Genomic DNA, 230686 nt, shown 5'->3' on the forward strand with positions numbered 1-230686 from the left:
AAGCCAAAATGTGAATCAACAGGCACAACCTGACAATACCATTGAACTGTCATGGTGGCAGGTGTTGCTCATCGGCGGAGGGATTATTTTGTTCCTCATGGTTGATGCCATTTTCTTTGGCGGGGAACTTACCCGGATGCTGCTTACCATGTTTATCTTCCGCGGCGGTGGCGGCGGAGGAGGTCGTGGGGGCTTCGGCGGCGGCAGCGGTCGCGGCGGTGGTTTTGGCGGCGGATCCGGCGGTGGCGGTGGTGCCGGCCGAGGCTGGTAAGAATTATAAAGTAGTTTTGTGAAAAGGAAAGTATCAAATAGAATACGAATAGAAAAGACGCCATATGCTTCCTTGCGATTGTTTGTGTAAGGAATATATGGCGTCCGTTAATTAGAAGGTTAGATTATGAAGCAGATAGAATCAGAAGAATATAAAGAAATACAGAAAAAACGACTGATGAAATTAATCGAGATGGAAGAGGGCTTATTTGAAATCAATGGCTGGCTTTCTGTGGGCGATGTTAAGGAAAATTATAGAAAACGTAAGTTTGAATCATAGTGTTATTTTGCCCACTAGAGCTTAATACTCTAATGGGCAAAAATAATGGGCGAAAAAATGGGAGTGCTTCCTGTGAATAAGAAAAAAAGAGAAATATTTCAAATCACTGAACAGAATCACAAATGCTTATGATTACTGTATTTATCAGCAATTTGAAATATTCCTCTAAATTTTAAAAATAATGGAGCCGACAATAGGACTTGAACCTACGACCTACTCATTACGAATGAGATAGTAAACCCTTATAAACATTGGCTTGATGCGGTGTCTAAAATAAAAAGTGTGGTAAAAATGTGGTAATTTTAATAAATTTTGAAAAGGCTACCTACAGAAATTTACCCTTATTACTCAATATGAAATCATTAAAGTATGAAGGGAATTATTAATTATGAAAACTACTGCAAACAGCACAAATAAAAAACTTGTCTTTATTCCATTATCCGACCTTGTGAAATATGAAAAGGCAATGCAGATTGATACAGATAAAGACACTTGTGACATTGCAGCCTTGCTACCGTGGGGCATTGCATTAAATGATACAGAGATACAGCAACTTGAAAGCGTATTAGAAATGACTTTAGATACCATAGAAGAAAGAGCCATAGCACCGCTTCAAAAGGCTTTTAGAGATAGACCAATAGTATACCAAAGAGAACTCTTTCAGTACAATATAGACGAAACAACTATACAGGCGTTCTATGAATCTAAAGAACGTACAATAAGATAGACCCCTTTAATGGACACAAAGAAACATTCATGTTACCCCTTTGAATAAAACTCTTTGTGTCCATTTTTTTTAATTCAATTGTGCACAATTTATTTTTTAGTATGCTCACAGTGCGTTTTTACGATTTTTATTTTTCTTTAGGTATAAAACCATAGGGGAATTATTAAGCACCTTAAAAAGTGGCTCCACGTTGCCAGTTTAGACCTTAAATTGAAAGTCTGAACATTAGACACAAATAAAGAGCCTTTTTACGATACTTATTTGTCTTTAGGTATAAAACCCATAGGGGAACACTTTAGACACTCTAAAAGTCAATTAAACGTGCCCTATAGCATCTTAAACTTGATATATGGAATAAAGACCGCATCATGGAAATACTTTGTGTCTGAACCCTTAGACACCCTTTGTTTATTGTCAGAAAGTCTATATCCATGCAAGACCAATAGATACCCTTACAGGCGTACTTTATGTATTCTTTAATGAGAGTGCATAAGGTACGCCTTTTTTTATTTGTGTCTTTGATGAGGGAAACACTCATAAACCCTTATAGACACTGAAAGAATAGACAATATTTTTACATAAAGAAAAACAAAAAGCAAAATAAAGTTTTTGATAACGCTAATTGGAACACTTAATACCGCTTTTAATTGGCACACTAATTGGAGATAAGGGAAAACAAAAGAAAAACTAAAGGTATATATACATGAGAGCTAAAGGTTAACTATAAGTTAACTAATAGATACTATAGGTATACTTAAGTATTCCTTATTTACCAACTGGTGAGATGTCCTTTAGCATACTAAAGTACCCTCATGTTCTCCAACCATGAGTATTCCTTTAGACTGACAAAGGGAATACTACTGAATACTATAGGTGTCATAAGGTACAGACCAAAAGAGAAAAAGAACTAAAGAATACCTAATACTATAGGTGTCATAAGGTACAGACCAAAAGAGAAAGAACATAAATAGTCTTTGTCTTTTCTAACTGGTGGAGTATCCTTTAGCATACTAAAGGATTTATACTGCAATTCAAAGAATAGACCAAAGGATAAAATTGGTAAAAAATTTGTGAACAGATATATATCATACTAAAATTTCTCATTCACCCCATAGGGGTACCAAAGTACACTATACATTACTACAGACACAATACAGAATCGTTTTATATAACGGTATGACACTATAAGAAAGCCTTAGACAAGACTAATTATTGTCTTAACGTGTACCGTTGGCAAGCCTAAAGCCGTTCTATGATACACAATCAGAGAGCCAAAGGAACGCCTTTAGTCTTGTTAAGGGGTACCTACAGTCCCCCTTGAAACCCCCTTGTAAACACATGATAACTCATAGACTACCTATACGAGTTTATAAGGGTAGTCTATGAGTTATCATGTGTCACCAACAATTAAACATAAGACACCAACTGCAACTAATAGCAGACACATAGAACAGTAGGGAAACCATTTGAAACCCTAAAGAAATAATACTAATTTGTGTCTACTTGCAACTCCTTGCAGAAGGTGTCTTTTTTTTGTCTTTACGCCCCTACAAAGGGGTATTTTTTTGTCTTGAAAAAGGGGTAACAATTATGTATTACAAAGTGAAAGACATTGCGACAATGTGCAATAAGACACCGACAACAATCAATAATAAACTTCATGATGCGGTAAATAGGGGTATTCTTAAAAGTCATGTGTTAGACCAAACGCCGACTATACTAAATGTGCAAGACCTTCAAATATTCCTTTACAAATACTATCCATATGTGTATGATACAGTCAAGAGTAAATTTGATGTAGGTAGTCAAGAAGGGAGCTACCCACAAATGACTACACTATCAAATGGTTATTCTTATAAGCCTAAAGGCAAAACTTATTTTCACATTCGAGATTTAGTATTGTTTATTGATGCAGAAGGGAACGAGGTAAAGTATAAGAACAAGATACATTTTAAGACAAAAGCACAAGCGGATAGAGAAAGACTAAAGGTTATCAAAGAGCGGAACAATGGTAAGTACTTGAAACTAGGAGCGGAAACAACTAGACACGGAAAAGGAAAGCCCAAAGAAACACCTTTATTCCTTTGTGATAGCATGAAAGAATATATTTTGTCTAAAGACATTGAAGAAAAGACAAGAAAAGATTATTTGAGTATCTACAATACAAAGATAGTACCATTCTTCAAAAATACGCTAATTAAGGACTTAACGAAAGAGTTAGTACAGGACTTTGCAGACAGTCTAAAAGCGAACATTACAAAGTCAAGAGTGCTATTGAATATGTACTTAGATTATCTTAGGAAAAAAGGCTTTGTGTCTTTCAATGCAAGTCAAGATATAGACTATCCAAAAGACAAAGGTAGAGGTACTCAAAAGAAAGATGCTTTGACAATGGAAGAACTGCAACTCTTTTATGATTACTACAAAGGACACCGCTTAGAACACGCAATACACCTATTCTTCCATACAGGAATGCGACCACAAGAAATGCAAGCCCTTACATGGAACGATATAGAGTACAAAGAGGATAACTCAATAGAAGTTTATATCACTAAAGCGTGGGGCGAAACTGAAATAGGTAAAGGCACCAAAGAAACAAAGAACCAAAATAGCAATAGACTTATTTATGTTCCACCAAATGAACAACTTGTAAAACTCTTAAAGCAAGCAAAAGAAAACTCTCATGGTTGTAAATATGTATTGTATAATGCAAAATATATGGCACCTATTGAAGAATGTAACTTTTCAAAACGGTATATGAGTGATGTAGCCAAAAAGCTAGGTATTAGAAAGCACATCACGGCTCACTCAATTAGACATACTTACATTTCTTTGTGTCTAAATCAAGGCATTCCTTTGCACACATTGCAAAAGCAAACAGGGCATACAGATGCTACAATGATATTAAAAACATACGGACATAATATTCAACGTATGGAAAAGGCTTTTCAGAATGTGTCTTTCGGCTACTAAAAGAGCAATACGAAAAGACAAAAAAGACATTTGTCAAAGAAATTGCATTTTACCACATTTTGAAATCGCTTGAAAGCCTTGTAAAACCTATGTTTATCCTAAATTGTACTATGTTTTTTACCACACTTTTTGCAGATGTGGTAATTTTACAACAGACAATTTATAACTTTTTGTCTTAGAAAACATGTTTTACCACATTTTTTATACCTTACAAACCCTTACAAAATCTACATTAATAGACAATGTACAAATGTTTTTAACCACACTTGCAAAAAAAGAGAGGTTATAAGAATCAAAAACTCTTAGAACCTCTTATGAATACTGGAGCCGACAATAGGGCTTGAACCTACGACCTACTCATTACGAATGAGCCGCTCTACCAACTGAGCTATGCCGGCATGACTACTTAGTTATTTTAGCGGATTTTTGACAAAACGTCAAGAATGTTGAAGTAAAAGGTTGAAAAATTAAGCTCTATGAATTTTGAAGTCAACTAAAATATCACATTGCCATTGCATATTGTCACCTCAAAACTACGTGATACGGCTTCAAATATTCCCAAAATTAACGACTGCAACGAATATGTTAATTAGCATTTTCGTTGCAGTCATTTTTATTAATCAATATTAAATTCGACGTTCAATTCTATGTTTAATTTACATTAACGTGTATGCTTGATAGCTTACGGCTCTTTTACATCCACGATGACAAACTCGGATTTGGTGCCGGTTTTAAACTGGATGGCCCAGTCGGAAATGCCGGAGGTTACGACAAAGTTGGTGTTGTCACGTTGTTCCAAGCCATAAATACGGTCGTTTTGCCCGATACTAAACCAATTGATTAATTGCTTGAGTGGAATCATCTGACCGCCGTGGGTGTGGCCGGACAATACGAGGTCGGCACCGGCTTTGGCTTCAGCCGCGTAATCGCGCGGTTGATGGTCGAGCACGATGATATATTTGCTGTGATCGAGCGGAGCCATTAAATCGGCGATAGCTGCACGGGAGCGACCAAAATCGAATTCTTCGGACGCATCCTGACGGCCTACGATATAGAAACGGTCATCTAACAAGATGCTTTCATCTTGAAGTACGATGACACCGTTTTTTTCAAGCTCGGCTACTAAATCGTTGCCCGTGAAATCACGTGAATCCGGTCTGTAAAGGGCTTTATCGTGGTTGCCGAATACATAATCGCCGTACTGCGTGTTAACATCTTGGAGCGCTTGCGTGGCCTTAATCATTTCCGCCTTAGTGGTGCGCTCGTCTACAAAGTCACCGGCAATGACGAGCAAATCCGGTTTTGCTTTTTCAATCGTTTTTAAATGTTTGGCAAAACCGTCGGCGTCGAAGGTGGATCCTAAGTGAGAGTCCCCGATGAGAGCGATGCGCAGATTGCCCACTTTTTTATCGGTCATAACGGTGTAATCGGTTTGGGCTACATGGTGAGCCTGATACCAACCGAGTCCGAGGTATAAAACAGTAATCAGAATACCTGCGGCCGCACTCATCGAACGGGAGACGGTGACGATATCAAATTTCATGGCCAAGATGCGCAGAATTTCGGCAAGTCCCCAGAAGACTGTCAGGTGAAGTAGCACAATTATGGCATTAGTAACGGTATATGACATCCAGATTAAGGCTGTAGGCGCGATAATAATGAGGGCGCTGATGAGCCAGGTCATTAGTTTGCTGCCGTTAGCCAGCATTTCGATAAACGGCAAGCGGCCTACGCTATATATAAGAAATAATAAACTGGCGCCACCCAACAGGAACAGGCTGCCAAATAGTATTAACCACATCATTATAAGAACTCCTCTCTTTTCCAATGCGTTGTATCGGTCGAATTATATGGCCGTAAGCTTGTAAAATGGTACTATTACTCAACGCTCATAGCCTTACTGCAATTTTGAATATATCGTTTGGTAAGTTTTAGCAAGGTTTCCCGTTCGCTTTCACTTAGTTGACTCATAGCCGTTACTTCGCAATTATGAATCTTGTCCATGATTTCTTGGGCCTTCGTCATACCTTCAGCAGTTAAGTTGACAGTTTTATTGCGACGATCCGTCGGCAACTCTTCAAGCGTTACCCAACCGTCTTTTAAAAAAGCAGTCACAACGGCATTTACCGTTTGCTTTGGCAAAAGACAGCTATCGGCAATTTCTTTTTGCGTGAAATTTGGGTTTTCATAAATTGTTGTCAAAATATCGAGTGCCGTATTTGATAAGCCCATGGATTTCGCATAGGCCTCATAAGCCACATACCACTCGTTTAACAGATTGCAGTACATTGCAATTTGATCGTTTATAGTTGGTTTCATTAAACACTCCATCGACTAAAAGTATATTTATATAAAACAGATATATCTTCTATTTGAGCTTCTAATTGTAAAATTATGGTTAGTCTGAAAATCTAACAGTCCATTTATGGACTAATATATGATACATCGAATTTATTAGAAGTGTCAATATTTTTTGTATGAAAAAAAGCCCACCGAAGTGGGCTTACCGGTTCTACCGGATATAGTATTTAGTTATGTATATAGCGTTTTAAAACAGATTATAATAACTGTTTAGCCGATTCGGCTTTTACAACTAATACGCGTTTTAAGAATGGAAAGTCCGCATACATTTCATCGTAAATAGGACCTTCACCGATGAAGCTTGCCGTACCCTCTACACGGAAGCCGGTGCCTTGGTAGCCGTTGAAGCCTTCTACTTCACGAGCGCCCATGGTTACAATAACGCGGTCGTTCTTTTTAATGTCCGCTTCGGTAGAAGTCATGCCGGCTGCAGGAATTAAGATTGTATCGTCTTTAATCTTTAAATAGGAATTCCACGTGTTGGTTACATGAGCTTCATTATCACTCCAAGTCGTAATGGAAACAACACCTTCGTGTTTTAATACTTCAAAAAATTTGTCCGGAAACATTGTGAATCCTCCTTTTTTCTTTCGTTTATTCAAAATTTCAATGATTAATAAAATGTACTATTGAACATAAATACGTTATAATCATTATAGCATAATATCGATATAAATTGATATATGAAATGATTATATATATCAAAAATCGGTAAAATGATACATGAAGTTGATATAAGATAGCTTCAGTTTGAAGCTATGTGGGAGGTTTTATGAAGGCAATTATAGTGGGCGCGACCGGGGCTACGGGGCGCGATTTATTGGAGTTGGTATTGGCCAATCCGATGTTTGATTCCGTTGAGATTTTTGTACGGCGTAATCCGGAAATTATCCACGAAAAGTTGATTACCCATATTATAGATTTTGATAATCCGGAATTATGGGCAAAGTCTGTAACCGGCGATGTGTTATTTGCGTGTCTCGGCACGACTCGTAAGGATGCGGGCAGTCAGGAACAGCAGTGGTTGGTGGACTTTTATTATCAGATGGAGTTTGCTAAAGCCGCTAAAAAGAATGAAGTGCCACATTATGTGTTGCTATCTACGGTAATGGCGTCACCGAATTCGCACTTTTTCTATACTCGTATGAAAGGCGAGTTGGAAGAGGCTGTGAAGGGACTTCATTTTGCAAAAACAACGATTCTCAGACCACCGGCTTTGGAGCGTAAACACACGGATCGATGGACCGAGACTGTCAGTGTGGGCTTACTGAACTTTTTTAATGATAAAGGCCTTTTTGAAGATAAAAAGCCGATGCCTACGGATGTGCTGGCTAAAGCTATGATTATGTCGACGAAGATTCAAGACCGGGCCCTTGAAATTTGGGAACCGCCGATTATTTGGAATTCCGGTCTTGCTTACGATACTGTGGAATAAAGGCACAAGGTGAGACGGCATACGTTTTAATAGGGAGACTTGTGTTGTAAAATAGTTGAAGTCCTTTTCAAGTTGATATTTGTAGATATAAGGCGTACAATAGAGGTAAACGTAGTAGCTTGAATGACGTTTGTTTTAGTATTACATTTTTTTCAGGTGGAAAAGAGGTAATGTTTATGAACGAACAGTTAGCTTTCTTTAAAAAGCCGGACCCGATTACGGATATTAAGGATGTCAAGCAGTATGATATCGTCGTAGTGGGCGCCGGCTCGCCGGGCGTGCCTTGTGCGTTGAAGGCGGCTGAATTGGGCGCTAAAGTTGCCATTGTACAGAAGTTAAAATCCGCTATGGCGGGCGGTAACTTCGGAGCCGGGGTCTTATTGGATAAGAGCGATCCCTATGATGTAGCTCGTTTGGTGACGCTCTTAGAGGCGTCAGCCGATCACCGGGCGAAACGGGGCCTCATTGAAATGTGGGCCAACCATTCCGGGGAAGCAGTAAGCTGGGTGATTGAACAGGCAAAACTCGCCGGTGCTCAAGTAAAAGACATGGGCACACCGGTACATACGGCACTTTTGAAAAAACATGGCTTCAAGATTGAGTTTACTACTTGTGTGTTTGGACCGAAACCGTATAACACGGGGCAGGGCATGAAGGCTCTTTGTAAACTGGCCGAAGAACGGGGCATCGATATTTACTACGGTACGCCGGGTGAACAGCTCGTACAGGATGAAACCGGTCGTGTTATCGGCGTTATCGCTAAATCGCCGGACGGCTATATTCAATTGAACGGCTCGAAGGGCGTTGTCCTTGCCACCGGTGACTATGCAAATAATGCTGAAATGATGCATTATTACATGCCGGATATGGATAATTTGAAACGCAAACGCTTCGGTTATGACGGTGACGGTCACAAGATGATTGCCTGGGTAGGCGGTCGCATGGAAAATGTGGGACATACTAAGATGGCCCATGATATGGATGCGGGCCCGGCGTCGATGATGGATTCGCCGTATATGCGTGTTAAAATGAACGGTAAGCGCTTCTGCGACGAAGCATTGGGCATGGATCTTATGAACTGCTACTTGACGAGCAAGGAAGACGAAGGTCATTATTGCCAGATTTTTGACAGTGATTATATTGAACAGGCCAAACGACTGGGGCTTGGCTACGAAGATTTCGAGTCCATTAAAAAATGGATGCCGGAAGAAGATGTGGAACACACCGGCGTTGTACCGGGGCTCATTGCTACCTTTAAGGCTGATACCTTAGAAGAATTGGCTGCAAAATTAAAGATAAAAGACGTGCCGACATTCTTGGCATCCGTTAAACGTTATAATGAAATGGCGGCGGACGGACGCGACGTGGAATTCGGCGTGGCGAAAGAAAATCTCTGCCCGGTGCTCAAACCACCGTTTTACGGTATTCATCGTCATATTCGCTTTACCGTTTCTTGCTCCGGCATGGTAGTTAACGAACGGCTGCAAGTCGTTGACGATGACGATAAACCGATTGAAGGTCTTTACGCGGCAGGCAATTTAGCCGGTCATTTCTATGGCAGTACGGATTATCCGTTGGATGTATTCGGTCTTAACTTGGGCCACAACTACACCCAAGGTTATGTGATTGCTAAAGAAATCATGGGTGAGTTGTAAGTTGCTGAAGAATATAAGCCAAGTGGCTGTTGTTTGATTCCTAAGGAGGAATGACGTATGAAAGACAAATATGTTTGCACAGTTTGTGGTTATGTGTATGATGAAGCAGCTGAAGGCGTAGCATTTGCCGATTTGCCTGATGATTGGGAATGCCCTACTTGCGGCGTGCCAAAATCTCAGTTTGAAAAGATGTAAGAGGTTTTAAGTAGTAAATGTCTTCATGCGAGGCGTTTAGCAGTGGAAACCTTGTGTGGAGTGGATTGAAGGTGCTCTTTTGATTAGAGTGAATTGAAGTGCGGTAAAAATAAATGTTTACCGGAGAATAGCCCTTGCTCGGTTGAGCAGGGGCTATTCTGCGTTTGTAGGAAATAATTTGTATGAATTTGATTTAAAAGCTGCTACAATAATCTCAACAGGTATAATAGTTTTCAACTTTAATTGGATATTCTTTCAGTAGTTAATGTGCTGAAGTTACTGATGTGTCAATGTCTTATTAAACTTGATCTATTGGTCAACTTAGAGGGAGTTTTTTTAGGAGCTAAATCATGTTTGAAGAGCAAATTGAACGGATTCGTAAGGGGATTGAAACAGCTTTTATTAGTAAGCATGAAGTGTCGGATATTATGTACCAACCTCAATTGGTACTTAATAATCCGACAGAGAAGTCGAAGGTAATAGCTACATTGCAACGTGAGTTATATCGTTGTGACAGCTTTAAGTTTAGCGTGGCTTTTATTACTGATAGTGGTATTGAAGGCTTGCTTGGTACTTTAAAAGATCTAGAACAAAAAGGTATTAAGGGACAAATTTTAACATCAGATTATTTATGTTTTACTGAGCCAAAGGCGTTGGCAAAGATTGCACAGCTATCTAATATTGACTTGAAAATTTATCGCACTCAAAGTGATGGTGCTGAAGGATTTCATACTAAGGGATATATTTTCTCGGATGAAGAAGTGTACCATATTATTATTGGCAGTGCTAATTTAACACAGTATGCTTTATCCGTTAACAAAGAGTGGAATACGAAGGTTGTTACTACAACTGAAGGTGCATACGCACAAACGATAGTTGGTGAATTTGATGAGATGTGGAATAGTCCGGCCAGTCAATGGTATAAGGACTGTATTGATGACTATACCAAGATATATGAGGCTAAGAAAAAGCAATTACAATTTCAGAAACAACAGACTGCTATACAAAATGCTTTAATAGCACAGGGAGCAACGTTAAAACCAAATACAATGCAGGTAGCATTTATGGATTCATTGTATAATTTATTCAAGGCGGACAAGAAAAAAGCATTGTTGATTTCGGCTACCGGTACGGGTAAAACCTACGCCTCGGCATTTGGTATACAACGATTACGACCTAAACGGATTCTATTTATTGTCCATCGCGAACAAATCTTAAAGCAAGCCATGGATACGTATAAGAAGGTCTTTGGTAATAATCGTAATATGGGGATTTTATCGGGCAACTCAAATAATGCAACTGTAAAGAATTGTGACTTTATTTTTGCGACGATTCAAACTATATCAAAGGATACAACATTAAACAGTTTTTCAAAAAAGGCCTTTGATGTGGTAATCTTTGATGAAGCACATAGAACTGGTGGGGCGACGTATCAGAAGGTTATGAACTATTTTAAGCCTAACTTTTTGTATTTAGGGATGACTGCTACGCCCGAACGGTCGGATAACTTTAATGTTTATGAGTTATTTGATTATAATATTGCTTATGAAATACGTTTGCAACATGTATTAGAAGATAGACTTTTATGCCCGTTCCATTATTTGGGCATTGCTGATTTAAAAATTGATGATGAAAGTGTAAAGATTCAAGACTTTAGTCGACTCGTAAGCAACGATCGTGTAGAATACGTAATGGACTATGCTAAATATTATGGCCATAGTGGCGACAGAATTAAAGGCCTCATATTTTGCTCAACTGTAAAAGAGGCTGAGAAATTATCAGAGGCATTTAATAAAAAAGGTTGGCGTACATTGGCTTTGTCTGGGGCTAATACGCAGCAAGAACGAGAAGATGCTATTAAACGTCTTTGCGATGACACTGTGCCTGAATCTGAACGACTAGATTATATTTTGACGGTTGATATTTTTAACGAAGGTGTTGATATTCCTGATATTAATCAAGTTATAATGCTTCGTCCAACGGAGTCGCCGATTATATTTGTGCAACAATTAGGTCGTGGTTTGCGTAAGGCGAACAATAAAGAATATGTGGTAGTGCTAGATTTTATCGGCAACTACAATAATAACTTTATGATTCCGGTAGCGTTGTCTGGCGACCGTACTTATAATAAAGACAATATGCGCCGTTATGTAAGCGAGGGAACGAGTGAGATTCCGGGTTGCTCTACTATTCACTTTGATGCAGTTACGAAGGACCGAATTTATAAGGCTATTGATAAGGCTAAACTTAATGCAGTCAAATTTTTAAAAGATGAATATATTAAATTAAAAAATAAATTGGGAAAAATTCCGGCGCTTGAAGATTTTGATAAATTTGGTGCTATAGATGTGTTCATGATCATTAATTATTCTGGGTCATATCATGAATTTTTAAAAAAATATGAGCCTGAGTATACAGTTGCTTTTAATGCTGATGAAGAGGCGTTTATAAAAATTTTATCTCAGAAATATATGCCGGGTAAGCGTATTCATGAGTTATTGCTCTTGGAAACAATTGTTAATAGTGATGCTATTAAATGGAGCGATTTTGTAAATAAACTTGAGACAATGTATAATTTAGAGAATTCCAAGTCTTTGCATGATAGTGTATTCAATGTGTTATCCGGCGACTTTTATACTGGTTTTGCGGTTAAGCTTTATAAAGACCATCCGTTTATTATTGAAAATAATGGCGTAATAGAGAAATCGCCGATATTTGCAAAGGCAATGGATAAAGAGGAATTTGCCAATGTTATTGAAAAACATATCGAGTATGGTATTCATAATTACAAAAAAAAGTATGGAAAACTATTCAAAAAAAGACCGTTCCAGTTATATGCTAAATATACCTATGAAGATGTGTGCCGCTTACTAGAATGGCCAGAGAAGATTGTTGAAAAAAATATGGGTGGATATGTATACAATGTACTTACTAATACGATGCCGGTGTTTATAAATTATGTAAAAGAAAATATATCTCATAGCCTTGCGTATGAGGACCGCTTTGTACATCGAAGCCATTTAATAGGTCTTTCTAGAGTAAATCGGACTGAATCATCGCAAGAGGTTATCCGTTTAGCAAATAAAAATGAAGATAATATTATAATTGCTCTATTTGTGCGTAAAAATAAGGATGATAACAAGTCTAAAAAATCTAAGAAGTCTAAGAAGTCTAAACAGTCTAAAGAGTTTTATTACTTGGGAACAATGCAATCAAATGGAGAAACTAAGGCGATTAAGAGACCAACTAATAATACGGTAAAGGCTGAAAAAGGAAAAGCTAAGGTCCAAAGTAATAAGCTTGTGAATGCGGTTGAAATTCATTATATTTTGGACCAACCAGTGCGTGAAGATATTTATGACTATATTACAACTGTGGATATAGACGTAGAATAGGAGATAAAATGAAGCAAATTGAAGTAGTCGCAGCAATTATCCGACATGATGATACGTTTTTGGCGACTCAACGTGGATACGGTGAATTTAAAGATGGTTGGGAATTTCCCGGTGGTAAAATAGAGCCCGGTGAAGAGCCTAAGGAAGCGTTGAAACGTGAGATTAAAGAGGAATTAGCTGTCGATATTGAAATTCAAAACTTTCTGTGTACGGTGAAATATCAGTACGATACATTCCATCTTACGATGCATTGCTATATTTGTGAGCTAGTGGACTCTAAAATTACTTTGTTGGAACATGAGGCGGCTAAGTGGTTAACAATTGATGCGTTAGATAGTGTTGATTGGCTACCGGCAGATATTGAGGTCGTTGAAAAACTAAAAGTTTGGGCTAAATAATTAGTTGTGCTGTAATAAGAGGTGAGGATTTATTCCTTGCCTCTTTTTGCTTTAGTTTTATCTAGAGTCGTTTTACTTTAATAGTAGTTGACTCGCACCAATAGTGGATTCTTGACTATTGGTGTATTTTAATTTACTTATCGTAGTTAAACTTATATAATAAAGATCAAAACGCAATAGACGTTGCAGTATTTTAGTAGATTTAATTTGTGATACATAAGGAGGCAATTGGAACGATGAAACCTTTTTTAAAATGGGCTGGCGGCAAAAATCAGTTGCTCCCTTACATAGAGGCGTATTATCCATTTGAAGATAAAAATATAAATAAATATGCGGAACCTTTTATTGGCGGCGGTGCTGTTTTATTTGATATATTGAGTAAATATGATTTAGATGATGTTTATATCAGTGATGTAAATAAAAGTTTAATAAATACATATAAAAGCATTCAGCAGAATGTTGGTGATGTTATAGCACAATTAGAAGCTTATCAAGAAAAGTTTTGGCCTATGGAACAAGAGGGCAGAAAAGTGCTTTTTTATAAAAATAGGGATAGATATAATGAGCTGCTAAGTTTAAAATTTCTGGAAAATATTAATACAGCTCCTTTGACGGATAAACATATTGAGTTGGCTTCGCTCTTTATTTTCCTGAATCGTACCTGCTTTAATGGCTTATATCGGGTTAATCGCAATGGTTTTTATAACGTACCTATGGGGGCGTATAAGCGACCATTAATTTGTGATGCAGAAAACCTTGTCGAGGTTGCTAAAGCTTTAGCTAAAGTGCACATTGTTTGTGATACTTATAAAGCTGTAGATGATTTTGCAGATAAGCAGACTTTTGTCTATATTGATCCGCCGTATCGCCCTCTCTCGGAAACAGCTAATTTTACGTCATACAGCGAATATGAATTTAATGATGATTCACAACGAGAGTTAGCGGAATTCGCACATCATTTAGATGGTAAGGGAGTTCGTGTGTTATTAAGTAATTCTGATCCCAAAAATACGAATCCGGACGATGAGTTTTTTGACGAAATCTATAGTGGATTTAAAATCGAAAGAATTTTTGCTAACCGAGCTATAAATAGCAAGGGCTCAAAACGTGGTAAGATTACCGAATTGTTGATTAGTAATTAATAATTTTGAAAGCAAAATTAAATTTAGGGGCATTCATTAATAGCTATTTGCTGTTAATTTATTTTTAGGTATTTATTGTATTAGGAATAGTGTATAGGGAGGATAGTATCATGAAACGTGATTTTATTAATTGGCTAGCAGAATTTAAGGACAGTATTGCTAATTATCAGTACTACATAAATTTTGAAAAAATATATGGTAATATTGATAAAATTAGGATTGAACTAAATATTTTAAACTCTCTAATTGGCTCAAAAAATATCGAGTCTGAGTTTGAAGGTCTAGTAGCTAAATACCCGGAAGTTCTCAAATGCATCCCACTTCTATTGGCTGTTAGAGCAAACGAAATCTATGCAATAGATGATGATGGGGAGTTTTTATTCAATTTTAAAAAGATGAACTACTCAGCTGATGCGTATAAAATGTTCATGAGAAAAACAGGCTTGTTTGATTTAATGGCTAATCATATTATCAGTAATCTCATTGATTATGCAACCGGCGTAGAAACCGGCTTAGACTCAAACGGACGTAAAAATCGTGGTGGTCATTTGATGGAGGATTTAGTAGAATCATATATTAAAAAAGCTGGTTTTGAGCGTAATGTAAGCTACTTCAAGGAAATGTATATTCGTGATATCACTCGAAATTGGGGAATTGATTTATCTGCGATTTCTGATAGAGGGCGCAGTGAAAAACGATTTGATTTTGTTATAAAGACCGAGGCTATGGTATATGGTATTGAAACTAATTTCTATGCCGGTGGTGGTAGTAAGTTGAATGAAACAGCTCGTAGCTATAAGACATTGGCGATGGAGTCGAATACGATTGATGGATTTTCTTTTGTTTGGTTTACTGATGGTAAAGGCTGGAACAGTGCCAGACATAATTTAGAAGAAACTTTTGACATAATGGACCATATTTATAATATAAAAGATTTGGAAAATGATATTATTTCAAAAGTTATAAAATGAGGAAGTGTATTTGTAAGTTATGGCTGTAAAGAAAATTAAAAAATGGGAACCTGAAGATTTTGAATTGGAGATGACAACTCATTGGTCTTTTCCAAAAAGGGGGGATTGGGCTACCCATGATGCGAAGTGGCGTGGCAATTGGTCACCATATATTCCGAGAAATATTTTGTTGAGATACTCTCAACCCGGTGATTTAGTATTGGATCAATTTGCCGGTGGGGGCACAACTTTAGTTGAAGCTAAGTTATTAAATCGTAATATTATTGGGGTTGATTGTAATGATGTAGCGTTAGCACGTTGTGAAGAAAAAATAGATTTTGAACATGATGGCGCTGATGGTACAGTTGTGGTGCGTAAAGGCGATGCCAGAAATCTTGATTTTGTTGCGGATGAAAGTATTGATTTGATTTGTACGCATCCTCCATACGCTAATATTATTAAGTATAGTGATGGTATTCCGGAAGATTTATCACAACTTAAAATTAAAGACTTTTTAGAAGCAATGAAACCGGTTGTCAATGAATGTTACCGCGTTTTAAAGAAAGATAAGTTTTGTGCAATCCTCATGGGAGATACGCGACAAAAAGGCTGTATGCAGCCTATGTCGTTTGACGTTATGAAAATATTCCAAGACGCCGGCTTTACTTTAAAAGAATTAATCATTAAAGAGCAACATAATTGTAGGGCGACGGGGTATTGGAAAACAAATAGTGTAAAATATAATTTCTTATTGATTGCCCATGAATATTTGTTCGTATTTAGAAAATAATAGGTAGACCTTAGAGCCCCCTCGAAATTGTCGAGAGGGCTCTCTTTTGTTATACTTATATTGGTTTAAATTGATATACATAATCAATAAATATATTTAAAGATTCAATCTAAAGGAGTATTTCATGTCTGCCACGACTTCACTATATATGCGACTTAAAAGCTTTGCCGACGGGGCGATAGATCTACTATCAGCCCTGTTTTTACCGATTATTGCCTTACTGGTATCGACTGGTATTTTAAAAGGTATCTTCATTCTTCTCACTGTAAATCACTTGGTACCGGAAGGTTCGAGTACGTATGTAATCTTGAACGCTATGAGCGATGCGTTCTTCTACTTTATACCGGTTTTTCTTGCTTACACGGCGGCGAAGCGGTTTAATACAGATCCCTTTACGGCCATGTTACTGGCGTGTGTGTTGGTGTATCCGGATGTGACACAGCTCATGAAAGCACCCGGAGCGGGCGGTATGGAGTCGGTAGAAGCATTGGTGCAAAGCTTGGCGGCGACTATGGGACAATCCGGCGATGGTAGTGCCGTGGCAACGATGTTCGGTCATGTAGGTGGTGCCGGTGGTTGGCAAGGTCCTGATTTATTTGGCTGGCCCATGGGGCAGGTTATGTATCCCTCGTCGGTGATTCCAATTTTATTGGCCGTATATTGTTTGCAATATGTAGAAAAGTTGGGTAAAAAGATTTTCCCTGAAGCGGTGCGCGGGTTATTTACGCCACCCCTTTGTATTATCGTGATGACACCGTTTACCTTAGTTATTTTAGGACCTATCGGTACCTGGCTTGGTGCTTTATTGGGCGGCGGTTATGAATTAGTTTACGGCCTCAGTCCGTTGATAGCCGGCCTTATTGTGGGCACGGTGCAACCGTTTATCGGCATGTTGGGGCTCCAATGGGGCTTTTTCCCGATTGCTATTAACAATGTGGCCGTATACGGTTTTGATACCTTAATGCCTTTATTCGGTACGGCCATGTTCGCTCAGGCGGGCGCTGCCCTGGCGGTAGCGGTGCGTAGTAAAAATAAGGTATTTAAGACGGAAGCCTTTTCCGCGGGGCTTATTGCTTTGCTCGGGGTTACGGAACCGGCTGTATTCGGGGTTACTTTGCGTTTGAAACGACCTATGGTTTGTGCCTGTGTGGCCGGTGGTTTAGGCGGTGCCTTGGCAGGCTTTTTCAAAGTAAGTGCCCCTTCCTTTGCCATTCCGGCGGTTACTACGTTACCGGTATTCATGGGACCATCTTTTATGTGGTATTTGACAGCTTTAGGGATTGCCTTTGGGCTGAGTTTTGTGCTGACTTTGATAGTTGGATTTAAAGATATTAAGTATTCAGAGGTAACGATGATAGAGGAATAAATGAAAGTTAATTTTAATATTCAATTAGTGTAGTAAGTATCTGGTTTTATCATTACTTTTACCCACACTTTTTGTCCACCCTGAAGTAAGCATTTGAATTTAACGATATTTGCTCTAATAAAAAAGACTTATCTCGAAGCTGTAAGCAACTTAGTGATTAAGCATTATTGCAAACAGCGGAGATAAGTCTTTTTTCTTTATTTAAGTTTTTGGGCTCAGGGCTTAAAGCGAAATCTTTTCAGATTTTTCACAATAATCCTCGTATTAATACCAAATGTAACGAATCAATACGATGATGGCCAACGGATACATAATCCAGTGAACTTCTTTGGTACGGCCGGCAACGATTTTAAGAAGTGGGTACATGATAAGACCGGCGGATACGCCGTTAGCGATGCTGTAAGTGAACGGCATCAAAGCGATTACCATGAAAGCCGGGAAGGCTTCGGTCCAATCGGAGAAATCGATGTCGCGAATCGGTTCCATCATCAAGGCACCCACTAAGATTAAGATTGGAGCTGTTGCACAGTTTGGCACGAGGGTGATTAACGGTGCAAAGAGTAATGCCAAGAGGAACAAGATACCGCAAGTAACGGCGGTTAAACCGGTACGACCACCGGCGCCGACACCGGCCGCACTTTCTACGAAAGCGGTAATGGTGCTGGCCCCTAAAAGGGCACCGAAGCTTACGCCGACGGCATCGACGGTCATGGCTTTGCCAAGTCCCGGGAATTTACCTTCTTTAGGATTAGCGATGCCTGCTTTAGTGGCTGTTCCGATTAAGGTACCCATGGAGTCGAATAATTCAACGAAGGTGAAAGAGAAGATAATGTTACGAGACCCATGCTCATGGCGCTGCCGATATCTAATTGGAAGAAAGCGGCTTTGCTGAAATCAGGCACTGCGATAATGGAGAAGTTGTCAGGTAATTGGGCATTACCGGTTGCATACGCCAAGATGCTGGTAACAACGGCGCCGATAATGAAGGAGCCTTGTACGTTGCGGGCCATCAAGAGGGCTGTAAAAACGAGACCGAAGAGGGCTAAAGCTACTTGCGGATCCATGAGGTTACCTAAGGTAAGGATGGTTTCCGAAGAACCCGGTGTGGAATGGCCTTTGGTGGCAATCACTTGGGCCAAGCTGTCCGGGGACAAGGATAAGGTAATGGCCATGAGACCGGATAATTTCAAACCGATAATGGTGATGAAAAGACCGATACCGACGGTAATGGCAATTTTCATAGACGCCGGAATGCCTTCAACAATGTGTTGACGCACCGTAGTGAGGGTCAAAATGAGGAAAACAATACCGGAAATAAATACGGCCCCCAATGCGGTTTGCCAAGCGACGCCCATACCGAGTACGACGGTAAAGGTATAAAAGGCGAGCAGGCCTACGCCCGGTGCCAAGCAAATCGGATAGTTAACGAGGAGCCCCATGGCAATCGTTACGATACCGCCGCCTAATGCAGTGGCGATGAGGACCGCGTCTTTATCCATGCCGGCGATGCTGAGTAGATTCGGCGCCAAGAAAAGAATATACGCCATGGTGATAAAGGTGGTTAAACCGGCGATAATTTCACCTTTCACCGTTGTATTACGCTCGCTGAGCGCAAACAGTTTTTCTAACATATGTGACCTCCTATATGTTTTAGAATTATAAATTCACCCCTATTGTATCATGGTAAATCAGAAAAGTAGAGAGGTAAATAGAGAAAATTCACAAAGTAAATAGACGTAATTAGCAAGATAAATAGCGATAATTAGCAAGGTAATTCAAAAAAGTAGGAAGTAAATCAAAGAAATGTGGCGAGGAATTTTAATTCCCCTCTTTGATAGGGGATAAATCTTGTGATATAATGAATTTAGTAATTCCTACTGTGAAAGAGGTATATGAACTATGAAAATTTCAACTAAGGGTCGTTATGCTTTACGCGTATTAGTTGACCTTGCAGAACATGGTACTAAGAAGAACGTGTCTATCCGCGAAATTGCGGAACGTCAGCGTATTTCCGATAAATATTTAGAAGGCATTGTAGCACGCTTGAGCGCGGCCGGTTATGTAAAGAGTGTACGTGGTAAATACGGCGGTTATCGCTTGTCGATGGAGCCGAAAGATTACACGGTTTATGATATTTTGCGCGCTGCGGAAGATTCTATTGCTCTCGTAGCTTGCTTGGAAGATGAAGTAAACCAATGTCCACGCAGCAAGACTTGTATGACCTTGCCTTTATGGGAACATATGCAGGCTCAATTCAAAGAATATATGGAAAAGTTAACGTTGCAGGATGTGTTGGACAAAAAGTTTGATGTATCTGATGATTCAGAAGATGATGAAGAGGCTCACTCGGCCGAAGGCAAAACTGCCGATGAGACAGCCACTGACGACACTTCCGCTGACGTAACCGGTAAGAGTACACCGGCCTAATTGAAGACAATGGTAACGGACGGTACTGTAGTAAAAAGTAAATAGCGATACGGTATATCAAAAGAACGTTTGAAGTTATAAAACACCTTTGAGTGGTACAATCTGCATTTACTTTTTATGGTAAAAGTGCGGGCTGATGCTAAAAGGTGTTTTTCTTTTTGACACAGCCGGATGTATGGGGGCGAAGCACTAGACGTTTGGAAGATGAGCAGGTTACTCTCTTCAGCCGAGGCACTCACCTTGACAGGGGTTGTCGCATTGTATAGAATTATATTGTGAACTAATTAATTGAGATAAGGAGAAAAACCTTGATAGATACAAATATAGAGGAACTGGCTCTAAAGAATCAGTTGTGTTTTCCCTTGTACGCCTGTGCGAAGGAGATTGTAAGAGCTTATCAGCCGTTATTGGAACCTTTAAATTTAACATATACGCAATATATTGTGATGATGGTTTTGTGGGAACACAGCCATTTGAATGTAAAGTCCCTGGGCGAGTATTTATATCTCGATTCGGGAACGCTTACGCCATTACTGCGTAAAATGGAAACTAAAGGCTTTTTAACACGGACGCGCTCCAAAGAAGATGAACGAACCGTCATTATTTCCATTACGGATGAAGGCCGCGAATTGCAACAGCGGGTAGCCCATGTGCCGAAGGCGATGGCGCAGGTGGTAAATCTGACGGATGAAGAATTCACTACCATGTATAAACTGTTGTACAAATTGATTGCGCAGCTAACCGGACGGGAACAAAAAGTATAATTGTAGCTATTTAGTGTGAGCTCCTTGAGTATGATCAAGGAGCTTTGCTTTGTTTGAATTAAAATTATAAGTATATGACAACAAATGTTGCCTTAAAATTGTGAAATGAATGGCCGAAGGGCAAGTTTTGAAGAAAGAAGGAATCATATGGCAGATGCGAGAGGCGGAATGCGCAACGTATGGCTGTTAACCGGCTGTATGACGGGTTTATCCATATGTTACACGATGTTGATACCGTTTTTGCCGGTATATTTATTAGAATTAGGTGTAGGTCACGATAGCGTCGCTATTTGGTCCGGCGTTGTCTTTTCCATTACGTTTTTTGTAGCCGGCGTCATGGCTCCGATTTGGGGGCGTATGGCGGATACGAAGGGCAAAAAACTCATGGCCATTCGTGCCGGTATTTTGATCGGTATTTCTTATATTTTAACGGGTTTCGTACAAGATGCGTGGCAATTGTTTGCGACACGTGCTTTGATGGGCTTTGCCAACGGCTTTATGCCGGCGGCGATGACCATGGTATCCCTCAGTGTGCCGAAAGAAAAAACCGGTACGGCGCTGGGGATTTTTCAGACCGGTTTAATTGTAGGTAACGTTATCGGGCCGCTTCTCGGCGGTTTGATTGAAGCGGTTGTGGGCATGAGGCCGGTATTTTTCATTGCCGGTGGCGTTTTATTCGTGGCCAGTGCGGTGGTATTCTTCTTTGTAAAAGAACCGCATATGGGCGATGCGCAGCCGGTTGAAACGACTTCGTTCCGAGAAGATTGGAATTTTGTTAAAGGTCGCAAAGTATTGACGGATTTACTATGGTTGTATTTCATTATGCAGGCCGCTATCTTAATGCTGCAGCCTATTTTGGCGCTCTATGTAGGGCAGTTGCAAGGCACGATGGAAGGGGCCGCTCTCTTGGCCGGTACAATCTTGAGTGTCGGCGGTTTGGCCGGTGCGGTAACAACCAATATTTGGGCCGCTTTCGGGCAGCGCAAGGGCTATTTTAAAGCCGTATTTTATGCCCTTTGCGGTACCGGTATATTCTTGTTTTTACAAAGTATGCCGTTTGGCATTACCTGGTTCGGCAGCTTGCAGATTTTGGTAGGCTGTTTCATCGTAGGGGTCAACCCGTTGTTGAGTGCGGCCTTAGCTCATTATACAGAACCGGCATTTCGCGGTCGCGTATTCGGTATGGCCACGACGGCCAACCAGTTCGGTTGCATGGTGGGGCCGCTCTTTGCGAGTGGTGTAACCACCTTCTTTGGGATTCAGTATGTATTCTTGGTAACCGGCGTGCTCTTGATGTTCGTAGCATATCAAGTGTATCAACGCCGTGTTAAAGCGGCTGATGCCTTCTAATATATATTTAGACTTTTAATATTTTCGATTTAATGGTATAGTGTTATCAATATGGTGTAATATGATGTTAAATCAGAGCATTATATGAGATGAAATGAGAGATAAAAGAGAGTTAAAAGAGAAAGTGAGGTCAATTTATGGCTATTCAAAGTGTTTATGCAGATAAACGAACAATCTATGTGGCAGGTGGCTGCTTCTGGGGTGTAGAAGCGTATTTTAAACGTGTAGCCGGCATTTTGGGGACTGCCGTAGGTTATGCGAACGGTAAAACGGAAAACCCGACGTATGAAGAGGTATGTCATAATGATACGGGCCATGCGGAAACGGTGCGCCTCGAGTATGATCGCCACATTATTTCCTTGGAAGAAATTCTACTGCATTTGCTCAGAATTATCGATCCTTATTCTGTGAATAAGCAAGGCGGCGATGTAGGCACTCAGTACCGAACCGGCGTTTATTATACCGATGAAGCGGATAAAGCCCGTGTTGAACGCCTTTTTAAGGCCGTTGATCCGTACGGTAAATTTGCCGTAGAAGTATTGCCGTTGGAACAATTCTTTGATGCGGAACTCTATCATCAGGACTATTTAGATAAAAATCCGAACGGCTATTGCCATGTGGCTTTATATAAAGCGAACGAACCATTGGTGGATTTACCGGCTTATGTGAAAGAAGATAAGGACGCCTTAAGAGCTCGTATCGGTGATGATGCGTACGCCATTACCCAGGAAAGTGCAACGGAACACCCGTTTACCGGTGAATATGACGACTTTTTTGAAAAAGGCATTTATGTGGATATTGTAACGGGGGAACCGCTTTTTATATCCGCGGCTAAATTTAACTCCGGTTGCGGTTGGCCGGCATTCTCGCGACCTATTACGGCAAATTCGGTTGTATATAAAGAGGATCTTTCGATTCCGGGCCGTCCTCGTGTAGAGGTGCGCAGTGCCCATGGCGATTCCCATTTAGGCCATGTTTTCACAGATGGCAAAGAAGATTTGGGTGGTCTTCGTTATTGTATCAACAGTAAGTCCTTGCGTTTTATTAAGGCTGAAGATATGGTCAAAGAAGGCTATGGCGCTTGGTTGCCGTTATTGGATGAAGAAGTATAAAATGTAATACGAAATAAGGTTTTGGGTCGTAATCCGCGGCTTATAGGACAAAAAGTGTGTGTGGCTTTTTTAAATTAATCCCAATAAATTGGAAATTCCGTGGACATATGGAACTCATTCCAAACAATGGCATCGCCCCATTGGGGTAAGATATTATCAGGACGGTTATTCCGCATTATCCTACGGTAAGTAGCAGCGATTGTTTTATCTGTAGGCATACATTTTAATATTTCAGCAACAGGAAGCGGTCTAGGTGAGTGCTCGTAACACCACCAATAGACCGCTTTTAATCGTCTTTCTAAGGATAATCCTCTGTGGTCTCGTAACATCCCCCTAAGTTGCGCATTAACGCCTCCTTCCAGTCGATTGTTCGTTGTAGGTACGGTAATATCTACAAACGTCAGGTAGGTAAATAGAGTCTCATCTCTAATTAATCGTAAAAGTCCTGCCTCAGCTTTTAAGAGGCGTTCATGAGTAGCCCTTTTATTCCCATTTTCGTCAACTGTCATTTCACGTAAGAAGTCATCAAACTCTTCTCTCCAAGCTAATAATCCATCAATCCAAGTATAGGCATCATCTATCGATTGAATCTTAAATAAACGCTTTGCTAGTTCATATAAGGCCTTGCCGGCTACTGTTTTTGGTGCAGAAGTTGTATACCTTCTTACTTGTGCAAAAACATGAAATAAGCAGCGTTGATGGTTACTTGTCGGCCACCTCTTTGCTAAGGCCTTAGCAAATCCAGATCCGCCGTCTGAGATAACAACACGCGGAGGAGCAATACGGTCCATTAATGCCTGCCAAGCTCTAGAGTTCTCATATCTACAAACATACCAGCCTAACACATGGTCCTTACTACAACAAATAAGTACACAGAGCTTACGCGTTAGGTATATGCCGTCAAAGTAAAGCACATCATATACTTCCTCAATCTTTGGTGGAAGGCACCATATGGACCAAAATTTAGCGGTTTTACGTCTAAATGTACGTCCTCCTCCAGGCATATCCTGCTGCAACTGTTTACTAAATAACCACTTCAAAAACAACTTTAGATCATGACTATCGGTGTTAATTTTGTTAGTGAAAGCGACTTTACAGTGCTTACAAAACCATCGCTGAGAACCGGATTTCAATATACCGTGTTTTATACATTTTCGACCACAATCAGGGCAAACTACTTGTTTAATATTAATCATCCTCCTATTTATGTTTTTATTTAGGAAGATATAATACCATTTTAGTCAGTAGTTATGTGGGTTCACGCATGTTTTTACACACACTTTTTGTCCACCCTTTATCTTTGTCAAAAAAAGATAAAAGTGCTATAAACCCAGTATCTATCTAGGTTTACAGCACTTTTTACACACACTTTTTGTCCTATAACTCTAATCCGCGACCTAAAGTTAAAGCCGGTACAGTCAGTATAGTTTGCTGTGCCGGCTTTTTATATGTTTGGTAAAAGTGAAAATTTTCAAAAAAACACTTGTAATATTTTATATTACATCTTATAATAGAGTCGTACGATGAAAGTGAATGTAATTCCCATTCAGCTGGAAATTTCTGATGGCATAGATGTTTGGGAATAGTACTTCAGATATGATTAGTTTTCCGTTAGCCCCTTAGGAACGCATTGACGGAACGTATCCGATTGCGAATTAGGGTCTGTAAGAAAGGGAGTTTTACTATGAGTGAAACAATTAATATGTCTAAAATGCCGGTGCTGTTCATTGGCCACGGTTCACCTATGAATTTAATTGAAGATAATCCTTGGACAAAGGAATGGGAAGCATTGGCTACGCTTATACCGCGTCCAAAAGCTATTTTAATGATTTCGGCACATTGGTATACGGCCGGCAGTTTTGTACAAGTGGATGAAAAACCGGCTATGATCTATGACATGTATGGTTTCCCTGATCCGATTTATCAATTGCAGTATCCTGCAGAAACCTCCAAAGCTTTGATTGAGCGTATAGAGGAACGTTTGGGTGCGCAGGTGGCCGCCAAAGAAGACCGCGGTTACGACCATGGGGCCTATGCACCGCTTTTGAAAATGTATCCTGATGCAAAGATTCCGGTAGTGCAGTTATCGGTTAACTATAAAGCGGATGCTCGTGAATGGTTTGCTATGGGGCAGGCGTTATCCGTTTTGCGCGATGAAGGTATCTTGATTTTAGGCAGTGGTGACATTGTTCATAATTTGCGTTTAATCAATCCGAATATGGGCAATAAAGGCTTCCCCGAAGCGGAAGCGTTCGAGGAAGCCTTACTTGCTAAGATAAATCCTGAAAAGGAAAATGATTTAGTTGGCGCTTTAAAATGGGAAGCCCTTGAAGGGGCTCGCGTAGCCGCTGAATCACCGGATCACTTGGCACCGTTCTACTACTGCCTTGGTGCCGTAGTAGGTGAAGGCGATGTAAAAGAGCTTACTTTGCCACCGGTTGATATTCATACCCATGATTATGTATGGGGCAGCTTAAGCATGACCAGCTTGGCTTGGGGGCTGAAGTAATTAATGCGCCGCAGCACGCTGATTTAAGGATTGCAATGCATTGACGATAGGCACTTCCGCTGCGGATAAGATGACAATCATAATGAAGTCGGCCGGAATGTCGAAGGCAAAGGCTACCCAGAAGATATCGCTCAATGGCACACTCTGGTTCAAATACCAGGCCAGAATGGCGATTTTGTAGGATAAGCCAAAGATATAGGTGATGACAATGCCGATAGCATTCAGTGTAAAGTAGCCCTTGAGCGTGTGAATTTTATAACGGTGTTTCAATTCAGCCAACACACCGGCTGTAATGATGAAGCCAATGAGGTAGCCGAAGCTTGGGCGTACAACGTAACCGAGACCACCGCCGCCGGCGAAGATAGGAATGCCGATAAGGCCCATGAGTACATAGGTGGCAACGGAGCCCCAAGCGTAGCGGGGCGGCAAAATGACCGCGGCTAAGAGCACGAAGGTAAACTGCAACGTATAATAATCAAAATAAGGCAATGGAATTTGGATACGTGCACCCACTGTTAAGAGCGCAATCATTAAAGCGGCGCGAAATAATAAACGTGTTTTCATTTGAAAAACCTCCTCTACTATACCTGTTCTAAGTATACTAGGGGAGGTTTGTTTTATCAACCCACACTTTTAGTGGGGTTTACAATGTAAAGCGTCAATACATAATAGTTGACGAAAAGTATTTACCAAATTTAATCTATTGCTGAGTCTAAACCGTTTTACATGATGGTGGCCATGATGGCTTTTTGCATGTGCAAACGATTTTCCGCTTCGTCAAAAATAACATTAGCCTGCGCTTCAAATACTTCGTCGGTAATCTCTTCTTCCCGGTGAGCCGGCAAGCAGTGCATTACAATCGGATCGGTGTTAGCCACGCTGAGCAATTGACTGTTAACTTGGAAGCCTTTGAAAATCTGTAGCCGTTCTTCGTATTCCGATTCCTGGCCCATGCTGGCAAAGACGTCGGTGTAGAAAATATCGGCGTTTTTAGCCGCTGCCATTGGATCGTTTAAGATTTCAACAGAGCCGCCCGACTGTTTGGCATCCGCTTCGGCTTTGGCAATAATGTCCGGATTCGGTTCATACCCTTTAGGTCCGGCAAAGGCAAAGTTAAGGCCTAATTTGGCACAGGCGAACATGAGGGAGTGGGCCATATTGTTGCCGTCACCGATAAAAGTGAGTTTTTTACCTTTTAAATCTTTCCCTTTGTATTCGATGGCCGTCATCATATCCGCCATGGCTTGGCATGGATGGAGTAAGTCGGTAAGGGCATTGATGACCGGCACACTGGCATATTCGGCCAGTTCGAGTACCGTATCATGAGCAAAGGTACGAATCATGATGCCATCCACATAGCGAGAGAGAACGCGGGCTGTATCTTTGATGGGCTCGCCACGGCCGATTTGTAAATCGCGACCGGATAAGAAAAGTCCCTGACCGCCCAGTTGGTAAATGCCGGTTTCAAAGGAAACACGGGTACGGGTAGAGGCTTTTTCAAAAATCATGCCCAAGGTTTTGCCTTGTAAATAGGGATGAGGAATGCCTGCTTTTTGTTTTTGTTTTAAATCGGCAGCCAAGTCGAGCAGCTGCCAAACTTCTTCCGTGGAGAGGTCGTGGATGGAAATAAAATCGTCACCTTTTTTCATAATAGGCTCCTTTCATATAGTGCGAACGGCTTATGTGATGCTGTGTTTGGGCTGAAAATCAGGGTCTACACTTAGATAAGCCGCATAGTTTCAGTTTTATTTAATCTATATACTTTGGTAATACTTCGTTCAATATTGCAATTAAGGTATCAACGTTGTCTTTAGTAATAATGAGTGGCGGTACAAAGCGCAAGACATTGCCGGCGGTGCAATTGATGATGAGACCTTTGGCAAGACAATCGTTAACAATATCGCGGCCCGGTTTAGTGAGCTCCATGCCAACTAGGAGACCTTTGCCGCGCACTTCGGTAATGAGCGTCGGAAAAGATTGTTGCAAGGTTTTTAGTTGTGTGATTAAGTAATCGCCGACAGTAGCTGCATTATCCATTAAGTTTCCGGCCTTAATGGCGGTGAGTACAGCATTGGCGGCGGCACAAGCTAAGGGATTACCGCCGAAGGTAGAGCCGTGATCACCGGCATGGAAGGTATTAGCTAATTTTTTGGTACTTAAAAACGCGCCGATAGGCACCCCGCCGGCCAGGCCTTTTGCGAGTGTTACGATGTCCGGCTGGATACCGAAGTGTTCGTAGCCGAAGAATTTACCCGTTCTGCCCATACCGGCTTGAATTTCATCGATAATGAGCAAGGCGTCATGTTGTTCACAAAGGGCTTTTACTTCTTTTAGATAGTTCGCATCGGGAACATGGACGCCCCCTTCGCCTTGAATGGCTTCCAGCATGACTGCACAGGTTTTGTCGTTAATTTTTGCCTTAATAGCGTCGATGTTACCGAAGGGAACGTAGTCAAAACCGCCCGGCAACGGGCCGAAGCCTTGATGATATTTTTCTTGGCCGGTGGCGGTCAAGGTAGCCAAAGTACGACCGTGAAAACTGTGTAAGGCGGTGATGATTTGTACTTTGTCCGGGTCTTTGGCGGTGGCGTATTTACGGGCTAATTTAATAGCTCCTTCGTTAGCTTCCGCCCCGGAGTTGGCAAAGAAAACTTTATCCATACCGCTTAAAGCTTTGAGTTTTGCCGCTGCTTCGGCTTGCACTTCCGTGTAGTATAAATTGGAGCAGTGAATCATTTTAGCGGCTTGCGTAGCGATAGCATCAACTAATGGTGGATAGTTATGACCGACTACGTTAACGGCGATGCCGGCGAGATAATCTAAATAGGCTTTACCGTTAGTATCGTATAAATAAGGGCCGTCGCCGTGGTCGAGGACGATGTCGTACCGGGCAAAGACGGGAAAATAGTCTTGTTTATCGTGGTTTATAATATCCGTTGTATTCATGGGGAACCTCCTTAGTCATGGATTAATTGCGGCACACTCGGGAGCACTGCCAAAGGTGGGGTGCTACCAAAGGTGGGGCGAGCCGAATGTGGGGCGGCCGGTTAATTTAAATGATTTCCGTGCCGATCCCTTTGTTGGTAAATAGTTCGAGCAATAAGGCATGCGGTTCGCGACCGTCGATGATGGTAACACGTTTAGTGCCGCATTCAAGGGCGTGTAACACGGCTTCCACTTTAGGAATCATGCCGCCTTGGATGGTGCCGTCTTCAATCATGGCAACAGCGTCAGATTTAAAGATGCTGGATAAGAAGCTCTTCGGGTCATCCAGGGAGGTATAAATCCCTTTCGTATTGGTGAGCATGAGTAGTTTTTTCGCTTGTAAGGCACCGGCTACTTCAGCCGCCACATAATCGGCGTTAATGTTATAGGTCGTCTCGCCTTTACCGGCCCCAATCGGGGAGATAACCGGTACATAGCCTTTATCTAAGAGGTCGTTAATAATCTCGGTGTTTACTTTCGTTACTTCCCCGACAAAACCGATATCTACGTGATTGATTTGGCCACCCGCTTCGTGAACTTCGGCTAATTTTTTATGGGCCATCAGCAAGTTAGCATCTTTCCCGGAAAGGCCGATAGCGGGGATGCCCAAAGTGTTGAGACGGCTTACGATTTCGGCGTTGATTTTACCGCCCAATACCATTTCGGCAATGGTTACCGTTTCTGCGTCGGTGACGCGCAGACCGTTTACAAATTGGCTGGTTTTGCCCACTTTTTCTAAAAATTCGGTTATATCCGGGCCGCCGCCGTGGACGATGACCGGTTTAATACCGATGCACTTCATAAGGGCGATGTCTTGCATCACTTTGTTCTTTAATTCTTCGCTAATCATGGCATTGCCACCGTATTTGATGACCATGGTTTTGCCGGCGAATTTTTGGATGTATGGCAGTGCTTCAATGAGTATGGATGCTTTACCGGCGGCACTGATGGTGGTGTGCGCAGCTACTTCGTCAGGCGTGTTGACGGTGGCCATATTGAAGGCGTTTAATTCGTTAATCATAGGAGGCTCCTTTCTATCCGTATCAGGTATGATATTCGCCGTTGATTTTCACGTAGTCGTAGGTGAGGTCGCAGGTCCAAACAGTGGCGTTCGCATCACCTTCGTTGAGTTCAACGGTGACCGTAATATCGTGTTCGTTCATGATTTGTTTAAGCGTTGCTTCGTTATACACAGCGCCCATGCCGTTTTTAAAAATGGTAACACCGCCGATTTTTAATACTGTAGTGGCCGGATTCATTGGTACGCCGGCATAACCGGCAGCACAGATAAGACGTCCCCAATTTGGATCTTCACCGAAGAAGGCGGTTTTTACGAGTGGTGAATTGGCAATGGACATGCCAACTGTTTTGGCGCTCTCGAAGTCGGTAGCTCCTTTAATATCAATGGTGATAAATTTGCTGGCTCCTTCGCCGTCAGCGGCGATTTGCTTAGCTAAGGATATGGTGATAGCCATGAGGGCTTCTTGGAAAAGTGCGAAATCTTCATTTTCTTCGGTAATCGGTTTGTTGCCTGCAGCCCCATTGGCGAGGATGATGGCCATATCATTGGTGCTCATGTCGCCGTCGACGGAAATCATATTGAAGGATTTATCGACACAGGCGTGTAAGGCTTTTTGCAAAAGCGTCGGAGTAATGGCGATATCGGTGGTGATGTAGCAAAGCATGGTTGCCATGTTAGGCCGAATCATGCCGGAACCTTTAGCGATGGCCCCCATATGAATGGTTTGACCGTCGACGATGAAATGGGTTGAGGCCGTTTTGGAATAAGTGTCGGTTGTTAAAATGGCTTTGCCGGCCAGTTCGCTGCCATCCTCGGATAAGGAATCTACGAGGTTTGGAATGGCTTTTACGATGTCGTGGATAGGTAATTGTTGACCGATGATACCGGTAGAGCCCACGATGATGTCCGTAGGATCACAAGCTAAGGCTTGGGCCGTGTGATACGCCATGGTATGCGCATCTTTTAAGCCTTGCGGACCGGTGCAGGCATTGGCGCAGCCGGAGTTTGAAATGATGGCGTGCGCCGTGCCGGTGGCCACTGTTTCTTTTGACACATAGACCGGAGCGGCGGCCACTTTATTCTGTGTGAAGGTGCCGGCTACAGCCGCTTTTTGTTTAGTATAGATTAGGGCTAAATCATGTTTGCCGCTCTTTTTCAGACCTGCTTGAATGCCAATGGCTTCAAAACCTTTGGCGTAGGTAACGCCGTGAGATTGTGTATCTAATGTGATTGTTTGTTTCATGGTAGAACCTCCTAATTTATGGGTACATGGGAACTAGTTTGAGTCCCGTTGTTTCTTCATAGCCGCAAGCGATGTTAAAGTTCTGAACGGCTTGACCGGCCGCGCCTTTTACAAGATTATCGATGGCGCTGAGGACGATGACGCGTCCGGTTCGTTCGTCAATATGCCAGGCAATGTCAATGAAGTTGGAACCGCGTACATATTTAGTGTTTGGATAGGCATTGAGGCCGAGTAATCGGACGAAGGGCTCCGTGGCGTAGGTTGTTTCAAAAGCTTGGCTTACTGCGTCCGGTGTGACGCCTTCGTTTAAGTTGGCATAAGCTGTAGCTAAGATACCGCGGCTCATTGGCACTAAGTGAGGCGTAAAATTAAGCATAATCGGAGAACCGTTAAGCTTACCGAGGGCTGCTTCAATTTCCGGTGTGTGGCGGTGGGTAGCTACGCCGTAGGCTTTAAAGGCATCGTAGAACTCGGGATAATGGGTATCGAGTTTAGCACTTCGACCCGCGCCGGAGGTACCGGATTTAGCATCAATGATGATGGAATTAGTTTGAATCAGATGATTTTTTACTAAAGGAGCCAACGCCAGAATGGAAGCCGTTGTGTAGCAGCCGGCATTGCCGATGATTTTGGCGGATTTGATGGCTTCTCGGTTTAGTTCGGCTAAGCCATAGACGCTGGGGGCATCAGGATGAGTGTGGGGTACATGGTACCACGCTTCATATACCTTGGTGTCGCTGAAGCGGTAGTCGGCGCCGAGATCGATGATTTTAACCGGTGTTTTCGCAAGGGCTTTGCCGACGGTCATGGCGTGTCCGTGAGGCAGTGCAATGAAAATAAAATCGCTGTCTTTAGCAATGGTTTCCAAATTATCCATACTTTCCAAAGTCAAATCGGTAATGCCTCGCATATGAGGATATACATCGGCCAAGGCTTGGCCGGTATGACTTTCCGAAGTAATATGGGTTAATGTGGCATTCGGATGCTGTAATATTAATTTTACGAGCTCGGCCCCGGCGTAACCGGTAGCACCGAGGATGCTGACTTTGGTCATATGAATCGCTCCTTTGTAGAATAGTTTTGCACTTGATGTAGGTATAATAATACGGTTTATGGTATTTGTTATGTATATTTACTTCTGAAAATTACGCAAAAATTAAAGAAATTTATTAATGGAAGATGAAGTAAATATACAGTTTGTTTGAATAAAAATTCTATGATTGGCATTATAGACCTGAATGCATAAAAATGCAACAATTAATTATAAAAATTCTTGTAAAAATAGATAGAAGATTGACATGTTAAGTATGATGATATGTAATAATTCAGTGATTGCACAGAAAAACACCACCAGTTTACACTGATGGTGTTAAGAATTAATATGCAGTTTGATGTTAATTTATTACAATTCCTAAGATATTTGTCTGAGCGTTATGGCTCAAAGAATGAGGTAATAATTTTAAACCGGGAACATGTAGTACGCAAATAGGATGGCCAGCGGCATGGTGACGGCTGACAAGAGTGTTGTAGACATAACAATCTGCGTGGCCAGTTCCGGGTTATTGTTCATTTCAAAGGCTATGAGTGCTGTATTTACCGCTGATGGTACACTATAGGTAATAATAACCGCTTGTGCTGAAATCGGATTTACCGGTTCGTACAACACGATGTAGAGGAGCATAACAAAGGCCGCTAAGATTGGTCCGCCGATAAGTCGCAAAGATGTAGTAACCAAAACGTCTTTTTTTAAGAAGTTGTAAGGCGTACGACTCATTTGCACACCTAAGGTGATCATGGCCATGCCGACGAAGGCGTTGGCAAAAATATGGAGTGGCGACCATAATACCAAAGTTGTTAAATCGTAAGGGATGAGGCGCGCTAAGAGGGCAGCCGGAGCCGCGTAGAGTACGGGCATGTGGAATACTAATTTAAGTGCATCGTGGCGTGTGAGTAAACCGGTGCCGGCCTGATAAAAGCCTAAGGTATTACAGAAAATTGTTTGAATAATAAAGGTGGCGATTACGCCCACAATGGCTGCATCTAAATAAGGCGTTTGACCGTTTACGATATATGGTTCATTGGAGAATACGAAGGTGGCAATGGCGATACCGATGTTGCCGCCATTGTTAAACATAGTGGCGTTACGCACAATTTGGGTCTTTTTCCGGTCATAGCCAAGAAGTTTGGATACGCCTAAGGCCATGTAACTGTTGGAAAATAGGATGACAAAGGCACAGACGGATATACCGACACTTTCGAGGGTAAGATTAGCTGTATATAATGAGCGAAAAACGTAAGCCGGCAGTAAGATAAAGAAATTTAACTTACTTAATGAGCGTAAATCCAGATTGAATTTTTTATCTAATATAAAACCTACCGCTACTAAGGCTAAAATAGGTACAACACTTGTCCAAAAAATGTGAAAAAATAACCCCACGGTGATGCCCTCCTTTGGTGTAATCTATCTATACTATACCCAATTGAGTATAAAAAAACAACCTTTAAAAGGTCGCGGTTTTACTGGTAAATTGGTGAGTGAGTTTGATTTTTGTTAGCTATATAATAATGTGATTAACTTCTTATGTTAAATACCGCTAAAAAATAGGGAATTAAAACCTTTGATTTTATTTATATTTATGTCATAATAAGACTATAATAGGTTTACAAATAATCACTTATGTGATTATCCGGCGAATATATACTCTGTAATTTGAAGTGTAAACGCAGTATTAAGAGCCACATGATGGAGGCGAAGGAGGTAATGTACATGAAAGGGTACAAAAAGTTATTGTTGATTGCTATGAGTGCGATGGCATTGGTTGTAGCCGGTTGCGGTGGAACTGATACCGATAAAAAAGATGCGCAAGCTACTAAGTCTCAAACAATTACCGTATCGGCAGCGGCCAGTTTACAGGCTGCCGCTAATGAATTGAAAGATAATTTTGTGAAATCCCGTCATTTAGATCCTACTCAGATTACACTTAATTTCGGTGGTTCCGGAACCTTGCGCCAACAGATTGAAAGTGGTGCGCCGGCCAGCATTTTTATTTCTGCCGATGAAAAAAATATGGCACAGTTAAAAGAAAAGAATTTAGTGACGAAGGTAAAACCGTTGGTAGAAAACTCTTTGGTATTAATCGTACCTAAAGATAAGTCAAAAATTTCTATCGAACAATTACCTACCGTTAACCGTATAGCTATCGGCACCGTTGAAACTGTACCGGCCGGTAAATATGCTCAACAGACATTGACCAAATTAAACCTTTGGAATCAGGTAGAAAGCAAAATCGTTTACGGCAAAGACGTTAAAGCGGTTGGCGCTTATGTAGCCGAAGGGTCCGCTGATGCCGGGTTTGTATATAAAACCGATGCTATGGACTTGCAAAATCGCGTAGAGGTGGCAGCGGTTGCTCCCAGTGACAGTCATGATGCGATTCGTTATCCAATCGCCATCGTAACGAAATATGACAATGAATTGGCTCAGCAATTTTATGATTATTTAACCAGCAATGAAGCGCAGCAGATTTTACAAAAATATGGCTTCACCAGCGTAGCTAACAGCGCAAAATAAAATGACGAACGGTCATCGACAGAGTATATAAGGACGCATAGGCGGTTCAGGTGATGAACCGCCTATTGTAGATTATAGGGTTCGTTTGAAAGGTTGTGGCGTATGACTCCATTATGGCTGTCATTGGAAGTAGCTTGCATAGCACTATTTAATATAATGGTAGTAGGCTTGTTGCTTTGTTATATATTAAAACGGTATTCGTTTCCCGGTAAGGCATTGATTGATTCCATCGTTACCTTGCCGCTTGTATTGCCACCGGTAGTGGTTGGCTTTATGTTACTTGTTATATTTACACCGGGCAATAGTTTTGGCGCATGGCTCGATGCTAACGGCTGGCAAGTCGTTTTTGCCAAAGCGGGAGCGGTTCTTGCTTCTTCGATTATCGGGTTCCCTTTGTTTTATCAGACGGTGCGTTCTGCTTTGGGGTCCATTGATCCTGCTGTTGAAGATGTAGCCCGCACCTTAGGGGCCTCGGAACTTCGTATATTTTTTACCATATCTATACCGCTCGCGTGGAAAGGTATTTTGACGGGGAGTATCTTGGCTTTTAGTCGTGCTCTGGGCGAATTTGGTGCGACCATTCTGATTGCCGGCAATATTCCGGGGGTTACCCGAACCATGCCGCTGGCGATTTACTCATTGGTAGAATTCGGCGATTATGAAGGGGCGTTTAGCTTGGTCCTTTATATATGCGCTCTCACGTTGGGTTTATTGTGGACGGTTCACTTTATTACTAAAGGTTCTTTGTTCCAGCACCATGAAGAAAGGTAGGCGTCGTATGATAGAATTTGATATTAAAATACAGCGCCCGACTATTCTGGTGCAAGGTAAAGGCATATTGAGCGAAGGCATTACCGCGCTCACCGGGGCTTCCGGGAACGGGAAGTCTACGTTGCTAAAAAGCTTGGCCGGATTAATTAAACCCAAAGCGGGATTCATTAGTCATGATGGAGCGTATTGGTTTCATAAGGAGAAAAATATTTTTGTAAAACCGCAACGCCGTGAAGTGGGCTATATGCCGCAGGGAAATATCGTGTTTCCCCATATGAATGTGGTTCATAATATTACCTATAGCAAACGGGGCGATAAAGAACTGCTTAATCGTATTTTGGAGCGTCTGCATCTGGAACAATATACGCATACGAAGGCAGGTAATCTATCCGGCGGTGAACAGCAACGGGTAGCTCTGGGGCGGGCTTTATATGCTAAACCGTGTATTTTGCTCTTAGACGAGCCCTTATCAGCCTTAGATTGGACATTGCGTGAACAGGTACAGGATGATATTGTGAAAATCATCAAGGAATGGCGTATCCCTTGTTTGTGGGTTACTCATAATGAAGCGGAAGCAAAAGCAGTCGGCGATAGTCGTTGGCAATTTAAAGACGGCTTATTGCATTCATAACTATATATGATGTTAAGAGCGGCGCCGTATGACGCCGCTCTTTTGTATATTTGATTGTATCGGTCTTCTTTCGTGGGGTACCGGTTGTTTGCCGTAAAAAAGGGGCTGTAACGAAATTGAGTTTTTTAACTCACATTTCAGTTACAGCTCCCTTTTCAATTAAAACAAGGATATTTCCAAAATCAACAATTCTGAAAATATCCTTGTTTTTTTGTTTTTTAGCGCACTTAAATAAGCCTTTAGCTTTTGGCTTTTAATTACGCAGCAGAATTAGTTTCGAACAACCGTTGACCTAATCGCTTCTTCTGTATTCGGTTATGCAGCTTCAGTAAATTGTATCCAAAAGCTAATAGTAATAAATCTTTTTCTACGTTAACTTTGCCTCGGTGCCTGAACCTGGTGTATTCAAAATCTTCTTTTGTTATGCCAAAAGCACCTTCCACCTGAATAGAACGGTTTACTCGAAGTTGTAAGCCATAGTCACTATCAAATACAGCCTTGTTTTTGGCTAATAATTCGCGGTAATCAGTAGCAATATATATCGTCTTATTCCCCTTAGGAAGTTTTCCGAACTTAAGTTTTTGGCATTCCTTACGTAAGCCACAATAATTGCAGTTTTCACACCGGTATACTCGGTTTTGCTTAATGAAACCGGTCTTACTTTTGTTTCTGCGTATGTATTGGAATCGTAATGTACGGCCTTTGGCACAAGTAAATGTATCGGTCGCCTCATCATATACCATGTTATCCGCTCGACCAATATCTTTCTTATACTTTTTCGTTTTACTCAATTCATATGTACTTGGTTTAATACAAGTTTTGTAATCATGAGCCCATAACCATGCCAGATTTTCGTTGCTGTCATAACCGGCATCAGCTACCACATATTGAAAGTGTTGTTTGTATTGTCCTTCTAATTGTTGCATAAATGGAATTAAGGTGTTCGTATCTGTAGGATTTGGAAATACGCCAACGCCCATAATATATTCACTATGAACAGCTAGTTGAACATTGTAGGCCGGTTTTAATTGGCCGTTTAACATATGATCTTCTTTTAGTCGCATAAACGTAGCATCATGATCAGTTTTAGAGTAACTGTTGCGAGAGCCTAGAATAGCTAACTTTTCATCATATTCATTTCGCTTGTCACGCAAGGCTAAACAGGATTCAAAAGCTCTTTGCAATGGATGTTTTCGTTTACCGGTACCGTGTACAAACTCAATTTGCTTTTCGCGTATGGATTGCTCCAGCAAAACCAATAGTTCATCTTCAGTCATATCTGAGACGTCTATGTCCAAAAGATTTTGTATTTCATATTGAAGAACTAACAATTTATCCGGTAACTTAGCATAGTGCTTAAGAATTGCCTTTTTCCACACAAAGGTGTATTTATTTGCATAGGCTTCCCATTTAGTTCCGTCGATGAATACTTCAGAAAAATCTAAGCTGTCAAATTCACTTAATGCTTGAATAAATTGAGATAACAAATCTCTAAGTACATCAACAGTTAAGCGTTGAAAGAATCGATGAAATACCATATGAGACGGAGTCGGATAGCCCTGTAAGAGCCACATGTAATGGATATTTTTAGTGCATTGCTCAGCAATTTTGCGAACAGATACAATGCCTTCGGTCATAGCTAACACATAGACTTTAAACAAAAGATGGGGAGGTACTAAAGATTTTCTTCCTTTTGAAGAATATAAATGCTGCAACCTTGTATAGTCCAGTTCCTCCAATACAGCATCCAGTAATCTCACCGGTTCTTTTGGTCCGATCTGAAAGCCATAATCCAATGATAAAACTACTTGGCGAAAGCCAGAAAGTTTAGTATAATTGCCTTGTTGGATATGGTTTCTGTTCATAAATTAATTATACCAACAAAGAAGGCCCTTCGGGGCCTTTTTTCTTATACAAATATAGCAAGAATGCGGCTTGAAGACACTTTCGTATCTTCAAACCGCATTCTTGTTTTTAGGGGTGTATTTCGTTACAGCCCCTTTTGGGTGAAACCACTTGGTTTCTATAGTATGTTACGCCACTTGGCGCTAACAACATGTGAACTTTTCATACATAGTGAGAGGAAATACTTATTTCCCGTATACTGCAACTAAATCATTAGTTAGCATACATAATTTTTTAGGAGTTCTATCTTCTACATCGGTTCATCACTTGATGATCATAAGAGACAACACTTGTTGTATGCAATAAATGACACTCGTCGAAGGTTAAATAACACTTGTTTAATATAGGTTATCAGTTGCTCACTTGAGTATATACTAAAAATTGTTACTTACTTTAAATTATAAAAGAGTTTCGCTGTGTTGGGAGAAGAAAGCCTGTGGATGAGCACATACCGGGCAAATCTGAGGAGCTTCAGTACCAACATGGATGTAACCGCAGTTAGCACAAATCCAAGCAACCGGTTCTTCGCGTTTGAATACTTTGCCGCCATTTACATAGCTTAAAAGATCAAGATAACGTTCTTCATGACGAGCTTCGATTTTACCAACTTGTTCGAAAAGGTATGCAATTTTAGCAAAGCCTTCTTCTTTTGCTACTTTAGCAAATTCAGGGTACATTTCAGTGTGTTCGTAGTTTTCGCCGGCTGCAGCGTCTTTCAAGTTTACTGCAGTATCAGCGTTAACGTCGCCACCGTGTAATAATTTGAACCAAACTTTAGCATGAGCGCTTTCGTTTACTGCTGTTTCTTCGAAGAAGTCAGCAATTTTGTTCAAACCCGCTTTGCGAGCTGCAGAAGCGTAGTATGTATATTTACGGTTAGCTTGAGATTCACCGGCAAAAGCGGCCTGTAAGTTTTGTTCAGTTTTTGTACCTTTTAATTCTGACATATTAATCTCTCCTTTTTGTTGTGACAACTTTGACACAATTCATAATGTACTTACGAAATAAAGTAAAGAATTAAAATAGCTTAGAAATAAACTTTTATTTCACAACAATTCAAACTAATAAATAATCATTGTTGATTACATTATAGCCTATGAAATTGAGAAAATCAAGCCCAAAAGTTTGAAAAATTTAAAAAAGATTTATTTGATAAAGCTTATCAATACGCGTGATTGCTGACTTTTTGGAGCGTTAACGCTTTGAAAACAGCATTATAACCATAAAAACGCAATTGAGAATGAATGTCAGTGATTCAAGTTTATAAAATGAGAATACCTACATTTTAGTAGGAATTAAAAATTTAACCGCCGTGGGGAGGCGGCCGGAGGATCCTTGAAATTGTAAATATAACAGACTCGTTTCGTTTGAAAGTATTTTTTAGCAAAATAATACGTTGTTTTGCATATAATGTATTCGGCAGGGAACTCTAAATGGTATATAATAAATATATTAGGATAGAATTAGTAAGCGTCCGTACTGTTATCAGACTTAATTTGAATTGATTGATTGTGAATCGAAGAAGGGAGACATGCAATGGCATTTGTACGATATTATGTAGGCGATGTGGTAAAAATGAAAAAGTCCCATCCTTGTGGAAGTGCGGAGTGGGAAGTTAAGCGTATTGGTACAGATTTTACGATTGTTTGTCGCGGTTGCGGTCATCAAGTGATGTTATCGCGCTCTAAATTTGAAAAAGCGGTTAAAAAGATTGTGATTCGTTCAGCTGAAGCGGAGGCGGCCGAGGCAGCTAAAAAAGAAGCGGCTTCTCAGGCAAAAGTGGCGGCACAAGCAGATGTGAGTGTAAGCTCCCCGGCTAATACGGCAGGAGGCGATACGGTTGATTAAGTTAACACCGTATGCCGCCAAGGGCGGGTGCGCTTGTAAAATAGGACCCCATATATTAGACGCTGTACTCAAATCGGTTCAATTTCCTACGAATGACCATGTTTTGACGGCTATGGGGGGCGCCGAAGATGCGGGCGTATATGTGCTAAACGAAGAGGTTGGTTTAGTGCAGACCGTCGATTTTTTCACGCCCGTCGTAGACGATCCGTATACGTTTGGGCGCATTGCAGCGGCCAATAGCTTGAGTGATGTTTATGCTATGGGTGGACGCCCTTTGACGGCTTTGAACATTGTAGGCTTTCCGGTGCCTCTTGTGGAAGCGGGCGCCTTAACGGATGTGTTAAAGGGAGCCATGGCAACGCTTGAAGAAGCCGGTGTAGTTGTATTGGGCGGGCACAGTATAGAAAATGAAACGCCCATCTTTGGACTCGCCGTGACCGGTCAGGTACAGCCAAATAAGGTTTGGCGGAATCGCGGCGCCCGAGTGGGCGATGCGCTGGTTCTAACTAAGGCGCTAGGTACGGGGATTATGAGTACGGCCTTAAAGGGAGACCTCTTTCCCGAGGGAACTCAGGCGGCTATGGCGAGCATGAGTATGCTCAACAAACTGGCCTGTGAAGTAGCTAAAAACTTTACGGTTCATGCCTGTACGGATATTACAGGCTTTAGCTTGATGGGGCATGGCTCTGAAATGGCAAGTGGCAGCGATGTATCGTTGGAAATTGATACGACAGCGTTGCCGCTGTTTCCTCATGTAGTCGAAGCGGCCGAGATGGGTCTGGTGCCGGCGGCTACCTACGGCAATCGTAAAGCGATTACGGCTGTGTCCGGTTTAGTTGAATTGGAATCTGTGTGGAGTGATATTTGTTTTGATCCGCAAACGTCAGGTGGCTTGTTATTGGCTGTGCCCCTGTCAGAGGCGGAAGAGTTGGTTAAATCCTTGCACCAAGCCGGTGTTCACGCGGCTAAGCAGATTGGCAAGGTGGTAGCGAGAGGAGATTTTGACGTTTATGTCCGATGAAGTGAAGGCGGTCTATGGAGCTGATTTACGCTCTATGACGGAAGTACCGAACGATGTGAAAAAAGAGTGGCTGGTACAGGGCAGTGTAGTCGTTGATATGCGCGGTTCTTTATGCCCAATGCCGGTGATTGCGACGAAGAAAGCTATGGAAGAGCACCCCGGAGCAGTTATTACAACTCTTGTAGATAATGAGGTCAGTCGTGATAATGTGACCAAGTTTGGTAAGTCCAGACAGTGTGAAGTAACCGTAGCGACTGGTGGGAACACACATTATCTAACTATGGTGCCGGCCGGTACACAAGTCGCCACAGTGTCCCCTGAAGCTTCAGCAACCAAGGCTTCGGTCACAGAGGTCGCTTCGGAGGCTCCAAAGAGTCCGGCAGCATCTGTTTCATCGCCAAACTTTGGTGGCAAAGTTCTTTTAATTACCAAAGATTATCTGGGCGAAGGCAATGAAGAATTAGGCCGCACTTTGATGAAAACATTTATGTTTTGCCTAGCGGAATCGGATGTAAAACCGTCTAAAATCTATTTTATTAACAGCGGTGTAAAAATGGTGACGGAAGAATCACCACATCTTGAAAACTTGAAGAACTTGGTTGAAGCCGGCGTCGACATTGCTGCTTGCGGTATTTGCCTTGATTTTTACGGACTGAAGGAAAAAGTAGTTGTCGGCTCCATTACTAATCTTTATGCCATTACGGAAGCGATGCTCACAGAGCCCATGGTAACCTTGTAGTGTGGCATTGCCCCGATACGAGAAAGGCCGATTATGGAAAACTTAATAGTATTTACAAATTATTATTTTGCCTATAAGGCGGAAAAAATGTTGCAAGCGGAAGGGATTAAATTGCAACTCATTCCGACCCCGCCGGCATTGCATAATATGTGCGGTCTTTGTATTCTGTGTGCTCATTCGGACTTGGAGCGAATTTTAGAACTGTTACAAGCGGCACATATCACTCACTCGGGTTTGTATACATATGACCGAGCTTCTAAAAAATGCACTAAAGTGCAAATTACACAAGAATGATGGTTTGTACGGGTAAAAAATAACCGCCTGTTTGATACATCTCGTTAAAGAATGCATCGGACAGGCGGTTTTTAGTTGATTTTATTGGCGGCGATTAAAGCGCAGTCCGTAGAAGCAGACCGACATTATTCATCAATAGAAAACTTCGTAGATGCAGAGGAATGATGGCTGCTTGATTTGTTAGATTTAGAGCTGCGGGACGATGAGGATTCATCGGAAGTATTGTCGTCCTTGCTGCCGGATTCACTCGATGGCGCCGCTTCCGCAACTTCATCATCTGTTGCCGGTGTTTGCTGTAAATTTAAATTGGAATAATACGCCTTATCCGCTTCGCGGTTAGTGATTAAGCCCTGCTGTGTCATCAAAGTAAGAACCGTGCGTTGCCGCTCTTTAGCGCCTTTATAATTCGTCACCGGATTATAATAGGATGGTGCTTGCGGCATGCCGGCCAGTAATGCTGCTTGGCCTAAAGTGAGTTTAGCCGGGGTGGTGTCAAAATAGCCTTTGGCAGCTTGCTCGATGCCGTAATAGTTATTGCCGTAATAAATAGTATTAAGATACATCGTTAAGATTTCGTCTTTGGTGTAATACAATTCCATGAGGTATGCCAAAATCACTTCTTCCACTTTACGTGACATGATACGCTTGGAGGATAAAAAGAGGTTTTTTACCAGTTGTTGCGTGATTGTACTGCCACCTTCAACGGTGCGACCGGCCGTTACATTCGTGTAAAAGGCGCGACCGATGCCGAAAAGATCAATGGCACCGTGTTCATAGTATCGTTTATCTTCCGTGGCTACCAACGCATCCTTTAAGTTCTGGCTGATTTCGTCTCCTTTCACGCGTTGATTGTCAGGCACTCGTTGATCAAGAGCCGTTTCAACGGCCTCTTTGAAGTGGAATAAACGATTGATACGAGCGGTACGGCTCATTTGGTCTTCGGTGGACTCTAAGGTCTGTTCTTTCACCGTGTAAGGGCTGCGTTGCTGGCCGGTTTCGTTTGGCGTATAGCCGGCAAACCAGTATAAACCGAGCCCCAATACGATGATAGTGATTAATAATTTAAATAATAGTTTCATGGCTCTATCATACCATAAGTGACAAAAATAGCTAGTGATTTTTACACTTATTCATAGTAAAATATAATAAATAAAATAAATAGTAAATTGCAATATGAAATTGAACACTTTTAAAAACCCAGTAACTTATTAACTTCTTCAATGAAGGCTTCTTGTGGTGTCCGGTAGTTCAGAATTTTGCGTGGCAGTGCATTACACCAATCGGTAGCACGTCGAAGTGTTGCTTCTGAAACATCACGAATGGCAGTTCCTTTGGGAATAATACGGCGTAATAAACCGTTGTGCCGTTCATTAGAACCACGCTCCCAAGCTGCATATGGATGAGCAAAAAAGACTTGTAAATACTCTGTTTCTAACTCAGCAATAGATGAAAATTCAAGGCCATTATCGGCCGTAATTGTCTTGCAGAGTTGCTGTAGTGAGTCATGAGTACTGAAGCTTAGTAACCAGCTCTCTAGCGTATTTTTAATATCAGCTGCTTTAGCTGACGGAGAACGCAATGTTACATAAGCACGTGTTTTACGTTCCAATAGGGAAATAATCACTTCATCATGCTTATCTTTAATGCCACGTACAGTATCAAGTTCCCAATGACCAAACTCTTCACGAGTCAGAATAGACTCATCGCGTAGATCAATAGATTTACCAAGGTTTTTCTTGTGTTTACGCGTATTAGATTTACGCGTAGAACGACGTAATACTAACGGTAAATCCATAGGCTTAATACGGAGAAGACCTTCATGTAGATAGTTATATAAAGTTTTGGTAGACACCATTTCATTACGTACAAACAAGCACTTACGCAAGGCGTAGCCTACAGCAGCATCAAGTGACCATTTATGGACTAATACCTGCTCTTCTACCCACGTAAGAAACGGGGAAATAATACCGGCTTTACGAGTGTTGAAGGAGCCCTGACGGGTTTTCTCATAGTTAAGTTGTCCATAATCTGCCAAGTACATTAAAACTCGTTTACCGGCTTTAATTTGTTCTACAGAACCGCGCTGTATCTCACTTTGAATCGTTGTACGAGAACGGCCTAATACATTAGCAATCGCTGTTTTTGATACACCTGCTTGTAATTGTTTTTCAATAAAAAAGCGTTCTTCATAAGATAAGTGTTTGTTTGTACGTAATGATGTGTTATGATTAATAGAGTCCATAGTGATATCGATACCTCGTGTAAAAGATTTTAGATTAGACACCTTAATCATAACACAAATCGGTATTCACTATGGATTTTTTATATGTTCAATTTCAGTTTACAATTAACCAAATAAAATAAATACTATTATAGTTTTATAAGGAGGTTTCGATGAAGGGACGTATTGTTAGTGTTTCCTATTGGCCGGCGCCTCTTCGATATTATGAAGCGGTAGCGACTGATCGCAGTGCTTATAATGAAGTGATTGGCGCTATGGAGCAAGCGGCAGCAGCCATAAAGGCCAGCAAGCCGCAAACGATTTTAATATTGAGTCGCTATCAGTTGACTTTAAATGATGCTATCGGCTACAGTCCGCAAGCCCGTTTGCGCGGTGCTATTCCTTTGGCCAATGGTACTACCTTTACGGTTGGTATGGAGACGGATAGTACATTTAACGCGGCTTTGCGTAAATCAAGCGAACGCATGGGCATTCCGTTGACCAGTATTTTGGACAGTTTGCCGATTATTTCGACGGATGACTATTTTTTGCATCATACGGCTACAATTCCGCTCCATTTCCTGGCCGAACAGGGGTTGGGGAATAAGCAGATTGTGCGCCTTACCATGGGCCGCTTAAGTTATGAGGAATTATACACGTTCGGTAAAGTCGTTCAATTGGCGGCCGAAGCGTCGGGGCGACAGGTAGCTGTTATCGGCAGTGCCAATTTGTTGCCGAACCATTGGGTAAACGGTCGTGATAAAAACCTCGATACCAATATTAATGTTATGTATGCGTTGGGTGACCAACAACCGCGTGTTTTGCAGACTTTGGGCTACCCACCGGGCGAGGAATATTCTTTGCGTACCGCCGCATTTGTACTGGGTGCCGTTAGCGGTCTTAAAGCAACGGTAGGGACGCATCATTTCTCATCGGTGGCCGGTGAAACCTATGGCTTAATACAATATGATGTAAAAAAATAAAAAAGTTCTGTATTTTTTTACAAAAATACTTGCATTAATATTCACAACTATGTATAATGTTACACATGAAAGACAAGAACGTAAGTAACTGATTATTCAAAGAGGTGTTTATAATGAGTGATATTAAAAAAGTAGTATTAGCCTATTCCGGCGGTCTTGATACATCCGTAATTATTCCGTGGTTAAAAGAAAACTACGGCTGTGAAGTAATCGCTGTATGCTGTAACTTGGGACAACCTGAAGATTATGATGCGGTTGAAAAGAAAGCCATCAAATCCGGTGCTTCCAAAGCGTATATTCTTGATGTTCAAGAAGAATTCGTAGCCGATTACATTTGGCCGACCGTTAAAGCCGGCGCCGTATACGAAGGTAAATATTTATTAGGTACTTCCTTCGCTCGTCCGTTGATTGCCAAGAAATTAGTAGAAGTAGCTAAAGCCGAAGGGGCCGACGCTATTGCGCACGGTGCAACCGGTAAAGGTAATGACCAAGTTCGTTTTGAATTGACTATTAAAGCATTGGCGCCTAATACTAAAATTATTGCCCCATGGCGTGAATGGGAGCTCAAATCCCGTGAAGACTGCATGGAATTCGCTGCTAAACACGATATTCCGGTAGTTGCCACTAAATCTCATCCATATAGCATGGATCAGAACGTATGGCATTTGTCCCATGAAGGGGGCGATCTTGAAGATCCGGCTAATGCACCTAAAGATGATGTGCATTTAGTTTGCAAATCTCCGGAAGAAGCACCTGACACACCAACCATGGTATCCATCGATTTCAAGGAAGGCGTACCGGTAGCTGTTAATGGTAAAACAGGCACTCCGCTTGAATTGTTGCAGACTTTGAACGAATTGGGTGCCGCTAACGGTGTGGGTATCGTTGATATTGTAGAAAACCGTTTGGTAGGTATGAAATCTCGTGGCGTGTATGAAAATCCGGGTGGCGCTATCATCATGTATGCGCATCGTGAATTGGAATACCTTTGCCTCGACAGAGCGACTTACCACTATAAAGAATTGGTAGCTAATAAATATGCAGAGCTCGTATATGACGGTATGTGGTTTGCACCATTGATGGCGGCGTTACAGGCGTTCGTAGATGAAACGCAGAAAACCGTAACCGGTACTATTAACTTAAAATTATACAAAGGTAACATCATCAGCGCCGGTGCAACATCACCTTATTCCTTATACAATCAGGAATTTGTAACCTTCGAAGAAGATGATGTATATAATCAGGCAGACGCAGAAGGATTTATTAATCTCTTCGGCTTGCCACTTAAAATTAATGCTTTAATGAAAGAAAAGGCAGGTAAATAAATGGCTAAACTTTGGGGTGGCCGTTTTACAAAGGGTACTGACAAAGCGGTAGAGGACTTCACGTCCTCTATCGCTTTTGATGCCCGGATGTATGCGGAAGATATTACCGGCAGTAAAGCACATGCGACAATGCTGGCGAAACAGGGAATTATCTCTCAGGCCGATTGCGATGCAATCGTGGCCGGTTTAAACGATATTTTGAAACAGATTGAAGCGGGCACGTTTGACTTCTCCGTGGCTCTTGAAGATATTCATATGAATATTGAAAAGCGCTTAACTGATGCCATCGGTGAAGCGGGCGGTCGCCTTCATACGGGCCGTAGCCGTAACGACCAAGTAGCTGTTGATTTGCATATGTATGTGCGTAAGACCGTAGTTCACATGGGTGAATTGTTGGTCAATTTGCAAAAAGCGCTCCTTGAAGTGGCTGAAAAGCACCAAGACGTAATTATGCCGGGCTATACGCACTTACAGCGGGCGCAGCCGGTACTTTTTGCCCATCATATGATGGCCTATTTCTCCATGTTTGGTCGTGATTTTGATCACTTACCGCTCATTTATAAGCATGCTGATGTAATGCCTTTGGGCGCCGGTGCGTTGGCGGGTACAACGTATCCAATCGACCAAAGCTACACACAGGAACTCTTGGCGTTTAGCAAGATTTACGAAAACAGTATGGATGCGGTGAGTGACCGCGATTATGTGCTGGAATTTTTACATTTTGCCGCTACGACTATGATGCATTTGAGTCGTCTCAGCGAAGAGATGATTATGTGGTCCAGCACGGAATTCGGTTTTATTGAGCTCGATGATGCGCATTGCACCGGTTCCAGCATTATGCCGCAGAAAAAGAATCCTGATGTATGTGAACTTGTACGCGGTAAAACGGGCCGTATTTACGGCCATTTATTGGGCCTTTTGACAACCATGAAAGGCTTGCCGCTTACCTATAATAAGGATATGCAGGAAGATAAGGAAGGTATTTTTGATGCTATCGATACCTTGCAATTTGCCTTGTCGATTATGGCGGATATGCTTCGTCAGATGACCGTTAACGGTGAACGCACCTATTCCGTCTTAGCTAACGATTTCTCTAATGCTACGGATATGGCCGATTACTTGGCCAAAAAAGGTGTACCGTTCCGCGAAGCCCATGCTATCGTCGGTGAAGCGGTGCAGCATTGCATTCAGAATCATTGTGTTTTATTGGATTTGACCGTGGAAGATTTCAAAAAAATCTCCCCTGTATTCGAAGCCGATATTCTTGATGCAATTACCATTGAAGCCTGTGTGGCCGGTCGTAAAAATTACAGCGGCACAGCGCCTGAATGTGTAGCCCGTCAACGTAAAAACGGGGCGGCTCAAGTGGCCGAAGAAGAAGCACAATTGGCTAAATGGGCAGCACAGCTTGATTCTATAAGAATCTAAGGGGCTGCCAATGAGGCGATAAGCGCTTTAGCGGCTAATTTCCACTAAGTGTTTAAAGCGGCTTTTTTTACAGGTCCGTCAAATCATGTTATACTATATAGTGCATACCAAAAAGATAATTAGACTTTTGGTATGCATTTTATTTTATATCGGTTCAGGTGAATGGCGTGACACCGGAAGTGTCGGCAGTCGGCCGTGATACCGAAAATTTGTCGATAGACCGTGTGTTTAAGACAACCGGGATAGACTTTGCAACTATGAGAATTGAGGGAGGGATGGGTATGCATACACCGTCATTAACAAGAGAAAATGCCTTGGCATTATTGAAAACATATAATAAAGAACCGTTTCATATTCAACATGCCTTAACCGTGGAAGCGGTGATGCGTTGGTACGCCAATGAGCTTGGTTTTGGTGAAGAAGCGGATTATTGGGCTCAAGTAGGCCTTTTGCATGACGTGGACTTTGAAATGTATCCGGAAGAGCATTGTGTTAAAGCACAGGAGCTTTTAAAAGAAGCGGGCGTAGCTGACGATGAAATTTATTCTATCTGTTGTCACGGTTATGGTATCTGCATCGATTTGGAACCAAAAGAATTGATGGAAAACGTGCTCTATGCGGCCGATGAATTGACCGGTTTGATCGGTGCTGCTGCTGCTTTGATGCGCCCTTCCAAATCAACGAAGGATATGGAACTTAAGAGTCTGAAGAAGAAATTCAAAGATAAGAAATTCGCTGCCGGTTGCTCTCGTGATGTCATCAAAAACGGTGCTGAACGGCTCGGCTGGGAACTGGATGAGCTTTTAAGTAAAACCCTGGCCGCCATGCAGGCGTCGGAAGATGAGATTGCAAGGGAATATGAATTGCAGGTAGGAAATTAACAGACTGTTAATTTGTGCCTGGACTACCCGCCGTCCTTTAACGCTTCGTTGTTAATGTCGTTAACGGTTTGTGTAATTTTTAGGCGGTAAAAGTGCGCGTTAAAGTGTTCACTGTCATTCGACAAGGGCCTGGATTTGAAATTCAATGACGGATATATTTTGTGTGTCTGTGCACAGTAGACACACCCTGTTTTAGTTCGAAAAAAATCATAATTAATTCGGAATAGGCCCTTAAAATACCTAATCGGCATAGGAAAAAATAGACTAAAATTGAAACTTTTTATGGTTCAAATGAATTCTCCTCGTTTATATTATAGAGTTTATATATTTTTATTCAATTCGTGTAATATTTTTTGTCCGCCAATGGGGTAAATTTTGCGTAAAATTTTTAAAAAGTTAGGTATAATGCCCACTTTGAGAATTGCACCATGAAAAACACGGGCCGCCATTGATGGCGACTAGCTTTCGTGGACCTTTTTTATTGAAAAAAAGACTTTCATTAATTGTCAATAGATGTTAGAATAAGTCGTCAAATAAAATAAAGAGAAATACGTTTCATACGATACCACATCCACGCACAACCGCAAGGACTGGTATCGATAGCGGTCACTGATTATTAAGTTGTAGATGTTGAGCTACATTAGAAAGGGGATTGATACATGAAAACCACCGCTAAAAAAATGTCTGTATTCCAGCTTACGACCCTCGTTGCAGCAAATATGATGGGTGCTGGGATTATTATGTTGCCTACTAAACTTGCAGAAGTAGGAACTATTTCCGTTTTGTCTTGGCTGATTACAGCCGTAGGGTCCTTAGTATTGGCCCACATTTTCGCACAGTGCGGCATGTTCACAACGAAAACCGGTGGACTTGGCGGCTATGCAGAGTATTCTTTCGGCAGAACCGGACATTTTATGGCAAACTATGCTTATGCCATTTCACTTGTAATTGCAAACGTAGCGATTGCGATTTCCGCAGTAGGCTACGCAGCTGTTTTATTTAATTTAACCTTGACGCCGGTACAGATGAGTTTAGCCACTATCGTGCTTCTTTGGTTAGCTGCCGTTCTTAACTTCGGCGGTAATGCCAAAACCGGTCGTATAAGTAATATCACTGTTTGGGGGGCTATCATCCCTGTATTGTTCATCAGCGTATTCGGCTGGTTCTGGTTTGACCCAAATATGTACACAGCTGTATGGAATCCGAACCAACTGCCTTTCTTTGATGCAGTTAGCGAATCCATCGCATTAACTCTTTGGGGTTTCTTGGGCTTTGAGTCCGCAGCAGCTAACATGGATGCTGTAGAAAATCCAAAGAAAAACGTACCAATTGCAACATTCTTTGGCACATTAGCAGTAGCGGTGATTTATGTATTGTCTACTAATATTATGGCAGGGATTGTACCAAATGTTGATTTATTGAACTCAACGGCACCATTCGGTATGGTGTTCGCGCAGATGTTCAATGAAACTGTTGGCCAGATTGTTATGGCTGCTATGGTAATCTCTTGCTGCGGTGCTATCCTTTGCTGGCAGTTCACTTTATCTCGTGTGTTCAAAAGCTCTGCCGATGCAGGCTTGTTCCCTAAAGTATTCAGCCGTGTAAACAAAGCTGACGCACCTGTACGTGGTTTGTTGATTCTCTTGACGATTCAGTCTCTCTTGGCCTTCATGACCATGAACGAATCCTTGAGCCGTCAGTTTGAAAACCTCGTTAACTTGGCAGTAGTTACGAATGTATTCCCTTACATTCTCTGCTGTATTGCTGTTAATAAATTATTAAAAGTTGAAGGTGCTTCCAAATTCACTCGTCGCAGCATTTTCGGTTTGAGCATCGTAGCGATTGCTTACTCCGTATACGCAATTTATGCGTCCGGTGAAGGCCCTATGATCGGCGGTACGATTGCTATTATTATCGGCTACATTGTTTACCAATTGGCCTTCAATATTGTGCCTCGTGCTCTTCGTTCCAAACGTAGTGTGGCTTAATCAGCCCAGACGTAGCGTGGCTTAATCAACCGAAATGTAGCGTAATCAACTGACCTATACGGACTGCAAACACTTCCGAGTGCTTGCAGTCCTTTTTGTTTTGCTTTATAGTAAGAATAGAGGTTTGAAGACTAAAAATTTAGCACTAAAGATTCAGGCATATTCTGCTATAAATTTGTAAAAATAGATATTTTTTAGTTAAAAAGCTTTTGACTTGAAGTGAAATATAGAGGTAAGAGGATATATGACTTTATTACAGTTAAAATACATTGTAACCGTGGCCAAGCAAGGGTCCATTAATAAGGCGGCGAAAGAATTATTCATCGCTCAGCCGAGCTTGACGGCGGCTATTAAGGAATTGGAGCAGGAATTGGGGATTACCATTTTCTCCCGCACCAATAAGGGCGTCATCGTTTCAACGGAAGGGGAAGAGTTCCTCGGCTATGCCCGTCAGGTAATTGAGCAGACAAATCTGATTGAAGAAAAATATTTCGGACAAACGCCGGTTAAGCATCAATTTTGCGTATCTACGCAGCATTATTCGTTTGCTGTGGAAGCCTTCGTAGATGTTTTAAAAGCCTATGGTGGCGATGAATATGATTTCCGTATTCGTGAAACACAGACCTATGAAATTATTGAAGACGTAGCGCGACTTCGCAGTGAAATCGGTATTTTGTACCTTAATGAGTTCAATGAAACGGTTTTACGCAAAGAGTTTAAACGACATGATTTAACCTTCCATCCATTGTTTACGGCAAGGCCTCATGTATTTATAAGCTCTTTTAGCCCTTTGGCATCTAAAGAGAAGGTTACCTTGGAGGATTTGGCACCGTTTCCACGACTTTCCTACGAACAGGGGGAGCATAATTCCTTCTATTTTTCAGAAGAAATTTTGAGCACCTGTGACAGTGCCAAAGATATTGTGGTGTGTGATAGAGCGACATTGTTTAATCTCTTAATCGGGCTTGACGGTTATACGATTTGTTCCGGTATTATCAGTGAGAAACTGAACGGCCCTAATATTTTGGCTACTCCGCTTGATGTGGATGAAAAAATTGAAATCGGCTATATTTTGCATAATAAGGTAGCGGCCGGTAAATATTGTCGCAATTATATTGAAGCACTTAAAAAGAATACGCAAAGTGTTTGATCAGGACACAAACCGTAACGGTTAGATATAGGTTTAAACTATAGCTAACCGTTTTCTGTATATATTAGCCACAGAAGACAAAAGAACGTATAATGATTTCAGTCAAGGGAAGTTCAACAGTCATTGAACTGTTAAAGAGAGAGAGTTACGAGGGGACTTTGAGTGAGCAGAGAGCGTAACTACAAGAGAGATACGGGCGGGGTGAGAGCCGCCGGTAAATAAAAAGTTGCTTGGTGGGGTGAGAGCCACGGGCAACGGGGACTTTTAATTAAATAGTATCCGTGTTTTAACATGGATCGGGGGAATTATACAGAAGACGGTTATATCGGTAAATTTTACCGACATAACCGTCTTCTGTTTTTGGGCTCTTTGTCAAATTTTGGGGCGCTAAAGAGTCTATGCACTTTGAGGAAGGACATGCGACGTAACTGTTGCGTGTCCTTTTCTTGCATTGATGAATAAAATCCGGTTACGGAAGTAGTGGAAGTTCCGTATCCCAAAAGAGCAACGTTTTAAAACTTTAATTTTGTTATTGCAACCCTCGGTAAAGCCATTTGAATATGGTAAGGTTAAGGCATTAATAATTTCGTCGCTCCAAGAGGAGAACGTTTTTAAGAGGGATTGAAATTCAGGTAGTTCAGAGTCAAAAACTAATGAAAGCCATTCATTTATGGACCTTAGAATATCGGGCCTCCGTTTAAATTTCAACACTGTATGGAAGGCATATTTTAGCATATAGGCACGGTGTAATCTCGATGAATAGTGAAACATATCCATAAGTTTTGCATATTCATTGTCAGTTAAATCCTTAAAATGTTTAGTCAATATTCGCTTATTCGTTTTGAAGGTTCGGCTTGCATTAGTTAAGGTATTTTGCTCAGCTTTACGCACTCGCTCAAGGGCAAAGGTCACCAGCCGGATTAAGTGGAATCTGTCAGCAACAATATGAGCTTTAGGGAAGCATTGCTTCATGACGGAGCGGAATTGGAGGGACATGTCCATTGTGATGTATTTTACGTTGTTTCGTACGTGTCTTGGGAATTGCAAAAAGTACTGTATTAACTTGACCGTATCTCGTTTAGGCAGAATATCCAGTATTTTATGGTCATTAGGATCGGTAAGGATGACCTGGTATTTTTGGCCGGCTGCATTGCCTTTAAATTCGTCAATAGATAATACCGCAGGTAATGTCTTGGGTCGGCTATAGTTAATTTCCTTAAAAATGCGAATAACTTGAGTTACGCTAATATGACAATATCTAGCAACTGCTGTTAGAGATTTTACCTCTGACAATTCAGTAATGACCACTTCTCGTAGTCGGGGCGTAGTCCTAAGATAGCGTGTAGAGAATTCTGTTTTTTCATTAAACGTGCGTCCGCAAGTGCAGCTATACCGGCGTTGACGATAGATAAGGCGAATCGGCTTTTCATTGGTTGTAGTGTGGCGGATTGTGCGATGTGTGTAGCCTTTTATACGAGTTGTTTCCTTATGGCAATTAGGACAAACATGAGGTTTTACCGGTACCATCACATGTAATACATATTCTTCTGAAGTTTCTCTCATATTTTGGATATGTGAATCTTTTATTCCGAGCATTTTTCCTATATAATTAAGACTAGACATATTGAATAAACATCCTTTCGTTAATTGTTAGCACCTTTATTGTATCGGATTTTATTCAATATGTCTTTTTTGTGCAAAAAAAGTAGGCGCCAAGAGGACACGCAACTAGCGTTTCTCTTTAGCGCCCCAAAATAAATTATAGAACCTGTTTTTGTTTATTCTTTTTCGTTCATCTGGGATTCGCCCCAATCATATATGGATTGGAGGGCGGGCATCAATAGCTTGCCCCGTTCCGCAATTGAATACTCAACGGTTGGTGGAATGGTATTGTACTGTTTTCTTGATATCAGCCTATCTTGTTCCAATTCGCGCAAACATTTGGTTAGCATTGTGGCGGTAATGCCGACAACTTTTCGCTCCAGTTCCTTATAGCGAAGTGTTTGGTTTTCGGCGTCGCATATATACCAAAGAATGGGAAGTTTCCATTTTTGGCCGATTATCTCCATGGCATACAGGATGGGACAATCGGTGTCGTAAATGTTTTTATCTTTAGGTAGTGGTTTTTGTGTCATAGAGCCTCCATAGTATACTTTTTATATTGACGAAGAAAAAACATCCTTCTTGTTTTTATGTTGTAAATAATTATAATGTAGATATAGAGAAAAATCAATGTGATTTAATATAATTCATAATACTAAGGAGTGTGAAATTAATGAAAAGTCTTTTTAATACAATTGAATTAAAAAATTTGAAAGCAAAAAATCGTTTGGTTCGTTCCGCTACTTGGGAAGGTTTAGCTAATCGCGACGGCAGTGTGACGGAAAAAGCGTATGAGATTTATGATGAGTTGGCCAAAGGTGGTGTTGGTATCATTATTACCGGGTTTACCAGCGTGGCCGCCAATGATTACTATTTTGACGGGATGATGCGGTTATCCGATGATGCCTTGATTCCGCAATATAAGACACTTACCGACGTAATCCATGCCCAAGATGTGCCGGTGATTACCCAGTTAGCCCTTGGTGCCTATTATCGTGAAACGAACGGTCGCTTTGAGCAGGTTGAACCGGATAATATGACGATAGAAGAGATTCATATGGTGCGCGACCAATTTATTGAAGCCGGTGTCCGTGCGGCTAAAGCGGGCTTTGACGGTGTGCAAATTCATGTGGCCCATTTCTTCTTTTTGAGTCGTTTTGTATCGCCTGCTGTCAATCACAGAACGGATGAATATGGTGGCAGTATTGCCAATCGTACCCGCTTGGTGGTGGAAATCATTAACGGTATTCGTGAAAAAGCGCCACAATTGCATATTACGGCAAAAATTAACAGCAGTGACTTTACCTATGGCGGTTTGGATGAAGCTGAAAGCTTGGTTATGTGCCGCTTACTGGCCGACGCCGGTATCGATTCTATCGAGGTAAGTGGTAATGGTACGTCCGTGGCCGGTATTCGACCACATAAAAACGAAGCCTATTTCTTGAAATTTGCCGATACATTGGCCAAATCCGTGGATACGCCGATTATTTTGGTCGGTGGTTTACGAAGCCTCGATACAATGGAAGAGATACTAAATAAAACTAAAATAGAAATGATTTCTTTGTCTCGCCCCCTTTTGCGAGAACCGGATTTACCCAATAAAATGAAAAGCGGTGAAGCTCTAGAGGCGAAGTGTATTTCCTGTAATGCTTGTTACGCCTCATCCTTCCATCAGTGTATTTTTAGAAAGAGTGATAATGTATGAAGTTTCGTTTGGATGTGCCGACGAAGCGCGGTGTGGTTCTAAACGGCGTTCTTTTCCGTCAAGAAGAGAAGCGGACGTCAGATACTGTGATGATTGCCATCACAGGTATTCACGGTAATTTTTATTCCAATCCGTTTTATTATAATATCGGGGATACCCTTAATAGTGGAAACATTGATTTTATCTATGCCCAGACAAATGATGCATTCGGTGAAATTCCTACCGTCAATGTGAAGACGGGCAAAGAGGAACTTATCGGCTCGTGGAATGAGCGTTTTGCCTATCCGGATGAAGATATTGATGCTTATCTGACCTTTGCGGAGAACGCCGGTTATAAGCATATCATTTTGGCCGGCCACTCCTTGGGAGCCAATAAGGTTATCTATTATCTGTCGCGCCATCATGATGAGCGCGTAGAACGGTTCTTTTTACTGTCGCCCGCTAACCTGACGTATATGATGTCGGGTGTTACAGACTATGAAAAACGATTGATTAAAGACCAAGTTGAGCGTGGTGATGGAGATAAACGATTGCCGTTTCCGTTTATGGGCTGGGTAGAATGTATCGCTCATACGGCGTGGGATTGGCAATTTTCAGGATTACTCAATAATGTGCATACCTCGCCGAAGGGTGTTTTTTCACAAGCCGCGAAGCTTACTCATACGGGGGCGTTACTTGTGGGCACCTATGATAATTTTACGGATGGCGATCCGTCGGAGTTTTTACGCAATTTGAATAATCATATGCCAACGGCTGCAGAAAATAAGTTGATTTTTATTGAAAAAACCGGTCATACCTATCAGATGAAACATCAGGAAGTTGCCGACCGTATTCTGGAACAGCTACAAGAATGGAGGGAGCAGTAATGCCGTTTGTAATGGCGAAAGTTAATACACCTGTCAGTCGTGAACAGGAGACAGTTATTAAATCGCGCATGGGCAAAGCTATTGAGCGTGTGCCGGGGTTGAATGAAAATTACTTATTGTTTGGTCTCGAAGCCAATCAGTCACTTTATCTTCGCGGTGACGGACAGCAGAAAATTGCCTATATAGAAGCCAGCCTTTTCGGTAATGAAGCTCATGTCGGCTTTAGTGACTTCGGCGCCGAGATGACGGCTGCCTTTCAGGACGTTCTCGATATTCCGACAGAAAATATTTATATAAAATTTTATGATATTAAGGCGTGGTCGGTGGGTGGTCAGTTTATCGACCGTAACCGATACTGATGAATACTATGAAAAAGATTATCCTTATAACTTTTACGGATCCGATGATGGGTCTTTCCTATGAGCAAGAGCCGGTTTATGAAAAATTGGCTAACCATTTCGGCGAAGAGCTTGTTTTTAAGTATGTAATGAGTGGGCTGGTGCGCGATGTGGCCGATTTTATGTTGCCGCAAGAATTGGCGTTGCCGGCTGAAGACGGGATTCGCGTATATAATAAGCGGTTGGCACAGATTTATAAAAGCGAGGAAAGCATTGGTGGGCTACCCATTAATATGGAGGGGTTTCACCTCTTTGATGCGGACCACCGGTCATCCTATCCGCTGTGCATTGCCTACAAGGCCGCTCAGCTTTGTGACCCCGTGAAGGCTGATGAGTTTTTGCTTCGCTTGCGACGGGCGACGATTGTCGAGACCCGACAGACTACGCGAATCGATGAGTTAGTAGCGGTAGCTAAGGCGTCCGATTTAGATACAGATGAATTTCTTCGCTATTTTGAAAACGGCAGTGCCGCCAAGGCCTTTGAAGAAGATCTCCGCTTGCGACACGCTTTGAATATTCACAGTTTGCCAACCTGTCTTATTGAATATGGTGAAAAGGCGGCACTTGTGAATGGGCTTGCCAATTATGAAGAATTTGTAAATATCATAGAACGCATGAAAGCGTGATTGAATATAAAATGCTAAATGCCGCATCGGGTTCGATGCGGCATTTTTGATGCATAAAATTAAATTTTTATCTGTCTATTGGTCTTCTTCCGGCAATTCTTTAATTACACGAGCCGGTACACCGCCGGCTACGGTATTAGACGGCACGTCTTTGGTTACTACGGCTCCGGCGGCGATGACAGCTTTATCGCCGATAGTTACACCGGGAAGAATTGTTACATTACCACCAATCCATACATCATTACCGATGGTTACCGGTGTGGCCACAGCCATGTGATTGCGTCGTTCGCTGGCTTTTAGTGGGTGATTGACCGTGATAATAAGTGCGTTCGGCCCAATCATAACATTATCGCCAATGGTAACAGGCGCAATATCCAGAATAACACCGTTGAAATTAATCAGAAAATTGTCACCGACAAAAATGTTTTTGCCGTTATCACAGACAAAGCGAGGCAATATTACCGGATTTTTGCCGACTTTACCAAATAAATTGCGGATTACGGTCTCACGAGCTTCATAGTCTGCGGCACTGATGGAGTTTAACTCTTCACAACCTTTTACGGCATTTAGTTTAAGAGCGTCTACTTCGGGATCCATAAAATTATAAGGCAAACCGGCGTTTAATTTTTCAAGTTCAGTCATATGTCCTCCTTTTGTTGTGCGTTAGCATTGAAAATTAACGATAGGATTTTTCAAAAATAGTTAAATAATCTTCGGCCGAGAGTGGTAACGGATTGGCTGTACCCACAGTATAATCGGCTTACGTCATACTGACGACGGTAAAACGTAAGATATATAGTGGCAAATCTTAAGATTGATGATATACTAAAAAGAAGATTACGAAGAACTAGAAAGGTATTATGCATCTGTTATGGCAAAAAAGCGCAAGGATAAAGATAAATTGAAGAAAGCTAAGAAGAAGCTTTCCAAGAAGACGGATAATAAAAAGAAGAAAAAATCTAAGAAGAAACAAAATAAAAAACAAAATAAAAAACTTCAGGATAAGAAGGTAAAAAAGAATAAGCAGAAGTCAGTATCCGTGAAAGGGAATATAGCTACTAAAGAGGAAACATCTGAAACAGAAATGTCTAAATTAGACACGCTGAAAGTCGGGTCAGCAAAGAAAACTGTGTTGGCAACGGCTATGGCAAAAGATGATGCGGCAGTGGTAGTCAAACAAGAAACTCCTGAATCAATAAAGGGAGAATCCACTACTACGAATGAAGATACTACCTCAGCGGAACAGCAAGAGCTCAATGAGGCGTTTACTCAATTGGGCAATGCTTTTATTACCGAACACTGGCCAAAGCTTAGATCATCCGGGGACACGCATCCGGAGCGAGCCTATCAATGGCCGGGCAAAGAAGACGAAACCATCATGATTTGCGTTTTTAAAGGTCAGCATATTGAAGAGGCCTTTCATCGTCATGACTTCTTTTTCTTAAACTTTGCCTATCAAGGTGATTATGGGGCACTTAGTTATACGAAGGATAACTATATTAAAGTTAAGGAAAATGAATGCTATATCGGGCAGCCCTATACGGGTTATGCGCTTCAAGGGGACAGTAAGGAAGAGATTATAATTATCGGCGTCTTGATTCAAAAAGAAACGTTCTTTAAGACGTTCTTTCCGATTTTGGCGGCTGATCAGAAGGTATTTAATTTCTTCTTGGAGCCGCAGAATAATGAATTTTCTGAAAACTTTATTCATCTGCACTTTCAAAAGCCTCACTATGTGCGTCGTTTGTTGGAATTAATGGTGCTTGAATTTGCCACAGTACAAGAGGACACACAGGCTATTTTGCAGTCCCTCGTGGCGGCCCTACTATTAGGTGTGGCTCGTGAACAGAAAGCGCAACAACAGGTGACAGATGGCGTTAATTCGAGCAGTCTCATCGATCAGATTATGCAATATATCAGCACCCATGTAGCTTCTGTTTCGTTGAAACAAATGGCCGCTGATTTGGCGTATCATCCGAATTATATTTCCAATTTGATTCGCCAGGAAACGGGCCAGTCCTTCAGTGAAATTGTGACGGCCCATCGCATGGATAGAGCAGCGTCACTGCTTCGAGGTACTGATTTGTCGGTTGAAATGATTGCCGGTATGCTGGGATACAGTAATACCAGTAATTTTTATAAGGCATTTAAAAGACACTTTAATACCTCGCCTCGAGCGTATATTAATAGCTAATATTTAGGTGAGAAGGATAATTTTAAAATGCGTAGAAATATAGTAATATGGATTAATCATTTGGATTAATTTGTATTGCTATATTTTTTTAGGGGGAATGTAGTAAAGGGGGCTTATATGGGAAAGAATAGGTTTTTTGATTTAGAGGGGCATATACCGGTATACAATGTAAGAGGGTTATTTATTTGTAAGCTATATAAAGAAATGATTCAAATGTATGCTGAAAGGGCCTATGAATTAACACAACAAGAAGATGTATGTAAAGACTTAAGAAGCAATAATATTCCTCTGGAAATTAATCTTAAAACAATAGGAGAATTGGTCGGTGAGTTAGGGGAATGGTTAGAACGGCAAATGCTGACAATTGTTGATATGAAAGCTTTGGAGGAGGCATTTTTAAGGATTATATTCACGGCTAATTTAATTGACATGCAACTTACTAATATTGAGGAAATGAGTGACGAACTACAGTGGGATTCGGATCGTTTAGCAGATTTTGAGGAAAGAATTGAGCTATTGGCAACTGCTGTTGACCTTTATTTAGATAATTTAAATCGTGCTATAGTACGGAGTAATAAGGCATATAGAAAGCGTATGTATGGCATTGAAGACTAAGATAAATAAAAGAGGATAATATAAAAGAAGCTTTTTGCAATCCATTAAGTTAGACTTTTTGGAAGGTGCAAAAAAGCTTCTTTTGTTTGGCTTATAGGACAAAAAGTGTGTGTGGCTTTTTTAAATTAATCCCAATAAATTGGAAATTCCGTGGACATATGGAACTCATTCCAGACAATGGCATCGCCCCATTGGGGTAAGATATTATCAGGACGGTTATTCCGCATTATCCTACGGTAAGTAGCAGCGATTGTTTTATCTGTAGGCATACATTTTAATATTTCAGCAACAGGAAGCGGTCTAGGTGAGTGCTCGTAACACCACCAATAGACCGCTTTTAATCGTCTTTCTAAGGATAATCCTCTGTGGTCTCGTAACATCCCCCTAAGTTGCGCATTAACGCCTCCTTCCAGTCGATTGTTCGTTGTAGGTACGGTAATATCTACAAACGTCAGGTAGGTAAATAGAGTCTCATCTCTAATTAATCGTAAAAGTCCTGCCTCAGCTTTTAAGAGGCGTTCATGAGTAGCCCTTTTATTCCCATTTTCGTCAACTGTCATTTCACGTAAGAAGTCATCAAACTCTTCTCTCCAAGCTAATAATCCATCAATCCAAGTATAGGCATCATCTATCGATTGAATCTTAAATAAACGCTTTGCTAGTTCATATAAGGCCTTGCCGGCTACTGTTTTTGGTGCAGAAGTTGTATACCTTCTTACTTGTGCAAAAACATGAAATAAGCAGCGTTGATGGTTACTTGTCGGCCACCTCTTTGCTAAGGCCTTAGCAAATCCAGATCCGCCGTCTGAGATAACAACACGCGGAGGAGCAATACGGTCCATTAATGCCTGCCAAGCTCTAGAGTTCTCATATCTACAAACATACCAGCCTAACACATGGTCCTTACTACAACAAATAAGTACACAGAGCTTACGCGTTAGGTATATGCCGTCAAAGTAAAGCACATCATATACTTCCTCAATCTTTGGTGGAAGGCACCATATGGACCAAAATTTAGCGGTTTTACGTCTAAATGTACGTCCTCCTCCAGGCATATCCTGCTGCAACTGTTTACTAAATAACCACTTCAAAAACAACTTTAGATCATGACTATCGGTGTTAATTTTGTTAGTGAAAGCGACTTTACAGTGCTTACAAAACCATCGCTGAGAACCGGATTTCAATATACCGTGTTTTATACATTTTCGACCACAATCAGGGCAAACTACTTGTTTAATATTAATCATCCTCCTATTTATGTTTTTATTTAGGAAGATATAATACCATTTTAGTCAGTAGTTATGTGGGTTCACGCATGTTTTTACACACACTTTTTGTCCACCCTTTATCTTTGTCAAAAAAAGATAAAAGTGCTATAAACCCAGTATCTATATAGGTTTACAGCACTTTTTACACACACTTTTTGTCCTATAACTCAAAAAAAGCAATATATGTCCACATATCCCATTCACCGGGCACATCAAACGGCTTAGCCCAAGGAGTTATGATAATGCCCGAAAACAACATGGCAAAACCGACAATCGGACCCGTGCCGTAACGGCGCAACAACGAAACCGGCTGAACGCTGTAGATAGCTACCGCCACGGCTGAAAGCAAACCCCAAAAGAGGACTTTTTCATCAATACCGGCCAATGACAACTTACCCTGTAACGCAATCATAGCCGTCCCTATGGTGGCCAACACGATGCTTATGGTTTCGCCCCAAGTAGGCAATTTCAAATACCGAATGGCCATATAGAGCACAATAATAATCGGCGCTAAGTACTGTAACACGGTGGCAATGCCCGCACCGGCATAATAAATCGAGCGGAAGTAGGCGTATTGGCATAAGGCCATGCCGAGCAAACCGAACACCAGAACACCAATCACATCTTTTGGCGTTTTAAACACTTCAAAAATCTTACCGTGCCCTTGCCAATATGCGGCCATAACGGTGACAACACCGGAGATTAATAAGCGTACGACCAATAACCATTCCGGCGTGATGCCGCGTTGTTGCTGCAAAAATTGTGATGAGGCGCCCGATAATCCCCATAAAATACCGCCCATGAGCGTCAGGCCGATACCGACTAAAAACTTTCTATCCATATTTTCATCCTTCGAATCAAAGTACTAAAAACGACCGGCCATAAGCCGGTCGTCCTTCATTTACTGCTATTGTAACAAATCGCCAATTGCTTATCAAGCCAATAAGTTAGTGATTACAATCACAAACAGCATATCAAGCCAATAACTTCATAGCTACTTTGACCACAATCTTTAATACTTTGGCAGGCTCATCATTAACGGCGCAGCATGGTCGATGAATGTCTTCCGGGTAGAAAATAACATATGTCCCCGGCGTGGCTAATACAAAGCCTTCATCGGTCACTTCCGAAGCATAAAAATACAAATCTCTGTCCGGATGTGCTTCTGTTACCTTTTCAATGCCATAATCCGGTAAGAAGCCCATCTTTTCTTGCCCATCGATGACGAACTGAACATCTAAATAGTCCTTATGTGATTCAGGTCGCGTATCTGCTATTTTTTTAGTCGTCACTTCTTGCAGCATGGCAAAAATATTGTCACCGTCAATGTCATGACGCCCCAATGGCAGCTGCTTAAAATCCGTAGACTTCAACCAATCGAGTACGCGTACCAACACGGGCGAATACCCGAGACCGTTATAATTTACATTTACATTACCAAATATCACAATATGTCCCTTCTTATCTGTTTAAACGCCTTCTTATTACCAATTAGCTGTAAATTAATGTCTATAAATGGAAGCTCAGCTACTGCTAAGCTTCCATTTATGTATTGAACATTTAATTATAAATCAAGCATTTGTTTATAAATCAAACATTTATTTATAAATCACATAGTATTTTATTCTTCATCAGCGGTACCGTCAAATTTAGCAATGATTGCTTCCGCTGTTTTATGAGGCACTTCCTCATAGGAATTGAATTCCATGTTGAAAACGCCTTGCCCTTGCGTCATGGAGCGCAATACAGTTACATAGTCGAGCATTTCAGCAAACGGTACCTGTGCTTTAACAACTGTAATGCCTTCACGTTCACCCTGTTCCATGCCGAGCACACGACCGCGACGACTGTTCAAATCGCCCATAATATCGCCCATGAAAGCATCCGGTGCAAACACATTTACATTGTAAACAGGTTCCAAGAGTACCGGTTTAGCCTGTGGCACGCCTTTCTTCAATGCTTGCGCAGCGGCTACCTTAAATGCTAATTCCGAGGAGTCAACAGCATGGTAAGAACCGTCTAATAAGGTTACCTTCACACCAATCATAGGATAGCCGGCCAATAAACCTTTTTCCAATGTTTCACGAGCGCCTTTTTCTACAGCCGGAATATACTGCTTAGGTACCGCACCGCCGAAGATTTTATCTACAAATTCAAAATCACTTTCCGTGGATGGCTCAATAGCAATTTTAACATGACCGTACTGACCATGACCGCCGCTTTGTTTCTTATGCTTGCCTTCTACTTCTACATGACCGCGAACCGTTTCACGATATGGAATATACGGTTTTTCCAATTTAGCTTTTACGCCGTATTTACGTTCCATCTTGGTGAGGATATGATCCAAATGAACTTCACCCATGCAACGAACTTGCATCTGACGCCCTTCTACGTCTTTAACAACTACACAAGTCGGATCTTCTTCCGAAATGCGCTGTAATGCACTGGCTAATTTTTCTTCTTCCCCTTTCTTTTCAGGAACCATAGCTACCGTATGGAGCGGTTGTGGGAAGCGAATCTGACGATATTTAACTTTGAAGGCAGGCGTTGCAAAGGTATCACCGGTCTTAGTTACAGCCAATTTAGGAATAACAACGATATCGCCGGCGCGAGCTTCCGTAACCGGAACCTGTTGCTTACCGATGAGGGTATACATTTTACCCCATTTTTCTTCTACGCCTTGGTTCATATTGAGGAGTTTATCCCCTTCTTTTAATTCACCGGAGAATACACGAACAAAGCTCTGTTTGCCGGCAAACGGATCTAAAACGGTCTTAAATACAAAACCGGTAAATGGTTTATCCACATGAACAACGCGTTCTTCGCCTGTCTCAACATCTTCAGCGGTCATAACGCGTTTAGACGCATCCGGCATGTAGCGAATCATACGATCGAGTACTTGGTCCATGCCGATATTATTAGTGGCACTGCCGCACATAACGGCACATACGCGGCCGGTCAACATACCTTCGCGAAGTCCTTGACGAATTTCTTCCAAAGTAAGTTCTTGACCGTCTAAATATTTTTCCAATAAGGTATCGTCACCTTCAGCAGCGGATTCTACCGTTAATTCACGGATTTCTTCTACTTTGGCAGACAATTCTTCCGGTACCGGCACTTCCGTAACCTTGCCGTTTTCATACACATAAGCCGTACGTTTTGCTACGTCAACAACACCTTTAAAATCAGGACCTTCGCCAATTGGAATCTGCAGTGGCATGATGGCTTTGCCGAATAAATCGTGCATTTTTTCAAGAGTGCCGAAGAAGTCGGCCCCTTCCATATCCATTTTGTTAATAAAAGCCATGCGCGGCATCTGCAATTCTACCCCGTAATCCCAAGCGCGAATGGTGTCCACTTCCACACCGGACGTGGCGGAGAGTACCATAAGCATGCCGTCGGAAGCACGCAATGCGGCGCGCACTTCACCATGGAATTCGGAATAACCCGGCGTATCAATGAAATTAATTTTATAATTCTTCCATTCACATGGTGCCATACCAAGCTGAATAGTAACATTACGTTTAATTTCTTCAGGTTCAAAATCCATAATATGTTTGTTGTCTTGCCCTTTACCGACGGATTGAACAGCGCCGCAAGCCAAAAGCAAAGATTCTACCAATGCTGTTTTGCCCGCACCGTCGTGAGATACAACAGCCACATTACGAATTAAATCACTAGCATATTCTTTCATATGAACCGCCTCCTTTAAAGCGCAGAAACGCAATTTACTGTATGTATTCGATGCGACCATATGAAATTCCTTTATATTTATTATACATTTTTCGAAATTATAGTAATTTTTTTAAAATTGTCCCGTAAAATTGTACAAACAGCTTGCCAAAAACGACTATATAACGTAACATTAGAGAATATATATAAGAGGTTCGGCAGCGTAACACGGTAGTTGAGTATTTTTGAAGAGCCGAACATAAAGGGGGATTTTTTATGAGTGAAAAATCAAATCAAGGTCATGACCATAGTATGAAACGTGGTCTCAAAAACCGTCACATGCAGATGATTGCCTTAGGCGCATCGGTAGGTACCGGCCTGTTTTACGGCTCGGCACCGACGATCAAATTGGTAGGACCGGGTATTATTGCATCCTATGCATTGGCAGGCCTTTTTATTTTCTTCGTTATGCGCATGCTCGGTGAAATGGCCGTACGCGAACCGGTATCGGGTTCATTCAGTCATTTTGCCAACAAATATTGGAATGGCTTTATGGGTTACTTGGCCGGCTGGAATTATTGGACCTTATTTATGCTCGCCGGCATGGCGGAACTGGCGGCCATCGCCGTGTACCTCGCCTATTGGTTCCCGGACATTCCGCATTGGCTGACTACGCTCATATGCCTTGTCATCATCACGGCCATTAACTTAATCAACGTTAAGGCCTACGGCGAAGTTGAGTTCTGGGCATCCTTCATCAAAATCGGCGCCATCGTCAGCATGATTCTATTCGGTTTTTACCTTATTTTTACCACCATGGGATCCTTCCCGCATAACTTCCATAACTTATGGGATAACGGCGGTTTCTTCCCGAATGGTTCGTGGGGCTTCCTTTGCTCCTTGGCCGTTGTTATGTTCTCCTTCGGCGGCGTTGACCTCATCGGTATTACAGCGGGCGAAGCGGAAAATCCTGAAAATAGCTTACCAACCGCAATTAATGAATTATTATTGCGTATCTTAATCTTCTACATTGGCACCATGGTTGTGCTTATGTCTTTGGCACCTTGGGATAAAGTTGGTCTTGAAGCCAGCCCATTCGTTCAAATCTTTGAAGAAATCGGTATTCCCGCGGCTTCCAACATTTTGAACCTCGTAGTACTTGTAGCGGCTTTATCTGTATTCAACAGTATTTTATACAGTAACTCCCGTATGCTGTACGGTTTGGCGCAGGCAGGTAATGCACCTAAGATTTTCAGTTACTTAACGGTTCACGGTGTGCCGTTGGCCAGCACCTTATTCTCATCCGGGTTAGCGTTAATCATCGTGTTGACGACCTACCTCTATCCGCAAGCCGGCGAAGTGTTCATGCATCTCTTGGCACTCGTAGTAGCCGGTCTTGTAATCAGCTGGTTTGTCATCATTGCTACGCACATGAAATTCCGCAGTACCTTCATTCGCGAAGGCCGTCTTGATGAATTGAAATTCAAATCACCGCTCTATCCGGTGATTAACTACCTCTGTATTTTATTCTTGTTGGTAGTTGTAGGCGTTATGTATCAAATGGACAGCTTCCGACCATCGGTAATCGCCATTCCATTCTGGATTTTGTTCTTGTATGTAACATATAAGTTAAAAGGTTCTAAAAAATAGGCTTATAGGACAAACATAATTCAAAAATAAAATTAGAGTTATAGGACAAAAAGTGTGTGTAAAAAGTGCTGTAAACCTAGATAGATACTGGGTTTATAGCACTTTTATCTTTTTTTGACAAAGATAAAGGGTGGACAAAAAGTGTGTGTAAAAACATGCGTGAACCCACATAACTACTGACTAAAATGGTATTATATCTTCCTAAATAAAAACATAAATAGGAGGATGATTAATATTAAACAAGTAGTTTGCCCTGATTGTGGTCGAAAATGTATAAAACACGGTATATTGAAATCCGGTTCTCAGCGATGGTTTTGTAAGCACTGTAAAGTCGCTTTCACTAACAATATTAACACCGATAGTCATAATCTAAAGCTGTTTTTGAAATGGTTATTTAGTAAACAGATGCAGCAGGATATGCCTGGAGGCGGGCGTACATTTAGACGTAAAACCGCTAAATTTTGGTCCATATGGTGCCTTCCACCAAAGATTGAGGAAGTATATGATGTGCTTTACTTTGACGGCATATACCTAACGCGTAAGCTCTGTGTACTTATTTGTTGTAGTAAGGACCATGTGTTAGGCTGGTATGTATGTAGATATGAGAACTCTAGAGCTTGGCAAGCATTAATGGACCGTATTGCTCCTCCGCGTGTTGTTATCTCAGATGGCGGATCCGGATTTGCTAAGGCCTTGGCAAAGAGGTGGCCGACAAGTAACCATCAACGTTGTTTATTTCACGTTTTTGCGCAAGTAAGAAGGTATACAACTTCTGCACCAAAAACAATAGCCGGCAAGGCTTTATATGAACTGGCAAAGCGTTTATTTAAGATTCAATCGATAGATGATGCCTATACTTGGATTGATGGATTATTAGCTTGGAGAGAAGAGTTTGATGACTTCTTACGTGAAATGACAGTTGACGAAAATGGGAATAAAAGGGCTACTCATGAACGCCTCTTAAAAGCTGAGGCAGGACTTTTACGATTAATTAGAGATGAGACTCTATTTACCTACCTGACGTTTGTAGATATTACCGTACCTACAACGAACAATCGACTGGAAGGAGGCGTTAATGCGCAACTTAGGGGGATGTTACGAGACCACAGAGGATTATCCTTAGAAAGACGATTAAAAGCGGTCTATTGGTGGTGTTACGAGCACTCACCTAGACCGCTTCCTGTTGCTGAAATATTAAAATGTATGCCTACAGATAAAACAATCGCTGCTACTTACCGTAGGATAATGCGGAATAACCGTCCTGATAATATCTTACCCCAATGGGGCGATGCCATTGTCTGGAATGAGTTCCATATGTCCACGGAATTTCCAATTTATTGGGATTAATTTAAAAAAGCCACACACACTTTTTGTCCTATAAGCCCTTTTTTTAATGTGGTTGTGCTGGGTACGATTATTTCCTTCAATGCCTATTTGGAAGGGGTACGCCGCATTGGTGCCGTAAAAGGTTCCGTATTATCTTCGGTAGAGCCGATTTCGGCAGCCCTACTAGGCTGGGCTTTATTGGGCAGTGAATTTTTAACCACCGATATTATCGGTTTTGTTCTTATACTATCGACAATATTTATTTTGGCTCGAGAGAAAAGTAAATAGTATTGAGTGGATAGTTCCCGATAAATTCGTTTTATCCTGATGATGACACATCGAAATACTTAGATAATATATATTGACATATCTCAAAATTAAGATATAATAAAATTATGAGTAATAAAGAATTACAAGATATTTTTAAAGCACTATCTAATGAAAGCCGCCTAAAAATTTTACAATGGTTAAAAGAACCGTCGAAGCACTTCCCGCCCCAGGGATTTCATATGCCTGAGGAAGACGCGTTTAAAGGAGGAGTCTGTGTAGGGAGTATTCAAGAAAAATTAGGCATTTCGCAATCGGCCGTGTCCCATTATTTAGACCTTATGCAACGGGCCGGATTATTAGAGTCCGCTCGCTTTGGCAAATGGACATATTATCGCCGTAATGAAAAAGTGATAGACAGCTTTAAGGCAGAAATTAATAGTACGCTTTAGATAAAAAGCAGTGTTTGCTGCTTTTTATTTTTTTTGAAATATCTATGCATCTGTATATGATGATTTGTTAGGTAAAGAAAAAAATAAACTCATCCGGCAACGGGACAAGTTTATTTTGCAGTATTCAAAAGATGTGATGACCATATTTAACAGTACTTGGCCTATTATTATAATCTTAATTTAAAGTACACCCAAATGGCGTTGGCTAAGAATAGCAGACCGCTAGCCCAGAAGAGGGCGGTAAAGCCGAATTGCCCCATGAAGAGCGCACCGCCCACAGAGCCGAGGAAATAACCCAAGAACTGAGTCGTCTGGGTATAGGAAAAGACTTGGCCGGAAACGGTTTTAGGGGCATGAGTGGAAATATACGTGTTGAGTGACGGTAATAAGCCGGCGAGCCCAAGCCCGGTTAAAAAGCGTAAGATACCAAGTTCCAAGGCCGAAGTGACATAGGCCTGCGGAATGGTAACGAGGGCTACATAAATTAACGAACCAATGAGGATAGGCCGCGGACCGATGCGATCTATCCATTTGCCTATATAGGAACTGCTCAACATTTGCGCAAAACCGGTTGAGGCAAAGACGAGTCCTGCCAATAAGGCGAGTTGTGGTGTATCAGGCGGTACAATTTCGCTCAAGTACACCGTAATAATCGGCTGCAAGCTCATCAGAGAGAGTGTATAAATAAAAGTAGAGGCCGCTACAATTAACAGCTCATGGAAGTTCGGTAATTGTTGACGCAACTCTTTAAAATTGTGGGCCACCTTGTTTGGATCCGGTGTAAAGGACTCGTGAACAAAGAAAAACACCAGTAAAAAGGCGGCGCCTAAGAAGCAGGCAATGATGAAAAAAGAGAAACGGACGCCAAACATATCGGCTAAGTAACCGCCGATTAAAGGACCGATGAGTGAACCGGCCAAATTGGACGAGGCCAGCACCGACAAGGCCCAACCTGTTTTTTCTTCCGGTGTTTCCGACGCCACGAGAATGATGGAAGCGGAGAAAAAGCCGGACACGAGACCGTGTATAAATCGGACTAACACAAGCTGCAATGGCGATTGTACGAAGCACATGAGCAGATTACAGAGCATCATCCCAAAACTGGCTCGCAGTAAGGAAATTTTGCGACCTTTACGGTCGGCTAAGCGGCCCCAATAGGGAGAAACTAATGCGACGACTAAATATGTGATGCCCATCGCCAAGCCTGACCAATAGGCTGTCTCGTTTGTTGTGGTGACGCCCAGTTCGTTCATATAAATCGGTAATAGCGGCGCCAATTGGCTGAGCCCCAAGGCCGATAAGAACGCGCCGAAGAAACAAATGTATACAGTGCGTTGCCAAGCAAGCATATAAATCCTCCTTTTGAATTTGTTAGTAGATGTTTTAATTATACACTTTTTTTACAAAAAGTGCATATGAAATGACTTGACAAAATGGAGGTACTTCTCTATACTCTAGCTAAGGCAAAATACCATAGCAACTTGCTATGGATATTTTAGTTATAAGAAAATGTTTTATACATATGATAGAATGCGATGACAAAGACGGTTATTTCGGGTAATTCTCAGCGAGCTGACAGATGGTGCGAGGTCAGTGAATGAAGAAATAACGAATCACTTGGGAGCATATGAAGTTTTAACTTTATCGGTGAGCACCGTTATATGCGTGAGTGGCTCTTTATGAGTCAGTAGGGTGGTACCACGGACTATCGCGTTCGTCCCTTCGGGGATGAGCGCTTTTTTTATTAGTTGAGAGGAGAGTATTTATGGATTACGGTAAAACTTTGCATTTGCCTGCAACGGAATTTCCTATGCGCGGCAACTTGCCAAAATGCGAACCTGAGTATTTAAAATTTTGGGAAGACAATAAAATCTACGAAAAACGTTTGGAATTAAGAAAAGGCAATAAGAGCTTTGTCTTGCATGACGGACCTCCGTATGCAAACGGCAAACTTCATATCGGTCATGCCCTTAACAAAACGTTAAAAGATATCATCATGAAATATAAAACCATGCAAGGTTTTTACACTCCATATATTCCGGGCTGGGATACGCATGGTTTGCCAATCGAACATGCCATCATCAAAAACACCGGCCTTAACCGCCATGAAATGAGTCCACTTGATCTTCGCGCTAAATGTAAAGAATACGCTTTGCAGTGCGTGGAAGAACAGAAAAAAGACTTCATCCGTTTCGGCGTACTCGGCCGTTTTGAAGATCCGTATTTGACATTAAAACCTGCGTTTGAAGTTAAACAGCTTGGTATCTTCGGTGAAATGGCTAAACGCGGATACATCTACAAAGGTCTTAAAACTGTTTACTGGTGTACTCACTGCGAAACAGCCTTGGCTGAAGCGGAAATCGAATACCATGAAAAGAAATCCTTCTCTATCTATGTAAAATATGCGTATGTAGATGAAGTAAAACGTACGTTGCCTGAAGGCGTGGATCCGGCTAAAGCCTATGCTGTAATCTGGACAACTACACCTTGGACATTACCTGCATCTCAGGCCATCTCCGTAAACCCTGAACTTGAATATGCATGGGTACAGGTTGGCGATGAATACTACTTGATGGCCGTAGAACTCGTTGACTCCGCTATGAAAGATGCTCAGGTTGAAGACTACAAAGTGGTTAAAACCTTCCCGGGTTCCGACTTGGAATTGGCTACTTTCAGGCATCCGTTCATTGACCGCGAAGTTAGAGTATTATTGGGTGACCATGTAACACTTGAAGCCGGTACCGGCTGCGTTCATACCGCTCCTGCACACGGTGAAGAAGACTTTGGGATTTTCCAAAAATACAATAAAGAAGGCAAAATCAACACGGAAATCCTTTCTTTCGTTAATGCTACCGGTAACTATGTGGCCGCTGTAGATAACGATCGTTACGGCGATACGGAAGAACCGTTGGCCGGCAAAGAAATTCACGAAGCCGAAGTGCCTATCTTGAAAATCGTAGCGCATAACGGTGCTTTATTGCATAAAGGTACGTTGCGTCACCAATACGCACACTGCTGGCGTTGTAAAAATCCGGTAATCTACCGTGCCACCGAACAGTGGTTCTCTTCCGTTGACGGTTACCGTAAAGCAGCCCTTGACGTTATCGACAATCAGGTACAGTGGATTCCTAAATGGGGCCATGACCGCATCTATAACATGATTGCGGACCGTGGGGACTGGGTAATTTCCCGTCAACGTGTATGGGGCGTACCAATCCCTGTATTCTACTGCGATTCTTGCGGTGATTATGTAGTAAATGATGATACTATCAAATCTGTTCAAGCTTGGGTTGCCAAAGAAGGATCCGATGCTTGGTGGAATCATACAGCTAAAGAATTATTACCTGAAGGTTTCACTTGCCCTCATTGCGGTCATGGTGAATTCCACAAAGAAACGGATATCATGGACGTTTGGTTCGACAGCGGTTCTTCTTGGGCCGGCGTTTTGGAAAACGAAGGTCTCGATGTACCATGCGCTATGTACCTTGAAGGTTCCGACCAGCATCGCGGTTGGTTCAACTCTTCCTTGCTTACCAGCGTAGCTACAACCGGTCAAGCACCTTACAACTCCGTATTGACTCACGGGTTCGTAGTTGACGGTGAAGGCCGTAAAATGTCTAAATCCGTAGGTAATACGGTAGCACCTTCCGACATCATCGATGTGTACGGTGCCGACGTAATGCGTCTTTGGGTATCCTCCGCGGATTACCAGGGCGACGTTCGTTTGTCCAAAGACATCGTTAAACAGTTGTCTGAAGTATATCGTAAGATCCGTAACACATTCCGCTTCTTATTGGGGAACTTGGACGACTTCAATCCGAATACAGATAAAGTGGCTTATGAAAACTTGTCTGAAATCGACAAATGGGCTCTTCTTCGCTTGGAAGAAGTTCGCCGCAAAGTTACGGAAGCCTATGAAAACTACGAATTCCATATCTTGTATCATACAATCCACAACTTCTGCACCGTTGATTTGAGTTCCTTCTACTTGGATGTAATGAAAGATACCATGTATGCTGAAAAAGCGACGGCACAGGCTCGTCGCAGTGCTCAGACTGCTATGTATGAAATCGTAGCAACCTTGGTACGTATGGTAGCACCGGTTCTTTCCTTCACCGCTGAAGAAGTATGGCAGTACATGCCGAAAGAAGACGGTATGCGTGAAAGCGTAATGCTTGAAGATTGGCCTACCGGCAAAGAAGTTCATTATGATGCAGCGTTGGCTGAAAAATGGAGTAAGCTCTTGGCTCTTCGTTCCGAACTTACAAAAGCTTTGGAAACGGCTCGTCAGAATAAAGAAATCGGTCACTCCTTGGATGCATCCATCACAGTATATGCTGACGGCGATGTATTCAAACGCTTGAACGAAGTCAAAGACCAGTTGGCCGCTTTACTCATCGTAAGTGAAGCTCATTTGGTTGAAGGTCGCGATTCGGCTCCGGCTGAAGCGGTGGCTACCGAAGAAGGTCACTTGAGCGTGGTTGTAAAACCAAGTGAATTTGAAAAATGCGAACGTTGCTGGATTCATCGTGAAACAGTAGGGCAGAATGCAGAACATCCTACATTGTGCCATCGTTGCGTAGATGTATTAACTAAATAATTTCTGAGCACATCGCTGTTCAGTTTGAAAGAGAGAAGACCCCTTCTTTGCTCCCGGCCTACAGCTTCGCTGATAGGAAAGGTCGCGGCAGAAGGGGTCTTCTTCTCTTTCTATCCAGAGTACGGTGCGCTGCTGCTCGGAAATTATTTAGTCAGGGGGAGGAGGAATGGTTGCTTCGGAAGACATAGTCTCCTTTTCTGCTCAGAGTACGATAGCACCGTAGGCTCGGAAGTTATTTAGGAGCGGGGAGCGAAAGAGGTGGAAGCGCTCCCTGCCTGCAGCTATGCTGCAGGAGCGGTCGCAAGGAAAGAGAGTGTATTCTTTTCTTCGCAGAGTATGTGGCGCTGTTGCGAGGAAGTTATTTAGGCGTAGTCCGCTTTACTTCGCTCGCTACGGATGTGTTTTTTAGAAGTTGAATTTTCTTGAAGTATATAAAATAAATATATATCTGTGAGAAATTTTTATAGTATAATTGAAATGATTATAAGTGATGATATAGCGTGTGGGGAATAGGGGGCGTGGAATGAGATATTTACGTGTTTTCTTAGCTGTAGTTTTATTGCTGGGGATTTTTGCAATCAATAATAGTTTATATGCTGCTGATTGGTATTATGTTGGCAAGAGTGCCAATGAGGATACTTTTTTCATCGATAATGAAAGTCTTGAAAAAACGAGTTTACAGGCTAAGTTATGGGTTCGCAAAGGTAGTCCTGATGGTACGACTATTTATTATTTGATGGGGATGGATCGAGATTCGCGGACGGTAAAGGTTATTTCGCGTATCATGTACGGGCAAAATGGTGAGGTTCTTGAAGCAGGAGCAATTAATAGTGAGTGGCTTGCTATTGTGCCGGATTCACCGATGGAATGGGTTTATTCGCTATTGTGGTAAATGTTAAGGTGTAAACCGCATGTTGGTTATTATAGTTTTGTGGTAGTTGGGGGAGATTAATAACATGAAATTTATGCGCATTGTTTTTATGGTATTTGCTTTACTAGGTTTATTCGGTATCAATAACACTTCACTAGCTGTTAATTGGGATTATATTGGCAAGAATGTTAAAGGAACGATGCTTTTTGTTGACACGGATAGTGCTGAAATAAATGCTGAACACGCCAGAGTATGGGTTAAGATGGAATATCCGGATGGGGCATCAGATATTTTTCTTGTTGCCATGGCTCGCCGGGCAAAGATTATAAAATACTTCTCCTATGCTGTTTATGATAAAAATGGCGTGATTACCAGTGCCGGCGATTTCTATGACGGGTGGAAACATATCGTGCCGGAGTCGGGCATGGAGGCGGTGTATAAAGCAATTTGGCCGTTTAACTAAATAGCGTCTGAGCCGTTATGGGCTCTGGGGAAAAGAAGCATATATCTTCCTCGCTCTCTGCCTACAGCTTCGCTGATAGGAAAGGTCGCTTCGGAAGATATATGCTTCTTTTTGGTGCCCAGGGTACGATAGCGCTGTTGCTCAGAGGTTATTTAGTGGCACGGGCTAGATGGCTTTATAGGGGAGAAGGGGGAGATTGGAGGTTATTTAGGAGAGAACCGCATTGCTTCGCTCGCTACGGGAGATGTGAGGTTGTATTAGAGTAATGAGCGGAGGTGGCGTGACTCAGAGGATAATTTAGGGGCTGCCCGCATTGCTTCGCTCGCTACGGGGGATGTGAGTTTGTATTAGAGTAATGAGCGGAGGTGGCGTGACTCAGAGGTTATTTAGGAGTGCTCCGCATTGCTTCGCTCGCTACGGGGGAATAAATGAATTTTATTTAAGAATTATTTAGTCCGCTGTAATATTAAGATATGCTATAATTAGCATTAAAGGTATTAAATTATAAGGTAGTCAGTGGCAGGGGTTATTTGTTTGCTGAGTGGATATAAACGAAATTAGAGGAGGTTTTGAATGGCAGCGGATATTACAACTTTTGATAAGAAATTTTTAAAAAAGCCGATTAAGTTAATTGTTTCAGATGTTGACGGCACGTTGGTGGATACGGATAAGCACATCAGTGACGTGACGGTACAGGCAATGAAGGAGGCCATGGCAGAAGGTATTGCGGTGGCGGTAGCCAGTGGCCGTGCATTCGGTGAGATGGGCGAGGTTCTTCAGCGTTTGCCAGAAATTGAAGAGTATATTTGTAGTAACGGTGCCGTGGTAGTTGAGCAGAAGCATGGCCAATCTAAGGTGATTTTCCGTCAGTCGTTCAGTAATGAAGAAGGTTTGTGGCTCATGGATCAACTGTTGCCGTTTGATGTATATATTGAAGCGTATGGCGGTAAAGATATTTTTGGCACAGCCGATGAAATGGAGGAGTTTGCCGCTAATTTGTCACCGCATTTGATTCCGCTTATGAAGGCAAGCCGTACGATGGTGCCAAATTTGCGCGATTATATTGTAGAAACTGGTATGGATTTGGAAAAAATCCAATTGTTCTACGGTACGGAAGAAAAGAAGCAGGCGATTTTAAAACATTTTGAAGGTGATGACCGTTTTACGATTATTCAATCTAGTGAAGGCAATTTGGAATTCGTACAACCTGGGATCAGTAAAGGCCGTGCTGTAGCAGCGTTGGCTAATGAATTGGGAATCACAGCTGATGAAGTTATGACTATCGGCGACAGCAACAATGATTTAACGATGCTTGCGTATGCAGGCGTATCTTTCGCCATGGCCAATGGTGAGGCTACGACGAAGGCAACGGCTAAATACTTGGCACCAACCAATGATGAAGACGGTGTGGCGCAAGTTGTACGTGCTGTAGTAACAGCTTCCAAAGAGTTGGTGAAATAATGAACGGCAAGGAAGCTGATTCGTCTGGGATTGGAATTTACAAGGGCGATGTTTCAAGCGAAATTAAGCCATGTAAGGATAAGGCGCAGGATAAGGTCGGGGCTATGGCCGGATTACGTTGGCGCTTTGTAGTGAATGGCGAGCGATGCGTCAAGTGTGGTGCCTGTGCCATGGATTGTCCTGTGCAGATTATTGTGGAGCAACCACAACAGTTTTTTATCGGTAATGGTTGTATCGGTTGCGGTGATTGTTATGAAATCTGTCCGGTAGGTGCTATTGAGCGCGTAAAATCAAATGAATAATAAATATGTAAATCGAATAAATAATAAACGTGCAAATCGGACGAATGATGAGTGTAACATGTAGACTTGCACAGTAGCAAAAATAGAAAAATCGGGTTCATTTTATATAACATGATGAATATAAGCGATTAGTGAGTATGATAATATCGGAAACGGTATTTGAATGCGTGACTAATCGCTTTTTATATTTGAGTCCCATTCTTATAATTGATAAATAGCTCTTAAAAATTCGAAATTTCATACTGATAACTGTTGTCGGAATAGATTTTATTTAAAATAATAAGCAGGTATTCAAGATATGTCATCTTAATTTTTTGTATTACGTTGACAAACTTAATGATAATGAGATGAAGTTGAATTTTAATTCCTGTTTGTTTAGAGGGGGATTTTGAAAAATAAGATTATATATAGTGTTTTAAAGGAAGTTTTCATGAGTTAGTATTGACAGTTACTATCATTTTATATAAAATAATGTATGCAATAGAAGATTTTTTTCTCAATTCTATAATTTTTAATACATAATAAACGAATGCTAAGTAGCATAGGACAATGTAATATTTGTAGCCAAAAATTTGGCCTCTTTCGACAAGGTTAGCACTGCGCGACGATTTCAGTTGGCTTGAGTAAGCCGATATGTAATAGTACCTCATATTTTCAGGTAAGTGTTATTGGAATCAGGGACGTATACTGTTGACCTGTTTTTATGTCATAACGAAATGAGGGTAGTTGATGAACGATGTCGAATTAATGACACGCCAAGAACGCCTGCAAGAGTTACAGACCGCTACGAAGCATCGAACTGAAACATTGGGCAGTTGGGCCGTACCGGTTCTGACTGCCTTTTTATTATGCGCAATTATAGCCGCAGTAGCCTTGGGCAGTGTAACAATCTCGGCAGAGCAAGTATTGGCGGTATTAAGTGCAAAATTAACGGGGAGCGTGGTGCCTGAGTCGGTGCCACCCGCTATGACGGATATTATATGGGATATTCGCATACCTCGTGTCATATTGGCCGCATTAGTCGGTGCCGGTCTTGCTTTATCCGGCGCTATAATGCAGGCGTCGGTGCAAAATCCGCTGGCGGAACCTTTTATTCTGGGAATTGCGTCCGGAGCCTCAGTGGGGGCGGTTGTGGCGATTCTGTTAGGTCATTTGTTAGGAGTCGCTAATGTAGGCGTGCCGCTGTGGGCTTTTGGCGGTGCCATCGTGGCAACCTTGGCAGTACTTGCCTTAGCCGGTATGGGACGACGTATTTCTACGGTTAAGCTCGTCTTGGCCGGTGCAGTTGTGAGTGCCTTATGTACGGCCCTATCTAATTTTATTATCTACATGGCCGGTGATGCGGAAGGCATGCAAAGTGCCGCGTTTTGGACGATGGGCTCCTTAGCGGATGCGAAATGGTCTATGCTTGGTTGGCCGGCACTTGTGGTCGGTTGCATGACGGTGTACTTTTTATCCCAAGTGCGTGCCTTGGACGCCTTACTACTGGGCGAAGAAATGGCGGTTACGCTGGGGATTAATGCGACGCGTAAACGGTACATCTACATGGCCTGTATGGCGCTTTTAACGGGCGTGCTCGTTTCACAGTGCGGTATTATCGGGTTTGTAGGACTCGTTATTCCTCACATGTCGCGCGCCTTTGTAGGTGTCGGTCATAAGCGCTTACTGCCTGTAGTTGTGCTGGGCGGCGCCATTTTCCTTGTGTTGGCCGATTTATTGTCGCGTGTGCTGTTGCCGGCCGGCGATTTGCCAATCGGTATTTTGACAGCCTTAATGGGGGCGCCGCTCTTTATGAAACTTCTCTTTGGTTCGAGTCGGAATTTTGGTGGTTAGGAGGCCGGTATGAAAGAAATTATAGTAAAAAATCTTAACTACCGCGCCGGTAACAATCAAATTCTAAATGATTTATCACTCACCATTCCGGCCGATAAATTTGTAGGCCTTATGGGGCCGAACGGTTGCGGTAAATCGACCCTTTTGAAACATCTGTATCGAGTCCTTCCCATTCAGCAGGGTGAAATTACTTTTGACGGTACGCCGTTGGCGGCGATTCCGCTTCGTGAAGCGGCTCAGCAAATCGGTGTAATGGGACAGTTTCATGCAGTGAACTTTGATTTTACGGTGTGGCAAATTGTAATGATGGGTCGTACGCCGTATAAAAAAGGGTTTGACGATGACACGGAAGAAGACGCACAGCTTGCTATGGAGGCCCTCCGAAAGGTTGGCATGTGGGACCGAGCTAAACGTAGTTTTGCTTCGTTATCCGGTGGGGAGCAGCAACGTGTCATGTTGGCGCGTGTACTTTGCCAACAGCCGTCGTACTTGATCTTAGATGAGCCGACGAACCATCTGGATATAACGTATCAGTTGGAACTGTTGGAAGTAATTAAAGGTCTTGGTGTCGGCGTCATTGCAGCGCTCCATGATTTGAATTTGGCTTCGCTCTTTTGTGATGAGATTTTTATCATGAAAAAAGGTCAAATGGTAAAACATGGTACTCCTTCAAAGCTCATCAATGAAGATTTGATTCGTGATGTATATGCTGTGAAGAGTGTGGTATCGGCTCATGACGACGGTACGCCGATTGTGACGTATCGCAGGCAGGGCCTCAGTGGAAACTCGGGTGAGTCGCCATGATGTCATGGTGGGAACGATGGAGTCGGCGCTTAATCGGCTTGGTTGCGCTTTGTGCCTTAGTATTAGTTGTGTGGTTTGCGTATACTAACGGCCGTTGGCAACCTGTCGGTGAGGTAAGTGCCAATCAAGGCGGTATTGTTATTCAAAACTTTGACAGTGACGGAAATCCAATGAGTTTTGAATATGAAGAACCGCCGAGTCGTGTGATTGTGACCTATCCGGGGGCGACGGAATTACTTATTGATTTGGGCCTCGAGAATCGAATTGTCGGGACGGTAGAACCTTATGGTGAAGAGCCGGAGCGATATCGCGAGATCTATAGTCGATTGCCCTTGGTAACGAATAGTTATGTGCCCAGCCGTGAACAGGTTATGGCGTTGCAGCCGGACTTGCTGATGGGCTGGTCGCATCATTTTACACCGGCCGCATTGGGTGATGTGCGGCAGTGGTATGAACGAAATATCGGTGTATATATTGTGCCGGCTACGATTCGTAAGAATCAGCCGACTGTGGAGAGTACAGTATATCCCTTTATTGATGATACGGGACGGCTTTTTCAGGTCCCGGAGCGGGCAAGTGCCTATAAAGAACAATTACAAAAGCGAGTGCAAAAGGTGACTGAACAAGTAAATCAACGGAACTATAAGCCGAATGTCATTATTTTACAAGCCCATGGGCATAGTACTTACAGCTTATACGGACCGGTTTATCTTGTAGATGACATTGTCAAAAAAGCAGGTGGTCATAATCTGACCGACCGGCAGATTTCAGTTGTGGGGCCGGAACGTGTGTTGGCGTTCGACCCGGATGTAATTGTGTTTGTGACCGTAAGTCAAGGTAATCGTACGCCAAGTGCTGAGGAGGCGATTGCCGAATTGTTAAAAGATCCGAATTTGCGTAATATGCGTGCTATTCGGGAGCGGCGTATTATAGCCGTGCCGTTTGCGGATGTTAACAATGGTAACGGTCGTGTGGTAGATGCCCTGGAGAGAATCGCTCAGGGATTTGAGGAGGAAAAATAATGAAATTGAATCATCGCCATGGTGTAAGTAAAGCTGTTTTGACAGCTTTGGTAATTACCGCTACGAGCGGCAGTGTGTGGGCCGCCGACTACGATGAAAGCAATTTGCAGGATTTAGGGAAAGTTGTGCTCGTAACGGCTAGTCGTTTGTCGGAAGAAAAAGTGGACATTCCGGCGGATACGACAGTTATTACGGCCCAGGAAATTGAAAAGGGTAATTTTAATAGTGTATCGGACGCGTTGAAAGCGAACAATGTGCCGGTAGTGCAGAAAGGTTTTGCATCCTATCCGGAACTCAACGGTGACACCCGTGTGCTCGTTATGGTGAACGGACGAAGAATGAACTGGGATCATTTGATTGTATCCGGGGACAATAATGCTATCGATATTGACCAGTTCCCGGTTGAAAATATTGAGCGTATCGAAGTGGTTAAAGGTCCTAACTCTGCACTTTACGGTGAACGTGCCGTAGCCGGGGTTATTAACATTATTACTAAAGAAGGCACCATGGGTCAGAAGACTACCGTTAAAGGTGAAGTCGGCAGCTGGGGTTACTGGAAAACCGGTATTACGGCGCAAGGCGGTGATGAAAGTAATGCGTACTTCGTATCCTACAGCAAAACGCGTCAAAAAAATTATCACTACAAAGACAGCAACGGTAACTCTCATGAATTCCCGGACAGCTCTATTAACCGCGATAATGTAACGGCTCGTTTTGACCATTACTTCGACGACGACCGCATGACAGTGGACTTCTCCTATAGTCATCGTAAGGACGGCTTCGGTATCTACCTTAGCGATCCGTTAAACGGTGTGGCTTACGGTTCCGGCATGAAGAGTAATACAACCGACATGAGCTATGGCGTGACCTATAACTTCGGTTCCGATTCCGGTACCTTCGTACGTGCTTACCGCAATACTGAAAAAGCGGATGCACCGTTTGCCGGTACCCCGTATGAACATGATTTGGCATTGTTTGGCTTGGAAGGTCAAAAAACTTGGAAGCTTGGTGATCATACTTTAATCAGTGGTGCAAACTTCACAAAAGAAGATATTGATGAAACGAATGATGGCGTTTCCTTTAGTAAAGGTGCTAAAACAAAAGCTGCTTATGTGGAAGATAAATGGGAACTCGGCAATGGCTGGACTGCGAACCTTGGTACTCGTTATGAACATCACAATACCTTCGGCGGTGACTGGGCATCTCATATCGGTTTAAATAAAAAACTCGATGAAAATACCCATGCTTATATCTCTTGGGGCCAGGCCGTTAATAACCCGACTCTCAAGATGTTATACGCTAACTCACCGTACTGGATTGGTAACCCTGATTTGAAACAGGAAAAATCTCATACCGTAACATTAGGGATTGACAGTCAAGTATCCGATCGCTTACTCGTATCGGCCAGCATCTATGAAAGCAAATTGAAAGATGCTCTTGATTGGGTATGGGATACAAGTATTTCCAAAACTGTGTACTACAACGTAAATAAAGAAAAACGCCAAGGCCTTAACTTGAGTGCTACTTATAAATTGGACGATGCTTGGAAACTTCGTGCCTCTTATAACTTCTTGCGTCAGCGTGTTGATACGGGCAGCGGCATGACGAATGATGATAAGAACCGTCATCCAAATTCCTATGGCTTGGAAGTAAGCTATGAAAAGAACCGTTGGTATGTATCCAATAACTTCCGTTATGTAACCGGTCGTTCAACCGCTTATTACACAGATTCCTCTTACTTTAACTGGGATTTGAACGTAAGTTACAAGTTGAGCGATTCTACGAAGATTTATGCTCAGGGCTTGAACTTGACGAATGAATCTTATGAAGTAGAACCTTACAATTACCCGGTTGGTGCGTATGCTATGCCGGAACGTCATTATGTAGTCGGTGTGGAACATAGCTTCTAAGCTTATCCGTATTTTTGAAAAAGAAAACTAAGGTTGCAATTAGTGTGTAAGTTGTAGCCTGAAGTTTGGCATAAATGGTTACGTCACATTGAGTGTGGAATGTGACGAGCCATTTAAACGCTAATTAGTTGTTTGTATCGATGTGTGATTAGGCATGTGTGTTTAGGAGGAAATGTAATGAAATTGAATCATCGCAATGGTGTAAGTAAAGCTGTTTTGACAGCTTTGGTAATTACCGCTACGAGCGGCAGTGTGTGGGCCGCCGACTACGATGAAAGCAATTTGCAGGATTTAGGGAAAGTTGTGCTCGTGACAGCCAGTCGTTTGTCGGAAGAAAAAGTGGACATTCCGGCAGATACTACGGTTATTACGGCTAAAGAAATAGAAGAAGGCAATTATAATAATGTATCAGATGCGTTAAAAGCCAATAATATTCCGGTGATTCAGAAAGGCTTTGCCGCTTATCCGGAGCTTAACGGCGATACACGCGTACTCGTTATGGTGAACGCCGTAAGATGAACTGGGACCATTTAGTTGTATCCGGCGCGTCCAATGCGATTGATATTGACCAGATTCCGATGGATAACATCGATCGTATCGAAGTGGTAAAAGGTCCTAACTCGGCACTCTATGGCGAACGTGCTGTGGCCGGGGTTATCAACATTATTACGAAAACGCCGACAATGGGTCAGAAAACAACTGTGCGCGGTGAACTCGGCAGCTGGGGTCATCGTAAAGGCACTGTGATTACGCAAGGCGGCGACGAAACGAACGGTTACTTCGTGTCCTACACGAAAGAACGTCGTGACAATGTACATTACAAGGATTATCAAGGCAACAGTCACGAATTCCCGGATACCTACATTAACCGCGATAAATGGACGGCCCGTTATGACCGTTACATCGGTGACGATCAGTTGAGCGTAGATTTTAGCCGTGTTGAAAAGAAAGACGGCTATGGTATTCGTCTTAAAAATCCGCTTACCGGTACGGTAACCGGTGCCGGTAATGTGAAAGATACAACGGACATGAGTTACGGCGTGACCTATAATTTCGGCACTGATTCCGGTACTTTTGTGAGAGCGTATCGTAATACCGAAACCAGTGATTCCGGCTTCGGCTCCGGTAGTTCGTCCAGCTCTTACAGCCATGACCTTTCTATGGACGGTATTGAAGGACAGAAAACTTGGAAAATCGGCGATCACACTTTAATCAGTGGTGTTACGTACAATCAGGAACATATTAAAGAAGAAAACAACGCAGTTGCCTTTGATAAATCCATGATTAGTAAGGCTGTATACGTTGAAGATAAATGGGAGCTCGGTCAGGGCTGGACGGCCAACTTCGGTACTCGTTATGAGCATCAGGATACGTTTGGCGGTGATTGGGCGTCCCATATCGGCCTCAATAAAAAGTTAAACGATACGACCCATGCGTATATTTCCTGGGGCCAGGCCGTTAATAATCCGACCCTTAAAATGCTCTATGCCAACACGGAGTTCTGGATTGGAAATCCCGATTTGGAGCAGGAAAAATCACAGACCGTAACGCTTGGTATCGATAGTGACGTGAGCGACCGCTTAAGCGTATCGGCCAGCGTGTTTGCCAGCCGTTTGAAAAACGCCTTGTCGTGGGTAAACGGTTATTATGATTCAAACGATAATTACGTACAAGGTTATTATGAAAATGTTAACCGTGAAAAACGCCGTGGTCTGAACCTGAGCGCTACTTATAAAATAGATGATGCTTGGTCCGCTCGTGCCGGTTATAACTATGTGAAAATTCAGCAGGATACCGGCAGCGGCTATGTAAGCTCAACCGATAACCGCAATCCGAACCGTTACAGCTTGGAACTCATGTATGAAAAAAATCGTTGGTCCGTTAACAACATGTTCCAATACGTAACCGGACGCTCTACGGCGAAATATTCCGATTCGTCCTACTTCGTATGGGATGTGAATGTAAACTATAAATTGAACGAGAATACGAAGGTTTACGCCCAAGCATTCAACTTAACCAATGAATCCTATGAAGTGGAGCCATCCACAACTATCGGCTCCTACGCTATGCCGGAACGTCACTATGTAGTCGGCGTGGAACATAGCTTCTAAGCTGATTTTTCAGAAGATTAAAACGTTGTCGGCGTTCAAACTTTAATAATTGATTATTAGTCAAATAGTAGTATATGCAATTTTTAAAACGTTAAATGACCGACTTTAAGGCGGTGATTAATAGATTATTTTATTTAAACAAAGGAGTATCTCATGGAACTATTAGAATTATTTCACCAAGGCGGATTAGTAATGTATCCGTTGTTACTTTGCTCGATTATAGCTATCGCTATCTTGGTAGAACGGGTGCGTACCTATCGTGCGGCTCAATCCAATATGAACCGCTTGCGCGAAGAAGTGCCGGTGTTGGCGGCTGCTAATAATCAAAAAGGCTTGGAAGCTTTATGTGCCGAAGATGGCGGTGTAGCTGCTGAAATGCTTACATCGGCCATTTACCGCGACACCGTTAAATCTAAAAATGCTGCATTACAGGGCGCAGCCGGAGCCATTGCGGGTCGCTTGCGTGCTCGTTTAAGTTATTTGGAAACTATCGTTACTTTGGCCCCGCTCCTCGGTTTGCTCGGTACCGTAACCGGTATGATTAGCTCTTTTAGTGTTTTATCCGTGTCCGACGGTCAGCCTTTTGCCATTACCGGCGGCGTGGGTGAAGCGTTGATTGCGACGGCTACCGGCCTTGTTGTGGCTATCGTAGCCCTCGTTATCCATTCCTATTTGGTGCATAAACAAGACGGTCTTATTACCGATATGGAAGAAATCGGTAATGTGTATATGAATGCGGCCGTTGATGTTGTAGCGAAAGAGGCTTAATGTGAATATCAGAAGTCTTCGTACAACCAATAAACCAAAGCTCATGATCATCCCTATGATTGACATTATATTCTTCCTATTAGTGTTTTTCATGATGAGTATGTTATCCATGGTGGTTCAAAAATCCATGCCTGTGAATTTACCGACAGCCACGGCCAGTTCGGTCGATTTGCAGCGTAAGATTCCGATTACCATCACGGCGGATGGCAAAATTTATGTAGAGCAGGATGCGTACGATTTGAACGGTATGGCCAAACGTCTTGAAGCTGAAAAAGCTAAAGGCGGTGATTTAACGATTATTCTCAGAGCCGACCAACGTGCGCAGTACGGTGAATTTGTTCAAGTTCTGGATACGCTAAAAAATATGCAGCTCAATAAGATTGCCGTAGCTACCGAAAGTAAGTAGGTGATAGTATGAGTGAAAACGTACAAGAGGTAACGCAAAAAACGTCGCAGTTTGCTCATATTTATAAAAATCGTTGGCGCATGGCGATTACCACATCCGTCATTATCAATGTGGCGTTGATGAGCGGTATGGTATGGTCGTTTTTGCAAAAACCGGAACTCGTGCCTGATAAAACCCCGATTACCATCAGTGTAGTCGGTGATGCGGGTCCTTCGGCGGGGCCGGCTGTAGCAGCGCCGCAAAAGTCGACGGTACAACCGCCGGCACCGTTAACCGAAGAGCAGATTGCGGATATTAAAAACGGCGTGCCCGTAGAACAGGTGATTAAAAAAGATACCCCGCAGACGCCAACAGCACCGGTAGCACAGGCTGCAACCGGTTCGTATGCCGGTGAAGCGGCCGGAACGGGCGGCGGCAGTGGCAGTGAAGCCGGTGAAGGAACCGGCAGTGGCGGCGGCAGCGGTCAAGGCGGCGTTGCCGGCGGCGAAGGTACTGAACCGGCCGGAGATATCGTCATTGATGCGGAATATTTAGGACCCCGTTCATTACCGGGTAAAGGTAATGTTGTTGTGTATGTACTGATTAATGAAGCGGGCCGAGCTGTGGATGTAGATATTATCAGCAGCAGCGGTAACGGCTCGTTAGATCGCTGGGCGTTGCAACAGGCGCGCAGCAGTGCGTACCGTCCTAAAACGGTCAACGGAGAGCCGGTTGTTTCCGAAGGGAAAATTGAGTTTGGCAGTTAATTAAAATCTAATGGGCAACTGAATTAGTTTGGTAGGATGGTTTTAAGACAGTTGCCGCTAAGATGAGCCGTAACAGGAGGGCAGGTAGGTCGCTCTCCTGTTTTCCGTTCTTATACTGTAAAGTTGAATTTCAAGTTGCGAATATGAAATTGTAATAGCAATTAGTAATGCTAAGTTATATTGATTGCCAAAGGGCGATTGTGGTTTTGTGTGCAGTATAGTTATACGGTGTTGTATAGCTTGAGTTTTGAGAGAGGAGACCTCGTTAATGAAAACAAATGGTGTGCGTGTGAAAAAAGGCCAAGCCGTGCTGGCCGGTCGTGTATTGGGCGCTTTAGTGTTAGGCGGTTTATGGACTGTTACGGCCGGTAATCAGGTAGAGGCGGCCCGTGATTACAGTAACTTGCAAGACTTGGGTAAAGTTACGCTAGTGGAAGAAAAGAAAGAGCCGGTAGTAGTGCAGGCGGAGCCGGAAACAGCGGCTGAAGACACGTATGCCGGCGGTCAGGTATCTCGTAAGAGCAGCATCGGTGTTCTTGGCAAAAAAGACTTCATGGAAGTGCCGTTTAATGTCATTTCTATTTCCGAAGAAACGATGCAGAACCAGCAGGCTAGCAATATTATCGACGTAGTGGCGAATGATTCGTCGGTTACGGATTTGACCTTGTCCGGCGCGTCTAACGCATGGAGTATCCGCGGCTTTAAAACGACCCAGCAGGATGTGCAGTTGAATGGCATTTACGGCGTTGCTCCGCGTTACTACACGGGCATTGAGTACCTTGAAAACGTTGAAATTCTAAAGGGGCCGAGTGCCATGCTCAGCGGTATGGCGCCGAATGATACGGTAGGCGGCGTTATTAACTATGTAACGAAGCATGCCGGCGACGAAGATAAAAATACGGTGACCCTAACTTATGGTGAAGGCCATCAGTTCACGCAACAACTCGATATGAGTCGCCGTTTTAACGACGGTAAATACGGTGTTCGTCTCAATGTACTAAACCGTGGCAGCCAGGAAGATGCGTACAAGAATGAATCCAACAGTGCCAACACCGTGTTCATGGGTTTTGACGCCAAAGGGGAACGTTGGCGTACGTCCCTCGACATAGGCTACATCTATAACGATATTGAAAACCCACAGTACCAGGTAACCATGTCGCAGGCTACGGCAAATAAGCTTACAGCCTTGCCGAGTGTGAGCGATGATGCTACCTTCGGAGCACCGGATACCTATCGCCGCGTGACTGAGAAATTTGCCTTGTGGAAAGGGGAATACGACCTTAACGACGATTGGACTGCTTGGGCTGCTTTTGGTATGCGTAATACCTCTCAGGACGGCTTATCTAACCGTTTCTTATTGAATAATGTAAACGGCAACGCCAGAGTCAGCTATGTACATAATCGTCAGATTAATAAGGCCATTTCCAGCGAATTCGGTGTTCGCGGTCATTTGCAAACAGGCTCCTTGTCTCATGAAGTAAGCATTGCAGCCTCTCAGGTTCGTTACAAAGTATACGAAGATAAACCGACCGTAACGCCAACGTATACAACCAGCGTGTATAGTCCTTCTTGGCAAACCTATACCGACGGCAGTTACGGTCCGTACTTGATTCGTGATAATCGGGTGCAGCAAAGTGTGGGTATTAACGATATTATCTCCACGGCGGATAATCGCTGGAACTTTATTCTCGGCGGTCGTATTCAGCAGGTAAAAGACACCTCTTACAGCTACAGCGGCAGCACGTTAAAGAGCACGACGCGCTATGACGAAACGGCCTTTACACCAACTTTTGGCATCGTTCATAAAGTGAACGACCGTATGTCCCTCTACGCCAACTATGCGCAAGGTTTATCCTTAGGTGAAACGGCGCCGGATGGCACGGAAAATGCGGGCCAAACTTTTGCACCGTATAAAACGACTCAGTATGAAGTGGGCGCTAAATTTGATTTTGGCAAAATTGCCACTACAATCAGTGCCTTTACTATGAAAAATCCAAGCTTTATCACCACGGATGACAACTACTATGCCTTAGCCGGTGAACAGCGTAACCGCGGTATTGAGCTTAGTGTATTCGGTGAGCCCCGTGAAGGTACCCGTATTTTGGGCGGTATTACCTTCATGGATGCTAAATACATTACCTTGGCTTCTTCCTATGCCGGCTACGAAGGCAATCAGGCTACCGGGGTACCGCGTTGGAGCGGCGTAATCGGGGTTGAGCAAGACATTAAGAGCGTGGAAGGTTTGTCCGTTAATACGCGTTTGACCTATAACGGCAAGGCCTATGTAAATATGGCCAATACCCTTAGCACGAGCCCATGGGTTCGTTGGGACTTGGGTGCCCGTTATAAATTCACTTGGGACAAAACTCCGTTAACTGTACGCGCCAATGTGTACAACGTACTCGATACCGTAAAATGGCATGCCCTTCAAGGCAGCACCACGAATGCTATCTACTTAGGCAAAGGCCGTACCTTTACCTTATCCGTTTCTGCTGATTTCTAATCGAGGTAATACATGAATTGGAATCGAAGACCCTGGCTATTGGGCCTCTTATTGCTAATCGGACTCCTGCTGTTGGCGAGTTATTCGCTCACCGTGGGAGCACGCCATATTCCCTTGCCGACGATATGGAAGGCGCTGGTAAACTATGACCCTTCGCAGGTAGACGAGTTATTGGTGCAAACGTTGCGCGTACCGCGACTCCTGTTGGCCGTGGCCTGTGGTATCAGTTTTGGCGTAGCCGGGGCTTTGATGCAGGGGATAACGAATAATCCCATGGCCAGTCCGTCCATAATGGGGGTTAACTCCGGGGCTGCCTTAGGGTTGGCGGTGGCTATGATTTTCTTACCGGATAGCAGCTTAAATGTGGCCGTATTATTTGCCTTTGGCGGGGCCGCGTTGGCGACGGTTATCATTATGGCGTTGGCCAATCGCAACGGTAGTCGTATGTCACCGGTTTTTCTCGCCTTAGCGGGAACGGCGGTGAGTGCCGTATTATTAGCCATAACTCAGGCGCTGGTCGTCTTTTTTGATGTGGCGCAGGACTTGAGCTATTGGACGGCCGGCGGCATCAGCGGCGTGCGCATGCCGCAAGTTCTCTTGTTATGGCCGTGGACATTGGTGGGGATAATCATGGCGATTGGTTTGTCTAAATCGGTAACTCTTTTGAGTTTCGGCGAGGAGATGGCCATCGGCCTGGGCGGTCATATGGGCCGTATTCGGTTCTTGGCGGGTCTGGCCGTATTGATTCTTTGCGGTTCCGCCGTAGCTATTGCGGGGCCTATCGGCTTCGTCGGCCTTGTGACACCACATATGGCTCGCCAATTGGTCGGTATCGATTACCGCAAGGTAATTCCTATTACAGCTTTATTGGGAGCCATCTTACTGGTTGGTGCCGATTTGGTAGCGCGCAGTGTGGCCGCTCCCTTTGAAATACCGTTAGGTGCCATTACAGCGCTTATCGGCGTACCGTTCTTCCTTTATTTAGCGAATCGAAAGGGGGCCCGGTAATGACACTTCGTCAAAAACAGTTCGCAGTATATAGCACCGTATTTCTGGCGCTCTTATTGCTGTTCTTCTTTCTCCATGTGAGTACCGGCTTTACCTATTATTCGCACAGCCATTTATTGGCTATTTTATTAGGGGGCGGCACGGCGGAAGAAAATACCGTAGTCTTCGACTTTCGCTTGGTACGGGCGGTACTGGCCGTGTTAATCGGCATGGGCTTGGCCTTATCGGGCGCTGTATTTCAGCAGCTCACCCGTAATGAATTGGCCGGTCCGGGCCTTTTGGGCGTCAATGCCGGTGCCGGTCTGGGCGTTATGATTTTAATCTTTCTGACACCCGTGGATCAGGGCCTTCCCATTTGGTCGCTGCCTATTGTAGCGGTTGTGGGAGCGCTCATCGCGGCGGGGAGTATTTTTGCGCTGGCTATGCGTAAAAATGAAGCGGGCGGTACCTATGCGTTGGTACTCAGCGGCATTACCTTGACGGCCGGTATTCATGCCTTGCAGACTCTTTTAATAGTTCTTTTATCGCCTGAAAAGTTTAATCAGGTCAACACCTGGATTATCGGGAATATTGCAGGCAACACCTGGGCTCATGTGTTAATTTTGGGTGCGGTGGTTATCGTATTGGCACTCATACTGTATGCCAATCGGACGACCCTCAATATTCTTACGCTTCGCGATGAAACGGCTATCGGTCTTGGCGTATCGCTTAAGCGCAGTCGTCTGGGCTTCTTAATTTTGGCTGTTATTTTGGCCGCCACCTGCGTGGCCATCGGCGGCAGCATCGGCTTTATCGGGCTCGTGGCACCACATATTGCCAGACGCTTAATAGGAGCCGATTGCACCTATGTATTACCGCTTACGGCGTTAATCGGAGGGTGGCTTTTGGTAACGGCCGACTGGGTTGGTCGCGTTATTATCGCACCGGACGAAATGCTGGTGGGCATTGTGGTAGCCCTCATCGGGGCACCGTATTTTCTATTTATTTTGGCACGGAAACGGGGGTAAGTCATGGATCATTCTAACAAAACAGACATTCGGATAGAAGGCTTGCGTACAGGTTATGATAAAACGGTCATTATCGATAACTTGAATCTTACCATTCCACGTGGCAAAGTAACGGCCTTAATCGGCTCCAACGGTTGCGGCAAGTCGACACTTCTGAAAACGATTTGTCGTATTATTACCCCTATGAGCGGCACGGTGTATTTAGACGGTCAGGATATTCATAAAGAAAACACGAAAGTGTTGGCTAAAAAAAATGCTATTTTGCCGCAACATCCGACGGCACCGGAAGGGCTTACCATTCGTGAACTTATCGCTTATGGACGAGCGCCGTATAAGAACGGTGTTTTCACCCGTATGAAGCGGGAGGACCGTGATATTATCAACTGGGCTCTTAAAGTTACGCATCTGGAAGATTTGGCGGACAGACCGATTCATCGCCTGTCCGGCGGTCAACGGCAACGGGCCTGGATTGCCATGGCCATCGCGCAGGATACGGAAATCCTCTTCTTAGATGAGCCGACCAGCTTTCTAGATATTGCCCATCAATTGGAAGTGTTGCAATTAGTGGCTGAGCTTAATAAGACGTATGGCAAAACCATTATCATGGTGCTTCATGAACTGAATCAGGCAGCTCGCTTTGCGGATCATATTATTGCCATGAAAGACGGAGCGGTTCGGTTTGAAGGCTCGCCGGAAACAGTGTTTACGGCTGAAATGTTGGCCGATGTGTTCGGCATAACCGCCATGATTATGAAGGACCCGCTTACGCGCTTGCCGTTTTGCATTCCCCAAAACGTGGGAGGCTCTTTATGAGAAGTCTAAAAGCCGGAGGAAAGGCTGTGGTAAAAACTGCAGTAAAACCTGTAGTAGAATCTGCAGTAAAAGCTGTAGTAAAACCTGTGGTAGAAATTGCAGTAAAAGCTGTGGTAAAAGCTATGACGCTAAGAAAAACGGCGATGACACTGGCTTTTTTACCTATATTGCTTGTGGCCGGATGCAGTTTTGAGGATATGAATTGGTCCATCAAACCGAGTTTGACGGCGGTAACGGCGAAGGCGAAGCCTTTATTCGACCCGAATGAGCTTAGAAGTGATGCACCGGCGGCGATTGATGCGGAACTGGCGAAGCGAAAAGTGCAAGTTCAAAAGAAAGCGGACGCTCTTTTCACAGAACAGGACGGACAGCTCATCTTAAAACACAAATACGGTACCACCGTAATCCCTAAAGAGGCCAAACGGGTTGTGGTTATTCGCTTAGAAGATCCTATGGCGGCCTTGGGGGCGCCTATGGTGGGGGCATACAACCCGCCGACTTTTTACCTTCATGATGAATTGACGGCTGAGGGTGTGGAACCTATCAGCATTAATGAAAACATTAAGGCCATCAACATGGAACAGGTGCAGGCCTTGAAGCCGGATTTGATTCTGTTGCGCGATTCTTTTGACCGCAATACCTATGTGGCACTCAGTAAAATTGCGCCTGTAGCGGCATTAAGACTGCAAGATACGGAGGTTACGTTGCTTGCGCTGGGTCGTATTCTTCAGCGTGAAAAACAGGCGGAAGACCGTTTGCAGCTCTATTATGACCGTGTTAAGGAAGCGCGCATGGAAATCAAGGCTCATATCGGGAATGCACCGGTAGCCTTGCTGCGCGTTATGCGCAAAGAAGTGCGCCTTTATCCGTATTCGACGAACGATATTAATCGCTTCATGTATGAACTCTTGAATTTGCGACCAGACCCGATGTCGGTGGCGCAGGATTCGGGGGATACGAATGTGGTGTCGCTCGAAATGCTGCCGGAGCTTAAGGCGGAGTATTTAATTGTAGCCAGCGGCTATGGTCCAAGCAGCAGCGGTAATGCGGGAGCTGCTCAAAAATATTATGAAGAGCTGCAAGCCGACCCTTTGTGGCAGACCATTCCGGCCGTCAAAGACGGTCATATTCTCAACGTCAACCCCGTACTTTGGAATGCCCACGGCATTATTGCCAAAGAACGGGCCATTGAAGATTTGCGGCGCTATCTGACGACGGTGAAGTAAAATTTAATTTCACGGAACGTTATTTTATGAATTGTCAATGAGTCATTTTTAATATAAAATATAATCATGATTAGACCTTTTTGACATTCAATCTTAGGGACGATTGATACAGAAATGAATTGTTTAGGGATAATGTATTAGAGGTGACTTATGAAACGAATAATAGCTTTTCTTATGATGATTCTTTCAGTGGTAATCATCGCCGGTTGCGGCACGGAGACGGCATCGCCTAATGCAACGCATAAGAGTATTTTCACGGATCCGGAAATTATTACAAAAGCCATGGCTGAGCTTCGTGAAATGCCGGAGTTAAAGGGCAAAGATTTGAAGCTGTTTCAAGATGTGACTGTATCGGACATTGATGGTGAAGGCAATGTCATTGACCTTGATGTGCTAAAGCCGGATACGACCGACAAGGTTGACCATTATACCTATATTGATGGCAAGTGGACTGGTCCGGAACCGGTGCAGCTCACCGGTGACGGCAATATGGACGATAATATCATGCCTATTAACAGCATAGATTTTTCAAAAGTCACACAGATCTACAAGATTGCTGATGAAAAGGCCAAGGCGATTGAACAGGGGCAAGTTAATAAGAGCGTAATCTATGAATTCGATGTGGATGCGCATATGTATCGGGCTCATATTCATATTGAGGGAGCTCGTGAAAAATACACCGGCATCTTTGATGCCAATGGTAACCTGCTCATGATGCGAAAAGACTGATTTGAAAGTTAAAATAGGACGTAAAACCAAAGACCGGTTCAAAGGGTCCTATAGGCCTAAAACTGCAATAGTTGGACATGAATATAAAAAGGTACATAAAATATGCAGCATAAATTATGCATATTTTATGTACCTTTTGTTTTTGATTAGTGCTATACTATATTTCGAGAGTTATTAACGTGAGTTAGGTTCATCGCCATGAAAGGCGGTGATACTAAGACTGTATATGAAGCCTTATCTTTAATGATAGCTTTTGCTACACTTGTGGTATTAATTATTTCTTTTAAAAGATAAGAAATAAACCTAACGTAAAAGAAGTATTAGAGGTACTTCACACGTTAGGTTTATCATTTACTCCGTTTAGATGAGCCTAACGCCGACACACGTTAATAACTCTCTTTGTGTCTTAAGTATAACACAAGTGTGTTGTAAAGGCAAAAAAAGTGGGCATAAAAGATAAAAAAGTGTTGGTTAATTGTAAACTGAAATTGAACATATAAAAAATCCATAGTGAATACCGATTTGTGTTATGATTAAGATCTCTAATCTAAAATCTTTTACACGAGGTATCGATATCACTATGGACTCTATTAATCATAACACATCATTACGTACAAACAAACACTTATCTTACGAAGAACGCTTTTTTATTGAAAAGCAATTACAAGTAGGTGTATCAAAAACAGCGATTGCTAATGCATTAGGCCGTTCTCGTACAACGATTCAAAGCGAAATACAGCGCGGTTCTGTAGAACAAATTAAAGCCGGCAAACGAGTTTTAATGTACTTGGCAGATTATGGACAACTTAACTATGAGAAAACCCGTCAAGGCTCCTTCAACACTCGTAAATCCGGTATCATTTCACCGTTTCTTACGTGGGTAGAAGAGCAGGTATTAGTCCATAAATGGTCACTTGATGCTGCCGTAGGCTACGCCTTGCGTAAGTGCTTGTTTGTACGTAATGAAATGGTGTCTACCAAAACTTTATATAACTATCTACATGAAGGTCTTCTCCGAATTAAACCCATGGATTTACCGTTAGTATTACGTCGTTCTACGCATAAATCTAATACGCGTAAACACAAGAAAAACCTTGGTAAATCTATTGATCTACGCGATGAGTCTATTCTGACTCGTGAAGAGTTTGGTCATTGGGAACTTGATACTGTCCGTGGCATTAAAGATAAGCATGATGAAGTGATTATTTCCCTATTGGAGCGTAAAACACGTGCATATGTAACGTTGCGTTCTCCATCAGCTAAAGCTGCTGATATTAAAAATACGCTAGAGAGCTGGTTACTAAGCTTCAGTACTCATGACTCACTACAGCAACTCTGCAAGACAATTACAGCCGATAACGGTCTTGAATATGCATCTATTGCTGAGTTAGAAACAGAGTATTTACAAGTGTTTTTTGCTCATCCGTATGCAGCTTGGGAACGTGGTTCTAACGAACGACACAATGGCTTATTGCGCCGTATTATTCCCAAAGGAACTCCCATTCGGGATGTTTCAGAAGCAACACTTCGACGTGCTACCGATTGGTGTAATGCACTACCACGCAAAATTCTAAACTACCGGACACCACAAGAAGTATTCATTGAAGAAGTTAATAAGTTACTGGGTTTTTAAAAGTGTTCAATTTCACATTGCAATTTACTATAAAAAAGTGTTTATAAAATAAGCATGTTTTTGTACAAAATTTTCATAATGTACAGAAATTATAATCACTTGTAACCGGGGTGTTTACAAATCGAAAGTTTTAGATTATAATATAGCTAGTTAGATACATCTAATTAGATATAATTGAAAGATATCTATATAATCTAATGTAATTTATATGTCCACCGCGGCGGAGAAGGAGGGGTTGAATCCCACCGCCCCAAGGGTTGACGAAATAGTATTTTAGTAAAACATCGTATGAAGGGGTTGATGCTTTGAAAAGTTTAGAAATGAGAGCTTTAGTAGGCCTTCACCGAAGTGTCAATATGCTCGATAAACTGACGGCGGACCTGGCGGCTAAGTATGAAGTGACATTTAGCCAGTTCATGGTGCTGGAAGCCTTGTACAGCAAGGGCGATCTTACGGTGGGCGCCGTGCGCGAGCACATTTTGAGCAGCGTCGGCACAATTTCGGTTATTGTTAATAATTTAGTAAAAATGAAGTATATTGAGCGCTTGACGGATAAAAATGACCGCCGCGTATCAATCCTGCATTTGACTGAAGCAGGTCGCAAAATTATCAGTCAATTGGCACCGGAAAACATAACTATGATAAAGGACGTACTTTCCGTGCTTGATGAAAAAGAAAAAGAAAATTTAGTAGCAATTTTAAGAAAAATTGGAGGTAAGACGGATGAAAAGAACCGTTAAAACAACAATAAAAGGCTTTCAGACAATTGACGGAGCCGGTGTAAAATTAGTGCGTGTATTAGGCAACCAGACAATTAAAGAGTTTGATCCGATTTTGATGTTGGACTCTTTTGACAGTGTAAATCCGGCCGACTATACGGCAGGTTTCCCAATGCATCCGCATCGCGGCATTGAAACAATCAGTTATGTATCACGCGGTAAAATGGTGCATAAGGACAGCCTCGGTAATGAAGAAGCCGTTACCGATGGCGAAGTGCAATGGATGAACTCCGGTTCCGGTATTTTGCACGAAGAATTAGTGCCGGCATCCGAACGCTTATTGGGCGTTCAACTTTGGCTCAACTTACCGCAAAAAGATAAGATGAGCAAACCAAGCTATCACGGCATTAAGCGAGCAGATATTGCCGAAATTCCGATTGAAGGAGGCATACTTCGCTTGTTAGCCGGTTCGTACAAAGAGCATCAGGGCTATGTGGGTGAGCATTTACCGCTCAACTACTATGATCTCCAGCTTGAAGCAGGCGCTGAAAATACGTTGACCATGGGCAAAGATGAATCGGTTATGCTCTTCACATTGATTGGCGATATTGAAGTAGACGGCCAACATATTGAAGAAAAAACGGCCGTTAAATTGACTGAAGGTGACAGCGTTACCATTAAAAACGGCGATAAACCGTCACAAGTATTGTACATCGCATCTAAGGCTTTGAATGAACCGGTAGCCTGGGCGGGCCCGATTGTAATGAACACGGAAGATGAAGTTAGACAAGCCTTTGTTGATCTTAGAAATAATACCTTTGTTAAAACAGAATTAGACTATTAAGCGTTAAGGATGAATTACTGAACAAATTCTAATAATTGTCTAGTTATTAGTATGAATTACTGCGTAATTCGCCGGTTTTACAGTATAATAAATAGTAGAGAGTAGTTAAATTTTAACATCCTAAGTGGGAGTTTGGCCGTGTGACAGAATTAGAGGAGGATTGTATGGCTGAAAAAACATATGAAACTGAAAGTTTAGTGATTCATTGGAAGCCTGACTTGTGTCAGCATGCAGCTAAATGTGTAAAAGGGGCACCCGATGTTTTTGATGTGAGTCGCAAACCGTGGATTATGCCGGAAAACGGCACGACCGAAGAGATTAAAGCGGTTATTGATCAGTGTCCGTCCGGTGCACTGACGTATACGGAAAAATAAGGAGCGGTTTAATCAAATTAGCCTTAAAGCTCAGTTGTATTAACCGATTAAAAGCAAGTTAAAATAAGGAGGTTTCAAATGATTAAAATCGTACATGAAGCGGATAAAAACAGAGCCGCTGCCTATGATGGCGACAAAAATATCGGTGAAAGCACCTATTCGCCATCCGATAAATTCTGGATTATCGACCACACTTTGGTTGATGAAAACTACGGCGGTCAAGGCATTGCCGGCCAATTAGTGGCTGAAATTGTAAAACAGGCACGCGAACGGGGCTTGAAAATTATGCCGTTATGCCCGTTTGCCAAAAAGGAATTCGACCGTCGTCCCGAGTACGCCGATATCCGCATGTAATGGCATTGGCATGTAAATCGGAGTGATTAATACATAAAATTGAAGTCGTCTTAGTCGATTACCAATTTTCATAAATGGTTGTTTTTCACAAAGACCTGTACTATAATGTAGGAAATACACAAAAAAGCTAGGGGAGCCTTATGGATGAGAAAAGTGCGTGAACACTTGACCCTTGACCTGATTCGGATAATGCCGACGTAGGAAAGCTGTACAGGACTTTTAAAGCTCATCCGCGTGGATGAGCTTTTTATTTTGGCTTTTTTGCGTATAACCTATTTAGGGAGATCATGTAACGTGACGATTTTCACGGATTCGCGCTTAGGTATAGCGCAGAGGAGGCTAAAATGAATAGTTCGAAATTTACAGTAAACATGCAGGATGTACGCTTGGCAAAAAGTGACGAATACACGACGCAGATGGATGCGGCACGTCGCGGCTTGGTGACACCGCAGCTTAAAACGGTAGCCGAAAAAGAACAGATGCGTTTGGAAGATTTGATGGCCCTCGTGGCATCCGGTCAGGTAGCGATTCCGGCCAATAAAATGCACATTAGTTTATCGCCGGAAGGGGTAGGCAAACGCTGCCGCACTAAAATCAACGTAAACCTTGGTGTTTCGCCGGAACACAATAATTTGGACGAAGAATTGGAAAAAGTGCGCAACGCCATTGCCATGAAGGCAGAAGCTATCATGGACTTGTCGAACTTTGGTAAAACTCAAGAATTCCGTCGCAAGCTTATCGATATGTCCACCGCCATGATTGGCACCGTGCCAATGTATGATGCGGTAGGCATGCTCGACAAAGACCTCAAAGACATCACCGTAGATGAGTTTTTCTCCGTTGTGGAACAGCACGCAAAAGACGGCGTGGACTTCATGACGATTCACTGCGGTATGAATCAGAAGACGGCGCAACGTATCAAAGACAATCCCCGTTTGACCAACATCGTATCCCGTGGCGGCTCCTTACTCTTTGCTTGGATGGAAATGAACAATCAGGAAAATCCGTTTTACGAATACTATGACCGCTTGCTCGAAATTTGTGAAAAATACGACGTAACCTTGAGCCTTGGTGATGCATGTCGTCCGGGCTGCACCCATGATGCGACCGACGCGGCTCAGATTGAAGAACTCATTACTTTGGGCGAGCTTACTAAACGCGCGTGGGCACACAATGTGCAGGTTATGATTGAAGGCCCGGGTCATATGGTGCTCAATGAAATTGCGGCTAATATGACGCTCGAAAAACGTCTTTGCCATAATGCTCCATTCTATGTGCTGGGACCGTTGGTTACAGATATTGCGCCGGGCTATGACCATATTACGAGTGCTATCGGCGGGGCTATTGCCGGTTCGTGCGGTGCCGACTTCCTTTGCTATGTAACGCCGGCTGAACATTTGCGTTTGCCAACCGTTGAAGATGTGAAAGAAGGCATCATCGCTACGCGTATTGCCGCCCATGCAGCGGATTTGGCAAAAGGCATTCCGGGCGCTCAGGCTTGGGACGATGCCATGAGTAAAGCCCGTGCGGAAGTAGATTTTGATACTATGATTTCCTTGGCTATCGATCCTGAAAAAGCTCGTCGTTACTATGAATCCAGTAAACCGGAATGCGAAGGCACTTGCACCATGTGCGGTAAAATGTGCCCGGCTCGTACCATGAAACATATCTTGGCCGGGGAAGACGTGTCGATTCGATAGAGGTTTGTGATATAATCTATATATAAGCAGATAATGAATAAGAGGACGGAACGGGTAGCCGTCGCCGGATAAGGTGCAAGACCTTTGAGTAGGAGATGTGGGAGTGTCGCCCCACCTTAGTTTTAAAATAGAGGTAACTGTAACTGCGGTTATGATTGCCTCTATTTTTGTTTGTCTGTGACGGACGTAATCGGTGAATTTATTTTTTATTAGTTAGGCGAGACCTTGCTTTCTATGGTATAATAGATTGAATAAATACGTAATAGAACTATTTAAATGTAGCTATGAATATGATTTTGAAGTTTTGACAAAAGCGTAAACATAGGCAGTTGTTACATTAATGGAGGGCATAATGAACCAAAAAGAGCTTATTATCGTTGTCGATTTTGGCGGTCAGTACAATCAGTTGATTGCGCGTCGCGTTCGTGAAAACCACGTTTACTGCGAAGTGTATCCATATGATAAAGCGGTTGCCAAAATTAAAGAATTGAACCCAATGGGCGTAATTTTCACAGGCGGCCCTAACAGTGTTTACGAAGAAAAATCGCCTCGCATTGAAGCGGAAGTGTTCGAATTGGGTATTCCGGTACTCGGCCTTTGCTACGGTATGCAGCTCATGGCGCACACTTTGGGCGGCGAAGTTAAATCCGCTGATGCTCGCGAGTTTGGTAAAACCCCGGTGAAAGTAAACACGGCGTCCCCATTGTTCAAAGGTCTCAGCGAAAACGAAACCGTATGGATGAGCCATGTTGACTATGTAGCATCTGTACCGGAAGGTTTTGAAATCGTCGGTCATACGGCTAACTGCCCGGTAGCGGCTATGCAGAACGTGGAACGCAAATTATACGCTATGCAATACCATCCGGAAGTGCTTCACAGTGAACACGGTAAGGAAATGATCCACAACTTCTTATTTGAAGTTTGCGGTTGCCATGGTGAATGGACAATGGCTAACTACGCTAAAACCGCGGTTGAAGACATCCGCAAAACTGTTGGCGACGGCAAAGTGTTATTGGCTTTGTCCGGTGGCGTAGACAGCTCCGTAGCGGCAGCTCTTATCTCTAAAGCTGTAGGCAATCAATTGACTTGTATCTTCGTTGACCATGGTTTGATGCGTAAAAACGAAGGTGACGAAGTAGAAGCAGCTTTCAAAGACTCCGGCATGAACTTCATTCGTGTAGATGCATCCGACCGTTTCTTAGGTCGTTTAGCGGGCGTTGAAGAACCGGAACAAAAACGTAAAATTATTGGTGAAGAATTCATTCGTGTATTTGAAGACGAAGGTCGCAAAATCGGTGCCGTTGACTTCTTGGCACAGGGTACCATCTATCCGGACGTAATTGAATCCGGTGCGGGTGATGCTGCCGTTATCAAGAGTCATCACAACGTAGGCGGTTTACCTGCAGTAGTTGACTTCAAAGGCCTTATTGAACCACTTCGCAATTTGTTTAAAGACGAAGTACGTGAACTCGGTTCCGAACTTGGCTTGGCTGACTATTTAGTATGGCGTCAACCATTCCCGGGCCCAGGTCTTGCGATTCGTGTAATGGGCGAAATCACCCCTGAAAAACTCGATATCCTTCGTGATGCGGATGCGATTTTCCGTGAAGAAATTGCGAACGCAAAACTCGATCGTTCCATCAATCAGTACTTTGCCGTATTGACCGGTACGCGTACTGTTGGCGTTATGGGTGACTTCCGTACTTACGATTACACCTTGGCACTTCGCGGCGTAACCACCACTGACTTCATGACAGCTGACTGGGCACGTATTCCGTACGATGTGTTGGACAAAATCTCTGTACGTATCATCAACGAAGTAAAACATATTAACCGTATCGTGTATGATATTACTTCCAAACCACCGGCTACCATTGAGTGGGAATAATTGAAAAGTCGTTGCGTAACGAATAAATCTATATTATAAATAAAGCTCTTAGCTGTGAGAAGAATCTCAGGGCTAAGGGCTTTTTTATTTGTATCAAATGTAGCAGATGAGAGGAATTAATTTTTTGTAAAATATAATTATAGGCACGAATGTAAATATGTTTTATTGCTGAGCTAATGATATCTCTAGGAAGTAAATCAAAGACTGAGCGACTAAGTAGAGTCGCAGTCCATGAACAGTCTAAGGAGGCTAATTATGCAACATAAATGCAAAATAACAGTATTAGAAACAAGAGTATTTCCGGAACTTCAAGAAAAATATTTGTCCGATCCTAAATCGGGTCCGTGTCCTTGTTTTAGGGCAGGCCAAGAGTTTGTGTTAGATGGGACAGATTTTTGGCGTATGTTGGATGGTAAATTTTGTTCTGAAGCTTGGGATTGTATTAGCCGTTATGTCTATGCGGCTTTACAGGGCGGCTCTATTATGAAAGGCTGGACGAATGACGAGAAAATGATGATTGCTTGTTGTAATGATGGTACTCGTCCGGTTATTTTTAAGATTGAACGAATTGATATAGCTGAATGAGTAAAGTACTAAGAGTAATTCTCGGTTTTATGTAATTTAGGTAAAAACTGTAGTAAATATAGAAAGGTTATGATCATGAAAGATAAAAACAGAATAATTGATATACTTAAAATTAAATATCCTATTGTTCAAGCTGCGATGAACTGGATTACCGATGCAAATATGGTGGCAGCTGTATCAAATGCAGGTGGGATGGGTGTTTTAGGGCCTAATGCAGGTGCTAAATTTGAAGGAAATGAACGAATCAGTACGGAAGAACGATATCGTAATGAGTTCCGAAAAATTAAAGCATTAACTGATAAGCCATTTGGTGTTAACGTTTTCTTGCCGGAAGACGGAAATACGGAAATGGAAGCGTATTCTGAAAAGATTATTGATATTGCCTTTGAAGAAGGGGTCAATATTTTTGTAACTGTTGGGCAAGTTAATAAAAAATTAGTTAAGCAAATGAAAAAGCACAATGGCATTTGGGTTCATCGTGAGCTGACTCCGACTCCGGAAGCGGCCAGACTCGCTGAGAGTGCAGGAGCAGATATAATTATTGCTACCGGCTATGATGAAGGAGGCTGGATTCCTCAAAATAAAATCGGTACGTTTTCGATTGTGCCGACTATCGTAGATTCTGTTCAAATTCCGGTAATGGCAACCGGTGGCATTAATGATATTCGTGGCGTAAGGGCGGCATTTGCACTTGGTGCCGAAGGGGTTTATGTAGGAACTCGCTTTATTTTATCGCATGAATGCCCGGCTTCGGATGTATGCAAACAAGATATCATTCAGACAAAGGCAAAAGATTTGGTTTTTGTTTCCGGAACTCAACGTTCTACACCTCATAAATTTGCTCGAGAATTAGCACGTCTGTATGAAGATGGAATGTCCACAGCTGAACTTGATGAAAAAATTAGCCAAATTGATGGGCTACGCCCGGGAATGCTGGAAGGTAATTTGGAAGAAGGTATTGTTTCTGTGAACACAGTGATTGATTTGATTAAGGACGTAAAAAGTTGCGAAAGTATAGTTAAGGAATTAATAGCAGATTTTATAAGTGAATAAGACGACATCTAAATGATGCGTTCGGATATGTTAAGCCCCTCGGTGTGAACCAAGGGGTTTTTGTTTAATTGACATCTCTTTTAGTAAATGATATGTTTTAAAAAACATATTAGATATTTAGCTGTAAAAAGTTATAGCTTTGTAATTTAAATATACGAGATAATCGACTAAGTAAGACATAATACATGAAGGGAGTGAATGTAATGCCTCATAACCATAATAACCCTCAACCGCTAAACTTAATGCGTGTCAGCAAGCTTATAAGCCTGGTTCTACGGCACAAACCTCAGGAAATTGGTCTTAAGCTTGATGAACACGGTTGGGCAAATGTAGAAGAGTTGCTCACCAAGATCCAGCCGCGTTATGCCATCGATATGGCGATTCTCGAAGAAATTGTGCGGACGAATAATAAGCAACGATTTGCTTTTGATGAAACACATACGAGAATTCGTGCCAACCAAGGCCATACGATTGATGTAGATGTTGAGTTACAGGAGGCAATTCCTCCGGAAATTTTATATCATGGAACCGGTGAAAAATCCGTAGCAGCGATTGATGAAAAAGGTTTGTTGTCGATGAATCGCTTGCATGTGCATTTATCAGGGGATGAAGAGACGGCTACACGAGTAGGTAAAAGGCATGGCAAACCGGTTATATACAAAGTAAAAAGCGGCGAGATGAGCCGTGACGGTTATATTTTTTACTTATCTGTAAATAATGTGTGGCTTACCAAAGAAGTGCCGGTTAAGTATCTGGAACGATAATTTTTTAGAAGGTTCCGATAATTAAGGAGTTATTATGGCTAAACGAATTTTAGTTAGTGCCTGTCTACTTGGTGAAAATTGCAAATATAATGGTGGTAATAACTTCAATCAAGCTCTGGCCGAGTATATTGCTAAGCAAAAGAATCTTGATGCGGACTTTGAAGTAATCACTGTTTGTCCCGAAGTATTGGGTGGTCTTTCGACACCACGTATTCCGGCCGAGATTGTAAACGGTATAGTGACGAATAAGAACGGGGAATCGGTAGATAGGGAATTTCGTCTTGGTGCTGAAAGAGCCCTTGATATAGCTAAAGAAAATAAAGTAACAATCGCCGTTTTACAATCACGCAGCCCATCTTGTGGGCCTAAAGAGATTTATGACGGAACGTTTAGTAAAAAGCTAATCGCGGGAGAAGGTATTTTTGCTAAACGCTTGCGTGAAGCGGGGGTTACGGTAATTGATGTGGAAGATTTGGAGACTCTTTTGAAGAATGAGCATTATAACGGAGAAATTATAAAAGAATATCCGATTCTTTAGGTGCAAGATAAATAGGCCCGATTAAACCTACAGGAGGTGTAGCAATGGCAATAGATATAACGAAGGAACTTTTGGCATTACAGGATTTAGCATATAAAGAATATACGGGTAAGGTAAATCCGGTAGTACCACAGGAGAAGGTAATTGGCATTCGAGTTCCTAAATTACGTCAGTTGGCTAAAAAGCTATTAAAAGAAGCAAAAACGGATGATACTCAGATTAGAATCTTCATGGCTAGGCTCCCTCATAAATATTTTGAAGAAAACTTATTGCATGCCATTTTACTTTCCGAAATACAGGATTTTGATCAATTAATTGAAGATGTGGAACGTTTCTTACCATATGTAGAAGATTGGGGAACCTGTGATACGATTTCACCTAAAATCTCTGCTCAACATACAAAAGAATTGGAACCGTTAGCCTTTAAATGGCTGAAAGATTCACATCCGTATACGATTCGCTTTGGGATTTGTGTCTTCATGTCCTATTTCTTGGGTGATTTGTTTAAAACTAAGCAGGCTGATGCAATCGCGTCAATTCGTAGCGATGAGTATTACGTAAATATGATGACAGCTTGGTATTTTGCTACAGCTCTGGCGTTCAATTATGATGAGGTAGTGCCGTATTTAGAGACACAGCATTTAGATGATTGGACTCATAATAAGGCTATTCAAAAAGCGGTGGAAAGCCGCCGGATTACACCGGAACAAAAAGCATATTTAAAATCGTTACGTATTCCGGCTAAGAAAAGCGTAGACTAGCAATAATTTTAAAAAGGCGATGAGACCAGTAAATAACTGGATTCATCGCCTTTTTTACCAACACGTTTTGTCCTATAACTCCTATAACTCTCCTATACACCCTAAGCCTATAACTCACCTATGAGAAACAAAAAGCCCTCGAGTTGTATCTTGAACTGCTACCCGTCAAGTAGACACTCGAAAAAATAAAATTAGTTTTGTTTCTGCCACCGATTTCCGGTGGCAGTTTTTTCATGCTACAAACCAATATCTAGCATGTTTTTCCATAGGTGTTAAAACACCAAGCTTTCTTTGTAGTCGTTTTGTATTGTAATATTCAATATAATTTTCTATCATTTTAACTAAAGACTCTTTATCTGTGAAGCGATGCCCATAGTACCGTTCGCGTTTTAAGATACCCCAAAAGCCTTCCATAGGACCATTATCAATACATTTTCCTACTCTAGACATACTATGTATCATTCCTGCTGCTATTAACTTTGTATGGAATGTTCGACTAGTGTATTGGTATCCTCTGTCACTATGAAGTAGTGGATGTGCATCTGGATTAGAAGCTACTGCCTTGGTAAAAGTATCAAATACCAATATATTGTCATTTCTGTCTCGAATTGCAAATGAAACAATTCTGCGGTCATATAAATCAAGAATTGCACTGAGATATACTTTATGCACTTCAGAGCCCAAGTAATATTTAAACTCGGTCACATCTGTAAGCCACTTTTCATTAGGAGCCGTAGCAGTAAAGTCTCTGTCAAGAAGGTTTTCTGCTACATATTGTGGTCTTGACGCATGTCGAGTGCATCCCTTATTGTAATATTTAATAGTAGATTTAATGTTTTGTATTCGGCAAATTCGCAGTACTCGCTTATCATTGACGTGTATGTCATAGTAGCGATCCAGGTCATCTCGAATTCTGCGGTATCCTTTATCCGGGCTTTCTGAGTGAATGGTTTCTATCTTTTCCGCAATCATTATGTTTTCGTGTTCTTTAAAAGATGGTTGTCTATGAAGCCATTTGTAATAAGCTGCTCTTGTTACGTTACTTAATTTACATAAAGCTGAAATAGCATAGTGATGCTCTGCGTGCTCTTCTTTTATTGCCAAGTAAATATGAAGATATTTTACTTGGCTTAGCCCCGCCTCCTCTCTATTTCGTCTAATTTTTTTAAGAAAGATGCCTCCATTTCAGCCTTCATTCGGCGAGCATGTTCTATCTTAAGTTCGGCGCGTAATCGTTCTACCTCAGTAAGAGTATCCGGTGCTTTTCTTTTCCCGCGGTTATCTCGTAATGCGTCTAGCCCACTAGATTCATACTTTACTGTATAATTACGGGCTTGCTGGTATGAAACATTGTATTTATTTGCTGTTTCTGCGTAATTGTGGTTATGAGCTATGCAATACTGTACTATTTCAACACGCTCATCGAATGTTGTTTTTCGGCCTTTAGTCATGGTAGAAAATCCTCCTATTCCGGATGCTTTCAATTCTTCATGATTATTATACCGCTTAATCCAATCTCGTAGTTGTGTTTTTGTCCGTAATCCAAATCTTTGGCTTATAGAGTTCAAAGAGCCTTCTCCGTTTAGATAAGCTAATACTGCTTCTATTTTCTCTTTAGAAGAATAATGCTTATTTTTTACATGGGTAAATGCATCTGGTCCATTGCCTTTATAACTGACAATCCAATCTCTAATAGCAGTTCAATCAATTCTTAACCGCTCAGCAGCTGTTAACATAGATTCTTTTCCTTCAAGGATATTTTCTACGGTCTTTATTTTTTCTTCTGCACAAATTTTCTGTCTAGGCATAAAAAATACTCCCTTTCAAGTAACACAAGATTTTATTATTTCTTGTGTCTACCTAAAAGGGAGCATATCATCTCAAGAGAGACGACTCGAGGGCTAATTTTTTAACCTAAACCGCAAGTTTTACACTTAGGCGGGTTATATCCATTCAGTTGTAAATTACAACAAGAAAGACTGAATGTGTTCAATGAAGTTATGACCGAAGTAGGAGATAACGCCATTGGCCACGATGAAGATGATGAAGTATTTTAATACGGACACCATAATAACGTTGGCTTTAATGCTATCACGTAACTGAGTTGCTTTAGCAGCGTCAACTTTGTTGCTTTCGATATAAGCATCTAATGCAGGAGCAACGGCGCCGATAGCGATGGCGATACTCTGAGGGGAGAACATTTTACCAATACCGGCTGCACCGGAGTTAATAGCAGCCAACCAGAGTGGTAAGTCTTTGTATTCAGGAGCCAAGTCATGAGCAGCTGCCAACTGCAATGGCCCAAAGAGTACGTTCGCATTTGTACCGGAACCGGTCAAGAAGGCACCAAGCGCACCAACGAGTGGAGCAAAGGCCGGATACAAGGAACCGGTAGCAGCTACTAAAGCTTTTGCAATATCGGTAGTCATACCGGAGTAAGTCATCAATTTAGCAGTAACTACTACGGAGATAATGGTTAAGTACGTGAATTTCAAGTTAGCAAATGTTTTGCTCAATACGCCAAACATTTCACCAAAGCTGGATTTCTGAACAGAACCGCCGATGAAAGCTGCGATGAAAATCATGATACCAGGGGTTGCAACCCACATGAAGGTGTAAGGTTTAGCGCCAGGACCTTGGTAAATCGGTACAGCCGTTTTAATCGTGGAAAGCGGACCGTTAATAGCCGGTACCAATTTGGAAGTTAAAATCAAGAGAATTACGATTAAGATGAATGGTAAAGCCGCAACGAAGCCGTCTTTTGCGCTTACAGATGTTGTTGCTGTAGATTCAACTTTGTATTCAGGGTCATTAGTAGGTAAGTATTTAGCACCTAAGATAATAACGCCCATGATGATAACGGAAGAAACCATTACAGATAATTCAGGGCCGGCTGCTGCATTGATTAATAACTCAGGCACAGCTAAAGCCAAACCGGATAATAAGGTAATGGTGAAAACGCCTTTTAACGCTTTGAAACCGCCACCGATGATACCAACAACGAAGAATGGAGCAATTACGTTAAGAATAAATAATTGCGAGGAAATGAAGGTACCGAGATGAACCGGATCAAGGTTGGTTAAGGATGCCAACGTCGTTGTCGGAATCGCGATGGAACCGAAAGTTGTCGGTACGGAGTTAGCTACGAGACAAGCTAAGATGGATTTGAGCGGGTCAAAGCCTACAGCTACCATCATAGCCGCCGGAATCGCTACGGCAGTACCGAAGCCGGCCATACCTTCCATGAATGCGCCGAAGCCCCAAGCCAATAATAAGGCGAGGATACGGGTATCGGAAGTAACAGAGGATAACATCAATTTAATGGTTTCCATAGCTTTCGTATGAACCACTAAGTTGTAAGTGAAAATAGCAGCGGTAATAACGAGTAAAATAGGCCATACCGCAAGAGCAACACCTTCTAAGGCGCCGGAGAACATAACGCCTGCACCTTTTTCAAAGTAAGTGATAGCAAGAATAAAAGAGCCGATAGCGGCGATACCGCAGGCTTTCCAAGCCGGCATTTTAAGAATGGCTAATGCGACGATTAACCATAAGATTGGCAGTAATGCTAAAAATGTTGTCAACATTGGTGCAATCATCCTTTCACGCTTAAACGCAGAGGGTAACTTACTTAAAGTAACAAGTTATACTAAGCATTTTATTAAGATTAGCGTCTATATAAGGCCTTACGTGTATATTATGAAATAAATTCCTAAAAGGCTTATATCTACAAATTAAAATAATAACGTATGATAAAAAAATTACTTAGTATTGAAAACCTATCTTTTAAAGAATTGTGTCGTACAAAAACAATATAGTTAAAAACTTATACAGTTTGCATACATTCGGTTAAAACAAAACGTTAGACTGTTGGGGGACCTCCTTTTTACAAAATGATAAGAGTATAAACAATGGCAAGGCACCTTGTAATATAGGTATCATATTACATAATAGTTGGGGACTAATCTAGGTGATTTCCTTGTGATTGTGTACACTCTATAGAAAAGTTTGTCAGATTAGGATAATGTCAGTATAGCATAGAAATCAAAGAATTGGAATACTGCACTATTCAGATTAGTTATAATGTATGCATGATAATACCAAATGGGCATTGAAAATAGACTTTTTACAATTTCTGATTTCTGACATAAGACTTTCTAATATGATTTATTGTGAATCAATGTGATTTTTATTGATTGATTATGAGCGTTTTATATGATTATCATGCTTCAAAGTGTGATATAATATAACTCAAATAAGAGATTTTCGGTAACAGGCAATTTTAGAAGAGATTTAAGAATATTTTTAACCGGATACTATAAAGTAGTTATGTAAAATATAATATTATAGTAAAAATATAGTAAAGCATAAAAATTGCAGAAAATAGGAGATATATTATGAGAGTTACAAAAATGCATGGCCTTGGCAATGATTTCGTGATTATTACGGAGCTTGCCGGTGGCAATAAAGATTATAGCGAGCTGGCTAAGCGTCTTTGCCATCGTCAAACAGGCATCGGTGCAGACGGTTTGATGGTGGTAGTGTCTTCGGATATTGCCGATATACGCATGCGCATTATTAATGCCGACGGCAGTGAAGCAGAAATGTGCGGTAACGGAATTCGTTGTTATGCTAAGTATGCGTATGAACACGGCATTATGACAAAAGAAACGTTTACCATTGAAACGTTGGCGGGCATCATGAAACCGACATTACATATCAAAAACGGCAAGGTTGAACAGGTAACCGTTGATATGGGCAAACCAAGTTTTGCCGCCAAAGATATTCCTATGGATACCGATTTGCCGGAAGTTATGAATTTCCCGATTACGGTGGATGGCGTGGAATATAAAGTGAGCTCTGTGCTTATGGGCGTACCTCATACGGAAGTATTTGTAGAGGATGTAACGAAGGTGCCTCTTTTGACATTAGGTCCTAAGATTGAGAAACATCCGTTATTTCCGCAAGGCACGAATGTTAACTTTGTTGAAGTAGTGGATGATACTCATATTAAAGTGCGCACCTGGGAACGCGGTGCGGGCGCAACCCTTGCTTGCGGCACCGGTTGTTGCGGTAGTGTGGTTATGGCACATCAGAATGGTTTTACCGGTCGCGAAGTCGACGTGGCAGTATATTTAGGGACATTGCATATTCGGTATGCTGATGACGGTACCGTATTCATGACGGGGCCGGCGACCGAAGTGTTTGAAACCGACATTGAACTTTAAAGTGTAAGAAAGATTGCGGAGGAACGATATGGAGCAGGTAACACTCAAAGGGATTTCCGGAGCACGCGGTGTTGGCACCGGTACAGTGTATGTGTATAAGCAAGAAGCCATTGTAATTGAAAAACGTGTGATTACTGCAGCCGAAGTGGAGGCTGAAATCAGCGCCTTGGAATCGGCTATTCAGTTGACAATTGAACAGTTGAAAGCCATTGAAGAGCATGCCCGAGCTACAATGGGGAAGGATGAAGCCGCCATTTTTGAAGCGCATGGTTTAATCGTGCAAGATCCGACCCTCAGTGACAGCATTAAAGGGCAGATTAAAGATGGCTTGCAATCGGCCGCAGCTGCTGCCGAACAGACAATCAATACCTTTGCGGATATGTTCCTGGCCATGGAAGATCCATACATGCGTGAACGCGGTGCCGATATTAAGGATATTGGCGATCGGTTAATGCGTAATTTACTTGGCATGAGCCCGCGTGGCTTAGCTCATTTGACCGGTGAAGTGATTCTGGTGGCCGAAGATTTAACACCATCCGATACGGCGGCGTTGGATAAAAATATCGTTAAAGGTTTGGTGACGGCCAGTGGTGGCCCGACCAGTCATGCCGCTATTATGGCACGTACGTTGGAAATCCCGGCCGTTATGGGCTTAGGGGACATTTCTGTTTTTGAAAACGGTGAAAAAGCGGTTGTTAAAGGCACGGAAGGTGAAGTGTTGCTCCACGTGAGTGATGCCGATTTTGAAACATACACCGCCGAAGCTAAGGCATATCGTGAGCATCTCCAAGTATTAAAAGAGTCGGCTACCTTACCGGCCGTAACCAAAGACGGCAAAGAAATTTTGCTCTTCGGCAATGTAGGCAAGGCGGAAGATGCATCCCATGCCTGCCATTTAGGTGCTGAAGGCATCGGTTTATTCCGCACCGAATTCTTATATATGAAAAACGATGAACTGCCATCTGAAGAGATGCAGTTTGAAGCGTATAAAAAAGCGGTTGAACGCCTTGGTGGGCGTCCGGTTATTATTCGTACTATGGATATCGGCGGTGACAAGGAACTTAAATGCTTACAGTTGCCGAAAGAAATGAATCCATTCCTCGGCTATCGTGCCATTCGTATCAGTTTAGATCGGACGGATATTTTTAAAACACAATTGCGCGCAATTTTGCGTGCCAGTGCGTTTGGCGATGCTCAGATTATGTATCCGATGATTGCCTCGGTAGAAGAAATTAAAGCCGCTAATGCGGTTGTGGAAACGGCTAAAGAAGAACTGCGAGCTGAAGGTATCGCCTTTAATGAAGATATTCAAATCGGTATTATGGTTGAAATCCCGGCGGTGGCTGCAGCGGCCGAATTATTCACGCCGCATGTGGATTTTTTCAGTATCGGCACCAATGATTTATGCCAGTACACCTTAGCGGTGGATCGTATGAATGAAAATATCGGTCACTTATATCAGCCGTTGCATCCGGCCGTATTGCGCCTCATTAAACATACGATCGAAGCCAGTCATGAGGCGAAACAGATTACCGGTATGTGTGGTGAAATGGCCGGTGATCCGGTGGCGACTATGATTCTTTTGGGACTTGGCCTCGATGAATTCAGTATGAGTGCCTCGGCGATTCCGGTAGTTAAGAACATTGTTCGTTCCGTAACTGTTGAAGAATGTAAAGCCGTTGCAGAAAAAGCACTGACTATGAGTACCGCTTCCGAAATTGTGGCTTACGCCAAATCGATTTTGGCTGAAAAAGGCTTATAAAAATAAAAACATTGCTATAATGGCAAAATTTATATTAAGATATAAGGGAAGAAACCTATTACTGTCCCTTGTTGATTTTACTGAAGGAAGGTATCCGATATGACTGAAAAAGTAGTAGTTATTACCAATGAATCCGGTTTACATGCGCGCCCTGCCACGCTTTTTACGCAACTGGCCGCTAAATTTTCTTCGAAGATTACGATTTCTTCCGGTGAAAAACAAGCTGATGCTAAATCTATTTTGACTGTATTAACTTTGGGCGCTACTAAAGGTTCTGAAGTAGTGTTAAAAGCTGATGGTCCTGATGAAGCTGAAGCTGTTGAAAAATTAGCTGAGTTCTTAACTTCTCATAACGACTAATTTTATATTTCAAATATAAAAATTTTTGCAAAAATCAGAAAAAATTTTAATAATTATATATTGTTAATTAGTAAGACGCTGTTATAAAACAGCGTCTTTTTTTGTTGTACGCCGAATAGGCATGACAAAACCCCCAGTTAAACTGGGGGTTGGTAAAAAATTCTTATAGAAAAGGAAAGAACCTCCTAATGATACAATGAAGTTGGTCTGGCAACCACAACATTTCAACTTAGGAGGTTCAATGTCAATGAATGACGTAAAAAGCTTATCACATAGTAAATGGAGATGTAAATACCATATTGTCTTTGCACCTAAGTATAGACGACAAGTTATATATGGGCGAATAAAAGTTGATATAGGGAAAATATTAAGAGATTTATGTACAAGAAAGAATGTGGAGATTATAGAGGCGGAGTGCTGCCCCGATCATATACATATGCTCGTTACTATACCTCCACATTTAAGTGTATCAAGTTTTATGGGGTATTTAAAGAGTAAAAGTAGCCTCATGATATTCGATAAACATGCTAATTTAAAATATAAGTATGGGAATCGACATTTTTGGTGTAGAGGATATTATGTGGATACGGTAGGCAGATACGAAGGAGCGATAAAGGAGTATATTCGCAATCAATTACAAGAAGATATAGCTCAAGATACGTTAAATTTAAAAGAATATATGGACCCGTTCACGGGTGAGCAGGTAAAGTAGGCAAAAATAAAAGCCCCCGAGTAGGGGGCAGCCAGTGGTAATAGAGTGGTTGTCAGATTACTCAAAGCCCTCTTTAGAGGGCAACCACTAGAGAAAGACCCTTATAGGGTCAGAGCAAACCACCCGTTCTACGGGTGGTTATGATTTGTTTTGAATTATGCTATATATAAAAACTTCGATTTATGAATTTTAACTGATATTATATCGATTATAAAACTAATAGTTGCTAAAAATGAATTGATTATGAAAATGTGATGTCGACACGGATAGTGATAATTATAAAAATTCTCAAAAGTGAGTATAAAAATACATAAAACTTTATATTCAATAGATTATGGTAGTGTGAAAACGGGGTTGTTTATCGATAAATATGTACTTGAGAAGTAATATTTGATGGCTGAGGTTTAGTATGACAAGACATCACAATAATTATATAATATTAAAGTTTAATTTATAAGGGTTTTATGGATTTAAGATGAAAAATGAATTTTTATCTCAAGAATATACATCGTTCTAATTGATAAAATATTGACTGTCTCTTTGTAGAAGACTGATAAAAATTTATGTAATGTGTAATTTTGAATATAAAAATAAAATATATCATTAATAAATTGCCGTTTAAACCTATTGTTATCGTACATTTTAGATGTTTTGAGTTTATAAAAATTATAACAAAATAAAAAATAAAGTTGACGGTGAAAAATTTAGTCTTTTGTAGTTGAATATGAAAATGAAAGGTGATAAAATGAATATAGAATTAAGATGTGTATAGTATAAATTTAGGGAAAGTTAAATGAGATAAATAATAATCGATTGGTTAAATAGGGTTATATATCTCATGAAAGTATTTTGAAAGGGGATGGTAGTAATTGAATATTTATTTATATATAAATAATAGGATTAACTGACATATATCAACACAAGATGTGATAAATATATGTTGATAATCAAATAAATGGTATTTTTTTATTTTTAAGGGAAAGATTATTAACGAATTATGGATGATTTGTGGGAGCCAATCATCCGAAATAGTTAGGAAGCGATGTAATTTTATATTAATTTTTGGGAATAATTTTTTGAAAAATATCGCTACAAACTAGTAATTAGGGTTGTGTGTGGGTAGGTAAAGGAGTTACAGAGTATGAATAAGGTATTCAAGGTAGTATGGAGCAAGACAAAGGGTATGTATGTAGTAGTGTCTGAATTGGCTAAAAGCCATCAGAACGGTAGCACAAAACGAATTAAGGGTGTAGTGTTGTGAACCGCCCCCTTAAAGTTAGACCTAAAAATCTAATTTTAAGGAGGTCGGTTTTTTCATGTCAAAATATAGTTTTAAATTTAAGCTAAAAGTTGTTACAGCATATTTAAATGGAGAAGGCGGTGGCAGAACTCTAGCAAAAAAATATGGAGTCAAATCATATTCTCAGGTCAAAAGATGGATAAAAAATTATCAAGCATTTGGTGTGGAAGGACTTAAAGAAAGAAAATCTAAGACTAAATATACTTCTGAGTTTAAGCAATCTGTGGTAGAGTTGTACTTAACAAGTATCTTATCTTATCAACAAATAGCTTTACAGTACGGAATTAATAATCCAACATTAATTGCTCGATGGAAATCAGAGTATATAAAAGATGGTGTAAATGCCTTTGTTGAACGACCTAAAGGACGGCCACCCACTATGAAGAAATCTGAGACTAAGCAATCCAAGCCTAAGAAACCTATACGTATTAGTCAAAAAGAACTATCTAAATTAACACCTGAGCAACAACGAATTTTAGAACTGGAAAAACAATTGCGCTATGCTCAAATAGAGAATGCCTATTTAAAAGAACTGAGGAGGCTGCGACTCGAGGAAGCTCGAGAAATGAAAAAATCGCAAGAATCATCAACGGCCTCCGAAGAGAGTTCACATTAAAGGAGATTCTTGCGGCATTAAATTTTCCTAAGGCTACTTATATGTATTGGCAAAAGAGGTTCACTCGTGAAGATCCAGATTTAGCAATAAAAATAGAAATTGAAGAGATTCGAAAAACCAATCCCAATTATGGATATAGACGGTTATTACCCTTATTAAAACTTAAAGGGATAGTAATTAATAAAAAGAAACTGCAGCGTATCATTAAAAAGTTTAAACTTCAAATTACTACATATTCTCGCAAAAGCAGAAAATACAACTCCTACAAAGGCAAAAAAGGTACGGTTGCTCCCAATCGAATTCACCGTAAATTTGAATGTATATACCCCCATCAAAAAATCACAACAGATACAACTGAATTCAAGTATTATGAGGTGGGAGCTGATGGAGAATTAATAACAAGAAAATTGTATTTAGATCCATTTATGGACCTATATAATCTTGAAATACTAAGTTTCAGTATTTCACCGGCACCTTCAGCATCTGGTATTTTAATGGCACAAAGAAAAGCTATTAAAATAACAGAGGATGCTAAATATAGACGAACATTTCACTCTGATCAAGGCTGGGCGTATCAAATGAAAGAATATCAAAGGCTCTTAAAGAATAATAATATCTTCCAGAGTATGTCCAGAAAAGGAAATTGCTATGACAATTCGCCTATGGAAAACTTCTTGGCCTATAGGACATTTTGAGTTGGTTTTTAGGGGCTGTAACGAAATACACCCCTAAAAACAAGAATGCGGTTTGAAGATACGAAAGTGTCTTCAAGCCGCATTCTTGCTATATTTGTATAAGAAAAAAGGCCCCGAAGGGCCTTCTTTGTTGGTATAATTAATTTATGAACAGAAACCATATCCAACAAGGCAATTATACTAAACTTTCTGGCTTTCGCCAAGTAGTTTTATCATTGGATTATGGCTTTCAGATCGGACCAAAAGAACCGGTGAGATTACTGGATGCTGTATTGGAGGAACTGGACTATACAAGGTTGCAGCATTTATATTCTTCAAAAGGAAGAAAATCTTTAGTACCTCCCCATCTTTTGTTTAAAGTCTATGTGTTAGCTATGACCGAAGGCATTGTATCTGTTCGCAAAATTGCTGAGCAATGCACTAAAAATATCCATTACATGTGGCTCTTACAGGGCTATCCGACTCCGTCTCATATGGTATTTCATCGATTCTTTCAACGCTTAACTGTTGATGTACTTAGAGATTTGTTATCTCAATTTATTCAAGCATTAAGTGAATTTGACAGCTTAGATTTTTCTGAAGTATTCATCGACGGAACTAAATGGGAAGCCTATGCAAATAAATACACCTTTGTGTGGAAAAAGGCAATTCTTAAGCACTATGCTAAGTTACCGGATAAATTGTTAGTTCTTCAATATGAAATACAAAATCTTTTGGACATAGACGTCTCAGATATGACTGAAGATGAACTATTGGTTTTGCTGGAGCAATCCATACGCGAAAAGCAAATTGAGTTTGTACACGGTACCGGTAAACGAAAACATCCATTGCAAAGAGCTTTTGAATCCTGTTTAGCCTTGCGTGACAAGCGAAATGAATATGATGAAAAGTTAGCTATTCTAGGCTCTCGCAACAGTTACTCTAAAACTGATCATGATGCTACGTTTATGCGACTAAAAGAAGATCATATGTTAAACGGCCAATTAAAACCGGCCTACAATGTTCAACTAGCTGTTCATAGTGAATATATTATGGGCGTTGGCGTATTTCCAAATCCTACAGATACGAACACCTTAATTCCATTTATGCAACAATTAGAAGGACAATACAAACAACACTTTCAATATGTGGTAGCTGATGCCGGTTATGACAGCAACGAAAATCTGGCATGGTTATGGGCTCATGATTACAAAACTTGTATTAAACCAAGTACATATGAATTGAGTAAAACGAAAAAGTATAAGAAAGATATTGGTCGAGCGGATAACATGGTATATGATGAGGCGACCGATACATTTACTTGTGCCAAAGGCCGTACATTACGATTCCAATACATACGCAGAAACAAAAGTAAGACCGGTTTCATTAAGCAAAACCGAGTATACCGGTGTGAAAACTGCAATTATTGTGGCTTACGTAAGGAATGCCAAAAACTTAAGTTCGGAAAACTTCCTAAGGGGAATAAGACGATATATATTGCTACTGATTACCGCGAATTATTAGCCAAAAACAAGGCTGTATTTGATAGTGACTATGGCTTACAACTTCGAGTAAACCGTTCTATTCAGGTGGAAGGTGCTTTTGGCATAACAAAAGAAGATTTTGAATACACCAGGTTCAGGCACCGAGGCAAAGTTAACGTAGAAAAAGATTTATTACTATTAGCTTTTGGATACAATTTACTGAAGCTGCATAACCGAATACAGAAGAAGCGATTAGGTCAACGGTTGTTCGAAACTAATTCTGCTGCGTAATTAAAAGCCAAAAGCTAAAGGCTTATTTAAGTGCGCTAAAAAACAAAAAAACAAGGATATTTTCAGAATTGTTGATTTTGGAAATATCCTTGTTTTAATTGAAAAGGGAGCTGTAACTGAAATGTGAGTTAAAAAACTCAATTTCGTTACAGCCCCTTTTAAATTTTTTATTAGATTTTAAAGGGTGGACAAAATGAGTTGGTAAAAAGTCTGAAACCCCTTGCTATATAAGGGTTAAATAAGGTTATATCTTTCTAGATAATATATTTTTTAGGAGGTATTACTTTATGAAAAAAATTAGATGTCCTTATTGTGGTTTTGACTGTATAAAGTATGGAAAAACTCGAATAGGTAGGCAGCGATGGCGTTGTAAAGAATGTCATCAAGTTTTTACTAAGCCTTATGATCATACAAACTCGGATTTTCGCCTTTTTCTTCAATGGTTGTTCAGTAAAAATGTACAAAAAGATATGCCCGGTGCCGGTCGTAATTTTCGCAGAAAAACAGCTAAATTTTGGGAACTTTGGCCTTTACCACCTAAAATTGAAACTCAAAGCTCGATTGTATTCATTGATGGTATTCACCTAGGAAGGAAAGCCTGTATATTAATCTGCTGTGATGAAAAGCATGTATTAGGTTGGTATGTATGCAGAGCTGAGCGAGCGAGGGCTTGGGGGGCTTTGATGAGCCGTATTGCTACGCCCACGGTCGTTGTATCTGATGGTGGTCCCGGCTTTCGGAAGGCATTAAAAAAAGTTTGGCCAAAGGCCAAACTTCAAAGATGTATTTTTCATGCTTTTCAACAAGTAAAAAGGTATACAACAACTCGTCCTAAAACAATTGCCGGTGCAGAGCTATATGGGCTTTCAAATGATTTATTTAAGGTAAATTCTACGACTGCAGCATTACATTGGATTAGAAGTTTAACAGACTGGAAAATTAAGCATAAAGCCTTTTTAGACGAAGTATCTTATGACGAGTATGGAAAACCTAGGTTAAAACATGAAAGACTTTTAAAAGCAGAGCAATCACTTCTTGTATTAATTAAATCTGGTACCTTATTTACCTACCTAGATGATACATTAGACTTTAACTGTCCATCTACTAATAACCGTATTGAAGGTGACATAAATGCTCAATTAAGAGCTATGCTTCGTAACCATAGAGGAATGAATATTGAAAGGCGAATAAAAGCGGTTTTCTGGTGGTGCTACATGCACTCACCGAAACCGCTTTCACCCGCTGAAATACTCGAGGTTATGCCGACCAACAAAAGTATTTCTAAACTATATGATACCATGAATTCCAGAGAAAAATTAGAAGATTCTATTCCAACCTGGGGCGATGCTATTGTATGGAGTGATTTTCATTTCTCAGATCCATATCCTAACTATCTATGGGATTAAATTACCAACTCAAAATGTCCTATAACCCAACTTCTTTTCAATTTTGAAGCAAGAAATGTATTATGGAAAAACATTTCATAGCTACAAGGAATTAGAAACAGCACTTACTCAATATATACTCTATTACAATGAAAAACGAATAAAAGAGAAGTTGAATTGGCTAAGTCCGGTAAAGTATCGCTTAAAGAATACAGTAGCATAAAAAATTTCGAGAAACCTATTCAGGCTTCTCGGAAATAAAAGTCTAACTTTTTGGGGTCACTACATTGTCCGGTTTAGTGGGTGCTTTTTTATTGGGCGCTTTGGGAACAGCGGATGCCAGTTTGATTACCACTGATGAAGGTCAGATGGATATGAGATATGGTGATACTAGACAAGCTTACGATAGTATAGGCTGGGACTCCGGTCATGGAGTTCAATATAAACTCTTGGTAAAAGGTGCTGAGAATGGTGGCGTTGAAGTTAAGATGGGGAGTTATATGAGTGGTGGCGACAAGAAAGTAGCTACTAGAACTCAACGTGGCGATGCGCCTATTGAAAACCGCTACCAAGTACTTAAAATCGGTTTAGATGCCGCCACGCTTAAAAAGATTAATGATTCCAGCTCAAACTCTCAGACCGCTATTGATGAATTAAAAAATAAGGCGAACCGTGATCTCGATAATTTGTCTGAAGCCGGGGAAAAGAAGCTGAGTGATTTGGTAAAAGGGATTAAGACCGGCTCGACGAATCTTACTGCAGGTAGCGAAAATATCAAAATTGCTGAAAGTGAAAATGCTGATGGTACTAAATCCTTTAGTGTTGATTTGAATAAAAAAGTTAATCTTACTGCCGATGGGTCTGTTACTGTAGGTAATACCAAACTAGACAAGTCAGGTTTAGAAGCCGGTGAAACCAAAGTTAAAGCTAATGGTATATTGGTTGGTAAAACTGCTTTAACTGCCGGTGGTTTGGTTCTTGGAAACACCGTTGTTGCAGCAGACGGTTTGACTGTTGCCGGTGGCCCGTCCGTAATTACAGCCGGTATTGATGCAGGCGGCAAAAAAGTATCTAATGTTGGTGAAGGTGCCGTGGCTGAAGGTTCCACTGATGCTGTAACCGGTGGTCAGTTATTTGGCGTGCAAAAAGATCTCAATGATTCCATTAAAGGTGCTCAAGATACAGCTAATTCCGCTCTTCAGAGTGTAACCGTAACCGACACTAAAGGCCAAACTCTCGTTGTTAATAAAGACAATGCAGGCTTTGGTATTGTTGGTGCTAAAGATGGCATGGTTGAAAGTAAAGTATCCGGTCAGAATTTGGTAGTAGATTTAACCGATGCAACGAAAGAAAAAATCAACAACGCCGCCGGTAAAGACTTAGGCAACTTGGATGACAAAGGCAAAACAGTTATTAAAGAAGTCGTTCAGGAATCCGTTAATGTAGACGGTGGTAATAACATCAGTGTTGTTGATGCAACCGATAAAGACGGTGTTAAAACATTCACTGTTAACTTGGATAAAAATATTAATCTTGGCACAGACGGTTCCGTTGCTGTAGGCGATACCAAACTAGATAAGTCTAGTTTAGAAATCGGTGCAACTAAAGTCGCTGCTGACGGCGTGAGTGTTGGCGATGCAGCGTTAACAACTGACGGCTTAGCAATCGTTGGTGGCCCATCCGTAACTAAAGATGGTATCGATGCAGGCGGTAAAGTTGTTGGCAACCTTGGTGAAGGTGCTGTAGCTGAAGGTTCCAAAGATGCTGTAACCGGTGGTCAATTATTTGGTATGCAAAAAGATCTCAATGATTCCATTAAAGGTGCTCAAGATACAGCTAATTCCGCACTTCAGAGTGTAAGTGTTAAAGATGGCGCCGGTAATGTTCTTACCGTGAATAAAGACAATGCCGGTTTCGGTATCGTAGGTGCTACCGATGGTATGGTTGAAAGTAAAGTGTCCGGCCAGGACTTGGTAGTAGACTTAACAGCAGCAACGAAAGAAAAAATCAACAACGCAGCCGGTAAAGACTTAGGCAACTTGGACGATAAAGGCAAAACAGTTATTAAAGAAGTTGTTCAAGAATCCGTTGATGTAGCAGGCGGCAACAATATTGAAGTAACTGATGCTGTAAATAATGAAGGTGTTAAAACATTCACCGTTAACATGAAGAATAATGTTGACTTAGGTGCTAACGGATCTATTAAAGCAGGTGCCACTACATTAGATGCTAGCGGTTTAATAGCCGGAGCAACTAAAGTTGGTGCTGATGGCGTAAGCGTTGGTGATGCAGCGTTAACAACTGACGGTTTAGCAATCGTTGGTGGTCCATCCGTAACTAAAGACGGTATCAATGCAGGTGGTAAAGTAGTTGGCAACCTTGGTGAAGGTGCTGTAGCAGAAGGCTCTAAAGATGCTGTAACCGGTGGTCAGTTATACGGTGTGAAAACTGAATTAGATGACAAAGTAAACACTGTTACTAACGAAGTTAACACAATTAAGACTGACGTTGGCACATTGAAGACTGAAGTAACAACCGTTAAAAATGATGTTGGTACTCTCAAAACTGAAGTAAATACAGTTAAAACTGATGTGGGTACCCTCAAAACTGAAGTAACGAACGTTAAAACCGATGTAGGCACGATTCGTACAGATGTGAATACCTTGACTGATCGTGTAACGACGGTTGAAAACACTGCAGGTAGTGCTCTTCAAACAGTAACGGTAACAGATACTAATGGTCAAAAACTTGTTGTTAATAAAGATAACGCAGGTTTCGGTATTAAAGGTGCTACTGACGGCATGGTTACCAGCGAAGTGTCCGGTCGGGACTTGGTAGTCGACTTAACAGCTGCAACTAAAGAGAAAATCAACAACGCAGCCGGTAAAGACTTAGGCAACTTGGATGATAAAGGTAAAACTGTTATTAAAGAAGTTGTTCAAGACGCTGTTGATGTAAAAGGCGGCAGCAATATCAACGTAGATAAAGCTACGGTTGATGGTGTTAAGACATTCACTGTTAACTTGGATAAAAACTTGGATTTGGGCGGCGAAGGTTCTATCACTTTGGGCGATACCATCATCAAATCCGGTGACGTAAAAGTTGGTGGTACAACCATTAATAACGGCGGCGTAACTTTGAACTCTAACGGCGAATTCAAAGTTGGTGACACTGTAATCAACGGCAGCACAATCAATGTTGGCGGTACAACCCTCAATCAAGGTGGTTTGACAATTAAAAACGGTCCTTCCATCAATGTAGGCAGTATCAACATGGGCGGTACTAAGATTACCAACGTAGCTAATGCCACTGAAGAAGGCGATGTAGTAACTTACAACCAGTTACAAGAAGTGAAAAATATCGCTAACGAAGGTTCCAAATTGGCTAACAGCGCGCTTCAAACAGTAACGGTTAAAGGTAATGATGGTCAAACAATCGCTATCAGCAAATCTAATTCCGCTATCGGTATCATAGGTGCAGCTGACGGCATGGTAGAAAGTAAAGTTAATGGTAATGATTTGGTAGTAGATTTAACAGCTACTACGAAAGAAAAGATTAACAATGCAGCCGGCAAAGACTTAGGCAACTTAGATGACAAAGGCAAAGAAGTTATCAAAGAAGTGAGTCAGGATGCAGTTGATGTAGTAGGTGGTAACAACATTACAGTTGATACTGAAAAAGCGGATGATGTTAAGACGTTTACAGTTAACTTGAACAAAGACTTGAACTTAGGTGGTGAAGGATCCATCACTTTAGGCGATACTGTAATTAAATCCGGTGACCTCCATGTTGGCGGTACAACGATTAATAATGGTGGCGTAACCCTTGTTCCTACCGGTGAATTCCGAGTTGGTGATACTGTAATCAACGGTGGTTCCATTAATGTAGCCGGCACAACGATCAACGAAGGCGGTATTACGGTTAACCCTCAGGGCAACATCGTTCTCGGCGATACGACAATCTCCAATGGTGGTTTCACAATTAAGAACGGTCCTACCATCAACGTTGGCGGCATCAATATGGGCGGCACTAAGATTACTAATGTAGCTAACGGTACTCAAGAAGGCGATGTAGTTACTTACAACCAATTGCAAGAAGTGAAAAATATCGCAACTGAAGGCTCCGAATTAGCTAACTCCGCTTTACAGACTATCTCCATTAATGATGGTAACGGTGGCGTAATTACGGTTAATAAAGGTCAGGCAGGCTTCGGTGTTACCGGTAAAACCGGCGGCGTGGTTGAAAGCAAAGTTGATGGTCAAAACTTGGTAGTAGACTTAACGGCAGCTGCTAAAGAAAAGATTAACAACGCAGCTGATAAAGACTTGTCCAATTTAAGCGATAAAGGTAAAGACGTTATCAAAGAAACCAGTCAGAATGCGGTTAATGTAACAGGTGGTACTAACATTACGGTAACTCCTTCCGACGTTAACGGTGTTAAGACATTCGATGTTAACTTGAATAACCAAATCGACCTTGGTACTACCGGTTCTGTAAAAGCAGGCAATACAACGGTAGATAACAATGGTGTAAGCGTAGGCTCCAGCACATTGAACGGTAGCGGCTTAGCCATTACCGATGGTCCTTCCGTAACTAAAGACGGCATCGATGCAGGCAATAAAGTCGTTTCCAACATTGCTGATGGTGTAAATGCCGGCGACGCTGTGAATAAAGGCCAGTTGGATAAAGTAGATACTAAAGTTACTGACTTAACCGGTAGAGTTGACGGTCTCGACAAAGGCCTTAAAGACTTGGGAACTAAAGTTGACGGCTTAGGTCAAGAAGTTAAAGACCTTGGCACAAAAGTTGGTGACTTGGATACTAAAGTAGGTAATTTAGACACTAAAGTTGGCAACCTTGATACTAAAGTAACCGATTTGGACAAAACCGTAAAAGGCTTTGATGGTAGAATTACTGATGTTGAAAAACTCGCCGGCAGTGCTATGCAGGGAATCACGATTGGCACTGACACCAATAATGAAGATGAACATGTAAATCTTACTAAAGATAATAGTCGTATGGACATTGTTGGTGCTACCGATGAAAAAGGTAATAAGTCAATTGTAACGGCGGTTGAAGGCAATAAAGTTACTGTTTATCTTACCGATACGGTAAAAACTAAGATTGATAATGCAGCAACCAAAAATATGGACAATTTGACTTCTGAAGGTAAATATATTGTTCGAAAATTGGTGCAAGCAGAAGGTGGCGACGAATATGTTGATGTTAAAACAATTATGAATCCTGATGGGTCAAAAACATTTAATATCAGCATGACTAAAGAAGCGGTTGAAGAGTTTACTCGTGAAACCGGTTGGTATATTCCGGGAGATGATGAAACAGAAAATACGGTTACAACTGAAAGAACTGGATTCCGTAATGCAACTACAACTCCTACAACTCCTCCTAAGAGAAGCGGTTTGAAATATACTGACAACTTCAAAATTGTTGGCGGTACAGAACTTGAATTAAATGATGACTTACATGTAGGTCATTCATTAACGATAGGTGCAGTTAATGGAGAAGATCAAGATGCATCACAAGGTGGTGTAGCTGAAATAACTGCTCAGGGCTTCCACGTTGGTGAATCGTCATTAACAGGTAATGCGTTGACTATAGGTGGTGTCAACGATAGTAGCGTGGCTCAGTTGACGAAAGCTGCCTTAACATTCGGTGATGTGACTGATGGAACAGTAACAGCATCAACTACTTTGTCGAAAGATGGTTTGGCTGTTGGTGATACTAGCGTAACATCCGAAAAAGTCGCTGTAGGTAAGTCTTCGCTTACTAGTGATACACTTACAGTAGATGGAATCAAATTAGCTAGCCAATCAACTACTGAAAGAGGTTTGATCACTTTAGACAATGTGGCTCAAGGGGATATTTCCAAATCTTCTAACCAAGCAATTACCGGTGCTCAGTTGTATCCTATTAAAACGCAAGTTGACAACAATACAGCTGCAATCGGCGTAATTGGTGAAGTAGTAAATGCGCAAGGTCAGGCAATCCAAGGATTGTCTTCCGAAATTCAAAACGTACGCAATGAATCCGCTGAAGGCGATGCAATGGCAGCTTCCTTAGCCGCATTGAATCCGCTTCCATATGCTGAAGGCGAACGTGGACAGATTATGGCCGGCTTAGGTACTTACAGAGGCAAACAAGCATTGGCAGTAGGTTATGCTTACGCGCCGGATAGCGATCAGCAATACACTGTAGGTCTCTCCTATGGTCAAGGCGGTAAAGCTATGGCTAACTTGGGTGCTACATTCCGTATCGGTTCCGGAGAAACAACCAAACCTGGTACCTCTGTAGCTGCAGTTCAAAACAAAGTTCAAGCTTTAGAAGCACAGAATAAAGCGCAACAAGCTAAATTCGATGCTGAATTGGCTGCCAAACAGAACCAGATTGATGCTCAGAACGATCGCATTGCTAAATTGGAAGCTTTGGTACAGCAGTTAGTTCAACGTTAATTGGATTGTTTAGTAGTGAATTACAACGTATTGTCTAATTGTAGAAAAATTTGTTGGCGGTGTAGATACAATTGAATAAAGTGTAAGTAAACAAAACGTGTGATATGGAGAGATAAGACTCTTTGTATCACACGTTTTTGTGTATGAAGATAAAAAAATGATTTGTGACGGAAATAATCAATTAAATGATGTTTTTTACAAGTGTACATTATGAAAAAATATGAATGAGAAAAATGAAGAGAGTTCATGAAAAAAATTAATTAATCGATTAGTAAACGATTCGTGTTATTTCATTTTTAGCATTAATAGAATTCATTATTTGATGAAAATAAAATAATACTTTAAAAGTTTAGATTTTATCTGTGTTGTTGATTTACAGTGATAAAAAAGTTATGAAATAAAATTATTCAATATGTTAAAAGCCAATAAATAAGCTGTTTTTAGTTTGTTGACATGATTATTGAATGAACTATATATTACACTCTAATAGAAAAAGAAATCCAATTATTTAGATGTAAGCATAAAATTTTAGTATGAAAATCCTATTTTATATTTTCGAATTTATTGATAAAAATTTATATTGTAAATTTGTAAAAGAAAAGTGGTTGAGTGATTTTTGTGTTAAATTTTATGAATAAATTGGTGTGTTTTTTGGTTTATTGGTAATGGACATATCTTGTGAAATGGGAGAAGTTTGCAAGATAAAGAAGTTTGGAGGCGTACTGAATGAATAAGATTTTTAAAATCGTTTGGAGTAAAACAAAGGGATGCTATGTTGTGGCTTCGGAGTTTGCTAAATCTCACCAAGGCGGTGTAACGCGTGCATCGCGCAAGGCTGTAACGGCTCTATTATTGAGTAGTATGGTGTTAATGCAGCATTCTGTATACGCAAGTTATATTACGGCGGATAAGGGCTTTATGGATGGAGATAACTCCGTAGGGTTTGATACCGGTAATGTAGGTTCGTATCGTTTATTATTACGTGGTATTAACGGGATTACTACAACATTGACAACATATGATAGTTCTGCTGCAGATGGTGTTGGTAAAGGTAATGCTAGGACGAGTTCAAATAAACAAGTATTGACTATCGGTTTAAGTACGGAATCTCAAGAGAAATTGAATCAAGCGGCGTCTTCTGCAGCATCGTCGGCGGCAAGTGCAGAAAGCTCTGCATCGAGTGCAACTGTGGCTGATAGCAGTGCATCTAGTGCTGTTTCTAGTGCAAGTGATGCTGAAGATAGTGCAAGTAGCGCGGAATCTAGTGCTAGCTCTGCTGCATCGAGTGCAGAAAGTTCTGCATCGAGTGCTGCTGAAGCATCTACAAGTGCCTCTAGCGCCGCCTCTAGTGCTAGCTCCGCATCAACAAGTGCGTCCAGTGCCGTTTCTAGCGCCACAGAAGCATCAACAAGTGCAAGCAGTTCCAAATCTAGCGCCACTGAAGCCTCTACAAGCGCATCTAGTGCAGCAAGTAGTGCAACAGCTGCTGATAGCAGTGCATCCTCCGCATCAACAAGTGCGTCCAGTGCTGTTTCTAGCGCCACAGAAGCATCAACAAGTGCAAGCAGTTCTAAATCGAGTGCTAATGAAGCCTCTACAAGCGCTTCTAGTGCGGTATCGAGTGCCACGGAAGCTTCTACGAGTGCGTCCAGTGCCACTTCTAGTGCTACCTCTGCATCAACAAGTGCGTCTAATGCTGAATCCAGTGCAACAGTAGCCACTACCGGCGCCTCTAGTGCGGCTTCTAGCGCGACTGAAGCCTCAACAAGTGCAAGTAGTGCTGCGTCTAGTGCGACTGCTGCCGACAGTAGCGCATCTAGTGCAGCAAGTAGTGCAACAGCTGCTGATAGTAGTGCTACCTCCGCATTAACAAGTGCGTCCAGTGCTGTTTCTAGCGCCACAGAAGCATCAACAAGTGCAAGCAGTTCTAAATCGAGTGCTACTGAAGCCTCTACAAGCGCATCTAGTGCAGCATCGAGTGCTACTGAAGCATCTACAAGTGCCTCTAGCGCCGCTTCTAGTGCTAGCTCCGCATCAACAAGTGCGTCCAGTGCCGTTTCTAGCGCCACAGAAGCATCAACAAGTGCAAGCAGTTCCAAGTCTAGCGCCACTGAAGCCTCTACAAGCGCATCTAGTGCAGCAAGTAGTGCAACAGCTGCTGATAGTAGTGCATCCTCCGCATCAACAAGTGCGTCCAGTGCTGAATCCAGTGCAACCGTAGCATCTGCCGGCGCCTCTAGCGCCGCCTCTAGTGCTACTTCTGCCTCAACAAGTGCAAGCAGTGCTGCATCTAGTGCTACTGAAGCCTCTACGAGTGCGTCGAGTGCTGCTTCTAGTGCTAACTCCGCATCTACAAGTGCGTCCAGCGCAGAATCCAGTGCCACCGAAGCATCCACAAGTGCAAGCAGTTCTAAATCTAGCGCCACTGAAGCCTTAACAAGCGCCTCTAGTGCCGCATCTAGTGCTACTGAAGCATCTACAAGTGCCTCTAGCGCCGCTTCTAGTGCTAGCTCCGCATCAACAAGTGCGTCCAGTGCTGAATCCAGTGCGACCGAAGCATCCACAAGTGCAAGCAGTTCTAAATCTAGCGCCACTGAAGCCTCTACAAGCGCCTCTAGTGCCGCATCTAGTGCTACAGAAGCTTCAACAAGTGCATCTAGCGCCGCCTCTAGTGCTAGCTCCGCATCAACAAGTGCGTCCAGTGCTGAATCCACTGCAACAGTAGCCTCCACAGGCGCTTCTAGTGCAGCAGCGAGTGCTACTGAAGCTTCTACGAGCGCGTCCAGTGCTGCGTCTAGTGCTACTTCTGCATCAACAAGCGCATCTAGTGCCGCATCTAGTGCAACGTCCGCTGATAGTAGTGCAAGCAGTGCAGCGTCGAGTGCAACAGTAGCCGATAGTAGTGCAAGCAGTGCAGCGTCGAGCGCAACCGCAGCCGATAGCAGTGCAAGCATTGCGGCATCGAGCGCAAATGCAGCTGATAGTAGTGCCTCCAGTGCGGCATTGAGTGCAACGGCTGCTGACAGTAGTGCCAGCAGTGCCGCATCGAGTGCAACCGCCGCTGATAGCAGTGCAAGTACTGCTACGTCTAGTGCCGCTGCGGCTGATAGTAGTGCAGCGAGTGCAGAGTCGAGTGCGACCGCCGCTGATAGCAGCGCACAAATAGCTGTTGATGCAGCCTCCACGGCAACAAGTGCGGCTTCTACCGCCAATAGTATTTTAGATACATTAAATCAGGGTGGTATTGCCGGCGGTACAATTGATGGTGAAGGTGCATTAGCAACCGGTAAAAATTCACAAGCAATTGGTGATTATGCTTCAGCTTATGGAACCAATGCTGCAGCTACTGCTGATAATGCAACGGCTATAGGTGCTAACTCTCAAGCAACTGCTGAAAATTCGGTAGCTTTAGGTGCCAATTCTGTGGCTTCTGAAGCAAATACAGTATCTATTGGTTCGGTTGGTAATGAACGTCGTTTAACCAATGTGGCAGATGGTGTTAATGATACAGATGCTGTAAACGTACGTCAATTGAATGAGGTATCTAATAAGGTTGGCGAAGTACAAAGTGAAGTCAAAAATGTTGGGGCATTAAGTGCCGCATTGAGTGGTTTAAAACCAATTCAATATGATCCGGCAGAACCAACTCAGATTATGGCAGCTCTTGGTACTTATCGCGGCCATAATGCAATGGCGTTAGGTGTTGCTCATTATGTAAATGATTCGACTATGTTTAATGCAGGTCTTGCTTATGGCAGTGATGATTCTAAAGTGATGGCAAATGCCGGCGTGACATGGAAGTTTGGTACGTCCTCACAAAAAGAAGCTGCAGCAAATCAGCAATTGGCTGGTAAGGAAGCGCAACAGCGGATTAATCAATTGACAGCGGCTAATCAGGCACAGGCTACGCAGATTCAGAATCAGCAAGCTGAATTAACTGCTCAGAACGACCGCATTGCTAAATTGGAAGCTTTGGTACAGCAGTTAGTACAAAAAAAATCTCCCTATACTATATTAATAGTTTTAACTAAGAGAACTTAAGAGAGATATAATTCAAGTGAAATTAAAAAATATCTCTCTGAGTCCTCTGTAGAAGGACAACTAAATAGTACTAAAAAACTCGTTTAAAAGCCATGACTAGTGGTTTGCAAATACGCATGAAAATTGTGTGTTTCTGACCTTAGTCATGGCTTTTTTATATTCTTAAACAATTCGTGTAAAAATAATGCTAAAATGATATAAATTTATTTACTAAATGGCAAAAATATATTGAGAGTAAGATGAAAATCATAGTGGCAAAAAACACAGATTTTATATAGATAGATTTAAATATTGAGATATATAACTAAATGATAATGGACTGAAAAAGTGATTAAAAAAACAATAAGTGGCATTAAAATGGAAAAAATAGAGAATAAAATTCCTATTGTGAAGATAGGATTAATGTGATATTCTGAATTGGCAATGAAACGAAAAATATCGATTTAAAAAGTTTGAGCTTTATGATGGAATTGTAATTAAAGTTTAGATAGTCCTTCATAAGTTTTTTTGATTGTTTGAGTTTATTTATTGAAAAATAGAACGAAATTATTATTCGAGTGAGTAAGGAGAAAAAATAATGAAAAAAAAGATTAAGTGTGGGTAAACGTTTAGCGGTAATGGGAACAGTACTTGCTGTAACAGGTACTTTCTGGGGTGGACAATCTGTGTTGGCCGTGGACAATGCAGATGGCACAGGTAATGGTGTTGCCATTGGCACAGGCTCCACAGCTACACAGTCTAATGCCGTAGCAATTGGTCAGAATGCAAATGTTACAGGCGGATCCGCAACGGCAGTTGGTGCAGGATCTCAAGCAACAGGTGGCTTTGCAACTGCTTTTGGTAATTCCGCCTCGGCAACTGGCGCTCAAGGAACGGCCGTAGGTTACCAAAGCGTTGGTGCCGGGGCTGCCACAGCAGTTGGTTATCAAGCAAAGGCTAATCAGACGGGGAGTATTGCGTTAGGTAGTGGTGCTACAACTAGTGGTGCATCAAACTACATGATGGCTATAGCTGCCGGTTATCAAGCATCTGCTTCTAATGCGAAAGCGATTGCTCTTGGTGGTCAAGCAGTGGCCTCAGGTAATGAAGGTGTAGCTATTGGCGGGAGTTCCAGTGTAACCGGCAATCTTGCTGTGGCAGTTGGTGGTGGTGCTAAAGCAAGTGGTTTAAAGGCAATATCTTTAGGTAACTTAGCTAATGCTAGTGCCGAGAGTGCTACGGCGATTGGTTACCAGGCAACGGCTCAGAAAAAAGATAGTATTGCAATAGGTAATGCCTCTGTTGCTGGTGGTACGGGTAATTTAACAACTATGGCTATCGCTGTAGGCTATGCTGCAAAAGCTACTAATAATGAAGCAATTGCGATTGGTCAAAGTTCTACTGTTAGCGGTAATGAAGGTGTAGCTGTTGGTGGTGGTTCTAGTGTGACTGGTAACCTTTCAGCGGCACTTGGCGCTAATTCCGCTGTTAGTGTGATAAACGGTACAGCTGTTGGTCATGGTGCTAATGTTTCTTTGGCGAATTCCGTTGCATTAGGCTCTAATTCGGTAGCAGAATCCAGAACAAGCTTCAATACAGCCGCTTATTTATCCGGTGAAAAATTTTCTGCATCTCAAGGTGTTGTATCCGTTGGTAAAGCCGATGCTACACGCCGTATTGTTAACGTAGCCGGTGGTTATGATGATACTGATGCGGTTAACGTGGCACAGTTAAAAGCTGCTATAAATGGTAGTGCAGGTAACAAAGTAGATAGAGGTACTGGAGAAGGTTTATCTGTAGGTTCCAATGCAATAACCGGTAGTTCGAATGCTGTGGCGATTAGTGCTCCAGGTAATGGCACTGCTTCACAAGGTAGCATGCTGGCAGCTCAAGCTACAGCCGGTGCTACGACCGCAGTTGGTAGCCAGTCAAGAGCGTCTCAAGCGTTTGCGACAGCTTTAGGTTATAGTGCTAAAGCAGATGGAAATTCTTCGCTCTCGCTTGGCTATGCTGCTAATAGCTCAGGTACAAGAGCGGTTGCATTAGGTTCTATGTCTAATGCTGCTGGTGATGACTCTTTTGCTATGGGGAACAAGGCTTTTGCAAATAGAAAGTTGAGCATGGCTATGGGTCAGAATGCATTAGCCAACGGCACGCAATCTACGGTAATTGGTGTAAGTGGTGAGACTGCAGTAGGTGCACATAACGCTATCGCAATGGGTTATAAATCCTATGTAGGTGCCATTAATGCTGATCATCCTTCTGTTGTTACTTCTACAACTGTTACGACGGAGCCGGTGGATAATAAAACATCTGTAAGTCCTATTGATGGTACTGTAAATTATGAACTCAGTGAAGATTACTATCCGGTTACGACTAATGATAGAACTTCTACTGACCCTGAAAAAATTTATGAAAACTCCATTGCACTTGGCATGGGTGCTAAATCTTATGGTTTCCAAACATTGGCTATCGGTGGTGTTGCCGAAGCACATGATTCTAATACAATCGCAGTAGGTCTTGCTGCTATTGCACAAGGTCACTATTCTGTAGCTATGGGTCAGCAGGCTCGTACATCTTCCAATAATGCCTTGGCGATTGGCCATTATGCAGAATCCCATGGTGAAGAATCGACGGCTATTGGTTACTTCTCTCGTGTTGCCGGTGCTAATAACATTGCCTTAGGTAATAACACTCGTTTACAAGGTGTTAACAACTCTGTTGCTCTTGGTTCAAGTGCACGTGCTCAACTCAATAACTCGGTAGCTATCGGTCATAACTCTGCAGTCCTTCCTGATTCGTCTTTGACAGAAGCAGCTTACTTGACTGGTGAAGACTATGACTTAAGTCATGGTGCCGTATCCGTAGGTAACATTCAATACACGGTAACTGCCGGCAATACAAGTACTACGTACCTTGCCAATACTCGTCGTATTATGAACGTAGCCGGCGGTTACTTAGATACTGATGCGGTTAACGTGGCACAGTTGAAAGCTGCTCTTAAAGATATTAATATTGAAGCTGCTGATGGTATCACTGTAAATCGTGACGGTAATAAATTCACTATCGGTTTAAATGTGGCCGGTGTAGAAAATCCTTCTAACACGGTAACTATTACACCGAGCCCAAGTACTGGTGAAAACCCAACTAACCCAACAGATCCAACGGATCCTACAACTCTAACCGAGCCAACAACTCCAAGCTATCCTAACGCCGGTAATCCGGTACAGATCGGCGTAGATATTAACCCAATCGCTGTAGGTGGTGATAGTGGTAATGCTAATGTTACTCCGGGTGCTGCATTCAATGTAGTTGGTGGTGACAATATTACTACAACTGCGAGCGAAGTGACTGTCAACGGAACTACAGTCCCTAAATTAGAAGTAGCTCTTAACAAAGAATTAACCGGTTTAAACAGCGTATCTACTAACGGTTTAACTATTAAAGGTGCTGACGGTAAAGATACTGTTGTTATCAAAGGTGACAACATTAGCATGGGCAACAATATCATTCATGATGTGAAAGCCGGTGTGAAAGATAACGATGCTGTTAACGTAAGTCAGCTTCGTCAAGAAATTCAAGGTGAAACTCGTGTATCTGCTGAGGGTGCTTTCATCAAGAAAGACAACACAGCAGCTCAGAACTTAACTGCTTTGGATAACCAAGTACAGGCTAACAGCGAAAGCATTAGTTCCATCAATGACAGCATCACTAACCTCAACGGTGGTGTTTCCAACTTGAGCAACCAAGTAAGCAAATTAGACAACCGTCTTGATCGTGTAGGTGCCGGTGCAGCCGCTTTAGCAGCCTTGCATCCACAGGACTTCGATCCAAGTGCAAAATGGGACTTCGCAGCCGGTTACGGTAACTACAAAGGTGCTAATGCTGTAGCGTTAGGTGCGTTCTATCGTCCGTCTAACGATGTAATGTTCTCCGTTGGTACCAGCATGGGTGGCGGTGAAAACATGTTCAACGCCGGCGTAAGCATTAAATTCGGTAGCAGCAATGAGTACTCTAATTACTCCAAATCTGCGTTAGCCGAAGTTGTGTCCAACCAGGCTTCTACAATTGAAAACTTGAATAGCCGTGTAGCAAAACAGGAACAAGAAAACCAAGAATTGCGTGCACAGATTCAAGAAATCTTGAACCAGTTGGCTAGCAAATAATAATTGAATAGAAATCACTTACTGTAGGTTTTGTCGTAAAACTTAAGTTTTAACTAAAAGACTTATAGTGAGTATAAAAAGAAAGGGGCTGTAACGAAATTGAGTTTTTTAACTCACATTTCAGTTACAGCTCCCTTTTCAATTAAAACAAGGATATTTCCAAAATTAACAGTTCTGAAAATATCCTTGTTTTTTTGTTTTTAAGCGCACTTAAATAAGCCTTTAGTTTTTGGATTTTAATTACGCAGCAGAATTAGTTTCGAACAACCGTTGACCTAATCGCTTCTTCTGTATTCGGTTATGCAGCTTCAGTAAATTGTATCCAAAAGCTAATAGTAATAAATCTTTTTCTACGTTAACTTTGCCACGGTGCCTGAACCTGGTGTATTCAACATCTTCTTTTGTTATGCCAAAAGCACCTTCCACCTGAATAGAACGGTTTACTCGAAGCTGTAAGCCATAGTCACTATCAAATACAGCCTTGTTTTTAGCTAATAATTCGCGGTAATCAGTAGCAATATATATCGTCTTATTCCCCTTAGGAGGTTTTCCGAACTTAAGTTTTTGGCATTCCTTACGTAAGCCACAATAATTGCAGTTTTCACACCGGTATACTCGGTTTTGCTTAATGAAACCGGTCTTACTTTTGTTTCTGCGTATGTATTGGAATCGTAATGTACGGCCTTTGGCACAAGTGAATGTATCGGTCGCCTCATCATATACCATGTTATCCGCTCGACCAATATCTTTCTTATACTTTTTCGTTTTACTCAATTCATATGTACTTGGTTTAATACAAGTTTTGTAATCATGATCCCATAACCATGCCAGATTTTCGTTGCTGTCATAACCGGCATCAGCTACCACATATTGAAAGTGTTGTTTGTATTGTCCTTCTAATTGTTGCATAAATGGAATTAAGGTGTTCGTATCTGTAGGATTTGGAAATACGCCAACGCCCATAATATACTCACTATGAACAGCTAGTTGAACATTGTAAGCCGGTTTTAATTGGCCGTTTAACATGTGATCTTCTTTTAGTCGCATAAACGTAGCATCATGATCAGTTTTAGAGTAACTGTTGCGAGAGCCTAGAATCGCTAACTTTTCATCATATTCATTTCGCTTATCACGCAAGGCTAAACAGGACTCAAAAGCTCTTTGCAATGGATGTTTTCGTTTACCGGTACCGTGTACAAACTCAATTTGCTTTTCGCATATGGATTGATCCAGCAAAACCAATAGTTCATCTGCAGTCATATCTGAGACATCTATGTTCAAAAGATTTTGTATTTCACATTGAAGAACTAACAATTTATCCGGTAACTTAGCATAGTGCTTAAGAATTGACTTTTTCCACACAAAGGTGTATTTATTTGCATAGGCTTCCCATTTAGTTCCGTCGATGAATACTTCAGAAAAATCTAAGCTGTCAAATTCACTTAATGCTTGAATAAATTGAGATAACAAATCTCTAAGTACATCAACAGTTAAGCGTTGAAAGAATCGATGAAATACCATATGAGACGGAGTCGGATAGCCCTGTAAGAGCCACATGTAATGGATATTTTTAGTGCATTGCTCAGCAATTTTGCGAACAGATACAATGCCTTCGGTCATAGCTAACACATAGACTTTAAACAAAAGATGGGGAGGCACTAAAGATTTTCTTCCTTTTGAAGAATATAAATGCTGCAATCTTGTATAGTCCAGTTCCTCCAATACAGCATCCAGTAATCTCACCGGTTCTTTTGGTCCGATCTGAAAGCCATAATCCAAAGATAAAACTACTTGGCGAAAGCCAGAAAGTTTAGTATAATTGCCTTGTTGGATATGGTTTCTGTTCATAAATTAATTATACCAACAAAGAGGGCCCTTCGGGGCCTTTTTTCTTATATAAATATAGCAATAATGCGGCTTGAAGACACTTTCGTATCTTCAGAGTTATAGGACAAAAAGTGTGTGTAAAAAGTGCTGTAAACCTAGATAGATACTGGGTTTATAGCACTTTTATCTTTTTTTGACAAAGATAAAGGGTGGACAAAAAGTGTGTGTAAAAACATGCTTGAACCCACATAACTACTGACTAAAATGGTATTATATCTTCCTAAATAAAAACATAAATAGGAGGATGATTAAAATTAAACAAGTAGTTTGCCCTGATTGTGGTCGAAAATGTATAAAACACGGTATATTGAAATCCGGTTCTCAGCGATGGTTTTGTAAGCACTGTAAAGTCGCTTTCACTAACAAAATTAACACCGATAGTCATGATCTAAAGTTGTTTTTGAAGTGGTTATTTAGTAAACAGTTGCAGCAGGATATGCCTGGAGGAGGACGTACATTTAGACGTAAAACCGCTAAATTTTGGTCCATATGGTGCCTTCCACCAAAGATTGAGGAAGTATATGATGTGCTTTACTTTGACGGCATATACCTAACGCGTAAGCTCTGTGTACTTATTTGTTGTAGTAAGGACCATGTGTTAGGCTGGTATGTTTGTAGATATGAGAACTCTAGAGCTTGGCAGGCATTAATGGACCGTATTGCTCCTCCGCGTGTTGTTATCTCAGACGGCGGATCTGGATTTGCTAAGGCCTTAGCAAAGAGGTGGCCGACAAGTAACCATCAACGCTGCTTATTTCATGTTTTTGCACAAGTAAGAAGGTATACAACTTCTGCACCAAAAACAGTAGCCGGCAAGGCCTTATATGAACTAGCAAAGCGTTTATTTAAGATTCAATCGATAGATGATGCCTATACTTGGATTGATGGATTATTAGCTTGGAGAGAAGAGTTTGATGACTTCTTACGTGAAATGACAGTTGACGAAAATGGGAATAAAAGGGCTACTCATGAACGCCTCTTAAAAGCTGAGGCAGGACTTTTACGATTAATTAGAGATGAGACTCTATTTACCTACCTGACGTTTGTAGATATTACCGTACCTACAACGAACAATCGACTGGAAGGAGGCGTTAATGCGCAACTTAGGGGGATGTTACGAGACCACAGAGGATTATCCTTAGAAAGACGATTAAAAGCGGTCTATTGGTGGTGTTACGAGCACTCACCTAGACCGCTTCCTGTTGCTGAAATATTAAAATGTATGCCTACAGATAAAACAATCGCTGCTACTTACCGTAGGATAATGCGGAATAACCGTCCTGATAATATCTTACCCCAATGGGGCGATGCCATTGTCTGGAATGAGTTCCATATGTCCACGGAATTTCCAATTTATTGGGATTAATTTAAAAAAGCCACACACACTTTTTGTCCTATAAGCCTATCTTCAAACCGCATTATTGTTTTTAAGGGCGTATTTCGTTACAGCCCCTTTCTTTTTGCTTATTTTGTGCCAAAGAATTTTTTCAACTCGTCTAAAAACCGTGTCACTGTTGGTGAGAAGAGTCTGTGCGACGGGGTTACGAGGTACCATTTATTCTCGAGGGTCGGCACGATGGGGCGATAGGTAAGGGTAGGATGATGGGGTGGTAAAAGGCCGCTCAAGGTAACCGCGTAGCCCAAGCCTTGATCAACGAGGAACAGCATATTATTGATTAAATTATAGGTGGCCACAATGTTCAGATTGGAACGGCTGGTGCCAAAAAGTTCATAATCGACCGGATTGGCGAAGCCTTGGCGGGATAGAATCAGGGGCAACTCTTTCAGTTCTTCTTTTTGAAGTTCGGTCTTTTGAGTCAGTGAATCGTCCTGGCGCATAAGGAGGACGCTTCTATCGCTGCGACCAATGTAAAAGTAATCGTAGCCTTCACGGAAGTTAGGCTCTACTACGAGGCCGATGTCTAATAAGCCCTTGTCGAGTCGGTCCATAACAACGGTGTGGTCCCCGGAATATAAGTGCAGGTGAATTTGCGGATATATTTCTTGTAAGTTTTTGAAGCACTGAGTGATGTCTTTCATGTGATGGGTTTCGCCGCAACCAAAGTAGATATTGCCGTTTAAAAGCTCTGTGTCCTCTTTTAAAGCACCTTCGGTAGCGCTCACTAAATCAACGATTTCCCGTGCCCGTTGCTGTAGGTAACGCCCCTCTTCGGTGAGTGTTATTTTACGTTTACCGCGAATAAAGAGCACTTTGCCCAGTTGATCTTCTAAGTCCTTCATCTGTTTGGATAAGGTGGACTGAGTAATATGCAGCGTTTCCGCCGCTTTACTGATAGTTTCTTCTTGAGCGATAGTTAAGAAGTATACTAATAATCGCGTTTCTATCATGATAGTCTCCTTTCAGCGAAGTTTTCATACTTTTTAAAAAGCGTTCAATATATGTACTTTTATTTTACCATTCCTAAAAACGATGGTAAATAAGAACTAATAACTGCTAGTCATAAAATTGAGAAGGGGTTACAATGTAGACAGCTCAAGAAGAGAGCTTAAGAAAATTTTTTAGAAGCGTGTATCAAATGTAGTGTGCCAAATGTAGTGTACGAAATGTAACGTATTAAATAATAGTATCTAAAGGAGATGTTTAACTATGAGTAAATCATTAGTTGCTTATTTCAGTGTTACCGGCACGACTAAACAGGTGGCACAAAATTTAGCGGAAGCGATTGGCGCGGATTTATATGAAATTAAACCGGAAGTTGCTTATACGACAGCCGACTTGAATTGGACGAATAAGCAGAGCCGTTCATCGGTAGAAATGGCGGATATGTCATCTCGTCCGGCCATTCAAAAGCCGTTACCTGATATGAAATATAATGTTTTATATGTAGGTTTCCCAATCTGGTGGTATCGGGCACCATCGATTATTAATACATTCTTAGAAAGCTTTGATTTAACCGATGTGGTGGTTATTCCGTTTGCTACGTCCGGTGGCAGTGCTATGGGCAAAACCAATGAAGCTTTGAGCCCATCCTGTGTGGGCGCCGTATTAAAAGAAGGTCATCGTTTTTCAGTCCATACATCAAAAGATGAATTGAAACAGTGGTCCGAATCGTATAATTTAGGCAAATAAAAGAGCTGTTAGAGAGAGGGGTAAAACATTTGAAACGTATAAAGCGAATTAGTAAAATGGCAGTTTTGGGATTGCTTTGCATGAGTTTACAAGTAGGAGGAATGAACGTAATGGCAGAAAATACACAAGAATTATCCAATAAAGAAATGCAATTAGTAACAATCAGTAAATATACGGCAACCGGTGATCAGGCAAAATTGAAAGACGCCGTAAATGAAGCGTTGGACAAAGGCGTGACAGTTAATGAAGTCAAGGACGCTATGGTACAGTTATATGCCTATACCGGTTTTCCAAGAAGCTTGAATGCACTTAATGTGTTGATGAATACAGTGAACGAACGCCGTGATAATGGTGTGGCAACCGAAGAAGGTAAGGCGGCTACTAAAACAATTTTAGGAGCTGACGCCATGGCGGAAGGCACTAAGACACAAACTGAATTAGTTGGCGGTGAAGTAAAAGGTGCACTCTTTGATTTTGCACCGGCATCCGATCAGTATTTGAAGAGTCACTTATTCGGCGATATTTTTGCCTCCGATGTGTTGAACTGGCGTGAACGTGAAATTGTAACAGTAGCGGCTTTAGAAGCCCTTTCCGATGTGGATTCGCAATTAAATGCCCATCGCGGCATTGCCAAACATAATGGCGTGACTGATGCGCAGCTTAAAGCAATTTCCAAGGCTGTTCATGATGAAAACAACGTATCACCGTTCCCAGCCGGTGCTTTTAATGAAGGCTATGCTCAATATTTTAGCGGCAAAAGCTGGTTGGCACCGCTAAACATTGAAGAAGTAGGCATCCACAATGTAACCTTTGAACCGGGCAGTCGTAATGATTGGCATGTTCATCATGGGGCCGGTCAGATTCTCGTCGTAGTAGGCGGTAAAGGTTGGTACCAAGAAGCCGGTAAACCGGCACAAGCTTTAGCGGCCGGCGATGTGGTATATATTGCACCGGAAATTAAACATTGGCATGGTGCTACGGCTGACAGCTATTTCTCCCATTTGGCCATGACCGTACAAAAAGAAGGTGTATCCGTTACCTGGATGGAACCTGTTTCTGATGCGGAATATAACGAATTAAAGTGGACACATAAATAAGCTTAAGCCTTAAAGCTAAGATTGAGATGCAAGTGCTCAAATAGATATAATACCTGATACTAATGCAAAAACCCCGCTCCGAAATTTCGGAGCGGGGTTTTGTTTTTACTATGCGATTAATTGAGCTTGATTTCTATATCTGGTTTTATACGAAACCAATCCAATGCCAGTAAGTGGCTGCGTAAATGAGTAACATAACGTAGCCGATGATGGTGATCGGAATACCGGTTTTCATGAAAGTTTTTACTTCATAAGTGCCGGAACTATAGGATACCATGCCTTGCGGTGAGTTAACCGGCAAGATGAAACCGAAGCAGATGGAGAACTGCGCGATGACCGTAAGGCCGATTGGGTTGATGCCCGGCATGTTAACTGCGGTTACGATAGAGATTACAATCGGAATCATAGCCGAAGATAAAGCAGTGGCCGAAGCGAAACCTAAGTGAATCATAATCAAGAAGAGGGTAATCGTTGCCAAAAGAGCGAATATAGACAATGTTTCAAGGGCGAACATGTGAATGAACGCGTTGGCGAGCCACGTAGCGGCTTTTGTTTTCAAAAGCGCACTGCCAAGACTGATGCCGGAGCCGAACATAACGATGGAACCCCAATCGATACGGCTTTGAGCATATTTCCAGTCGATAATACCGATGCCCGGCATTAAGAATAAGGCAATCGCTACGATGGTTGTGGTGGTCGTATCATAATTATGTAAATGACCGCCCGTAGCCCAGAAGCCGAGCAAGATAACGGAAAGCGTAAGTAATTTCTTTTCGTTAAAAGTCATCGGTCCGAGATTTTGCAGATGTTGCTGCAATTCTTTTTGAGAGCCTTCCAAATCGTGTTCATCCGGCTTTAAGAGCCACATGGACAAGAAGTAGTAGATTACAATCATGACCAAGGAGTAAGGCGCCGCAGCGAGCAACCAATCAAGCCAGGAAACGGAAGTGTTGAGCTGGGACGAAATGAAACCGACGGCAACCAGGTTTTGGGCGGCTGCAGTCTGTACCATGATGTTCCAGAGCGTATCTGCCTGGGTGGCCCCGATAACGAGGAGAGCGGCGAGCTTACTTTGCCGATTGATGCCTAAGCTGTCCAAAATACCAAGGATAATCGGAATCAAGCAGGCTAGACGGGCTGTCGCACTCGGTACGAAGAAGGACAAGATAAAACCGGTGAAAATAACGCCGATGTAAATGTGACTCGTTTTAGTACCGATACGAGATAATACATTCAAGGCGATGCGTCGGTCAAGACCTGTTTTTGTCATGGCCACAGAAATGAACATGGCTGCTGCCACTAAAGCCCAAGCTGGTGTGGAATAACCGGAAATGGCGATTTTTAGCGCATTGCTGGTGCCGAGAATTTTGGTCGGTGCGTCGATATTAGGTGCCGTCCCCAATAAAACTGCTGTCAAAGCTGTTAACATGGTGGCGCTTACCGGATAGGATACGGCACTGCTAATCCAAAGCACGATGGCGAAGAACAAGATGCCAATCATGCGGTGTCCGGCCGTGGATAAGTCGCTTGGCGTCGGTAGCAATAAAATACCGATTAATACAGCAAAACTGAGAATAAGACCGATTAATTTACTTTTTGGATAACTCGAAGTTGGTGGTGTTGCCGCCGGAGTTGTCTGTGTACTCATGATTCATCATCTCCTTTTGGGAAGAGTTTATTCATATTAATAATAAACTCTGACGATAAACATTAATGAAGAAAAATAATAAAGTCGAAAATAATGCCAAATTACTCATAAAATAAGTGTCGCAAAACAAATCGGTCGGATGTTTTGCGAAGGATTTAGAGCAATTAAGAACTCTCTTTTTTCTGTTGTAAAACAACACGATACTCAATAAATACACATTGTGTTGTTACTATAAGATTTTGACAATACAGTGGGAATTCCTTCATCGAACTGTTTAAATTTAGTCGAAAATACACGAAATGTAAAAAACCTCCTATAACAGGAGGTTTTTTATTATAGTATTTTGTTAATGAAAGAGAATTGGCGAATTCATGCTGTTGGCAAATAAGTAGTTAATGATGGATTATAAACAATATGGCTAAATAATAGAGAATTCAAAGTTAATTGGCTATTATTAGTGGCTAATCTGTTGTTGATAACCCTTAATTGTTTTATTGGCCTGCATACTGCATATCTCATTATGAATACACGATTCGTCAAAAAATTATTGCTTATCGATGTTCATTCCTTTTAATAAGGCTTGTTCGGAATGCTCCATGTGGATGCGGGCAATTTCACGGGCTTGCGCCGGATTGCGATCGGCAATGGCTTCAACGAGCAGGCGATGCTCTTCCCAGGTTTTTACCAAACGCCCCGGTTGATTCATCGACATGGTACGGAAGCGCAAGGTTTGTTCGCGTAAATTGTGGATGATTTCCACGAGACGTTCGTTACGGGATGCTTTATAGAGTACTTCGTGGAAGTTAATGTCCGCTTCCACCACTTTGTCCATATTTTTTTCTTCCATAAAGGTACCGATTTCGACGAGCATGCGTTCTAAAAACTCAATCTCATCCGGTGTGATGCGTTCCGCCGCTAATTGGGCTGCCAATTCTTCAAGGGCGGAGCGGATTTCAAATACTTGTGTTACGTCTTTTAACGAAATGTCGGCTACATAGGTGCCGCGATGGGGAATCATAACAACAAAGCCTTCCAATTCCAGCTTACGGATGGCTTCGCGCACCGGTGTACGGCTTACCCCTAATTCTTCGGCCAAAGGCACTTCCATTAATCGTTCGCCCGGTTTGAAAACACCGTCGCGAATGGCTTGACGCAAGGTTTCACATACAACTTCACGAAGCGGTTTGTAAGAGTTTAATACGATTGGTTGTAAACGTCCTAGATCTTTGTTCATTAGGCTAAAGCCTCCTTGCCGTGGGTTTTAGTAATTAAGGAAAGCCAATTGTGGCCGGCCGCTTTAATTTCCTCTTGCAACGTCAGTGCTTCGCGAGCCGCATCGAGATAAACGACCATGGTAGGACCGCTGCCGGTCATGATAGTGGTATAACCGCGGTCAGTGAAAAATTTCTTGCAACTTTCGAGTTCCGGATGAAGCGGGAAAATTAATTCTTCAAAGGTATTGCCGCTGACCTTCATAGCCTCTTTGATGTCGCCGTCGTTAATGGCTTTTTCAACGGCATCGATAGTTTGGCTGTTAAATTGCGATTTATTGTTAAAACGACTATAAGCCGCCGCGGTGGATATGGATAATTCCGGTTTTACCACGAGGAGCCAATGAGGTCTGCCGGTCGGCAAGTAGCTCAGTTCTTCGCCGCGTCCTTTACCACGCGCCGTGCCGCCCTTCATGAGGAACGGTACATCAGAACCGAGGCCGTTAGCGAGGGTCATGAGTTCGTCGTCGGTAAGGCGCAGGTCCCAGAATTTATTGAGCCCCAAGAGCATAGCGGCCGCATCGGAGCTGCCACCGCCAAGTCCCGCTGCAGGTGGTACGCGTTTTAATAAGTGGATGGCGCCGCCGGTAGTGCAACCCGTATAGGTTTGCACGGCCCGCAAAGCTTTCATGGCCAAGTTTGTTTCGTCATAGGCCATCATGTCGTTCATGTATTGAGGTAATTCCGGTGCGGAACCGGAGAAAACGACGGAATGATGTTTGGCAAAATAAATAGAATCACCCAAATAAATGGATTGGAAAATAGTATCGATATTGTGATACCCGTCATCGCGCTTATTGAGAATAGCTAAACCGATGTTAATTTTGCTGAAGCTAAGTTGCTCCATGGATATCCTCCTTTGTGTGATGAATGGATAGATTACTCGCTTTTATCGGTTAATTATCTAGTTGAAATTATAAGTTGGTTAGGTTAAGATGAACATAGATATATTATACCTTAATAGCTTCTATATTTAACTATAAATTATACGCTATTAACGGACAAATTTCAATTTTTCTAGGAGGAACTATGCAGTTCAAGTGGGGTCAAACCGTAAACGCCATAGTTATGACGACCATCGGTTCATTAATTTTTGCCATAGGGCTTGATGCTTTTATTGTACCACACAAGTTGGTATCCGGTAGCTTAAGCGGTGTCGCATTAATGCTTTATTATCTGACGGGAATTCAGGTCGGTACTTTGAATCTCTTGCTTAACTTACCGATACTCTGGGCTGCCTATCGCTGGCTGGGCCGTTTGCATTTGATGATTACCATCTTCGGAACGGCGGTAATTTCCCTCTTAATCAACGTCTTTGAATTTATGGCCGATTATCATATGACGCAGGATCCTTTGATTGGATCGTTGCTCGGTGGTATTTTATGCGGTCTCGGTCTTGGCATCGTGTATCGCTCCGGCGGTAATACGGGCGGCCTTGATCCGATTGCCATGATTATTCGCAAATATTACGGCCTTCAGATGGGCAGTATTATTTTTGGCATCAACTTTGTTATTTTAGTCGCAGCGGCTATAGTAATCAGTGTGGAAGCGGCGGCGATTACGTTGGTAAGCATTTATGTACAAGCTATGGTTACCAACAAAGTAGTAGTTGGTTTTAATCAGCGCAAAGCTATTTTTATTATTTCCACGTGTCCGTATAAAATCTGTGATGTTATTATTCACCAAATCGGTCGTGGCGCCACGATTTTAAACGGTGAAGGCGCTTACACGCATCAGCACAAACAGGTTATTTTGGTAGTTGTAGGCCTTATGCAGGTGGCAAAGTTGAAAGCGGCCGTGCAAAAAGAAGATCCGTCGGCCTTCATGATTTTATCCGATGCGGCGGAAGTTATCGGACAAGGTTTTACCATTCCGTTGGCTACGCCGGCTACGGTGAATGCCGCCATTGAGCGGTCCGTGCAGACCGGTGCTATGAGTGATGCGTTGCCGGAAGAACCGAGCGGAACAGGCGAACATAAAGCGTAAGTCCGCTATGGCAAAGGCCGGGCTGATACTTTGCAGAGGTTTAATATAGTTTTGATGTAGTTTTACTAGGAATTGAGAGATGAGTGAGTCAGATTTTTGACAACAGAGAATAGGGGGAGCAACATGGAAAAAGACTGGCGTACAACGATAAAGGTCATGATTTTGGTGACGTTCGGGACGATGCTGTTTTCCTTCGGGGTCAATTCGTTTATTGTACCTCATAAGCTCGTAAGTGGCGGTATCAGCGGCATTGCGTTGATGTTATATTACTTAACGGGTATTCAAATCGGTACATTGAACTTAATTTTAAATATTCCGATTTTGTATGCGGCCTATCGTTGGCTCGGTCATTGGCATTTAATGATTACCATCTTCGGTACGGTTGTTTCATCGTTCATGATTAATGCGTTTAGTTTTATGAACGTGTATCATTTGACGACGGACCCGTTGGTAGGCGCTATTTTAGGCGGGATTTTTACCGGTCTCGGCATGGGGACTATTTATCGGTCCGGCGGTAATGCGGGCGGCCTTGATCCCATTGCGTTGATTATTCGTAAGTATTACGGGCTACAAATGGGGAGTGTATCACTGGGTATCAACTGTGTGATTCTCTTTGTGGCCAGCTTCATAATCAGTGTGGAAGCGGCGGCCATTACGTTGGTATGCATTTATATTGCGGCCATGATTACGAACCGTGTAGTAGTCGGCTTCAGTCAGCGTAAAGCGGTATTTATTATTTCCTATAAACCATACAAGATTTGTGATTTGATTTTGTATCAATTCGGTCGCGGGGCTACGATTCTAAATGGTGAAGGGGCCTACACACATCAGCATAAGCAAGTGATTCTGGTGGTAGTCAGTCTCATGCAGGTGGCGAAGTTGAAAGAAGCGGTGCAAAAAGAAGACCCCACGGCGTTCCTCATGGTTACCGATGTGGCTGAAGTTATTGGCCGCGGTTTTTCCATTAAATCTTCAGCAGCCACGCAACAAGCCATTGAGCGTGTTCGGGCTCAGGTTGAAATGAATGATTAAATGAGTTTGGCGATACATGAAAGTTAAACGTTTATATTTTAGTAGATAGTCGTTCCTGATTTTAAGGAATTTTACAGTATATTCAATACAATTGGAGGCTGCACTATGGCACATGAATTAGCAGGTAAATTGGTTCGTCCGGAAGATTTGATTAACTTAGAGGCGGTAATTGAAGCCTATTATAACCAAAAACCGGATTATGACAAACCGGAACAGCGCATTTCTTTCGGTACATCCGGTCATCGCGGTAAATCGTTAGCGGGCAGTTTTAATGAGCTTCATGTGGCAGCCATTGCACAGGCTATTTGTGACGGGCGTAAGGAGTTTGGTGCCACCGGCGTTTGCTTCGTCGGGCATGATACGCATGCGTTGTCGGAACCGGCGTTGGAAACGGTTCTCGAAGTACTGGCTGCCAATGGTGTAGTGGCGGCGGTAGACGGTGAAAATGGCTTTGTACCGACTCCGAGTGTTTCGCGTGCCATCATTCGTTACAATGAAATTATTGATAAACAAGAGAAAATTGCCTTTGTGCCGGACTTTTTAAAAGAAAAAGTAGGTCACGGCAAAGCGGACGGCATCATCATTACACCGTCCCATAATCCGCCGGACCAGGGCGGCATCAAATACAATCCGATTAACGGCGGCCCCGCTGATACGACGGTGACGAAGTGGATTGAAAATAAGGCTAATGAATATTTGCAAAACGGCGGTGAAGGTATTCGTCGGGTGGCCATCGATGAAATTGATTCGGCGTTGCAATGGGAATATGATTACAAAGGTCTTTATGTTAAAGAGTTGGCTGATGTGATTAACATGGATGCCATTCGTAAAGCAAAACCTAAAGTGCTCATCAATGCTCTCGGCGGCAGCGGCATGGAATATTGGGAAGCCATCAGCGAAGAGTATGGCCTTGATTTAGATATTATTAACAATGAGTACGACCCGACGTTTAGCTTTATGCCTTATGACCATGATGGGGTTGTGCGTATGGATTGCTCCTCCGAATATGCCATGGCGGATGTGATTGCCAAAATCGGTGATTATGATTTGGCCGTGGGAAATGATCCTGACTACGATCGTTACGGTATTGTTACGCAAGATGGCCTTATGGCACCAAATCACTTCTTGGTGGCAGCCGGCGCGTATCTGTTCTTGAATCGCAGTTGGCAGGGTAAAGGTTTTGGGAAAACCGCCGTTGTGACTCAGATGGTGGATAAATTCTGTAGCGATAACGGCATTAAAGTGTATGAAGTGCCGGTAGGCTTTAAGTATTTTTCTTCGCTGTTATTTGACGGCACCATCGGTATCGGCGGCGAAGAAAGTGCCGGTGCTTCGTTCCTCAAAAAAGATGGTACGGTTTGGACCACGGATAAAGACGGTATCATTATGGGCCTCTTGGCCATGGAAATGTTTGCCGTTACCAATGGCCTGACGCCGGATGTTCTCTATACATTCCTTACGAAACGTTACGGCGATCCCGTGTTTGAACGCATTGATGCTCCTTGCAGTAAGGCTGCGAAGGAACGGTTGAGTCAATTACAATCGAGTGATGTGACGGCTACGGAGCTTGCCGGTGAAGCGATTGAAGATATTCGCACTACCTCGCTGTATGGTGACTATGCTATCGGCGGATTGCGCATTACGACGGCCAATAGCTTTTTGGTAGCCCGCCCGTCCGGCACGGAAGACTTGTATAAGGTGTATGCAGAAACATTCCAAGGTGATGAGGCGTTGGCACAACTTTTGAAAGCCGGTCAGGAATTGGTTGATGAAGTAACGTCCCGCTAGCAGTCTATATGGTATTGCGCCACGAATTGTGGTATAATATAACATCATTGAAATTAGAGAGTACTGATAATGTAGGTATAAGGGAAAGGTGAATCGCATGAAAGTAGTTGTAACCGTAGTAGGGGTAGACCGAGTAGGTATTATTGCGCGTGTAGCTACCGTATTGGCTGAGAACGATGTAAATATTGTATCGATTAACCAGACGATTTTAGACGGTATGTTTAACATGATTATGATGTGTGAAGCTAAGGATCAGACAGCTTTACCTAAAGTGCAGGCAGCTTTGAAAGCTGAAGGGGAAGCTTTGGGCGTTCAGATTCAGGCGCAACATGCGGATATCTTCCTCAGCATGCATCGTATAGGGTAGGTGATGATATGTTAAGTATTGAAAATATCCTCGAAACCAACCAGATGATTCATGACAATAAATTGGATGTTCGTACCATTACGATGGGCATCAGTTTATTGGGGTGTACAGCCGTAGACGGCAATACCCTTTGTGATCGTATTTATGATCATATTACTAAAGAAGCGGAACACTTGGTAGCCACCGGTGAAGCCATTGAGCGCGAATACGGTGTGCCGATTATTAATAAGCGCGTATCTGTTACGCCGATTTCACTTGTGGCGGCGGGTAGTGATTTAATCAATTATGTGCCCGTAGCCAAAGCCTTGGATAAAGCAGCCAAAGCTGTGGGTGTTAACTTTATCGGCGGTTTTTCTGCCTTGGTAAGTAAAGGTTATACCGATGGCGACCGTCGTTTAATTGCGTCCATTCCGGAAGCCTTGGCGACGACTGATTTAGTATGCAGTTCTGTAGGTATCGGTTCCACTAAAGCGGGCATCAATATGGATGCCGTAGCAGAAATGGGTCGTATTGTTAAACAAACAGCCGAACTTACAGCGGACCGTGATGCTTTCGGTTGTGCTAAGCTTGTTATTTTTTGTAATCCTGTTGAAGACAACCCGTTTATGGCCGGTGCCTTCCATGGTGTTACGGAAGGCAATACGACGATTAGCGTCGGTGTCAGCGGACCGGGCGTTGTTAAGCATGCCTTAGAAGCAGTACGGGGACGACCTTTTGACGAAGTGGCGGAAACGATTAAACGTACGGCTTTCAAGATTACGCGCGTAGGTCAATTGGTGGCTCAGGAAGCGTCGCGGCGTTTGGGTAAGCAGTTCGGGATTATCGATTTATCCTTGGCGCCTACGCCTGCTGTAGGTGATTCGGTAGCGCATGTTTTGGAAGAAATGGGCATTACCTCTTGTGGGGCTCATGGCACTACGGCGGCATTAGCTTTGTTGAATGATGCGGTTAAAAAAGGCGGGCTCATGGCATCGTCTCATGTAGGCGGTCTCAGCGGTGCGTTTATCCCTGTAAGTGAAGATAAAGGCATGATTGATGCCGTATCCGTAGGCAGTTTAAGTTTAGAAAAATTAGAAGCCATGACCTGTGTGTGCTCTGTAGGGCTTGATATGATCGCCGTACCGGGGGACACATCGGCAGCTACTATTTCGGCAATTATTGCCGATGAAGCGGCTATTGGCATGATTAATAATAAAACAACAGCTGTTCGTTTGATTCCGGTTCCGGGTAAAACTGTGGGCGAAATGGTTGAATTCGGCGGCTTATTGGGCTATTGCCCAATCATTGAAGTAAGTCCGTTTGGGGCGGAAGAGTTTATCCAGCGCGGTGGACGAATTCCGGCACCTGTACGCAGTCTTACGAACTAAGAACGAGCACGAGGAGGTGCGGTAATGACGGTGTACGTGTGGGCATTCGTGGTGGCGTTGGTCATCTCGTTTGCGATTACACCGCTGATTAAAAGGTTGGCGATTAACATTGGGGCTATGGATAAGCCGGATGCGCGTAAGGTGCATCACGGTTCCATTCCTCGCTTAGGTGGCTTGGCCATCTTTATAGGCTATATTGTTTCGGTCCTCTATACCGTAAAAGATTTGCAGGCCGTAATGGGACTCTTATTGGGTTCCGTTGTGCTTGTGGGTGTCGGTATTTGGGACGATGTGAAGCAAATTGGTCCAAAAACAAAATTAACAGGTCAAATTTTAGCGGCGGTTGTAGTCGTGGCCTTTGGTAACCAGGTTGAATTTATTACCAATCCTTGGGGTCATGTGTTCTACTTGGGCTTTTTGTCGATACCGCTTACCATCTTTTGGATTGTAGGCTTTACGAATATTGTAAACCTTATAGATGGTCTTGACGGTTTGGCAGCCGGCATTTCATTGATTTCAAGCCTGACTATTTTCACAATTTTGTGGCAAATGGGCCAGGTTGACTTAGCGTGCGTTGCGTTGGCTTTGGCCGGTGCGGCGCTCGGTTTCTTGCGTTACAATTTCAACCCTGCAAAAATCTTCATGGGTGATACGGGCAGTATGTTATTGGGCTATACAATGGCCACAATTTCCGTTATGGGTGCCGTAAAAACGGCCGCCACCATTTCGTTGGTAGTACCGGTAATTGTATTAGGCCTGCCTATTTTAGACACTACCTTTGCCATCATTCGTCGTAAGATTAACGGCCGACCGGTATTTAAACCGGATAAAGGCCATATGCATCATCGCCTGTTGGCACTCGGCTTGTCGCAAAAACAAGCTGTATTGTTGATGTATGCCGTTACGGCATTGTTGGGCTATGTAGCTATTTTGTTGGCAAAAGTAAATATATTGGTCGGCATTATTATAGTGTTGGCTATTTTGTGTGTTTGCGTGTTTATTGCAACTAAATTGGGGATGATTGCGAAAGATGAAGTCATTGCCGAGGAAAATAGAGCAGCAAATAGACATTAATATAGGTGCGCTTGTACGCTTGTACAAGCGCCTTCGTAGCATACAGGGTATGTAGGCTGGCTAATCATGGGAGGTATTATTACATGTTGAAAGTGATGACAATTTTTGGGACCCGTCCCGAAGCGATTAAGATGGCGCCGGTAGTTAAGGCTTTACAAGCTGCTCCGGATATGGAAGCGATTGTGACGGTAACGGCACAGCATCGTGAAATGCTCGATCAGGTTTTGGATTTATTTGCGATTACGCCGGACTATGATTTGAACATCATGAGTCAGGGCCAAACTTTATATGATGTGACAACCAGAGCCTTAGAAGGGCTAAAGGATGTGTTAAAAGAAGCAAAACCTGATGTAGTACTCGTTCATGGTGATACGACAACTACTTTTGCCGGCGCGTTAGCCGCTTTTTATCAGGAAATTCCGGTAGGCCATGTAGAAGCCGGCCTCAGAACGGGTAATATTTACTCACCGTTCCCTGAAGAAATGAACCGCAAATTGACCGGGTCTTTGGCAACCTATCACTTTGCGCCGACTTCCAGTGCGGAAAAGAACTTGATGAAAGAAAATATCGGTTCGGCTCATTTATATGTGACCGGCAATACCGTTATTGATGCCCTTCAGACTACGGTTAAAGATAACTACCAATTTGAAGAAGATTTGCTTAATAATTTAGATTATAAAAATCGTCGTATTGTGCTCGTAACGACCCATCGTCGTGAAAACCTCGGTGAACCGATGCGTCATGTATATCAAGCCATTCACCGCTTGGTCGATGAATTTGATGATATTGAAGTCGTATTCCCGGTACATAAAAATCCGAAAGTTCGTAAAATTGTTAAAGAAGTATTGGGTGATGTAGAACGCGTTCACTTAATCGATCCGCTCGAATATGAACCGTTTGCCAATTTAATGGCTCGTTCTTACTTATTGATGACCGATTCCGGCGGGATTCAAGAAGAAGCACCGGCTTTGGGCAAACCGGTATTGGTACTTCGCAATACAACGGAACGTCCGGAAGCGGTAACGGCCGGAACAGTACGCCTGGTAGGGACTGATGAAAATACGGTCTATGATACAGCCCATCGATTATTGGCGGATAAAGATGCTTATGATGTGATGGCCAACTCCGTAAATCCGTATGGTGACGGTGTTGCGTCCAATCGTATTGTTGAAGCACTGCGCTTTGAATTTTTGCATAGCGGTAAAAAACCGAGCCGTTTCGGTTATTAATTTATAGTATTTAGGTAGTAAATAGCTGATGTTATTAACGCCCTTAGTTATATATATCAGCTAATGTATCTACCGCTCGTAAGGCCGTTTTTTTACTAAAAACTTTGAAAAAACGGCCCTTGTATTCGTAAAAAGTATACACAACATTCTTAAATATAATAAAAAGATTAGTGATGAATTATAATTAAAAACGAAAAAAGAATCGATGAACAGCTTGAAACTTATATTGTTTTAAAAATTGAATTCATTAATAATTTTTATAATAAGAAAATTGGATAAAAGTATACTTGTTATAGGTATATTGGCTAAACGTATGACAAAATGTTATAATTTAGTGAAAGTTGAATTTTGTTATAATAAAGAAGTTAGAGATTAGTAGTATTCATAGTTTCCCCGTTTTAACCATCACAAAGAAGGTGATTCCAATGAAGCGACTCGATCCAACCACACTAAAAGCACTGAATGTGGCCTTATCGGCAGGTTTCTCCCTGTTGGTCAGCATTCTGGGCTGTCTGGCTATAGGCCGTGGCTTAGACTATCTGTTTGATGCGTCACCATGGTTTACGCTGATAGGAGGGCTAGTAGGAGGATTAGGAGGCCTGTACTCCTTGTATCTTCGGGTTGTGTCGTGAGGGGCTTAATCGTGGAGGTATTCTTGGATTTTGTAAAACGTATGACTTGTTACCTTATCGTGGTAACCGTAGCATCTACATTATTATTAGAAGTCTTTGATTACGAGAGATACATTTTAGGCTGGGTTTGGGGTTGTGCTATTAATTTATTATATTTATTGATTTTAGGTTTATGGGGTTATAAACTTCGCCATAAAGAACTACGTACTATTGAAAAAGCGACTAAGCTGGGTACTTTAATTCGTATTACGCTGGTCGCCATCGGCACCTTGCTGGCCGTTTATTTATTTGAGAATTTTCCGTTTGTACCATATATGTTGGGCTTGATGCTATGGCGTCCGTTGACGATATACGAACGCATCCGGTATAACCAAGCGGATAGTCCCAATGTGATTTAATGTGTATTAATCAAAATTTCGATAGAGTAATGGGGTAGCAATATAGGCGAAAGGAGGTGAACCTTATGGAATTACATACCGGGACTCATGACGTCGTTCACATGTGGGGCATGGCTTTTAATATGGATACTATCTATATGACTTGGGTAGTGTTTGCTATTATTATAGTCGTTGCCTTTTTTGCTACACGGCAGGTCAATATGGTTCCATCAGGCGTACAAAATGTAGTTGAGTTTATTTTAGAAGCTATTGGAAGTCAATTAAAAGGTCCTTTAGGTAAACACTTTAGTAAGGTAAGTTCGCTACTATTTACTTTCTTTGTTTTTATCTTAGTAAGTAATGAATTGGGGCTGATACCGAGTCCCCATATTTTGACATCGCCTACTAACGATTTAAATACGACCTTAGGTCTGGCCTTGGCCAGCTCAGTGAGTATTTGGGTTATTGGGGCAAAGATGAAAGGACCGTCTTATTTTAAGCATTTCTTTCAGCCCTTTGCCGTATTTGTTATCTTCCACATCATGGAAGAAATCTCTAAGCCGGTGACGCTCAGCTTTCGTCTATTCGGCAACATTGTAGCAGGTGAAATTGTATTAGAGTTGTTAAACGGTTTGGCACCGTATTTGACACCGATTATTTGGCTCGTATTCAGCTTATTTGTCGGCGTTATTCAGGCCTTCGTTTTTACAATTCTCGTGACGTCATACTTGGGTATGGCAATCAACGATGAGGAACATTAATCACCACGGTATTACCAACCATTATTTTGAGTATCTCAGGTTGTATTCGTAACATTTTCTAGGAGGATTTTATTATGGAAAAAGCAATTTTGTTGTCAGTAAGTGTATTCAGTGCTTGTTTAGTGGCAGGTTTGGCAGCGATCGCAGCAGCTTTTGGTGATGCATTGGCAGTTCGTAAAGCATTTGAAGGTATGACTCGTCAGCCTGAAATGGCCGGTAAGATTATGACTAATTTATTTATTTCCATCGGTTTGATCGAATCTATTCCTATCATTGCTACCGTTATCGCCATCGTACTTGTATTTACTGATGTTATCGTTGGTAAATTATAATTCGGTTCTTTATTAAATTGAACAGACATAAGAAGGCAAGTTATAATTCCAAGTTTAAGAGGGGGTTACGCCGTTGGTAGAAATAAACGGTACATTGCTGGTTCAATTTATCAATTTCTTTATTTTAGTTGCTATTTTAGCAAAATTTGCGTTTAAACCTTTAGTCGGTGTGATGGAAGCCCGTCGCAAGAAGATTGAAGGCGATTTGGCGAATGCACAGGCTACTTTGGATTCTGCGGAAGCTACCAAAAAAGAGTATGAAGCACAATTAGCCAATGCTCGTAAAGAAGCTCAAGCGATTGTTGAAAAGGCAGCCCAATTGGCTGAACGGAATACGCAGGCTCAAATTAAGGAATTAAAAGAACAGCTAGTACGTGAAAAAGAAGAAGCTCGTAACGAAATTGCCCGTGAACAAGCAAAAGCTATGGAAAAAATGCGTGAAGATATGATTTCACTTTCTATGGCCATTGCCGGCAAAATTGTTGCTAAGAATATGGATAGTCAAGCCAATGTGGACCTTGTTAAAGAAGCCATTGAAAAGCTTGACAGTAAAGCATTAGGGTGATTGGTATGAGCGTAGACATTGTAACAGATAAATACAGTACCGCTATCTTTGAATTGGCGCAGGAACAGCAAATTCTGGAACAAATGGAAACGGATCTTTCCTACGTAAAAGAAGTTATGGATACGCAGCCTGAATTAGGCACCTTATTGTTGTACCCGGCCCTCGATGCAGAGGCAAAATGCAATGTTTTGGCCAAAATATTCGGTGAAGCCATTAATACGATGGCACTTAACACCTTATTTGTTATGGTCAAACGCGGACGCATACGGTATATTCAGTCTGCCATTGCTGAGTTTATTAACAAAGCACGGGAAGCACGTGGCATTTTCTCCGCCACTGTTACAGTGAGTGAAGCAATGCCGGACGAGATTTATACGCAGTTGGCCGATAAATTAAAAGCGATTACGGGTAAGCAATATATTTTTACAATCAAAGTGGACCCAACCATTCTGGGCGGCTTTATTATCCAAATTGGTGATACGCGTATTGATGCAAGTTTGATGCGTCGTATGGAGGATTTAAAGAAATATTTGCTTAAGTCCGATACAACAGAGATTGGGGTGAATGGTTAAGTATGAAAATGAAGCCTGAAGAAATTACTGCCATAATTAAACAGCAGATTCAGGACTATGATGTGGAACTTAACGTTGATGATGTGGGTACCGTACTCGAAGTAGGTGACGGTATTGCGCATATTTACGGTCTTGAAAAGGCCATGGCAGGTGAATTGTTAGAATTACCTCATGGTGTTTATGGGATGGTACAGAACCTCGAATTAGATAACGTAGGGGCTGTATTGTTAGGTAATGATTTCCTTATTAAAGAAGGGGACCAGGTACGCCGTACAGGTCGTATCATGCAGGTTCCTGTAGGTGAACAACTTATCGGTCGTGTAGTTAATGCCTTGGGTCAGCCGATTGACGGCAAGGGATCCATTACGGCAGAAGATCATCGACCAATTGAATACCCGGCACCGGGCATTGCGGATCGTAAATCCGTATTTGAACCGTTGCAAACCGGTTTGAAAGCAATCGACGCCATGGTACCTATCGGTCGTGGCCAGCGTGAACTTATTATCGGTGACCGCGGTACCGGTAAATCGGCGATTGCCATCGATACCATTTTGAATCAAAAAGGTCAGGATGTAATCTGTATTTATGTGGCTATCGGTCAGAAAGAATCTACCGTAGCTCGTGTAGTACAGAAATTACAGGAAGCCGGCGCTATGGATTACACTATCGTAGTATCGGCCGGTGCCTCTGAAGGCGCTCCTATGCAGTATATTGCTCCGTATGCGGGTGTTGCCATGGGTGAACATTTCATGTACCAGGGCAAACATGTACTTTGTGTATATGATGATTTATCCAAACAGGCAGCGGCTTATCGTGCCATGAGTTTGTTACTTCGTCGTCCACCGGGACGTGAAGCATATCCAGGGGACGTATTTTATTTACACTCTCGTTTGTTAGAACGAGCTGCTAAATTATCTGATGAATTGGGCGGCGGTTCCATTACGGCCTTGCCGATTATTGAAACGCAAGCCGGTGACGTATCCGCTTATATTCCTACGAACGTAATTTCCATTACGGATGGTCAGATTTTCCTTGGCACCGATATGTTCTACTCCGGGATTCGTCCGGCTGTTGACGTAGGTTTGTCTGTATCCCGTGTAGGCGGTAGCGCCCAGATTAAAGCGATGAAACAAGTTGCCGGTAAATTGCGTCTCGATTTGGCGCAATATCGTGAGTTGGCAGCCTTTGCTCAGTTCGGCTCCGACCTTGATAAATCGACCAAAGCACAGCTTGATCGCGGCGAACGTTTGACAGAAATGTTAAAACAGCCTCAGTACTCACCTCTTAAAGTTGAAGAACAGGTAGTTTGTCTATATGCCGGCATTAACGGTTACTTTGCCTCTATTGAAGTAGCCGATGTTCCTGCATTCCAGAATGAATTATTGCGTTATGTTCACAGCAACTACAGTGAAATTTTAACGAATATTCAAACATCCAGAATCTTAGACAAAGATACGGAAGAACTTTTGATAAAAGCGATTAATGAATGCATTGAATCCTTTGGTACTTCCCATCACTTGATTACTTCTGAGGAGGCGTAGGCGATGAGCAGTGCACAGGATTTACGTAAGCGCATTAAAAGTGTTACGAATACGCAGCAGATTACGAAGGCCATGAAAATGGTAGCGTCTGCTCGATTGCGCCGTGCACAGGCCAAAGCAAAATCTACGGAACCATATGCAGAAAAGTTAGGTCAAATCCTCACAAATGTATCTGCTACATTAGAACCTGAGGTGTTGGCGTCCTATCCGTTAACCGCGGTACGCGAGGTTTCGCGAACCTTATATATTCTGATTGGCGCCGACAAAGGCTTAGCTGGTGCTTATACCAGTAATTTGATTAAATATTTTGCACAGGAAACTCGTGAAAAAGCACCTGATACGTATGAGACGATTACGGTTGGTCGTAAGCCGACTGATTACTTGAAGTATCATCAGTATCCGGTAACGAATTCTCATGTAGGTTTTTCCGACAAACCGGAATACAGCCATGCTAAACAAATTGTAGATGAAGCATCTAAGTTGTTTTTAGAAGGCGAAGTTGACGAAGTTATCTTGATTTATACTCATTTCGTAAACTCTTTAACGCAGAACGTGACCAGCGTGAAATTATTGCCGGTTGTCACGGAGCCGCATCATGAAGGGGAGCTTAATGAGCTATATATTTATGAACCTTCCGAAAAAACTATTTATGACCAATTGTTGCCTAAATATTTGGAAATTACTGTGTATAACGCTTTATTGCAAGCTTCCGCCAGTGAGCTTGGCGCTCGCATGACGGCTATGACTTCTGCAACAGATAATGCAGGGGATTTAATCAGCTCACTTAATTTGGAATACAATAAATTACGACAAGCCGGCATTACCAATGAAATTTCTGAAATTGTCGGTGGTGCTAATGCCTTGCAATAGGTATAACTACAAAGGAGGAGAGACCTCTTAAATGAGTAATAATATCGGTAAAGTTGTACAGGTTATCGGACCGGTAGTCGACGTTCTCTTTACGGCGGGAGAGCTTCCGGCTATTTACAACGCAATTCATATTAAAAAAACAAGCGAATCCGGCAAAGACGAAGTGATTGTGGTTGAAGTAATGCAACACTTAGGTGATGACACCGTGCGTGCCGTTGCCATGAGTTCTACGGATGGCCTGACTCGCGGTATGGAAGCGGTGGACACAGGAGCCCCTATTTCCGTGCCGGTTGGTGATGGCGTGCTTGGCCGTATCTTTAACGTACTTGGTGAAACGGTTGACCATGATGATACGCCGGTAAAGGCGTCTGAAATGTGGCCGATTCATCGTCCGGCCCCTAAATTTGATGATTTAGCTCCGGAAACCACCATTTTAGAAACAGGTATTAAGGTCGTTGACCTTATTGCGCCGTATGTAAAAGGTGGTAAAATCGGTTTATTCGGCGGTGCCGGTGTAGGTAAAACCGTATTAATCATGGAATTAATCCATAATATCGCAACGGAACATGGCGGTTACTCCGTATTCTCCGGTGTAGGTGAACGTACTCGTGAAGGTAATGACCTTTGGAACGAAATGAAGGAATCCGGCGTTATTTCCAAAACAGCATTGGTTTACGGCCAGATGAATGAACCACCGGGAGCGCGTATGCGTGTAGGCTTAACGGGCCTCACCATGGCTGAATATTTCCGTGACGTACAGAAACAGGACGTACTCTTATTCATCGATAACATTTTCCGTTTCATTCAGGCCGGCTCGGAAGTATCCGCGTTGCTCGGTCGTATGCCGTCGGCCGTAGGTTACCAACCAACCTTGGCCAATGACGTAGGGGCCCTTCAGGAACGTATTACCTCCACTAAAGAAGGTTCCATCACGTCCGTACAGGCCGTATACGTACCTGCCGATGACTTGACTGACCCGGCTCCGGCTGCTACGTTTGCGCATTTGGATGCGACCACCGTATTGTCCCGTTCCATCGCTGAAATCGGGATTTATCCGGCTGTGGATCCGCTCGACTCCACCAGCCGTATCTTGGATCCGTTAGTTTTGGGTGAAGAACATTATAAAATTGCCCGCGGCGTACAGGAAGTATTGCAGAAATATAAAGATTTACAAGATATTATCGCAATCCTCGGTATGGAAGAATTGTCGGAAGAAGATAAATTGACCGTTGCCCGTGCCCGTAAAATTCAACGTTTCCTCAGCCAGCCATTCTTCGTAGCCGAAGTATTTACCGGTTCGCCAGGTAAGTATGTACCGCTTAAAGAAACTTTGCGCGGCTTCAAAGAAATCTTGGAAGGTAAACATGATGATTTACCGGAAAATGCATTCTACATGGTAGGCACCATTGATGAAGCCATTGCTAAAGGAAAGGAATTGACGGAGAAGGGGGAATAGTTCATGAGTGAAGGCAAGACCATGCATCTCGATGTAATTACCCCTGACAAAAAGGCCTTTTCGGGTGAGGTTAAATTTGTGGTAGTGCGCACTGAATTGGGCGAACTCGGTATTTTACCGCGCCATGCCGATTTAGTGGCAGCCCTTGAAATTGCACCGCTTCGCATTGATTTACCGGACGGTACGCGCCAATTTATGGCTAATTTCGGCGGTTTTATGGAAATTAAAAATAATGTAATTACCATTGTAACGCCGAATTGCGAATTGCCTGACGAAATCGACGAAGACCGTGCCAAACGCGCTAAAGCACGTGCGGAAGAACGTTTGAAATCAAGAAATGCAGACATAGACTTCCATCGCGCTGAGCTCGCACTACAACGTTCCTTATTGCGTATTGATGTTAAGCACAAAGTATAAGTCATACGCGTAAGTACAAAAAAACAAATACAATTTAGGGACTGCTTCGGCAGTCCCTTTTTTGATGTAGTATAAAGTTTGTATTGCTTAATTATGAATTAAAATAGAGGGTCAAAAAAGTAAATTGGCGGTCCGGGGAGGAAAAAAAAGATGAAAAGATACTCCCAAAAGTACTATAGGAGTGTACTGATTTATAGTTGTTAATTTTGGTTTGCTATAGTTTAGGGCTATAGCAACAGCGGGCTGTGATTTTAAGCCTATATATTTTTGATTCAGTTATATTGCTGACTTTTGCCATAAATTGCACTAAGTATACACTTTGAAATATGACGTAAAACTGCTTACAAAGTGTCCACTGTGAAAAGAATGACGTAAAACTCTTGTTGACAGCTTTTTGAATGATTGGTATAGTTATCACATCGAAACGACAACGAGTCATCGATAGCCTACATCAACATACAGTATCGACGATGAAGAGATAAGTAAACGCAGGGCGTTGGCACAGAGAGTCCCGTAAGGTGGAAGGGGATGCAAAAGAATGCGAAGAAAATGGTCTTGGAGTATCCGAGGTGGAATGCGCAAGCTTTAGTCTCGGCGGATGCAACCGTTATAATGCCACGGTATAATCTTACAACTGTAAGACGTACCGGCTGAGGGCAGAGCCGTGAGGTTTTGCTAAATCAAGGTGGTAACACGTTATAGACGTCCTTGTTCACAGCGGTGAATGGAGGATGTTTTTTTATACCGGTTTTAGCGGTAATGAACAGTCACCACATAGCAAGTATGATAATGGTAAAGAGGATAGTAAATGTTGAAGGCGTTAACAACTGTAAACGAACAGCGGAGTTGAGAGGCCGTTGCTCGGACGGGGCAGTGAGTGTTAATTAAATGATAAACATAAGTATTAAGAAATGAGTTTTTCAACGTTTGAGAAAGAAGAGAGAAGAGAGTAACGGGCTTAGGGAGGAGTGATGCAAAATGCCCATAACGGTAGTGAAAGACTTGCCGGCCATTGCCAAACTGGCGGAAGAAAACATATTCGTCATGGATACGGTAAGAGCCGAAACACAAGACATTCGGCCGCTACAAATTTTAATCGTTAATCTGATGCCGACTAAAGAAATAACGGAAACACAGATTTTAAGAGCATTAAGCAATACGCCGTTACAATTGGACATCACCTTACTTCATATGGCGAGCCACAAGGCGGCGCATACATCGGAACATCACCTCAGTTCGTTCTATCGGACCTTCGATGAAATCAAAGATAAGTTCTTTGACGGGATGATTATAACCGGTGCGCCGATTGAGCTGATGCCGTTTGAAGAAGTAAATTACTGGCAGGAGCTGACCGAGATCATGGACTGGAGCGAAAACCACGTGTATTCGACCCTCTACATCTGCTGGGGCGCTCAAGCCGGACTGTATTACCACTTTGGTATCGACAAAGAATTGTTGCCGACGAAGCTGTTCGGGGTTTTTGAAAACGAGGTCCTTAATAAAAGGCCGATGTTACTTCGCGGTATGGACGAGATTTTCTACATGCCCCATTCAAGGCACACGACGGTATCGGTTGATGAGATAAAAGCGAATCCGAACTTAGAGATTTTAGCTGCTTCTAAAAAAGCCGGTGCTGCCATAGTTCGTAGTCTGGACAACAAACACATTTTTGTGTTTGGCCATTCGGAATACGATCGAGATACCTTGCAGCGGGAATATGAGCGGGATAAAAACTTGGGACTCGACATTGATGTTCCTGAAAACTACTATCCCGACGATGACCCGACAAAGGCGCCTATCGTGCGTTGGCGGTCCACAGGGACGCTGATTTTTACAAACTGGCTTAACTATTACGTGTACCAAGAAACACCGTATATTATTGAACAAATTCAAAAAATGAAACAGCAATGTAAACACAATCAGACACAAGCTGTTTAAAGTAGTGTAAAGACCAATGCTGATTGGTCGAAAAAATGGTATCGACAGCCCAAGCGGTTGTTATATATAAAATAAAGAGAGATTAGGGATTGTCGGCGTGAGAAACCGACGGAGAGAAAAAGGAGAGATTTTATTATGAGCAAACAGTACAAATTCGAAACAATCCAATTACATGAAGGTCAAGTTATCGATGAAACAGGCGCCCGTGCAGTGCCGATTCACCAAACTACAAGCTATGTATTTAAAGATGCGCAGCAAGCGGCCGACCGTTTTGCCCTTCGCGATCCGGGTGCCATTTATTCCCGCCTCGGTACACCGACTAACGATGTGCTTGAAAAACGTATAGCCGCTTTAGAAGGCGGTGCCGGTGCATTGTCCGTAGGCTCCGGTTCGGCAGCCATTACTTACGCCATTGAAAACGTAGCCGGTACCGGCGACAACATCATCGCCGCTTCCACTTTGTACGGCGGTACATATAACTTATTCAGCTCTACCTTGCCACGTTTTGGCATTACGACTAAATTTGTTGACCCTGATGATTTGGACGGTTTTGAAAAAGCCATCGATGACCGTACGAAAGCGATTTATGTGGAAACCATCGGAAATCCGAACATCAACCTTATCGATATTCAAGCAGTGGCGGATATTGCCCATAAACACGGCATCATCCTTATCGTAGACAATACTTTCGGTACCCCATACCTCATTCGTCCGATTGAGCATGGTGCCGACGTGGTAGTTCACTCCGCCACTAAATTCTTAGGCGGTCACGGTACGACTATTGCCGGTGTTATCGTTGAAAGCGGTAAATTCGACTACAAAGCCAGCGGTCGTTACCCTGATTTCGTAGCCGGCGACGTTCATTACAACGGCCTCGTATATGCAGACCTTCCAATTCCATTCACCGTAAAAGTACGTGCTCAGTTGCTCCGCGACACCGGTGCCGCTTTGACACCGCTTGCAGCATGGCTCATTTTACAAGGTGTTGAAACCTTATCCTTACGTGTAGAACGTCATGTTGAAAATACGCGCAAAATCATCGATTTCTTGGTAAACCATCCAAAAGTTGCTTGGGTAAACTATCCGGAATTGAAAGACAGCAAATACAAAGCCTTGGCTGATAAATACTATCCAAAAGGTGTAGGTTCTATCTTCACTTTCGGTATTAAAGGCGGCAAAGATGAAGGCATTAAATTCGTAGATGCTCTTGAAATCTTCTCCAACTTGGCTAACGTAGGCGATGCAAAATCCCTCGTAATCCATCCATCCAGCACAACTCATGCGCAGCTTAATGAAGAAGAACAAAAAGCGGCCGGCGTAACACCGGACATGATCCGTATCTCCGTGGGCATTGAAAACGTGGAGGACTTAATCGATGATTTGGCACAAGCTTTGGAACACGTTTAAGTCGACAAATCCGGCTAAGAATGAATACGCCTTTACTTTGTACTGGTGGTATTAAAAAATAAAATTAGGTTAATTGTACAATGAAATTGAACACATAAAAAAATCCATAGTGAATACCGATTTGTGTTATGATTAAGGTCTCTAATCTAAAATCTTATACACGAGGTATCGATATCACTATGGACTCTATTAATCATAACACATCATTACGTACAAACAAACACTTATCTTACGCAGAACGCTTTCATATTGAAAAACAATTGCAAGCGGGTGCTTCAAAACTGTCGATTGCTAAAGCTTTAGGCCGTTCTCGTACAACCATTCATGCTGAAATTCAACGAGGTACTGTTGAACAAATAAAGGCTGGTAAACGGGTCATGGTGTATCTAGCCGATCATGGACAGGCAAAGTATGAAACCTCTCGTAAAGGCTCGTTTAATACTCGAAAAGCCGGTATGATTACACCTTTTCTTACTTGGGTTGAAGACCAGGTATTGGAGCATAAATGGTCATTTGATGCTGCCGTAGGCTATGCATTGCGTAAGTGCTTGTTTGTACGTAATGAAATGGTGTCTACTAAAACTTTATATAACTACCTTCATGAAGACCTTCTCTGCGTTAAACCAATGGATTTACCGCTAGTGCTACGCCGTTCAATGCGTAAAGCTATTACGCGTAAGCACAAGAAAAATCTAGGTAAGTCTATTGAACTACGTGATGAATCTGTTTTGACTCGCGAGGAATTTGGAAATTGGGAACTCGATACCGTTCGAGGCATTAAAGATAAGCATGATGAAGTAATTATCTCTCTATTAGAACGTAAAACACGAATTTATGTAACGTTACGGTCACCTTCCGCTAAAGCAGTTGACATAAAAAACACGCTACACAACTGGCTATTAGGCTTTAGTACCGATATTTCATTACAGCAACTCTGCAAGACAATTACAGCTGATAATGGCCTTGAATTTGCGTCTATTACTGAACTTGAAACAGAGAATTTACAGATCTTTTTTGCTCATCCATATGCCGCATGGGAACGTGGCTCTAATGAACGACATAATGGTTTATTACGCCGCATTATTCCTAAAGGAACACCAATTCGTGACGTATCCGAAACAACACTTCGCCGGGCAACCGACTGGTGTAATTCCTTACCTCGTAAGATCCTAAATTACCGTACGCCGCAAGAAGCCTTTGTTGAAGAAGTTAAGAAGTTAGTGGATTTACAAAGTGTTCAATTTGATATTGCAATTTAGCAAAAATAAAATTAACTAAGCCCTTGAGGAAATATTGCTCCTCAAGGGTTTTCTTTTCTTACATACCTATACTCTATACTTTAGCATTTTTATCTTATGCTTCTAGTTTTATACGCTAAGACTCTAAATTTTGAAAAACTCTATCTGATAATCATATTTTTAATAACAGATAACTTGACTTAAAGTTAACTCAAAGGGGTACAATAATTACAGTAAATAATGTGTCAAAAGCATAATATAGCATAACTAAAAACTTACAAGGAGATGATACAATGACAATAAAAGAAGTTGCTGAAAAGTTTGATATTACAACGGATACCCTTCGTTATTATGAACGCATCGGCTTGATTCCAAGCGTGCCGCGTACGGCATCAGGCATCCGCGATTTCGACGAAGTAACCATCAAGTGGGTTGAATTCGCCCTTTGCTTTAAAAAAGCAGGCGTACCTTTGGAAGGTATCGTGGAATATGTAAAACTTGCCTTGCAAGGTACCGGTACCGAACCGGCTCGCCGCGAAATCCTTGTGGAAACACGGGATAACTTGCTTGAAAAACTAGAAGAAATTCAAAATTGCTTGGAACTTTTGAATCATAAGATTGATGTTGTGTATAAAGACTGCGGTTCATATACACAACAATTGGTGGATGATTGGAAAAAGAGTCAGCAATAAAATATTCTCTAGCAACATGCTAATGTTGTAGTAAGATGTTCCCTATAAGTATAAGCAAAAGAAGGGTTCCCCTCGTAGTGCGATCGTTTCACGCTAAAGCACTACTCCGGGGAACCCTTCCTTTTGCTTTCAGTCATAGAACTAACATCCTTGCTACAACATTAGCAAATCAGTTACATAGAGAATATTTTGTTGCTGTGGGGGACGAAGAAAGAAGAGAAAAAAGATATGTTCTCGTACCGCTGGGCTGACAAGCAGCAAGGCGATACTCCGAGCATATCTTTTTTCTTGGAGGGATTATCATCTCAATTTAAAGTATTGGGAGTTTATATTGCAAGCATAATGATTAAGAGCAAATTTACTTTGAGGATATTTTTTTATGGTCTGAGTCCATCGTCTTCGGGAGCGGTGACTTCTACGGTTTCACCGGCGGCACGACGTGCTTCTATTAATTCGGCACCCCAGTCTGACATTTCGCCTAAAATGCGGCGAAGGCTTTGGCCGCGTTCGCTTAGGCTGTATTCTACACGCGGAGGGACTTCGTTATATACAGTGCGGGTGATAATGCCCGCATCTTCCAATTCGCGAAGTTGGAGGGTGAGCACACGTTGAGATATATTGGGCATCAAACGTTTTAATTCGCCGGTGCGCAAGGTTCCGTTACCTAAATGGCAGAGGATAGATACTTTCCATTTGCCGGTAAGAGCTTCTAACGTAGCCTCAATGGCTAAATGATATAAGTTTCGCAAAAATTTTTCACCTCCAAAACATTGAATATAGTTAAATTGTAACATTTATGTTCCTATAATACAAAAAAGTGCCGTCTTTTCAGGACTAATACTATGCTCTATAATTGCAATTGTTACAAGTTCAGTAAATGAATTCGTGTGAGAGTATAAATTTTTTATTGAAGAAAATAGCGTATAAAAGAGATGGGAGGATTTTTGGAATTATATGGATAAAACAAAAATGGCGCTTATAGCGCTGGCGATGATGTTTTTCGGTACGGGCATTACGGAATTCATTCCTGTAGGTCTCTTGCCGATGTTTTCACAAGAATTTGGCGTAAGCTTGTCTGAAGCGGGCAGTACCGTTTCACTTTATGCCTTTGGTGTAGCCGTAGGCGGCGTAATTTTAACATCCCTAACGGCACAAGTAAATCGCAAACGCCTTTTGGTATTTGCGGTTGCCTTATTTTTAATTGGTCATGTGTTCACTGCGATGGCCACATCTTTTACTTGGTTGTTGGTTGGCCGAATCATGGCGGCTGCGGCTCATGGCTTGTTTTTTGCCATTGCATCCTCGGTAGCCGTAAGTTTAGTGGCGCCTAATAAAAGTGCGGGTGCGATTGCCTTTATTTTTAGCGGCTTTACTATTGCAACGGCTTTTGCGGTGCCACTCGGAACGTATCTCAGTGAATTTCTAAGTTGGCGTGTATCTTTCTGGGGTGTTGTGACCGTAGCGGCCCTTACTTTATGGCTCAACTTGCGTTATATTCCTAACAATGCAGGTCAGATTGTGAGTAAACCTAGTTGGGGCGATCAATGGAAATTGATTACAACGCCACAGATTATTTTGTCATTAGTAATTACCGTATTAGGCTATGGTGGAACCTTCGCTACCTTTACATATTTGTCACCGATTTTACAAAATATTACAAAGATTAGTGCATCTGCGGTTAGTATTGTGCTTATCATGTATGGCATAATGATAGCGATAGGAAATTACTTGGGCGGTCGTTTTGGTAACTCCAATCCGATTAAAGCTTTGCTTTACACCTTTATCGTACAAAGTTTGATTCTCTTTTCATTTTACTTAACCTCTGGTTCGCCAACGGCAGCGATTATTACTGTGGCCGGTATGGGTATATTAGCGTTTATGAGTGTGCCCATGTTACAGGCGACATGATATTAGCAAAACGTTTTGTACCGAGTGCTGTTGATTTAGCTTCGTCTTTGAACATTGCCGGCTTTAGCGGTGGCATTATGTTAGGTGCTATTTTAGGCGGCATAGTCATTGATTTTGCGGGCCTTGCCTATACGCCGTTGGTTGCTGCTCTTATGGTAGGTCTTAGCGTAATTTTGACAGTAGTAGCTATTGTTTTACAAAACGAACCGGTTCATGAAACGGAAGCTGAAGGATTATTAACTAATCTTCGTTAAGGTGATTGGTTTTTAATAGATAGAATCTTATTGTGAAAATTCAGTAGAAAGGATGTATATTATGAAAGAAATTCAAGTAAAAGATTTACAATTGAATCCCATGACACTTATTTCTGACGGTTGGATGCTGATTACGGCCGGCAACGAACAAAACGGTTTTAATACGATGACCGCCAGCTGGGGGCATTTAGGCGCTATTTGGGGAACCAATAAGGGCTTACCTACGGCAACGGTATATATTCGTCCGCAACGCTATACTAAAGAGTTTGTTGATCGTGAAGAGGAATTTACTTTGTCCTTCTTTAGTAACGACTATAAACGCCAATTGGCATATTTGGGTACGCATTCCGGCCGCGATGAAGATAAAGTGGCAAAAATGGGCTTAACACCTGAGTTCGTGGATAATACCACTTACTTCAAAGAAGCCGATTTGGTACTGGTTTGCCGCAAAATCTATAAAGCACCACTTGTTGAAGAAGGTTTTCTTGATAAAAAACTAATTACCGAAAACTATACGGAAAAAGACTTCCATACCATGTACATAGGAGAAATTACGAGAGTATTAACTCGATAAAATAAAATCGCTATATTTTCAGTGTTTTCAAAGCTCCGAAATGTTTAGTCGTATTCCGTAAGTTATACAATCATAAAGAAATAAAGGCCACTCTACCTTCCTTGCACCCGGGCTACACGTAGCAAAGGGATGCTGCGTAAGGCAGAGTGGCCTTTTTGCCGTTTGCGATTACATAACAATAATCGGAATACTCCTAATCATTTCTCAGAGTCATTAAGGGGCACTGGCAAAAGTATAGCGATTTTATTTTTAATCGCCTTAACACCTCGTGTGGGGGAGAAAGGGAAAATTAATAAAGTCCATCAGGCATTTTTAATTATGCTATGTGTGAGAAAAGTGGCAAGAGATTATGCAAAACATTTTACTCTCTATTTAATACACTAGTGAAAAGCCTGATGGCGATTTATTTACAATGTGTGAGTAAGTCAAATTCGGATTCCCCTAAAACACTAACCGGAAAGACTGTAGCGACTAAAGGCGAGTTATTATAATATGCGCACCGGCATTGTTTTGAAATGATACATCCCTACCAGAAAAAAGATGTCCTCGTAGCAGTGCTTTAGCGTGAAACGATCGCACTGCGAGAGGAAATCTTTTTTCCTTTCTCCTCCCCAAGTTGATTACTTGAAGGTTTTGTAGGAGCTCTATAAGGAAGGCGCCTATGTATTTAATGAGTTGGCTAATTGGATAAAAGCTTTGGTGGCCTTCTGATATAGTAGAACGCTTTTTGAAAAGACACCCTTCCATTCAGAGTAATTATATTAGTACATGCATAAGTTTTGGTGCAAACCGAGCTTTTCTATGTATGAGTAAGTATATAAAAAAAGACACACCACCTTCTGAAGCATCCCTTTGCTGCTTGTCAGCCCGGGTGCAAGGAAGGTGGTGTGTCTTTTATTTTTATTTTTAGGAAATTCGGTTGCACCAAAACCTATTCTAACATTTTTTGCAGGAAGGGTGTCTTTTACAATACTTTTTTGTATTATAAGGCCACCAAAACTTTTAATCCTTTAGCAATAAGTAAAGAATAGGCGCCTTCCTACTTGAGCTCCTTCAATAAAACCTTTAAGTAGTCAAAAATATGCTCTACTGATGGCAAATGCAATCTTTCTTGTGGTGTATGGGCATGGGTAATGGTTGGCCCGAAGCTAATCATCTGGGTATTAGGCATAACGGCTTTCAAGAGACCACATTCGAGACCGGCATGGATAGCGGTTACTTTAGGTTTTTGACCGGTTACTTTTTCATAAAGAGCAATGGCTTGTTCTTCCAAAGCGCTACCCGGTTCATATTCCCAAGCCGGATAGGAGCCCGCAATTTTGGAAGGAAGACCTAAGGTGGAAGCTAAGAGATGGATTTTCTTGGTTAAGAAGTCCATGGAGCTTTCGGAGAGGCTGCGGATGGAAATCAACAAGTGAATGGTGTGTTCCGTTTCTTCCACGATGGCGATGTTATTACTTGTTTCAACGAGGCCTTCCAAGGAATGGTTCATGGCAAACACACCGTTTGGTGCGAGGTATAAGAAGGTAAGTAAGGATTCAGCCGTGTCACCGCCGTATACGGTATCAGGTAATTCGGCATCGCTTACGAGGATATTGATTTTTTCATCCTGTGGTGTAAATTCACTGCGATAAGCTTTCATTTTTGCTTGAATCCAAGTGGTTACCGGTTTAACATCCGCTTCTTTTACGAGGATAGTGGCTGAACCTACGCGAGGGATGGCATTGTGTTTAGTGCCGCCCGTGAAGGAAGCTAATTGGTAATTATATTGAGACGCTAATTCATATAAGAGACGGCCGAGAATTTGGTTGCCGTTGGCCCGTTCTTTGTGAATTTCAATACCGGAGTGGCCACCCAAGAAGCCGTCTAAGGTTAACTTCAAGCCGTGCGTGAATTGGGAGTCGCGATTATCGCGAAGGCGTGGAATTTCAACGTCCACACGGCACCCGCCGGCGCAACTTACTACAAATTCACCCTCCACTTCGGTGTCTATATTGAGGAGGTATTGACCGTGGGTTTGACCTTCTTTAACAGCCAAAGCACCATCCATACCGGTTTCTTCGCTTGTTGTGAAAAGACATTCCAATGGGCCGTGTTCGATTTCGTCGGAATCGAGTACAGCAAGGCTCATGGCAACGGCGATACCGTTGTCGGCGCCCAAGGTTGTTTCGTTGGCATGGAGCCATTCGCCGTCAATAATATGTTCAATCGGATCGGTTAAGAAATCATGGGTTGAAGCGTCACTTTTTTCACAAACCATATCCATATGACCTTGCAAAATGATGCTGGGGCGGTTTTCATAACCCGGCGTAGCCGCTTTGCGAATAAGTACGTTATTGGCACTGTCCTGTTCAACTTCCAAATTACGTGCTTTGGCGAACGCAACGAGCCAGTCGCTGACAGCTTTTTCATTACCGGAACCACGTGGAATTTGATTCATTGCTTTAAAAAACTCTAATACTTTTTGTGCACTCATAAATACACCCCATTTACTAAATATTGTTTAAGATTGTATACAAATGTATACGAAGAAAAAACTACAACTTTATAGTAACACATTTATGTTGATTTGTGACAAAAATATTCTTAACTATATAGTATAGAAATTGGAATTCATGATGAAATGTCATTAAAAAAGTTGTACACTGAAATTATCGACACATCGATTTTTATAGATAAAATTACCCCTTTGCATAGCCAGTGAAAGGAATTCTTTGTTATAATAATATAGCAACATTGAAACCATATAGTAATCACTGGTATAGCAATTAGTTTGACCACTAAATTTGACAACATGTAGTTACCGGTGGGCAATCACGAGAACGGCTAAAAGGGTAAAAATAGGTAAAAAATTTATGAGTCCATATATATCATTTGGTTTTTTCTGAATTCCCCCATAGGGCTTTCTTCAGTCCCATCATATCAATTTACTACTGGCTAGCTGTTTGTCTTATTATGCGGTTTTAAGGGTAGGGGAAGGCTTATAAGTTTAGCTAATCAAAGTCTATACCACGAAGTGCCATTAATAAGTACCACTGTTTAACATTAGCACTACTCAAGTTATACTAAAGACCAACGAACATTATTAAACAAAGGGAATACCTTCCCTTAAACCCTTGTATCTTTTGTTTACTAATGGTATAAACTAATGATTATCAACATATTTATACCATTAGTAAACAAAAGACCATACAGCAATAACCATTAGTGAAACATAGAGCATGACAGTAGTATAAACTTTATAAAACACTACTAGCATATCATAGAAGAATAACGTATAGTAAACATATAGACAACCCATATAAATATTGGTCTTGTGAATAAGCAGGAAAATCAGGAAGCCGTAACGAATATCAATAGTAAAGGGGGTAGGACTATGAGTAATACAGAAGTTTATATAGTGGCATTCATCGCGTACGCAATGATAACTGCGTTCTGGTTGGCCGGCATACGGCGAAAAGAGGAAGACATAATAATATTAATTGGTCTCCTTTGGATATTCGTCACTGGTCTATTTGTCTATCAATTGTTTATAAAATAGGGAACATAAAGAAGCCCTCAAGCGGTACCAAACGGTACAACTTGAGGGCTTTTCTTTTTGCTCTATTCATCTACGCCAGTCATCAAAATATTATGTACATCTTTTGGAGTCAATTCAAATTCAGTAAACAAAATCATGAAACTTTTTAAAATAGTAGAATATGTTATAGTCTCATCTTTTTCTTTTGCGTATGCTGTGAAGTCTAATAGTGTATTGTCGCCATAATAAAACAATGCGTCGTGAATAGCATTATATGTTTTATCAGTTAAGCATTCTATTACTTTTTCTAAGTCACTTTCAATTTCTTGTCTTAAGTCTTCCATGTGTTATGATCTCCTTTATAAGTAAACTTTTGAGGTCTTACAAATAACCTCTTTTATTACTTATAGTATAACAATAGTCGCATTCTTCTTTTATTTCATGTGCTACTTTAAAACTCATAGAAGTATCACTCATAAGCGACTTGTAATAATATTTATTTGTCTTTTTATTGTCCATAAAATCACCTTCTTTCAAATACAAAACTAATTTTATTTTTTCGAGTGTCTACTTGACGGGTAGCAGTTCAAACTCAACTTGTAGTCCTTAGGGGCTTGTTTAGTCTTATTTAAAATTATAAATTTTATATTATACTATGATACACACCAAAAGTCAACGCCTATTTACTTTTGTTTTGATTATTAATAACTTTTTGAATCATTAATTCTTTCACCGCTTCAGACATTGAAACGCCTTCTTTTTGAGTAATTGCTTTAAAGTCATTGTGTAACTCAGTCGGTAATTTGATATGTAATCTACCGTCACTATTTAATGAGCGATAATAATACACATTTTTTACATCGTTATTCATAGTATCACCTATTTTCTTACTTATGGCATAATATGCATGTATACACATGTCAACTATTTTTATTACCCTTCTCATAATCGTTCATAAAGTCAATCATGAGCGAACGAATAACGGCGGAAGGGTTAAGAAGATTTTTTTTACAAAACTCATTAAATACATCTCTTAACTCTTTGGGAATGCGAATACTTAAGTTTGAATCATTGCTCAACTCCATCAGATAATCTTTATTCATTTCAAATTCTCCTTTGCAATAACAAAAAAGGGCTTAAAATATCCCTATTATTAATTATATTATATACTATATGTCATGACTTGTAAATAAATTTAAAAAACTTTATTTTATGCTTGACATGTCATGACAAGTAAGCTATAATATAATTAAAGAAAGGGACAGAAAAGAAGTCCCAAAAAATTTTACTCTATATGTCATGACAAGTAATAACAAGGAATGACAAATTAAAGAAAAGGAGAACTAAAAATGGCTAAGACTGAAATTACAAAAAAAAGAATTGAAGAAGAAGTAAAAAATATCGTTACTAATGATATTTATGCAAGAGTGGACAGCTTTATGAATGATGTAATAAATGCACATTATGAAGGTGTATTTATTGAAAGCGTAGATATGGACGCCTTAGACTTTGCAATGCTAGTGGACAGTGACCCAGATGAGTATGGTGATTATGAATATTCTGAAGTATGTGAATGGTGGCTAATTAGCCCATGGTTAGCCCGATACATGAAAGAAATAGGCGGTTATGTAGTATGTGAAGTTGCTGATGGTTATGTCTGGGGTAGACAAGGGACGAACTATGCAGTGGCTGACGATATGGAACACATCGCAAAATACTTTTTAGAAAAGATGAATAAATAATAGTTGTTGTTGTCTAGCGGTGGAGTGGCAACGCTCCACCAAAGGACGGAATAAAGGAGTAAACAAAATGATATTAAGCATAACAAACATGATGAAAAATATAATTAGCGCCTATGATGAGGGGGCGAGTATACACTGTATAAACGGCTCAATATTGCTTAAGTTTGTGAACGGTGATTGGACTGTTCAAGAAATCGGGAAGGGGGTTTAGGCAATGGAATTTGAAAAGAAGAATGTAAATCCAAAAGGGCGCAAGTCTGACGATTGTGTTATTAGAGCGTTATCCACTATCTCGGGGCTTCGGTGGGAATCCATATATAAGCGATTATGTGAATTAGGTTTGGAAATGTGTCGTATGCCAAATGAAAAGGCCACATATGAGAAATGGCTCAAACAAGTTGGCTATATTAAGCATAAACAGCCACGCAGGGAAGATGGTACTAAATACACAGTTGAGGAATTAGTTGATGAGTTAGATGTTCGCAATTGCGTCATAACCGTAGCACAGCACATGACAGTTGTTGAAGACGGGGTATTGATTGACACCTGGGACTGTAGTCAAAAGACTGTGTGCAATTATTGGACATCATGAATGAGGTGGAATGAATGACGCCACGAACACACTGCCGAAAGGTGAAAAGCAAAAAGTTTATTCAGGCGTATCCAGCTAGGGACATATCCTATTTTGACCTTGAAGAACTAAAGGAATTAGAACAAGGGAAACACTACAGAAATATATTGTACATATCATCAGTACATAACCAACGTACAGGCGTAGTTTTTGAGATTGAAGGACACGTATATAAAGCGGTAGATACTTATATAGTACCGCTAGTCATGAGAGGAGAATAAACAAATGACGAAATTTGAAAAGTGCTTGTGTCTAACAACTGAATTACTGGCGGTAATGCTCATAGTATATATAATTGTCACACTAATAAGAGAGCCGATACCGTACTAAAAATCGAACACATTTTATCGAACGTATAGAGGGTATATTGAAAAACGCTTATACCCTCTATTTTTTGCACCATGAAATCGAACAAATTTTAATTATACGCCTATTTTTGTTCGATTAATAGCTGTAAATTAGTACAAATGTTCTATATAATGAATCAGCGGTAAATAAATTTGACGCCTTTATATATAAGTTTGAGTACGTCAAATTTGAGCCACATGACGCCTAAGGGGACGCCTTGAGTTATTACCTAAGGCAAGCCCCCAAAAGGCGCTATAAGGCAAAAAATGACCTAGTTTTAATTATTTGAAAAGGAGAACAAGACCATGAGTAATACGTTAGAAGACCAAATCAAGTTAGAGCGCCAATACAAGGAGTACGCAAAAGAGCTATTTATACAGCGCCATGAAGCAGAACAAGAAAAAGGACGAGCAAGTCAAACACAAGTAGGCAAAGGACTACTCAATTATGTTAGTGAACAATTAGCCATTGCTATTGATGAGTGGCTGACAGAGGAACTCAAGCCTAGGCGTGGCGTAAAACCTAAGTATAAAGACCTATTACAAGCGCTTGAAACGGCGGTAGGGCATGAAGACCTAGTATTGAATGCTTGCGCCTTTACATTTGAGAGCATCATAAACAGTGTTAGCAGTTGGGATAAACAAGTGTATTCAATATCCGGTCTAGCTGGCGCAATTGGTAAGGCTCTATATTATGAGTGCAAACTATCCGCCTTTTTAGAACAGCTAAAATCATACTATCAAAAGGGAGTAGTAACAGAGGAATTAAAGAAGCGCAATTTATTACGTTATAAGTGGAACTATATAAAAGAAGTTACAGATAGTGAAGGCTTTCAGTTTTACAATGAAACACAGGAAGAACTAAAAAGTTTAGGCGTGGCGCTCATTGACATATTTATTACAACTACTGGTCTAGTTGAATACACGCAAGGGGCTTCTAAGTCCTTGAGCATTACCCCGACAAAGACCCTAGTTGAGATATGGAAGCAAAACCTAAACAATATAAGCACACGAGCTAACATTATTACACCTACGATAATAAAGCCTAAACCGTGGGTATCATTGGATAACGGCGCCTATTATGACGCTGCAAGTATGGGTATTACTTTTATGCGCCTTGATTGGGACACGCAACGTTCACGAACCGGACGCAATTATATTCGTAAGTTGGCTGAGGTGGACTTATCGGACGTCATGCACGCCGTAAATAAAATACAAGAGACAGCCTACACCGTGAATAAAAAGCTACTTAAGGCGGTAGACTACCTAGTATCAATTGGTGGCGAGCGAGCCGGTATTGAAAGAATTGAGCCAATTGAAATTCCTTCAGAACTCTCAGGAGCCTACACGGAAGAAGAACTCAAGAGACATAAATACCTAATCAAAGAGTTACGAACAAAAGAGCGGGCACGTATTTCAAGGGCGCTCAGATTGTATAAAGTAGTGAACTTTGCAAAAGACTTTTCACAGTACGAAAAAATATACTTCCCTTGCAATATTGATTTTAGAGGGCGTATATATCCAATTCCATTTTTCAACTTTCAAGGCGATGACCTCATGAAGTCCCTTTTATTATATGCTGAGCCGGTAGCGTGCAGTCATGAAGAAGACCTCAGAACTCTTAAAATTCAAGGTTCAAACTTGTGGGGTAACGATAAAATCGGCTATGAGGCGCAATGTGAATGGATTGATGAGAACACTGACAAAATACTCTTAACCGCTGAGGACTACCTAGCTTCTAACTGGTGGGAACAAGCGGACGAGCCATTACAATTCCTTGCGTTCTGTTATGAGTACGCTGATTGTCTCAAGTACCTAAAGGAGCACAACGGCTCAATCATTGGTTATACATGCAGTATTCCTATAGCCTTTGACGGAACGTGTAGTGGTCTTCAGCATTATAGCGCAATGCTATTAGACCCAGTAGGGGGCAATGCAGTAAATCTAACGAGCGGACATGAGAAGCCTGAGGATATATACCAGCAAGTTGCGGACGGTGTGCTTAAGCTAGTACAAGAAGATGCAATAACTGGCACGCCGGACGAGTACAAGACGATAAAAAATAAGTTTAAGACCAAAGAAGGCGAGCCTGAGAACGTGGACGTAACAGTTAAAGGCACAAAGACCCTAGCTCAAGCATGGCTGGCTTATGGCATCACTAGGAAGGTATGCAAAAGACCAGTTATGACGCTTGCCTATGGAAGCGGTGAGTATGGCTTCAGCGAACAGCTATTTGAAGACATTGCACGGCATAGTGAGCACTTCAAAGGCATTGCAAGACCAGCGAGTAAGTATCTAGCAAAACTCATAGCACAAGTTGTGAAAGATGTTGTTGTCTCAGCCGTGAGCGGTATGGCGTTCCTTAAGAAGCTAGCTATAAAGATGAATGAGGCTGACATACCGGTTAACTGGTGGACGCCTCTAGGCTTACCAGTGCAACAGAACTATTTATCTATGGAAAAGAAGTTTATTCAAACACGACTAGGCGCAAGTAAAAGGGCTAGAATCTACTGGAATGAACCAACAGAAAAAGAAGAAGTAGACAAGAACCACCAAAGAAATGGGGTAGCACCTAACTTCATCCATTCACTAGACAGTACGCACTTGATGCTAGTTGTGAACGAGGCTGGTCTTAAGAACTACACAACCATTCATGACAGTTTTGGGACTTCCCTAGGTGAGACCCTAGTTTTAAAACGTGTGCTAAGGGAACAGCTATATAAGTTATACACAGAGTACAAGCCACTTGAGACATTTAAAGAATACGTGGAGCAAGAACTTAATAAAAAGATGCCTGATGTGGAAATACCAGAAAAAGGTAACCTTGATTTAAGTGAAATTTTTTGTCTGATTATGTATTCCACTAATGGACATTCATAGTTACTTTTAATTGGCACACTAATTGGAGATAAGGGAGACCAAAAGAACTTCCTAAAAGTACACCTAAGAAAACCTAAATTCCCCTTAAGGTTAACTTAAGGAATACTTAAGAATAACTTAAGGTTTACCTTCTTTTCATTAATCTTAATTATTAAACTAAAGGAGAACACAAAATGAAACGATTAGACATCTTAACAAGTTTACAAGCAGTAGGTTACCGTTGGTTAGTCCGTGATGAAGGAACTCAAAATATATCAAATAGTCTAACTGCTTATGAGCAAAAACCAACGAGAAACGAGTTAGGCTGTTGGAGCGATTTAGGTTACAAATTCGTTGAAGAAGACCAATGCTTCCCAGATGTCCAAGGTGACGTGCTTTTAGACATCAATCAAGAGGTCTGGCGGTTAACTGAATTATTACCAATTCGAAAACACCTGACAAAAGTATTAGTTGACAATAAAGCAATTTATGTAACACGAGATATTGATGATAATCTTTTTGCATGGAAGCAAGAGCCTTACAAAGATGAATATGAGGGTGAATGGGTAGTTGACAGTGATTGTCTAGGGCATGAAGTTTGTGAGTGTATTCCTCATTACTTGTCTGATGTCTTCCGTGATGTACAGTGGTGTTCACATAAGCCCCTACTAATTTTTGATGAGGGGAGACCACTTGATAAAAATAAGTGGATTAATGAAGTACCTATTAATTCACGAGTGTATGTATCATGCTTCCCTGATGTTACCACAGCGGTTAAAGGACATTATGCTGGTTTTGACGCATTGAATCCTACAGAACACTTTATGACCTATAAAGCAGGTACATCAGAATGGACTTCAAAAGATGAAAAAGGGCGTACACATTGGAAATACTGCTGGTTAGCTGAGGAAGTGGACGAAAGTGAACTATAAAGAAGCCAAAAAGAAAGGCTTTAAGTATATCACTAGGGACATTATTGGTGGAGAGTGTGCACACAAAGAGGTACCAGTAAGGAATAATGGCTACTGGTACTCTAAAGGCTGGCACTACATTACAAAGAACGGACATGAGTGCAAGTCCAAAGAAGACATTATGGACATAGACACCGCCATTGTCCTTAGTCGAACTAAAAGACCCATTGAAGAAATAGCAATAGCAGAGGGGCACATGGTATTTATCAAATCGTGTCCGATATGCAATACAGTTTTTGAAACTACACGGAACAACAAGGTTTATTGTAGTCACTCATGTGCAATCAGGGCGAATAACAAAAGAATCGCAGAGAACAAACCGGTTGTCACCTGTATTGAATGCGGAAGACCATTTAAGAAGACAACTAGAAGTAATTGTTGTAGCCCTGAGTGCAGTTATAAAAGGAAACTAAGACAAAATGAACAGTACAAGAAAGCTAGAGCCAAACGAAATGATTCTTGAAATGGCAATTATGAATACTGAGGTAGAAATTGCTAATGCAACCAGAAAGGTTAAGCATTTAGTAAAACTTAAGAATGACCTTGAAGAATTACTGGTAGATATTAGAAATGAAATAAGACGAGGAGAATAACAAATGATTGAATTTTTATGGCTAGTTGTCTTAATTCTAGCTGGCGTCACTGGTTATGTGTACATGTGTCTAGCAGAAATGCAGATTGACATCAGAAATCTACACGTTGACAAGTTTATGCTAGAAGTCGAATTGAAGAACTTAAGAGGAATGCTTAAAGAAGGGACTGAAGACAAATGATTGAAATATTGTACATTGCTTTAGTTGTCTTTGGTAGTCTTCTTGTAAAAGAATTCCTTGATTTAGACAGACTTAAAGAGGACAGAGATTACATTATCAAAGAAGTGACACAGGCACAGAAAGATATTACTAATCTTAACAGAGCTGTAGAGTTTAACACCAGACGGCTAAATTCGTTGGTTATAGAAGTTAATAAACTGAAGACACCAAAAGTCATTACCATTGACAACGTAGAGTTACCAAAAGATTTTGGAAAAGTTGAAACTGGAGAAATCAAAGTGAATAACCTACACGATGGCCACTATAAAGCCCTAGGCATTGAGCCGTGGGACATTTTGAAAGCCAATATGACCTATGAAGAATACAAAGGCTTTCTAAAGGGCAACATTCAGAAATACCTACATCGAAACAAAGAAGGGCTAAAAGACTATGAAAAATTAGCCAACTATGCAAATAAATTAGTGAAAGAGGTGAGCGAACATGACAACAACACGAACAACAACGGCTAAAGCACCAGCTGAACCAGTTTTGGGAGTATACCCATTAGAAGACAGCGTGAAGTTACCAGAGTATAAAACTGATAAAGCTAGTTGTCTTGATGTGTATTTAAAAGATGGCTTACGAATTGCTGGTAAGCACGAATGTGTAAGTCAACTGGTGTCTTTTGGTTTTAAATTAGACATTCCAAAAGGCTATTCTGTACGAATTCACTTGCGGTCTAGCGTAGCAATGTACTACCCAATTCAATTGGCAAATGAAGAAGGTATCATTGATGAAGACTTCACTGGAGAAGTAAAAGCAATCGTACGAAACTTAACAAATGCAGCCTTTTACTTCCCTAAGGGCGAACGCTTGTTTCAAATGGAAGTAGTGAAAGACACCCGAATGAAAGCAAAAGAGTTAACTGAGTATACAAAAGTGACTGACCGAGGTGAAACTAATGGAAGCACAGGTAAATAAATTACAAGACATCAAACACCAGCTTGAAATGTCAATCGAGTATGTAAATTTAAAAATGAACCAAGGTGGACATTCTTACGAAATACTTCTTGATTATATTGACACAATTAGAGAGATTATGAATGAAATAGATGTTGAAAATGACAACAAAACTAAAGCACAGGAAAATGACCCGATTGACGAACTACAGTCAATCAATGATGACTTTTATGAAGTGTGTAGTTTTGCCTACCGGAAATGGGCAGAGGGCGAAGAAAATGCAGACAAAGTATTAGCAGACCTCTTTGACGAAACAGCACGAATACACCGAGAACTTAATGAAACTATTGAAGAAGTGGACTTTCAGATGAATAGAGAATGCGCTGAAAAAGAAGAACTTAAAGATGAACTTGAATGGGCTACGAAAGAAATAGAAGAACTTAAAGATGAACTTGAATGGGCTACGAAAGAAATAGAAGATTGTCAGCATGAAATCATGTGCATGACAAGAGAATTACAAGAATAAGCATAAGGAGAACAAAATGGCAACAAATAACAATACAATTTTAATCAACGGCACGGCTTATTGGGCACACGTTCAAAAGCCAGAAGAATACAACGACTCCCCTATTGGCTACTCAATCGTGGTAGACCTTGAGGACGATGAGAAACTGGCTAAACTTCAGGTACACCTTACCAATGTATTCAACGATGAAGCCAAGGAGCAGGGCTGGAAGTTAGACCCTAAAACAACACTGAACTTACCTATTAAGGAAAACACCACCGCTAATGGTGAAACACGAGAATGCATTAAAGCTAAGACAAAACACGAGTACCAAAACAAAACAACTGGTGAAATTGTGAAGCGTTCAGTCCCTATCTTTGATGAGTACGGCGAACCAGCACCAAAAGGAACTCTTATTGGTAATGGTAGCAAGGTACAAATCAACTGTACGCCACATTGCTACATGATTAATCGCAAGAATTTTGGGGTGACTTTGCGCCTGAATGCAGTTTGTGTGTTTGAACTTGTAGAATACAGTGCTGGCGAACGCAATGCAAACAGCTATGGTTTTAGTATCAAAGAGAAGTCAGAAAGTGACCAGTTAAACGATGGCGAATTGGAGTTTTAACAGAAAACGTGGGTTTCGTAAACGGATAGACAAAAGTGTACGCTCAAACTTTGAAGCACACATCAAGCAGAATCTAATTAAGGCTGGAGTAGCCTTTGAGTATGAAGCTGTGTCTTACCCTTATACAAGCACACACAAGTACACACCAGACTTTATATTGTCTAATGGCGTCATCATTGAAGCCAAAGGGTTATTCCTACCTGAAGACAGAACTAAGCATCTGAGAATCAAGAAGGAACACCCAGAACTTGACATTCGTTTTGTCTTTCAGAAAGACCAATGGCTGACGAAAAGCAAGAAGACAAAATACAGTGACTGGTGCAAAAAGAATGGCTTTATGTATCACATTGGAGACAGTATACCATTAGCGTGGATAGAGGAGAAACATGGCAGTAATTAGAGGAAAGCTAAGAGAACGCCAAGCCACTACTGAAATTATTTGTCTATTCAAAAATATGGACGAATTGACATTTCAAGAAGTGGCAATGAAGGCGAAACAAGCTGGTTACCTATTCTTCCCTTATCACGCATTTGTGAATTATTTAGGTGAAATTCATGAGGGACGTGAGGAGAAAGCAGTAGCCAACGCTGAAATTGATGATACTGAGGAAGCATACACGATACTGGTGGACGCACCGAGCGCCAAAAAAGTAACGCCGGAACAGCGAAAAGCAGTCCTTGAGTTATGCAGTAAGTACCCTCAGGCAGAATATAAGGAATTTGAAGGTAGTATTAAAGATGAGTTGATTTAACTATGGAAGAATCAACCTTAACTAAGGCACATTTACCTTGCCCGACTTGCGGTAGTCACGATGCACTCTCAGAGTATTCTGACGGGCATACCCATTGTTTTTCTTGTGGTACAACCAAATTTTTAAATGATGACAAAAGACAAATAAGCAACCAAACAGTATTTACCAGTAGGGTATCGTCAACCCATATCAGTAATTTACCAAAACGAGGTATTTTAGAGCACACATGCAAGAAATACCAGTACCAAAAAGGAATATACAATGGAAAACCGGTACAAGTCGCAAACTACTATGACCAGTATGGTGAACTTACAGGGCAGAAGTTACGGTTTGCAGATAAGACCTTTTGTGTTTTAGGAAGCATTAATGATACGTTTTATGGACAACAGCTGTATAGTGGTGGAGACCAATTGATAGTCACAGAAGGTGAAATTGATTGTCTTACAGTATCACAAATGTTTGCCAATACTATACCAGTAGTAAGTCTACCAAAGGGCGCTAAGAGCGCAAGAAGGACATTTGAAAGTAATCTTGAATGGTTACAGCACTTTAATGAAGTTGTAGTTATCTTTGACAATGATGAAGCTGGAAGGGAAGCAGTCAAGAGTGTAGAGGGCATTCTTGAAGCTGACAGATTGAAAATAGTGGTCTTAAATCAGCACAAAGACCCAAATGAGTACCTACTAGCAGACCATGGTAGGGAACTCATGGACGCCATTAGTAATGCTAAGGCGTATACCCCTGAGAATATTGTCAACGGTAATACATTATGGGAAGAACTGAAGAATGAGCCTGAAGAAGAAGTTGGATATAGCTTACCATGGGATATTAAAGCACAAGGTATGACCAAAGGAATACGAAAAGGGGAAATCGTGTTACTAACCGCTGGAACCGGCATTGGTAAATCAACCATGGCAAGAGAAATCATGTTTGACCTTGCTATGAATAAAAACTTAAGAGTAGGCGTAATGATGCTAGAGGAAAACATAAGGCGCACCGCTAAAGGTATTATGAGTATTCACGTGGGTAAACCTCTACACATATCACGCCAAGGACTGACTGAAGAAGAATATAAGAAAGCCTTTGATGAAACCTTAGGGACAGGGCGTTTTGTCTTATACAATCATTTTGGCAGTCTAGCGGAAAACAAAATATTGAGCGCAATGAGGTACATGGCGGTTACTGAAAAGTGTGACTTTTTGGTACTAGACCATTTGAGTATTGCAGTGAGTGGAATAGACACCAAGGACGAACGAAAACTCATAGACGTGCTTATGACACGTTTACGTTCGTTAGTTGAGGAAACTGGAGTAGGTCTCATAGCCATATGTCACTTGAAGCGTACTGACAATAGTAATCATGAAGAAGGTGGCGTCATCAGTTTGAATCACTTACGAGGTAGTCAATCACTAGCACAACTTTCTGATACCATTATTGCACTTGAACGTAATCAACAAGCCACTGAAGACCAAGAAAAGAATCGCATTAAAGTACGCATATTGAAATGCAGGTGTACTGGTGATACTGGTCTAGGTGGCTATCTTTATTTTGACAAAGGTATTAATCGCTTGCGAGTACCTGATTTTGATGATGAGGAGAACACCAATGAAGAATCAAGACAGCATGGATTTTGAGAATGTTGTTGCTCAGTTTGATACATATTTGTATGAACTATACGATGAGCTGAACATGTCATTACAATAATCAGAGAAGCCATATGAAGTCTATGAACTTACACTTCAGAAAGCTTTATGGACTCGGATAGCAACAAAATGGTCTTTAATCAAAAGGAGTGAACAACAATGATGAATACTTTTTTAATCAATGTACTTGAAATGTTAATTAATGGGCTTCAGAAATGGCGAGTAAAACTCATCAAGAAACAAATCAAGTCACTCAAAGGTTATAACTCATGGCATAACCAGCAGATGCACCGCAATAATCAAGATGTAGAATCATTAGAAAAACGCCTAAGTAAGTAGGTGAGTATGATTGTTATTCTTTGATATTGAAACAGACGGTTTACTTGATACGGTCTCAACCGTTCACTGTATGGTAATCATTAGTGATACTGGTGAGGTCTTCACGTATAGACCAAACGAAATAGACAAAGGTATCAAGAAACTACTCAGTGGTGACCAGATATGTGGACATAACGTTATAGCATTTGACTTACCAGTGCTTACCAAATTGTATGGCGTAGAGTTTGACCATGCGAAAGTAGTAGATACGCTTGTCTTATCACGGCTTGTCTACTCAAACATCAACGATTATGACGCCCCTTTAGTAAGGCGTGGTATTCTCCCTAGCAATCTTTTTGGACGCTTCAGTTTAAAAGCTTTTGGTTATAGGTTAGGTAATCTTAAAGGCACGTATGCTGAAGACAACGAGACCGCATGGGAAGCATTCAACGAGGATATGCTGGAGTATTGCATACAGGACGTTGAAGTTACAAAAGACCTTTATAACAAATTGGTCTCTAAGAAATTTACAGAGCACGCAAGTGAAATTGAACATAAAGCTCAATGGCTATGTCAAAAAATGGAGCACAATGGCTTCTACTTTGACATGAACAAGGCGCTGGAACTCAAGATGATACTTGAGAAAGAATACTTGCGTATCGTTGATGAACTTACTGAGTACGCTCCAAAGATACCTGATAAGGTATTTGTACCTAAGAGAGACAATAAGAGCCTAGGGTATAAAGCCGGTGTACCTATCCAACGGTACAAAGAATTTAACCCTAATAGTAGACAACAGCTTTACTACATACTGAATGACCATTACAAATACAAGTTTTTAGACTGTATGTATGACATTGAGATAGACAACAAAGGCGAGGAAAAGAGCCGTAAGTTGAAGCTCAATGAAGAAACACTAAAGGCAATCAGTAAAGACCCAAATGCGAATGATGAAGTTAAGCGCATAGCGGAACTCTATAGTAAGTCTTTCATGTTGTCTAAACGACTAGGACAGCTGGCTAAGGGTAGCAACGCATGGTTAAAACTTGTAGGTAAAGACCATAAAATTCATGGACGTATAAACCCTAATGGAGCAGTCTCAGGGCGAGCCACTCATAACAGCCCAAATGTAGCTCAAGTACCAGCAGTGAGCGCTGAGTATGGTAAGGAATGTAGGGAACTTTTTGGCGTACCTGAGGGCTGGTATCAAGCTGGCGTTGATTGTAGTGGTCTTGAGTTGCGTTGCCTAGCACACTATTTGTACCCCTATGATAACGGCGAGTACGCACATGAGATACTCAATGGCGATATTCATACGGCTAACCAGAAGAATGCAGGGCTTGAGACAAGAAATCAAGCTAAGACATTTAACATAATAGGTGTCTCTAAACCCATTGAAAACGGTGGAAATCCCTCAGGGATAATACCGTGCTAAGTCAAGAAAGGAAATAATGACAAGAAAAGAGTACGAAAAGAAACTATTACAGTGTGAACGAAATAAACCAAAAGAAAAACAGACAGCACAGCCTGATAAATATCCTCAAGGCTACTTTAAAGAAAAGAAATGCAAAGTTTGTGGAAAATCATTTACACCTAAAGCCCCTTCAGAATTATCTTGTAGTGAGTATTGTAGAAGCTATGCAGTAACAGAAGCATACTACAAAAGAAACTATGGAATAACTATTGAAGAATATTTAGATATAGCAGAACGCCAAAACTATAAGCGTGCAATATGCGGTAGAGATAATTTTCCTATGAAATCTAGCAGTAGTGGTTTATTAGTTGTCGACCATGACCACAATACAGGTGTTGTTAGAGGTTTACTTTGTCATAACTGTAATAGAGCGTTAGGTCTTTTACAAGACAACCCAGAAACTCTTGAAGTTGCTATTGCCTACTTGAAAAGTGTAACGACTATTCCAAAAGGAAGTACAACTAAGCAGTTGGAAGCGGTGGGTATCGAAAGATAAAGATATAGTCTAATCTCCATAGCAATATGGAGCAGTCCTTAGGACGGCTAAAGTGTAGCGAACTTTAGTGAATGTATATGTATTTACGCATTCTTGTATGGTGGTGGAAATGCTAAGATTGGAGAAATCGTTGGTGGCAGTGCTGAACACGGAAAGGAACTCAAAGACAAATTCTTGAAGAACACCCCAGCTATTAAGAAGTTGTCTAGCTCAATCAAGAATACACTAGCACCATTCAATATTGCTAAGCATAAGCGTGAATGGAAGCGCCGGTACTTGATTGGTCTTGACGGTAGAATCTTACACGTACGCTCCTTACATAGCGCATTGAATCTACTTTTGCAATCAGCCGGCGCCCTTATTTGTAAGCGCTGGATAACACGTACTGAAGAACGATTAGAATCTTTAGGTCTTACTCATGGCTGGAATGGAGACTTTGCTTTCATGGCGTGGGTACATGATGAATTTCAATGTGCATGCAAGACAAAAGAAATTGCTGAGGTAGTCGTACGTGAAGCTCAAGAAGCTGTACGAGATGTTCAACAAGAGTTTAACTTTAGAGTGCAATTAGATACTGAAGGAAAAATTGGTAAGAATTGGGCTGATTGTCATTAGAAGGAGAACGTATGGTAAGAAAGCAAATGAAAGTAAAAAAGTACGTGACATTGGTTGAAGAAACCGTTATAAGCGTACCCACTTATCTTGATGCTGATGACGTACAAAGGCGTGAAGAAATGTACCTTGAAAGGGAATTTGATAGTTTTGAACCGTATGAAGTATTAGAGTATCACATTGAGGTTAATGAATGGTAGAACTTATTAATTACACTCATGACTATAGCAAGCTGTTATGCAAGGCTATTTCTCAGTGTTATCAAAAAGAAGCCACTGATAAAATCTTACGCCATTGCATTGAAGCTGGACACCTGAGTGTATTAGAGCATGCTACAGCAACCTTTGAGTTAACTTGTAGCATTCAAACATTATTACAGTTGTCAAGACATAGGCACTTCTCAATGACTGTTCAGTCAAGCCGAGGGACAGTCTTACAAGAGCACCTGAAGGTAGACAACGAGAAGTTACAGCACCTCATCAATGAACAAGTGGCTAACTATGTGAATTGCAATATTGGAGAAGACATTAGTGAGGAAGACAGAGCATTATTAGCGCCCAAAGCTATGGTCTATCATCTAGTAATCACAGGAAACTTGAGAGCATGGTATGAGTATTTACCTAAGAGACTTTGTAAAAGAGCTCAGAAGGAACATCGAGAATTAGCTCAGCAGATTAAAGACAAGTTAGCTCAGGCGTTCCCTATTGTATTCAATCAAGACATGATGAACTGTTCCAACTGTAAAGAAAGGAAGTGTTCATTTGTCTAGTAAATTAATTTTTGATGCTGACATGTTGCTATATGTGGCGTGCAACCGGAACGAACAAGTTATCGAATGGGAAGACGGATTGTATACCCTTCATTGCTACTTTGATGACGTGAAGAACGCCTTTGATGAGCATGTGCAAGAATTGGTAGACATCGTATTAGACCACTATAACATTCATGGTGAATACGAGATTATCATGTGTTTGTCACACCCAGTTAACTTTAGAAAGCAACTTGTTTCTGAAGACTATAAGGCAAACCGTAACACATTAAGAAGACCTCTTTGTTATAAGCCAATGCGTGAATGGATAGCTAAGGAATACAACACACTGATGTATGAAGGGCTTGAGGCCGATGATGTTGTTGGTCTTACCGTAGGCAAGAATGATATTGCCATTAGTGGCGATAAGGACTTTCGATGTATTCCTTGTAGACAATATGACTTTATGCGTAATGAGTTTTATGAGGTAACACTTGAGGAAGCTAATTACTTCCATTTGTATCAAACGCTCATAGGCGATAGCACAGACGGCTATAAAGGTTGCCCTCATATTGGAGACGTAAGAGCAAGACGAATACTTGATGAAAGTCCAACATGGGAAACAGTTGTTGATACCTATGAACGCAATGGAAGCACCAAGGAAGAAGCATTGAAAAACGCAAGGTTAGCTTTCATTTTACGTAAAGGCTATTACAACAAGAAAACTAAAGAGGTGAGGTTATGGACACCGTGATTAAAGACCACAAATTAAGACACCCAGAGATTGAGTACCAACAAATTACTAATAGATTATATGAGTTAGCACAGGAGCAACCGTATGGGAAGCTGGTGTCTAAAAAGAGTATTCTTCAGACACTACATGAAGTACAAGAAGCTGGTGCATTGCGCACATGGTATGACCAAAAGGACGAACTTGTTGGACTACTTATATTTCAAGTTGGTGAGGTATGGTGGAGCGATTGTAGAATCGTGACCGAGGAAGTTGTTTTGTGTCTTAAACCAAATGAATACGCTGGTATTCAACGTGAAGCCATTCATGAGTTAGACCGACTAGCAAACGCATGGAATGCACGCTTAATCAATAGTGGCAACTTTTTGGCAACCAACCAGAAACTAATTGAAAACGGCTATATGAAGCGTGGTGGCTATCATCACAAATCTAGTAGCTTTCTTAAGATTGTGAAAGGTGAAGAAGATGACTGATGAATTAGAGTACCCACGAGTGTCTGAGGAACTACCTGAGTACATCTCAAAGTTATTTAGTAATGAGTATATTTTGAAAAAAGACACAATGAGTGCTGAAGGTAAACTAGCGTGCATCATGCTAAGAGATGAAATCTTGAACTACCTTAACACTTGCATTGAAGAAAGGAGAGTGTAAAGCATGGGTTTTATTGGCAAAGCAGTTGGCAAAATTTTTAGACCTGTTACAAAAATTGTTGGTAGTATCTTAGGTTTTGGTGGCAAAGGGGAAAGCAACCCAGTACAAATTCCACAGCCAACAGTAACGGCTCAACAGTTGGTACCACAGACTGAAGCCGTTACACCTGAGGCGCCTGAGCTAGGTACTAACAAGAAACGCAAAAAGGTTAGTCGCAAGTCCTTAATGATTGAACGTACAGGCTCAAATAGCGGTGGCGGTAGTGGTCTTAACGTGTAGTAGGTGTAGCTTATGGCAGAAAAACTACAGTTAATACCGGACGCAAAAACCACATTTAACAAATTAAAAACTGATAGAGACCCATACACTCAACGAGCTGAAGCGAATGCAAAAATTACCATTCCTTCATTATTCCCAAAAGAGAATGACAATGCTCAAACAAAGTATGAACAGCCGTATCAATCGGTAGGAGCACGAGGTATTAATAACTTGTCTAGTAAGTTAAACCTTGCGCTATTCCCACCGAATGAGCGGTTTTTTAGATTGGGTATCTCCCCAGCCGAATTGCAAGCTATGGGCGTAGACGAGAAACAAATGGCTGAAGCAGACCAAGCGCTAATGCGTATTGAAGAACGAGTGAATCGTTTCATTGAAGACAATCAAATTCGTATTACAGTCAACGAGTGTTTACTTCAGTTACTTGTAGCTGGCAACTGTTTACTGTTCCTTCCACCAGCTGAAGGGGGCGCACGCATGTACAACTTGAAACAGTATGTATTGCGCCGTGACCCTTTAGGCAACGTATTGCAGATTGTAACGTTAGACAAAGTAGCTAAAATGGCGCTTCCTGAGGAATTACAATCGTTAGTTGCGGACGGTAAACCTGAAGATGATATTGAGGTCTACACCAAAATTCAACGCAATGGAGATGAATGGGTAACATTTCAAGAAATCAATGAGACCATTGTACAAGGTAGCGAACAGAGCTATCCAATTGACAAAGCTCCATACATTCCTTTACGAATGACCAAGCAAGACGGTGAAAGTTATGGACGGTCTTTCATCGAGGAATACTATGGAGACCTTCTCAGTCTTGAGAATATTTCAAAAGCTATAGCCTTTGTTGCTATGGTATCTTCCAAGGTTTTATTCCTTGTAAACCCAAATGGTCTTACAAGACCAAAGAAATTACAAGACGCTAAGAGTGGCGATTTTGTAACAGGGCGTGCAGATGATGTACAAGCCCTTCAATTAAGTAAATATCCTGATTTACAGATAGCCTTACAGCACAGTGACAGACTGGAGCAACGGCTATCTTTTTCTTTTTTATTGAACAGTGTAGTCCAACGAAATGCAGAACGAGTTACCGCTGAGGAAATCAGAACGGTAGCAAGTGAACTTGAAGATACCCTAGGCGGTATTTATAGCATTTTGTCTCAAGAACTACAATTGCCACTAATCAAGCGTATTATGGCGGTCTTAATGTCACAGGGAGAAATCGTTCAATTACCTGACGGCGTAGTAGAACCAACTATTACCACCGGTATGGAAGCACTAGGACGTGGACATGACTTCAATAAGTACATGACGTTCTTAAGTGCTATCGGACAGGTACCTGAAGCATTACAAATGATGAACATTAGCAATCTTGTGACAAGCATTGCGACAAGCCTAGGTATTGAAACTACTGGTCTAGTTAAGACCCAAGAAGAATTACAGGCTGAGCAAGAGCAAGCCATGGGGCAACAAATGGCAATGCAAGGAATGGCGCAAGGTATGCAAGAAGCGCAAGGAGAGGAGATGTAACAAATGGCAGAAATCGAGATTAGCACAGCGTCAAATCAAGAGACTTTGACCGTTGAGGCTGACCCACAAGTACCTGAAGGTACACAAGAGGTTACGACTGAGACAACTCAGGAACAAGACCAACAGCAACAACAGGAAGCACAACCTGAAGAAAATACATCAGAGGGCACTGAAATTCAATCCGTTCAGGACGAAATAAATAGCCAAACTGAACTGGAATCTCAGCTCAAAACTGAACTTTCTGAAAAGGGTATTGACTTTGATGAAATCAGTAATGAGTACAACGCCAAGGGTGAGTTGAGTGAGACCACATTGAGCAAGTTGGAAAACGCCGGTTATCCAAAGACAGCCATTCGTGCTTATTTAGACAATCTTGAAATGCGTGCTGAAAAGTTTGCAAATACTGTTTTGTCTTTTGCTGGCACAGAGGTGGACTTCCGCAATATCCAAGAGTTTGTACGAGCACAGGGGAATGAAGCCATGGACGCATTCAACGGTGTTCTACAGACTGGCAACCTTGCAATCATTAAGGCACACATCAATGGTCTTAAGGCGCAAATGGGAAGCGCTTATGGAACAGCTAAGCCAACCATTATGGGGAACGGCACAGTTACCACAAGTGCACCACAGGGCTATCAGTCTCAAAAAGAACTGGTAAAGGCTATGAGTGACCCTAGATATTATGATGACAAAGCTTATCGTGCTGAAGTTGAGGCAAAAGTAAAAGCCACAGATTTTTCTAATTTATAAGACAAAGGAGATTTAACTAATGGCAACAATCCAAGGTATTACTAAACAAGGACAAGTAAAAAATTCTGGTGATGAATTACAAATGTTTCTTAAGGTGTTCAGTGGTGAGGTCTTAACAGCTTTCACACGCACCTCTAAAGTGATGAACAATCACATGATTAAAACTATCTCTAGCGGTAAAAGTGCTTCCTTCCCAGTTATGGGACGTACAACCGCTACGTATCTCAAAGTAGGGAACTCTTTAGATGACCAGCGCACCGCTATGGAACACAACGAACGAGTTATTAATATTGACGGTCTTTTGACAGCTGATGTCTTAATTAGTGACTTGTTTGAAGCAATGAATCACTTTGATGTACGTTCTGAATACGCTAATCAGTTAGGTGAAGCATTGGCTTTATCCGCTGACGGCGCAATGTTAGCTGAGCTTGCAAAACTTACAAAGGAGACAGCAGAAAACTATACTGGCGCTGGTAGCCCAGTTAAAATTGCTAAAACTGTAAAGGCTACTGGTATCAACCCAGAATACGGTGAAGCTATCGTTCAGGCGTTATTAGAACTCAAAGCAAAATTCAGTAACAATTATGTACCACCTACTGACCGTTTTGCATATATGAAACCTGAAGCTATTTCAGCAATCATTGCCAATAAGACTGCAATTGACCGTGATTATGGCGCAGTCGCTACTATTGTAGACGGTGACTTGACGAAACTTTGTGGTTTCAACATCGTGGAAGTACCACACTTAACTATGGGGGGCGCAGACAAGACTGGTATGGTAGGCACAGCACCAGCTGGGCATGACTTCCCAACAGACTTGAAGAATGACGTTGCGTTCCTTGCTTGTCACCGCACAGCATTAGCAACGATTAAATTGAAAGACCTTGCATTGGAACAGGCACGCCGACCTGAATACCAAGCAGACCAGATTATTGCAAAATATGCATTGGGACACGGCGGGTTACGCCCTGAAGCTAGTGCAATTTGTACTATTAAAGCTAGTGTTTAATCTAGTTTAACTTCTAGGGGGACTACTTTGTGGTCTCCCTATTTTTTTTTTATTTTGAAAGGAATAACTATGATACTTACACCTTTGACGCCATTAGACGCTGTTAATGAAATTCTATCGGCTATTGGTGAAGCACCAGTTGATACCATAGAAGACAGTGGCAATATTGATGTAGACAATGCTTATAGAATCTTAAAGAGTGTGAATAGACAAGTACAAATTGACGGCTATACATTCAACACAATCTCAAGTTATCCGTTGATACCAGATAGGTTTACCAAAGAAATTGCATGGGATAGCACACTGTTACGTGTAAGCACTACTGAGGGCAACTTCTTAAGAAATCGTGGTGGACTGGTCTATGATGTCACAAATAATACTGACAAGTTTGACGGACAAATTGAAGTAGAAGCTATTGTGTTAGTACCATTTGAAGAACTTCCTGAAGCCTTTAGAGAGTACATCACAATCAAGAGTGCACGCTTGTTTGCTACTAGATATTTAGGGGACGAATTGGCGATGAATGCGCTCATGCAAGAAGAACAAATCGCTAAAATTGCAGTATTCAATTATGAACTCGACCTTGAAAAACCTTCTATGGCTAACAATACAGATATTAGTAATGACCTTAAGAGGACGTAATTATGGGTAGAATAGCACAAGTAGTAAAAAATATCATCAGTGGTATATCTCAGCAACCGCCTATTATGCGCCATATGGAGCAATTACAGGAACAAATCAATGGTTTTTCTACTGAGGCAGACGGTTTACAAAAGAGACCACCAACGGTACACATTGCGGAACTCTCTTTGTCTACCACAATTAGACCAAAAATTCACGTTGTAAATCGTGATGAAAACGAACAGTACATCATGGCATTCGATGGGTCTACTGTTAAAATATGGGACGTTAAGGGGAACGCTAAGACAGTTACCATTGAACACCCTGAGTATTTAAAGACAAGCAATCCTATAAGAGATATTAAAGTAATCACTATGGCTGACCATACGTTTATTGTAAATAAGAGCACTACAGTAGCTATGAATACATCAGCTAAAACTGAAGAAGGACGGGCAGATGGAGCTACAGTATACGTTAAGAGTGGTCAATATGGACGTAAATATGAGGTCATTGTTGATGATACAACAGTGGCAAGTTATGAGACACCAAACGGCTCAGACCCAAGCCATACCACACAAATCGGGACGAACAACATTGCACAACAGTTAGTTAATCAAATGCGTGAGAAGGGCTATGACATTTATCACATTGGGGGCGAAAGTTGGTTTATCGTTGGGGGAATGACCAATAGAAACATTCGTGTTCGTGATGGCTTCAACAGTCAAGCCATTAGTGCATTTAAGCATGACGTTCAGAAATACACAGATTTACCAAGGACACATCGAGATGGCTACATTGTACGAGTGTACGGTGAATCAAATGGGGACGATGACTACTACTTAAGGTACAACGAAAAGTCACTCTTATGGGAAGAATGCCCCGCTCCTAATATTCTCTATAAGTTTAACTATGGAACATTACCACATAGATTAATTAGGCAAGCTGATGGAACATTCAAGTTTACAACTATTGAATGGGCTAACAGAGAAGCAGGGGACAACGATAGCAACCCAGAGCCTTCCTTTGTTGGTAGAAAAATTAGTGACATCTTTAGTTATCGCAACCGTTTTGGTCTTATTGCAGGGGAATCCGTTTGTCTTTCTAAAAGTGGAGACTACTGGAATTTTTGGGTAGATAGTGCAACTACAATCGTTGATACAGACCCTATTGATGTAAACGTATCTCACAATAGAATCTCAGAGTTATTCAGTGCAGTACCTTTTAATCAAGACCTATATTTGTTCAGTAGACAAACACAGTTTATTTTAACTGCTGACGGTGCACTGTCTCCAAGGAACGTTCAACTTAAGCAGGTCACAGAATTCGAAAATGACACTAACATTAAACCTATAGGTGTAGGGAGAAACCTATACTTTTCTTCTAATCGGTCTAATTATGCGAGCATTTTGGAATACTATGCAGTCTATGACGGTAACAACAGTAAAGACAGCAATAACATCACTTCACATATTCCAAATTATATTCCTAATGATATGTATGGACTTATTGCATGTGAAAATGAACACCTCATCATGGCACTCACAGAAGGTGCTAAAGACAGTATTTTTGTCTACAAATACTTGTACGCCCAAGAGCAAAAGTTGCAAGCCAGCTGGAGTAAATGGATATTCAGTGGTGAAATCATTGGTGCTGACTTTATTGGTAGTACCTTGTATTTAGTTATTAAGAGAAGTAATCGTGTTTGTCTTGAAAAAATGTTAATTGCGTTTAACACTAAAGACATTCCAAGCGAACCGTACAGATTACTCATTGACCGCAAGACTGAGGTAACACTCAATGGTACATTTGATGATTACAACTTGACATACACGTGGGACGCAAAGAACTTCTTTAAAGACACAAATGCTCAAAAGTACTTCCTTGTGTTACAAGACGGACGAACCTTTGAAAGTAATGAAGCTGGTATCTTTAAGTGTGATACTAATGCAAATCTTACTGGTATAAAAGCAATAGTAGGAACAGCCTATGAGATGAACATTGAGTTATCCACACTATACGTTAAGCAAGCAGACCAAAGTGGTACAACGTACATGCAGAACTATAGATTGGTCTTACAAGAAATCGAGTTTCAATATGCTGACAGTGGTGAATTTACTGTATGCGTGGAATATGTTGGTAAACCTACACGCAACTATAAATTCACAGGGCGCATTTTAGGACATGAAGAAAACATCATAGGAAAACACCCTATTGTTACAGGCTCATTTCGTGTACCGTTACACAGCCGTAACATCGACACAAAGATTATTATTAAAAACTATAGCCCTCTACCTAGTAGTCTTGTAGGTTACACATGGAGAGGCAACGTTACATATCGTTCAAGACAATTATAGAAAGGAGCACTGAATGAGTTGGCTAGGTTTAGGCTTACAACTTTTAGGCACTTATAACCAGTGGAAATCAGAGCGTGAACAGGCTAAAGCCGTTGGTAGACAAATGGCTGAGCAAGCAAAGAACGCTATTACCACGATGAACTATGCGTTCCAAAACTATGAAGAAGAACGTAGGGACGCATTTGACACCGCCCTTAGCAATCTGGAGAAACTCAATATTAATGCAAGTGGTTTACAAGGCAGTGTTGATAATGCGGTGTCTGAAGATTTAGGGGACAGTAAAACTGGGCGTCTTTTAAGCCGTGCTACTCATGCTGAAGCATTGCGAACCGCCTTGTCTGAAAAGGATAACTTCAAAAGAAGAAGCAATGAGATTGACCTTAATAAAGAACAGCAACTTGTATATACCAAAAGTTATACAGCTGGGTTACACCCACCTAAGATGCCAAGTAAAGGTGAACTTATCTTTAGGCTTGCCAATGCCGGCTATCAGGCGTACACACAACAGCAACAGGTGGACGCATTCAGACAATCTCACTACTACACAGGTGCACAAGGTGGAACAACTGGTAGCAATATGACCAGCCTTAGTCCTTCTTATAGCACCATGAACTACCAAGCTGGAATGTACGATAACCCTACCAGTGCTATGTACTTTGGGACTAACTCATTTAGGCAATATGGTTTTGGGTATTATCCATCGTCAACCAACTGGTTTAGTGGTAGAAGTTATCGTTCAGGTGCATACGCCAATGACCCTAATAATTTAGGTTTTGGAATGAGCACCTTTAGAACCTTAGGTATCTTTTAGATAAGGAGCAATGACATATGCCAAGTAATGTATCACAGGCAATAGGGACAGCCCAGCAGTTTATGCAACAGCCTAAGAACGTTTACGAAAAGAAACTCTTAGGTGTACAACAGAACTGGAACGTTACGGCAGAACAAGATGATAGCCGTTCACGTATAGGGAAAACCCTAGAAGCACTGGGAGTGTCCATTGGTCAGAATGATTTAGAACGTGAAAAGCAACAGTATGAAATCGCTCAGACAATAGCACCCCAGTTTTTCGATAAGTTAACAAATGAACAGAAAAGGAAACTCACCAATGCTGAAATCTTAGCAAACACTGGTGAGTACAACCTTAGTGATAATCGCTATGCAGTTGGTGTCTTAGACAAGTTGCGTGGTGAACACTTAAGCAACCAGTGGAATCAAGAGTACACCATGTATTCCATGAATCAACCACTGGCAAATAGTCTTGAAGAAGAACATCAGCGTTACGAGCAGTTTATGAATGGTAAATTTGATGAATGGCAAGACCTTAACAATGGGACTATTAGCAATCAGTACGCATTCTTCAATGGCTACTATGATAAACAAGCTGAACACGTTGTAGCAGTTTCTCAAAGTTATTTAGACAACAAAGAAAGACAAGTACAACAAGACCGAGTGACAACCATTCACTCAAAGGCAGTCGATGTAGGGCGTTTCTTTCAGTATAGTAAAGACTTAACTGATGAACAAATTGATGCTAAACTCATGGAACTTCAGACGTATGTCAACATAACACAAGGGAAGAACCCAGAAATTGAATTTAATATCAATAAGGACATCATGGAAACACTATTAGAGCATAGTGCTGACCAAAGGGTAATTGACCGTTATGGTGAGTTTACTGACTACCGTGGCAGACCAATTAAGGAAACACTGAACCCAGTAGATTATCGTGATAGAGTAGTTGCTAAGGGGCAACAAATTGCGAACCAGCAAGCCTTACAAGACCAAAAGGAACTTGATGCATTTACTTCAGTAGGTGCACTTGATGCTGAGTACACCCGCTTACAAAATTCTGATAAACTTGAAGATAAAGAAAAGGCACGCCGTTGGAGCACTAAGTATTACCAAAGAAGAAAAGAACTGGAAATTGAGGAAAAGCAACGGCAAGCTAGAATGCTGAAAGAGCAAACAGTACGAGGGACTGAAGAATGGCGTACAGGGCAACTCACTCAGATGATTAGAAATACTCTTAAAGAAGACTGGGCTGGTGTCATTCCACAGACTGAAAAGGAATTAGACGCAATGGGCTTAGGTGGACTGGTAGCACTTAACCAAGCAATGTTACCAATTCTTGACGAGTTAGCACAGGCTGGAGATGACGCTGGGTTAGCACGTTTAGCAAAACAGCCAATCATGGCTAAGGGTATGCAAGCGTACTTTAAGAATCATTTAGACATCGACTTGACACGAGGAGTTATGTCACCAGCTATTGAATTGGCTTTAAAGTATGCTGGTAGAGATGGTAATTACATTAAACAAGTAGTTGGTGAACAGTATGCACCAGATGTTACCGCATTGAAACTCTTAGTAGACACTAATGGTGTAGAACAAGGTATGCAGATTTATCGTGAAGGTAGGCAACGATTAGACAATACTGATGAAAAGAAACGTATTACTGATGAAATCAAGTTGTCCCCTAAAGGCGATATTCAAGTGTATGACCTCTACTGGGACGCTGAAACACCGTACACGTATAGCCCTGAAAAATTACCACCTGATATGATTAAAGACACTGAAGAATTAGCTATTCGTTATCGAGCCTTTGGTTTCTCCACAGAGCAGTCTTTGGAAATGGCTAGGATAGCTACTCAACAGAAATACGTTGCCGTTAATGGTGTCTTTATTCCTACTATTGACTATCAGAAGATTGTCAACATGAATACGCCACGGACTAATGAAGCCCTTGAATATGCTATTCGTGTCTTTACAAATGACTATGTGTCCCCAGCACGTTGGTTTTCTAATGGCTCAGATGTGTACTTAAGTGTTACTGAAAATGGAACACCTAAGTCTTACTCATTGAAACAAATTATTAATCAGGTAGACTACTCTACACAATGGTTTAAAGACCACCCAAGTGAAGACAACAACAGTAATTCAGATGTTACTTATGATAGTGTAGTTGATGAAGTTTTATATAGTGATGGACGAACAGACTAGGAAAGGAGAAACATGGCAACACATTGGTTTTTAGCACGAATACATGAACTTGCTGAAGCTGAGTATGGTAAAACATTTGCAGATTTACTTTTATATCAACAAAAAGGGGAATCTACAAATGGTACAAGTAAGGTATTCATGTTAACGAACAACCCCGGTGGGTTTACGCAAGGTCAAAAGCCAAATCGTTCAGGTGCTAGGCAACCAGAAGAAGAAGGAGCAAACTTTTATAAAGAGTATGATACACCTGAACAGGCTTATGATGACCTTAAAAGAAGTTTCTTTAATTACTACCCTGAGATTTATAACGCCAAAAGTATTGATGAGTATGCATCTATCTTAAAGGCTAATGGCTACTTCACTAAAGATTTACCTTCATATATTCAAATGATGATAAATAATAGTGGTGAAATGGGCGAAATTTTGCGTGACCATAATTATACCTATCAGGGTAGTGGTGGAACAGCTGATGAAAAAGAATGGGCTGACCCTATGAGTGGCTCATATGGTGGACTTAACCCCTTCTTTGTTGGTCAGAACCTTCCTATTTCTCCATATGGCTTAGGTGGGTCATTAAATAAAACTGGTGAATGGGTAAGCGTAGCTAGAGGAAACCGTACAGACTTAGGTGGAAGCTGGAGTGCCTTCAAAGACAGTTTTGCAGATGCATGGCTAAACAACGGTACAATTAGTCTAGGAAGAAACGCCCTGATTACCAAGGGTTATGACTTAATGGGTATGCCAAGGGAAGACCTTACAACCCTTAATGAAGCTACTTTAAAACAGACACTAGCTAACTTAGGTATGACTGAAGATGAGTACAACTCTAAACAGGGTAGACGTTATGAAACCTTTGAGCAAATCAAGTCACAAGCATGGGACACCCAGCAGTTACTCTTACTGGCTAAAATGAAGGGTGAAGACCTTGACCGTGAAGAACGTATTGAAGCACGAGGGACAACCGCAATGGGAGTGGCTGGTATGCTTACTGGGACACTTTTAGACCCACTCAACCTTGTACCAGCACTAGGTCAGGAAGCCCTTGCAGTTAAACTCATGGGGCGTGCTGGTGGGGCACTGGGAAGTAAATTGTTGTCTTCTCAGTTTGCACACATTGCTGAGATTGGTTTAACCAATGGTTTAATCAACGTTGGTGACCAGTATGTAGCTAACAAGGCTGGTTTCTGGAATCAACAAAATTATGGACTTGCGTTTGCACTGGGTGCTGGTGCTGGTGCTGGGTTGTCTTTCCTTAGACGAAATCAGTTGGTAGCACCAGATAAACCTAAAGGTAAAAACGTACAGACCTTTGAGAATGAAGTTGAAACTACCAGACAAAAAGCAGTCAATGGTATCACTGAAACTGAACCAGTGAAGCCTAAGACAAAGATTGACCCTGAAACCATTGCACCAGAACTTAGGGAACCGCCTAAGGTAGAACCTTTAGGTGGACTTAAACGCCTTGATGATGACCTTGTAGAACCAGTGATGTTGAACATTCAGAAGAAAGATGGACTTGTTGACAAGGAACTCATCAATACCCTTAATGAACGCTATGACTTGAAAATCAAAGGGGACATTACTGGGGACACACTAGGCAGATACCTTCACAATGAGCCTGATGTGTCTTATGTCCGTTCTACTAAACTGGTCAAAACTATGGAAGCCTATGGACTGGAAACAGTTGAAGACATGGCTAGACATGTACTGGCGTACAATAAGCACTCTAAGACAGGTGCTATTAAGGAATACTTTGAAGACATCATTGGTGGCAAACTTAGTGATGCTCAGTTTCTGGACGTTGCTAGACACATCAAAGAGGGTGGCACATTCAAGAACCTTACACTGAAACTTGATGATGGTAGTATGTTTGTCAATGGTGAACGTGTGTCTAAAGACAACATCATTGGTAAGGCTATTGACAATGACCCTATCTTTGATGACCCTTCAGAAATTCCTGAGCTATTCATGCATGAAACAACTGTTAGAAAAGTTGGTGAAGGTAAACCTAAGAAAGTACCAGACAAGGACTATGACCCCTTTGGTGCTGAAAAAGATGGACGTGTTGAAGACAATGAGTTAAGCCTTAGAAGTCAAGATGCAGTTGACCGGGAACAGCAACTGGGTGGCAATAAGATTGTACAAGTGGCTGGACGTAAAGCAGAAACCAATAGACTTATTGGCAACCGCTATGGTGTCTTTATTGACTCAGTATCACGAACCATGAATAAAATCGCTAAACTCATGGGTATTGACCCACGAATGCGTGACGTGAACACTGGGAATCGACCACCAGTATCAATGGAAAAGAAAGTATTCATGAAGAAGTATGAGAAACCTCAAAGTGACTTCCGTGTTGCCTTTAAAGACTGGTGTGTTGAAAACAATACGTTACCAACAGCTAATGCTAAAAGACGCTTTAATGAAGAAGTTAACAACGTGTATGACAGCAAGCATAACCCTTACAATGCTGATGGTTATACATCAAGTAGCAAAGCAATTAACAATGCAGTAAAAGCAGTAGAGGACTTCCGTGAACTTGACATGCGACTTCACAAATTAGCTGGTACACTTCCTGAAGACTTTCAGGGTGCTGGTGAGTTATGGAGAAGAGTTGACTATGATAAGCAAGGTGTCTTACGAACGAAATTCTCTAGTGATAAAAAATTCTTCAACTTCATTAAAGACATGGCAATGGAATCAATCAAATGGAACGATATTGACCCTAAATTCAAAGAAGAATACATTGAGTTGCTCCAAATGTCAGACAAAGAAGCTGAAGAAATCATGCGTAAGAAAGGTATTGATTTTGTCATTGGTAGGAATATCAGTGGTAGTAGCAATGCGTTTAAAGACATGGACGCCGTGAAGGGCTACATTAAGAATCAGATTTTGTCTAAAGATGAAAACATGTTTAGAGAAGTGGTGGCTGGCCACTGGGCTGAACAGGTAACAAAACGTCAAGATGACATCTTAAGTGACGTGCATGTGTCTTCTAATAAGCTAGGATACTATCAAGCACGCTTACCTATGGACACTAACAAAGTCTTTGAGTTACCTGATGGCAACTTGTTTACCTTTAATGACAGCTTAAGGAATCAGGACTTAGACACCATTATGGCTTATGTAGCTAACCGTTCGAGTGGCACAATGGCACTTAAGCGTGCTGGTATAGACAACCCAGTGACTGACTTAAGACAAATCTATGAACGAGTAGAGGGTGAGTTGTCTGAAGCCGTTCAGAAACGGTTAATACCAAGGTCACAAATGACAAGAGAATTAGAGGAACTTAAAGATGTATTCCACAACATTAGTGGTGCTTTAATATTCCCTGAGCATATCCACCCAGACAAAGTACCTGACATGATTAAGCGTATTCTCTTAGGTGAATCTTATAGACAAAATGGTATGAACTTTGGCGTCAACCAGATTGGTGAAATGGTAGGTGGCACTGGAGTTGTTGGTGCACGAGCCTTATTCCACTACATACCAGCCTTGCATGACCTATTGCACAAACTTAAGTATTCTAAAGACTTCAGTGCTAAGCAGTTGAGTGTCTTTAAGGATATGCACTTAGGTCACGAACTGGCACAGCACATCTGGTACAACCCTAAGTTACAACGAAATGTATACGGCTCAATGGCTGAACAGCAAGGTGTCACAATGAAACTCTTAGGTAACATTCAGAGTGCAGTTGATTTTGGTGGCAAGGTCACTTCTACAATCAATCAAATCTCACGATTGACACACCTCAGTGTTGCCGGTATCAAAGCCGATATTATGCCTGAGATGATGTTATGGGCTAGAGGAGAATTTAATAGTACCCTCAGAAAGAACCTCTTTAGTGACAGACACTTAGCTGAAGCTGGTATCAGAAATGCTGATGAATTTAAGAAAATTCTTAGAGATAGACTGATGAACTTAGGTGATGAAGACGATGCATTGTCTAAGGCAATCACTAAGTGGCAAGATGAAGACCTCACCAGTTACATGAAGCTAGAAGCATTCCTTGACCTTGCAAGTCAACGTGCTATCTTACAGCCTGACCTTTGGAACACGGCTAGAAAGTACAATGGTTTTGCTGGACTGGTACAGGGTATTGTCTTCCAGTTTAAGAACTTCTCACAAATGGCACTTAATGGTCACTTAGGACGCATTCTGAATAGCCGTGAACGTGAAGACTTTAACTTGCTCATGACAACATCAATTAGTAATGGTGTCATCTGGGCTACTTCAGTATTCTTCAATTCGTTCAAATACTTTGGCAATGATGAGCAGAAACGTCAAGAGTACCTTGAAAAGACACTCACACCTGAACGCTTGATTACCACTGGTATGCTTAGAAGTAGTGTGTTGTCTGGGTTGTCTTTTGCCAATGACGCATGGGAAGTTGCTATGGGTGGTACTACTAGCCGTACTACAGTTGACCGTGACCCTAACAAGCAAGGTGGCTTACTGTACAACTTATTTACTCAGTTACCAGCCACACAGAGTGCTTATCGAGCATTCAATGGTGCAACCAGTACGCCTGAAATTATGGCTAACTTAATGGCGAATAAGGACACTGATGTTGACCCATTGGTACGCTTATTCCCTCTTGACCGCTGGTTACCAGTGAAGGGGGCATTGTCCATCTTAGCTGACAAAGCTGACTTAGAACAGAAACGCCAAAGAGAACGCAAGCGTAAACAAGATGAACGCAATAAGAAGAAGTTAGAACAGAGAAAGGAAAAGAATGGACAACAGAACGTACAAAACCAAAGTTTACTTGACATGCTCAAGTAGTCAAAAGAACTATACTTTTGCATTCGACTACATTAACGCTAAGTATGTCAAAGCAATGTTTAGTGATAGTAAAGTGTTAACATGGGGAACTGATTATGTTGTCAATGGGCACACCTTAACACTTACCAAGGAACCGACTAATGGTGAACTTTTGATTATCTATCGTGAAACACCTACCGACAAAACAGTCGAGTGGTACGATAGCAGTATCTTAAGAGCCAAAGATATGAACCTCTTTAATACCCAGTTGTTACACGTCAATGAAGAAAATACTGACCGACTGGCTGACAGTGGTATTCAAGAAGACAAAATTGATGGACGGTGGGACGCTAGGGAGAAATCTATCAAGAATCTCAAAGCCCCTACTGAAAACAGTGAAGCAGTCAATTTAGGCTTTCTAAAGAAAACCCAAGAATCATACCTTAATGCAAGCCAAGCGAAAGTCAATGAAGCAACCACTCAGGCACAACTTGCGACTAATCAAGCGAATAACGCTAAGGAGTACGCAAGACAAGCTAAGGCAAGCGCTGATGCAGCAAGTATGTCACAAGTGCAAGCCAGTACAAAGGCTAGTGAAGCCCAAGCGAATGCAAGTAGTGCTAGCAATAGTGCATCCAATGCGAGCACCAGTGCTGACAATGCAAGCGCCAGTGAAACCAATGCATTCAACAGTGAACGAACCGCTAAGGGACATGAAGACAAAACTAGGGAGTACATGGGAACTACTTTGTCTTATAAACTTGATGCAGGCCAAAGTGCAACCAATGCGAACAACTCAATGATACAAAGTGCAACCTATGCAGAAGAAGCTAAGAAGTACCGGGATGAAGCTAAGGCAATCGCTGGTAAAGATTTTGTGACCAATGAAGCCTTTGAGAGTTACAAGCAGAGTGTACCAAATAGCATTCAAGCCAAAGTAGACAGTCATAATGAATCACCAGATGCTCACCACCAGTTGTTTCAAGATGTTAACCAAAAATTAGATACAAAGGCTACTAAGAATGAGTTAAACACAATGAAAGACAATGTGAATAACCAGTTGGCAAACAAAGCGGATAGGGCTGACTTGTCTACTAAACGTGATATTAGTAACGCTACATTTAGCAATAATATTGTTGTCGATAATGGAGAATGGAGTGGCCTAGAGCTTAAAACTAGCAATGGTAAGTATATGCAAATTGAAGTGTCACCAGATAAAGATAATCGAATTGGTACACTTATAAGGAAAAATAGTAATGGTGCGACTGTAGCATTACTTAATCTACCAATGCGAACAGGAACACTGGCAACTACTGACCAAATTCCTGAAGGTGGACTAGGGAATGCACCATTTAGGCAAAATAATACATCAAATGCACACCTTATTAAAAACAACTATTGGGGATTATGGACAAGCACAGGAACACTTAATTTTGACTGGTTTAGCGCCAATAAGAACCCTTATGTTGCATTTGACACTCAGGGAATTAAAATACAGGGTATTTTAGTACGTCATGTTGTATTTGAAAGTACTTCTGGCTCAGGTTTCTGGCGTGAATGGAATGATGGGTGGCTAGAACAGGGCGGGTATGTAGCCTCTAGTGGGAGAGATACTCAACTTAATTACAATAGACCGTTTAGAAGTGAACCAAGTATAAATGTTATAGCTAGAGCACAAGACAGTACTTACCTAAGCGGTTCTCAAAGTAATATGCAGGTATCTTATATGGGTAATACAGGTTGCCGTATTTCTATGTATGACGCTAAGAATTTACAAGGTTACTACTGGCAGGCATGGGGGTGGAAAGCATAATGATAGGACAAAAGATATATAAGACAGACCTAAGTAATTACACCGAGGTAGCACAATGGTGTAACGAAAACAACGCGATGATAGTCGAACGTGATGACTACTATGAGGTAGTACCAGTAGTCCACATTGTTACCCTTGAAGACCAAAAGAGTGAACTTTTTGATAAAGTTGAAATGCTCAAAAGTGCATACGCTGGAGCGCTACTCATGGGTAATGATGTGACAGACATTAAGGCAAGTTTTGAAGAAACAACAGCTAAACTAGCGGAAATCTTAAAGAAAGAACGAGAGGAATAACTATTGGAAAATATACCTTTGAAAGCATTTCAAAATGCATTAAGCATGGCACTATTGATTAGTATTCTTGTCTTTGCCGATGTTATTACCAAATGGTTTTGCATCATAGACAAATACAATCGTGACCAAAAGAGAGAGTGTAGTTTAGCAAATACTTTTAGGGGAATGTTCTTCAGAGCGTGGCAAGAAGGATATTTAGAGAGTAGAAAATTTAGGGAAGAACTAGGGAAGAAATCAAAGGCGTACGGTATAGCAATTCTCATAGCTATTGCCGTGTACCTATTCCCAGACTTTACGGTACAAGGTGTACCAGCAGATGAAGCACTCAGTTTTATCATTTACTTATCAGTAGTGGTAGCTGAGTGCTTTTCTATTGTAGAAAATTTGAAAGAAATGGGAGTTAAAGAAGCAAGTTTTGTACGTGACGGACTTTTAGCAGTCTTAAGAAAATTCGGGGTGAACCCTTCACCAGACATCACTAGAACTGAAAGGAAAGACAAAGATGAATCAAATTGATTTTCAAGACCTAAGCAACTACACAGTACCAGCTAGAGGACAAATCAATAGAATTTACTTGCACTGGACAGCTGGACGATATGGACAACACTTCAGTGACTATCACTTGAACATTGATGCTGACGGAAGCCTATGGACTGACATATATGGCTTTACAGACAAAAAGGCACACACATGGAGAAGAAACAGCAATGCTATTGGTATTGCCCTTGACTGTGCTTATGGCTCATCTATTGGTTATGACGGACAAGTTACTCATGGAAACTACCCACCAACTGAAGCCCAGCTTGACATGTTGGCTAAGGTAGTCGCTAAGTTATGCATTGAAATTGGTATTCCTCTTATGTACCCTACAGTCATGACCCATGCAGAAGTTGCTGACATTGACGGTTATGGAATCTTTGACAGTGACCCAGATATGCGGTGGGACTTGTATGGTTTAGGTGACGAGATTCGCATGAGAGCAGAAAGGTACGCTTATGAGTGGGGACATTAAAAGAGCAATCAGAATCGCTTGTTATGTTGTCTTTATTGGAATACTTGCGACTGGCTTATGGTTTTACCTTTACCAAAAACCACCTGATAGCATTAAGCCCCCAGCGCCACCAACGAGTGAATCAGTAGCGGTACAACATAAGACAACCAACACCACTACTTACCAGTATGTTCCTAAGGCTACACCACAAGACCCAGATGTTGAAGTGTTGTCTAAGCCTAAGCCTATCACAGTGGCAATCAATGGAGTGAAACATGAGATACCTACTGATACCGTGAAGGAAGAGCACAAGTTAGACAATGGCAAGCTAGTGGTTACTGAGGAGCGTGAAGTGAAACTTAACTTGACCATTCCTGAACAGCCTAAGTTTAAAAAAGGTGTATACATCGAGAATGACTTAAGCAAGGGTACACAGGATATTAATGTAGGTGTACGTGCAAGTTATCAGACAAAAGACTTTGATGTTGACCTAAAAGCTGAACTATGGACTAAAAAGGATAAAGACAAAAGAATTACAGCCACTGTTACCAAGTGGTTTTAATAGACATTCAATTTGAAGTGCTGGAAGCGTACCACAGAGCGTTTTTAGCACTTCTAATTGTTTTCTAATGGTTTTATATAGGAGAAGAAACAATGAGTAAGAAAATACGTTTGAGAGTACCTAAGAAAATCTCATATGCAAAAGCAATCAGAGAGAAATGTTTAGAGTGCACATGCAACCAACCTAACGAAGTCAAGTATTGTACCATTACTGACTGTGCATTATTCCCTTATCGTTTTGGTACAAGTCCTGAAACGTATCTCAAACGGTATGAAGAAAATATTATTTTAGTTAAATAAGGCTACTCAGAGAGCGTTTTTAGCACTTAACTATTTTGTCTAGGGTAATTACACCTAAAAACAATTAGAAGTGCTGAAAGTCGTTCCTGAGTAGCTTATTTTGTATAGAAAGGAAAGTATGGACAAGAAGAAGCCTACAGTTTTTGACAAACGAGCGGTTATTGATACCATTGCAGAACTGGAAGTCATGGCGCTAAAGGAAGGGCTGGAAGACCCTGAGTTAAGACGCAACCCAGCATTCCTTGAAAAAGTAAGACGCTTTATGAAAGACCACAAGTTAGAAACCACAGCCAACTTGACCACCATTGTGACCAAAGCCGTGGAACACCAGACAAAAGAAATTCCTATTTTTGATGATGAGGACATGGACTAATGGCAAGCTATAAGTGGAGTAAAGAACAAATTCAGAAAGCTAAAGAAGACTTTCGAGTGTTCCTATTCATTGTATGGGACGCTATTGGTCTTCCTGAGCCTACACCGGTACAGTATGACATTGCGAATTGCCTACAGCACCTACCTAATGACCGCTTTATTATCCAAGGTTTTCGTGGTGTAGCCAAGTCGTTCATCAGCTGTGCTTTTTGTGTGTGGTCTTTATGGAGAGACCCTCAGTTAAAAATTGAGATTGTATCAGCGAGTAAAGACAGAGCGGACGCCAATGCAGTCTTCATTAGAAACATTATTAGAACCATTGATTTTCTTGAGCACCTCTTACCACGTAAAGGACAACGAGACACTCAGAATCAATTTGATGTAGGTGAAGCAGTACCGGATATTTCACCTTCAGTAAAATCAGTAGGTATCACCGGACAAATCACTGGTAGCCGTGCTGATATTCTACTGGCTGATGACGTGGAAATTCCAAACAATAGTGGTACTCAAGTACAACGAGATAAGCTAGGGGAAGCTGTAAAAGAGTTTGACGCCATTATCAAACCTGAAGGAAATATCATTTACCTAGGGACACCTCAAAATGAAATGAGTTTATACAATGAGTTGCAACAACGTGGTTATCATACACGCATATGGACAGTTATGTACCCTGAGACCGGCGCTGAACGTGAGTTTTATGGAGACCGACTGGCTAAACTTATTGCAGACCGCTATGACAGCAACCCAGAGTTATGGGCTGGAAAGCCTACAGACCCTAAACGTTTCAACGAGGAAGAAATATATAAACGGCGTTTGTCTTATGGTAAAGCCGGTTTTGCCCTTCAGTTTATGCTCAATACAAACTTGAGTGATGTTGAGAAATATCCTTTGAAAGTGGCTGACCTTATTGTCTCTAGCCTTGACCCTGAAGAAGCTAGCTTGACTTATAGTTGGTCTAATGAGCGCATGCATCGACTGGCTGATGTTCCTTGTGTAGCACTCAAGGGAGACTATTATCATGAGCCTAATAGTAGAAGCACTGAGACCGTTCGTTATACCGGCTGTTGTATGGCGATTGACCCCAGTGGTAGAGGGAAAGATGAGACGGCGTATGCAGTCATTAAGTATCTTAATGGTTACCTCTTTTTAGTTGAAGTAGGTGGCTTCAGAGACGGCTATAGTGATAGCGTATTGCAACAGTTAGCTAACAAAGCGAAATATCATGGTGTGAATGAGATTGTCATTGAGGGGAACTTCGGGGACGGTATGTTCACCAAACTGTTTACACCAGTTGTCATTAGAACACACCCATGCGCCATTAGTGAAGTAAAGAACTATTCCCAGAAGGAAGCACGTATTATTGATACCCTAGAACCAGTCATGATGAGACATAAGCTCATTGTGAATACTCAAGTTATTATTGATGACTTTGCTATCTATGAGATGAATCAGCAGTATTCCCTCTTTTACCAGTTAACACGCCTCAGTAGGGACAGAGGAAGCCTTGCTCATGATGATAGGCTTGATGCTGTTACCATGGCTGTTAAGTATTGGTTAGACCAAATGGACAGAGACGAACAAGTTGGTATGAATGACCTTATGGAACAACAACTGGAGCAGTGGTTAGACCCTGATAGAGGTATCTTATGGCAAGAAGATAAGGTAGACGTAAGGGGACATTTTAACTACTTAAAGAAATTCTAGCACCAGTGGACTTTTTGAGTGAGAATGTTTTTGATAACGCTAATTGGAACACTTAATACCGCTTTTAATTGGCACACTAATTGGAGATAAGGGAAAACAAAAGAAAAACTAAAGGTATATATACATGAGAGCTAAAGGTTAACTATAAGTTAACTAATAGATACTATAGGTATACTTAAGTATTCCTTATTTACCAACTGGTGAGATGTCCTTTAGCATACTAAAGTACCCTCATGTTCTCCAACCATGAGTATTCCTTTAGACTGACAAAGGGAATACCCACCAGTTGCATATGAATTAAATATTGGTTCTCCTATAGGGGGCTTGCAAGAGACAAATCACTGTTTCATGTAGGCTCCCTTTTTTTTATTTTGAAAGGTAGTGTTGTCTACATGTTATCAGTGAGAACGTTTGCAAGGCGTATAGGTGTTACTGAAGCTACTATACGTAAAAAACTTAAGAGTATGTCAAACTTAAGGCTCAACTCAAGCGGACGATACGAACTAACAGAAGAAACTTATATAACATTTCTTTACAAATTCTATCCAAAATTATATGCTAAAGATAGCCATAGTAACGTGATTGTTCATCAGAAAGGACAATCAATGTTAAGCACAGGAAAAATAAACAAAATAGTTAAACCTAATGGTAAGACCTATTATTACCTTTCACAGTTTCCGATAGGTTACGATGACAATGGAAAGTTAATGTATAGGAAAGCCACTGGTCTACCGTCAAGAGAGGCTTGTGAAGACCTGAGAAAGCAATGGTTAGCTGAACGTGAGACCATGGCTATCACTCAGGAAGACAACAAGTCATTCTATAGTTACTGCAAGAATCTTTTTAAGTCCGATAGGAATCTTGAGGAATCAACCAAACTGGTACGTCTAAGTGTTATCGAGAAGCACCTAAAAGCTTACTTCTCAAAAGTACCATATAATGAGATAACACCTAAGATACTTAATGACTACACTGAGCACTACTTAAAGACAAATGTGTTTAATGTAAAAGTTGTAATAACTAAAGCCCTTAATGAACTATACAAGACTGAGGTACTTGATAGAGACCTAAGACCACTTGTGCGCTATCCTAAGCAAAACCATAAAGACAAAAAGAAGCCTTTGTCTAAGAGTGAAGTCAACTTGGTATTCAATGAAGTCAAAGGACATCGACTTGAGCATGTAGTGCATCTAATGTTTAAGACTGGTCTAAGAATGGGTGAACTACTTGCACTTAATTGGGAGGACATTGAGTTGCTAGAGGATAACTTAATAGTTACTCATGTAAACAAGTCTATAGGGCGTTCTGAAATAGGCTTTATAGAAAAAGCGCCTAAGAACAGACAAAGCATTCGAGAGGTCTACACCTATGACGAAACCTTATGGAAGCTACTGGAGACCGCTAGAGAGAACGCTAAGATTAAATGGGTAGCGCCTAATAGAAGCAATTCGTCTCATATGCACCATATGGGTATCGCTAGAATGCTAAATGAAATTGGAGAGACTATTGGACTCAATGGTACACTCAACCCACATAGGGCTAGACATACGTACATATCCACTTGTCTTCACAACGGTATCAAACCTGAGTACATAGCTCCTCAAGTAGGACATAAAGACACCATGATGATTTATAAGGTGTACGGAAGGGCTACTGAAGAAATCAAAAATGTATTTAAAAACATGTCAAACTATTAGTCAAACTACGTGGGTACTAATAGATGCTATAAGGAACAGCTGTTATAATAATATTGTAAAAACCTTGAATTAAGAGGAGGGTATGCTATGGCATATACTAAAAAAATTGTTGTTATCGGCACCGGCGGCACCATTGCGGGACAAAGCGGTTCGGCCGAAGACTTGACGGCTTATCAGGCGGGGGAGCTTACCATTGACGAAGTGCTGGCTATCGTGCCGGGCGTTGAAAATTATGGCCCTTTTGAAAGTAAACAACTCTGTAATATTGACAGTTCAGATATGACGATGGCTATATGGATGGAGCTTGCCCGGACGGTTCAAGCTGCCGTGGATCGTGAGGATGTAGCGGCGGTAGTCATTACGCATGGCACCGATACAATGGAAGAAGGCTCCTATTTCTTGCAGTTGACGGTGCAAACGAATAAACCTATTGTCATGGTGGGCGCTATGCGTCCGGCCACCGCGATCAGCGCGGACGGACCGCTCAATTTATTACAGGCTATGCAAATAGCCCGTTCTCCTGAGGCGGTAGGTAAAGGGGTGCTCGTTACCTTGAACGGTACGATTAACTGTGCCCGCGAAGTGGTTAAACAACATACAACCGGTTCCGATGCGTTCGGCAATGCCTTTTTCGGTCATATCGGGTTTGTGCAGGACGGCATAGCGCGTTTTTACTATGAATCCTTGCGTAAACATACGGCGGCCAGTGAATTTGCACCGCTTACGGCAAAAGAATTGCCTATGGTGGCGCTTGTTTATTTGTATGGCGGTATTGATTCCAATGTATTACACTCCGTATTACAAACTAAGCCCCATGGCTTAGTGCTCGCAGGGCTTGGACATGGTATTTTGCCGGAACGTATTCGTCAGTTGGTTGAAAACCTTGATATTCCGGTGGTTCGTTCTTCGCGAACCGGTAGCGGCATGGTATCGGCTATGCCGAATGACAGCCGCCACGGCTTCATCGTTAGTGATACCTTGGCTCCTTCGAAAGCACGCATTTTATTGACCTTAGGTTTGACTAAGACGAAGGATAGAGCCGCTTTGCAGGAATATTTTTACGAATATTAATGCAAGTAGCAGTGTAAGAAGCAGTGTAAGTAGCAGTGTAAGTAGCTTAGATTTTGGCATACAAAAACGTGCTATCTTAAGTCATGGTATTTCTTAAGATAGCACGCATATAGTAGGTTAGAGTATGTTAGAGTAGCTAGGAGAGTGTTAGCTTGTTTAGGCCTCAGTGTCAGTCTCAGCTTCTTCCTTTTCATAGGCCGCTTTAGCTTTTTCATAGGCTACTTTTCGCTGAATGTTTTCAAAAGCCCGTTTCATAGCGAGACGAACGCATTTGGCTAAGGTGTCGCCGAATAGGGAATAGGTGCCGCTATCGGTTAATAACTCTCCATTCGTATCGATGGTGAGGACCACGCCGTCGGTGGCTGTACCGGTGGCGTAGGCACCGCTTATAAGGCTGTGAATTTCCTCGTCCCGAAAGGCTGCGCATTTAGCTTCCGTTACGGTGATTAAGGCTTTGGTTAATGCCCCGTCGGTTAAGGCCTTATTGGTAAAAATTAAGAGATTGATTGTCCCGGGTTGGCGGAATTTACCGTCCTTTTCTTCATAGTAATAACCGTCGCCGGCGCAATGAGCGGTCGCTTCAAAACCGCCGGTAGCAATGGTTTCTACAATGACATCACCGGCTGTTACTTTGGCGTACGCATGAAACTCCATGGTAGCACTTGTGATGAGGCCGGTGCAGAAGTTCAACGGATAATCTTCCTGCTCGAATTCGGCACTCAAATAGCCGGCCGATGAGCCGCCGGGCAATTCCTTTTCCGTTTCTACAAAAAACGGCAGATTCTGATTGCGAATGGCCATGATGTGATGGAGACCGCCATTTAAAGGACCGGTGCTCAAGCTGTAGCGCACATCGTCAAAGGCAACGACGATGGCAGTGTGGTGAAGCTTGACTTGACCGCCTACGGCTAATTCCGAAGGGGCCGTATATGGATTCTGTATAGTTGGTTTTGTCATAACTGACTCCTGTTATTTTGATGTATATGATATATATTCTGTACTACAGTTATACTATGGGTGATGTGCCTGACATATGTTAGCCCATATATAAAGGGCCTATCGACACATAGTGTTATCATATATGTTTTTTTATATTTTGTCATCCATTGTTTTTTTCAAAAAACACAATAAAACAAGTAGTAAAACGTTAGTTAATTATTAAAAGAAAGCGAGGCGTTTATATGTTAGTTGCAAGTGTACAAGAGGCTGAGCCGGTGTCGAATGCAGTTAAAAACCAAGTGGCGGACAGCATGAGTTATGTGGATAAGCTTATTAATTTCTTTATTGATCGCGGACCAAGCCTGATTGTGGCCGTTCTTATTTATATTGTGGGGCTCTATATTGCCCGTTTTATTCGTGATGTAGCCATGCGCATGATGCGCCGTGCCAACTATGATCACACGGTTGTGTCTTTTGTGAGCCAAATTATCTACTACGGTGTGTTGGCTATTGTGCTTTTGACGGCTCTTAACTCAGCAGGCTTCCCGACAACGTCCTTATTGGCAGCCTTTGGTGCCTTAGGTTTGGCCATCGGTCTTTCCTTGCAGAGCAACCTGTCAAACTTTGCATCCGGTTTGTTGATTTTGATTTTCAAACCGTTTAAAGCCGGTGATGTGATTACGGTAGGTTCTGTGACGGGTACGGTTCGTAGCATTCAGTTCATGAACACTACGATTGTAACTAAAGAAATGCGCACTGTCTTTATTCCGAATTCCATGCTCACGTCTCAGCAGGTTACTAATGCTACGTATCAAGATACGCGCGTGGTACCGTTTGTGTTTGATATCGGTTATGATAATGACCATCATAAAGCGATTGACGTTATTCGTGAGGTTATGGAAAATGATGAGCGCATCGTCAACCGTGAAATGGTTGAAATCGGCATCTCCGAATTTGGTGATAACTCCGTGCGTATCGCGGCATATCCGGTGGTGGAAAACCGCAATTACATGCAGGTGTTCTATGATACCATGTCGTCCGTAAAAGATCGTTTTGATGAAGAAAATATTGATATTCCATATCCTCAACGCGTTGTTCATATTCAGCGCAGTGGTCTTGATGAAAATGCGAAACCTTTGAGCGATATGAGTCAATATGTAAAATAAGGATTGTTAGACTATGAAATGTTGGCAAAAAATAGTAAGTGTTTTTGTATTAACCGGTAGCTTGTTTACCGGCGCGGCACTATCGGGAGCAGCGGTTTGCGCTGCTTCTGATAACGCCGTAACCTCGAAGGCGGCGGTATCTTCGGGCAGCCAAACCGGTACGTCTGAATTAGCCAAGCAGGCAGAGGTGTTTTTGGGTGAAAAAAATAGCGCTGCAAAATCGGTCGCTGTGCCTGGTTTTGCCGCCGAAGCGGCGGTTCTGATGAATGCCGATACGGGTGAAGTATTGGTGGCCCGCAATGAAAATAAACGGATGCATCCGGCCAGCACGACTAAAATGGTGACCCTATTAACGGCCTTGAAATTGCAGGGGACGCGTCTTGATGAATTGGCTACGATTAGTCCTTATGCGGCATCCATGGAGGAATCCAATTTAGGGGTGAAAACGACAGATCAATTGCCGTTGCAGGCTGTGGCGGAAGGCATGATGGTGGCCAGCGGCAATGATGCGGCTGTGGTAGTGGCTGAAAATGTAAGTGGCAGCGTGTATCGTTTTGCCTTGGAAATGAATGAGGTAGCCAAAGAAGCGGGCGCCACAAAGAGTCACTTTTTGAATCCTCATGGACTCACTGAAGTGGGCCATTATTCGACGGCGTTGGATTTGGCTAAAATAGCCGCATACGGCATGAATATTCCCATGTTCCGTGATTTTGTAGGCGATGATTTTTACAAAGTTCCTTATGAAAACCGTAAACCGGTTTGGGTGCGCACGACGAATCATTTTATTCGCAGCAAGTATGAAGGGGCGAATGGCCTCAAAACGGGCTATACCGAAGCCGCCGGTGAATGTTTGATTGCATCCGCAACGCGCGACGGCCATACTTTGATTGTGGTCCTTTTGAATGACGATAATCGTTGGGTCGATGCGCCGGCATTGTTGGATTACGGTTTTGCCAAATTGGGCGTAACCGGTAAATAGGGCCGGTCGGTGTAATAAAATTGGTCGCAGCCGGGAATTTTAAATAAATTCGGAGCCCGGCAAAAGAGCTTAGTATACATAGAGATTAGGTATAGGATGAGGGATAGTATGAAAGAAGCAACAAGTAAGACCAGTGCATTTTTTGCATTTTTGCGGCGATTGCGATTTATTCGTCGCTGGGGCTTGATGCGTAATATGGAGCCTGAAAATAATCAGGAACACAGCCTTGATGTGGCGTTTATCGTTCATAACCTGGCGTTGTTACACAATTTAAACGGCGGCACGGTAGACGTTAATCGTCTGGCCGTAGCCGCCATGTATCATGATGTGAGTGAAATTTTTACCGGCGATATGCCGACTCCGATCAAGTATTTTCATCCGACCCTACGTGAATTGTATGGTCAGGTGGAACGATTGGCACAGGAAAAAATGCTCCGCACATTGCCGGCAGAACTTCAAAAGGCCTATGAGCCGTATTTGCTGGGTGAACTCGACGAAGTAGAAACAAAGCTTCTCAAAGCGGCTGACACGATGGCGGCGTTTATGAAATGCGCTATCGAGAAAAAAGCCGGCAATGAGGAGTTTAACGAAGCGTACGACAGCATATTAAAAAAGCTCCACGCCATGGAGTTACCGGCAGTGGAGCAGTTTTTAACGCTATATTTGGAACCTATGAGTGCGTCCTTGGATACGCTGAATTATTCGTCCTTAGACGAATGATGCTTAGCTGATGCCGGCGCTATGACGGCTGAATCGGCAGATAAGGTTGAGTCGGTAGGCGCGGACGATTCAGTAGCGGAGATGGCGCCGGTGGTTGCCGTGTCGGCCACATAACCGGCGTTGCGCAGCAGTACGGCTTTACCGCGCCACGAGAAAGCACGGTCGCCATAGGCCGCTTTGAATGTCTTATTGGTAAGGCCTACGAGCTCTGCCGGATTGACATAGGGCTCAACGGTTTGAAATTCCGGAATTGGTGTGGTAGGCACATTGCGGTTGTGAGGGCACACTTCCTGGCAAATGTCACAGCCCCAGATGAGCGGCGTTTTTTGAATAATGGCCACTTCATGAGGCGGCAAGTCGCCTTTTTTCTGGGTAAGATAACTTTTGCAGGTTTCAAAACCGAATTCTTTACGGCCCAACGATTGGCCGGGACAGGCGTTAACACAGCGGTTGCAGCCTAAGCAGGTACCTTCCATGGGCTTGTCCGCATCCAATTCGCAGGAGGTTAGGAGGGTGCCGATGGAGGTGTAGCTGCCCCAAACGGGATGAATGAGGGCGCGGTTTTTACCAAACACACCAAGCCCTGCGAGGTAGGCCATGTAACGATCCGCCATAGGGGACGTGTCGCAGTGAATTTCAAATTCCATGGTGCTGTCCATTTCCTGTAAGGCTGTGCCGAAGCGTTTGAGGTAGTCGGGAATGACCAGATGATAGTCGGGCCCCCAGGCGTAACGCGGTAAATTGACGGGCTTTTCGGTTTTTACATAATAGGGAAAAAGGCAAACGATGGCACTCTTAGGTGACTGTAACGCCGTATTGGCGCTGAGGCGTTCCTCTAATGTGCCGTTGATGAACGGACAGGGATTGGCCGTGTCGATATAGTTTGCCGCATCGTCCGGTAACGGCCATGGGGCAATGCCCACGGCGGGAATATTTAATTTTTTGGCTATTTGAAAAATGTCGTTTCGTGTTATCATAATACAGTTATTATGACAAATTTTCCTCAAAAAAGCGAGAATTTTATGTATTGCTGACGGTAGACTTTTATAATAAAAGTGTACAACAATTCAAGTTTTATAGGTATAATTAGGAGGACATCATGTTGATGTATCGGCAATTATTGCAGCCGAAGACGGTTGCCGAGGCTTATGAAATGGCCTTGAAATTTAAAACAGCTCCATTTTTGGCCGGCGGTTGTTGGATCGGCTTAGGGAAATGGCGTTGGCCTTCGGTTATTGATATGAGCGGGTTGGGACTTGATTATATTCGTGAAGAAGACGATTATTATGCTATCGGTGCCATGGCTACGCAAGGTGACGTGGAACGGTTTGCGCCGTTTCAGACTTATGCGAAAGGCCTTTTGGTAAAAGCTGTGCATCCGATTTTGGGCGTGCAATTTCGCAATATGGCCACTATGGGAGGATCCGTGGCGGCACGCTTCGGTTTTTCGGATATTTTACCCGCTTTATTGGCTTTAGAAGCAGAAGTTATGCTTCATCAGAACGGCGTCATGCCATTATCCGAGTACATGAATTTTAAGGAAAAAGATGTGCTCGTTGAAATCCGTGTGCCTAAGAAAGTAACAGCCGTGGCTATTCATACTTTGCGTAAATCGACGAGTGATTTTCCGTTTTTGACCGGCTCAATTCGTAAAGATGAAACAGGCTATCACATTTATATCGGCTGTCGTCCCGCAGCAGTGCGTGAAGCGGTTAAGGCCGGTAAATTATTGAGTGCTAAAGGGATTACGGCCCTCGAAGAGGCATGGCTACCGCGGCCGATGAAATCGCGTTTCAGACGAATTCGCATGCGTCGGCAGATTATCGCGCAGCTATGACAAAGGTATTGGTAAAACGTTTGGTGCAGGAGGTAGAGCAGTGGAGGTAAGTTTGATAATAAATGGTAAAAAACTACAAGTGTCGGTTGAACCGGATGAAATGTTATTGACTACCTTGCGCGGTCAAGGCTATTTCAGTACGCGTCGCGGTTGCGATACGCTGAATTGCGGCCTTTGTACAGTATGGCTGGATGGTAAGACTATCTTATCTTGTTCCTATCCGACCTATCGGGCGGCCGGTCATGAAGTGACAACGTTGGAAGGCCTCGCCGATGAAGCGGCGCTCTTAGCGGATTGTTTGGCTGCCGAAGGGGCCGATCAATGCGGTTACTGCACGACGGGCATGATGATGAGTGCCATGGCGTTACGCCGTCAAAATCCGAATCCCACCGACGAAGAAATTAAAGATTTTCTCGTAGGTAATTTATGCCGTTGTACCGGTTATGAATCACATTTACGCGGCATTCGTCGTTACTTGGAGGAGGTAGAGGCATGAGTGAAGCATTAAAGGCGCGCCAACATGTAGGCAAGTCTTATAAAAAAGTAGATGCCGCTACGATTTTGAGCGGCCGTGCTGCGTATACCGAAGATTTTGTGCCGCCTCATGCGTTGGTTATTAAGGTGCTCCGCAGTCCGCATCCGATGGCTAAAATTTTAGACATTAATGCTACGGCAGCTCTAAAGTTACCGGGCGTGGAAGCGGTTTTTACTTATAAAGATGTGCCGAAGACGCGGTTCACTTTGGCAGGCCAATCCTATCCGGAACCATCCGCCTATGATTCCTTGATTCTGGATCAGTATGTACGTTATGTAGGGGATGCGGTCGCTCTCATCGTAGCGAAGGACGAAGCCACAGCGTTGCAGGCCATGAAAGTAGTACGGGTAACTTATGATGTGATGGAGCCGGTTCTCGATATGCGTACGGCGCTGGACCATCCGACGGTGATTCATCCGGAAGATGATCTTCATTACAATATGCCCGTAGGCGGCGATCCGAAGCGCAACTTGGCCTGTTCTTACAGCCGTGTGGTAGGCGATATTGAAGGGGAATTGGCTAAATGTGACTATGTGGTGGAAGACACCTATTTTGATCAGGCCACATTGCAGACGGCGATGGAAACATTCCGTACCTTCTGTACGCTTGATCAGTTTGGTCGTTTAGTTTGTACCAGTTCGACGCAAATTCCGTTCCATGTGCGTCGACATATTGCCCGAGCCTTGGAAATTCCCGCTACGAAAGTGCGCGTAATTAAACCTCGTATCGGCGGAGGCTTTGGTTCTAAGCAAACAGCCTGTACGGAACTATATGCCGCTTTTGTCACTTGGACTTTGAAAAAACCGGCCGTTTTGATTTATGACCGTCATGAAGCTAATAACTGTTCAACCAGCCGTCACGCTCGTGAATGGAAGATTCGTTTGGGTGCCACTAAAGACGGTATCATTCAAGTTATCGACATGGTGGCTATCTCGGATGCCGGCGCTTACGGCACTCATGCTTTTACCACTTTTACGGCGGGCGAACATAAATCGGTGCCCCTTTACAATAAGGGCAAAGCGGTTCGCTATGAATCCAATATTGTGTACACCAATCACATGGCCGGCGGTGCGTTCCGCGGTTACGGTGCTACGGAAGCCTTGTGGCCGCTCGAATGTGCGGTGACTAAACTCGCTAAAAAGATGGGCGTCGATGAAATTGAATTACGCCTCAAAAACCTTATTAATGTGGGCGAACGTTCGCAGGTTTACGCGCCGGACGAAGTGCTTGAATCCGGTCTTTTAAAAGAAGCGATTGCGAAAGCCAAAACGATGGCTCGTTGGGATGAACGCCCTCACAGTTGGCAGATTGACGAAACGCATCGCGGCGGCTTGGGCGTGGCCTTGGCCTTCCAAGGGTCCGGCGTAGCCAATGTGGATACGGCATCGGTAGAAATTAAGCTCCAAGATGACGGCTATTACACTTTGTATACCGGTTCCACTGACATGGGCACCGGGGCTAACACGATTTTGATGCAGATGGCCTGTGAAGTATTGGGCTGTCCGATTGATCATATGACTTGTTATGAAGCAGATACCGACGTAGTACCGTTCGATCCGGGTTCGTATGCATCCAGTACAACCTATGTAACGGGAACGGCCGCTAAATTGGCCGCGGAAGATTTACGGGCTAAATTGCTTAAGACGTTTGCTATGTATTTGGAAGTGGCCGAAGAAGATATTGATTTTGACGGCGTAACGGCCAGAACCAAGGATGGCCAAAAATCCATGACGACTCAGGAATTGGCACCGAAGTTGATGGTCAGCTTTGGTCATGAAGCACAGCAACTCGTCGGTTTTGCCACCTGGGGTAGTCATACGTCACCGCCACCGTTCATGGTAGGTATTGCGGAAGTGAGTGTCGATACGGAAACGGGTCAGGTAACACCGCTTGATTATTATGCCGTAGTAGATTGCGGTACGGTGGTGAATCCGAAGCTTGCCAAAGTGCAGGCGGAAGGCGGTATTGTGCAAGGCATCGGTATGGCTTTGACGGAAGAAATTAACTATTCGAGCACGGGCCGTTTGGAAACTAATAATCTGATGCGTTATAAGATTCCGACGCGCCTCGATATGGGAACGCTCCATATAGATTTTGTAGAATCGCATGAGCCGACCGGCGCTTTCGGTGTGAAATCTATCGGCGAAGTAGTCATTAACACATCCTGTCCGGCCATTCAAGGGGCCATCTTAAATGCTTGCGGAGCAGAATTAACTACATTACCTATGATTTCAGAAAAGGTATTTCAGGCCTTGATGGCGAAAGAATAAAAGGTAGGTATTTAATTTCGAGCTAAACGTGCTCGTACTGAGGAGGAACGGCCATGATGATTCAAGCTAAACATTGGAATTCGTTGATTGAACCGGGGATTACAGCCATTGTAGGGGCTGGCGGTAAGACAACTGTATTGTCTAAATTGGTAGAATATGCAGGTTTAATAGGACAGCCGACATTAGTTACGACGACTACCAAACTGTATGAATCTCAGGTAGCTTTGTGGAATCCCTATTACGGGACTGATTTTAATGATGCGGAAGATGCATGTCACAAAGCTATGCAGCGGGGACGGTGTGCAGCTTGGTTCAGCGGTGTGGACGGCACCAAAGTAACCTCCTTGAAGCCCCAGGCTATTGATGCGATGTATATGGTACATCCAAATTGGCAAATTTTGGTTGAAGCGGATGGTGCTAAAGAAAAATGGGTAAAAGCACCAAAAACGACGGAACCGATTATCCCATCCAAAACGACGACTACCATCGGGGTAGTAAATTTACAAATGCTCGGCACTGAACTTACGGAGGAACATGTTCATAATTTAGGCGCTGTAGCGCAGATTATGGAACGTGCCGAAGGGGCCGTAGTTACGCCATCTATGTTGGCGCGCTTGGTACTGCATCCGCAAGGTCTGTTCCAGTACAGCCAAGGTAAGCGAATTTTATTCTGTACCGGTTATGATACGGTGCAGCATCGCATTATCGATTCCTTCCTTGACGCCTTAGCGGACAGCAAATTCTCTATGATTGTTTTGGCCGACGGCTATAAAGCCAGCTGCGAAATTGCCCGCGTTATTCAGTGGCAATAGAAAGACTGTAGGAATTTTCGCACAAAACAAGGTTATATGCATAAGCTGATGCATAAGCCGGGTTTTTAAAAATCAGCAGTGATTAGGAATACACAATGGAAATTGATGTAGTGATTTTGGCGGCTGGGCTCAGCCGCCGCATGGGGACCTCCAAAGTCTTGTTGCCATGGCGCGGAGGTACTCTGTTAGAAGCCGCCTGTCAGGTATACGGTGGCTTGGGAGGCAAACGAATTGTAGTTATAGGGGGAGAACGGGCAGAGGAAGCGGCACGCATAGTAAATGCATGTGGCTTTACTGCTGTTTATAACGAAAAACCGGAAGCGGGGCAAAGCCGTTCATTGGCTCTGGGAATCGCCGCCCTGGCTGATTCTGCAAGGCCTGTGCTTTGCGCCGTGGCGGATCAACCGCTGATGACGAAAGAGGCTGCAGGGCAAATGCAAGTTGCCTACAGTAAACTTGAGCAAAATGATAAGCCCATTCTGTGTCCTTTGTATGGGCCGAATAAAGAAAGGGGCAATCCGGTTATTTTTTCACCTGATTGGAAAGACGCTTTACAACAGTTAGTGGGGGATGAAGGGGGTCGCCGTCTGATTCGAGGGGCGGCTAAAGAGTATGTGCAATTTATCGAAATTTCAGAACCTATCGGCGTTGATGTAGATACGCCGTTTGAATATGAACAGTTGTATAATAGGCGAGGAAAAATATGAAACCATTAATATTAATGCGCAGTGGCGGCGATATTGCCTCCGGTTGTGTGTATCGCTTACGCCGCGCCGGTTTTCCTGTTGTGATTAATGAATTACCGATTCCTACGATGATTCGTCGCAAGGTGTGTTATGGGTCGGCTGTGCATCGCGGGGAAGTTTTATTGGAACGTTACGTGGCGCGCCATGTGACTTTGGCGGAAGCTAAAGCTATTTTGGAGCGCGGCGAAGATATAATACCGGTAGTGACTGAGGACTACCGAACCGTGCTGGAGGCCTTGACGCCGGATGTGGTGGTGGATGCCATTTTGGCCAAACGCAATGTAGGTACGCGCAATGACGATGCGCCGCTGGTAATCGGTTGCGGACCGGGCTTCACCGCCGGTGATGATGTAAATGTCGTAGTGGAAACTATGCGCGGTCACACTTTGGGCCGTTGTATTTATGACGGCTCCGCTTTACCGAATACGGGTGTGCCCGGTAATGTAGGCGGCTATACCATTGAGCGGGTTATGCATTCCCCGTGTGACGGTTTATTTACGGCGCGCCGTCATATCGGTGAAGAAGTGGAAGCCGGTGAAACCATCGGTTTTGTTGACGGAACACCGGTTGTCTCTCAGATTGCCGGCATTTTGCGCGGCGTGTTGGCATCCGGTTTGATGGTAACGAAGGGCTTTAAATTAGCCGATGTGGACGCTCGTTGCGAGAAATCTCACTGCTATAGCATTTCCGATAAGGCCTTGGCGGTAGCCGGCGGTGTTATGGAAGCTATAATGGCATTTTTGTATGAAGAATCTAAAAAGCAGACGGCCCATAAAGGGATGTCGTCCGATATAGATTTACATTAAGGTAGAATTTGAGGTTTTTATGAGTTTATATGATGTAATTGAAAAGCGTTTGTCACAAGATGAAAAATCAATCATGGTGACTGTTTTAAGTGGTGAACGACAAGGAGATAAAGTATTGTATAGTGAAAAAGGCGAAGTGGTATATGGTGATGCGGTTGATGGCATCTGCATCAATCCGGAACAACGCCCCGAAGTATTGAATTTGGGAGCTATGGAATGCTTTGTACAACCGGTTGAAAAAGATCCGGAAGTATTAGTGCTGGGCGCCGGCCATGTGAGTCGCTGTATTGCGGATATGCTATTATTTATCGGCTGTCATGTAACCGTAGCCGATGACCGTCCCGAATATTTACGGCCCGACTTTTTCGATGAACGCGTTCGTCGTCAATGCATTGATTTTAATAATCTGGCAGCAAAGTTGCCGCTTAACAACTATAAGGGTATCATCATCGTAACCAGAGCTCATGAATACGACAGCATTTGTCTTCATCAGGTACGCCATTTGGTAGATGCCACCTATATGGGCATGATGGGCAGTCATAAACGGGTGTATCATGCCTTTGAAGTATTAAAAGAAGAAGGCTGGACCCAGACGGAATTAGATAAAATTTACGCACCTATCGGCTTGTCGTTGGGCGCACAAACACCGGAAGAAATCGCCTTATCTATTGTAAGCGAATATCTGGCAGTAACTCGTGGTCATAAGGGCGGTTTCTTATCGGAAGGAGCGAAGTAAGCATGAAACGAGAATTTGTCCGCTATTTACAAGGACATGAGAAAGATACCTTGGCGATTGCCACAATTTTGCAGACTCACGGATCTACACCGCGCAAAGCGGGCACCACTATGGTGGTACATCCGGACGGCTCTATTTTTGGTACCATCGGCGGCGGCCGGGCAGAAAACGAAATCCGTTTGAGTGCCTTAGAGGCTCTTAAGTTAAAAGAAGCTCATCGTCGAATTATGGTGGATTTGAATGATGATGCTGCTGTTAAAGAAGGCATGGTATGCGGCGGTAACCTGGACGTTTGGATTGAAACGCAGAATGTATAATCCGTTGTAATTATTGGTTATCAAATTTACAGCACTCTCAAAATAAGGTAAAATAAAAGAGTACCTGTGCGTTAGCGCAGTGTACTCTTTATTTATTTGTGAACCTCCTGAGGAGTGGTTATATATGATGGCACAGTTGCAAGGTTTAATTGAAACATTCCGCTTCGGTGACTTAGTCGATATTTTATCGGTAGCGGTTTTATTATATTATCTATATAAACAAATTCGAGACACTCGCGCTATGGCGCTGTTAAAAGGCCTTATTGTACTTGGTCTTATTAATGTGGCCAGCCGTTTCTTTGATTTACACGTTATCAGCTGGTTGTTGCAGCAAGGGATGACGGTCTTATTGGTTGCGTTGCCGGTAGTATTTCAGCCGGAATTGCGCCGTGCGTTGGAACGATTGGGCCGTGGACGACTTTTTTCAAAATCACAAGATGTGAGTGAAGTTGAAATCGATAGTTTAGTAAATGAAGTAATGGCGTCGGCGAAAGTCATGTCCCGTGATCGCATCGGTGCGCTCATTGTATTTGAACGTGAAGTGGGGCTCGGCGAAATCATCGATACAGGCATCGAGATTGACGGTAAGGTGTCTAGAGAACTTTTAAATAACATATTTATTCCGAATACACCGCTTCATGACGGTGCCGTTGTTATTCGCGGCAATCGCATTATGGCGGCGGGCTGTTTATTACCGTTGACGCAGGATCGGTCCTTAAGCACTGAATTGGGGACGCGTCACCGTGCGGCTATCGGCCTCAGTGAACAGGCTGATGCGGTAGTATTGGTAGTGAGTGAAGAAACCGGTAAAATTTCCTATACTTACGGCGGTCATATTTATCGTCATTTACCGGAAGAACAATTGCGCGAATCCTTGCGTGCCTTCATGGAACGTCCTAAGAACGCGTTGTCCTTCTTGAAGAAATGGAGGGCTAAAAAATGATGCGTTTTATTCATAAAATTCAAGGTCATTGGATGGCTAAAATTTTGTCCCTCTTAGGTGCCATTTTATTGTGGTTCTTTGTAATGAAGGAACAAAATCCGATTGTGGATATTAATTACACCGTACCGGTGCAGATGCAAAATTTGAATTCCCAATATGTAGTTGAAAATATTCCGTCGGAAGTGCATATCCACTTGCGCGGACCGCGTAATTCCATCTTAGCCATTAATCAAAGCACCCTTAAAGCCTATATGGATATGGGGGATGTGGCACCGGGTCAGCAAAATATTCAGGTGCAGTTTACCCCACCTTCCGGGGTAAGCCTCGTGAGCATGACTCCGGATTCGGTGAACGTAAATGTGGATGAATATACCTTGCGTGAAGTACCGGTAGAGGTACAACAGCTCGGCAAAGTCCCTGAAGACGTGGCCATTAAATCCATAAACACGGTGCCGAAAGTGGTAACCGTAAGCGGTGCGAAACAGCAAGTTGATGCAGTAGCCCATGTGGTACTGCGCGTTAAAATGAATGATCGCCGCGCTGATTTTACTGCCTCCGGTATGATGGTGGCTGTTGATACAGCGGGCAAGGCGGTAGACAATGTAACAATTACGCCACGCCAAGGGCAGGCTCAAATTGACTTAGAGCAGATTCGTTTTGAGAAAAACTTACCGGCTGTAGCCAATTTAACCGGTACCTTGAGCAATGAGTATGCAGTTAAGAGCGTTACCGTAGAGCCGCAACAAGTTCTTGTGAGCGGCAAAGAAGGGGTCATTAAAGACCTCACTGAAGTTCGTACTATAGATATTCCGCTTAACGGCCAAGTTGCCAATATTGAAGGGGACTATGATTTAGTATCGAACGAAAACTATACGGCAACTCCGGCGAGAGTGCACGTAATTGTAGAAATCGTCAAAAAATATTTAGGAGACACTAATGCTCAGAATAATTAATTTTCGAGTGGATGTAAAAAATAAAAATCCCCTGGAAGCCTTACTTGTTCATAAATTTCCTGTCTTAAAAGATCAGATTCAAGAGATTCATGTAGTGAGACGAGCCGTAGATGCTCGTAAAAAACCGCATATTACCTTCGTGTATACCTTGTTCGTAGCGGTGCAGAACGAAGTGGTGGTTATGAAAAAGCTTGGCCGTGATAAAAATGTGAGCACCATGGAGCCTATCGAACCGGAACCGATTGTACATGGCGAGCAGGTTCTGAAAGAGCGACCGGTGGTGGTCGGCTTTGGTCCGGCCGGCATGTTGGCGGCTTTTTACCTCGCCCGTGAAGGCTATCGTCCCATCGTATTGGAGCGCGGCCAAGATGTAGATCAACGCTCTCATGATGTGGAAACCTTTTGGCAAACCGGCGAATTCAAAGCCGAATCGAATGTACAATTCGGTGAAGGTGGTGCCGGTACTTTCTCGGATGGTAAATTAACCACCCGCGTTACCCATCCGCGACTCCATGAAATCGCCAAATATTTTGTTCAATTCGGGGCGCCGCAAGAGATTCTCTACAAACATAAACCCCATGTAGGGACCGATGTTTTGCGTGGTATGGTGAAGGCCATGCGCGAGCAGATTATCGCCTGGGGCGGTGAAGTGCGCTTCGGTGCGAAACTTACCAAACTTCAGTTGGCAGCTAATCAGGTGGTCGGCGTTGAAGTGAATGATGAAGAAATAATTCCCACGAGCCTGGTATTGGCCGGGGTCGGTCACAGTGCTCGCGATACCTATGAAATGCTCTATAATACGGGCATTGCCATGGAAAGTAAACCCTTTGCCGTAGGCGTGCGTATCGAGCATCCGCAGTCCATGATTGATATTTCTCAGTACGGCATCGAGCCGGCTGAATTGGGCCTGGGGGCGGCGGAATACTCTGTTGTCTACCATGATAAAGAAACCGGGCGTACGGCGTACAGCTTCTGTATGTGCCCGGGCGGTGAAGTGGTGGCCTCCGCGTCGGAAGACGGTCACGTGGTTACGAACGGCATGAGTTTATATGCTCGTGCCAGCGGTGTGGCCAACAGTGCCTTAGTAGTTACGGTTGGGCCTGATGATTTCGGGAACCATCCGCTCGGCGGCGTAGCCTTCCAGCGTGAATGGGAAAAGAAAGCCTTTGAGTTGGGCGGTCATGACTATAAAGCACCGCTGCAGACGGTAGGCGATTTCTTGGCCCGTCAAAAAGGGACTGTGCCGGAAGGGAATGCGGCAGCACCGCATTCCTATCGTCCCGGCGTAGTGGCGGCAGACCTCCATGAATGTTTGCCAACCTATGTGACGGACGTAATGGAGCGAGCGTTACCGTATTTCGGACGTCGTATTAAAGGATTTGATGAACCTCAGATTTGTATGACCGGTGTAGAAACGAGAACCTCCTCACCATTGCGCATTTTGCGGGATGATGATCGGCAATCGCCGACGGTCAAGGGACTATACCCTATGGGTGAAGGAGCCGGCTATGCAGGCGGTATCATGAGTGCCGCTTTGGATGGTGCGGAAACAGCCATTCGTGTTATGGTTGCGTATAAGCCGTTGAAGGCGCAGGAAGGAGAAGCGTAATGTCTAGATTATTTGGCACCGATGGGGTGCGTGGCGTAGTAAATGCTTTTTTGACGCCTGAATTGGCGTATCATTTGGGACGTGCGGCAGGATCATATTTCGGCCGTCAAAAGAAACGTCCCGTATTCCTTATCGGGCGCGACACTCGTATTTCCGGGGCTATGCTTGAAAACGCATTGGCTGCCGGCATTTGCTCCGTAGGTGGCGATGTAGTGGTAGCCGGTGTTGTACCGACTCCTGCCGTTGCCTATTTAGTACGCAAACATGGTTGGGATGCGGGTGTTGTTATTTCCGCATCTCATAATAAATTCCCTGATAATGGGATTAAATTTTTCGACGGCGAAGGCTTTAAATTGCCGGATGCCGTAGAAGATGAATTGGAAGAATTATGCAGTCAAAGCAGCGAAAATAATTTGGAACGGCCTACAGGTGCCGATATCGGTCGTATTTTGAACAGCCGTGAATTGGCTCATGAATACGCCGCTTTCGTAGAAAGTACCGTAGATGTGTCCCTCGAAGGCTTGACTGTGGTATATGATGGTGCCAACGGAGCCGCTTCGGCTGTAGGTCCTGAAGTATTTGAGAAATTAGGTGCCAAAGTTATCGCCATCAATGTTGATCCTGACGGCGTTAATATCAATGAAAACGCCGGTTCCACTCATATGGAAGGCCTCCAGGCCGCTGTTGTGAAATACGGCGCCGATGTGGGGATTGCCAACGATGGTGATGCGGACCGTTGCCTTTTGGTTGATGAAAAAGGTCAGGCCCTCGACGGCGACCAAATCATGTTACTCTGCGCCAAACAGCTTAAAGAACAGGGCCGTTTGAAGCAAGACATGATTGTAGGCACCGTTATGAGTAACATCGGTTTCCACAAAGCGGCTAAAGAAATGGGTATGAAAACCTTTGCTACCGCTGTAGGCGATCGCTATGTACTTGAAAAAATGCGTGCCGACGGTTATTCCATCGGCGGTGAACAGTCCGGTCACGTTATTTTCCTCGATTATAACAGCACCGGTGACGGTTTATTGACCGCCGTGCAGATGCTTGCATTGCTTAAAAAATCCGGTCAACCTTTATCGGAATTGGCAAAAGTTATGGTGAAATATCCGCAATTGCTTATCAACGTTCATGTAGTAACAAAAACGGGTTGGGATGAAAATCCGCTCATTCAGGCAGAAATTTCCGAAGCCGCTCGTGAGCTTGGTGAAAACGGTCGCATCTTGGTGCGCCCATCCGGCACGGAAGCGTTAATCCGCGTTATGGCGGAAGGTCCGGACCATGAACAATTGGAACGCATTTGTCATACCGTGGCTGAAACCATCGGTCGTGAACAAGGTCTTGTAGAAGAGTAAGGCTAATTGATGCATAGCTGAATGACCTTAGGGGCTCTTCATTGAGCATAAAAGAATAAAGATATAAAATAATCAAAATCCATAGCATGATAAGCGTCTTGGAGTATCAAGATGCTTGCCTGCTATGGATTTTTCACGCTTTTTGGCCTTCTTTACTTTAATTCCGGTATCGGTTATAATATATTAACGCAGTATGCTTTGTTGAGAGAGATATTCAGAAACTTTTTGTATGCTCTCTATATGCTTACAGATGATTAAATAAAGTCTCTAATGCGTGTACAGCAGGCTACTGCAAGACTGTCGCAACTTAAGTAAAGGAGAGAACCAAATTCGTAAAGGCGAATAGCGCAGGCACTGATCGGGGACAGCCGATTTCAGTAGACGAGGTAGAGGAGTATCGAAACATCAGCGGATGCCTCTCGGCCGGCTTCAGTCGTTATATAAGTTACAATGTCTATCGGTGACGATGAGAACAAAAGACTTATACGAAGCAATTGGAGTAGTCTGTTTACAGGAGGATACAACCATGTGTGGTATTGTAGGATATATTGGATTTGAAGATGCGTCCCAGTTTATGTTGGATGGTTTGTCTAAGCTCGAATATCGCGGCTATGACTCTGCCGGGATTGCCGTAATCGGTCCGAATAATGTAATTAAAGTGCAGAAAAAAGTGGGCCGTTTGGCTAACTTGGAAGGCATTGTTAAAAACGACCCAAATCCGGGTCATATAGGTATCGGTCATACTCGTTGGGCCACTCACGGCCGTCCGTCGGATATGAATGCTCATCCGCACACCGATGCTAAAGGCTTATTTGCCGTTGTACATAATGGTATTGTAGAAAATTACTTACCGATTAAAGAAGAATTAATCAAAAAAGGTTACGAATTCAAATCCGAAACGGATACGGAAGTAGTAGCCCACTTATTGGCTGACTTATACGACGGAGACTTTGAAGGTACCGTTCGTCGCGTATTACAACGCATCGAAGGTTCTTACTCTTTGGTTATTTTGTGCGCCGACGATCCAAGTCGTATCATTTGTACTAAAAAAGATAACCCTCTCGTTATCGGTCTCGGTAAAGGTGAAAACTTCATCGCTTCCGATATTCCGGCCATTATCAATCACACCCGTGATACTTTTATCATGAACGACGGTGAAGTAGCGGTTGTTACTAAAGATTCCGTACGTGTAAGCGATTTGGCGGGTAATTTAATCAATAAAAAAGTATACCATGTAACTTGGAATGCAGAAGCAGCTGAAAAAGGCGGTTTTGAACATTTCATGTTAAAAGAAATCTACGAACAACCTAAAGCAATTCGCGATACCTTGACCGGTCGTATTTCCAAAGATAACAAAGATGTTATCTTCGAAGAATTGGGTTGGGAACCGGCTGATGTAGCGTCCGTTAACCGTATTTTGATTACTGCTTGCGGTACCGCTTATCATGCAGGTTTGGTAGCTAAATATTATATTGAACAATTGGCGCGCATTCCGGTAGAAGTAGATATCGCTTCCGAATACCGTTATCGCGATCCGTTGACTGATAAAAATACCTTGGCTATTGTTATTAGTCAGTCCGGTGAAACCAGCGACACCTTGGCGGCTTTAAAAGAAGCAAAACGCCGCGGCGCTCGTTCCTTGGCGGTAACTAACGTTGTAGGTTCTTCCATCGCTCGTGAAGCAGACCAAGTAATTTACACTTGGGCCGGCCCTGAAATCGCCGTTGCTTCTACGAAAGCTTACACAACGCAGCTCGTAGCTTTATTGTTACTCGCTGTTTACATCGGTAAATTGAACGGCAAATTGGATGCTGCTTTGGCAGAAAAAATCTTAACCGATTTACATGAATTGCCAACTCTATGCAATGAAATCTTTGAAACGGTTGATGATATTAAAGCATTTGCCAAAAACTACGGTTTCCGTGAAGATGCGTTCTTCTTGGGCCGTTCCATCGACTATGCCGTAGCCATGGAAGGTTCCTTGAAATTGAAAGAAATTTCGTACATCCATGCGGAAGCGTACGCCGGCGGCGAATTGAAACACGGTACCTTAGCCCTCATCGAAGAAGGTGTGCCGGTTATCGCCTTGGCAACCCAGGAAGATGTACGCGAAAAAATGATGAGCAACATTAAGGAAGTTAAAGCTCGTGATGCGGTTGTTATCGGTCTCGGTCTGGCCGGTGATACGGAAATTTCCAAATATGTGGACCACACAATTTTTGTACCACGCTCCGATAAATTTACGGCCCCTATTTTGGCCGTTGTGCCATTGCAGTTATTGGCTTACTATGCAGCCATTACGCGCGGTACCGACGTTGATAAACCAAGAAACTTGGCTAAATCCGTAACGGTTGAATAATTGCTTATTGATTTTTAGAATCCTAACCGTGTCTATATGAAGATGTAGCCACGGTTATTTTTCATGTACAGAATGACGTTTTCGGGGTACAATAATATATAATACATACAAAAGATTTCGCCGGTGTGAGAGAGGACGAAATCTTTATAGGAGGAATTTTTATGTCAGTTATTTTTTCAGGCATTCAACCGAGCGGTGAATTGACCTTAGGCAACTATTTAGGCGCGTTGCGTAACTTTTTGGATTATCAGGAGAGCGATGAATGCTACTACTGTATCGTAAACCAGCATGCTATCACGGTACCGCAAGATCCAAAAGAACTTTTTGCCAACACTCGTCGCTTGGCTGCACTATATTTAGCCGTAGGCCTCGACCCTAAGAAAGTTACCTTGTTCGTACAGTCCGAAGTACCGGAACATGTACGCTTAGGTTGGGTTATGACGACGATCAGCTACGTGGGCGAATTGGAACGCATGACACAGTACAAAGATAAATCGCAAAAACGGGGTGACTCCATTCCGGCCGGTTTGTTGACCTATCCGCCACTCATGGCTGCGGATATTTTGCTCTACCAGACCAATTATGTACCGGTTGGGGAAGACCAGAAGCAACATATGGAATTGACCCGCGATTTGGCCCAGCGCTTCAACCGCGTGTACGGCGAAGTTTTCACTATTCCTGAAATTAAACTCGGCGTGGGCGGTGCTCGCGTTATGAGCTTACAAGAACCGACTAAGAAAATGAGTAAATCCGATGACAATCAGATGGCTACCATTCGCTTGTTGGATGATGAAAAGACAATCGTTAAGAAGATTAAACGAGCTCAGACTGACTCGGAAAACTCCGTTCATTATGACAAAGAAAATAAACCGGGCATTTCCAACTTGATGGGAATTTATGCGGCCATCACCAAAGAATCGTATGAAACCATCGAACAACGCTATGTGGGTCAGGGCTACGGCACGTTTAAAAAAGACGTAGCCGAATTGTTGGTAGACACATTACGCCCGATTCATGAACGTTACAATGACTTAATCGACAGTCCTGAATTGGATCGCATTCTCGACGAAGGGGCCGTTAAAGCTCGTGAAAAGGCAAGCAAAACATATCGTGACGTAGAGCTTGCTATGGGCCTTCATCGTAAATAATTATCTGTATTTAGGGGAACCTTGGGCTGATGCTGGAGGTGGGAATATGGAAGTACGTGAAGTAACCGAACGCTTTCCTTGCGGTGAAGTAGAGGAAACGTTTGCCGATTATATATTAGTATCTTGGGTTATGTGGCTGTTTTTTGGTGCCGTGGCTACTTGGGCCGTGTGGCATTCACAACGCGGTGTGGTTTGGAATCATATCGCGATTGACTACATCATTGTAGGTTTTTGTGTATGGCGCATGACAAGACAAAGACGCCCGTTGGTCTACGTTTGTGAAAAGGGGATTGTCATCAGACGTCGGCCGAGTAGTCTTTGGGAGCGCATTGACATGCTCTGGAATGGTGACCATTACTACAATTTTATTCCGTATGCTCAAATTATCGGTTTTACCGCTAATTGGGAAGAAATCCACATGGTAACCGAAAGCGGGGGTATCCTTATCGTAATGGTGGACTTACAGTTCGTAACCTATAAGGATAAACTTAAATTGTTGTCGGTTATTGATGAACGCAGTCATACTGCCATGTAAATAACAGTGAACGTGCAGCGGTCCGGCTTTTGTCGGACCGTTTTTTGTTAGTGTATAGGCCGAATTTGCTGT

209 protein-coding genes, 2 tRNA genes, 9 pseudogenes, 1 riboswitch and 1 other annotated feature (1 of these 222 only partly in view) are annotated in these 230686 nt (G+C 42.2%); of the genes and pseudogenes, 175 read left to right on the top strand and 45 right to left on the bottom strand.

Features of this window, described 5'->3' with window-relative positions:
- Both CCC71_RS02225 and CCC71_RS02230 read left to right on the top strand, forming a co-directional pair.
- A protein-coding gene (locus CCC71_RS02225; RefSeq protein ID WP_127058012.1) for a TPM domain-containing protein crosses the window boundary here: on the top strand, positions 1-271 show its final stretch. It extends 530 nt beyond the left edge of the window; 271 of the gene's 801 nt are visible here — the last part of the coding sequence; the start codon falls outside the window, past its left edge; its stop codon occupies positions 269-271.
- Positions 272-397: 126 nt separating this feature from the next.
- Positions 398-550 (top strand): hypothetical protein, encoded by a 153-nt coding sequence (locus CCC71_RS02230; protein WP_164726529.1) that lies wholly within the window; start codon positions 398-400, stop codon positions 548-550.
- A 182-nt stretch (positions 551-732) separates the two neighbouring features.
- Here the strand turns inward: CCC71_RS02230 and CCC71_RS02235 are convergent.
- A tRNA-Thr gene (locus tag CCC71_RS02235) sits at positions 733-806 on the bottom strand.
- 132 nt (positions 807-938) lie between these two features.
- Between CCC71_RS02235 and CCC71_RS02240 the strand changes: the two genes are divergently transcribed.
- Both CCC71_RS02240 and CCC71_RS02245 read left to right on the top strand, forming a co-directional pair.
- Positions 939-1277: a hypothetical protein gene (locus tag CCC71_RS02240; RefSeq protein ID WP_295247107.1), complete on the top strand. Its 339-nt coding sequence runs from the start codon at positions 939-941 to the stop codon at positions 1275-1277.
- A gap of 1590 nt (positions 1278-2867) precedes the next feature.
- Complete coding sequence (locus CCC71_RS02245; RefSeq protein WP_296332761.1) at positions 2868-4250, top strand: tyrosine-type recombinase/integrase; 1383 nt, start codon at positions 2868-2870, stop codon at positions 4248-4250.
- 322 nt (positions 4251-4572) lie between these two features.
- On the opposite strand, the gene CCC71_RS02250 is transcribed toward CCC71_RS02245, so the two are convergent.
- The 4 genes from CCC71_RS02250 to CCC71_RS02265 all read right to left on the bottom strand — a co-directional run bounded on the left by CCC71_RS02250 (position 4573) and on the right by CCC71_RS02265 (position 7180).
- Positions 4573-4648, bottom strand: a tRNA-Thr gene (locus CCC71_RS02250).
- 284 nt (positions 4649-4932) lie between these two features.
- Positions 4933-6054 carry a metallophosphoesterase gene (locus tag CCC71_RS02255; RefSeq protein WP_247240147.1) on the bottom strand — a complete coding sequence of 374 codons (1122 nt, stop codon included), beginning with the start codon at positions 6052-6054 and terminating at the stop codon, positions 4933-4935.
- A gap of 74 nt (positions 6055-6128) precedes the next feature.
- The gene (locus tag CCC71_RS02260; RefSeq protein ID WP_164726528.1) at positions 6129-6569 is read right to left on the bottom strand and encodes a MarR family winged helix-turn-helix transcriptional regulator; all 441 of its coding nucleotides are present in this window, start codon (positions 6567-6569) and stop codon (positions 6129-6131) included.
- Positions 6570-6808: 239 nt separating this feature from the next.
- The gene (locus CCC71_RS02265; RefSeq protein ID WP_127058009.1) at positions 6809-7180 is read right to left on the bottom strand and encodes a pyridoxamine 5'-phosphate oxidase family protein; all 372 of its coding nucleotides are present in this window, start codon (positions 7178-7180) and stop codon (positions 6809-6811) included.
- A 203-nt stretch (positions 7181-7383) separates the two neighbouring features.
- Here CCC71_RS02265 and CCC71_RS02270 point away from each other — a divergent pair, with 203 nt between their 5' ends.
- The 9 genes from CCC71_RS02270 (at position 7384) to CCC71_RS02310 (ending at position 17937) form a co-directional block, all read left to right on the top strand.
- Positions 7384-8046: an NAD(P)H-binding protein gene (locus CCC71_RS02270; RefSeq protein WP_127058008.1), complete on the top strand. Its 663-nt coding sequence runs from the start codon at positions 7384-7386 to the stop codon at positions 8044-8046.
- Positions 8047-8222: 176 nt separating this feature from the next.
- Positions 8223-9701: an FAD-dependent oxidoreductase gene (locus CCC71_RS02275; protein WP_127058007.1), complete on the top strand. Its 1479-nt coding sequence runs from the start codon at positions 8223-8225 to the stop codon at positions 9699-9701.
- Between the two features lie 57 nt (positions 9702-9758).
- A complete protein-coding gene (locus CCC71_RS02280; RefSeq protein WP_021840286.1) occupies positions 9759-9896 on the top strand; it encodes a rubredoxin in 138 nt (45 codons plus the stop codon).
- Between the two features lie 350 nt (positions 9897-10246).
- Complete coding sequence (locus tag CCC71_RS02285) at positions 10247-13291, top strand: DEAD/DEAH box helicase (protein WP_296332767.1); 3045 nt, start codon at positions 10247-10249, stop codon at positions 13289-13291.
- Positions 13292-13299: 8 nt separating this feature from the next.
- Positions 13300-13689 carry a (deoxy)nucleoside triphosphate pyrophosphohydrolase gene (locus CCC71_RS02290; RefSeq protein WP_127058005.1) on the top strand — a complete coding sequence of 130 codons (390 nt, stop codon included), beginning with the start codon at positions 13300-13302 and terminating at the stop codon, positions 13687-13689.
- Between the two features lie 236 nt (positions 13690-13925).
- Positions 13926-14831 (top strand): DNA adenine methylase, encoded by a 906-nt coding sequence (locus CCC71_RS02295; protein WP_127058004.1) that lies wholly within the window; start codon positions 13926-13928, stop codon positions 14829-14831.
- 110 nt (positions 14832-14941) lie between these two features.
- Positions 14942-15802 carry a type II restriction endonuclease gene (locus tag CCC71_RS02300; RefSeq protein WP_226974334.1) on the top strand — a complete coding sequence of 287 codons (861 nt, stop codon included), beginning with the start codon at positions 14942-14944 and terminating at the stop codon, positions 15800-15802.
- A gap of 19 nt (positions 15803-15821) precedes the next feature.
- Positions 15822-16571, top strand: coding sequence for a TRM11 family SAM-dependent methyltransferase (locus CCC71_RS02305; protein ID WP_127058002.1), 750 nt, complete (start codon positions 15822-15824; stop codon positions 16569-16571).
- A 124-nt stretch (positions 16572-16695) separates the two neighbouring features.
- Complete coding sequence (locus CCC71_RS02310; RefSeq protein WP_127058001.1) at positions 16696-17937, top strand: PTS transporter subunit EIIC; 1242 nt, start codon at positions 16696-16698, stop codon at positions 17935-17937.
- 264 nt (positions 17938-18201) lie between these two features.
- On the opposite strand, the gene CCC71_RS02315 is transcribed toward CCC71_RS02310, so the two are convergent.
- Together CCC71_RS02315 and CCC71_RS02320 are read right to left on the bottom strand one after the other, a co-directional pair.
- The gene (locus tag CCC71_RS02315) at positions 18202-18729 is read right to left on the bottom strand and encodes an NCS2 family permease (protein ID WP_296332772.1); all 528 of its coding nucleotides are present in this window, start codon (positions 18727-18729) and stop codon (positions 18202-18204) included.
- A complete protein-coding gene (locus CCC71_RS02320; protein WP_296332775.1) occupies positions 18717-19568 on the bottom strand; it encodes an NCS2 family permease in 852 nt (283 codons plus the stop codon). The genes CCC71_RS02315 and CCC71_RS02320 overlap by 13 nt, the downstream gene beginning before the upstream one ends.
- A 268-nt stretch (positions 19569-19836) precedes the next feature.
- Between CCC71_RS02320 and CCC71_RS02325 the strand changes: the two genes are divergently transcribed.
- The 4 genes from CCC71_RS02325 to msrA all read left to right on the top strand — a co-directional run bounded on the left by CCC71_RS02325 (position 19837) and on the right by msrA (position 23590).
- On the top strand, positions 19837-20364 hold the full coding sequence (locus CCC71_RS02325; RefSeq protein WP_021840365.1) for an RrF2 family transcriptional regulator: 528 nt from the start codon (positions 19837-19839) through the stop codon (positions 20362-20364).
- A gap of 308 nt (positions 20365-20672) precedes the next feature.
- Complete coding sequence (locus tag CCC71_RS02330; RefSeq protein ID WP_021840366.1) at positions 20673-21128, top strand: MarR family winged helix-turn-helix transcriptional regulator; 456 nt, start codon at positions 20673-20675, stop codon at positions 21126-21128.
- Between the two features lie 147 nt (positions 21129-21275).
- Positions 21276-22478, top strand: coding sequence for an MFS transporter (locus CCC71_RS02335; protein ID WP_021840367.1), 1203 nt, complete (start codon positions 21276-21278; stop codon positions 22476-22478).
- A gap of 137 nt (positions 22479-22615) precedes the next feature.
- Positions 22616-23590 (top strand): peptide-methionine (S)-S-oxide reductase MsrA, encoded by a 975-nt coding sequence (gene msrA, locus CCC71_RS02340; protein ID WP_226974337.1) that lies wholly within the window; start codon positions 22616-22618, stop codon positions 23588-23590.
- A 74-nt stretch (positions 23591-23664) separates the two neighbouring features.
- On the opposite strand, the gene CCC71_RS02345 is transcribed toward msrA, so the two are convergent.
- Positions 23665-24777 carry an IS1249 family transposase gene (locus tag CCC71_RS02345; protein ID WP_296333589.1) on the bottom strand — a complete coding sequence of 371 codons (1113 nt, stop codon included), beginning with the start codon at positions 24775-24777 and terminating at the stop codon, positions 23665-23667.
- A gap of 497 nt (positions 24778-25274) precedes the next feature.
- Here CCC71_RS02345 and ygiD point away from each other — a divergent pair, with 497 nt between their 5' ends.
- Entirely contained in the window at positions 25275-26099 is an 825-nt protein-coding gene (ygiD, locus tag CCC71_RS02350; protein ID WP_021840369.1) for a 4,5-DOPA-extradiol-dioxygenase, read from the top strand.
- On the opposite strand, the gene CCC71_RS02355 is transcribed toward ygiD, so the two are convergent.
- From CCC71_RS02355 to CCC71_RS02385, 7 genes are all read right to left on the bottom strand, one after another.
- On the bottom strand, positions 26100-26663 hold the full coding sequence (locus CCC71_RS02355) for a biotin transporter BioY (RefSeq protein WP_226974338.1): 564 nt from the start codon (positions 26661-26663) through the stop codon (positions 26100-26102). It abuts the gene before it with no gap.
- Positions 26664-26821: 158 nt separating this feature from the next.
- On the bottom strand, positions 26822-27748 hold the full coding sequence (argF, locus tag CCC71_RS02360; RefSeq protein ID WP_226974339.1) for an ornithine carbamoyltransferase: 927 nt from the start codon (positions 27746-27748) through the stop codon (positions 26822-26824).
- 100 nt (positions 27749-27848) lie between these two features.
- Entirely contained in the window at positions 27849-29045 is a 1197-nt protein-coding gene (locus CCC71_RS02365; RefSeq protein ID WP_226974340.1) for an acetylornithine transaminase, read from the bottom strand.
- A gap of 106 nt (positions 29046-29151) precedes the next feature.
- The gene (argB, locus tag CCC71_RS02370; RefSeq protein WP_226974341.1) at positions 29152-30105 is read right to left on the bottom strand and encodes an acetylglutamate kinase; all 954 of its coding nucleotides are present in this window, start codon (positions 30103-30105) and stop codon (positions 29152-29154) included.
- 22 nt (positions 30106-30127) lie between these two features.
- Positions 30128-31348 carry a bifunctional glutamate N-acetyltransferase/amino-acid acetyltransferase ArgJ gene (gene argJ, locus CCC71_RS02375; protein WP_156703959.1) on the bottom strand — a complete coding sequence of 407 codons (1221 nt, stop codon included), beginning with the start codon at positions 31346-31348 and terminating at the stop codon, positions 30128-30130.
- Positions 31349-31364: 16 nt separating this feature from the next.
- Positions 31365-32402: an N-acetyl-gamma-glutamyl-phosphate reductase gene (gene argC, locus CCC71_RS02380; RefSeq protein ID WP_021840375.1), complete on the bottom strand. Its 1038-nt coding sequence runs from the start codon at positions 32400-32402 to the stop codon at positions 31365-31367.
- A 405-nt stretch (positions 32403-32807) separates the two neighbouring features.
- Positions 32808-33785: an AEC family transporter gene (locus tag CCC71_RS02385; protein WP_156703957.1), complete on the bottom strand. Its 978-nt coding sequence runs from the start codon at positions 33783-33785 to the stop codon at positions 32808-32810.
- 330 nt (positions 33786-34115) lie between these two features.
- On the opposite strand from CCC71_RS02385, the gene modA reads away from it, so the two are divergent.
- The 3 genes from modA (at position 34116) to CCC71_RS02400 (ending at position 36321) form a co-directional block, all read left to right on the top strand.
- Positions 34116-34919, top strand: a complete 804-nt coding sequence (gene modA, locus CCC71_RS02390; protein ID WP_156703955.1) for a molybdate ABC transporter substrate-binding protein — start codon at positions 34116-34118, stop codon at positions 34917-34919.
- Positions 34920-35021: 102 nt separating this feature from the next.
- Positions 35022-35690, top strand: a complete 669-nt coding sequence (modB, locus tag CCC71_RS02395) for a molybdate ABC transporter permease subunit (protein WP_021840378.1) — start codon at positions 35022-35024, stop codon at positions 35688-35690.
- Between the two features lie 7 nt (positions 35691-35697).
- Positions 35698-36321, top strand: coding sequence for an ATP-binding cassette domain-containing protein (locus tag CCC71_RS02400; protein ID WP_156703953.1), 624 nt, complete (start codon positions 35698-35700; stop codon positions 36319-36321).
- 257 nt (positions 36322-36578) lie between these two features.
- On the opposite strand, the gene CCC71_RS02405 is transcribed toward CCC71_RS02400, so the two are convergent.
- The gene (locus CCC71_RS02405) at positions 36579-38186 is read right to left on the bottom strand and encodes an IS1182 family transposase (RefSeq protein WP_156704349.1); all 1608 of its coding nucleotides are present in this window, start codon (positions 38184-38186) and stop codon (positions 36579-36581) included.
- 438 nt (positions 38187-38624) lie between these two features.
- The gene (gene rbr / locus CCC71_RS02410; protein ID WP_021840174.1) at positions 38625-39173 is read right to left on the bottom strand and encodes a rubrerythrin; all 549 of its coding nucleotides are present in this window, start codon (positions 39171-39173) and stop codon (positions 38625-38627) included.
- 589 nt (positions 39174-39762) lie between these two features.
- Between rbr and CCC71_RS02415 the strand changes: the two are divergent.
- The 4 genes and pseudogenes from CCC71_RS02415 to CCC71_RS02430 all read left to right on the top strand — a co-directional run.
- A pseudogene (locus tag CCC71_RS02415) lies at positions 39763-39963 on the top strand (DUF951 domain-containing protein); the annotation flags it as partial.
- 97 nt (positions 39964-40060) lie between these two features.
- A complete protein-coding gene (gene selD / locus CCC71_RS02420; protein WP_412427658.1) occupies positions 40061-41095 on the top strand; it encodes a selenide, water dikinase SelD in 1035 nt (344 codons plus the stop codon).
- Positions 41096-41129: 34 nt separating this feature from the next.
- Positions 41130-41834 carry a sulfurtransferase-like selenium metabolism protein YedF gene (gene yedF / locus CCC71_RS02425; RefSeq protein ID WP_226974661.1) on the top strand — a complete coding sequence of 235 codons (705 nt, stop codon included), beginning with the start codon at positions 41130-41132 and terminating at the stop codon, positions 41832-41834.
- 33 nt (positions 41835-41867) lie between these two features.
- Positions 41868-42128, top strand: coding sequence for a putative Se/S carrier protein (locus CCC71_RS02430; protein ID WP_226974659.1), 261 nt, complete (start codon positions 41868-41870; stop codon positions 42126-42128).
- A 125-nt stretch (positions 42129-42253) separates the two neighbouring features.
- Here the strand turns inward: CCC71_RS02430 and CCC71_RS02435 are convergent, their stop codons facing one another.
- Positions 42254-43207: a transglycosylase domain-containing protein gene (locus CCC71_RS02435; protein ID WP_296332784.1), complete on the bottom strand. Its 954-nt coding sequence runs from the start codon at positions 43205-43207 to the stop codon at positions 42254-42256.
- 31 nt (positions 43208-43238) lie between these two features.
- Positions 43239-44370: pseudogene (locus CCC71_RS02440) on the bottom strand (IS30 family transposase).
- Between the two features lie 152 nt (positions 44371-44522).
- On the opposite strand from CCC71_RS02440, the gene CCC71_RS02445 reads away from it, so the two are divergent.
- The 6 genes from CCC71_RS02445 (at position 44523) to CCC71_RS02470 (ending at position 52104) form a co-directional block, all read left to right on the top strand.
- Positions 44523-45332, top strand: a complete 810-nt coding sequence (locus CCC71_RS02445; RefSeq protein WP_021840168.1) for a class III extradiol ring-cleavage dioxygenase family protein — start codon at positions 44523-44525, stop codon at positions 45330-45332.
- 113 nt (positions 45333-45445) lie between these two features.
- Positions 45446-46657, top strand: a complete 1212-nt coding sequence (locus CCC71_RS02450; protein ID WP_127057979.1) for an argininosuccinate synthase — start codon at positions 45446-45448, stop codon at positions 46655-46657.
- The gene (gene argH, locus CCC71_RS02455) at positions 46658-48085 is read left to right on the top strand and encodes an argininosuccinate lyase (protein ID WP_296332788.1); all 1428 of its coding nucleotides are present in this window, start codon (positions 46658-46660) and stop codon (positions 48083-48085) included. It abuts the gene before it with no gap.
- 281 nt (positions 48086-48366) lie between these two features.
- Positions 48367-48966 carry a hydrolase gene (locus tag CCC71_RS02460; RefSeq protein WP_226974655.1) on the top strand — a complete coding sequence of 200 codons (600 nt, stop codon included), beginning with the start codon at positions 48367-48369 and terminating at the stop codon, positions 48964-48966.
- A 659-nt stretch (positions 48967-49625) separates the two neighbouring features.
- A complete protein-coding gene (gene potE / locus CCC71_RS02465) occupies positions 49626-50954 on the top strand; it encodes a putrescine-ornithine antiporter (protein ID WP_021840164.1) in 1329 nt (442 codons plus the stop codon).
- A 244-nt stretch (positions 50955-51198) separates the two neighbouring features.
- Complete coding sequence (locus CCC71_RS02470; RefSeq protein WP_021840163.1) at positions 51199-52104, top strand: LysR family transcriptional regulator; 906 nt, start codon at positions 51199-51201, stop codon at positions 52102-52104.
- Between the two features lie 396 nt (positions 52105-52500).
- Here the strand turns inward: CCC71_RS02470 and CCC71_RS02475 are convergent, their stop codons facing one another.
- Both CCC71_RS02475 and CCC71_RS02480 read right to left on the bottom strand, forming a co-directional pair.
- Positions 52501-53667 (bottom strand): ISL3 family transposase, encoded by a 1167-nt coding sequence (locus CCC71_RS02475; protein ID WP_296332791.1) that lies wholly within the window; start codon positions 53665-53667, stop codon positions 52501-52503.
- A gap of 215 nt (positions 53668-53882) precedes the next feature.
- The gene (locus CCC71_RS02480; protein WP_021840437.1) at positions 53883-54239 is read right to left on the bottom strand and encodes a winged helix-turn-helix transcriptional regulator; all 357 of its coding nucleotides are present in this window, start codon (positions 54237-54239) and stop codon (positions 53883-53885) included.
- Positions 54240-54379: 140 nt separating this feature from the next.
- Between CCC71_RS02480 and CCC71_RS02485 the strand changes: the two genes are divergently transcribed.
- Genes CCC71_RS02485 through CCC71_RS02500 form a run of 4 tightly spaced genes read left to right on the top strand, consistent with a single transcriptional unit; the run spans position 54380 to position 57301 of the window.
- On the top strand, positions 54380-55411 hold the full coding sequence (locus CCC71_RS02485; protein WP_021840438.1) for an NADH:flavin oxidoreductase: 1032 nt from the start codon (positions 54380-54382) through the stop codon (positions 55409-55411).
- The gene (locus CCC71_RS02490) at positions 55408-56277 is read left to right on the top strand and encodes an alpha/beta hydrolase (RefSeq protein WP_296332793.1); all 870 of its coding nucleotides are present in this window, start codon (positions 55408-55410) and stop codon (positions 56275-56277) included. Before CCC71_RS02485 ends, CCC71_RS02490 begins: the two co-directional genes overlap by 4 nt.
- Positions 56277-56636, top strand: a complete 360-nt coding sequence (locus CCC71_RS02495) for a tautomerase family protein (protein WP_021840440.1) — start codon at positions 56277-56279, stop codon at positions 56634-56636. The genes CCC71_RS02490 and CCC71_RS02495 overlap by 1 nt, the downstream gene beginning before the upstream one ends.
- A gap of 8 nt (positions 56637-56644) precedes the next feature.
- Positions 56645-57301 (top strand): DsbA family protein, encoded by a 657-nt coding sequence (locus CCC71_RS02500; RefSeq protein WP_247239914.1) that lies wholly within the window; start codon positions 56645-56647, stop codon positions 57299-57301.
- Positions 57302-57376: 75 nt separating this feature from the next.
- Here CCC71_RS02500 and CCC71_RS10915 read toward each other — a convergent pair.
- Both CCC71_RS10915 and CCC71_RS10920 read right to left on the bottom strand, forming a co-directional pair.
- Positions 57377-57550: pseudogene (locus CCC71_RS10915) on the bottom strand (DapH/DapD/GlmU-related protein); the annotation flags it as partial.
- A gap of 234 nt (positions 57551-57784) precedes the next feature.
- A pseudogene (locus CCC71_RS10920) lies at positions 57785-57943 on the bottom strand (maltose acetyltransferase domain-containing protein); the annotation flags it as partial.
- A gap of 229 nt (positions 57944-58172) precedes the next feature.
- Between CCC71_RS10920 and CCC71_RS02510 the strand changes: the two are divergent.
- Positions 58173-59495, top strand: coding sequence for a helix-turn-helix domain-containing protein (locus tag CCC71_RS02510; RefSeq protein ID WP_296332799.1), 1323 nt, complete (start codon positions 58173-58175; stop codon positions 59493-59495).
- Between the two features lie 117 nt (positions 59496-59612).
- Positions 59613-60110, top strand: coding sequence for a hypothetical protein (locus CCC71_RS02515; protein ID WP_021840444.1), 498 nt, complete (start codon positions 59613-59615; stop codon positions 60108-60110).
- A gap of 125 nt (positions 60111-60235) precedes the next feature.
- Here the strand turns inward: CCC71_RS02515 and CCC71_RS02520 are convergent, their stop codons facing one another.
- From CCC71_RS02520 to fusA, 4 genes are all read right to left on the bottom strand, one after another.
- Positions 60236-61348 carry an IS1249 family transposase gene (locus tag CCC71_RS02520; RefSeq protein ID WP_296333589.1) on the bottom strand — a complete coding sequence of 371 codons (1113 nt, stop codon included), beginning with the start codon at positions 61346-61348 and terminating at the stop codon, positions 60236-60238.
- A 190-nt stretch (positions 61349-61538) separates the two neighbouring features.
- The gene (locus CCC71_RS02525; protein ID WP_296332802.1) at positions 61539-62219 is read right to left on the bottom strand and encodes a DMT family transporter; all 681 of its coding nucleotides are present in this window, start codon (positions 62217-62219) and stop codon (positions 61539-61541) included.
- 133 nt (positions 62220-62352) lie between these two features.
- Positions 62353-62826, bottom strand: a complete 474-nt coding sequence (locus tag CCC71_RS02530; RefSeq protein ID WP_164726524.1) for a NanQ anomerase/TabA/YiaL family protein — start codon at positions 62824-62826, stop codon at positions 62353-62355.
- 173 nt (positions 62827-62999) lie between these two features.
- The gene (gene fusA, locus CCC71_RS02535) at positions 63000-65072 is read right to left on the bottom strand and encodes an elongation factor G (RefSeq protein ID WP_295262707.1); all 2073 of its coding nucleotides are present in this window, start codon (positions 65070-65072) and stop codon (positions 63000-63002) included.
- Between the two features lie 254 nt (positions 65073-65326).
- Here fusA and CCC71_RS02540 point away from each other — a divergent pair, with 254 nt between their 5' ends.
- The 4 genes and pseudogenes from CCC71_RS02540 (at position 65327) to CCC71_RS02555 (ending at position 68745) form a co-directional block, all read left to right on the top strand.
- Positions 65327-66700, top strand: a complete 1374-nt coding sequence (locus tag CCC71_RS02540; RefSeq protein WP_021840804.1) for an amino acid permease — start codon at positions 65327-65329, stop codon at positions 66698-66700.
- A 234-nt stretch (positions 66701-66934) separates the two neighbouring features.
- The gene (locus CCC71_RS02545) at positions 66935-68047 is read left to right on the top strand and encodes an IS1249 family transposase (RefSeq protein WP_296333593.1); all 1113 of its coding nucleotides are present in this window, start codon (positions 66935-66937) and stop codon (positions 68045-68047) included.
- Positions 68048-68089: 42 nt separating this feature from the next.
- A pseudogene (locus CCC71_RS02550) lies at positions 68090-68314 on the top strand (EamA family transporter); the annotation flags it as partial.
- A gap of 107 nt (positions 68315-68421) precedes the next feature.
- Positions 68422-68745 (top strand): ArsR/SmtB family transcription factor, encoded by a 324-nt coding sequence (locus CCC71_RS02555; RefSeq protein WP_021840800.1) that lies wholly within the window; start codon positions 68422-68424, stop codon positions 68743-68745.
- 167 nt (positions 68746-68912) lie between these two features.
- On the opposite strand, the gene CCC71_RS02560 is transcribed toward CCC71_RS02555, so the two are convergent.
- Complete coding sequence (locus CCC71_RS02560) at positions 68913-70094, bottom strand: MFS transporter (RefSeq protein ID WP_295253503.1); 1182 nt, start codon at positions 70092-70094, stop codon at positions 68913-68915.
- A 177-nt stretch (positions 70095-70271) separates the two neighbouring features.
- Positions 70272-70470, top strand: a binding site (T-box leader).
- Positions 70471-70510: 40 nt separating this feature from the next.
- Between CCC71_RS02560 and ileS the strand changes: the two genes are divergently transcribed.
- The 33 genes and pseudogenes from ileS to CCC71_RS02720 all read left to right on the top strand — a co-directional run bounded on the left by ileS (position 70511) and on the right by CCC71_RS02720 (position 104541).
- Positions 70511-73345 carry an isoleucine--tRNA ligase gene (ileS, locus tag CCC71_RS02565; RefSeq protein ID WP_021840798.1) on the top strand — a complete coding sequence of 945 codons (2835 nt, stop codon included), beginning with the start codon at positions 70511-70513 and terminating at the stop codon, positions 73343-73345.
- Positions 73346-73868: 523 nt separating this feature from the next.
- The gene (locus CCC71_RS02570) at positions 73869-74237 is read left to right on the top strand and encodes a hypothetical protein (RefSeq protein WP_021840797.1); all 369 of its coding nucleotides are present in this window, start codon (positions 73869-73871) and stop codon (positions 74235-74237) included.
- A gap of 64 nt (positions 74238-74301) precedes the next feature.
- Positions 74302-74679 (top strand): hypothetical protein, encoded by a 378-nt coding sequence (locus CCC71_RS02575; protein ID WP_021840796.1) that lies wholly within the window; start codon positions 74302-74304, stop codon positions 74677-74679.
- A gap of 573 nt (positions 74680-75252) precedes the next feature.
- Entirely contained in the window at positions 75253-76140 is an 888-nt protein-coding gene (locus CCC71_RS02580; RefSeq protein ID WP_021840795.1) for a Cof-type HAD-IIB family hydrolase, read from the top strand.
- 104 nt (positions 76141-76244) lie between these two features.
- Complete coding sequence (locus tag CCC71_RS02585) at positions 76245-76442, top strand: indolepyruvate ferredoxin oxidoreductase subunit alpha (RefSeq protein WP_156705428.1); 198 nt, start codon at positions 76245-76247, stop codon at positions 76440-76442.
- Between the two features lie 729 nt (positions 76443-77171).
- Positions 77172-78275 carry a FecCD family ABC transporter permease gene (locus CCC71_RS02590; RefSeq protein WP_021840793.1) on the top strand — a complete coding sequence of 368 codons (1104 nt, stop codon included), beginning with the start codon at positions 77172-77174 and terminating at the stop codon, positions 78273-78275.
- A 9-nt stretch (positions 78276-78284) separates the two neighbouring features.
- Positions 78285-79079: an ABC transporter ATP-binding protein gene (locus tag CCC71_RS02595; protein ID WP_296332806.1), complete on the top strand. Its 795-nt coding sequence runs from the start codon at positions 78285-78287 to the stop codon at positions 79077-79079.
- Positions 79076-80101 (top strand): ABC transporter substrate-binding protein, encoded by a 1026-nt coding sequence (locus tag CCC71_RS02600; RefSeq protein WP_021840791.1) that lies wholly within the window; start codon positions 79076-79078, stop codon positions 80099-80101. The genes CCC71_RS02595 and CCC71_RS02600 overlap by 4 nt, the downstream gene beginning before the upstream one ends.
- Positions 80101-82011: a TonB-dependent receptor plug domain-containing protein gene (locus CCC71_RS02605; protein WP_021840790.1), complete on the top strand. Its 1911-nt coding sequence runs from the start codon at positions 80101-80103 to the stop codon at positions 82009-82011. The genes CCC71_RS02600 and CCC71_RS02605 overlap by 1 nt, the downstream gene beginning before the upstream one ends.
- A gap of 177 nt (positions 82012-82188) precedes the next feature.
- A complete protein-coding gene (locus CCC71_RS02610; RefSeq protein ID WP_296332808.1) occupies positions 82189-82530 on the top strand; it encodes a hypothetical protein in 342 nt (113 codons plus the stop codon).
- Positions 82527-84122, top strand: a complete 1596-nt coding sequence (locus tag CCC71_RS02615) for a TonB-dependent receptor plug domain-containing protein (RefSeq protein WP_296332811.1) — start codon at positions 82527-82529, stop codon at positions 84120-84122. The genes CCC71_RS02610 and CCC71_RS02615 overlap by 4 nt, the downstream gene beginning before the upstream one ends.
- 153 nt (positions 84123-84275) lie before the next feature.
- Positions 84276-84890 carry a MotA/TolQ/ExbB proton channel family protein gene (locus CCC71_RS02620; RefSeq protein WP_021840788.1) on the top strand — a complete coding sequence of 205 codons (615 nt, stop codon included), beginning with the start codon at positions 84276-84278 and terminating at the stop codon, positions 84888-84890.
- A gap of 1 nt (position 84891) precedes the next feature.
- Positions 84892-85296, top strand: coding sequence for an ExbD/TolR family protein (locus tag CCC71_RS02625; protein WP_021840787.1), 405 nt, complete (start codon positions 84892-84894; stop codon positions 85294-85296).
- A gap of 8 nt (positions 85297-85304) precedes the next feature.
- Complete coding sequence (locus tag CCC71_RS02630; RefSeq protein ID WP_021840786.1) at positions 85305-86042, top strand: energy transducer TonB; 738 nt, start codon at positions 85305-85307, stop codon at positions 86040-86042.
- A 268-nt stretch (positions 86043-86310) separates the two neighbouring features.
- Positions 86311-88545, top strand: coding sequence for a TonB-dependent receptor (locus CCC71_RS02635; protein WP_156705401.1), 2235 nt, complete (start codon positions 86311-86313; stop codon positions 88543-88545).
- Positions 88546-88557: 12 nt separating this feature from the next.
- On the top strand, positions 88558-89553 hold the full coding sequence (locus tag CCC71_RS02640) for a FecCD family ABC transporter permease (protein WP_021840784.1): 996 nt from the start codon (positions 88558-88560) through the stop codon (positions 89551-89553).
- Positions 89553-90560 (top strand): FecCD family ABC transporter permease, encoded by a 1008-nt coding sequence (locus CCC71_RS02645; RefSeq protein ID WP_021840783.1) that lies wholly within the window; start codon positions 89553-89555, stop codon positions 90558-90560. Before CCC71_RS02640 ends, CCC71_RS02645 begins: the two co-directional genes overlap by 1 nt.
- Positions 90561-90563: 3 nt before the next feature.
- Positions 90564-91373, top strand: coding sequence for an ABC transporter ATP-binding protein (locus CCC71_RS02650; protein WP_296332814.1), 810 nt, complete (start codon positions 90564-90566; stop codon positions 91371-91373).
- A complete protein-coding gene (locus CCC71_RS02655; protein WP_021840781.1) occupies positions 91370-92599 on the top strand; it encodes an ABC transporter substrate-binding protein in 1230 nt (409 codons plus the stop codon). The genes CCC71_RS02650 and CCC71_RS02655 overlap by 4 nt, the downstream gene beginning before the upstream one ends.
- Positions 92600-92749: 150 nt before the next feature.
- Positions 92750-93328: an LptM family lipoprotein gene (locus tag CCC71_RS02660; protein WP_021840780.1), complete on the top strand. Its 579-nt coding sequence runs from the start codon at positions 92750-92752 to the stop codon at positions 93326-93328.
- A 198-nt stretch (positions 93329-93526) separates the two neighbouring features.
- A complete protein-coding gene (locus tag CCC71_RS10835; RefSeq protein WP_363315342.1) occupies positions 93527-93622 on the top strand; it encodes a putative holin-like toxin in 96 nt (31 codons plus the stop codon).
- A gap of 286 nt (positions 93623-93908) precedes the next feature.
- Positions 93909-95013 (top strand): annotated as a pseudogene (locus tag CCC71_RS02665) (IS30 family transposase).
- A gap of 253 nt (positions 95014-95266) precedes the next feature.
- The gene (locus tag CCC71_RS02670; RefSeq protein WP_295225541.1) at positions 95267-95701 is read left to right on the top strand and encodes a MarR family winged helix-turn-helix transcriptional regulator; all 435 of its coding nucleotides are present in this window, start codon (positions 95267-95269) and stop codon (positions 95699-95701) included.
- Positions 95685-96524 carry a pirin family protein gene (locus CCC71_RS02675; RefSeq protein WP_021842358.1) on the top strand — a complete coding sequence of 280 codons (840 nt, stop codon included), beginning with the start codon at positions 95685-95687 and terminating at the stop codon, positions 96522-96524. The genes CCC71_RS02670 and CCC71_RS02675 overlap by 17 nt, the downstream gene beginning before the upstream one ends.
- Positions 96525-96688: 164 nt before the next feature.
- Positions 96689-96898 carry a (4Fe-4S)-binding protein gene (locus CCC71_RS02680; protein WP_021842359.1) on the top strand — a complete coding sequence of 70 codons (210 nt, stop codon included), beginning with the start codon at positions 96689-96691 and terminating at the stop codon, positions 96896-96898.
- Positions 96899-96976: 78 nt separating this feature from the next.
- Positions 96977-97252: a GNAT family N-acetyltransferase gene (locus tag CCC71_RS02685; RefSeq protein WP_021842360.1), complete on the top strand. Its 276-nt coding sequence runs from the start codon at positions 96977-96979 to the stop codon at positions 97250-97252.
- A gap of 119 nt (positions 97253-97371) precedes the next feature.
- Positions 97372-97473, top strand: a riboswitch (TPP riboswitch).
- A gap of 123 nt (positions 97474-97596) precedes the next feature.
- Entirely contained in the window at positions 97597-98952 is a 1356-nt protein-coding gene (gene thiC, locus CCC71_RS02690) for a phosphomethylpyrimidine synthase ThiC (protein ID WP_021842361.1), read from the top strand.
- Between the two features lie 352 nt (positions 98953-99304).
- On the top strand, positions 99305-100840 hold the full coding sequence (gene guaA, locus CCC71_RS02695) for a glutamine-hydrolyzing GMP synthase (RefSeq protein ID WP_021842362.1): 1536 nt from the start codon (positions 99305-99307) through the stop codon (positions 100838-100840).
- Between the two features lie 255 nt (positions 100841-101095).
- Positions 101096-101425, top strand: a complete 330-nt coding sequence (locus CCC71_RS02700; protein ID WP_156705390.1) for a TIGR04076 family protein — start codon at positions 101096-101098, stop codon at positions 101423-101425.
- 75 nt (positions 101426-101500) lie between these two features.
- Positions 101501-102478, top strand: a complete 978-nt coding sequence (locus CCC71_RS02705) for an NAD(P)H-dependent flavin oxidoreductase (RefSeq protein ID WP_156705388.1) — start codon at positions 101501-101503, stop codon at positions 102476-102478.
- A gap of 203 nt (positions 102479-102681) precedes the next feature.
- Complete coding sequence (locus tag CCC71_RS02710) at positions 102682-103242, top strand: RNA 2'-phosphotransferase (RefSeq protein ID WP_156705386.1); 561 nt, start codon at positions 102682-102684, stop codon at positions 103240-103242.
- A 34-nt stretch (positions 103243-103276) separates the two neighbouring features.
- Entirely contained in the window at positions 103277-103780 is a 504-nt protein-coding gene (locus tag CCC71_RS02715; RefSeq protein ID WP_156705384.1) for a 2-thiouracil desulfurase family protein, read from the top strand.
- A 44-nt stretch (positions 103781-103824) separates the two neighbouring features.
- Entirely contained in the window at positions 103825-104541 is a 717-nt protein-coding gene (locus CCC71_RS02720) for a DNA alkylation repair protein (protein WP_156705382.1), read from the top strand.
- Between the two features lie 231 nt (positions 104542-104772).
- Here the strand turns inward: CCC71_RS02720 and CCC71_RS02725 are convergent, their stop codons facing one another.
- The 4 genes and pseudogenes from CCC71_RS02725 to CCC71_RS02735 form a co-directional block, all read right to left on the bottom strand.
- Positions 104773-105645, bottom strand: a complete 873-nt coding sequence (locus CCC71_RS02725) for an IS3 family transposase (protein WP_296332823.1) — start codon at positions 105643-105645, stop codon at positions 104773-104775.
- A gap of 26 nt (positions 105646-105671) precedes the next feature.
- Positions 105672-105992 carry a helix-turn-helix domain-containing protein gene (locus CCC71_RS02730; RefSeq protein ID WP_295243787.1) on the bottom strand — a complete coding sequence of 107 codons (321 nt, stop codon included), beginning with the start codon at positions 105990-105992 and terminating at the stop codon, positions 105672-105674.
- Positions 105993-106043: 51 nt separating this feature from the next.
- A pseudogene (locus tag CCC71_RS10840) lies at positions 106044-106235 on the bottom strand (transposase); the annotation flags it as partial.
- 270 nt (positions 106236-106505) lie between these two features.
- Entirely contained in the window at positions 106506-108128 is a 1623-nt protein-coding gene (locus CCC71_RS02735; protein ID WP_021840110.1) for an L-lactate permease, read from the bottom strand.
- Positions 108129-108938: 810 nt separating this feature from the next.
- Here CCC71_RS02735 and dapF point away from each other — a divergent pair.
- From dapF to CCC71_RS10925, 12 genes and pseudogenes are all read left to right on the top strand, one after another.
- Positions 108939-109769 carry a diaminopimelate epimerase gene (dapF, locus tag CCC71_RS02740; RefSeq protein ID WP_021840111.1) on the top strand — a complete coding sequence of 277 codons (831 nt, stop codon included), beginning with the start codon at positions 108939-108941 and terminating at the stop codon, positions 109767-109769.
- 28 nt (positions 109770-109797) lie between these two features.
- Entirely contained in the window at positions 109798-111531 is a 1734-nt protein-coding gene (gene ptsP / locus CCC71_RS02745; protein WP_295269085.1) for a phosphoenolpyruvate--protein phosphotransferase, read from the top strand.
- A 99-nt stretch (positions 111532-111630) separates the two neighbouring features.
- On the top strand, positions 111631-111891 hold the full coding sequence (locus CCC71_RS02750; RefSeq protein WP_021840113.1) for an HPr family phosphocarrier protein: 261 nt from the start codon (positions 111631-111633) through the stop codon (positions 111889-111891).
- A 247-nt stretch (positions 111892-112138) separates the two neighbouring features.
- Positions 112139-112603, top strand: coding sequence for an IS200/IS605 family transposase (gene tnpA, locus CCC71_RS02755; RefSeq protein WP_296333595.1), 465 nt, complete (start codon positions 112139-112141; stop codon positions 112601-112603).
- Between the two features lie 1141 nt (positions 112604-113744).
- Positions 113745-113864: an ESPR domain-containing protein gene (locus tag CCC71_RS02760; protein ID WP_226974313.1), complete on the top strand. Its 120-nt coding sequence runs from the start codon at positions 113745-113747 to the stop codon at positions 113862-113864.
- Between the two features lie 55 nt (positions 113865-113919).
- On the top strand, positions 113920-114519 hold the full coding sequence (locus CCC71_RS02765) for a helix-turn-helix domain-containing protein (RefSeq protein WP_021840669.1): 600 nt from the start codon (positions 113920-113922) through the stop codon (positions 114517-114519).
- Positions 114489-115193 (top strand): annotated as a pseudogene (locus CCC71_RS02770) (IS3 family transposase); the annotation flags it as partial. The gene CCC71_RS02765 and the pseudogene CCC71_RS02770, both read left to right, overlap by 31 nt.
- Positions 115194-115360: 167 nt before the next feature.
- Positions 115361-116968 carry an IS1182 family transposase gene (locus tag CCC71_RS02775; protein ID WP_156704349.1) on the top strand — a complete coding sequence of 536 codons (1608 nt, stop codon included), beginning with the start codon at positions 115361-115363 and terminating at the stop codon, positions 116966-116968.
- A gap of 287 nt (positions 116969-117255) precedes the next feature.
- Positions 117256-118374, top strand: a complete 1119-nt coding sequence (locus tag CCC71_RS02780) for an IS1249 family transposase (protein WP_296332827.1) — start codon at positions 117256-117258, stop codon at positions 118372-118374.
- Positions 118375-118414: 40 nt separating this feature from the next.
- Positions 118415-118576, top strand: coding sequence for an IS3 family transposase (locus CCC71_RS02785; RefSeq protein WP_413092555.1), 162 nt, complete (start codon positions 118415-118417; stop codon positions 118574-118576).
- A 64-nt stretch (positions 118577-118640) separates the two neighbouring features.
- Positions 118641-124823, top strand: a complete 6183-nt coding sequence (locus CCC71_RS02790; RefSeq protein WP_296332830.1) for a YadA-like family protein — start codon at positions 118641-118643, stop codon at positions 124821-124823.
- 726 nt (positions 124824-125549) lie between these two features.
- Positions 125550-125624, top strand: a pseudogene (locus CCC71_RS10925) (ESPR domain-containing protein); the annotation flags it as partial.
- A gap of 323 nt (positions 125625-125947) precedes the next feature.
- Here CCC71_RS10925 and CCC71_RS02795 read toward each other — a convergent pair.
- Positions 125948-127777 carry a coiled-coil domain-containing protein gene (locus CCC71_RS02795; protein ID WP_295243751.1) on the bottom strand — a complete coding sequence of 610 codons (1830 nt, stop codon included), beginning with the start codon at positions 127775-127777 and terminating at the stop codon, positions 125948-125950.
- A 49-nt stretch (positions 127778-127826) separates the two neighbouring features.
- On the opposite strand from CCC71_RS02795, the gene CCC71_RS02800 reads away from it, so the two are divergent.
- A complete protein-coding gene (locus tag CCC71_RS02800; RefSeq protein WP_226974681.1) occupies positions 127827-128864 on the top strand; it encodes a YadA family autotransporter adhesin in 1038 nt (345 codons plus the stop codon).
- A 596-nt stretch (positions 128865-129460) separates the two neighbouring features.
- A complete protein-coding gene (locus tag CCC71_RS02805; protein ID WP_296332833.1) occupies positions 129461-133009 on the top strand; it encodes a YadA-like family protein in 3549 nt (1182 codons plus the stop codon).
- A gap of 240 nt (positions 133010-133249) precedes the next feature.
- On the opposite strand, the gene CCC71_RS02810 is transcribed toward CCC71_RS02805, so the two are convergent.
- Positions 133250-134857 (bottom strand): IS1182 family transposase, encoded by a 1608-nt coding sequence (locus tag CCC71_RS02810; RefSeq protein ID WP_296332837.1) that lies wholly within the window; start codon positions 134855-134857, stop codon positions 133250-133252.
- Positions 134858-135149: 292 nt separating this feature from the next.
- On the opposite strand from CCC71_RS02810, the gene CCC71_RS02815 reads away from it, so the two are divergent.
- The gene (locus CCC71_RS02815; RefSeq protein ID WP_296333589.1) at positions 135150-136262 is read left to right on the top strand and encodes an IS1249 family transposase; all 1113 of its coding nucleotides are present in this window, start codon (positions 135150-135152) and stop codon (positions 136260-136262) included.
- Between the two features lie 98 nt (positions 136263-136360).
- Here the strand turns inward: CCC71_RS02815 and CCC71_RS02820 are convergent, their stop codons facing one another.
- Positions 136361-137245, bottom strand: coding sequence for a LysR family transcriptional regulator (locus tag CCC71_RS02820; protein WP_226974223.1), 885 nt, complete (start codon positions 137243-137245; stop codon positions 136361-136363).
- A 259-nt stretch (positions 137246-137504) separates the two neighbouring features.
- Between CCC71_RS02820 and CCC71_RS02825 the strand changes: the two genes are divergently transcribed.
- A complete protein-coding gene (locus tag CCC71_RS02825; protein ID WP_226974224.1) occupies positions 137505-137987 on the top strand; it encodes a flavodoxin in 483 nt (160 codons plus the stop codon).
- 110 nt (positions 137988-138097) lie between these two features.
- A complete protein-coding gene (locus CCC71_RS02830; RefSeq protein WP_226974225.1) occupies positions 138098-139084 on the top strand; it encodes a carboxymuconolactone decarboxylase family protein in 987 nt (328 codons plus the stop codon).
- A 145-nt stretch (positions 139085-139229) separates the two neighbouring features.
- Here the strand turns inward: CCC71_RS02830 and CCC71_RS02835 are convergent, their stop codons facing one another.
- From CCC71_RS02835 to ispE, 3 genes are all read right to left on the bottom strand, one after another.
- A complete protein-coding gene (locus CCC71_RS02835) occupies positions 139230-140732 on the bottom strand; it encodes a DASS family sodium-coupled anion symporter (RefSeq protein WP_296332842.1) in 1503 nt (500 codons plus the stop codon).
- A 544-nt stretch (positions 140733-141276) separates the two neighbouring features.
- Positions 141277-141966: a GntR family transcriptional regulator gene (locus tag CCC71_RS02840; RefSeq protein ID WP_021841633.1), complete on the bottom strand. Its 690-nt coding sequence runs from the start codon at positions 141964-141966 to the stop codon at positions 141277-141279.
- Positions 141966-142850: a 4-(cytidine 5'-diphospho)-2-C-methyl-D-erythritol kinase gene (gene ispE / locus CCC71_RS02845; RefSeq protein ID WP_296332845.1), complete on the bottom strand. Its 885-nt coding sequence runs from the start codon at positions 142848-142850 to the stop codon at positions 141966-141968. The genes CCC71_RS02840 and ispE overlap by 1 nt, the downstream gene beginning before the upstream one ends.
- Before the next feature lie 182 nt (positions 142851-143032).
- Between ispE and CCC71_RS02850 the strand changes: the two genes are divergently transcribed.
- The 22 genes from CCC71_RS02850 to CCC71_RS02950 all read left to right on the top strand — a co-directional run bounded on the left by CCC71_RS02850 (position 143033) and on the right by CCC71_RS02950 (position 163644).
- Positions 143033-143989 carry a YitT family protein gene (locus tag CCC71_RS02850; RefSeq protein WP_021841631.1) on the top strand — a complete coding sequence of 319 codons (957 nt, stop codon included), beginning with the start codon at positions 143033-143035 and terminating at the stop codon, positions 143987-143989.
- Positions 143990-144112: 123 nt separating this feature from the next.
- Complete coding sequence (locus tag CCC71_RS02855) at positions 144113-145021, top strand: YitT family protein (protein ID WP_021841630.1); 909 nt, start codon at positions 144113-144115, stop codon at positions 145019-145021.
- A 105-nt stretch (positions 145022-145126) separates the two neighbouring features.
- Entirely contained in the window at positions 145127-146809 is a 1683-nt protein-coding gene (locus CCC71_RS02860) for a phosphoglucomutase (RefSeq protein WP_021841629.1), read from the top strand.
- A gap of 97 nt (positions 146810-146906) precedes the next feature.
- Positions 146907-147176, top strand: a complete 270-nt coding sequence (locus tag CCC71_RS02865) for an ACT domain-containing protein (RefSeq protein WP_021841628.1) — start codon at positions 146907-146909, stop codon at positions 147174-147176.
- 8 nt (positions 147177-147184) lie between these two features.
- Positions 147185-148543 (top strand): PFL family protein, encoded by a 1359-nt coding sequence (locus CCC71_RS02870; protein ID WP_021841627.1) that lies wholly within the window; start codon positions 147185-147187, stop codon positions 148541-148543.
- 24 nt (positions 148544-148567) lie between these two features.
- Positions 148568-149617 (top strand): glycosyltransferase family 4 protein, encoded by a 1050-nt coding sequence (locus CCC71_RS02875; protein WP_021841626.1) that lies wholly within the window; start codon positions 148568-148570, stop codon positions 149615-149617.
- Positions 149618-149700: 83 nt separating this feature from the next.
- The gene (wecB, locus tag CCC71_RS02880; protein WP_021841625.1) at positions 149701-150846 is read left to right on the top strand and encodes a non-hydrolyzing UDP-N-acetylglucosamine 2-epimerase; all 1146 of its coding nucleotides are present in this window, start codon (positions 149701-149703) and stop codon (positions 150844-150846) included.
- A gap of 425 nt (positions 150847-151271) precedes the next feature.
- Positions 151272-151478 (top strand): AtpZ/AtpI family protein, encoded by a 207-nt coding sequence (locus tag CCC71_RS10850; protein WP_021841624.1) that lies wholly within the window; start codon positions 151272-151274, stop codon positions 151476-151478.
- 23 nt (positions 151479-151501) lie between these two features.
- Entirely contained in the window at positions 151502-151876 is a 375-nt protein-coding gene (locus CCC71_RS02885; protein WP_226974227.1) for an ATP synthase subunit I, read from the top strand.
- 65 nt (positions 151877-151941) lie between these two features.
- On the top strand, positions 151942-152616 hold the full coding sequence (atpB, locus tag CCC71_RS02890; protein WP_127058710.1) for a F0F1 ATP synthase subunit A: 675 nt from the start codon (positions 151942-151944) through the stop codon (positions 152614-152616).
- A gap of 74 nt (positions 152617-152690) precedes the next feature.
- A complete protein-coding gene (gene atpE, locus CCC71_RS02895) occupies positions 152691-152948 on the top strand; it encodes a F0F1 ATP synthase subunit C (protein WP_127058711.1) in 258 nt (85 codons plus the stop codon).
- A 73-nt stretch (positions 152949-153021) separates the two neighbouring features.
- Entirely contained in the window at positions 153022-153513 is a 492-nt protein-coding gene (gene atpF, locus CCC71_RS02900) for a F0F1 ATP synthase subunit B (RefSeq protein ID WP_127058712.1), read from the top strand.
- 5 nt (positions 153514-153518) lie between these two features.
- On the top strand, positions 153519-154085 hold the full coding sequence (gene atpH / locus CCC71_RS02905; protein ID WP_156703915.1) for an ATP synthase F1 subunit delta: 567 nt from the start codon (positions 153519-153521) through the stop codon (positions 154083-154085).
- Between the two features lie 2 nt (positions 154086-154087).
- On the top strand, positions 154088-155626 hold the full coding sequence (gene atpA / locus CCC71_RS02910) for a F0F1 ATP synthase subunit alpha (protein WP_021841618.1): 1539 nt from the start codon (positions 154088-154090) through the stop codon (positions 155624-155626).
- A gap of 3 nt (positions 155627-155629) precedes the next feature.
- Positions 155630-156496 carry an ATP synthase F1 subunit gamma gene (gene atpG / locus CCC71_RS02915; protein WP_021841617.1) on the top strand — a complete coding sequence of 289 codons (867 nt, stop codon included), beginning with the start codon at positions 155630-155632 and terminating at the stop codon, positions 156494-156496.
- A gap of 31 nt (positions 156497-156527) precedes the next feature.
- Complete coding sequence (atpD, locus tag CCC71_RS02920) at positions 156528-157952, top strand: F0F1 ATP synthase subunit beta (RefSeq protein ID WP_021841616.1); 1425 nt, start codon at positions 156528-156530, stop codon at positions 157950-157952.
- A gap of 3 nt (positions 157953-157955) precedes the next feature.
- A complete protein-coding gene (gene atpC / locus CCC71_RS02925) occupies positions 157956-158369 on the top strand; it encodes an ATP synthase F1 subunit epsilon (protein ID WP_021841615.1) in 414 nt (137 codons plus the stop codon).
- Positions 158370-158897: 528 nt separating this feature from the next.
- Positions 158898-159023, top strand: a complete 126-nt coding sequence (locus tag CCC71_RS02930) for a hypothetical protein (RefSeq protein ID WP_264294629.1) — start codon at positions 158898-158900, stop codon at positions 159021-159023.
- 324 nt (positions 159024-159347) lie between these two features.
- Positions 159348-160307: a homoserine O-acetyltransferase MetA gene (gene metA, locus CCC71_RS02935; protein ID WP_021841614.1), complete on the top strand. Its 960-nt coding sequence runs from the start codon at positions 159348-159350 to the stop codon at positions 160305-160307.
- A gap of 135 nt (positions 160308-160442) precedes the next feature.
- Entirely contained in the window at positions 160443-161714 is a 1272-nt protein-coding gene (locus CCC71_RS02940; RefSeq protein ID WP_021841613.1) for an O-acetylhomoserine aminocarboxypropyltransferase/cysteine synthase family protein, read from the top strand.
- Positions 161715-161893: 179 nt separating this feature from the next.
- Positions 161894-162973, top strand: a complete 1080-nt coding sequence (locus tag CCC71_RS02945) for an IS30 family transposase (protein ID WP_296332853.1) — start codon at positions 161894-161896, stop codon at positions 162971-162973.
- 272 nt (positions 162974-163245) lie between these two features.
- A complete protein-coding gene (locus CCC71_RS02950) occupies positions 163246-163644 on the top strand; it encodes a MerR family transcriptional regulator (protein ID WP_021841612.1) in 399 nt (132 codons plus the stop codon).
- Between the two features lie 377 nt (positions 163645-164021).
- Here CCC71_RS02950 and CCC71_RS02955 read toward each other — a convergent pair whose 3' ends face one another.
- A complete protein-coding gene (locus CCC71_RS02955; RefSeq protein WP_226974228.1) occupies positions 164022-164393 on the bottom strand; it encodes a winged helix-turn-helix transcriptional regulator in 372 nt (123 codons plus the stop codon).
- A gap of 205 nt (positions 164394-164598) precedes the next feature.
- Between CCC71_RS02955 and CCC71_RS02960 the strand changes: the two genes are divergently transcribed.
- From CCC71_RS02960 to CCC71_RS02970, 3 genes are all read left to right on the top strand, one after another.
- Positions 164599-165552 carry an MFS transporter gene (locus CCC71_RS02960; protein ID WP_226974229.1) on the top strand — a complete coding sequence of 318 codons (954 nt, stop codon included), beginning with the start codon at positions 164599-164601 and terminating at the stop codon, positions 165550-165552.
- The gene (locus tag CCC71_RS02965; protein ID WP_021841609.1) at positions 165549-165806 is read left to right on the top strand and encodes an MFS transporter; all 258 of its coding nucleotides are present in this window, start codon (positions 165549-165551) and stop codon (positions 165804-165806) included. Before CCC71_RS02960 ends, CCC71_RS02965 begins: the two co-directional genes overlap by 4 nt.
- A 61-nt stretch (positions 165807-165867) precedes the next feature.
- The gene (locus CCC71_RS02970; protein ID WP_156703911.1) at positions 165868-166380 is read left to right on the top strand and encodes a flavin reductase; all 513 of its coding nucleotides are present in this window, start codon (positions 165868-165870) and stop codon (positions 166378-166380) included.
- 1039 nt (positions 166381-167419) lie between these two features.
- Here the strand turns inward: CCC71_RS02970 and CCC71_RS02975 are convergent.
- The 4 genes from CCC71_RS02975 to CCC71_RS02990 all read right to left on the bottom strand — a co-directional run bounded on the left by CCC71_RS02975 (position 167420) and on the right by CCC71_RS02990 (position 171003).
- Positions 167420-168856, bottom strand: coding sequence for an aminoacyl-histidine dipeptidase (locus tag CCC71_RS02975; protein ID WP_021841607.1), 1437 nt, complete (start codon positions 168854-168856; stop codon positions 167420-167422).
- A gap of 1127 nt (positions 168857-169983) precedes the next feature.
- The gene (locus CCC71_RS02980) at positions 169984-170244 is read right to left on the bottom strand and encodes a hypothetical protein (protein ID WP_296332858.1); all 261 of its coding nucleotides are present in this window, start codon (positions 170242-170244) and stop codon (positions 169984-169986) included.
- A gap of 335 nt (positions 170245-170579) precedes the next feature.
- Positions 170580-170771, bottom strand: a complete 192-nt coding sequence (locus tag CCC71_RS02985) for a hypothetical protein (RefSeq protein ID WP_296332860.1) — start codon at positions 170769-170771, stop codon at positions 170580-170582.
- 49 nt (positions 170772-170820) lie between these two features.
- Positions 170821-171003 carry a hypothetical protein gene (locus tag CCC71_RS02990; protein WP_296332863.1) on the bottom strand — a complete coding sequence of 61 codons (183 nt, stop codon included), beginning with the start codon at positions 171001-171003 and terminating at the stop codon, positions 170821-170823.
- 246 nt (positions 171004-171249) lie between these two features.
- On the opposite strand from CCC71_RS02990, the gene CCC71_RS02995 reads away from it, so the two are divergent.
- The 41 genes from CCC71_RS02995 to CCC71_RS03190 all read left to right on the top strand — a co-directional run bounded on the left by CCC71_RS02995 (position 171250) and on the right by CCC71_RS03190 (position 209849).
- Entirely contained in the window at positions 171250-171642 is a 393-nt protein-coding gene (locus CCC71_RS02995) for a hypothetical protein (RefSeq protein WP_296332866.1), read from the top strand.
- Positions 171643-171856: 214 nt separating this feature from the next.
- On the top strand, positions 171857-172234 hold the full coding sequence (locus tag CCC71_RS03000; protein ID WP_296332869.1) for a hypothetical protein: 378 nt from the start codon (positions 171857-171859) through the stop codon (positions 172232-172234).
- 14 nt (positions 172235-172248) lie between these two features.
- Positions 172249-172494, top strand: coding sequence for a hypothetical protein (locus CCC71_RS03005; RefSeq protein ID WP_296332870.1), 246 nt, complete (start codon positions 172249-172251; stop codon positions 172492-172494).
- A 432-nt stretch (positions 172495-172926) separates the two neighbouring features.
- Positions 172927-175500 carry a DNA-directed RNA polymerase gene (locus CCC71_RS03010; protein ID WP_296332873.1) on the top strand — a complete coding sequence of 858 codons (2574 nt, stop codon included), beginning with the start codon at positions 172927-172929 and terminating at the stop codon, positions 175498-175500.
- Between the two features lie 173 nt (positions 175501-175673).
- Complete coding sequence (locus CCC71_RS03015; protein WP_296332877.1) at positions 175674-176411, top strand: hypothetical protein; 738 nt, start codon at positions 175674-175676, stop codon at positions 176409-176411.
- 458 nt (positions 176412-176869) lie between these two features.
- The gene (locus tag CCC71_RS03020; RefSeq protein ID WP_295294574.1) at positions 176870-177043 is read left to right on the top strand and encodes a hypothetical protein; all 174 of its coding nucleotides are present in this window, start codon (positions 176870-176872) and stop codon (positions 177041-177043) included.
- Positions 177044-177046: 3 nt separating this feature from the next.
- Positions 177047-177223, top strand: coding sequence for a hypothetical protein (locus CCC71_RS03025; protein WP_295294575.1), 177 nt, complete (start codon positions 177047-177049; stop codon positions 177221-177223).
- Complete coding sequence (locus tag CCC71_RS03030) at positions 177220-177732, top strand: DUF3310 domain-containing protein (protein ID WP_296332880.1); 513 nt, start codon at positions 177220-177222, stop codon at positions 177730-177732. Before CCC71_RS03025 ends, CCC71_RS03030 begins: the two co-directional genes overlap by 4 nt.
- A complete protein-coding gene (locus CCC71_RS03035; RefSeq protein ID WP_296332884.1) occupies positions 177704-178183 on the top strand; it encodes a dUTP diphosphatase in 480 nt (159 codons plus the stop codon). Before CCC71_RS03030 ends, CCC71_RS03035 begins: the two co-directional genes overlap by 29 nt.
- Positions 178164-178688 (top strand): hypothetical protein, encoded by a 525-nt coding sequence (locus CCC71_RS03040; RefSeq protein ID WP_296332888.1) that lies wholly within the window; start codon positions 178164-178166, stop codon positions 178686-178688. The genes CCC71_RS03035 and CCC71_RS03040 overlap by 20 nt, the downstream gene beginning before the upstream one ends.
- 16 nt (positions 178689-178704) lie before the next feature.
- Positions 178705-179295 (top strand): hypothetical protein, encoded by a 591-nt coding sequence (locus tag CCC71_RS03045; protein WP_295294578.1) that lies wholly within the window; start codon positions 178705-178707, stop codon positions 179293-179295.
- The gene (locus CCC71_RS10855) at positions 179276-179695 is read left to right on the top strand and encodes a PDDEXK family nuclease (protein ID WP_366374545.1); all 420 of its coding nucleotides are present in this window, start codon (positions 179276-179278) and stop codon (positions 179693-179695) included. Before CCC71_RS03045 ends, CCC71_RS10855 begins: the two co-directional genes overlap by 20 nt.
- The gene (locus CCC71_RS03050) at positions 179682-180047 is read left to right on the top strand and encodes a peptidoglycan recognition protein family protein (protein WP_295271076.1); all 366 of its coding nucleotides are present in this window, start codon (positions 179682-179684) and stop codon (positions 180045-180047) included. Before CCC71_RS10855 ends, CCC71_RS03050 begins: the two co-directional genes overlap by 14 nt.
- Before the next feature lie 2 nt (positions 180048-180049).
- A complete protein-coding gene (locus tag CCC71_RS03055; protein ID WP_296332894.1) occupies positions 180050-181681 on the top strand; it encodes a DnaB-like helicase C-terminal domain-containing protein in 1632 nt (543 codons plus the stop codon).
- 168 nt (positions 181682-181849) lie between these two features.
- On the top strand, positions 181850-182029 hold the full coding sequence (locus tag CCC71_RS03060; RefSeq protein WP_295271082.1) for a hypothetical protein: 180 nt from the start codon (positions 181850-181852) through the stop codon (positions 182027-182029).
- Positions 182030-182039: 10 nt separating this feature from the next.
- Positions 182040-183443 carry a DNA polymerase gene (locus tag CCC71_RS03065; RefSeq protein WP_296332897.1) on the top strand — a complete coding sequence of 468 codons (1404 nt, stop codon included), beginning with the start codon at positions 182040-182042 and terminating at the stop codon, positions 183441-183443.
- 16 nt (positions 183444-183459) lie between these two features.
- Positions 183460-183978 (top strand): endonuclease VII domain-containing protein, encoded by a 519-nt coding sequence (locus CCC71_RS03070; RefSeq protein ID WP_296332900.1) that lies wholly within the window; start codon positions 183460-183462, stop codon positions 183976-183978.
- Positions 183979-184071: 93 nt separating this feature from the next.
- Positions 184072-184593 carry a DNA polymerase gene (locus tag CCC71_RS03075; protein ID WP_363315330.1) on the top strand — a complete coding sequence of 174 codons (522 nt, stop codon included), beginning with the start codon at positions 184072-184074 and terminating at the stop codon, positions 184591-184593.
- Positions 184594-184604: 11 nt separating this feature from the next.
- Positions 184605-184790, top strand: coding sequence for a hypothetical protein (locus CCC71_RS03080; RefSeq protein WP_295271087.1), 186 nt, complete (start codon positions 184605-184607; stop codon positions 184788-184790).
- The gene (locus CCC71_RS03085; RefSeq protein ID WP_295294582.1) at positions 184784-185359 is read left to right on the top strand and encodes an FAD-dependent thymidylate synthase; all 576 of its coding nucleotides are present in this window, start codon (positions 184784-184786) and stop codon (positions 185357-185359) included. The genes CCC71_RS03080 and CCC71_RS03085 overlap by 7 nt, the downstream gene beginning before the upstream one ends.
- Before the next feature lie 34 nt (positions 185360-185393).
- Positions 185394-186092: a hypothetical protein gene (locus CCC71_RS03090; RefSeq protein ID WP_296332903.1), complete on the top strand. Its 699-nt coding sequence runs from the start codon at positions 185394-185396 to the stop codon at positions 186090-186092.
- Complete coding sequence (locus CCC71_RS03095; protein WP_295271095.1) at positions 186080-186562, top strand: hypothetical protein; 483 nt, start codon at positions 186080-186082, stop codon at positions 186560-186562. The genes CCC71_RS03090 and CCC71_RS03095 overlap by 13 nt, the downstream gene beginning before the upstream one ends.
- Before the next feature lie 181 nt (positions 186563-186743).
- Positions 186744-187019 (top strand): hypothetical protein, encoded by a 276-nt coding sequence (locus tag CCC71_RS03100; RefSeq protein ID WP_295271097.1) that lies wholly within the window; start codon positions 186744-186746, stop codon positions 187017-187019.
- A 12-nt stretch (positions 187020-187031) separates the two neighbouring features.
- Positions 187032-188546, top strand: a complete 1515-nt coding sequence (locus CCC71_RS03105; RefSeq protein ID WP_295271099.1) for a portal protein — start codon at positions 187032-187034, stop codon at positions 188544-188546.
- A 3-nt stretch (positions 188547-188549) separates the two neighbouring features.
- Positions 188550-189296 carry a capsid assembly protein gene (locus CCC71_RS03110; protein WP_296332910.1) on the top strand — a complete coding sequence of 249 codons (747 nt, stop codon included), beginning with the start codon at positions 188550-188552 and terminating at the stop codon, positions 189294-189296.
- 19 nt (positions 189297-189315) lie between these two features.
- Positions 189316-190305, top strand: a complete 990-nt coding sequence (locus CCC71_RS03115; protein ID WP_296332912.1) for a phage capsid protein — start codon at positions 189316-189318, stop codon at positions 190303-190305.
- A gap of 27 nt (positions 190306-190332) precedes the next feature.
- Positions 190333-190947, top strand: coding sequence for a hypothetical protein (locus CCC71_RS03120; protein WP_296332915.1), 615 nt, complete (start codon positions 190333-190335; stop codon positions 190945-190947).
- Between the two features lie 2 nt (positions 190948-190949).
- On the top strand, positions 190950-193280 hold the full coding sequence (locus tag CCC71_RS03125; RefSeq protein WP_296332918.1) for a phage nozzle protein: 2331 nt from the start codon (positions 190950-190952) through the stop codon (positions 193278-193280).
- Between the two features lie 13 nt (positions 193281-193293).
- Positions 193294-194091 carry a virion core protein, T7 gp14 family gene (locus tag CCC71_RS03130; protein ID WP_295271112.1) on the top strand — a complete coding sequence of 266 codons (798 nt, stop codon included), beginning with the start codon at positions 193294-193296 and terminating at the stop codon, positions 194089-194091.
- A 17-nt stretch (positions 194092-194108) separates the two neighbouring features.
- A complete protein-coding gene (locus CCC71_RS03135; RefSeq protein ID WP_295294588.1) occupies positions 194109-196280 on the top strand; it encodes a hypothetical protein in 2172 nt (723 codons plus the stop codon).
- A 12-nt stretch (positions 196281-196292) separates the two neighbouring features.
- Complete coding sequence (locus CCC71_RS03140) at positions 196293-201065, top strand: hypothetical protein (RefSeq protein ID WP_296332922.1); 4773 nt, start codon at positions 196293-196295, stop codon at positions 201063-201065.
- Positions 201016-202857, top strand: coding sequence for a phage tail fiber domain-containing protein (locus tag CCC71_RS03145; protein WP_296332925.1), 1842 nt, complete (start codon positions 201016-201018; stop codon positions 202855-202857). Before CCC71_RS03140 ends, CCC71_RS03145 begins: the two co-directional genes overlap by 50 nt.
- Positions 202857-203153, top strand: a complete 297-nt coding sequence (locus tag CCC71_RS03150) for a hypothetical protein (RefSeq protein ID WP_296332928.1) — start codon at positions 202857-202859, stop codon at positions 203151-203153. The genes CCC71_RS03145 and CCC71_RS03150 overlap by 1 nt, the downstream gene beginning before the upstream one ends.
- Positions 203154-203156: 3 nt before the next feature.
- On the top strand, positions 203157-203669 hold the full coding sequence (locus tag CCC71_RS03155) for a phage holin family protein (RefSeq protein WP_296332931.1): 513 nt from the start codon (positions 203157-203159) through the stop codon (positions 203667-203669).
- Complete coding sequence (locus CCC71_RS03160; protein ID WP_295294659.1) at positions 203656-204165, top strand: peptidoglycan recognition protein family protein; 510 nt, start codon at positions 203656-203658, stop codon at positions 204163-204165. The genes CCC71_RS03155 and CCC71_RS03160 overlap by 14 nt, the downstream gene beginning before the upstream one ends.
- Positions 204149-204706, top strand: a complete 558-nt coding sequence (locus tag CCC71_RS03165) for a hypothetical protein (RefSeq protein WP_296332934.1) — start codon at positions 204149-204151, stop codon at positions 204704-204706. Before CCC71_RS03160 ends, CCC71_RS03165 begins: the two co-directional genes overlap by 17 nt.
- Positions 204707-204798: 92 nt before the next feature.
- Positions 204799-205005 (top strand): hypothetical protein, encoded by a 207-nt coding sequence (locus CCC71_RS03170; RefSeq protein ID WP_295271147.1) that lies wholly within the window; start codon positions 204799-204801, stop codon positions 205003-205005.
- A gap of 118 nt (positions 205006-205123) precedes the next feature.
- On the top strand, positions 205124-205378 hold the full coding sequence (locus CCC71_RS03175) for a hypothetical protein (protein WP_296332937.1): 255 nt from the start codon (positions 205124-205126) through the stop codon (positions 205376-205378).
- Positions 205378-207081 (top strand): phage terminase large subunit, encoded by a 1704-nt coding sequence (gene terL / locus CCC71_RS03180; protein ID WP_296332940.1) that lies wholly within the window; start codon positions 205378-205380, stop codon positions 207079-207081. Before CCC71_RS03175 ends, terL begins: the two co-directional genes overlap by 1 nt.
- Positions 207082-207473: 392 nt before the next feature.
- On the top strand, positions 207474-208778 hold the full coding sequence (locus tag CCC71_RS03185) for a tyrosine-type recombinase/integrase (protein ID WP_296332942.1): 1305 nt from the start codon (positions 207474-207476) through the stop codon (positions 208776-208778).
- A gap of 87 nt (positions 208779-208865) precedes the next feature.
- Positions 208866-209849, top strand: coding sequence for an asparaginase (locus CCC71_RS03190; RefSeq protein WP_021841606.1), 984 nt, complete (start codon positions 208866-208868; stop codon positions 209847-209849).
- Positions 209850-210005: 156 nt separating this feature from the next.
- Here the strand turns inward: CCC71_RS03190 and CCC71_RS03195 are convergent, their stop codons facing one another.
- Positions 210006-210806, bottom strand: coding sequence for an adenosylcobinamide amidohydrolase (locus tag CCC71_RS03195; RefSeq protein WP_412192151.1), 801 nt, complete (start codon positions 210804-210806; stop codon positions 210006-210008).
- Between the two features lie 224 nt (positions 210807-211030).
- Between CCC71_RS03195 and CCC71_RS03200 the strand changes: the two genes are divergently transcribed.
- The 3 genes from CCC71_RS03200 (at position 211031) to yfbR (ending at position 213653) form a co-directional block, all read left to right on the top strand.
- Complete coding sequence (locus tag CCC71_RS03200; protein WP_226974230.1) at positions 211031-211954, top strand: mechanosensitive ion channel family protein; 924 nt, start codon at positions 211031-211033, stop codon at positions 211952-211954.
- A 13-nt stretch (positions 211955-211967) separates the two neighbouring features.
- The gene (locus tag CCC71_RS03205) at positions 211968-212933 is read left to right on the top strand and encodes a D-alanyl-D-alanine carboxypeptidase family protein (RefSeq protein ID WP_021841603.1); all 966 of its coding nucleotides are present in this window, start codon (positions 211968-211970) and stop codon (positions 212931-212933) included.
- A 108-nt stretch (positions 212934-213041) separates the two neighbouring features.
- On the top strand, positions 213042-213653 hold the full coding sequence (gene yfbR / locus CCC71_RS03210; RefSeq protein WP_127058724.1) for a 5'-deoxynucleotidase: 612 nt from the start codon (positions 213042-213044) through the stop codon (positions 213651-213653).
- Here yfbR and CCC71_RS03215 read toward each other — a convergent pair.
- Complete coding sequence (locus tag CCC71_RS03215; RefSeq protein WP_021841600.1) at positions 213632-214630, bottom strand: epoxyqueuosine reductase; 999 nt, start codon at positions 214628-214630, stop codon at positions 213632-213634. The two genes, yfbR and CCC71_RS03215, sit on opposite strands and share 22 nt — an antisense overlap.
- Positions 214631-214752: 122 nt before the next feature.
- Here CCC71_RS03215 and CCC71_RS03220 point away from each other — a divergent pair, with 122 nt between their 5' ends.
- The 15 genes from CCC71_RS03220 to CCC71_RS03290 all read left to right on the top strand — a co-directional run bounded on the left by CCC71_RS03220 (position 214753) and on the right by CCC71_RS03290 (position 230614).
- Complete coding sequence (locus tag CCC71_RS03220; protein WP_296332946.1) at positions 214753-215490, top strand: FAD binding domain-containing protein; 738 nt, start codon at positions 214753-214755, stop codon at positions 215488-215490.
- A 40-nt stretch (positions 215491-215530) separates the two neighbouring features.
- Entirely contained in the window at positions 215531-215986 is a 456-nt protein-coding gene (locus tag CCC71_RS03225) for a (2Fe-2S)-binding protein (RefSeq protein WP_021841598.1), read from the top strand.
- Complete coding sequence (locus CCC71_RS03230) at positions 215983-218295, top strand: xanthine dehydrogenase family protein molybdopterin-binding subunit (RefSeq protein WP_226974232.1); 2313 nt, start codon at positions 215983-215985, stop codon at positions 218293-218295. Before CCC71_RS03225 ends, CCC71_RS03230 begins: the two co-directional genes overlap by 4 nt.
- 53 nt (positions 218296-218348) lie before the next feature.
- The gene (gene yqeC / locus CCC71_RS03235; RefSeq protein ID WP_021841596.1) at positions 218349-219107 is read left to right on the top strand and encodes a selenium cofactor biosynthesis protein YqeC; all 759 of its coding nucleotides are present in this window, start codon (positions 218349-218351) and stop codon (positions 219105-219107) included.
- Between the two features lie 95 nt (positions 219108-219202).
- On the top strand, positions 219203-219814 hold the full coding sequence (locus tag CCC71_RS03240) for a nucleotidyltransferase family protein (protein WP_021841595.1): 612 nt from the start codon (positions 219203-219205) through the stop codon (positions 219812-219814).
- Positions 219811-220659, top strand: coding sequence for a selenium-dependent molybdenum cofactor biosynthesis protein YqeB (gene yqeB, locus CCC71_RS03245; RefSeq protein WP_156703899.1), 849 nt, complete (start codon positions 219811-219813; stop codon positions 220657-220659). The genes CCC71_RS03240 and yqeB overlap by 4 nt, the downstream gene beginning before the upstream one ends.
- A gap of 19 nt (positions 220660-220678) precedes the next feature.
- Positions 220679-221395, top strand: coding sequence for an XdhC family protein (locus tag CCC71_RS03250; protein WP_021841593.1), 717 nt, complete (start codon positions 220679-220681; stop codon positions 221393-221395).
- Between the two features lie 2 nt (positions 221396-221397).
- Entirely contained in the window at positions 221398-221712 is a 315-nt protein-coding gene (locus CCC71_RS03255; protein WP_021841592.1) for an XdhC family protein, read from the top strand.
- A 124-nt stretch (positions 221713-221836) separates the two neighbouring features.
- Positions 221837-222655 carry a diadenylate cyclase CdaA gene (gene cdaA, locus CCC71_RS03260; RefSeq protein ID WP_021841591.1) on the top strand — a complete coding sequence of 273 codons (819 nt, stop codon included), beginning with the start codon at positions 221837-221839 and terminating at the stop codon, positions 222653-222655.
- Positions 222652-223608, top strand: a complete 957-nt coding sequence (locus CCC71_RS03265; protein WP_021841590.1) for a CdaR family protein — start codon at positions 222652-222654, stop codon at positions 223606-223608. Before cdaA ends, CCC71_RS03265 begins: the two co-directional genes overlap by 4 nt.
- Positions 223592-225217 (top strand): NAD(P)/FAD-dependent oxidoreductase, encoded by a 1626-nt coding sequence (locus tag CCC71_RS03270; RefSeq protein ID WP_021841589.1) that lies wholly within the window; start codon positions 223592-223594, stop codon positions 225215-225217. Before CCC71_RS03265 ends, CCC71_RS03270 begins: the two co-directional genes overlap by 17 nt.
- On the top strand, positions 225217-226572 hold the full coding sequence (gene glmM, locus CCC71_RS03275) for a phosphoglucosamine mutase (protein WP_226974234.1): 1356 nt from the start codon (positions 225217-225219) through the stop codon (positions 226570-226572). Before CCC71_RS03270 ends, glmM begins: the two co-directional genes overlap by 1 nt.
- 526 nt (positions 226573-227098) lie before the next feature.
- Complete coding sequence (gene glmS, locus CCC71_RS03280) at positions 227099-228931, top strand: glutamine--fructose-6-phosphate transaminase (isomerizing) (protein WP_021841586.1); 1833 nt, start codon at positions 227099-227101, stop codon at positions 228929-228931.
- Positions 228932-229092: 161 nt separating this feature from the next.
- Positions 229093-230079 carry a tryptophan--tRNA ligase gene (gene trpS / locus CCC71_RS03285; protein ID WP_021841585.1) on the top strand — a complete coding sequence of 329 codons (987 nt, stop codon included), beginning with the start codon at positions 229093-229095 and terminating at the stop codon, positions 230077-230079.
- Positions 230080-230125: 46 nt separating this feature from the next.
- Positions 230126-230614, top strand: coding sequence for a hypothetical protein (locus CCC71_RS03290; RefSeq protein ID WP_021841584.1), 489 nt, complete (start codon positions 230126-230128; stop codon positions 230612-230614).
- Positions 230615-230686 lie beyond the last annotated feature (72 nt).

The organism is Veillonella sp. LMAG:90 (genome assembly GCF_008679445.1).
Lineage (GTDB): Bacteria > Bacillota > Negativicutes > Veillonellales > Veillonellaceae > Veillonella_A.

Coding starts and splice junctions, on each gene's coding strand:
- CCC71_RS02230 (WP_164726529.1), top strand. CDS start 398: ATGAAGCAGATAGAATCAGAAGAATATAAAGAAATACAGAAAAAACGA.
- CCC71_RS02240 (WP_295247107.1), top strand. CDS start 939: ATGAAAACTACTGCAAACAGCACAAATAAAAAACTTGTCTTTATTCCA.
- CCC71_RS02245 (WP_296332761.1), top strand. CDS start 2,868: ATGTATTACAAAGTGAAAGACATTGCGACAATGTGCAATAAGACACCG.
- CCC71_RS02255 (WP_247240147.1), bottom strand. CDS start 6,054: ATGATGTGGTTAATACTATTTGGCAGCCTGTTCCTGTTGGGTGGCGCC.
- CCC71_RS02260 (WP_164726528.1), bottom strand. CDS start 6,569: ATGAAACCAACTATAAACGATCAAATTGCAATGTACTGCAATCTGTTA.
- CCC71_RS02265 (WP_127058009.1), bottom strand. CDS start 7,180: ATGTTTCCGGACAAATTTTTTGAAGTATTAAAACACGAAGGTGTTGTT.
- CCC71_RS02270 (WP_127058008.1), top strand. CDS start 7,384: ATGAAGGCAATTATAGTGGGCGCGACCGGGGCTACGGGGCGCGATTTA.
- CCC71_RS02275 (WP_127058007.1), top strand. CDS start 8,223: ATGAACGAACAGTTAGCTTTCTTTAAAAAGCCGGACCCGATTACGGAT.
- CCC71_RS02280 (WP_021840286.1), top strand. CDS start 9,759: ATGAAAGACAAATATGTTTGCACAGTTTGTGGTTATGTGTATGATGAA.
- CCC71_RS02285 (WP_296332767.1), top strand. CDS start 10,247: ATGTTTGAAGAGCAAATTGAACGGATTCGTAAGGGGATTGAAACAGCT.
- CCC71_RS02290 (WP_127058005.1), top strand. CDS start 13,300: ATGAAGCAAATTGAAGTAGTCGCAGCAATTATCCGACATGATGATACG.
- CCC71_RS02295 (WP_127058004.1), top strand. CDS start 13,926: ATGAAACCTTTTTTAAAATGGGCTGGCGGCAAAAATCAGTTGCTCCCT.
- CCC71_RS02300 (WP_226974334.1), top strand. CDS start 14,942: ATGAAACGTGATTTTATTAATTGGCTAGCAGAATTTAAGGACAGTATT.
- CCC71_RS02305 (WP_127058002.1), top strand. CDS start 15,822: ATGGCTGTAAAGAAAATTAAAAAATGGGAACCTGAAGATTTTGAATTG.
- CCC71_RS02310 (WP_127058001.1), top strand. CDS start 16,696: ATGTCTGCCACGACTTCACTATATATGCGACTTAAAAGCTTTGCCGAC.
- CCC71_RS02315 (WP_296332772.1), bottom strand. CDS start 18,729: ATGGGTACCTTAATCGGAACAGCCACTAAAGCAGGCATCGCTAATCCT.
- CCC71_RS02320 (WP_296332775.1), bottom strand. CDS start 19,568: ATGTTAGAAAAACTGTTTGCGCTCAGCGAGCGTAATACAACGGTGAAA.
- CCC71_RS02325 (WP_021840365.1), top strand. CDS start 19,837: ATGAAAATTTCAACTAAGGGTCGTTATGCTTTACGCGTATTAGTTGAC.
- CCC71_RS02335 (WP_021840367.1), top strand. CDS start 21,276: ATGGCAGATGCGAGAGGCGGAATGCGCAACGTATGGCTGTTAACCGGC.
- msrA (WP_226974337.1), top strand. CDS start 22,616: ATGGCTATTCAAAGTGTTTATGCAGATAAACGAACAATCTATGTGGCA.
- ygiD (WP_021840369.1), top strand. CDS start 25,275: ATGAGTGAAACAATTAATATGTCTAAAATGCCGGTGCTGTTCATTGGC.
- CCC71_RS02355 (WP_226974338.1), bottom strand. CDS start 26,663: ATGAAAACACGTTTATTATTTCGCGCCGCTTTAATGATTGCGCTCTTA.
- argF (WP_226974339.1), bottom strand. CDS start 27,748: ATGAAAAAAGGTGACGATTTTATTTCCATCCACGACCTCTCCACGGAA.
- CCC71_RS02365 (WP_226974340.1), bottom strand. CDS start 29,045: ATGAATACAACGGATATTATAAACCACGATAAACAAGACTATTTTCCC.
- argB (WP_226974341.1), bottom strand. CDS start 30,105: ATGATTAACGAATTAAACGCCTTCAATATGGCCACCGTCAACACGCCT.
- argJ (WP_156703959.1), bottom strand. CDS start 31,348: ATGAAACAAACAATCACATTAGATACACAATCTCACGGCGTTACCTAC.
- argC (WP_021840375.1), bottom strand. CDS start 32,402: ATGACCAAAGTCAGCATCCTCGGTGCTACCGGTTACGCCGGGGCCGAG.
- modA (WP_156703955.1), top strand. CDS start 34,116: ATGAAAGGGTACAAAAAGTTATTGTTGATTGCTATGAGTGCGATGGCA.
- modB (WP_021840378.1), top strand. CDS start 35,022: ATGACTCCATTATGGCTGTCATTGGAAGTAGCTTGCATAGCACTATTT.
- CCC71_RS02400 (WP_156703953.1), top strand. CDS start 35,698: ATGATAGAATTTGATATTAAAATACAGCGCCCGACTATTCTGGTGCAA.
- CCC71_RS02405 (WP_156704349.1), bottom strand. CDS start 38,186: ATGAACAGAAACCATATCCAACAAGGCAATTATACTAAACTTTCTGGC.
- rbr (WP_021840174.1), bottom strand. CDS start 39,173: ATGTCAGAATTAAAAGGTACAAAAACTGAACAAAACTTACAGGCCGCT.
- yedF (WP_226974661.1), top strand. CDS start 41,130: ATGACGGAAGTACCGAACGATGTGAAAAAAGAGTGGCTGGTACAGGGC.
- CCC71_RS02430 (WP_226974659.1), top strand. CDS start 41,868: ATGGAAAACTTAATAGTATTTACAAATTATTATTTTGCCTATAAGGCG.
- CCC71_RS02435 (WP_296332784.1), bottom strand. CDS start 43,207: ATGAAACTATTATTTAAATTATTAATCACTATCATCGTATTGGGGCTC.
- CCC71_RS02445 (WP_021840168.1), top strand. CDS start 44,523: ATGAAGGGACGTATTGTTAGTGTTTCCTATTGGCCGGCGCCTCTTCGA.
- CCC71_RS02450 (WP_127057979.1), top strand. CDS start 45,446: ATGAGTGATATTAAAAAAGTAGTATTAGCCTATTCCGGCGGTCTTGAT.
- argH (WP_296332788.1), top strand. CDS start 46,658: ATGGCTAAACTTTGGGGTGGCCGTTTTACAAAGGGTACTGACAAAGCG.
- CCC71_RS02460 (WP_226974655.1), top strand. CDS start 48,367: ATGCATACACCGTCATTAACAAGAGAAAATGCCTTGGCATTATTGAAA.
- potE (WP_021840164.1), top strand. CDS start 49,626: ATGAAAACCACCGCTAAAAAAATGTCTGTATTCCAGCTTACGACCCTC.
- CCC71_RS02470 (WP_021840163.1), top strand. CDS start 51,199: ATGACTTTATTACAGTTAAAATACATTGTAACCGTGGCCAAGCAAGGG.
- CCC71_RS02475 (WP_296332791.1), bottom strand. CDS start 53,667: ATGAGAGAAACTTCAGAAGAATATGTATTACATGTGATGGTACCGGTA.
- CCC71_RS02480 (WP_021840437.1), bottom strand. CDS start 54,239: ATGACACAAAAACCACTACCTAAAGATAAAAACATTTACGACACCGAT.
- CCC71_RS02485 (WP_021840438.1), top strand. CDS start 54,380: ATGAAAAGTCTTTTTAATACAATTGAATTAAAAAATTTGAAAGCAAAA.
- CCC71_RS02490 (WP_296332793.1), top strand. CDS start 55,408: ATGAAGTTTCGTTTGGATGTGCCGACGAAGCGCGGTGTGGTTCTAAAC.
- CCC71_RS02495 (WP_021840440.1), top strand. CDS start 56,277: ATGCCGTTTGTAATGGCGAAAGTTAATACACCTGTCAGTCGTGAACAG.
- CCC71_RS02500 (WP_247239914.1), top strand. CDS start 56,645: ATGAAAAAGATTATCCTTATAACTTTTACGGATCCGATGATGGGTCTT.
- CCC71_RS02510 (WP_296332799.1), top strand. CDS start 58,173: ATGGCAAAAAAGCGCAAGGATAAAGATAAATTGAAGAAAGCTAAGAAG.
- CCC71_RS02515 (WP_021840444.1), top strand. CDS start 59,613: ATGGGAAAGAATAGGTTTTTTGATTTAGAGGGGCATATACCGGTATAC.
- CCC71_RS02525 (WP_296332802.1), bottom strand. CDS start 62,219: ATGGATAGAAAGTTTTTAGTCGGTATCGGCCTGACGCTCATGGGCGGT.
- fusA (WP_295262707.1), bottom strand. CDS start 65,072: ATGAAAGAATATGCTAGTGATTTAATTCGTAATGTGGCTGTTGTATCT.
- CCC71_RS02540 (WP_021840804.1), top strand. CDS start 65,327: ATGAGTGAAAAATCAAATCAAGGTCATGACCATAGTATGAAACGTGGT.
- CCC71_RS02555 (WP_021840800.1), top strand. CDS start 68,422: ATGAGTAATAAAGAATTACAAGATATTTTTAAAGCACTATCTAATGAA.
- CCC71_RS02560 (WP_295253503.1), bottom strand. CDS start 70,094: ATGCTTGCTTGGCAACGCACTGTATACATTTGTTTCTTCGGCGCGTTC.
- ileS (WP_021840798.1), top strand. CDS start 70,511: ATGGATTACGGTAAAACTTTGCATTTGCCTGCAACGGAATTTCCTATG.
- CCC71_RS02570 (WP_021840797.1), top strand. CDS start 73,869: ATGAGATATTTACGTGTTTTCTTAGCTGTAGTTTTATTGCTGGGGATT.
- CCC71_RS02575 (WP_021840796.1), top strand. CDS start 74,302: ATGAAATTTATGCGCATTGTTTTTATGGTATTTGCTTTACTAGGTTTA.
- CCC71_RS02580 (WP_021840795.1), top strand. CDS start 75,253: ATGGCAGCGGATATTACAACTTTTGATAAGAAATTTTTAAAAAAGCCG.
- CCC71_RS02585 (WP_156705428.1), top strand. CDS start 76,245: ATGGCCGGATTACGTTGGCGCTTTGTAGTGAATGGCGAGCGATGCGTC.
- CCC71_RS02590 (WP_021840793.1), top strand. CDS start 77,172: ATGAACGATGTCGAATTAATGACACGCCAAGAACGCCTGCAAGAGTTA.
- CCC71_RS02595 (WP_296332806.1), top strand. CDS start 78,285: ATGAAAGAAATTATAGTAAAAAATCTTAACTACCGCGCCGGTAACAAT.
- CCC71_RS02600 (WP_021840791.1), top strand. CDS start 79,076: ATGATGTCATGGTGGGAACGATGGAGTCGGCGCTTAATCGGCTTGGTT.
- CCC71_RS02605 (WP_021840790.1), top strand. CDS start 80,101: ATGAAATTGAATCATCGCCATGGTGTAAGTAAAGCTGTTTTGACAGCT.
- CCC71_RS02610 (WP_296332808.1), top strand. CDS start 82,189: ATGAAATTGAATCATCGCAATGGTGTAAGTAAAGCTGTTTTGACAGCT.
- CCC71_RS02615 (WP_296332811.1), top strand. CDS start 82,527: ATGAACTGGGACCATTTAGTTGTATCCGGCGCGTCCAATGCGATTGAT.
- CCC71_RS02620 (WP_021840788.1), top strand. CDS start 84,276: ATGGAACTATTAGAATTATTTCACCAAGGCGGATTAGTAATGTATCCG.
- CCC71_RS02630 (WP_021840786.1), top strand. CDS start 85,305: ATGAGTGAAAACGTACAAGAGGTAACGCAAAAAACGTCGCAGTTTGCT.
- CCC71_RS02635 (WP_156705401.1), top strand. CDS start 86,311: ATGAAAACAAATGGTGTGCGTGTGAAAAAAGGCCAAGCCGTGCTGGCC.
- CCC71_RS02640 (WP_021840784.1), top strand. CDS start 88,558: ATGAATTGGAATCGAAGACCCTGGCTATTGGGCCTCTTATTGCTAATC.
- CCC71_RS02645 (WP_021840783.1), top strand. CDS start 89,553: ATGACACTTCGTCAAAAACAGTTCGCAGTATATAGCACCGTATTTCTG.
- CCC71_RS02650 (WP_296332814.1), top strand. CDS start 90,564: ATGGATCATTCTAACAAAACAGACATTCGGATAGAAGGCTTGCGTACA.
- CCC71_RS02655 (WP_021840781.1), top strand. CDS start 91,370: ATGAGAAGTCTAAAAGCCGGAGGAAAGGCTGTGGTAAAAACTGCAGTA.
- CCC71_RS02660 (WP_021840780.1), top strand. CDS start 92,750: ATGAAACGAATAATAGCTTTTCTTATGATGATTCTTTCAGTGGTAATC.
- CCC71_RS10835 (WP_363315342.1), top strand. CDS start 93,527: ATGAAAGGCGGTGATACTAAGACTGTATATGAAGCCTTATCTTTAATG.
- CCC71_RS02675 (WP_021842358.1), top strand. CDS start 95,685: ATGAAAAGAACCGTTAAAACAACAATAAAAGGCTTTCAGACAATTGAC.
- CCC71_RS02680 (WP_021842359.1), top strand. CDS start 96,689: ATGGCTGAAAAAACATATGAAACTGAAAGTTTAGTGATTCATTGGAAG.
- CCC71_RS02685 (WP_021842360.1), top strand. CDS start 96,977: ATGATTAAAATCGTACATGAAGCGGATAAAAACAGAGCCGCTGCCTAT.
- thiC (WP_021842361.1), top strand. CDS start 97,597: ATGAATAGTTCGAAATTTACAGTAAACATGCAGGATGTACGCTTGGCA.
- guaA (WP_021842362.1), top strand. CDS start 99,305: ATGAACCAAAAAGAGCTTATTATCGTTGTCGATTTTGGCGGTCAGTAC.
- CCC71_RS02700 (WP_156705390.1), top strand. CDS start 101,096: ATGCAACATAAATGCAAAATAACAGTATTAGAAACAAGAGTATTTCCG.
- CCC71_RS02705 (WP_156705388.1), top strand. CDS start 101,501: ATGAAAGATAAAAACAGAATAATTGATATACTTAAAATTAAATATCCT.
- CCC71_RS02710 (WP_156705386.1), top strand. CDS start 102,682: ATGCCTCATAACCATAATAACCCTCAACCGCTAAACTTAATGCGTGTC.
- CCC71_RS02715 (WP_156705384.1), top strand. CDS start 103,277: ATGGCTAAACGAATTTTAGTTAGTGCCTGTCTACTTGGTGAAAATTGC.
- CCC71_RS02720 (WP_156705382.1), top strand. CDS start 103,825: ATGGCAATAGATATAACGAAGGAACTTTTGGCATTACAGGATTTAGCA.
- CCC71_RS02730 (WP_295243787.1), bottom strand. CDS start 105,992: ATGACTAAAGGCCGAAAAACAACATTCGATGAGCGTGTTGAAATAGTA.
- CCC71_RS02735 (WP_021840110.1), bottom strand. CDS start 108,128: ATGTTGACAACATTTTTAGCATTACTGCCAATCTTATGGTTAATCGTC.
- dapF (WP_021840111.1), top strand. CDS start 108,939: ATGAGAGTTACAAAAATGCATGGCCTTGGCAATGATTTCGTGATTATT.
- ptsP (WP_295269085.1), top strand. CDS start 109,798: ATGGAGCAGGTAACACTCAAAGGGATTTCCGGAGCACGCGGTGTTGGC.
- CCC71_RS02750 (WP_021840113.1), top strand. CDS start 111,631: ATGACTGAAAAAGTAGTAGTTATTACCAATGAATCCGGTTTACATGCG.
- tnpA (WP_296333595.1), top strand. CDS start 112,139: ATGAATGACGTAAAAAGCTTATCACATAGTAAATGGAGATGTAAATAC.
- CCC71_RS02760 (WP_226974313.1), top strand. CDS start 113,745: ATGAATAAGGTATTCAAGGTAGTATGGAGCAAGACAAAGGGTATGTAT.
- CCC71_RS02765 (WP_021840669.1), top strand. CDS start 113,920: ATGTCAAAATATAGTTTTAAATTTAAGCTAAAAGTTGTTACAGCATAT.
- CCC71_RS02775 (WP_156704349.1), top strand. CDS start 115,361: ATGAACAGAAACCATATCCAACAAGGCAATTATACTAAACTTTCTGGC.
- CCC71_RS02780 (WP_296332827.1), top strand. CDS start 117,256: ATGAAAAAAATTAGATGTCCTTATTGTGGTTTTGACTGTATAAAGTAT.
- CCC71_RS02795 (WP_295243751.1), bottom strand. CDS start 127,777: ATGCTTGCACTGCTATCGGCTGCGGTTGCGCTCGACGCTGCACTGCTT.
- CCC71_RS02810 (WP_296332837.1), bottom strand. CDS start 134,857: ATGAACAGAAACCATATCCAACAAGGCAATTATACTAAACTTTCTGGC.
- CCC71_RS02820 (WP_226974223.1), bottom strand. CDS start 137,245: ATGATAGAAACGCGATTATTAGTATACTTCTTAACTATCGCTCAAGAA.
- CCC71_RS02825 (WP_226974224.1), top strand. CDS start 137,505: ATGAGTAAATCATTAGTTGCTTATTTCAGTGTTACCGGCACGACTAAA.
- CCC71_RS02830 (WP_226974225.1), top strand. CDS start 138,098: ATGGCAGAAAATACACAAGAATTATCCAATAAAGAAATGCAATTAGTA.
- CCC71_RS02835 (WP_296332842.1), bottom strand. CDS start 140,732: ATGAGTACACAGACAACTCCGGCGGCAACACCACCAACTTCGAGTTAT.
- CCC71_RS02840 (WP_021841633.1), bottom strand. CDS start 141,966: ATGAACAAAGATCTAGGACGTTTACAACCAATCGTATTAAACTCTTAC.
- ispE (WP_296332845.1), bottom strand. CDS start 142,850: ATGGAGCAACTTAGCTTCAGCAAAATTAACATCGGTTTAGCTATTCTC.
- CCC71_RS02850 (WP_021841631.1), top strand. CDS start 143,033: ATGCAGTTCAAGTGGGGTCAAACCGTAAACGCCATAGTTATGACGACC.
- CCC71_RS02855 (WP_021841630.1), top strand. CDS start 144,113: ATGGAAAAAGACTGGCGTACAACGATAAAGGTCATGATTTTGGTGACG.
- CCC71_RS02860 (WP_021841629.1), top strand. CDS start 145,127: ATGGCACATGAATTAGCAGGTAAATTGGTTCGTCCGGAAGATTTGATT.
- CCC71_RS02865 (WP_021841628.1), top strand. CDS start 146,907: ATGAAAGTAGTTGTAACCGTAGTAGGGGTAGACCGAGTAGGTATTATT.
- CCC71_RS02870 (WP_021841627.1), top strand. CDS start 147,185: ATGTTAAGTATTGAAAATATCCTCGAAACCAACCAGATGATTCATGAC.
- CCC71_RS02875 (WP_021841626.1), top strand. CDS start 148,568: ATGACGGTGTACGTGTGGGCATTCGTGGTGGCGTTGGTCATCTCGTTT.
- wecB (WP_021841625.1), top strand. CDS start 149,701: ATGTTGAAAGTGATGACAATTTTTGGGACCCGTCCCGAAGCGATTAAG.
- CCC71_RS10850 (WP_021841624.1), top strand. CDS start 151,272: ATGAAGCGACTCGATCCAACCACACTAAAAGCACTGAATGTGGCCTTA.
- atpB (WP_127058710.1), top strand. CDS start 151,942: ATGGAATTACATACCGGGACTCATGACGTCGTTCACATGTGGGGCATG.
- atpE (WP_127058711.1), top strand. CDS start 152,691: ATGGAAAAAGCAATTTTGTTGTCAGTAAGTGTATTCAGTGCTTGTTTA.
- atpH (WP_156703915.1), top strand. CDS start 153,519: ATGAGCGTAGACATTGTAACAGATAAATACAGTACCGCTATCTTTGAA.
- atpA (WP_021841618.1), top strand. CDS start 154,088: ATGAAAATGAAGCCTGAAGAAATTACTGCCATAATTAAACAGCAGATT.
- atpG (WP_021841617.1), top strand. CDS start 155,630: ATGAGCAGTGCACAGGATTTACGTAAGCGCATTAAAAGTGTTACGAAT.
- atpD (WP_021841616.1), top strand. CDS start 156,528: ATGAGTAATAATATCGGTAAAGTTGTACAGGTTATCGGACCGGTAGTC.
- atpC (WP_021841615.1), top strand. CDS start 157,956: ATGAGTGAAGGCAAGACCATGCATCTCGATGTAATTACCCCTGACAAA.
- CCC71_RS02930 (WP_264294629.1), top strand. CDS start 158,898: ATGCAAAAGAATGCGAAGAAAATGGTCTTGGAGTATCCGAGGTGGAAT.
- metA (WP_021841614.1), top strand. CDS start 159,348: ATGCCCATAACGGTAGTGAAAGACTTGCCGGCCATTGCCAAACTGGCG.
- CCC71_RS02940 (WP_021841613.1), top strand. CDS start 160,443: ATGAGCAAACAGTACAAATTCGAAACAATCCAATTACATGAAGGTCAA.
- CCC71_RS02945 (WP_296332853.1), top strand. CDS start 161,894: ATGGACTCTATTAATCATAACACATCATTACGTACAAACAAACACTTA.
- CCC71_RS02950 (WP_021841612.1), top strand. CDS start 163,246: ATGACAATAAAAGAAGTTGCTGAAAAGTTTGATATTACAACGGATACC.
- CCC71_RS02960 (WP_226974229.1), top strand. CDS start 164,599: ATGGATAAAACAAAAATGGCGCTTATAGCGCTGGCGATGATGTTTTTC.
- CCC71_RS02965 (WP_021841609.1), top strand. CDS start 165,549: ATGATATTAGCAAAACGTTTTGTACCGAGTGCTGTTGATTTAGCTTCG.
- CCC71_RS02970 (WP_156703911.1), top strand. CDS start 165,868: ATGAAAGAAATTCAAGTAAAAGATTTACAATTGAATCCCATGACACTT.
- CCC71_RS02975 (WP_021841607.1), bottom strand. CDS start 168,856: ATGAGTGCACAAAAAGTATTAGAGTTTTTTAAAGCAATGAATCAAATT.
- CCC71_RS02980 (WP_296332858.1), bottom strand. CDS start 170,244: ATGGAAGACTTAAGACAAGAAATTGAAAGTGACTTAGAAAAAGTAATA.
- CCC71_RS02985 (WP_296332860.1), bottom strand. CDS start 170,771: ATGAATAACGATGTAAAAAATGTGTATTATTATCGCTCATTAAATAGT.
- CCC71_RS02990 (WP_296332863.1), bottom strand. CDS start 171,003: ATGAATAAAGATTATCTGATGGAGTTGAGCAATGATTCAAACTTAAGT.
- CCC71_RS02995 (WP_296332866.1), top strand. CDS start 171,250: ATGGCTAAGACTGAAATTACAAAAAAAAGAATTGAAGAAGAAGTAAAA.
- CCC71_RS03000 (WP_296332869.1), top strand. CDS start 171,857: ATGGAATTTGAAAAGAAGAATGTAAATCCAAAAGGGCGCAAGTCTGAC.
- CCC71_RS03005 (WP_296332870.1), top strand. CDS start 172,249: ATGACGCCACGAACACACTGCCGAAAGGTGAAAAGCAAAAAGTTTATT.
- CCC71_RS03010 (WP_296332873.1), top strand. CDS start 172,927: ATGAGTAATACGTTAGAAGACCAAATCAAGTTAGAGCGCCAATACAAG.
- CCC71_RS03015 (WP_296332877.1), top strand. CDS start 175,674: ATGAAACGATTAGACATCTTAACAAGTTTACAAGCAGTAGGTTACCGT.
- CCC71_RS03020 (WP_295294574.1), top strand. CDS start 176,870: ATGAACAGTACAAGAAAGCTAGAGCCAAACGAAATGATTCTTGAAATG.
- CCC71_RS03025 (WP_295294575.1), top strand. CDS start 177,047: ATGATTGAATTTTTATGGCTAGTTGTCTTAATTCTAGCTGGCGTCACT.
- CCC71_RS03030 (WP_296332880.1), top strand. CDS start 177,220: ATGATTGAAATATTGTACATTGCTTTAGTTGTCTTTGGTAGTCTTCTT.
- CCC71_RS03035 (WP_296332884.1), top strand. CDS start 177,704: ATGACAACAACACGAACAACAACGGCTAAAGCACCAGCTGAACCAGTT.
- CCC71_RS03040 (WP_296332888.1), top strand. CDS start 178,164: ATGGAAGCACAGGTAAATAAATTACAAGACATCAAACACCAGCTTGAA.
- CCC71_RS03045 (WP_295294578.1), top strand. CDS start 178,705: ATGGCAACAAATAACAATACAATTTTAATCAACGGCACGGCTTATTGG.
- CCC71_RS10855 (WP_366374545.1), top strand. CDS start 179,276: ATGGCGAATTGGAGTTTTAACAGAAAACGTGGGTTTCGTAAACGGATA.
- CCC71_RS03050 (WP_295271076.1), top strand. CDS start 179,682: ATGGCAGTAATTAGAGGAAAGCTAAGAGAACGCCAAGCCACTACTGAA.
- CCC71_RS03055 (WP_296332894.1), top strand. CDS start 180,050: ATGGAAGAATCAACCTTAACTAAGGCACATTTACCTTGCCCGACTTGC.
- CCC71_RS03060 (WP_295271082.1), top strand. CDS start 181,850: ATGATGAATACTTTTTTAATCAATGTACTTGAAATGTTAATTAATGGG.
- CCC71_RS03070 (WP_296332900.1), top strand. CDS start 183,460: ATGACAAGAAAAGAGTACGAAAAGAAACTATTACAGTGTGAACGAAAT.
- CCC71_RS03080 (WP_295271087.1), top strand. CDS start 184,605: ATGGTAAGAAAGCAAATGAAAGTAAAAAAGTACGTGACATTGGTTGAA.
- CCC71_RS03085 (WP_295294582.1), top strand. CDS start 184,784: ATGGTAGAACTTATTAATTACACTCATGACTATAGCAAGCTGTTATGC.
- CCC71_RS03095 (WP_295271095.1), top strand. CDS start 186,080: ATGGACACCGTGATTAAAGACCACAAATTAAGACACCCAGAGATTGAG.
- CCC71_RS03100 (WP_295271097.1), top strand. CDS start 186,744: ATGGGTTTTATTGGCAAAGCAGTTGGCAAAATTTTTAGACCTGTTACA.
- CCC71_RS03105 (WP_295271099.1), top strand. CDS start 187,032: ATGGCAGAAAAACTACAGTTAATACCGGACGCAAAAACCACATTTAAC.
- CCC71_RS03110 (WP_296332910.1), top strand. CDS start 188,550: ATGGCAGAAATCGAGATTAGCACAGCGTCAAATCAAGAGACTTTGACC.
- CCC71_RS03115 (WP_296332912.1), top strand. CDS start 189,316: ATGGCAACAATCCAAGGTATTACTAAACAAGGACAAGTAAAAAATTCT.
- CCC71_RS03125 (WP_296332918.1), top strand. CDS start 190,950: ATGGGTAGAATAGCACAAGTAGTAAAAAATATCATCAGTGGTATATCT.
- CCC71_RS03130 (WP_295271112.1), top strand. CDS start 193,294: ATGAGTTGGCTAGGTTTAGGCTTACAACTTTTAGGCACTTATAACCAG.
- CCC71_RS03135 (WP_295294588.1), top strand. CDS start 194,109: ATGCCAAGTAATGTATCACAGGCAATAGGGACAGCCCAGCAGTTTATG.
- CCC71_RS03140 (WP_296332922.1), top strand. CDS start 196,293: ATGGCAACACATTGGTTTTTAGCACGAATACATGAACTTGCTGAAGCT.
- CCC71_RS03145 (WP_296332925.1), top strand. CDS start 201,016: ATGGACAACAGAACGTACAAAACCAAAGTTTACTTGACATGCTCAAGT.
- CCC71_RS03150 (WP_296332928.1), top strand. CDS start 202,857: ATGATAGGACAAAAGATATATAAGACAGACCTAAGTAATTACACCGAG.
- CCC71_RS03160 (WP_295294659.1), top strand. CDS start 203,656: ATGAATCAAATTGATTTTCAAGACCTAAGCAACTACACAGTACCAGCT.
- CCC71_RS03165 (WP_296332934.1), top strand. CDS start 204,149: ATGAGTGGGGACATTAAAAGAGCAATCAGAATCGCTTGTTATGTTGTC.
- CCC71_RS03170 (WP_295271147.1), top strand. CDS start 204,799: ATGAGTAAGAAAATACGTTTGAGAGTACCTAAGAAAATCTCATATGCA.
- CCC71_RS03175 (WP_296332937.1), top strand. CDS start 205,124: ATGGACAAGAAGAAGCCTACAGTTTTTGACAAACGAGCGGTTATTGAT.
- terL (WP_296332940.1), top strand. CDS start 205,378: ATGGCAAGCTATAAGTGGAGTAAAGAACAAATTCAGAAAGCTAAAGAA.
- CCC71_RS03185 (WP_296332942.1), top strand. CDS start 207,474: ATGTTATCAGTGAGAACGTTTGCAAGGCGTATAGGTGTTACTGAAGCT.
- CCC71_RS03190 (WP_021841606.1), top strand. CDS start 208,866: ATGGCATATACTAAAAAAATTGTTGTTATCGGCACCGGCGGCACCATT.
- CCC71_RS03195 (WP_412192151.1), bottom strand. CDS start 210,806: ATGACAAAACCAACTATACAGAATCCATATACGGCCCCTTCGGAATTA.
- CCC71_RS03200 (WP_226974230.1), top strand. CDS start 211,031: ATGTTAGTTGCAAGTGTACAAGAGGCTGAGCCGGTGTCGAATGCAGTT.
- CCC71_RS03205 (WP_021841603.1), top strand. CDS start 211,968: ATGAAATGTTGGCAAAAAATAGTAAGTGTTTTTGTATTAACCGGTAGC.
- yfbR (WP_127058724.1), top strand. CDS start 213,042: ATGAAAGAAGCAACAAGTAAGACCAGTGCATTTTTTGCATTTTTGCGG.
- CCC71_RS03215 (WP_021841600.1), bottom strand. CDS start 214,630: ATGATAACACGAAACGACATTTTTCAAATAGCCAAAAAATTAAATATT.
- CCC71_RS03220 (WP_296332946.1), top strand. CDS start 214,753: ATGTTGATGTATCGGCAATTATTGCAGCCGAAGACGGTTGCCGAGGCT.
- CCC71_RS03230 (WP_226974232.1), top strand. CDS start 215,983: ATGAGTGAAGCATTAAAGGCGCGCCAACATGTAGGCAAGTCTTATAAA.
- yqeC (WP_021841596.1), top strand. CDS start 218,349: ATGATGATTCAAGCTAAACATTGGAATTCGTTGATTGAACCGGGGATT.
- CCC71_RS03240 (WP_021841595.1), top strand. CDS start 219,203: ATGGAAATTGATGTAGTGATTTTGGCGGCTGGGCTCAGCCGCCGCATG.
- yqeB (WP_156703899.1), top strand. CDS start 219,811: ATGAAACCATTAATATTAATGCGCAGTGGCGGCGATATTGCCTCCGGT.
- CCC71_RS03250 (WP_021841593.1), top strand. CDS start 220,679: ATGAGTTTATATGATGTAATTGAAAAGCGTTTGTCACAAGATGAAAAA.
- CCC71_RS03255 (WP_021841592.1), top strand. CDS start 221,398: ATGAAACGAGAATTTGTCCGCTATTTACAAGGACATGAGAAAGATACC.
- cdaA (WP_021841591.1), top strand. CDS start 221,837: ATGATGGCACAGTTGCAAGGTTTAATTGAAACATTCCGCTTCGGTGAC.
- CCC71_RS03265 (WP_021841590.1), top strand. CDS start 222,652: ATGATGCGTTTTATTCATAAAATTCAAGGTCATTGGATGGCTAAAATT.
- CCC71_RS03270 (WP_021841589.1), top strand. CDS start 223,592: ATGCTCAGAATAATTAATTTTCGAGTGGATGTAAAAAATAAAAATCCC.
- glmM (WP_226974234.1), top strand. CDS start 225,217: ATGTCTAGATTATTTGGCACCGATGGGGTGCGTGGCGTAGTAAATGCT.
- glmS (WP_021841586.1), top strand. CDS start 227,099: ATGTGTGGTATTGTAGGATATATTGGATTTGAAGATGCGTCCCAGTTT.
- trpS (WP_021841585.1), top strand. CDS start 229,093: ATGTCAGTTATTTTTTCAGGCATTCAACCGAGCGGTGAATTGACCTTA.
- CCC71_RS03290 (WP_021841584.1), top strand. CDS start 230,126: ATGGAAGTACGTGAAGTAACCGAACGCTTTCCTTGCGGTGAAGTAGAG.